We start from the raw sequence: 230,686 nt of genomic DNA, 5'->3' as shown, positions 1-230,686 counted from the left end.
AGAGCGCCTGGTCACGACAGATGCGGGGTGGGCAGTTGCAGTGCCTGGGGTTGATTGCAGCGGGTTGAGCGTCATTGGGGGTTTTTCCAGTAGGTATTTGCATTTTCATGCGACTGGAAAAACTAAATAGAACCCTGCGCTACCGCGAAAGAAGCACATCTGTATCGAACAGGCAGGAAACAACGTCGCTGACTGTAAGCTGCACGCCAACGCAGCGCCGGCATGCCATTCAGATCAGCGGCAGGTGGAGGTCAGGCGCCCGGGATGAAGTGCTTCTGCGCCGTGCCACGAGCAATCAGACGCGACAGGTAATCGAGCTTCTGCGCGTCGTGATCGACAAAGCGGAAGGTCACTTGCAGCCATTCGCTGTCCGGCTTCTGCTCAAAGGCGGCGACGGAGTGCAGATAGCCGTTCAGGCGTGCAACCTCGTTGTCCTCGCCCTGCTCAAGGTCCAGCACCGCGCTGTCGAGTACCTGTGGCAGGTTTTCGCTGACGCGAATCACCAGTGTGGCGTCTTTCAGGGTGAGGGCCTTGATCACGCATGACTGAGTGCCGTTGGGCAGGCGCAACTGGCCCTGGCCGCGACCGGTCGGCTGTGCCGATCTGACGGGTGCAGGGGCGGGCCTGGGGGCTGCGGCCGCGGCTGCAGCAGGCGCGGCACGAACCACTTCGGCCTTGCCACCGGTCAATGCACTCAGTGAGTCATTGAGCGGCGAGTTCATGCGTGCCGGGGCTGTGGACATGACGGCGTCGAGCTTGCCGACTTTTGCCAGCGCTTTCTTGACCTTGGTCAGCAGCTGTTCATTGGTGAACGGCTTGCCGACAAAATCGGTCACACCGGCCTGAATGGCCTGCACGACGTTTTCCTTGTCGCCACGGCTGGTCACCATGATGAACGGGACGGTTCTCAGGTAATTGTCTTGCTCACGGCACCATGTCAACAGCTCCAGGCCGGACATTTCGGGCATTTCCCAGTCGCACAGAATCAGGTCGAACGCCTCTTTGCCCAGCAACGTCTGAGCCTTGCGACCATTGACCGCGTCCTCGGTATGAATCCCGGGGAAATAATTGCGCAGCCCTTTCTTGACCAAGTCGCGAATGAAAGTCGCGTCATCCACCACCAATACACTGACCTTACTCATCGACGCTCCTGCGGGCGTGTTCACCTGGAGGCGAACTGCGGTATGCCAACACGCCCTTTGTTTCGGCAAGCATAGCGTTGACTGATAGCCAACTGCCATATTGATTGACTGCGCCGCGGCATTTAATCCGCAGGCGACGGGAAATACTGATCTGCGCAACGAAAAACGCCCAGCGCGTGCTGGGCGTTTTTCTCGCAGGCAATCTTACTTATCGTCAGCGTTGCCCGGAACATTAGCGGTTTCGCTCGATATACCCTGCACTTCTTCCTTCATGCGCTTGAGACCCATGTGCCGCACGTCGGTCCCGCGCACCAGGTAGATCACCAGCTCGGAAATGTTGCGCGCATGGTCGCCGATTCGCTCCAGAGAGCGCAGCACCCAGATGACGTCCAGGACCCGGGAGATCGAGCGTGGATCTTCCATCATGTAGGTCGCCAGCTCGCGCAGGGCCGTCTTGTACTCGCGGTCGATGGTCTTGTCGTACTGCGCAACCGACAGGGCCAGCTCGGCGTCGAAACGGGCGAACGAGTCCAGCGCATCGCGCACCATGTTGCGCACCTGATCGCCGATGTGACGCACTTCGACGTAACCGCGTGGTGCCTCGCCCTCTTCGCAGAGCTTGATGGCACGGCGCGCGATCTTGGTCGCTTCATCACCAATGCGCTCCAGGTCGATCACCGACTTGGAAATGCTGATGATCAGGCGCAGGTCGGACGCTGCAGGCTGGCGACGCGCCAGAATGCGCAGACATTCTTCGTCGATGCTGCGCTCCATCTGATTGATCCGGTCGTCGACTTCGCGAACACGTTGGGCAAGGCCAGAGTCGGCCTCGATCAGCGCCGTGACCGAATCGTTCACCTGCTTCTCGACCAGGCCACCCATTTCGAGCAAATGGCTGCGAACGTCTTCGAGTTCAGCGTTGAACTGTTGGGAAATGTGATGCGTATGGCTGTCTTTGTGGATCATGCTGGGTGTCCTTGGAACGTCCGGTTAATTGCGAAAACGCAGCGGTGGTTCAGGGCTGACGAAGCACGTACTACCCGTAACGACCGGTGATGTAGTCTTCTGTCTGTTTTTTTGCCGGGTTGGTGAACAAGGTATCCGTATCACCGAACTCGACAAGTTTGCCCATGTACATAAACGCGGTGTAATCCGACACCCGAGCCGCCTGCTGCATGTTGTGGGTAACGATCACAATGGTGTATTTCGATTTCAGTTCGTAGATCAGTTCTTCGACTTTGAGGGTCGAAATCGGATCGAGTGCCGAACAGGGTTCGTCGAGCAGCAGGACTTCCGGCTCCACGGCGATCGTTCGGGCAATGACCAGACGCTGCTGCTGCCCCCCGGATAAACCCAATGCCGACTCATGCAGTCGATCCTTGACTTCATCCCAGAGCGCAGCGGCTTTCAGCGCCCACTCGACAGCTTCATCGAGCACGCGCTTCTTGTTGATCCCCTGAATGCGCAGCCCGTAGACCACGTTTTCATAAATCGTCTTGGGGAACGGATTGGGCTTCTGAAACACCATGCCGACGCGGCGACGCAACTCGGCGACTTCCTCGCCCTTGGTGTAGATGTTGTGCCCGTACAGGTTGATCGCGCCTTCGACCCGGCAACCATCGACCAGGTCGTTCATGCGGTTGAAGCAGCGCAACAACGTCGATTTGCCACACCCGGACGGACCGATGAACGAGGTCACCTTCTGCTTCGGGATATTCAGGGCGATATCAAACAGCGCCTGCTTGTCGCCATAGAACAGATTCAGCCCCGGCACTTCGATGGCCACGCTTTCGTCGGCCAGATCCAGGCTGTGCTTGTGCCGTCTCAGGGCCGACATGTTCATGCCACTCGTCGGGCTTTCATGCTGCATGGATTGCTCCTGTGCGAACGGTTCGCGTCATCGAACGGCCGCGTTTGCCAAAGGGCGAATTCGGGATCAATTGTCGAGCGCCTTATACTTTTCCCGCAAATGATTACGGATGCTCACCGCTGACAGATTGAGCAAGGCGATGACCAGTACCAGCAGCAGCGCGGTGGCATACACCAGCGGGCGTGCGGCCTCGACGTTGGGGCTCTGGAAGCCGACGTCGTAAATGTGGAAGCCAAGGTGCATGATCTTCTGATCGAGGTGCAGATAAGGATAGTTGCCGTCCAGCGGCAGCGACGGCGCCAGCTTGACGACGCCCACCAGCATCAAAGGCGCAACCTCGCCGGCGGCACGCGCCACCGCGAGGATGAGCCCGGTCATCATCGCCGGGCTGGCCATTGGCAGTACGATTTTCCACAGCGTCTCGGCCTTGGTTGCACCCAGTGCCAGCGAACCTTCACGCAAGGTCAGCGGAATGCGCGCCAGCCCTTCTTCCGTCGCCACGATCACCACCGGCACGGCGAGCAGTGCCAGGGTCAGCGAAGCCCATAGCAGGCCCGGCGTACCGAACGTCGGGGCAGGCAGCGCTTCAGGAAAGAACAGCCGATCCACCGAGCCGCCAAGCACATAGACGAAGAACCCCAGACCGAACACACCGTAGACAATCGCAGGCACACCGGCGAGGTTGTTCACCGCGATGCGAATCAGCCGGGTAACCGGACCCTGGCGCGCGTACTCACGCAGGTAGACCGCCGCCAGCACGCCAAACGGCGTGACGATCACGGCCATGATCAGGGTCATCATCACCGTGCCGAAGATCGCCGGGAAGATACCGCCTTCGGTGTTGGCTTCGCGTGGATCGGCGCTGAGAAACTCCCACAGCTTCTCGAAGTAGAAGCCAAGCTTGGTCACCGTGCCCATCGCATTGGGCTGATAGGCACGCACCACTTTGCCCAGGCTGATTTCGATCTCTTTGCCGTTGCCATCACGCGCGGTCAGGCTGTCGCGATCAAAGGCCTGGTGCAGCCCGTCAAGACGCGCCTCGATAACCTTGTAACGCGCATCCAGCTCGGCCCGCTCGGCAGCCATGTCCGCTTGCGCGGCGGCATCCAGCCGGCCATTGAGTTCCAGCTTGCGGGCCTGTAAGCGCAAGCGCTCAATAGCGTGATTGATGGCACCAATGTCTTTCTTTTCCAGGGTATAGAGTTCGTCAGCCAGCTTTTCGACGCGCTTGATGCGCTCTTGCAGGACCGGCCAGGCCGCGTCGCCTTCGGCCACGACACGCCCGCCTTCCTTGACGTTGACCAGATAGCCGTAGAAATTGCCCCACTCGCGACGCTCCAGCGTCATCAGGTCTGCAGGCCGGCTCTGCCCGGTCAGCCATTCGCCTACCACCCAGTTGAAGTCACTGGGGTTGAGATCGCGATTGCCGACCTTGAACAGCTCGCGGGTCATGAATTCCGGCCCTTGATCAGGCACCGGCAGGCCCGCGCTTTTCAGGCGCGCACGAGGTACTTGCTCCTGCTCGACCCGCTCACCGACCAGAACGCTCGACTCCTGATTGGGGACTGCATACTGTGCGCTCACCAGATCGGCGGGCCAGAAATGCCCAAGGCCACGCACGGCGATCACCGCCAACAGGCCGATGGTCATGATCACAGCGATGGATACGGCGCCCGCACTCATCCAGACGCCGGGGGCGCCACTTTTGAACCAGTTCCTGAGGGAGTTCCGCTTCACCAACGCCTACCTTCCTTACAGCGACGAGTATTGCTTGCGCAGACGCTGACGAATCAGCTCTGCGAGGGTGTTCATCACGAAGGTGAACATCAACAGCACCAACGCCGCCAGAAACAGCACCCGATAATGGCTGCCGCCCACTTCCGACTCCGGCATCTCCACCGCGACATTGGCCGCCAGCGTACGCATGCCTTCAAACAGGTTCATGTCCATGATCGGCGTATTGCCGGTCGCCATCAGCACAATCATGGTTTCCCCCACGGCCCGGCCCATGCCGATCATCAAGGCAGAAAAGATGCCGGGGCTGGCAGTCAGGATCACCACCCGCGTCAGGGTCTGCCACGGCGTCGCGCCCAGTGCCAGCGAACCCAGCGTGAGGCTGCGCGGCACGCTGAACACGGCGTCTTCGGCAATCGAATAAATGTTGGGGATTACCGCGAACCCCATGGCGATACCGACCACCAGCGCATTGCGTTGATCGTAGGTGATACCCAGGTGGTCGCGAATCCAGGTGCTCATGTCCCCGGCGAAGAACCAGCTCTCCAGGAGCGGGCTCATGCTCAGCGAGAACCAGCCCACCAACAGCACGACCGGAATCAGAATCGCGCCTTCCCAGCCATCGGGAATACGCAAGCGAAGCGAATCAGGCAGGCGGGTCCAGAAAAAGCCCGCCAACAAAATGCCGATCGGCGTGAGCAGCAACAGGCTGAAGATGCCGGGCAGATGCCCTTCCAGATACGGGGCCAGGAACAATCCGGCAAAAAAGCCGAGAATCACCGTCGGCATCGCCTCCATCAACTCGATCACCGGCTTGACCTTGCGGCGCATGCCAGGGGCCATGAAGTAGGCGGTATAGATCGCGGCAGCCACGGCCAGCGGCGCGGCCAACAGCATGGCGTAGAACGCCGCTTTCAGTGTGCCGTAGGTCAACGGTGCCAGGCTCAGCTTGGGCTCGAAATCGGAGTTGGACGCCGTGGACTGCCAGATGTACTTGGGCTCGTCGTAACTCTCGTACCAGACCTTGCCCCACAGCGAACTCCAGGAGACTTCCGGGTGCGGGTTGTCCAGCGTCAGCGGCAGCAGCTTGCCAGCGCTTTCAATCAGAATCCTGTTGGCGCGTGGCGATAACGCCAGAATGCCGGGCCCCTCGGCGACCTTGTCGATCAGCAGGGTGCGGTGCGCTGTGCTGTGGAATACGCCCAACTTGCCGGAAGCATCCAGAGCGATGAAGCCCTTGCGGCGCTGCTCGGCCTTGATCTGCACGATAGGTGCGCTGCCCAGGCTGAAATCGCGGATGCGCATCAGGCGCTGCTCGCCGTCAGTGTCCCGGGCCATGAACCACTGGGACATACTGCCCTTGGAGTTGCCGATGATCAGCGAGATGCCGCCAACCAGTTGAGCGCTCGCCGTGATCTCGGCGTTGCCGTCTTCCAGCAATTTATAGCGGCCGTTGAGGCTACGATCGCGCAGGCTGAACACATCCGCCTGCGCGCGCCCGTTGATGACATACAACCATTGCTGGCGCGGGTCAATGTAGATCGCCTTGACCGCAGCGGACATCTGCGGCAACTCGACACGCGTCTGCTCGCGGGTCATCTCGCCGGTCATCATGTTTTCTTTCTGTTCGAGCGAGATGACGTGCAACTGAGTGCCGGTCGCCCCTGCCAGCTTCAGGCTGTCGCCATCGGAGCTGACGGTGACATGCTCGACCGCACGCCCGGCCTGATCCAGCACCAAGGGTGCCTCGCCGTAGGGCCAGGCCACGCTCGGAGTGATGGTTTTTTGATCGTTAGGGTAGGTCGTCAAGTACGAGTGCCTGAACACCAGCACCTGACCGTTGGACAAGCCCAGGGCTATCAATGGCGCACCGGGCTGATCCTTGCCGATGGACGCGACGGAAACGCCAGCGGGGAGCGGCAAGGCAATGCGCTGCAGCTCTGCGCCGTCATCGATGTTGAAAAAGACCACTTCGCCCTTGTCGGAGATGCGCATGCCGATCTGGTTCTGCTCTTCGATGGTGATCATCATTGGCGCACCGGCGTCCGGCAGCCAGGCGGCATTCAGCGCAGGGTTGGCGGTCAGGCTGGCACCTTTGAAAAGCGGCGCAACCACATAGGCAAGGTAGAAGAAGATCAGCGTGATGGCCGCCAGCACGGCAAGGCCACCAATGGCGACGTACCAGTGAGTGAGCCGGTCCTTCAACGCACGGACACGACGCTTTCGCACCATCGCGGGCGTATTGAAATCAATACGCGCTGGAGGCGAGCTCTGGTCCATCGTCGATTTGAACAGCTCATTCATGCGCACACACCGTAGACGCATTTTATGACAGAAACATTACAGCAAGGTGACGCAAGAAAGCCCGCCGCCTGCGAAACCGGCGGCGGACTGTTCAATTTGTGTGCAGGCCAGTCCATTGAGCCTCGCTCGCAACGCGTGCGTGACTATTTTAACACCACGCCGCTCGCGCCCTGCAGGCCAAGATCGGCCAGCGTCTTCTCCACGACACGGGCAGGGAGTGGGATGTACCCATCCTTCATCACCACTTCCTGGCCCTGTCTCGACAGCACCAGTTTCACAAATTCGGCTTCCAGCGGCGCCAGGGGCTGGTTCGGCGCCTTGTTCACGTACACATAAAGGAAGCGCGACAGTGGATAACTGCCGTTCAGGGTATTGGCTTCGCTGTCTTCGACAAACTCGCCCCCTTCCTTCTTCGCCAGCGGGACCGTCCTGACGTTGGATGTCTTGTAACCGATGCCCGAGTAACCGATGCCGTTAAGCGAGTTGCTGATCGCGCTGACCACCGAAGCGGAGCCGGGCTGCTCGTTGACGTTGGCCTTGAAGTCGCCTTTGCACAGGGCTTCTTCCTTGAAATAACCGTAAGTGCCCGACACCGAGTTACGACCAAACAACTGGATCGGTTTGCCTGCCAGATCGCCGGTCACACCGACATCACCCCAGGTTTTCGCATCTGCCTTGGCACCGCACAGGCGGGTCGCGGAAAAGATCGCGTCCACTTGCTGCAGGGTCAGGCCCTTGATCGGGTTGTCCTTGTGCACGAAAACCGCCAGGGCATCCACCGCAACCGGGATGGCGGTCGGCTTGTAGCCATGCTTCTGCTCGAAAGCCGACAGCTCGCCGTCTTTCATCTTGCGGCTCATCGGGCCCAGATTGGCCGTGCCCTCGGTCAGCGCGGGTGGCGCTGTAGAGGAACCCGCGGCTTGAATCTGGATGTTCACGCTCGGGTATTCTTTCTTGTAGGCCTCGGCCCACAGCGTCATCAGATTTGCCAGGGTATCGGAGCCGACACTGGAGAGATTGCCTGACACACCGGAGGTCTTGGTATAGGCCTGGATGGCAGGGTCGACCGCAGCCAGCGTATTGGCTGCCGTCACTCCGGCGGCAACCAAGGTCAGTGCAGTCATCAAACGCTTGAGTGTCATCCTTGCGCTCCTGGCAGGGTGTGTAGGTGTCCACGAGCCTTTTTCGGCCAGTCTTGTGACTACTCTATGAATTGATTATGACAATAAGATGAAAAGGCTATCGACCTGTGCAGGTAGATAGCCTTTGGCTGTAGCGGTGCCCGAGCGATTCAACAGCGGATGATGATCAGCGCTTTCGGCTCAGCAGAAACACGCCGATGGCCATGCCCAGGCCGCAGAGGATCGCGACGTACCATGCCGGCCCCATCGGACTGCTCTTGAGCATGAAGGTCACAACCATCGGCGTCAGGCCACCGAATATCGCGTACGCCAGGTTGTAGGAGAACGACAGCCCCGAGAAGCGCACCACAGGCGGGAATGCCTTGACCATGACGTAAGGAACCGCGCCGATCGTACCGACGAACAGGCCCGTCACCGCATACAGCGGGAACAGCACATCCGGATGGCTGCCGAGGATGTGATAGAACGTCCACGAACTGATCAGCAAACCTGCGCTGCCCAGCAGGAACACCCAGCCTGCGCCGAAACGATCCGCCAGTGCGCCCGCAGCGATACAGCCCACGCTCAGAAAGACAATGGCCAGGCTATTGGCTTTCAGCGCCGTGGCAGCTGGAAAGCCATAAATGGTTTGCAGGATGGTCGGCGTCATCAGGATCACGACGATGATGCCGGCAGACAGCAACCAGGTCATCAGCATCGACAGCGCAACGGCGCCACGATGATCGCGCAGTACCGCCTTGAGCGGCACCTCCTCGGCCAGTGCCTTGCGCAGTTGCAGCTCGGCAAACACCGGCGTTTCATGCAGCAGGCGGCGCAGATACACCGACATCAGGCCGAACACGCCACCCAGCAGGAAAGGGATACGCCATGCGTAATCCGATACCTCGATCGGGGTATAGATGCTATTGATCGCCGTAGCGACCAGCGAGCCCAGCAGGATACCCGCTGTCAGGCCGGCGGTCAGGGTACCGCAGGCATACCCGACACGACGGGCAGGCACATGCTCGGACACGAACACCCAGGCGCCCGGTACTTCACCGCCAATGGCGGCCCCTTGAATGACGCGCATCAACAGCAGCAGAATCGGCGCCCACATGCCGATCTGCGCGTAGGTCGGCAGCAGACCCATGATCAGCGTCGGCACCGCCATCATGAAAATGCTCAGCGTGAACATTTTCTTGCGCCCCAGCAGATCGCCAAAGTGCGCCATGATAATGCCGCCCAGAGGCCTCGCCAGATAACCGGCGGCGAAAATGCCGAACGTCTGCATCATGCGCAACCAGTCAGGCATGTCCACCGGGAAAAACAGTTTGCCGACCACCGCCGCGAAAAACACGAAAATGATGAAGTCGTAGAACTCCAGCGCACCACCCAAGGCCGACAGCGAAAGGGTTTTGTAATCGCTGCGAGTCAGAGGCCGCGCAGGCTGCGTGGAACTTGGAGGAACAGATGACATGACAAGGCTTCTCTTTGCTTGTTCTTTGAAAAGGGGCGAGCGACAGCAACGCTGGCTGCTGCGGGGTGCCGTGCAGAAGCGATTGTCGGGAGCAACGGCGCAGATAGGCACCAAAATTGCGTGTACAGGCAGTCTTGTAACCTGTAGAGGTCCAGCAAGATAGCAAATTGCTACAAAAAACACATGGCAGAACTGCCACTGACACAAAATGAAGACCCACGGTCGTTCTATGACGCAACGCCCGATATACTCGCAAGTCGTCAACAGCCTTGGGAAGCTGTGCGAAAACGTCTGAATCAGCGGGTTTCGCAGAGTTTCCCTTTGGGCCACACCGGCGCTGAACACATAATGTTCATGCTCATGGTTTTGAATGGCACCTGTTAACCGCGACATACAATAATGAGAGTCATGGGTCAGAGGCACCCTAGGCATGATCGAGCTCGAACAAGAAGATCCAACCCCGCAAGGCGACCTTGCACTGCAAATCACCGCTCTTCCCCGCGAAACCAACGGCTTTGGCGACATCTTTGGCGGCTGGCTGGTGTCCCAGATGGACCTGGCAGGCACAGCGATGGCCAGCAAAGTCGCGGGTGGCCGTGTGGCGACCGTCGCCATCGATCGCATGGCGTTTCTGGTCCCGGTAGCGGTCGGCGAACAGCTTTCCTTCTATACCCGCACCCTGGAAGTCGGACGCACCTCGATCAAGATGATGGTCGAAGTGTGGAGCGACGACCCGCTCACCAGCGAATGGCGCAAGGTCACGGAGGCTGCGTTCGTGTTCGTCGCCATAGATGCCAGCGGCCGGACGCGCTCGGTGCCCGCGCGACGGTAATTTGTCGCTCGGTCACAGGTTGGCTGCCCGGTTAAACTCGCCCTGTATGAAGCGGTCTATTTTCGTCACGGTCATTGAGTGAGAACTTTGCATGCCAACATCCCCGGTTGAACCCACCGTTGAATCCATCCTTTACGATGAGCTGAACTGCTGGCGTATTTGCCACGGCGAAGCTGAGCTGCTGGTTGCGCAACAAGGCGCACACATCCTCAGCTATCAAGTAGCCGGGCAGCCGCCGCTGGTGTGGCTGAACGAAGAGGCCGTTTTCAAACGCGGCAAACCCATTCGTGCAGGCATGCCGATCTGCTGGCCGTGGTTCGGCAATCTGGAGCGCAACCCGCAAAGCGTGCAGGCGATGCGCGACAGCAGCGAGCCTGCCAAGGCGCATGGCGAAGTGCGAGCGCTGGACTGGCAGTTGTTGGGTATTGGCGCAGATGGCGACGCACTGCTGGTGGAATTCGTGCTTCCCGAGGCCGAAGGCCACTTGCCGGGCTGGCCGCACAACGTCGCCCTGAAACTGAGCATTCGTCTGGACCACGCACTGAATGTCAGTCTGGTCAGCTACAACTGCGGCACTGAACCTGTGGTGATCAGCCAGGCGCTGCACACCTATTTCGCCGTCAGCGATGTACGTCAGGTCAGCGTCGAAGGGCTCGACGGCCTGCGTTACATCGAAACCCTGGCAAACTGGGAAGAACGCGAGCAGAGCGGCGACCTGACCTTCACAGGCGAAACCGACCGCATCTACAAGGACACGCCAGGCGTGCTCAGCATCGTCGATCCGGAGTGGCAGCGACGCATCCACATCCGCAGCACGGGCTCTAACTCAGCCATTCTGTGGAACCCGTGGATCGAAAAGACCGGCAAGTTCACCGACATGGCAGCAGACGGCTGGCAGCGCATGGTCTGCGTCGAAACCGCCAACGTGCTGGACGACGTGGTCACGCTGGCTCCGGACCAGATGCATGTTCTGGGTGTGAGTATCTGGAGCGAGGCGCTCTGATCAGCAATTGATCGAGCCCATCAAAGGTCCGACTCAACCACCACACGGACCTTTGACGCATCCATCGCATACGCCGCATCGGCCAGGTCGTTACTGACCTTCTCGATTTTCAGGGTGCCTTCTACCCACAGTGGTGTGTAGATATCATCCAGTTTCAAACCCTTGGGGTAACGCACCAGCACCAACTGGTTGGGCGGCGGTGGCGGCACGTGGATGCAGGCGCCTGGATAAGGCACGATGAAGAACAGCGTGCTGCGACCCTTGGCGTCGGTTTCGAGAGGCACAGGGTAGCCGCCGAGACGAATCGTCTTGCCGTTCATTGCCGGGACGGTTTTGGTCGAATACATGACTGCAGGCAGACCCTTGCTCTGCTTCAGCCCACCCTTGCTGTCGAACGTGCCCATGGCTTCCGGAGAATTGTGGTCAATCTCGGGCATGGCTTCGAGGGCTTTTTGATCGGACTTGGGCATCAGCTCAAGCCAGTCGGTTTCCGGCAACTGGGCGTGTGCGGGACCGGAGAGCGCGGATAACAGCAGAAGAGTCATCAACAGGAAGCGACGCATGATAAAGCTCGGCAAAGGGGTGGACAGTTGCCGAGCATTCTAGCCCTCTGCGCACTGTAAAACAGAGGGCTGACGCATAAGCGTTATTTCTTTTTGATCATGCCGTAGATAACCAGCAGGATGATTGCACCTACCAGCGCGCCGAGGAAACCTGCACCCTCGCCTGCCTGATAGATACCCAGCGCCTGACCACCATAAGTGGCTGCGAGCGAACCGGCGATACCCAGCACGATGGTCATGATCCAGCCCATGCTGTCGTCGCCCGGCTTCAGAAAGCGAGCCAACAGACCAACGATCAGGCCGATAAAGATGGTTCCAATGATACCCATGCCATTTCCCTCTGTATTAAGTGAATATGCCCGGGCTAATAGCAGCCCCGACCTACTGCTATCTGAGAACAGCGACAGGGAATGGTTCCGGCGAAGTGGCCAGTTTGCTTCAGGGTGGAAAATTCTTCATGAATGACGGGGCTGAACCTACCTGAACTGAGGCCAGGCGTCTCGAACAGTGCTTCAACGCGAAGCATAGGCACGACAGTTAGAAGCGCTCGTTCCGCACGCTCTGCGTGGGAATGCAGTTCTCGACGCTCCGCGTCGCAAAAGGACGCGGAGTGTCCTGAAACTGCGTGCCAACGCGGAGCATCAGCACGCTAGCCGTGGGCCTGATCAGCCCTTGATCAGCGCCTCTACCCGCTTCACCTGACGATCCAGCGTGGCACGGTCAGAGCTGCGGACCGTGGCGTGTCCGACCTTGCGGCCAGCCTTGAACGCCTTGCCGTAATGATGCAGGTGGCAGTCTTCGACGGCGACGACCTTGTCCACTGCCGGCACTTCGCCAATGAAGTTGAGCATGGCACTTTCGCCGACCTTGGCTGTGGAGCCCAACGGCAGACCGGCAACCGCCCGCAGGTGGTTTTCGAACTGGCTGCACTCGGCGCCTTCGGTGGTCCAGTGACCGGAGTTGTGGACGCGCGGCGCGATCTCGTTGGCCTTCAGGCCACCGTCGACCTCAAAGAATTCGAATGCCAGCACGCCCACGTAATCCAGCTGCTTCAGGACGCGGCCGGCGTAGTCTTCGGCCAACGCCTGCAAAGGATGATCAGTGCTGGCGATGGACAGACGCAGGATGCCGCTGTCATGCGTGTTGTGCACCAGTGGGTAGAACCGGGTCTCGCCATCACGCGCACGCACGGCAATCAACGACACTTCACCGGTGAACGGCACGAAGCCCTCCAGCAGGCATGGCACGCTGCCCAGCTCGGCGAATGTGTCGACCACATCGGCCGCCGAACGCAGGACTTTCTGGCCCTTGCCGTCATAACCCAGGGTTCGGGTCTTGAGCACGGCAGGCAGACCGATGCTGGCTACTGCAGCATCCAGGTCGGCCTGCGACTGGATATCGGCGAATGCCGGCGTCGGGATACCCAGGTCCTTGAACATGCTCTTTTCGAACCAGCGATCACGCGCGATGCGCAACGCTTCGGCGCTCGGATAGACCGGTACGAACTGTGCCAGAAACGCCACGGTCTCGGCCGGAACGCTTTCAAACTCGAAGGTCACCAGATCGACTTCATCCGCCAACTGACGCAGATGATCCAGATCACCGTAATCGGCACGCAGATGCTCGCCAAGTGCAGCAGCACAGGCATCCGGCGCGGGATCGAGAAAGGCGAAGTTCATGCCCAGCGGCGTACCTGCCAATGCCAACATGCGGCCCAGCTGGCCGCCACCGATTACACCGATCTTCATGGAAAAACCTCAGGCGTGGCGTGGGTCTGGATTGTCCAGGACGCTGTCTGTCTGTTCAGTGCGAAATTTCTTCAGCGCTGCGTGGAATTGCGGGTGCTTTGCGCCGAGGATGCTTGCTGAAAGCAGCGCTGCGTTGATTGCACCCGCCTTGCCGATGGCCAGGGTCGCGACCGGGATACCGGCCGGCATCTGCACGATCGACAACAGCGAGTCGACACCCGAGAGCATCGAAGACTGCACCGGAACGCCCAGCACAGGCAGGTGGGTCTTGGCAGCGCACATGCCCGGCAAGTGAGCGGCACCGCCAGCACCGGCGATGATCACTTCAATGCCACGGCCTTCCGCTTCGTCGGCGTACTGGAACAGCAGGTCCGGTGTGCGGTGAGCTGACACCACCTTGACTTCAAAAGGGATGCCGAGCTTTTCCAGCATATCGGCGGTGTGGCTAAGGGTGGACCAATCGGACTTGGAGCCCATGATCACGCCAACCAGTGCGCTCATCGTCGTGCCTCTCATCGGGCGCCCGCAGGCGCGTCTGAAAACAACAAGCCACGCGGGGGAACCGGCGTGGCTTGTTGTACGAATAATGACCGATTTAACCGGCCAAAGGCCGCGCAGTATACCGCAAAGCGCCAGGATGACAGCCCCCATACGCTCAACCGTCCAGGTTTTTATAGCGGGAGGCGGCACGGAAAAATCCGGCAGAGGATCGGCACTTGTACTGCACATCAATCAAACAAGGGCTACTGCGATAGACGTCGATCCTGATTTCCTGTCAACGCCAGTTGCTATTAGATATCTGGCGTCGGGATAAGCACGCCCGGCCATAATCCACCTACTCAAGGAAGAGTACGATGCTCAAGAAATATACAAGCGGTCTGCTGCTGCTCTGCGCGTTGGCGCTCAGTCATACGGCGTGGGCCAACGATAACGCCTCCAGACAACCGTTGACCCTCTACCTGGTTCTGCACGACGACCTTTCGCATCACAACACCCTCGAATTACGCCAGGATTACTTCGCCTGGCTCATCAAGGATCTGGAAAGTTTCACCGATCGTTATGTGCAACTGGCGTTCATTCGCGACGTCCCGGGCCTTACGGATTTCGCTTATCAGAATGATGATGTGGACGAAACCTACTACGCCTGGAAAAACACGATGGATCGTTATGTCATCGACAACGACATGGAACGCAATGCGACCACCAAGTACCTTTTGCTGACTCAGAACAAGATCAACTCGAAGACTCTGGGGGCAAGTGAGGACAAGAGCTACACGGGCATAGCCTCACTGGAAACGTTCGCGATCCCCGCGCACGAACTGGGTCACATGCTCGGCGGCACTCATGAGGCCGCAGAGGTGCTCTATAAGGGTGGATGGTGGTGCCAGACGAACATCATCGAAAGCCACGAAAAAATACGCTCCAACTGCTATGTCTACAGCGACGCGAACAAGCAAATCATGGCTGAGCATCTGAACAGATTTCCCTGAGCAGGCCAGGGTCGCTCTCCGGCATCGCCAGGAGCGGCCCTTGTCACCGGGAATCTGGCGCCGCCGCACCTTCAAGCTTGCGCCACAACAGGCGCACGTTGGCCTTGCGCACCAATGCGCAGCGGTACAGGCGGATCTCCAGCGGCACATGCCACTGCGGTCCGCCACACACCACCAGTTCACCGCGCGCCAGTTCGGCGCGCACGCTCAGTTGTGGCACCCAGGCAATCCCCAATCCTTCCAGCGCCATGCTTTTCAGGCTGTCGGCCATGGCCGTCTCGTAGACCGTGGTGAAGCGCAGATTGCGTTGACGCAGCAACAGGTTCACCGAGCGTCCGAGAAACGCCCCGGTGCTGTAGGCAAGCAGCGGCACACTGCCCTCGCCTTCCATATCGAATAACGGCCGCCCATCGGCATCAGCGGCACAGACCGGCAACATCTCGGTATGCCCCAGATGCAGCGAGGGAAAGATTTCGGCGTCCATCTGCAGCGCGGCATCGGGATCGTAGAACGCCAGCATCAGATCACAGCCACCTTCACGCAACGCATGCACCGCATCACCGACGTTGGTCGCCACCAGCCGGGTCGCAATGTTCAGCCCTTCGTTGCGCAACTGGGCGATCCAGCGCGGAAAGAAGCCCAACGCCAGAGAGTGCGCCGCAGCCACCTGCATGACCTCGCCCTGCCCGCCTTCCAGATGATGCAGATGGCGCACGACTTCGCCCAACTGCTCGACCACCGTCCGGGCCGTGACCAGAAACAATTGTCCGGCAGCGGTCAGCTCGATGGGTGTACGCGAGCGATTGACCAGCGTCAGCCCCAGTGCCGACTCCAGACTGCGAATACGCCGGCTGAATGCCGGCTGGGTCACGAAGCGACGCTCGGCGGCCTGAGAAAAGCTGCGGGTAGCCGCCAGGGCGCTGAAGTCCTCCAGCCATTTGCTTTCCAGATTCATCAGGTCCTCCCGGACAATGGATGACGGCTTCGACAGGCAATTGCGCATGCCCAGTGGCACCGATTTGCAGCGTCACAGTGGGACGCCCGTCGAAGCAGCGCGGATACATGCCCGGGCGGCGCAGCAGCAGCGACCGAAGAAACGCACCGGTGCGACATTTTGCCCCCTTTACGCACTGAACGGAATCCAGGTCACGCCCTGATTATGCCGTTATTGCATAGGTCAGCGTTTAACAGCATTGGTCAATCGAAGGCGGCAAGCCCACTATTCGTGGCGTTCCGGCATTGTCCGTGCCTTTTGAGACTTTTTTTATCATGTCCTCGCCTGCATCATCGCGTATCGAAAAAGACCTGCTTGGTGTTCTCGAAGTACCTGCCAACGCGTATTACGGCATCCAGACCCTGCGAGCGGTGAACAACTTTCACCTCTCCGGCGTGCCGCTTTCGCACTACCCGAAACTGGTAGTCGCGCTGGCCATGGTCAAGCAGGCGGCAGCGGATGCAAACCATCAGCTCGGACACCTCAATGACGCCAAGCATGCGGCGATCAGCGAGGCCTGTGCCCGCCTGATCCGCGGCGACTTCCACGATCAGTTCGTGGTCGACATGATCCAGGGCGGCGCTGGCACGTCGACCAACATGAATGCCAACGAAGTCATCGCCAACATCGCTCTGGAAACCATGGGTTTCGAGAAAGGCGCATACAAACACCTGCACCCCAACAACGATGTCAACATGGCGCAATCGACCAACGACGCCTACCCCACCGCGATCCGCTTGGGTCTGCTGCTGGGTCACGACGCTCTGCTCGCCAGCCTTTCCAGCCTGATTCAGGCCTTCGCCGCCAAGGGCGAAGAATTCAACCATGTGCTGAAGATGGGCCGCACCCAGTTGCAGGACGCCGTTCCAATGACCCTGGGTCAGGAATTCCGCGCCTTCGCCACCACCCTGACAGAAGACCTGAACCGCCTGCGCAGCCTGGCGCCAGAGCTGTTGACCGAAGTGAACCTCGGCGGAACCGCCATCGGCACCGGCATCAACGCCGACCCTGGCTATCAGAAGCTGGCAGTCGATCGTCTGGCACTCATCAGCGGCCAGCCTCTGGTGCCAGCAGCCGACCTGATCGAAGCGACCTCCGACATGGGCGCCTTCGTGCTGTTCTCGGGCATGCTCAAGCGTACTGCGGTCAAGCTGTCGAAAATCTGCAACGACCTGCGCCTGCTGTCCAGCGGCCCACGCACCGGCATCAACGAAATCAACCTGCCGGCACGTCAGCCAGGCAGCTCGATCATGCCCGGCAAGGTCAACCCGGTGATCCCGGAAGCGGTCAATCAGGTTGCCTTCGAAATCATCGGCAACGACCTGTCGCTGACCATGGCAGCCGAAGGCGGACAATTGCAGCTCAACGTGATGGAGCCGCTGATCGCCTACAAGATCTTCGACTCGATCCGCCTGCTGCAGCGCGCCATGGACATGCTGCGCGAGCACTGCATCGTCGGCATCACAGCCAACGAACAGCGCTGCCGCGAGCTGGTCGAGCATTCGATCGGTCTGGTCACCGCCCTGAACCCTTACATCGGTTACGAGAACTCCACCCGTATCGCCCGCATCGCGCTGGAAACCGGCCGCGGCGTGCTGGAACTGGTGCGTGAGGAAGGTCTGCTCGACGACGCCATGCTCGACGACATCCTGCGCCCGGAAAACATGATCGCTCCGCGTCTGGCCCCCTTGAAGGCCTGACAGGAATGACCTGCGCAACCTGCTCACCAGATTGAGGGCCTAGACACCCCTCAATTTTTTGAGGGTCTGGGAGTGATTCTCCAGACCCTTTTTTTTTGCCTGCAGCAAAGGGCTCCGACACTGGACCCAGAGCCTTCGGCACCCCACTTTTGCGGAGCAACCCGTGGAAGTATTCATTCATCGTCGCGAATGAAGAATCAGCCGTCCAAGAAAGCGACTACAGACGTAAAAACTTTGCACCGGTATAGTGCGCCCCCTCAAAAGTAGCGAGGAATAACAAAAATGCTGGAAATGATTAACGACTTTCTCTCCGGTAAGGTACTGATCGTACTTATCGTAGGCCTGGGTAGTTACTTCACGATCCGCTCGCGTTTCGTTCAGTTTCGACATTTTTTCCACATGTTCTCGGTTTTTCGCGACAGTCTGCGCAGCAGCGCCGGCCAGTTGAGTTCGTTTCAGGCCTTGATGCTCAGCCTGGCGGGCCGCGTCGGTGCCGGTAACATCGCAGGCGTCGGCATTGCCGTGACGCTCGGTGGTCCGGGTGCCGTATTCTGGATGTGGGTGACCGCACTGGTCGGCATGGCCAGCAGCTTCATCGAGTGCTCCCTCGCTCAGCTGTACAAACGCAAGGATTCCGAAGGCCAGTTCCGTGGCGGTCCGGCGTTCTATATTCAGTACGGCCTGGGCAAGCGCTGGCTGGGCATGGTCATGGCGGTATTGCTGCTGGTGACCTTCGGCTTTGCCTTCAACGGCCTGCAATCGCACGCTGTGACCGACTCGCTGAAAAGCGCGTTCAACGTCGACACCCGCACCACCGGCATCTGCCTGGTCGTACTGCTGGGCCTGGCCTTCATTGGCGGCATCAAGCGTATCGCGGCCATTTCCGACCTGCTGGTTCCGGTCAAGACCCTGATCTATATCGCGGTGACCATCTACGTGATCGCCCTGCAGATCGACCACGTTCCCGGCATGCTGATGACCATCGTCAGAAGCGCCTTCGGCCTTGATCCGGTATTCGGCGGCCTGATCGGCAGCGCGATCGTGATGGGCGTCAAGCGTGGCGTCTTCGCCAACGAAGCCGGCCTGGGTGGTGCGCCCAACGTGGCTGCCGTGGCACAGGTCGAGCACCCGGTGGCACAGGGCGTGGTTCAGGCGTTCAGCGTGTTCCTCGATACCTTCGTGATCTGCACCTGCACCGCCTTGCTGATTCTTCTGTCCGGTATCTACGACATCGGCTACGACGGCAACGGTATCGTTCTGGCACAGAACTCGCTGGCAGCCGTGGTCGGTGACTGGGGCAGAGTCTTCATCAGCGTAGCGCTGGCACTGTTCGTCTTCACCTCGATTCTCTACAACTACTACCTGGGCGAAAACAGCCTGCGCTTCCTGTTTGGCGAGAAGATCCAGACCATCATCATCTACCGCATCGCGGTGCTGGTACTGATCATGTGGGGTGCGGTCGTCGACCTGAAAGACGTACTGGCGTTCGCCGACATCACCATGACCATGCTGGCGTTCGTCAACCTGATCGCCCTTGCAATGCTGTTCAAAGTCGTCAAACGCATTTTGAATGACTACGATGCGCAACGTCGGGCCGGGGTCAAGACGCCGGTGTTCGATTCCAGCCAGTTCCCTGATCTGGACCTGGATCGCACCGCATGGCCGGCCAATCCGACCCGTCAGTCGATACAGGATGCCGAAGCGGCAGCCAAGTCTGTACCCGAAGCACGATAACCACCGCGACACTACGCCGGAGAAGAGCCATGCCTCATGACGCACAACAACCTGCCCAACGCGTGATGGTTCTTTACACCGGCGGCACCATCGGCATGCAGGCCAGCGCCAACGGCCTGGCACCGGCCTCCGGTTTAGAAGCGCGAATGGCCGGGCAACTGGCCGAGCACCCGGAACTGGTGGTGCCGCAGTGGCGCTTCCGCGAGATGTCGCCGCTGATCGACAGCGCCAACATGACCCCTTCCTACTGGCTGCGCCTGCGCGAGGCGGTGATCGAGGCGGTTGAGGTCGATGGCTGCGATGCGGTGCTGGTCCTGCATGGCACCGACACCCTGGCGTACAGCGCAGCGGCGATGTGTTTCCAGTTGTTAGGGTTCAGCGCGCCGGTACTGTTCACCGGGTCGATGCTGCCTGCCGGCGTGCAGGACAGCGATGCCTGGGAAAACGTCAACGGCGCCCTGCTGGCGCTGGGTTCGGGTCTGGTGTCAGGCGTGCAGCTGTATTTTCACGGGCAACTGATGGCACCCGTACGCTGCGCGAAAATTCGCAGCTTCGGTCGTCAGCCGTTCGCACCACTGCAACGCTCGCGTGGCGGCCACGCGGTGGTTTCGCTCCCTGACGCACTGAACTATCGCCAGACCAAGACACTGGCAGAGGTGGCGGTATTGCCGCTGTTTCCCGGTGTCGGTGCTGCCCAGCTGGACGGTCTGATCAACAGTGGTATCCGCGGTCTGGTGCTCGAATGCTTCGGCAGCGGCACAGGCCCCAGTGACGATCCGCAATTTCTGGCCAGTCTGGAGAACGCGCGAGCGCTGGGTATCTGTGTGGTCGCGATTACCCAGTGCCATGAGGGCGGTGTCGAGCTGGATGTCTACGAAGCGGGCAGCCGTCTGAGAAGTGCAGGCGTACTCTCCGGTGGTGGCATGACCCGTGAAGCAGCGCTGGGCAAACTGCATGCGCTGCTCGGCGCAGACCTGACGACCGAGGAGGTACGGCGCCTGGTCGAACTGGACCTGTGCGGCGAGCTGCGTTAAGCGGCTGCCTCTGCTTTACCCGAGGCGTCACGCAATCGCGCGACGCCTCACCCCTTCATGAAGCCTTGCATTCCTCCTGCGCGCCCCTGAGCATCGAATCCAGATTGCGCTCGATGTTTTCACACAACGCCGTCATCTGAATCTCATGTTCACTGGCACGGAACGGGCTCTGCAGGTCGGTACCGATCTTCTCGATCGCCAACAGCATGAAACCCACCACCGTCGACGCCAGAGGCGTGAACCAACCCAGGGTCTCCACCAGGCCAATCGGTACGATCAGGCAGAACAGCGTGATGAACAGGCGCGGAAAAGCCACGTACGGATAAGGCAACGGTGTATTGGCAATACGCTCCATGCCGCCCTGGCAATTAGAGATATCCACCATGGTCGACTCCAGCCGCGCCAGACGAATGCTGTCCAGCCGCCCGGCCTGATACTCCTTGGCCAATAGCGCAGCCGACGTATTGAGCAGGTCGTTGGGAAAGTTGTTGGTATCGTGACGACGTTCGAATTCCTCGCGAGGAATCAGCATCTGAACTTCATCACCACACTTGGCGCCCTTCAGGTGCGCAGACAGGCACTTCACATACGCGACATGGCGACGCAACAGTGTGGCCTTGACCGGGTTGATCCCGTCGTCATCCTCGACCAGCGTCAGCACTTGCCGAGCGAAGCTGCGTGAACTGTTGACCAGCGCACCCCATAGCGTCCTGGCTTCCCACCAGCGGTTATAAGCACTTGAATTGCGGAAGCTGGTCAGCACCACCAGCGCCGAGCCCAGCAGGGTCAACGGCATGGACGGCAAGGTGATCTTGCGCTCCAGATAGAGCATGAAGTCAACCGTGACAATCACGTCCCAGATCAACAGCCAGAAAAGCGACCATCCTACATAACCGATGGTCTTGCCGAGAAAACGGATTTTCGAAATGATCGTTTGCTGCAAAAGAACCACCCCATCGAAAAATAAGCGAACCGCATACGCACAGTTACCGCATGGCCTTTGAATACGAAACCGGCAGTTGGTTCGCAAGCGGCCCGCTTATCTCGGGGTTTCAGACGTTTTCAGCAGCCATTAAGAGCCACCTGAGGACGCTCGCCGGTGAAGAAAATCGGCCGCAGGCGGACACCAACGACGTTACCGGCGTAGGCCGCCACCAGCCACAGCCAGCCGTGCAGGCTGCCGGAGGCAATGCCGCTGAAGTACGCACCGATGTTGCAGCCGTAGGCCAGGCGCGAGCCGTAGCCCAGCAGCAAGCCGCCGATGACCGCCGCCACCAGCGAGCGCGTGGGGATATCGAGGCTGGGTGCAAAACGACCTGCCAGACCTGCCGCCAGCAAGGCACCGAGCATGATGCCGATGTCCATCACACTGGTGATGTCTTCCCACACAGGAGCCGCCAGCGCCTTGGCGTTCGCAGCGCTCTGCCAGAACACCCAACTGCCGACGTCCACGCCCAGCCCGCTGGCCGCTTTCGCGCCCCACAGCGCGAACGCCGAGGTGATGCCCCACGGACGACCGGCCAACGCCAGCGTTGCGTAATTGAGCAGCGCCAGCGCGACAGCGCCCCAGACCAGAACCCACGGCCCGCGCAGCACACGACTCAGGCCACGATGATCCGTGGCTGGCGGCGCTTCAAGCTGGCCATGACGGCGCTTTTCGAGCTTGACGGTCACCAGCGCGATCAAGCCGAACAGCGCCAGATTGACCAGCAGCGCAGGCAGCACGCCGAAGGTCTTGACCACCGACACCGCCGGGAACGAAGGCAGGGCAAACCACCAGTCGACGTGATGGGTGGCAATCAGTGAGCCGAGGATGAAAAACAGCAGCGTCACCAGCATCCGCGCGTTGCCACCACCGGCAGTGAACAATGTACCGGACGCACAGCCGCCACCCAGCTGCATGCCGATGCCGAAAATGAACGCGCCGACGACGACCGAAATCCCGACCGGGGCAACCAGGCCAGTGACTGGCTGGCCGAACAGCGTGCCCGCACCGAGTGCCGGGAAAAACAGCACCACAGCGACCGCCAGCATGACCATTTGCGCGCGCAGGCCAGCACCCCGCCGCTCGCGGATGAACACCCGCCACGCCGAGGTGAAACCAAATGCCGCGTGATACAGCGTTACGCCCAACGCAGCGCCGACGATCCACAGCATTACCTGGCGGGTGCCGACACTGAGCAGAAGGAACTGGGCGCCCATCAGCAGCAGGAACAGCGCGGCCAGCGGCGCGCCGAACTTGCGTCCGGGTGTTGCAGTAAGAGAGTTGTTCATGGGTATCTCAAGGACAGGTAACAGAAAGCGCAGATTATACGCCTGCCAACGGGACTACTCGGACCAGACCTCGCGCAGCCTGTTCAATGCCTCGACCATCTCGTCCTCGGGCACTGCGGCAAACCCCAGCACCAGCCCGGCGCGGTTATCCACAGGCTCAGTGGAATCAGGCAGCCAGTAATCACTCAGGGCATTCATTTCGACCCCGATACCATTGGCCTTGGCAATCAGCGCCTGCTCACGTGCCACGCTGTCGACCTTGACCATGACATGCAGCCCGGCAACCACTCTGGGCATTGCCGCGCATCCCGGAATATCGGCCGGCCAGTTATCCAGCAGCACATTGCGACGACTGAGCGCCGCGCGCCGCATGCGAAGTATGTGTCGCTGGAAATGACCCGACGCAATGAATTGCGCCATGACCGCCTGAACCCCTATCTCGGTATGACGCATGTCCACGGCCTTGCGCTGGCTGAACACCGGCACCAGTGGCTCTGGCAAAACCAGATACCCGAGGCGTAGCGCCGGAAAGGCGATTTTGCCGAACGTGCCGACGTAGAGCACGCGCGCGTTGCGGTCGAGCGCAGCCAGGGGCGCCAAGGGTGAACCGCTGTAGCGATACTCACCGTCGTAATCATCCTCGACAATCCAGCCCTGGTGTTTCTCGGCCCAGGCCAGCAATTCCAGACGCCGCGCCAGGCTCATCACCACGCCGGTCGGGTATTGGTGTGAAGGCGTCACGTAGGCCAGCCTGCAGTCTGCCTGCTCAAGGTCTGCGCAACGCATGCCTTCGTTATCCACAGCCACACCGTGCAATCGAGCACCTGCCAGGGCAAACGCATGACCGGCCGCCCGATACCCCGGATTCTCCACGGCAACGCCCTCGCCCGGGGTAAGAAGCAACTGTGCACAAAGGCTGATCGCGTGTTGTGCACCACTGGTGATCACAATTTGCTCAGCGCTGCAATGCAGCCCGCGCGATGAGCGCAGGTAGACCGCAATCAGTTCACGTAACCGCGAGTCTCCCGCAGCCGACCCATAACCGAGCTGAGCAAGGTCCGGCTTGCGCCAAAAAGCGGCATACAGCTTGCCCCACAAGGCAAAGGGGAAAAGATCGAACGCAGCTACGCCGACCCGAAAGGCCCGCGGACGACCCGTCGGTGGTTCATGCAGATGATGTTTTTCCAGCAGCGCGAGCACCGGGCTGTGGATAACTTCAGAGGAGGAATCTGACGGTATTTCAGACCCGATTGTGGACAAACCTGTGTGTAACCCTGTGGATACACCTGTGGGTAAGTTGGTGGATAGTTTTTTGCGACCGGTCCGCCGAGGCGCGGCGCCTGGTTCAGAGAGCTGAGCCACATACGTACCGTCGCCGACACGTCCCTCGATGAAACCCTCGGCATACAGCTGGTCGTAGGCCCGGATCACGCTGTTACGGGAGATGCCGAGTGAATGCGCCAAATCGCGACTGGCTGGCAGGCGTGTGCCACTGCTCAGACGCCCGTCGAGAACCTGCTGGCGCAATAAGGCGTAAAGCTGCTTGCTCAGGCCCTGATTCGGGTCCAGCGCGATACCGGTGAGTGTGGGCGGAAACGCAACACTGAGATCAGGCATGTATTGGCCCTGTTAAAATGATCAAAAATGGATCTTACATCAGACCAATGCCTTGCCTACGATCCTGTTATCAGCCAAGGACATGACCCATGTACATCCCTACCGCTTTCAAGAACAACGACACACCGAGCCTGCACGAGCAGATCGAGCAGACGCGCCTGGCGATTCTGGTCACGCACGGCGCAGAAGGATTGCAAGCCACCCACCTGCCACTGCTGTTGCGCCGCGATGAAGGTTCGTATGGCACGCTTTACGGGCACCTGGCCAAAGCCAATCCACAGTGGCAGCAACTTAGCTCCGGCGCCGAGGCACTGGTGATTTTTCCTGGCGGCGATGCCTACGTGAGCCCGTCGTTCTATCCGAGCAAGAGGGAGCACGGCAAGGTCGTACCCACGTGGAATGGTATGACCCCCGAAGGTTGGACGATTATTTCTACGCTGCCTGAGCGGCCTGCATTCTGAACTCCACAGGGCTCAGGCCGTTAAGTTTCAGTTTGATGCGTGACTGATTGTAATACTCAATGTACTCGTCGATGCCCGCATGAAGCTCATCCAGATTGTTAAATTTGTTCAGATAGAAAAACTCGGACTTCAGCGTGCCAAAAAAACTTTCCATAGCCGCGTTGTCGTAGCAGTTGCCCTTGCGCGACATGCTGCATGTGATCGAATGCTCATTGAGTAATCGTTGGTAAACAGGCATCCGATATTGCCAGCCCTGGTCTGAGTGCAAAATAGGCTTTTCATGCGGCTCAAGCTTCTTGAACGCTCCTTCAAGCATTTCGTCCACCATGGAGTACAGCGGGCGCCTGGCGATTGCATAGGAAATGATTTCGCCGTTGTACAGATCCATGATGGGCGACAGATAGAGCTTCTGGCCTCCCACTTTGAACTCGGTGACGTCCGTGGCCCATTTTTCATTAAGGTGCTGGGCCTTGAAATCACGCTTGAGAATGTTGGGCGCAGCCTTGCCTACTTCGCCCTTGTAAGAGCGGTATTTCTTCACTCGCACCAGGCTCTTCAGGCCAAGCTGCCCCATCAGTTTCTGCACCGTCTTGTGGTTCACAAGATGGCCTGCGCGCCGCAACGCCGCCGTGATACGACGATAGCCATACCGGCCTTTATGATCGTAGAAAACTGTCTGAATCAGGTCTTTCAGCCCGGCGTACTTATCGCCCGCTTGCAGTACCTTTTGTTGATAGTAAAAAGTGCTGCGCGCCAGACCGGCAAGCTTCAGCAGGCCACCCAGAGAATGCCCCAGTCTCAGTTCGGTTACGATTTGCGCTTTTTCTGTTGCGCTATTCGTTGCTTCTTCTGAGCCAAGGCATCGAGCTTTTTTAGATAGTCGACCTCCATCCGCAGTTGCTTCACCTCGGCAAGCAACTCGTCACGCGAGCGCGATTCATCGTCGATTGAGGGGGCGTTCACAGGCGGAAGTGCAGTCGTCATCTTTCTTGGGCGTCCGGCTTTTGTGGGTGGCTTGGAGGAGGCATCAAAGGCCCCTTCTTCATAATGGCGCTGCCATAGACCGATGATGCCGAACTGACGGATATCGAACAAGGCCGCTGTCTGGCGCAGAGATAAACGCTCATCATGCATGCGCTTCAAAACAGTCAGCTTGAACTCGTCACTGTAGCGCTGGCGTTTTTTCTCTTGCAGGCCCGCTACGCCATGAATCTGATAGGCCGCAACCCACTGCCTAAGGCAGGAAAAATCCACATCGTGGCGATGCGCAACATCCCTCAAACCTGCCTTGCCAGCACAATACTCTTTCACGGCTGCGAGTTTTGCCTGCTCTGTATATTTACCCATGACGCCTCCAAAGGTTGCATCCAACCTTCGGGGGTCACACCAGAGCGTGAGGAACGATAGGCGTCCACAAGAACACCTATCGTACCCATGCTCCAGCGTGGGCACGCAGTTCTGGACGCTCTGCGTCCGCCCGCAGGCTTATATCGCCTTTTCGAAGATCTTCGAATTACGCTGGTAGTTGTACAGCGAGGCGCGGGCGCTTGGCAGGCGGTCGACGCTGCTGGGTTCGAAACCGCGCTCGCGGAACCAGTGTGCGGTGCGGGTGGTGAGGACGAACAGGGTCTTGATACCCAAGGCCCGGGCACGGTGTTCAATACGCTCCAGCAACTCGTCGCCACGGCCACCATGCCGGTATTCCGGATTGACGGCCAGACACGCTAGCTCGCCCGACTCCGAATCGGCAATCGGATACAGCGCAGCACAGGCGATGATCAGCCCTTCGCGCTCGACCACGCTGAACTGGGTAATCTCGCGCTCCAGCACTTCGCGGGAGCGGCGTACCAGGATGCCCTGCTCTTCCAGGGGCGTGATCAGGTCCATCAAACCGCCGACGTCCTCGATGGCCGCTTCGCGCACCTGTTCGAACTGCTCCTGCGCGACCAGCGTGCCGCCGCCGTCACGGGTAAACAGTTCGGTCAGCAGCGCGCCGTTCTCGGCATAACTGACGATATGGCTGCGCGCCACGCCGCCACGGCAAGCCTCGGCCGCAGCGTCCAGCAGTTCCGCTTGATAGTTGGCACCCAGGCGCTGCAAGTGCGCGGGCACCTGTTGCGGACGCAGTTCGCGCACCAGCCGGCCTTGCTCGTCCAGCAAGCCGGTTTCGGCGCCGAACAGCAGCAGTTTGTCGGCGGCCAGATCGATGGCTGCGCGGGTAGCGACGTCTTCGCAGGCCAGATTGAAAATCTCGCCCGTCGGTGAATAACCCAATGGCGACAGCAGCACGATATGGCGCTCGTCCAGCAGGCGATTGATACCCTTGCGGTCGACCCGGCGCACTTCTCCGGTGTGCTGATAATCGACACCCTCAAGCACCCCGATAGGCCGTGCGGTGACGACGTTGCCGCTGGTCACTCGTAACCGCGAGCCCTGCATGGGCGAGGCGGCCATGTCCATCGATAGACGCGCCTCGATCGAAATGCGCAGTTGACCCACGGCATCGATCACGCACTCCAGCGTTTCGGTATCGGTGATCCGCAGGTCACGGTGGTAACGCGGCGTAATCCCGCGCTGGGCCAGACGGCTTTCAATCTGCGGACGGGAACCGTGAACCAGCACCAGACGCACGCCCAGGCTGTGCAGCAGGACCAGGTCGTGGACGATATTGCCGAAATTGGGGTGCGCAACGCCGTCGCCGGGCAGCATGACGACGAAGGTGCAATCGCGGTGAGCATTGATGTACGGAGACGCATGGCGAAGCCAGTTGACGTATTCGGGCATGACAACAAGAGCCTGTAGAAAAAATGGACGAAGAAAAGAAGCACGCACAACGGTGTGGTGGTTATCGTCGGAACAGGCTTGGCAGCACGCGCAGTCTCCTTTTGCTCAAGATACTTTGATTAATACGGGTTATGCCTGACTCACTGGGGCGTCAGGCAGTAATGTTCGATCAATTGACGTAACAGACGCACTGTAGGGTCAAGACGTGACATTTCGAGGTATTCCCCCGGCTGATGCGCGCAGGCGATGTCGCCCGGGCCAAGCACCAGTGTCTCGCAGCCGAGGCGCTGAAGATAAGGCGCTTCGGTGCCGAATGCTACTGCTGCGGCCGTATGACCGGTCAGGCGTTCAGCGACACGCACGAGTTCAGCGTCAGCAACCTGCTCGAACGGCGCGCATTCGGGGAACAATGGCGCGTAGTCGATCTGTACCTGATGCAGCTCGGCCAGCGGCTGCAGCTTCTGCCGAATGGCCGAGCGCAGCATCTCCGGGTCCATGCCCGGCAGCGGGCGCAGGTCGAATTCCAGCGAGCACTGGCCACAAATCCGGTTCGGGTTGTCGCCGCCATGAATACAGCCCAGGTTCAGCGTCGGCTGCGGCACCGTGAATTGCGGGTTGCGGTACTTCGCCTGCCACTGCGTGCGCAGGCCCTTGAGTTCGCTGATGGCGTCGTGCATGGCTTCGAGTGCGCTGTGCCCAAGGCTCGGGTCGGAGGAATGGCCGCTGCGCCCGAGAATATCGATGCGCTCCATCATCACGCCCTTGTGCAGGCGGATCGGCTTGAGCCCGGTCGGCTCGCCAATCACTGCCGCACGACCCAGCGGGCGGCCGGCGTCGGCCAGCGCGCGGGCACCGGCCATCGAGCTTTCCTCGTCGCAGGTGGCGAGGATCAGCAGCGGCTGCTTGAACGGCTGATCAACAAGGCCACGCACCGCTTCGATGACCAGCGCAAAGAAGCCCTTCATGTCGCAACTGCCCAGCCCGACCCAGCGGCCATCCACCTCGGTCAGCTTCAAGGGGTCGGTCTTCCACAGTGCCTCATCGAACGGCACGGTATCGCTGTGCCCCGCCAGTACCAGACCGCCTGGGCCTGTTCCGTAGGTCGCCAGCAGATTGAACTTGCCGGGCGACACTTGCTGGATGTCGCAGGCAAACCCCAGATCGCCCAGCCAACCGGCCAGCAGATCGATGACGGGACGGTTGCTCTGGTCCAGGGAAGGCTGAGTGCAGCTCACCGAGGGTACGGCGATCAGCGCGGCGAACTGGTCTTTCATGGACGGCAACGGCATGGACGCTTCCTGTAATCGAGACGGAACACGGCCCATCATAGGGCCATAGCAACCCAGGAATAAACCGTTTCGGGCCATGTCCTGTACACTGACGGCCTCAGCAGCCGTTCAATCATGGGCTGCGCTCCCGTTTATCCGTATCAGCGTTTGGATTCCCCCGGCCATGCAAAAAGAAACTGAAATCAAACTCCGCGTCAGCCGCGAGACCCTCGCTGCACTGCGTGAACACCCGTTGCTCAAGAAGCGCAACAAGAGTGGCTGGGAGCGCCTTGAACTGTCGAACCAGTATTTCGATACCCCCGAAGGTGAGCTGGCGCAGGCCAAAGTCGCCCTGCGTATCCGCCGCGACGGCGATCAGATCATCCAGACCATGAAGACTCGCGGGCAAAGCGTGGCCGGTCTGTCCGAGCGCAATGAGTACAACTGGGACCTGAGCAAGGCCAAGCTGGACCTGAAAAAGCTCGAAGGCGATTGCTGGCCCGAGCAACTGGCCGATCTGGACAAGAAAACCATCAAACCGCTGTTCACCACCGATTTCGTGCGTGAGAAAGCCGAGATTGCCTGGGGCCGTGGCAAGGCCAAAGTGGTGATCGAAGCCGCACTGGACCTGGGTCAGGTGGTGGCCGGCAAGCAGAAGGAAGAAATCTGCGAGCTGGAGCTCGAGCTGCGTGAAGGCGAACCTGCCGCGCTGCTGGAACTGGCTGCCGAGCTGGCTGCAACGCTGCCGCTGATGCCGTGTGATATCAGCAAGGCCGAGCGCGGCTACCGTCTGCTCGATGCCAGCAGCTACTCGCTGAGCCTGCAGGCGCCCGCCCTGACTGCCGAAACGCCGCTGGACGACGCTTATTCCGCGCTGGCCTGGCATCTGCTGGGCAGCAGCCAGCGTCTGGCCGAGCAATACCGTTTCAACGGCCACTGGCGTCTGCTGCAGGACTGGGTCGAGATGCTCGCCGAACTGCGTGCTCTGACCAGCAGCCTCGGCCAGGCCGCGCCGCGCACCTCGACCGCACAACTGCGTACTGCGCTGGACGCCTTGCTGGAAGACTGGCGACCGCTGGTTCAGGCCGGGCAGGAAGATGCAGATGTCCGTGGTGCCGCCCACGAGCAATTCCTCGAAGAATTGCAGGACACGCGCTGGGGCGAGTTCTCGCTGAATACCTCACGCTGGTTGCTGGCCCGCAGCTGGACCGCCGAACGCAACACCCGCGGCAATCGTCAGGGCGCCGCGCTGTTGAGCAGTTGGCTGCCACGCCTGCTGGGCGAAGAAGCCACGTCCCTGCAATTGAGCCGCTATCAGCAGCAGCCGGAAGACCTGGCCGAGCAACTGCCCCGCATCGAGCGCATTCAGTCTTGGCTGCACTGGGCACGCGGCGCGCTGGACCTGCCGGAACTGGATCGCCTGTATGGCGAACTGCGCAAACTGGAAGAACTGGCGCATCTGGACATCAGCGACGAAGTCCTCGATGCCCGCGTGCAACAGGCAATCACCGTCTTCCAGAGCCGCGCCTGGAAAACCCTGCTGCGCTTGTAAGGCTGGATCAGAAGGCCGTAGAAGCGAACTGCCTGAAACGTTTTAGGGCCGCTTCGCAGCCCATCGCGGACAAGTCCGCTCCTACGCCCTCCGGGCAGAAGCACTGCTGCAGGCCAGATCATTCAGCGTCATACGCAAGTCCGCTTCTGATTCTGCCCGAAGGGCGTGTGAGCAGACCGCGCGACGCTGCGCTTGTACATGATCTCCCGTTTTTTGTAGGAGCGGACAAGTCCGCTCCTACGCCCTCCGGGCAGAAGCACTGCTGCAGGCCAGATCATTCAGCGTCATACGCAAGTCCGCTTCTGATTCTGCCCGAAGGGCGTGTGAGCAGACCGGGCGACGCTGCGCTTGTACATGATCTCCCGTTTTTTGTAGGAGCGGACAAGTCCGCTCCTACGCCCTCCGGGCAGAAGCACTGCTGCAGGCCAGGTCATTCGGCATCATACGCAAGTCCGCTTCTGATTCTGCCCGAAGGGCGTGTGAGCAGACCGGGCGACGCTGCGCTTGTACATGATCTCCCGTTTTTTGTAGGAGCGGACAAGTCCGCTCCTACGCCCTCCGGGCAGAAGCACTGCTGCAGGCCAGGTCATTCGGCATCATACGCAAGTCCGCTTTTGATTCTGCCCGAAGGGCGTGGGAGCAGACCGGGCGACGCCGCGCTTGTACATGATCTCCCGTTTTTTGTAGGAGCGGACAAGTCCGCTCCTACGCCCTCCGGGCAGAAGCACTGCTGCAGGCCAGATCATTCAGCGTCATACGCAAGTCCGCTTTTGATTCTGCCCGAAGGGCGTGGGAGCAGACCGGGCGACGCTGCGCTTGTACATGATCTCCCGTTTTTTGTAGGAGCGGACAAGTCCGCTCCTACGCCCTCCGGGCAGAAGCACTGCTGCAGGCCAGATCATTCAGCGTCATACGCAAGTCCGCTTTTGATTCTGCCCGAAGGGCGTGTGAGCAGACCGCGCGACGCTGCGCTTGTACATGATCTCCCGTTTTTTGTAGGAGCGGACTTGTCCGCGAACTGCCGGGAACCGGCAGCAAAACCAGTCACCTCGGTGCACGAGGCACAACGGAGGCGGGCGCAACTCCGGGCACCAGCCCCGTCAGCGCAGCAGCGGCAGGCTGGTGGTGGATTTGATCTCGGAGAGGGCCACTGTCGAGTTCACTTCCTGGATGCCGGCTACCAGCGACAGTTTTTCGAAGAAGAACCGCTCGTACGCCTCGATATCCGGCGTCACGATGCGCAGCAGAAAATCCACCGACCCCATCAGCACATAGCACTCCAGCACCTCCGGGAAGCCACGAATCGCGTCGGTGAACTCGGTGAAGTTGGAGCGCCCGTGGGCGTTGAGTTTTACCTCGGCGAATATCTGCGTGTTCAGACCGATTTTCTTGCGGTCCAGCAACGCCACCTGACGGCGAATCACCCCTTCATCCTTGAGCCGCTGAATGCGGCGCCAGCAGGGTGATTGCGACAGACCGACCTGCTCGGCAATCTGCGCACTGGAAAGCGAAGCATCTTCCTGCAGCAGCGCCAGAATCCTGCGATCGTAACTGTCCAGCTCGATTTGCATAATTAATTTTCCGAAATAGCCTGCAGCGCATTAACAAGTCTTATAAAGACTAATCCACCCAATGATGGACCAGAAATTTCTTTTCGCGCATGCAAAGATTTCCAGCATCCTTGTGGAGTATCAGCATGCCCAATCTCGAAGCCGTCACCCCCCCTTCCCAGCGTCCAGATAGCTGGTCGTCCAGCAATGCACAGTGCTGCGCACGCTACCGTATCTGCGCCGAAGCCGAGCCTGCCTTGCTCTGTCAGGTGTTGAACCTGTTTGCCATGCAGTATCTGATTCCCGACCAATTGAGTGCTGTGCAACAAGAGAGCCTGCTGCTCATCGACCTTCAGGTTTGCAGATTGAGCTGGCATCGAGCACAGGTGATTGGCGAAAAAATGCGCAACCTGATCGACGTCTGCTCAGTGGAAGTCGAGCAGGTCGACGTCCGGAATACTGCGCAATCCCGTGTCGCCCTGGCGACGGGCTGAATCAATTCGCCTGCTTCGGCAATTCCCGGTCGCATAGAACCAATAACGCTGTCACGCTTGGCGTCTACTCTTGTTCATCGTCCAATGACGAATTGCCTCAAGGAGCGCACATGGCAGCCCTGGCCCCCTCTTCACAGGATCGCTGGCTTGATCTGAATGATGTGCTGCGTGATCTGGTTGCCGAAGGCTATCTCGGCCAGGACGACGCGGAAACGGCACTCACCCAACGTCGCAGTGCGGTGAACATCCAGCTGCATCCCCTCGAGTTTCTCGCTTCGCTGCAGTTTGACGACCTCAAGCGACCGGGCAAGAAGCTGGACGTGGAAACCCTGACCGCCTGGCTGGCCAAAACCTGTGGCCAGCCTTACATGCGTATCGACCCGCTGAAGATCAACGTCGCGGCGGTCACGCCACTGATGTCCTACGCCTTTGCCCAGCGCCACAAGATTCTGGCCGTGGCGGTCGATCGCGAATCGGTGACCATCGCCAGCGCGCAGCCTTATGTGCGCTCATGGGAAGCCGACCTGGCGCACGTGCTCAAGCTGCAGATCAAACGTGTGGTCGCCAACCCGGCAGACATCCAGCGCATGGCGATGGAGTTTTTCAGGCTGGCCAAGTCGGTCAGCGGTGCCAGCGCCTCTGAGCAAAAAATGAGCAACATGGGCAACTTCGAACAGTTGCTCAAGCTCGGTGCCAGCGATCAGGAGCCTGACGCCAACGACGCGCACATCGTCAATATCGTCGACTGGCTGTTCCAGTACGCCTTCCAGCAACGCGCCAGTGATATTCACATCGAGCCGCGCCGCGAACAGGGCACCGTGCGCTTTCGCATCGACGGGGTGCTGCACAACGTTTACCAGTTTCCGGCGCAGGTGATCATGGCGATTGTCAGCCGCCTGAAAAGCCTGGGCCGGATGAACGTCGCCGAAAAACGCAAACCACAGGACGGGCGGGTCAAGACCACCACGCCGGAGAATCGCGAAGTGGAGTTGCGCCTGTCGACCCTGCCGACCGCGTTTGGCGAAAAAATGGTCATGCGGATCTTCGACCCCGAGGTATTGCTCAAGGACTTCGACCAGTTGGGCTTTTCCAGTGACGACCTGCGGCGCTGGCAGGAAATGACCCGCCAGCCCAACGGCATCATTCTGGTCACCGGCCCGACCGGTTCGGGCAAGACCACCACGCTGTACACCACCCTCAAGAAACTGGCGACCTCCGAGGTCAACCTGTGCACCATCGAAGACCCCATCGAGATGGTCGAACCGGCCTTCAACCAGATGCAGGTTCAACACAACATCGACCTGAGCTTTGCCGCCGGCGTGCGCGCACTGATGCGACAGGACCCGGATATCATCATGATCGGCGAGATTCGCGACCTGGAGACGGCCGAAATGGCGATTCAGGCGGCGCTTACCGGTCACCTGGTGCTGTCGACGCTGCACACCAACGATGCGCCCAGCGCCATCAGCCGGATGCTCGAACTGGGTGTGCCGCACTACCTGCTCAAGGCGACCATCCTCGGCGTCATGGCCCAGCGTCTGGTGCGCACCCTTTGCCCACACTGCAAGGCGCCCATTAACCTCAACGAGACCGACTGGCAAACCCTGACGCGCCCCTGGCAGGCACCGGTGCCACCCGGCGCGCATCAGGCGGTCGGCTGCGTGGAGTGTCGCGATACCGGCTACCGGGGTCGGGCGGGTGTCTACGAGATCATGGTCATGTCCGACAACATCAAGGCATTGATCTCAGCGGACCTGGACCTGACCGCCATGCGTCGTCAGGCCTTCAAGGAAGGGACGCGCAGCCTGCGTCTGTCCGGCGCGCAGAAAGTCTCGGCGGGCCTGACTACACTTGAGGAAGTGCTGCGGGTAACACCGCAAAGCGAACAACGCTGATCAAGGTTGAAAGCGTTGTCCAGAAGCCCGCGCAGCATGGCGAGCCAGCTAAAGTGAACTATACGGTACACCTTGATTGAACTAGTTCGGGGCTTTGGCTATCCAACCCCTCAGAACAACCACAGCTGGAGTAATTCATCATGCGTCTCAAGTTCGCTGTCGCCACCGTAGCCTTGCTTTCCATCCCAATGGGTTCAGCGATGGCTGACACCTTCTGGCGTAATGTGCTGTCTTCCGGTGCAACCACCGGCTCGACTTACCTGACCTTCAAGGATCACAAACTGATCGTTGCCGCCCAGGACGACGCAGGCAGCTTCGTCGCCAGCGACGGTGGCATCCGCGGTCCGTTCCTGGAAGCGGCCATCGAGCAGGTACGCAAAGACAATCCAGGCCTGAAAGCCACCGACATGGAACTGGCCAATGCGATCCTGGATAAGAATCTGGTCGCTGAAAACCAGTAAGCGTCATAAATAAAAAATGCTGCTTGATGAGCCTGATACCGCTCGCTCAAGCGAAGCAGCATCGCGGCTTATTATAGAAATATTCACCGTCCTTGGCCTTTAAGGCCTGGACGGTGATTCATTAACACCCCTCCCGTCTCTGCATTTAGCAAAATATCGTCCTGTCGACGAAATTGGCTGCTCGGTCCGTGTCTAAAAATGGCGACGTGCTAAACCCTCATCAGAGATGTTCAGCCGTGTGGGCGCCTTGCAAATCCATTACTAAACAAGGCCATGCATAGCACGAACCAATGTAGCTCGTCAGCGGTATACGAGGTCGGCCAACGGTTGCCCCATTGGAGAGACACACCGCACGAGCGACATCCTCTACAAGACTGTTATTCATAAAGGTGCTCAGGCCTTGGCGGCTGAAATCTCATTGAGAACGCGCCCAAAACTCATATAAAACAGCAACCTTTCAAGCGTATTTAAAACTCAGAATTCGACTATAACGCACTACTCTTAAAGCTCCAAAACTATATAAAAAATGTCAATACTATCAGTAGATAACCTCTCATCCGCCTGACAAAATAAAAAGACTGACAAATAATTTCAAGGAGAATTACATGAATACGGATGTCGAAAAACCCTTCACCGCGAAGTTGGCCTACAACGACAAGAAGAACGACGGAAGCAGTATTTTAATAAATATTGATTTTTGTTCTCTTGCTTCAACACAGAAGGCAGGTAACGTATCCCCACTTCATTATGAGAGGATCTCCACTGGCTCTGAGATTGTACCTGGGGAGTATTTGTGCGCTAACGCTAAAGCGGCCACCTCGGTTGAGCTTTATTTTCGCTATGACAGCGGACGGGGTGCCTACCGAATCTGGATGAGAGACGGCAATTGTCAAGGAGGGCTTCTTGCCGACTCAAATAATGGATATATATACGCCAGTAGAAACTATGATCGCCCCCACCTTTTTTGGTTATATCAACCCGACGAAAATGGCACCTGGAGAACCATAACCATTGACCAATATGCTCCCTCAACACCCTTTCGCATACAACAAGCTGATACGCAAACAAATATCGGCGTTTACTCGAAAAACATCCCCTTTTCAGGCGAACCGTCAATATGGTGGGCCTATATAACCACCGGTTCCGAGAGTGATAAGTTTGTATTACACGCCATTAAAAAGGGCGTTGATTACGCACGAACAGATGTCTGGGGCGTGGGTAAAGCCTAAGCTGCTCGGCCATCAATCTACTTTGATGGCCGAGTCTTTGACGCCTTCGAATGCTCTCGAAAACCTTTCCCAGGCTTTAACATTCTGTTAATCCATCCCAGAAGGCCGTGAGGTGGTTCTACTTAAGTGAACCACCTTACCCCCCATCAACAGCATTCTCGTGCATTGATTATTCGCCGATGGCGCTCTTGTATCCATCGGCATCCAGCAGCTCGGCCAGATCGCCATTGGCGTCGCTTGGCTTGAGCTTGAAGATCCAAGCGCTGTACGGCTCGCTGTTGAGCAACTCGGGCGAACCGCTCAGTTTTTCATTGATCTCGATAACCTCGCCCGCAACCGGCGAGTAGATATCCGAAGCGGCCTTGACCGACTCGACAACACCGGCGATGTCACCGGCAGCGAACGCTGTGCCGATTTCCGGCAGTTCGACGAAGACCACATCGCCCAGTGCTTCCTGTGCATGGTCCGAGATGCCGACAGTCACGGTGCCGTCTGACTCCAGACGTGCCCATTCATGACTTTTGGCGAAACGCAGCTCGGCGGGAATATTGCTCATTTAGTCATCCTCAACATCGGGTCAGCGGAAAACCCGCCATTAGGTTAGATCAAGGTTTTGCCATGGCGCACGAACGCAGGCTGCACCACCCGCACCGGGTACCATTTGCCGCGGATTTCCACCTCGGCCCGGTCAGCGGTCGCCATCGGAACGCGAGCCAGTGCAATGGATTTGCTCAACGTAGGAGAGAAACTACCACTGGTGATCTCTCCTTCGCCAATTTCTGCGACACGTACCACCTGATGCGCCCGTAAAACGCCGCGCTCTTCGAGCACCAATCCGACGAGTTTGAAGGCGGTTCCTTCAGCACGTTCGCTCTCCAGCGCCTTGCGACCGATAAAATCACGGTCGGCAGGCTCCCAGGCGATGCTCCAGGCCATATTCGAGGCCAAGGGCGAAACATGTTCACCGATGTCCTGGCCATACAGGTTCATGCCGGCCTCGAGGCGCAGCGTGTCGCGAGCGCCCAGGCCGATCGGGGAAATACCCGCGCCGACCAATTCATTGAAAAAGCTTTGGGCCTCTTCGGCAGGCAGCATGATCTCCAGGCCGTCCTCACCGGTATAGCCGGTGCGCGCGATAAACCAGTCACCGTCATCAAGCCCTTCGAACGGCTTGAGCTGGTGAATCAGTTCGGCGCGAGCGCTTGAAACCAGCTCGGCAATACGGGTTCTGGCCTTGGGGCCTTGAATGGCGAGCATCGCCATTTCACTGCGCTCGACCAATTGCACGTCGAAGTCGCCCAGCTGCGACTGCATCCAGGCAAGATCCTTGACGCCGGTCGCCGCATTGACGACCAGCCGATAACCTTCGGGCGTGAGGTAGACGATCATGTCATCGATCACCCCGCCGCTCTCGTCCAGCATGGCGCTGTACAAGGCACGACCGGGGGTTTTGAGCTTGTCTACATCATTGGCCAGCAGACGACGCAGCCAGACCCGGGCCTGACGGCCGAGCACATCGATCACGTTCATGTGAGAGACATCGAAGACCCCACAGTCGCGACGCACCTGATGGTGTTCCTCGACCTGCGATCCATAATGCAACGGCATGTCCCAGCCACCAAAATCGACCATTTTCGCGCCAAGGGCGAGGTGCAGGTCGAACAGGGGGGTACGCTGTCCCATGGGTTTCTCCTTCCGGGCGTGGCGAAGGTGCGGGCAGACGAGATCGGCAAGCCCCCCAATAAACCGGAGTTTGCAGCACGTAACAGCTGACCGAATTATCTGACAGACCGCACCAATTGCGGCGCATTGTAGCCGCAAGGTGAGGCCCCCGCACCTAGCCAATCTGACGGGCAGAGCGACGAATCAGCCCAATGACAGGTAATAATCCTACAAGCACCAGCGACAAAGCTGGCAACGCAGCCCGGGCCCACTCGCCCTCGCTGGTCATTTCGAAGATGCGTACCGCCAGCGTATCCCAGCCAAACGGGCGCATGAGCAGGGTTGCCGGCATTTCCTTGAGCACATCGACGAACACCAGCAGCGCCGCGCTCAGCGCCCCTGGCACCAGCAACGGCAGATACACGTTGAGAAACAACTTTGGCCCGCTGACCCCCAGGCTGCGCGCGGCTTCAGGCAATGACGGGCGGATACGCGACAGGCTGTGTTCCAGCGGACCGAAGGCGACGGCGATGAAGCGCACCAGATACGCCAGCAGCAAGGCCGAGAGGCTACCGAGCAGCAAAGGCTTGCCTGCGCCGCCCAGCCAGCCGGACAGCGGAATGACCAGTTCGCGGTCCAGGTAACTGAACGCCAGCATGATTGAAACCGCCAGTACCGAGCCTGGCAATGCGTAGCCCAGGTTGGCGAGGCTGACGCCGGAGCGGATCGCAGGCGTGGGCGCCATACGTCGGGCAAACGCCAGAATCAGCGCCACACTGACGGTGATCAACGCCGCCATGCCGCCCAGATAGAGCGTGTGCAGAATCAGCCCGGTGTAGCGCTCATCCAGATCGAAGCGGCCACGCTGCCAGACCCAGACGATCAATTGCAGCATCGGCACCACGAAAGCACAGAGAAACACCAGCCCACACCAGAGGCTTGCGGCCAATGCCTTGATGCCGCGTAACCGGTAAAGCGCAGCGCCACGCGGACGCTCGTTGGCCGGTCGGCTTGCACCCCGAGCGCGGCGTTCGCCGTACAGCAGCACCAGCACGGCCAACAGCAGCAGGCTGGCCAGTTGCGCGGCGCTGGACAGGCTGAAGAAGCCGTACCAGGTCTTGTAGATGGCTGTGGTGAACGTGTCAAAGTTGAACACCGACACCGCGCCAAAGTCGGCCAGGGTCTCCATCAGCGCCAGCGCCACCCCCGCGCCGATGGCCGGACGCGCCATTGGTAGCGCCACGCGCCAGAATGCCTGCAAGGGCGTATTGCCCAGCGCTCGCGCAGCCTCCATCAGGCCCTTGCCCTGCGCCAGAAACGCCGTGCGCGCCAACAGGTAGACGTAGGGGTAGAAAACCAACACCAGGACGATGATCACCCCACCGGTGGAACGCACCCGAGGCAGACGCAGACCGGAGCCGAACCATTCGCGCATCAGGGTCTGCACCGGGCCGGAAAAATCCAGCAGCCCGACGAACACGAACGCCAGCACATAGGCGGGGATCGCGAAAGGCAGCATCAGCGCCCAGTCCAGCCAGCGGCGACCGGGGAATTCACACAGGCTGGTGAGCCACGCCAGGCTCACCCCCAGCAGTGTCACGCCCACGCCGACACCCAGCACCAGGATCAGCGTATTGCCCAGCAGACGCGCCATCTGGGTTTCGAGCAGGTGCGACCATATCTGCTGGTCAACCGTCTCCCACGACAGCAGCAGAACGCTCAGCGGCAGCACGACCAGCGCAGCGATGGCAAAAACCAGGGGGTACCAGCGGCGTTGCACAGGATGGGCCAAGGAGGTTCTCGAAATGAGGGGGGTCAAGAGGGGTGCACAGGCCTGCTTCTGATTCTGGCTGAAAGCCGTAGGAGCGGACTTGTCCGCGAAAAAGCCGGTACATTCTCAGAAAATGCACTATCTGAACTGACGGCTTCGCGGACAAGTCCGCTCCTACGCCCTGCGGGCAGAAGCCTGAAAGCCCCGTGTCCCAGGCTATTCAGTACCTGAGCTAACGCTGAGCACTGAAGCGTGAAGCGATAAGGCACTTGGGTATTAAATCAATTCCAGCCCGCGCGATCCATCATGCGTATCGCTTCTGCCTGACGCTTGCCTGCCACTTCGACCGGGAGGGTGTCGGCCTTGAACTGCCCCCAGCTCGCCACTTCTTCTGAAGGCGCCACCTTCGGATTGGCCGGGAACTCCTGATTGACGCTGGAGAAAATCTTCTGCGCCTCGGGGCCGGTCATCCACTCCACCAGCGCCTTGGCCGCTTCGGGGTGCGGGGCGTACTTGGTCAGACCGATACCCGACAGGTTGACGTGCACACCGCGATCAGCCTGGTTCGGCCAGAACAGCTTCACCGCCAGGTCGGGTTTTTCCTTATGCAGGCGACCGTAGTAATAGGAATTGACGATGCCCACGTCGCATTGCCCGGCATTGATCGCCTCAAGCACCGCGATGTCATCGGAGAACACGTCGGTGGACAGGTTGTTGACCCAGCCCTTGAGGATTTTCTCCGACGCTTCGGCGCCGTGGGTTTCGATCAGCGTAGCGGTCAGCGACTGGTTGTAGACCTTCTTCGCGGTACGCAGGCACAAGCGGCCTTCCCAGTTCTTGTCGGCCAGCGCCTCGTAGGTGCTCAGCTCGGCAGGCTTCACCCGGTCGGTGGAGTAGGCGATGGTGCGCGCGCGAAGGCTCAGACCGGTCCAGCCGTGGGTCGACGAGCGATACTGCGGCGGAATGTTGGCTTCGATCACCGGCGAGGTGAACGGCTGCAGGATACCCATCTGCTCGGCCTGCCAGAGGTTGCCCGCATCGACCGTCAGCAACAGGTCGGCGGTGGCATTCTGGCCCTCGGCCTTGATGCGCTGCATCAGCGGCGCTTCCTTGTCGGTGATGAATTTGATCTTCACCCCGGTACTGGCCGTGTACGCATCGAATACCGGCTTGATCAACTCGTCGATCCGGGACGAATACACCACCACTTCATCGGCAGCCTGAGCGGTGCTGCCCAGTAAAGTCAGTGTCAGAGCAGCCAGAAGACGCTTGCTTGCCTGCATCGGGGTATCTCGCGTTCGCAAAGGAGGCGAAATGGTAGTGAATCCCATTTGCTATCTCAATCGAAGCGACAGCGGAGCCGTTACCGGATGTGTCCAGGCTCGATCATGACCGGTGATCAGCAAACAGCCCTGGCTCTGGAAAAGTTCGCCACCCTGCGCAGCTTGTCCACATCGAACACTTCCAAGTGCCCCTCTGCCAGGCGCACGATCCTGCGCTCATGCAGGTCCTGGAGCACTTCCAGCAAGGCCGGCGAGGCAAGCGCGAGACGCTCCGCCGCCTGAATATCATCCAGCGCAATCAGGCGTCGTACCTGGCTCAACGGGCCATACCCCTCGCTGAGCAGCAACAGGCGCCAGGCAACTCGCGCCCGCGGCGGCAGGCGACGCATTTTCTCGGGGTTCGGCAGTGGCAAGCCGACCTTCTGGCTGAGCAGCGCGGCAAACCAGCGCCAGTACTCGGGGTGCCTGTCGAGCAGCCGGGCCAGGAATGGCTGGGGGATGTGCAGGAAAATGCTCTGTTCCAGCGAACAGACTTCGAAACGGCGCGGCAGCCCGTCAAACAGCGAGACTTCGCCAAACCAGCACGGCGCGCTCGTCGATTCCACGTGCGTCAGCAGCCGCTGCTCGTGGGTGCCGCCGATCCGCACGCTGCCCTCCAGCAGCACATAAACACCGCACGGCAGATCGCCCTTGTCGAACAGCCGCTGGCCGGGCGTCTTGCGTCGCTGGCGGGCAGCGTCCAGCAGGCTATCCTGCAGATTGGCAGGCAGATGGGAAAACCAGTAATCGGATAGCAATCGTGACCGCCACGACACTCCATTTGTCATTTTTGCTCCCTTCTCTTTCAGCCATGCATGTTGTACAAGAAATCAGGCTCAAGCCGGCCATCGTCTCAGGCGGGAATAATAATGAAAAACCTTGTCGATCATCTCAGCCAATACGCGGCTTATCACCGTGATTCACGCAATATCGTGACGCACTTCGTGGGTATTCCACTGATCGTGCTGGCCGTGGCGGTGCTTCTCTCGCGACCGGGCTGGCATATAAGCGGATTGTGGCTTTCACCGGCGGCGCTGCTGGCCTTGGGTTCGACGATTTTTTACCTGCGACTCGACCGCGCCTTGGGCATCGTCATGGCGGTCTTACTGGCGCTGTGTCTCTGGGCCGGGGCCAACCTTGCGCAGCAGGCAACCATGGTCTGGCTGAGTGCGGGCGTCGGGCTCTTTGTGATTGGCTGGATCATCCAGTTCGTCGGCCATTACTACGAGGGGCGCAAACCGGCCTTCATCGATGACCTGACCGGGCTGATCATCGGCCCGTTGTTTGTGGTCGCGGAGCTGGCGTTCCTGATGGGCCAGCGCAAGGATCTGCAGCACGCCATCGAAGAGCGCGTCGGCCCGGTGGGGCGTGCGACCCGCAAGGCGACGACCTAGGCGCCAAGCGCCGGGCACCGATCGTCGCCAGCGGCAACGATCAGTGCCCGCCTATTAGCCGGCAAGCCCGGTGCTGTTCTGCAATCCGGCCAGCAACAGCCGCTGATACAACTCTTCGCGCAAGCCCTGCGGAGCGTCGAGCTGCATGCGTTGCAAGTGCGCGAGGAAGGCTTCGGGGTCCGGAGCGTCGAGGGTCGCTTTGCCCAGTTCGAGGATTTCAGTGAGCTTGAGCTTGCTCTTCAGCCAGTTCAAGGCTCTGAGCAGGTCGCGCTCCTCGGCGGTAAAGTCGCAACCCAACGGGTACTCGGTAAACAGTGACGGGTAGCGTGATGCAGTGTCCTTGAGGCGCTCGGGCGTGTTGTCGGTGAAGCGCGGATCGAGACGGAAGTCCTTGGGCAGCTTGCCAGCCTTTTGCGCCTGCTCGATCAGGCCCGATTGAAAACGCGAGTCAGTGATATTCAGAATTCGCTCGATCACCGTCGCGTCGGTCTGCCCGCGCAGATCGGCGATGCCGTATTCGGTCACGACAATGTCGCGCAAGTGTCGGGGGATGGTGGTGTGGCCGTACTGCCAGACGATGTTGGAGCTAACCTCGCCGCCCGACTCACGCCAGCTGCGCAGCATCAGGATCGAACGGGCGCCTTCCAGTGCATGGGCCTGCGCCACGAAGTTGTACTGACCGCCCACGCCACTGAGCACCCGGCCGTCTTCCAGCTGATCAGCCACTGCCGCGCCCATCAGGGTGACGGTAAACGCACTGTTGATGAAGCGCGCATCGCGGCGTTGCAGGCGCTTGAGTTCTTCCTGGCCGTAAAGCTCGTTGATGTAGCTGATGGCGGTCATGTTGAACTGCGCCAGCCGCTCGGCGGGCAACTCGCGCAGCCGCGCGTAGAAACTCTGCGGACCGAGGAAAAAGCCGCCGTGCACGACCACGCCACCAGGATGGGCATCCTCATCCAGCGTGCCCATGTTGGCCAGCCGTTGCAGCTCTGCATCGGCATACACCTTGCGCCGCACGATGCCGGCATCGGCGAGTACCAGCAGGCCGTTGACGAACATTTCGCTGCAACCGTAAAGGCCGCTGGCGAACGGCTGAACGCCGCCTTCCCGATCTATCAGGGTCTGCCAGTTACTCATGTTCAACTCGGCCAGCAGGCCGCGCCAGGTTTCGTTATCGGCCTGGCGGGCCAGCAATGCGCCGGTCAGTGCATCGCCCATCGAGCCAATGCCGATCTGTAACGTGCCGCCGTCACGTACCAGCGTGCTGGCGTGCAGGCCGATCAGGTGGTCCTGATAGCCCACCGGCATATTGGGGGTGGAAAACAGAGTACTGCGCTCGTCTTCGTCGATCAGCACATCGAAGGCGTCGACATCCAGCTCCGAGTCGCCCGGCATGTAAGGCAGGTCGGCGTGCACCTGGCCGAGCATCAGAATGGTCTCCCCGGCGGCCCGGCGCTTGGCGATCATGGGCAACAGGTCGAGGGTCACGTCAGGGTTGCAGCTCAGGCTCAACGTGCCTGGGCGCTGCTCGTCACGGGCCACCAGTTGCGCGACCAGATTCAGGCCGTTGGCGTTGATGTCGCGGGCGGCGTGGCTGTAATTGCTGCTGACGTAGTCTTGCTGGGCTGACTGGCTATTGAGCAAACTGCCCGGCTGCATGAAGAATTGCTGCACACGGATATTGGCAGGGAGTTTGTCGCGGCGCAGTGCAGCGAGGAAATCGAGCTCCGGATAGTCAGCGAAGACGCGCTCCAGAAACGGTTCGAGAAACCGCGCCTGCAAACCCTCCCCCGGCGTCGGCCGCCCGAGCGTCAGCGCGGTGTAGATCGTCAGCCGTCGTTCGGGCAACTCGCTGATACGCTGGTACAACGCGTTGACGAACCGGTTGGGCTTGCCCAGCCCCAGCGGCATGCCGAGGTGGATATGCTCGGGTAACTGCGCAAGAACGTGATCGACGGCATGCTCGATGGAACAGGAATACGGCATCCCAGCTCTCCTGAATTGTTATTGGGTGCAGGTTGGACCGGCGACAACGTCAAAGTGCTGCATGCTCGTCACGCAGAGCATCATCGTTATACACAATCCCTGGAACGCCCGGAACAAAAGGCTTCCAGGCTTCTGCCCAAAGGGCGTAGGAGCGAACTTGTTCGCGAAAAGGGCGTGTACTATCGCCAAAAATGCATCGATCTAAACATCATCTTCGCGAGCAAGCGAAGCGTCGCCCGGCTCGCTCCCACAAAATGTATGCACAGCGCCGGGCGCTCAGGCGTGGGAACGAGTGTGCACCTCACTTCAGCCCGGACATGCTCTGGATGGCGCTCTTCAGTTCGTCGTTTGTGCAATCGCCGCAGGTGCCTTTCGGGGGCATGATGCCGAGGCCTTTGATAGTGCTGGCCAGCAGTCCATCAAGACCGCCTTTTTGCTGGGCGCGCTGTTCCCAGGCCGCCGTGTCACCGATATTCGGCGCGTTGAGCAGGCCGACGCTGTGACAGGCGACGCAATGCGCCGCGATGATGTCGTCAGGGGCTCGGGCGCTATCGGCGGCTTGCACATTAAACGCCCACAACGTCAGAACGCCTGCGCTGCTCAGAATCTTCCAGGTCAGTTTCACGCGTCACTCATCGTAAGGGGACGGGTCAGAAATTGGCCGGGGTGGCCGCACTGATCAATCGTGCCGGGACATCGAACGGGTTACGAAAGCGATGCGGCCGGGTGCTTTCGAAATAATAGCTGTCACCTGCTTCGAGCACGTAGGTATCCAGCCCGACCACCAGCTCCAGCCGCCCCTCGACGAGGATGCCGGTCTCTTCACCTTCGTGAACGAGCATTTCTTCGCCGGTATCGGCACCCGGTGGGTAGGTCTCGGTGAGAAAGGCAATGGCACGGCCCTGATGCGATTTGCCGACCAGCTTCATGGTCACGGCACCGTCCGATATATCAATCAGCTCGCTGGCCTTGTACACCACTTGAGCGGCGTTTTCGGGCACGGATTCTTCCGAAAAAAATTCGACCATGGACATGGGGATGCCGCCGAGCACCTTGCGCAGCGAACTGATCGAGGGGCTGACGCTGTTTTTTTCGATCATGGAGATGGTGCTGTTGGTCACACCGGCGCGCTTGGCGAGTTCACGCTGGGACAAGCCTTTGAGCTTGCGAATCGATTGCAGTCGTTCACCCACGTCCAATGCGATATTCCCCCAGGTTTTGTCAGGTCTAGTCGGTCTGAACGCCATCATGGCAACAGCGTTCGATATTTACAACACTTCGACAGACACCTGACCCACTGCGGCCTGGGGCACAGGGAACTGAATCAGTCTTCGGAATAGATGCGCGGAACGCGACGCAGATTGCAGAAGATTTCGTAGGGGATGGTTTCTGCGCGCTGGGCGACTTCACTGGCGAGCACCTGCTTGCCCCATAGCTCGACACGGCTGCCGAGCCCGGCCTGCGGCACATCGGTGAGGTCGACGCAGAGCATGTCCATGGACACGCGTCCGAGCAGCCTGGATGGCTGGCCGTCGATCTGCACGGGCGTGCCGGTGGGCGCGTGACGCGGATAGCCGTCGGCGTAGCCCATCGCCACTACCCCGATACGCGACGGCCGGTCACAGACAAATGTCGCGCCATAGCCCACGGGTTCACCAACGGGCAGTTCACGCACGCTGATGATCTTCGATTCCAGGGTCATCACCGGTTGCAGGCGATCCGCCAGCGGGTGCGCCTGATCAAACGGCGTGGCACCGTAGAGCATGATGCCCGGGCGCGACCAGTCGCTGGGGATCTGTGGCCAGCCCAGCACCGCCGGGGAGTTTTTCAGGCTGGTTTCCGCTGCCAGCCCCTTGCGAAAGGTCTCGAATACCGCGAGCTGCTCATCACTGCAGCCGCTGTTCAGCTCATCGGCGCGGGAGAAATGGCTCATCAGCACGATTCTGGCCACTTTGCCGGTTGCCAGCAGACGCTGATAACCCGCCTGGTACTCGTGAGGATGCAGGCCGACCCGGTGCATGCCGGTGTCGAGCTTGAGCCATACCGTTATCGGCTTGCCCAGGCGCGCCTGCTCGATAGCTTCCAGTTGCCAGGTCGCATGTACAACGGTCCACAGGTCATGCTCGACAATCAGCGCCAGCTCGTCGGCCTCGAAAAAACCTTCGAGCAGCAGGACGGGCACACGGATACCTGCCGCACGCAGCTCTAGTGCTTCCTCAATGCAAGCCACTGCAAAACCGTCGGCCTGCGCTTGCAGTGCCTGCGCGACGCGCACCGCGCCGTGACCGTAGGCATCGGCCTTGACGACGGCGAGCGCTTTGCCGCCGCTGTTTTCACGGGCCAATTGGTAGTTGTGACGCAGTGCCTGAAGATCGATAAAGGCGCGGGCTGGACGCATGATGACGTTTACTTGCCTGAAAGGATGGAAGGGGAAGATCAACCCGACGCGGGGACGCGCCGGGCAAAAAGGGCTCAAGGCAGCGCGGCAACCACCGACAGTTCAACGAGGATTTCCGGCTCGCACAGCTTGGCCTCGACCGTTGCGCGTGCAGGCGCGAAACCCTTGGGCAGCCATTTGTCCCAGACGCTGTTCATGCCTGCGAAGTCGGCGTCGATGTCTTTCAGGTAAATGGTGACCGACAGGATACGCGTCTTGTCGGTGCCGGCCAGGTCGAGCAGGCGCTCGATGCTGTTCAGAACCTCTCGGGTCTGCTGCTCGACGCCCGCAGTCATGTCATTGCCGACCTGACCCGACAGATAGACGGTGCCATTGTGGACAACGACCTGACTCATGCGCTCATTGGTGAGCTGGCGCTGGATGGACATGCTGTGCATTCTCCTGAGTGTTGCCGTAACGAGAGATATCAAGGCCTTCAGCACTGATACGGGGTGTCTTGCGGGCGATGAGGTCTGCCAGCAAACGACCGGAACCACACGCCATCGTCCAGCCCAGAGTACCATGGCCGATATTGAGGAACAGGTTACGGAACGGTGTCGCACCCACAATCGGTGTGCCGTCGGGCGTGGTCGGACGCAACCCGGTCCAGAAATCGGCCTGGGTCAGGTCGCCGCCCTGAGGATAGAGGTCACCGACGATCATCTCCAGTGTTTCGCGTCGACGCGGATTGAGCGACAGGTCAAAACCGGCGATTTCCGCCATGCCGCCGACGCGGATCCGGTTGTCGAAACGGGTGATCGCGACTTTATAGGTTTCATCGAGAATGGTCGAAGTCGGCGCCATGTCCGGGTTGGTGATCGGCACGGTCAGCGAGTAGCCTTTCAGCGGATAGACCGGCGCCTTGATGCCCAGCGGCTTGAGCAACTGCGGCGAGTAACTGCCCAGCGCCAGCACGTAACGATCAGCGGTCTCGAGCTTGCCGTCGATCCAAACGCCATTGATGCTGTCGCCTGCGTGATCGAGGCGTTCGATGTTTTGCCCGTAGCGGAACTCGACTCCCAGCGCGACGGCCATTTCCGCCAGGCGCGTGGTGAACAGCTGACAGTCACCCGTCTGGTCGTTGGGCAGGCGCAACGCGCCACTGAGGATGCCGGTCACGCCGGCCAATGCGGGCTCGACCCGGGCAATGCCTTCGCGGTCCAGCAGTTCATAGGGCACACCGGACTGCTCGAGCACGGCGATGTCCTTGGCAGCGTTATCCAACTGGGCCTGGGTACGGAACAACTGTGTGGTGCCCAGGCTGCGCCCTTCGTAGGCAATGCCGGTCTCGAGGCGCAGTTCATCCAGGCAATCGCGGCTGTATTCGGACAGGCGTACCATGCGCTCTTTATTGATGGCATAGCGGCTGGCCGTGCAGTTGCGCAGCATTTGAGCCATCCACAGGTACTGATCGATATCCGCTGTTGCCTTGATCGCCAAAGGCGCGTGACGCTGCAGCAGCCATTTGAGCGCTTTGAGGGGAACACCCGGCGCAGCCCATGGCGAGGCATAGCCCGGAGAAACCTGGCCGGCATTGGCAAAACTGGTCTCCATGGCAGCAGCCGGCTGACGGTCAACGACGGTCACCTGGAAACCGGCACGCGCCAGATAATAAGCACTGGTTGTACCGATGACGCCACTACCCAGGACCAGAACGCGCATGTCGATGACCTCATCGCGGATATCCGCTGATAATTCGAAGTTTTAAGCAAGGATGTGCGCAGTATATTGAGCAACTGGCAGTGCTTCTCACTGTATAAAAGTCTATATTTAGTGTTTATTCGCGGCGATAAACGCTTTGCTAGAGGGGAAATAACCCGTGCGCACTCAACACCAGTCAAATCGTGAACTGGACAAGATAGATCGCAACATTCTGCGCATCCTGCAGGCCGACGGGCGCATCTCGTTCACCGAGCTTGGCGAACGGGTCGGCCTGTCTACCACGCCCTGTACGGAACGGGTGCGCAGGCTTGAACGCGAGGGGATCATCATGGGCTACACCGCCCGACTGAACCCGCAAAGCCTCAAGGCCAGCCTGCTGGTATTCGTGGAGATCAGCCTGGACTACAAGTCTGGCGACACCTTCGAAGAATTTCGCCGTGCCGTGCTGAAGCTTCCTCATGTGCTGGAGTGCCATCTGGTGTCAGGCGACTTTGACTATCTGGTCAAGGCGCGGATTTCCGAAATGGCGTCCTACCGCAAACTGCTGGGCGATATCCTGCTCAAACTGCCGCACGTACGTGAGTCCAAGAGCTACATCGTTATGGAGGAAGTCAAAGAGAGCCTGAGTCTGCCGATTCCCGACTGATTGCTCGCTATACCAGGACTTGCCGGGTCGAGGCCATATACTCATGAATCTGCTTTTCGACCCGTGGATGGATCAACTCGACCGGGCGACGGCCATTCGGGCAGGGCAGGCTTGCGGTGGTACCGAACAGGCGGCAGATCAGTGGGCGTTCGTCATACACTGTGCAGCCTTGCGGGCCAAGGTGTACGCAATTGAGTTCATCCAGCGCGGCGTCCTGTTCGGCGGCCGTCTTGCGCGGCAGCCGCGACATCTCTTCGGGCGACGTGGTCACCGGGCCACAGCAGTCGTGGCAGCCAGGCACACATTCGAACGAGGGGATCTGGCGACGCAGATCCGCTATTTTCTGACGGTTGCAGCTCATTGAATCGACCATTCCTACACAATGCCGAGAGTTTGCCCCAGTTGGCAGGCTCATGACAGCGGCTTATCCTCCCGACACGCCATCCGCCGCCAACAGGACACGCTCATGAACGCCCGCGTTCAGCACCCGCCACGTCACGATCAGCACGTTGCCTCCTATTACGCCGCCAGCAGTCATGCGCAAGCGGATCATCCTGCGCTGCAAGGTGAGGTGAAGGTGGATGTGTGCGTGGTAGGCGGTGGATTCTCGGGCCTCAATACCGCCATCGAACTGGCCGAGCGCGGGTTCAGCGTTGCGCTGCTCGAAGCGCGCAAGATCGGTTGGGGGGCCAGCGGACGCAATGGCGGCCAGCTGATTCGCGGGGTCGGTCATGGTGTCGAACAGTTCGCCAATGTCATCGGCAGCGAAGGCGTGCGGCAGCTCAAGCTGCTGGGCATCGAGGCCGTCGAGATCGTGCGGCAGCGCATCGAACGGCATGCTATCGATTGCGACCTGAAGTGGGGTTATTGCGATCTGGCCAACAAACCGCGCGACTTGCACAGCCTTGCCGAGGACGCAGAAGCGTTGCGCAGCCTGGGCTATCGCCATGCACTGCAGTTGCTGAAGCCCGAAGAGATGCACAGCGTGGTGGGCTCCTCGCGCTATGTCGGCGGCCTGATCGACATGGGCTCGGGGCATTTGCATCCGTTGAACCTGGCCTTGGGCGAAGCGGCTGTGGCGCAGTCGCTCGGCGTACGGCTGTTCGAACATTCAGCGGTCACGAAAATCGACTACGGCCCGCAGGTCAGGGTGCACACGGCTGCCGGTTCGGTGCAGGCGCAGACCCTGGTGCTGGGTTGCAACGCCTACCTTAATGACTTGAATCCGGAAATCAGCGGCAAGGTATTGCCTGCCGGCAGCTACATCATCGCCACCGAGCCGTTGAGCGAAGCGCAGGCCCGTGAAGTGTTGCCGCAGGACATGGCGGTCTGTGATCAGCGGGTGACGGTGGATTACTACAGGCTGTCTGCCGATCGCCGCTTGCTGTTCGGCGGTGCCTGCCATTACTCGGGGCGTGACCCTCAGGACATTGCCGCGTACATGCGACCGAAGATGCTCGATGTGTTCCCGCAACTGGCCGCCGTGAAGATTGATTACCAGTGGGGCGGGATGATCGGCATAGGCGCCAATCGCCTGCCGCAGATAGGCCGGCTCAAGCAACACCCCAACGTGTTTTATGCCCAGGCCTATTCGGGCCACGGTCTGAATGCCACGCATCTGGCGGGGCGGCTGCTGGCCGAAGCCATCGCCGGGCAACACAGCGATGGTTTCGAGTTGTTCGCCAAAGTGCCGCACATGACCTTTCCCGGCGGCAAGCACTTGCGCTCGCCGCTGTTGGCATTGGGCATGCTCTGGCACCGCCTCAAAGAGCTGCGCTAGGCTCAAGGCCTCCAGAACGGCTTCATGGCCTCGACCCGCGCCTGGCGGAAATCCAGGCCGATGTCGCGCAACTGATCGTCGGTCAGTGTCAGCAAGGTACGGCGTGACAACCAGCGGTGGCGATACAGTGCCCAGCGCCCCATGCCTGCCAACAGATCGGCCTTGTTCGAGCGGACCGTTCTGACCGCCGCTGGCCGATACTCATTCAATTCATGGCTGTGAAGCGTAAGGCGCACATCGCTGAACCCGTTCATGTCCTGTTCCCTCATCCTGGGTGGCTGTGGGTCCATGATGAAGCGAACGGCAAAACCAATACAGATTCAAAAGTCTTTTATATTTTCCATACAGATGATTCAAAAACGCTACTGAATGCTATATTTCCGGCCAATCTGTATTGCTTTACCGCAGCCTACTTCCTGAGAGTACGCCATGACGCTTTACGTCAACCTCGCCGAACTGCTCGGCTCGCGCATTGAAAACGGCTTCTATCGCCCCGGCGACCGCCTGCCCTCGGTACGTGCATTGAGCGTCGAACATGGTGTCAGCCTGAGTACCGTGCAGCAGGCGTATCGGGTGCTGGAAGATAATGGCCTGGCCGCGCCGAAACCCAAATCCGGCTATTTCGTCTCGGCCAGCCGAAAAGCCCCTGCGCTGCCAGCGGTCGGCAGGCCTGTGCAGCGGCCTGTGGATATCTCTCAATGGGATCAAGTGCTGGACCTGATTCGCGTGGCACCCCTTGAAGCCGTCACGCAACTGGGGCGCGGCATGCCGGATGTCACCAGCCCGACCCTGAAACCGCTGATGCGCGCGCTGAGTCAGCTGAGTCGCCATCAGGACATGCCGGGCCTGTATTACGACAACATCTATGGCGTGCGCAGGCTGCGCGAGCAGATTGCCAGGCTGATGCTCGACTCGGGCTGCAACCTGACCGCCAATGACCTGATCGTCACCAATGGCTGTCATGAAGCGCTGTCAGCCAGTGTCCGGGCCATCTGCTCACCGGGGGACATCGTGGCGGTGGACTCGCCGAGCTTTTTCGGCGCCATGCAGACGCTCAAGGGCGTGGGCATGAAAGCCATGGAAATCCCTACCGACCCGTTGACCGGCATCAGCCTCGAAGCACTGGAACTGGCGCTGGAGCAATGGCCGATCAAGGTCATTCAACTGACGCCCAACTGCAACAACCCGCTGGGCTATGTCATGCCTGAAGCGCGCAAGCGGGCACTGCTGACCCTGGCGCAGCGCTTCGACGTGGCGATCATCGAGGATGATGTGTATGGCGACCTGGCCTATAACTACCCTCGCCCGCGCACCATCAAATCCTTCGACGAGGACGGTCGCGTCCTGCTGTGCAGCTCGTTCTCCAAGACATTGGCACCGGGGCTGCGGATCGGCTGGGTAGCGCCGGGCCGTTATCTGGAGCAGGTGCTGCACATGAAATACATCGGCACCGGCTCGACCGCCCCGCAGCCACAATTGGCCATCGCCGATTTCATCGAAGGCGGCCATTACGAGCCTCACGTGCGACGCATGCGTAGCCAATACCAGCGCAGCCGAGACCAGATGATCGACTGGGTGATGCGCTACTTCCCCGAGGGCACCCGCGCCAGCCGGCCACAAGGCGGCTTCATGCTGTGGGTGGAACTGGCCGAAGGTTTCGACACTCTGCGCCTGAACCGCGCCTTGCTGGGCAAGGGTGTGCAGATCGCGGTGGGGAGTATCTTTTCGGCATCGGGCAAGTACCGTAACTGCATGCGCATGAACTTCGCGGCCAAACCCAACCGCGAAATCGAGAATGCTGTGCGTATCGTGGGCGAGACAATTACCCTACTGAATGCGCAAACTGACTGATGCGGGCAAATCTTTCCCGGTTTTGCGGGTCATATCGCCAAGTCGAGCCATGTCCAGACGCGGAAGATCAATTTGAATAACTCATGGGCCTTGCCCTTTTGCTTGCTGGTTGCGTTGTGCGTCAGCGGTTGTGCGCATCAACAGGTCACCAGTGAGCCAAGCCAGGCCATGCCGTCTTCAGGCTCCGCGTTCGGCCGCTCGATCCAGGCCATGGCCATGCCGCACGAGGGACGCTCTGGCTTTCGCCTGTTGCCCGACAGCAGCGATGCTTTCAAGGCTCGCGCCGAACTGATCCGCAACGCCAAAAGCAGCCTTGATCTGCAGTATTACATCGTCCACGACGGCCTGAGCACACGCGCCCTGATCGATGAGCTGCTCAAGGCGGCAGACCGTGGCGTTCGTGTGCGCATCCTGCTGGACGACACCACCAGCGACGGTCTGGATCAGGCCATCGCCACCCTCGCCGCTCACCCGAACATCCAGATTCGCCTGTTCAACCCGCAAAACCTGGGGCGCGAAACCGGCATCACCCGCAGCCTCGGGCGCCTGATGAACCTGTCGCGCCAGCACCGGCGCATGCACAACAAGCTATGGCTGGCCGACAGCAGTGTGGCCATCGTCGGCGGGCGCAACCTGGGCGATGAATACTTCGATGCCGAGCCGAACCTGAACTTCACCGATATCGACATGCTCAGCGTGGGGCCGGTGGCCGAGCAGCTCGGCCACAGCTTCGACCAGTACTGGAACAGCACGCTCAGCAAGCCTATCGGTGAATTCATGTATTTCCAGCCTGACGGCGAGGATCTGGCCGAGGCCCGGCGCAAGCTGGATGATTCTCTGGAGCAGGCGCACCTGCAGCACAAGGCGCTGTACGAGCGACTGATGGCCTACAAGACCCAGCCGCGCATGAAAACCTGGCTCAACGAACTGGTCTGGGCATACAACCAGGCGCTGTGGGACGCACCGACCAAGGTACTGGCGCAGGGCGAGCCTGATCCGCACCTGCTGCTGACCACGCAACTGGCGCCTGAACTGCTGAACACTCACAAGGAACTGATGCTGATCTCGGCCTACTTTGTACCCGGCCAGGAAGGCTTGCTGTACCTGACCGGCCGGGCCGATGCCGGCGTCAATGTCAGCCTGCTGACCAACTCTCTGGAAGCCACCGACGTGCCTGCCGTGCATGGCGGCTATGCGCCGTACCGCAAGGCACTGCTGGAGCATGGCGTGAAGCTGTTCGAGCTGCGCCGGCAGCCTGGCGATACCGAGACGATGCGCGGCAGCGGTCCGCATCTGTTCAAGAAAAGCCATTCTCTGGTCAGTTCCGAATCAAGCCTGCACAGCAAGGCGATGATCTTCGATCGACAGAAAGTCTTTGTCGGCTCATTCAACTTCGACCCGCGCTCTGTGCTGTGGAATACCGAAGTGGGCGTATTGGTCGACAGCCCGCAACTGGCCGAACAACTGCGCGAACTGACCTTGCAGGGCATGGCCCCGTCGCTCACCTACGAAGCGCGGCTGGAGGACGGCAAAGTGGTGTGGGTAACCGAAGACAACGGCCAGATCCACACCCTGCATACCGAACCGGGCGACTGGTGGCGACGTTTCAACGCATGGATGAGCCGCGTCATCGGCCTGGAAAGAATGCTTTAAACGGGCGCAGCCTGCGCATCCCCGAACGCCCCGCGTCGCCGGATCAGTATCAACAGGCCCAAGGCACCTGCAGCCATCATCAGCGGCAAGGCCTCACCGCTGACCCACTGGCTGCCCGCGCCGGCTATCAACGGGCCGAGCAGACAGCCGATGCCCCACAGTTGAGCAACATGCGCGTTGGCGCGGACCAGCGAGTCATCGCGATAGCGTTCGCCGATCAGAATCAGCGACAGGGTAAACAGCCCGCCGGCACTGGCACCGAAGACGGTCCACAGCGGCCAGATCAGAACAGTGTCGATCAGCAATGGCACCAGCAGACTGGACGCCAGCAGCAAGGCGGCGCAGCCGGTGAACATCGCGCGACGTGAAATGCGGTCGGCGAGCATGCCTATCGGCAGTTGCAGCAGCGCATCACCCACCACCACAACGCTGACCATGATCAGGGCGATTTCCGGGGTGAAGCCGTGGCGTATGCAATAAAGCGGCAACAGGGTGAGGATCAGCGCTTCGAACGCAGCAAACAGCGCGACCGCCCAGGCGATGGCAGGCATGCCGCGACAGAAGCCGGACAGATCGGCAAACGTCACATTGCAGGATTCGGTCGACGGCGCGCCGGTACGCCCCAGCAGCAGAAACGGTGAGCCGACCAGCAGCGCTACGCCAATCCAGAAACCATAGTCGCCCTGGGTGCCGATCACGCCCAGCAGCAGCGGACCTGCCAGCTGGCTCAATGCGTAGGTGCTGCCATACAGCGCCACCAGACGCCCGCGCAGGCGCTCGATGACCAACTGATTGATCCAGCTTTCACCCAGCACGAAGACGATGGTCAGAATCACCCCAAGCGTCAGGCGCAAGACCAGCCAGATCCAGTAATACGGCAGCAGCGCCAGCGCGCCGACCGAAACCGCCCCGGCCCACAGGCACAGACGCATGAGATTGGCCGTGCCGAAGCGCGCCGCCAGACGACTGGCCAGCGCCGCGCCGAGCAGCACGCCCACCGCAGGCATCGCCGCCATGATGCCAATGGCAAACGAGCCATAGCCCCAGCCTGCCAGCCGCAATGAAACCAGCGGCATGCTGACGCCCATTGCCAGACCGACACCCAGTACGGACGCCAGCACAGCAAAATAAGTCCCCCAACGCATTTCCACGCTCCTGCCCGGCGCTGCTGCTACGCGCTTAGCGCCTTGTACAAATCCTGTGTGGCGCGATGATCAATCTTGAGACCCCATCGTACCAATGCTCCAAGCGCAGAGCCTCGGAGCGATAGGCTAATGACTACAGCTTGATCCAGGTCGACTTCAGCTCGGTGTATTTGTCGAACGCATGCAGCGACTTGTCACGACCATTGCCCGACTGTTTGAAGCCGCCGAACGGTGCAGTCATGTCGCCGCCGTCGTACTGGTTGACCCATACGCTGCCTGCGCGCAAAGCCTTGGCGGTCAGGTGTGCCTTGGAGATGTTGGCGGTCCATATGGCAGCCGCCAGGCCATACTGTGTGTCGTTGGCGATCTGGATCGCTTCTTCGGCAGTATCGAACGTCAGCACCGAAAGCACCGGGCCGAAGATTTCTTCCTGAGCGATTTTCATCGCATTGTTCACACCATCGAAAATGGTCGGCTCGACATAGGTGCCGCCGGTTTCCTGCAGGATGCGCTTGCCGCCCGCAACCAGTTTGGCGCCATCGGTGTGGCCCGCTTCGATATAGGACAACACGGTGTTCATCTGCTGAGTATCAACCAGCGCGCCCACGGTGGTCGCAGGGTCCAGCGGATTGCCGGGCTTCCAGGCGCTCAGCGCCTCGATGACCATCGGCAGGAAGCGATCCTTGATGGAGCGCTCGACCAGCAGGCGCGAACCGGCGGTACACACTTCGCCCTGGTTGAAGGCAATCGCGCTGGCGGCTGCGCTGGCGGCGGCCTGCAAATCAGGCGCGTCGGCAAAGACGATATTCGGGCTCTTGCCGCCGGCTTCCAGCCAGACACGCTTCATGTTCGATTCGCCCGCATAGATCATCAGTTGCTTGGCGATCTTGGTCGAGCCGGTGAACACCACAGTGTCCACATCCATATGCAGGGCAAGTGCCTTGCCGACGGTGTGGCCATAACCAGGCAGTACGTTGAGCACGCCCGCAGGAATACCAGCCTCAATGGCAAGTTGTGCGATACGAATGGCCGTCAGCGGAGATTTTTCCGAGGGCTTGAGGATGACCGAGTTGCCGGTGGACAGCGCAGGACCCAGCTTCCAGCAGGCCATCATCAGCGGAAAATTCCACGGTACGATGGCGGCCACGACACCCACCGGCTCGCGCGTTACCAGGCCCAGTTGGTCATGCGGCGTTGCCGCGACTTCGTCATACAGCTTATCGATGGCCTCGCCGCTCCAGCTCAGGGCTCTGGCGGCACCGGGAATGTCGACACCGAACGAGTCGCCAATCGGCTTGCCCATGTCCAGCGTCTCAAGCAGCGCCAGCTCTTCGGCATTGTGTTTGAGCAGCTCGGCGAAACGGATCATCGTTTCCTTGCGCTTGGCCGGAGCCAGTCGCGACCAGGCACCGGAGTTGAAGGCGCTGCGTGCACTGTCGACCGCGCGCTGCGCGTCAGCGGTGTCGCAACTGGCAACCTTGGCAAGCATCCGGCCATCGACCGGGCTGATGCAGTCAAACGTCTCGCCGGAGGAGGCTGCGGTGTATTCACCTTGAATGAAGGCACGGCCTTCGATCTTCAAATTCTGGGCGCGTTGCTCCCAGTCAGCACGAGTCAGGGTGGTCATTTGCATGTCCTCCTCTTGTTGAATGTGGGTGTGTCGTGGTTGATTAAAGACACGATCTGAAATTTTTCAGGAAGGCCGTTACCCTAAACCAGCGGCCCGACAAAACCAATATATTTGACATAAATAGCCGCTACGGTGCTTTTATGTTGATTTTATTAAACAGCTGCGCACGCGCGCCGAGGCACTAACGCACTGCACGCACGTCAAACCTTCAACGTATTCAGGACAAGGGGCCCATCATGAGCATCGAAAGCATCGTCGACTTCAGTGAAGCCAGCACCGCTGCCGAGCACTATCGCCCTGCACCGGAAAAGGTCTTCAAGGGCGACCCGGCACAAACCCTCTACAACCACTACAACAGCCCCTGCGGACAGATGAGTGCGGGTGTCTGGAATGGCGAGCCCGGGCAGTGGCAGGTGAATTATTCAGAGCATGAGTATTGCGAGATTGTGCAGGGTGTTTCAGTCCTGCGCGACGAGCAGGGCCACGCGAAAACCCTGCGCGCAGGCGACCGTTTCGTGATCCCGGCAGGCTTCAAGGGCACCTGGGAGGTGCTGGAAACATGCCGCAAGATTTATGTGGTGTTCGAAGCGGCTGCAGATAAATAAGTACCGCATCACATCGGTTTTTCTGGAGGATTCTGAGCGCGTCCAGTGAGGACATTCACTCAAAAAAGGATTTTGAAAATGACTAACGAAGTTATCGCCCAAGCGCTTCAGTACCTTGTAGGCAGCCGCTATGTGCCTACTGTCAAAGCCTACATCAGCGAAATCACCGGTCTTCAGAAGGTCATCGGCCCTGGCGACATCACCACCAAAGACCTCAACCCGAACCGTCTGCACGTCAATGTCGACAAAGCCGGTCTAGTATCCGGCTTCAGCTTCGGCTGATCAGGCGGCCGTACCTTCGTCGCCCGACAGCAGCTTCCATGCCTGAAACGCCCGGCGCATCGCGTCGGGCGTTTGGCTGCCTGGATACTGCACCAGGAGCGCAGGCACAAAAAAACCCGCCAGAGCGGGTTTTTTTGTAGCCGACAGAATCAATTACTTGATTTTGCCTTCTTTGTAGATCACGTGCTTGCGTACAACCGGATCGAATTTTTTGATTTCGATTTTATCCGGGGTAGTACGTTTGTTCTTGTCGGTGGTGTAGAAATGGCCTGTACCAGCGCTCGACACCAAACGGATCAATTCACGCATGATTTTCTCCCTTAAATTTTGCCGTCGCGACGCAGTTCAGCGAGCACAACTTCAATGCCACGCTTGTCGATGATACGCATGCCTTTAGCAGATACGCGCAGACGAACAAAACGCTTCTCGCCTTCAACCCAGAAGCGGTGATGCTGCAGGTTTGGCAGGAAACGACGACGGGTTTTGTTGTTTGCGTGGGAAATGTTATTCCCAGTCACCGGACCCTTACCGGTAACTTGACATACTCTCGACATGCCTCAGCCCTCTAAAACCACATGCCCAACCCGGCATGGGTTGGCCGCTTAATCTCTCAGTCATTTGGCGCCAGGCGCCGCGTTTCTTTAAGGGTCTTACCGGCTACACCTACAGTGAAGGAACCGGGCCCCTAGAAAAGAGCGCTGCTTTATACCAGAAAGCCTTGGGCACAACAACAGGCAAAGCACTTTGACCCGAATGATCACGCCTCGCGCAGCGGTATGCTCAAGCACTGCGGGGGCACAGGCAAATCGACCGCTCGTCGCTCCATGACGATTGTTCTGCGCCAGTACATGGTCTAGGGTTAGTCCCTCACCAGACTGCGCCGGCAGATGGGGCCCTTTCTGAACAGGAAATAACGCCATGCGCCTAGCTGCACTCCCTTTTTTACTCGTTCCACTTTTGCTTCCCGTTGCTGCCCAGGCATCGAACCTTGTGGTCTGCACCGAAGCCAGCCCCGAGGGCTTCGACGTTGTACAGTACAACTCGCTGACCACCACCAACGCATCGGCCGACGTGCTGATGAACCGCCTTGTGGACTTTGATGCCAAGAGCGGCAAGCTGGTGCCGAGCCTGGCAGAAAGCTGGACCGTATCCAAAGACGGCCTGACTTACGACTTCAAGCTGCGCTCCGGAGTGAAATTCCACACCACCGACTATTTCAAGCCGACTCGCGAGCTGAGCGCGGATGACGTGCTGTTCAGCTTCCAGCGCATGCTCGACCCGCAGAACCCATGGCACAAGATCGCCCAGAGCGGCTTCCCGCATGCGCAGTCCATGCAGTTGCCCGCGTTGATCAAGAGCATCGAAGCGCCTGATGCACACACCGTGCGCTTCACGCTCAACCATGCGGACTCGACCTTCCTGGCCACGCTGAGCATGGGTTTCGCCTCGATCTATTCAGCCGAATATACTGCGCAGCTGTTGAAAGCGGGCACGCCGGAGAAACTCAACAGCCAGCCGATCGGCACCGGGCCGTTCGTGTTCAAGCGCTTCCAGAAAGATGCCGTGGTGCGCTATGAGGCGTTCGACGACTACTTCGCCGGCAAGTCTGATATCGACACACTGGTGTATGCCATCACCCCGGACGCCAATGTGCGCCTGCAGAAAATCCGTCAGGATGAGTGCCAGATAGCGCTCTCGCCCAAGCCCCTGGATATACAGGCAGCCAGCGAGGACAAATCGCTCAAGGTCGAGAAGACTGAAGCGTTCATGACCGCATTTGTCGCGATCAACAGCCAGCACCCGCCGTTCGACAAGCCGGAAGTTCGCCAGGCCATCAACCTGGCGTTCGACAAGGACAATTACCTGAAAGCCGTGTTCGAAGGCACCGCTGAAAAGGCCAATGGTCCTTACCCGCCCAACACCTGGAGTTACGCCAAGGACCTGCCCGGCTATCAGCACGATGTTGCCAAGGCCAAGACGCTGCTGGCCAAGGCCGGCGTGAAAGAGGGTTTGAAGACCACCATCTGGACGCGACCTTCCGGGAGTCTGCTAAACCCGAACCCAAGCCTGGGCGCTCAATTGCTGCAGGCTGACTTGAAACAGATCGGCATCGATGCCGAGATCAAGATCATTGAATGGGGCGAGCTGATTCGCCGCGCCAAGGCTGGCGAGCATGACCTGCTGTTCATGGGCTGGGCGGGCGACAATGGCGACCCGGATAACTTCCTGACCCCGCAGTTCTCGTGTGCGGCCGTGCAGTCGGGCACCAACTTCGCCCGCTATTGCGACAAGACACTGGACAAGCTGATCGCAGACGGCAAATCAGTCAGTGATCAGACCGAACGCAGCAAGCTGTATCACCAGGCTCAGCAACAGATTCAACAGCAGGCACTGTGGCTCCCCCTCGCCCACCCGACGGCTGCAACTCTGGTACGCAAGGACGTCACTGGCTATCAGGTCAGCCCGTTCGGCAGGCAGGATTTTTACAAGGTGCAGGTCAAGTAAGTCGCCAGGCTGACCCTTTCCTCTTTGTGTGATTGTCGTGCCAATGCCTGCATTGGCACGACCCTCCTCAAGACCGGACGCAGAGCGCGGGAACGATAATCCGAGCACCCGCCCTATCGTGCCCATCGCTCTGCATCAGCTCTTGGCACAACTCGCTACATCAACCCGCGCTCCACCATCGACAGTGGCTCGCCGTCTCCCACGATCACGTGATCAAGCACATGAACATCCACCAGCATCAGTGCTTCCTTGAGGCGCTTGGTCAGGTCGATGTCGGAACGGCTGGGCGTGGTGATACCGGAAGGATGGTTGTGGCATAGGATCAGGCTCGCGGCGTTGTGCGCCATCGCTCGCTTCACCACTTGGCGCGGGTGCACGTAGGACGCATTGATTGTCCCGCGAAACAATATCTCAAAGGTCATGACCCGGTGTTTGTTATCGAGAAACAGACAGCCGAAGACTTCGTGCGGCTCATGCCGCAGCAAGGCCTTGAGATACCCGCGAACCTGGGTGGGGTTTTCCAGCGCTGACTCACGGCGCAAGGACTCGGCCATGTGCCGACGCGCCATTTCCATGACCGCCTGCAACTGAGCGAACTTGGCGGGCCCGAGCCCCAGTTGCGAGGTGAATACCGACAGATCCGCATCCAGTAACGGTCTGAGCCCGTCAAATTGCTTCAGCAGATGACGCGCAAGGTCTACAGCGCTTTTTCCGGCCACGCCGGTGCGTAAAAAGATAGCCAGCAACTCGGCGTCGGAAAGGCTCGCCGCCCCCAACTCCAACAAGCGTTCCCGGGGGCGTTCAGCCGCGGGCCAACTGCGAATACTCATAGCACCTCCATGTGATTGGGCACCGCTGTTCCGGTGCGGTCGCTGTGCTATCTTAGCCCATCTTTTTTGCACGACGATCTGGCCTGGGGAGGCGTCATGGCCGTCGTGTGTTCACTCGACCAAAAAGGCAGGTCTATGCAGCGGCTGTATCGAAAACGCATCGTTCTTGGCGTCGGCGGCGGCATCGCGGCCTACAAGAGCGCTGAGCTGGTCCGCCGCCTGCGCGATCAGGGCGCTGAAGTGCGTGTGGTCATGACCCGGGGCGGCGCAGAGTTCATCACCCCGCTGACCATGCAGGCCCTGTCCGGGCACCCTGTGCACCTGGACCTTCTCGATCCGGCCGCCGAGGCCGCGATGGGCCATATCGAACTGGCCAAATGGGCCGACCTGATCCTCATCGCACCGGCCACCGCCGACCTCATCGCGCGCCTGGCGCAAGGCATCGCCAACGACCTGCTGACCACCATCGTGCTGGCCACCGACGCGACTGTCGCCATCGCCCCGGCGATGAACCAGGCGATGTGGCGTGACGCCTCGGTGCAGGCCAATACCCGTCTGCTCGAAGACCGCGATTTTCGCGTGTTCGGGCCGGCGTCCGGCAGTCAGGCGTGTGGCGATGTCGGCTTCGGGCGCATGCTTGAGGCCGACGACCTGGCCCAGTGCGCGGCCGACTGCTTCCAGCGCCTGACCCTGACCGGCAAGCATGTGCTGATCACCGCAGGCCCGACCCAGGAAAACATCGACCCGGTGCGCTACATCACCAACCACAGCTCGGGAAAAATGGGCTTTGCCCTGGCCGAAGCGGCGGTGGAAGCCGGCGCTCGCGTCACGCTGATCACCGGGCCGGTCAACCTGCCTACGCCTGATCGCGTCTCACGCATCGACGTGGTCAGCGCCCGCGACATGCTGGCAGCGTGCGAGGCGGCCATCCCCTGCGACCTGTTCATCGCCTCGGCAGCCGTGGCCGACTACCGCCCGGAAGTCGTTGCCCCGCACAAATTGAAGAAAGATCCTTCAAACGGTGACGGCTTGCTGCTGCAGATGGTGCGCAATCCGGATATTCTGGCGACCATCGCAACCCGCCCGGATCGCCCCTTCAGTGTCGGCTTTGCCGCCGAGACCGAACACCTGCTCGACTACGCTGCCCGCAAGCTCAAGGACAAGAACCTCGACCTGATTGTCGCCAACGATGTCGCTAACCCGAGCATCGGCTTCAACAGCGAGGAAAACGCCTGCAGCGTGATTGACCGAGCGTTGCACGCAACGCTTTTCGCCCAGACCAGCAAGGCCAAGATCGCTCGCCAGCTGGTCACTTTTATCGCCGACCGCATGAATCAGGTTTAACTACGAATGCACGCTCTACAAGCCAAGATCCTCGACCCTCGCATTGGCAACGAATTCCCGCTGCCGGCCTACGCTACTGTCGGCTCGGCTGGCCTGGACCTGCGCGCCATGCTCAAGGAGGACACGCTCCTCGAGCCCGGCCAGACCCTGCTGATCCCTACCGGCCTGTCGATTTACATTGGCGATCCGGGCCTTGCCGCGCTGATCCTGCCGCGCTCCGGCCTGGGCCATAAACACGGCATCGTGCTGGGCAATCTGGTGGGCCTGATCGACTCCGATTATCAAGGCGAACTGATGGTCTCCTGCTGGAACCGCGGCCAGACGGCTTTCAACATCGCCGTCGGCGAGCGCATCGCCCAATTGGTCCTGGTGCCGGTCGTACAGGCGCATTTCGAGCTGGTTGAAACGTTCGACGAAAGTCAGCGTGGCGCTGGCGGCTTCGGTCATTCCGGCAGCCATTGATCGCCATTCGGCACATAATCCGGGTTCGGGACAAGGCTCAGGGAGAGGTCGGTGAAAGGTAGTCAGCACAGCGCTTCACAGCACGCCGTACCCGCCGATAACTCGCCTCCGGCTGCGAGCCTCAAAGGCCTTGCGCCTGGCCTGGTTCCTGCCGCCATCGGCCTGCTCATTGCTGCGGCACTGGTCTGGACGGCTCTGGCCACCGGCCCCCAGCAACAGGACCAGCTTATTCAGGCCTGGGGCGGCAGTCAGGCGGCAGCGGCGGGTTTAGCGCTGCGTCAGATCAACGCGGACACTCAGTCGGCCGCCTCCAGTGCAGCGCTTGTGCAGGCGCTGCAAAGCAATGATGCCGCTGCCCTGCTGTCCGCTCAGGATCGATTCACCCGCTGGGACGGTCTTGCGGGCGCTCGGCTTTACCCCAAGGGGCTGGCCGATGTGGATACGCAAGGCGCACTGCCCGTCAGCTTCGCCACCCTGGACATGCTCAACAAGGCCGCACAAGGTGAGGCCGTTGCCCCGGAGGCGCGCAAGGTCGGTGAACGCTGGTTGATCTACAGCGCCGCGCCGGTGCGTGCCGCGGCCAGTCAGCCTGTGGTGGGTACGTTGCTGTTGGCCTTTGATCTGCAGCGTTTGCTCAATGCCTTACCGGCGCTGCCTGCCGATGCCGGGCAAGTGGTGCTCAGCCAGCAGTTCGGCAGCGGACCTGCTCAGGTTTTCCTGCAGCGCGGTCAGGCCGATGAAGGCAAAGCCCAGGCCTTCGATACCGGTTATCCCGGCTGGAAACTCGAATTCACGCCCGGTCCCGGCCTGAAAACCTCTCCGTCCGCGGTGCTTCTGCTGCTGGCACTGATTATCGCTGCAGCAGGCGTGCTGCTTGGCTTGCACCGTAATGAGCGGGCCCTGCAGAAGCGTATTTGCGCCGACGCACGGCAACTGGATCAGCTGCTCCAAGAACTCTCACGCGGAAAAGCCGTCAAACCCTTCGGTTTGAGCCTCCCGGCCCTTAGTGGCCTGGCTCAGGCCCTTGCTCGTGTCTCGCTTCGTAGTCAGCCTCAGGCAGCGCCTGCCCTGGCTGCAGGCGAGCAGCGCGATGCAGATATTGCCAAAGGCAGTGCTTCGTCCACCGTGGCTGCATCACGCACCGACTGGACCGATCCGCTGTTTCAAGATACCGATATCCTTGATATCGACCTTCTCGACGAAAACCAGGACTTCCTGAGATCGGAGCATAACCTCGCTATGAACAGCCCAGCATCCGTGGCACCCAACCTTCCCGAGACTATTTTCCGTGCCTACGACATTCGTGGCGTGGTCGGGGACACCCTCAACGCTGAAACGGCTTACTGGATCGGCCGCGCCATTGGCTCCGAAAGCCTGGCGCAGAACGAACCCAACGTCAGCGTTGGCCGCGATGGTCGCCTTTCCGGTCCTGAACTGGTACAGCAACTGATTCAAGGCCTGCACGACAGCGGCTGCCACGTCAGCGATGTGGGCCTGGTGCCAACGCCTGCGCTGTATTACGCAGCCAACGTGCTGGCCGGCAAAACCGGCGTCATGCTGACCGGCAGCCATAACCCGAAGGACTACAACGGCTTCAAGATCGTCATCGCTGGCGACACCCTCGCCAACGAGCAGATCCAGGCGCTGCACGAGCGCATCAAGACCAACAACCTGACGTCGCAGAAAGGCAGCATCACCCAGGTCGACATCCTTGAGCGCTACTTCCAGCAGATCAAGAATGACATCGTCATGGCGCGCAAGCTGAAGGTCGTGGTCGACTGCGGCAACGGCGCGGCAGGCGTGATCGCTCCGCAACTGATCGAAGCGCTGGGCTGCGAAGTGATTTCGCTGTTCGCGGAAGTGGACGGCAACTTCCCTAACCACCACCCGGATCCGGGCAAGCTGGAAAACCTGCAGGACCTGATCGCCAAGGTCAAGGAAACCGGTGCCGACCTGGGCCTGGCTTTCGACGGTGACGGCGACCGTGTCGGTGTCGTGACCAACGCAGGCAACGTGGTGTACCCGGACCGCCTGTTGATGCTGTTCGCGCTGGACGTGCTCAAGCGCAATCCGGGTGCCGATATCATTTTCGACGTCAAATGCACACGCCGCCTGACTCCGCTGATCAGCGAACATGGCGGTCGTCCGGTGATGTGGAAAACCGGTCACTCGCTGATCAAGAAAGAAATGAAGAAAAGCGGTGCGCTGCTGGCAGGCGAAATGAGCGGCCACATCTTCTTCAAGGAACGCTGGTTCGGTTTCGACGACGGTATCTACAGCGCAGCACGCCTGCTGGAGATCCTCAGCCAGGAGTCGGCCAACGCCGAAGACCTGTTCGAAACCTTCCCGAACGATATTTCGACGCCTGAAATCAACATCAAGGTGACGGATGTCACCAAGTTCAGCATCATCGAGGCCCTTGAGACGGATGCACAGTGGGGCGACGCCAAACTGACCACCATCGACGGTGTCCGTGTGGATTATCCGAAGGGCTGGGGTCTGGTTCGCGCTTCCAATACCACGCCGGTACTGGTGCTACGCTTCGAAGCCGAGACCGAGGCCGAATTGCAGCGTATCAAGGACGTGTTCCACGCAGAATTGAAGAAAGTTGCGCCGGACCTCGACCTGCCATTTTGATTGTTTTTCCTTTTGACTGGAGCCCTGAATGACCCTCGAACGCGATGCCGCCTCTAATGTAGCCAAGGTCCTTTCCGAAGCGCTGCCTTACATTCGCCGCTTTGTCGGCAAGACGCTGGTTATCAAGTACGGCGGCAACGCCATGGAGAGCGAAGAGCTGAAAACCGGCTTTGCGCGCGACATCGTGTTGATGAAAGCAGTGGGCATCAACCCGGTGGTGGTTCACGGCGGCGGGCCGCAGATCGGTGATCTGCTCAAGCGCCTGTCCATCGAAAGCCACTTCATCGACGGCATGCGTGTTACCGATGCGCAAACCATGGATGTCGTGGAGATGGTACTGGGCGGCCAGGTCAACAAGGACATCGTCAACCTGATCAACCGTCATGGCGGCAGCGCGATCGGTCTGACCGGCAAGGACGCTGAGCTGATTCGTGCGAAGAAGCTCACTGTCACGCGCCAGACGCCGGAAATGACCAAGCCCGAAATCATCGACATCGGTCAGGTCGGTGAAGTGGTCGGGGTCAACATCGGGCTGCTCAACATGCTGGTCAAAGGGGATTTCATTCCGGTCATCGCACCTATCGGTGTGGGCCCGGACGGCGAGTCGTACAACATCAACGCCGACCTGGTCGCAGGCAAGGTTGCCGAAGCCCTCAAGGCCGAGAAGCTGATTCTGCTGACCAACATCGCCGGCCTGATGAACAAGCAGGGCGAAGTGCTGACCGGCCTGACCACCGAGCAGGTCGACGGCCTGATCGCCGATGGCACCATCTACGGCGGCATGCTGCCGAAGATTCGTTGCGCGCTGGAAGCGGTTCAGGGCGGGGTCAACAGCTCGCACATCATCGACGGTCGAGTGCCCAACGCGGTCTTGCTGGAGATCTTCACCGACAGCGGTGTAGGTACCCAGATCACCAACCGCAAGCGGCACTGATGCAGACGTAACACCCAAAGGCCCCGTGAGCTAACACTCACGGGGCCTTTTTTGTTGGCTGATGCTCGAGAACACTATCGTGTTCATGCTCCGCGCTCAGCGTCATATACAAGTCTGCTCTTGATGCTGGCCGCAGGCTGTGGGAGCGAGCTTGCTCGCGAAGAGGCCGGTAAAGCCCCTGAAAATGGGGCGTCTGGACCATCGTATTCGTGAGCATTGCGGATCGCCGCCCGGTCACTCCCACGCACTTCGGGCAGAAGCCGGAAAGTCACGTTTCACGGGCTCTTCAAGACTTATGTATAACGTTGAGTGCTCCGTGTGGGTATGCCGTTCTGGACGCTCTGCGTCCTGTCCTGAATATGTGGCGCAACGCAGATTTGTGACGCAAAGCGTCACGACAGGCATTCCCTAGCTGAAGCGTGAGGAACGATAGGTGTCTGGCGGCGGCCCCTTTCGCGAACAAGTTCGCTCCTACGGCCTTCGGCCAGAATCAAAAACAGACCCGGGCATGACGATAGTGTCCGGTCATTGAGTCAGCCGCTGGACGCGGGCGCGATCGACGGCGAAATCTGCTTCGGCCTTTACGCGTGCGGCCTGATACCCGGCGATATCGGCTTGCAGTTTCTGCTGCTGATCGCGCAGGTCGTTCAATTGATCGACAAGTGCTTGTTGAACCGGACGCCCTGCGCGCTCAAGGTCGGCGGCCTGGCCTTGCAGACTGCGCTGCTGCGCCGCCAGCCCCTGAATGTTGCCCTGGGCAACGCCAACCAGCGCGTCCAGCTCGGCCAGTTTGCGGGCCTTCATGCGGTCCACTTCAGCGACGCTGCTGTACAGGCTCAGCAGCTGTGCATCGGCGGCGGCCTGACGTTTGTCCGCATCGGACTGGCGAATCTGCTCAGCCGTAGGCGCAGGTGGTACGACCTGAACCACCCGGCCACGGCTGTTGAGTACTTCATAGCCTTTGGCAACGTAGTCGGGCGGCACACCTTGCGTATCGATCACCGTCACCCCGCGGCTGTCGACGTAGCGATAAAGCCGTGGCTCAGGTGCGTCGGCCGCTTGGGCGAGCATGGGCGCAAGCATGACGACAGCCAGCAAGGCCCGAAAAACGCTCAGCGCGTCTGAAACCGATCCCCAAGACCTGCCGCCGACCGCCATAGGCACGTCCTCAGATTCCGAATTGCGCGCGATAGGCTTCGACGGCAGGCAGATGCTGCTTGAGCTGCGGATCGTCGGCCAGGAACTCGAGTACCTGATTCAGCGACACGATACTCACCACCGGAATCCCGAAGTCACGCTCGACTTCCTGAATCGCCGACAGCTCGCCATTGCCCCGCTCCTGACGATTGAGCGCGATCAGCACGCCCGCAGCTGTCGCGTTCTGGTCCTTGATGATCTGCATGACCTCACGGATCGCAGTGCCCGCAGTGATCACGTCGTCGATGATCAGCACATTACCCGCCAGCGGGGAGCCCACCAGACTGCCGCCCTCGCCGTGCGCCTTGGCTTCCTTGCGGTTGAAACACCACGGCAGATCACAGTCATGATGCTCGGCCAACGCCACAGCAGTGGCCGATGCGAGCGGAATGCCCTTGTAGGCCGGACCGAACAGAACGTCGAAGGCAATACCGCTTTCAACCACGGCTGCTGCGTAGAAACGCCCCAGTTGTGCCAGTGCGGAACCGGTGTTGAACAGCCCGGCATTGAAGAAGTACGGGCTGGTGCGCCCGGACTTTAGAGTGAACTCACCGAAGCGCAGAACACCGCGATCGATGGCAAAACGAATGAAATCGCGTTGATACGCTTGCATGAAAAAAGCTCCGAATACCACGGATTTAGCTAATTAGGTAGAGCTCGGGTATCATACACGCACGTGATTTTTGGGGCCATTTATGCGGATCATCAGTGTGAACGTAAATGGCATTCAGGCTGCGGTCGAGCGTGGTTTGCTCAGCTGGCTGCAAGCTCAGAATGCCGACGTCATCTGCTTACAGGACACCCGCGCCTCCACCTTTGAACTGGACGATCCAGCCTTTCAGCTGGATGGTTACTTCCTCTATGCCTGCGAAGCCGAGGTTCCCGCTCAGGGTGGTGTGGCGCTGTATTCGCGGTTGCAGCCGAAGGCGGTAATCAGCGGCCTCGGCTTCGAGACAGCCGACCGCTACGGGCGCTACCTGCAAGCAGATTTCGACAAGGTCAGTATCGCTACCCTGCTCTTTCCGTCGGGGATGAATGGCGATGAAGACCTGAATCAGAAATTCAAGCTCATGGACGATTTCGGCAAGTACATGGACAAGCAGCGCCGCAAGCGTCGCGAATACATCTACTGCGGATCGCTCTATGTGGCGCAGCAGAAGCTCGATATCAAAAACTGGCGCGACAGCCAGCAGTCACCCGGCTTCCTCGCGCCCGAGCGCGCCTGGATGGACGAGATCGTCGGCACCATGGGCTATGTCGATGCCCTGCGCGAAGTCAGCCGTGAAGGTGACCAGTACAGCTGGTGGCCGGACAACGAGCAGGCCGAGATGCTGAATCTGGGTTGGCGCTTCGATTATCAGATCCTGACCCCAGGCCTGCGCCGCTTCGTGCGCAGCGCCCGTCTGCCACGCCAGCCGCGCTTCTCGCAGCACGCGCCGTTGATCGTGGATTACGACTGGACCCTGACTATCTGATAGCCAGGCAAGGCAGCGAACACGAAAAAGCCGACTTGAAGTCGGCTTTTTGCGTTGCCTGAAGTGATGCTACTTGATCAGGCGCAAGGTGAACGGATAGCGATAATCGACGCCGTCATTGGCTTTTATCCCGGCAATGATCGCCAGCACTGCGGCACCGATCCCCACCAGCGTCAGTAACGCAAAGCCGATGATGAGCAGCACTAGCAGCATGCTGACGGTGGCCGCAATGGCGACCGTGATCTGAAAGTTCAGCGCTTCCTTGCCTTGCGCGTCGATAAACGGATCGGAATCTTTCTTCAACTGCCAGATAATCAGCGGGCCCAGCAGATTGCCGAACGGAAACATCAGCCCGGCAAACGCCGACAAGTGACAGAACATCGCCCACTGGCGAGCGCTTTGCGGCGGTTTGCTGAACGGTTGCAAGCTGTCACTCATTATCGGACCCCTTCTGGGTATCAGTCGGCCAACGCGGCGCGCTGCAATTCAAACAACTCGGTCATACCCTTCTGCGCCAGCGCGAGCATCGCGTTTAGCTCTTCAGGCTGGAATGGCGCGCCTTCGGCAGTGCCCTGAACTTCAATGAAACCGCCTGCACTGGTCATGACCACGTTCAGGTCGGTTTCGGCAGCCGAGTCTTCGAGGTAGTCCAGGTCGAGCACCGGCTCACCCTGATACATGCCGACCGAAACGGCCGCGATCATCTGCTTGAGCGGGTCGCCGCCTTTCAGGCCGCCGCGCTTCTTGATCACCTTCAGCGCATCTGCCAGAGCAACCATCGCACCGGTAATAGAAGCCGTACGAGTGCCACCGTCAGCCTGAATAACATCGCAATCGACGTACAAGGTGACGTCGCCCAGCTTGGACATGTCCAGCGCAGCGCGCAGCGAACGACCGATCAGGCGCTGGATTTCGAGTGTACGACCACCCTGCTTGCCGCGGCTGGCTTCGCGCTGATTACGCTCGCCGGTAGCGCGTGGCAGCATGCCGTATTCGGCGGTCAGCCAACCCTGGCCCTGCCCTTTGAGAAAGCGTGGTACGCCGTTTTCGACGCTGACGGTGCAAATCACCTTGGTATCACCAAACTCGACCAGTACAGAACCCTCGGCGTGTTTGGTGTAGTTGCGGGTGATGCGGATCGAGCGGAGCTGATCGGCGGCGCGACCACTTGGACGTTTCATCTGGGATACCTGTACTGAGACGGAAAACTGCTGGGCATTATAGAGGCCACAGCTGCCGCTGGGCATCTCTAAAAGCCGCCAATGCCGATCCAGCGCAAACAGAAGGCCCTGAATCAAGGCTTTCGACGCGCAGATGTCGGTCAAAAAAACGCCTTGCGTCACTTGTCACACTGTCGGATTGGGAGCCTGCGCTGCACTGCGCTACAATCCTGCGCCTCTACAGCCAGCCGGCTTTCACGACGCCCATGACCGCCACTTCTGCGCGTTCATGAACCGAACCACGCTTTGAAAGCGAACCAAGAGGTATTTCCCATGGTGCACAGCATGACTGCCTTTGCCCGAGTAGAGCGGGCCGGTGCCCAGGGCACACTGAGCTGGGAACTGCGCTCGGTCAACCACCGCTATCTTGAGCCACACCTGCGCCTGCCGGAGTCGTTCCGCGATCTGGAAGGCGCGATTCGCGAAGCGCTGCGTCAGGGCCTGTCGCGCGGCAAGGTCGAGTGCACATTGCGCTTTGTCGAGGAAACCGCCGGCAAGCCGCTGCAGGTGGACCTTGAACGCGCAGGCCAATTGATCGCCGCAGCCGAGTCGGTTGCCGGCTTGATCAAACAGCCTGCTGCATTGAACCCGCTCGAGGTGCTGGCATGGCCGGGCGTGCTGGTCGCCGATGCCAACGATCCGCAGGTGTTGAACACCGAGGCCCTGAAACTGTTCAATGATGCGCTGACCGAATTGAAAAGCGGGCGCGGGCGCGAAGGCGCAGACCTGGCGCGGCTGCTCGACGAGCGTCTGTCCTCCATCGTCGAAGAAGTCGCCACCTTGCGCACGCTGGTGCCACAGATGCTCGCAACCCAGCGGCAGAAGGTGCTCGATCGCTTTGCCGACATGAAAGCCGAACTCGACCCTCAGCGCCTGGAGCAGGAAATGGTCCTGCTGGCACAGAAAAGCGATGTCGCCGAAGAACTGGACCGCCTCAGCACCCACGTCACTGAAGTGCGTCGCGTACTCAAGGCTGGCGGCCAGGCAGGACGCCGTCTTGATTTCCTGATGCAAGAGCTTAACCGCGAAGCGAATACACTGGGCTCCAAGGCCTTTGACCCACGCAGCACGCAGGCTGCCGTCAACCTCAAAGTGTTGATCGAGCAGATGCGTGAGCAAGTGCAGAATATTGAGTAAGGCTAAACCTGACATGACCCATATCACTGGCACCCTGTACATCATTTCCGCTCCGTCCGGCGCGGGCAAGACCAGTCTGGTCAAGGCGCTGATGGACGCTCAGCAAGAGCCTCAGCACGGCGCGCAGGCAAAGATTCGTGTCTCTGTCTCGCACACCACGCGCGCCATGCGCCCCGGCGAAGTGGACGGTGTGAACTACAACTTCGTCGATCGTGCCACGTTCCTGAGCATGATCGAGCACGGCGACTTTCTCGAGCAGGCCGAGGTCTTCGGCAACCTGTACGGCACGTCGCAGAGCCACCTGCAGCAGACGCTGGACGAAGGCCACGACCTGATTCTGGAAATCGACTGGCAGGGTGCGCGTCAGGTTCGTGCGCAGATGCCGCAGGCCCGCTCCATCTTCATTTTGCCGCCGACCCAGCAGGCCTTGCGCCAGCGCCTGACCAATCGCGGTCAGGACAGCGACGAGATCATCGAAGCGCGGATGCGTGAAGCGGTCAGCGAAATGAGCCACTACAACGAGTATGAGTACGTCGTGGTCAATGACGACTTTGCCGGCGCGCTGGAAGACCTCAAGGCGATTTTCCGCGCCAACCGCCTGACTCAACAGCACCAGCAAGAGCAATACAGCGAGCTTTTTCAGGAGTTGCTGGCTTGATCGAAACGTTTCCAGACATCAGGCAACAGGTTAAAAACATGCCGTTGGTGGCATGCCGCTTGATGACTGGTGCTGTCCGCTTGTAAACTACCGAGTCCGCTCGCCCATCCGGGCATCGCGCATCCGCATTTGCTACGAGGAATACCCATGGCCCGCGTAACCGTTGAAGACTGCCTAGAACACGTGGATAACCGCTTTGAGCTGGTCATGCTCTCTACCAAGCGTGCCCGTCAACTGGCAACCGGCGGCAAAGAACCAAAGCTGGCCTGGGAAAACGACAAGCCTACCGTTATGGCCCTGCGTGAAATCGCGGCTGGCGTAATGGATTACTCTGTAATCGCAGAAGCTGAAATCGTTGAAGATGAGCCATTGTTCGCAGCGTTCGAGGACGAGTCCAACGAGGCCGTCTAAGCCTATGCCAGGTCGACGTAGTACGGCGCAGGGTAAAAGCCATTGGCAAGGGGTAGCGCCTTGCCGAGCATAGACGCCCTCGCCGACAGACTGTCGGCCTACCTCGGCAAGGACCAGGTCAATCTGGTCCGCCGAGCGTATTTCTACGCCGAACAAGCCCACGATGGCCAACGCCGTCGCAGCGGTGAAGCCTACGTCACCCATCCTCTTGCGGTGGCGAACATTCTTGCCGACATGCACATGGACCATCAGAGCCTGATGGCTGCGATGCTGCATGACGTCATCGAAGACACCGGGATTGCCAAGGAAGCGCTCAGCGCCCAATTTGGCGAGACTGTCGCGGAACTGGTCGACGGGGTCAGCAAACTGACCCAGATGAATTTCGAGACCAAGGCCGAAGCCCAGGCGGAAAACTTCCAGAAAATGGCCATGGCCATGGCGCGCGATATTCGCGTCATCCTGGTCAAGCTCGCCGATCGCCTGCACAACATGCGCACGCTGGAAGTCCTGTCCGGCGAAAAGCGCCGGCGCATCGCCAAGGAAACCCTCGAAATCTATGCGCCCATCGCCAATCGGTTGGGCATGCACAGTGTGCGCATCGAATTCGAGGACCTGGGCTTCAAGGCGATGTACCCGATGCGCTCCTCGCGAATCAACCAGGCGGTCAAGCGCGCCAGGGGCAATCGCAAGGAACTGGTCAACAAGATCGAAGAATCCCTGAGTCATTGCCTGGCCGTCGATGGCATCGAAGGCGACGTCAGTGGTCGGCAGAAACATCTGTATGGCATCTACAAGAAGATGCGCGGCAAGCGTCGCGCCTTCAACGAGATCATGGATGTCTACGCGTTCCGCATCATCGTCGACAAGGTCGACACCTGCTATCGCGTGCTCGGCGCTGTACATAATTTGTACAAGCCACTGCCCGGTCGCTTCAAGGATTACATCGCGATCCCCAAGGCCAACGGCTATCAGTCCCTGCATACCACCTTGTTCGGTATGCATGGCGTGCCTATCGAGATCCAGATTCGCACCCGCGAAATGGAAGAAATGGCCAACAACGGCATCGCAGCGCACTGGCTATACAAATCCAGCGACGACGAGCAGCCCAAGGGCACTCATGCTCGAGCCCGACAGTGGGTCAAGGGCGTGCTGGAAATGCAGCAGCGTGCTGGCAACTCCCTGGAATTCATCGAAAGCGTCAAGATCGACCTGTTCCCGGACGAGGTCTACGTTTTCACGCCCAAAGGCCGAATCATGGAGCTGCCCAAAGGCTCCACAGCGGTGGATTTCGCCTACGCGGTACACACCGATGTCGGCAACAGCTGCATTGCCTGCCGGATCAACCGCCGACTGGCGCCGCTTTCCGAACCGCTGCAAAGTGGCTCGACCGTCGAGATTGTCAGCGCACCCGGCGCACGTCCGAATCCGGCCTGGCTGAACTTCGTCGTCACTGGCAAGGCGCGCACCCACATTCGTCACGCGCTCAAGCTGCAACGCCGCTCCGAGTCGATCAATCTGGGCGAGCGCCTGCTGAACAAGGTGCTCAACGGCTTTGAATGCAACCTCGACAAGATCGGTCAGGAGCGCATTCAACTGGTGCTCAACGAATATCGGGTCGAAGTGCTGGAAGACCTGCTCGAAGACATCGGCTTGGGTAATCGCATGGCTTATGTCGTTGCCCGCCGCCTGCTGGGCGAAGGCGATCAGCTGCCAAGCCCTGAAGGCCCGCTGGCGATTCGTGGCACCGAAGGTCTGGTGCTCAGCTACGCCAAATGCTGTACACCAATCCCGGGCGACCCGATTGTCGGCCACCTGTCTGCAGGCAAGGGCATGGTTGTACACCTGGACAACTGCCGCAACATCAGCGAAATCCGCCACAACCCGGAAAAATGCATCCAGCTGTCCTGGGCGAAGGACGTGACCGGCGAATTCAACGTCGAGCTGCGTGTCGAACTCGAGCATCAGCGCGGCCTGATCGCGCTGTTGGCCAGCAGCGTCAACGCGGCGGACGGCAATATCGAAAAAATCAGCATGGACGAACGCGATGGTCGCATCAGCGTGGTCCAACTGGTGGTCAGCGTGCACGATCGCGTGCACCTGGCTCGTGTGATCAAGAAACTGCGCGCCCTGACCGGTGTCACACGCATCACCCGGATGCGCGCGTAGGCCATCCCATTATCAGGAGTTCTCATGACCAAGACTGTCATCACCAGCGATAAAGCCCCTGCGGCCATCGGCCCTTACTCACAGGCCATCAAAGCTGGCAATACCGTCTACATGTCCGGACAGATCCCGTTGGACCCGAGCACCATGGAACTGGTCGAGGGCATCGAAGCCCAGATCACTCAGGTTTTCGAAAACCTCAAGTCGGTTGCCGAAGCAGCGGGCGGATCTTTCAAGGACATCGTCAAACTGAACATCTTTCTGACCGATCTGGGCCACTTCGCCAAGGTCAACGAGCTGATGAGCGCCTACTTCACTCAGCCTTATCCGGCCCGCGCAGCTATCGGCGTTGCGGCCTTGCCGCGTGGCGCCCAGGTTGAAATGGACGCGATTCTCGTCATCGAATAAATCCCCGACGGAGCGTGCCTTGCGCTCCGTTCTCCCTGAAGGAAGGAATCCGTTATGCGCTCCGCGCTCGCCATCTCGCTGCTCGCCGTCATTCTAGGCGGCTGCGCCAGCCACGCCGACCGCAATCCGGACGGCACGTGGATCAACCAGACCGCCATCGACGCCGCCGTCAAGCAAGGCAACTTGCGTCAGGCCCTGCTCGCCAATGGTCCCAACCTGGAGTGGAAAATCAACTCCAAGGCCAACCAGGCCATTTACTCCAATGGCTTCGAGCTGGGCGAAGGCAAGATTGTCAGCGCTGCCGAAGGCAAGCTGCACGTCGACTTCTATGGCAACTTCTTCGAAGACCTGAGCGTCAAGGGTGACGAACTGGTCCAGGCGGCCAGCGAGTCAGGCCCTGAACAGCACTTCCAGAAGCCCGAAAATCCGGCCCCGGACGGTGCTCAGCCAGGCAGCAGCTTCGAGAAAGCTCTATATGGCGCCTACATGGGCGGCAAGTGGACGGTCGTCGAGGGTGACGGTCAGGGCAGCACTGTGCAATTCATGCCTGATGGCAGTGTGCAGGGGCTTCCGGAAAACGATCGTTACGCGCTCTGCCTGGCAGGTGATTGTGCAGCCATGAGCGGCGAATACGACAGCATGTGGCTGGAGAAAGCCGAGAAAGGCAACCCGTGGATTTTCGCCCGCAAAGGCAAGCAGCTGGAGATATTCCAGGCTGTGAACAACGCCGGCGCGGACCAGATGCCCGAGCTGCGTCCCGGCCCACGTCGCTGGTTGCTCGAACAGCAGTAAGCGATTCAGGCATCAGGAGCGCCCTTCACGGCGCTCCTGATCGACCACTGTTTTAGCCCAGCAAAGCCGCATAACCTGCTTTATAGTCAGGGTAAATCGGCGACCATCCTAATGCCCGCGCCCTGGCATTACTGCAACGCTTGCTGCCCACGCGCTGCACGCTGACCTCCTCCGACCATTCGGTCACCCCCAGATACTCACGGATCCACGCCACCACATCGGCCAGCGCGGCCGGATCGTCGTCGACGCCCAGGTAGCAACTCTCCAGCGCAACGCCGCGTTGATCCGCCAGCAGCACGTGCTCCAGCAGACCGGCCGCATCGTCGGCATGAATGCGATTGGCGTAGACCGGCGGATCGATCCTCACGCTGTGCCCCTGACGGACACGGTTCGACAAGTCACTGCGACCTGGGCCGTAAATACCGGTCAGTCTTACCGCCGTGGCCGGAAACCCGCTGTTCAGCGCGACCTGCTCGGCTTCCAGCATCACCGTGCCGGTGTAGTTGCCGGGCTCGGTGGCGGAGGTTTCGTCCACCCACTCCCCGTTCTGCTGACCGTAAACACCGCTGCTTGAAACGAAGATCAAGCGCTTTGGCCGCTGCCCGGTCTGCTCGAGCCAGCTCAACACATTACGCAGGCCCTCGACGTAAGCCATCCGGTAACCCGCTTCGTCACGCTGCGAGGGGGTCGCGCAATACACCACATAGTCCAGTGCCGCATCAGGCCACTGGGCAGGTTTGGGCGTCTTGAACAGATCGCCCGCCACACCGTGAACACCGGCAGGAAGCTCGGAAACAGTGCGCCGCAGCCCATGCACGGTCCAGCCGTGAGGCAGCAGGCGAGTAGCGAGTCGCGAACCAATGTCGCCACAGCCGGCGATCAGAAGCGAAGGAGCAGTCATTCGGTATCTCCAGAAAAGGCGGTGTCAGTATCGTTAAAAACGCTCATCGACAGGCAAGCGTTCGGGCGAATATGTAAAAAAGATACTGTATTACTTTTGTTAACAAGAACGATTTGCAATAATGGCGGCCCATTCGTTCCCCGTGAGCGTCGACAGCACCACGCGACGCACTGGAACCATCCCCTTTTTTCCTCTCAGGTCCGGCCAGCATGAAACGCATTCAATCAATCGCTTCGCCTACCCAGATGCCTCGCCTGCCTCGTGCATGGCGCAGTATCGCAGCCCTTGTCTTGAGCCTGATGTTCGTCCCCATGGCACTCGCGGATCAATCGGCTCCGACCGCGGCCCCTGCGACCTCCACCGCACCTGCGGCAACGGCACCTGCCGCACCTGACGCAGCAGCCCCGGTGCAGGCCATGGAACCCGCCGCCGAAGACAACAGCCTGGGCATGGCGCATGACCTGTCGCCGTGGGGCATGTATCAGAACGCCGACGTGGTGGTCAAAGCGGTCATGATCGGTCTGGCCATCGCCTCGATCATTACGTGGACCATCTGGATCTCCAAGGGTTTCGAGCTGCTGGGCGCCAAGCGCCGGTTGCGCGGCGAAATTGCCAACCTGAAAAAAGCCCGCTCCCTGTCTGAAGCGAGCGCCACCGCCAGCACGGAAGGCACCCTCGCCCACTTGTTGGTGCACGACGCCCTCGAAGAGATGCGCTTGTCGGCCAACAGCCGCGAGCGCGAAGGGATCAAGGAGCGTGTCAGCTTCCGCCTCGAGCGTCTGGTCGCCGCCTGTGGCCGCAACATGAGCATGGGCACCGGCGTGCTGGCGACCATCGGTTCGACTGCGCCGTTCGTGGGTCTGTTCGGTACGGTATGGGGCATCATGAACAGCTTCATCGGCATCGCCAAGACCCAGACCACCAACCTCGCCGTGGTCGCCCCCGGCATCGCCGAAGCCCTTCTGGCCACGGCGCTGGGCCTGGTCGCGGCGATCCCTGCGGTGGTGATCTACAACGTCTTCGCCCGCTCCATCGCCGGTTACAAGGCTCAGGTGTCGGATGCCTCGGCACACGTCCTGCTGCTGGTCAGCCGCGATCTGGATCATCTGCCAGAGCCGTCCGAGCGCAATCAACAACAACCGCACATGGTCAAGGTGGGCTAACACGTGGGCCTGCATCTTAACGAAGGCGGCGACGATCTCGCCGAGAACCATGAAATCAACGTGACGCCGTTCATCGACGTCATGCTGGTGCTGCTGATCATCTTCATGGTGGCTGCGCCGCTGGCGACCGTAGACATCAAAGTCGATCTGCCAGCGTCTACCGCCACACCGCAGCCCAGACCCGAGAAGCCGATTTTTCTCAGCGTGAAAACCGACAAGAGCCTGTACCTGGGCGAAGAGAAGGTTGCCCGCGAGCAGATCGGCCAGGTGCTGGACGCCCGCACCAAGGGCAAGAAAGACACCACGATCTTCTTCCAGGCCGACAAGGGCGTGGATTACGGTGATCTGATGGAGGTCATGAACACGCTTCGGGGTGCGGGTTACCTGAAGGTCGGTCTGGTGGGTCTTGAGACGGCTGGTAAGAAATGATCAGTACGCGCCAAAAACTGACGCGCTATAGCGGTAGTCTGTTGTTGGTGCTGGCCGTGCACGCCATCGCAATCATTGTTGCCGTTCGCTGGCCTGCCCCGCAGCCTGTCGAATTGCCACCGGCCGCCATGATGGTCGAACTCGCGCCAGTGCCCGAACCCGCTCCGCCACCACCGCCCAAGGTCGTTCAGCCGCCACCGCCGCCAGCCCCGGAGGAGCCGACACCGGTGCCGGAAGTCGTACAGGCGCCGAAGCCGGAAATCGTGGTGCCCAAGAAGGTCGAGAAGCCCAAGCCCAAACCACAGCCGCCAAAGCCGCAGAAGAAGCCTGAGCCGCCCAAGGAAAAGCCTGCCGACGAAAAGCCGGTCGATACACCGCCGACCACAGCGCAACCGGCAAAGCCGGTGGCTCCCAAGCCTGCTCCTGCACCTTCGCCACCCAGCAACGCATTGCCGAACTGGCAGGGTGATTTGCTCGGTCATCTGAGCAAGTACAAGAAGTACCCTGAGGATGCACGCCGTCGTGGCATGCAGGGTGTTGCTCGTTTGCGCTTCGTGGTGGACGCTGACGGCAACGTGCTGTCCTACTCGATTGCCAACAGTTCAGGCAGCTCGGCGCTGGATCGAGCGACCATGGAAATGATCCGTCGCGCTCAGCCATTGCCCAAGCCGCCTAAGGAAATCCTCAATAACGGCACCATTGAAATCCTCGCACCGTTCGTTTATTCGCTGGATAAACGCTGAATTGTACTTTTGTTACTCATAAGTACTTCTGATAACGTGCGTCTATCGATTGCACCCGCTATGCTGGGGTCGCAACTTCATGGACGCACGTTATGACTCTTACAGAATTGCGCTACATCGTTACGCTCGCCCAGGAGCAGCACTTTGGCCATGCGGCGGAACGCTGCCATGTCAGCCAGCCAACGCTGTCGGTGGGTGTCAAAAAACTCGAAGACGAACTCGGCGTGCTCATTTTCGAGCGCAGCAAGAGCGCTGTGCGCCTGACACCGGTCGGTGAAGGCATCGTTGCACAGGCGCAGAAAGTGCTTGAGCAGGCCCAGGGTATTCGCGAACTGGCCCAGGCCGGCAAGAACCAACTGACCGCCCCGCTGAAAGTCGGCGCGATCTACACCGTCGGTCCTTACCTGTTTCCTCACCTGATCCCGCAACTGCACCGGGTCGCCCCGCAGATGCCGTTGTACATCGAAGAAAACTTCACGCATGTGCTGCGCGACAAGCTGCGTAACGGTGAGCTGGATGCCGTCATCATTGCCTTGCCGTTCAACGAAGCCGACGTGCTGACCCTGCCGCTTTACGACGAACCGTTCTCTGTCCTGATGCCGGCCGACCATCCCTGGACTCAGAAAGAGACCATTGATGCCTCGGCGCTCAACGACAAGAGCCTGTTATTGCTGGGCGAAGGTCACTGCTTCCGTGATCAGGTCCTGGAAGCCTGCCCGACGCTGGGCAAAGGCAACGAAGGCGCCAAGCACACGACAGTAGAGTCCAGCTCGCTGGAAACCATTCGGCACATGGTCGCCTCCGGGTTGGGCATTTCGATCCTGCCGCTGTCGGCAGTCGACAGCCACCACTACGCGCCCGGCGTGATCGAAGTCCGCCCGCTGACGCCGCCCGTGCCTTTCCGCACGGTCGCCATCGCCTGGCGTGCAAGCTTCCCGAGACCCAAAGCCATCGAAATCCTCGCTGACTCTGCACGTCTGTGCTCGGTGGCACGTCCGAAAACAGTCGCTAGCTAGGCATAACAGAAATGAGCGAGCTTTCCAGGGTCTCGGTCACGGCGCTCAAGGGTGTCGGCGAAGCGATGGCAGAAAAGCTGGCCAAGGTCGGCCTGGAAACCCTGCAGGACGTGCTGTTCCATCTGCCGCTGCGTTATCAGGACCGCACGCGCATCGTACCGATCGGTGCGTTGCGTCCTGGTCAGGATGCCGTCATCGAAGGCGTGGTCAGCGGTGCCGATGTGGTGATGGGCAAGCGCCGCAGCCTGCTGGTCCGGCTGGGCGATGGCACCGGCGTCGTCAGTCTGCGCTTCTACCATTTCAGCAACGCCCAGAAAGAAAGCATGAAGCGTGGCACGCACCTGCGTTGCTTCGGCGAAGCGCGTCCCGGAGCTTCAGGACTGGAAATCTATCACCCGGAATATCGGGCGATTACCGGTGATGAGCCCGCGCCCGTCGAACAGACCCTCACGCCGATCTACCCGACGACCGAAGGCCTGACCCAACAGCGTCTGCGCCAGCTGTGCCAGCAAAGCCTGGCCATGCTCGGCCCCAAAAGTCTGCCGGACTGGCTGCCTGAAGAGCTGGCCCGAGATTATCAGTTGGCCCCGCTGGATGATGCGATCCGTTACCTGCATCACCCGCCGGCCGATGCCGACGTGGAGGAGCTGGCCCTCGGGCATCACTGGGCGCAGCACCGACTGGCTTTCGAAGAACTGCTGACTCACCAGCTTTCCCAGCAACGCCTGCGTGAAAGCCTGCGGTCACAGCGCGCACCGGCATTGCCCGTTGCGAAAAAACTGCCGAAACAGTTTCTCGCCAACCTCGGCTTTGCCCCCACCGGCGCGCAGCAGCGTGTCGGCAAGGAAGTCGCCTATGACCTGAGTCAGCCTGAGCCGATGCTGCGGCTGATTCAGGGCGATGTGGGGTCGGGCAAGACCGTGGTGGCCGCACTGGCTGCCTTGCAGGCACTGGAAGCGGGTTATCAAGTGGCGCTGATGGCGCCCACCGAGATTCTCGCCGAGCAGCACTACATCAACTTCCAGCGCTGGCTTGAGCCCTTGGGCGTGGGTGTGGCATGGCTGGCGGGCAAGCTCAAAGGCAAGGCGCGCGTCGCGTCTCTGGAGCAGATCGCCGGCGGCACACCCATGGTGGTCGGCACCCATGCGCTGTTTCAGGACGAAGTGCAGTTCAAGAACCTGGCGCTGGTGATCATCGACGAGCAGCACCGGTTCGGCGTGCAGCAACGCCTGGCGCTGCGCAAAAAGGGCGTTGGTGGCCTGATGTGCCCGCATCAATTGATCATGACCGCCACACCGATCCCGCGCACGCTGGCCATGAGTGCCTACGCCGATCTGGATACTTCGATCCTCGACGAACTGCCGCCGGGCCGGACGCCGGTCAATACCGTGCTGGTTGCCGACAGTCGCCGCCTTGAAGTCGTGGAGCGTGTGCGCGCCGCCTGCGCAGAAGGTCGCCAGGCCTATTGGGTGTGCACGCTGATCGAAGAATCCGAAGAGCTGACCTGCAAGGCCGCTGAAACCACCTACGAAGAATTGAGCAGCGCGTTGGGTGACGTGCGCGTCGGGCTGATTCACGGGCGTATGAAACCCGCAGAAAAAGCCGCGATCATGGCCGAGTTCAAGCAAGGTGCGCTGCAATTGCTGGTGGCAACGACGGTCATCGAAGTCGGTGTCGACGTGCCGAACTCCAGCCTGATGATCATCGAGAACCCCGAGCGCCTCGGCCTGGCGCAATTGCACCAGTTGCGCGGCCGCGTCGGGCGCGGCAGCGCGGTGAGTCATTGTGTGCTGCTCTACCATCCGCCGCTTTCACAAATCGGACGGCAGCGGCTGGGCATCATGCGCGAAACCAACGACGGTTTCGTCATCGCCGAAAAAGACCTCGAACTGCGCGGCCCTGGCGAAATGCTAGGTACCCGACAAACGGGCCTTCTGCAGTTCAAGGTCGCCGACCTGATGCGCGACGCAGACCTGCTACCGGCCGTACGCGACGCGGCTCAGGCGCTGTTGGAGCGCTGGCCGCAACACGTCAGCCCGCTGCTCGACAGGTGGCTGCGTCATGGCCAGCAGTATGGCCAGGTGTGATGCAGACTATGCTTTGCAAACCGCGTGCGACCCAAATCGAATAACGTGGTTATACTTCAGAAAATGTAGGAATTTGGACATAGCTCATGACAGAAGTCGCCCACGTCAATGATCCGCACCATGCGCCGTCGGTAATCCGGCAGTTGCTTGAAAAATTGGCTATCAGCTACAACGAAGTCGTGGACGAAAAAAACCTCCCTCCAGCGCGCAAGGTGCAGGCTGTGCTGGTCGAGGACGCTGTCGGTGCATTGCTTATCCTGTTCCCGCAAAGCCAGTTGCTCGACCTCTCCCGCATCACCGAGCTGACCGGCCGCAAACTGACCGCCGTACCGCACGAGCGGCTGGCGCGCATGCTCACTAAGCACAACCTGCGCGTACTGCCAGGTCTCCCGGCGCTGACCAGCTCACCCTGCCTTTACGACGAGCGCTTGCTTCAGGAGCCAACCCTGTTGGTGGGTTCGGGCGAGCCTGGGGTCCTGCTGGAAATCAGCAGCGACGACTTCAAGGGCATGCTGAGCAAGGCCAGCGCTGCGCACTTTGGTCAACCGGTGGCGACGATCCGGCCGAACCTCGATCGTCCTGACGACGATCCTGCAGAAATCACCCAGGCCATGCATGCCTTCACAGCGCGCCGCATCCAGCAGCGTCTGGAGGCGACCCTGGAGATTCCGCCGCTGGCTGGCACTGCGCAAAAAATCATCAAACTGCGGGTCGACCCCGATGCGACCATCGATGACATCACCGGCGTCGTCGAAACCGATCCTGCGCTGGCCGCTCAGGTCGTCAGCTGGGCCGCTTCGCCGTATTACGCGTCGACCGGCAAGATTCGTTCGGTCGAAGACGCAATCGTCCGCGTACTGGGCTTCGATCTGGTGATCAATCTGGCACTGGGCCTCGCACTGGGCAAAACCCTGAGCCTGCCCAAGGATCAGCCACAACAGACCACGCCGTACTGGCAGCAATCCATCTATACCGCTGCCGTCATCGAAGGCCTGACCCGCGCCATTCCGCGCGCCAGCCGGCCGGAGGGTGGTCTGAGCTACCTCGCCGGCTTGCTGCATAACTTCGGTTACCTGCTGCTGGCGCACGTGTTTCCACCGCACTTCACCCTGATTTGCCGGCAACTGGAAGTTAACCCGCATTTGCACCACAGCTTTATCGAGCAGCATCTGCTGGGTATCAGCCGCGAGCAGATCGGTGCGTGGCTGATGCGCTATTGGGACATGCCGGATGAGCTGTCCATCGCATTGCGTTTCCAGCACGACCCGCACTACAAGGGTGAGCATCACGTCTATGCCAACCTGGTCTATCTGGCAGTGCGCCTGCTGCGAGCCAACGGTATCGGCTCCGGTCCCGAGCAGGACATCCCGGACGAACTGTTCGACCGCCTGGGACTGACGCGCGACAAAGCCAACGAATCAGTGAAAAAAGTGCTCGAGGCCGAAGTGCTGCTGCGTGAACTGGCGTCGCAGTTCAGCAAGTAATCTGCGGATTTAGTATGCGAATAGTGCCGACGGCTCTGGCTCAGGCACTACTCCCCCGAACCTCAAAAAGGCTCGCTCTCACACTCCGGCAGGTGCTCATCAAGGCGTAGCCAGGGAAACCCGTTGCTACCACAGCCCGCCGCAATGGCAGCCACCCGAGTGTATCTCGCTCATCCGTGCTTCTCCCCCGTTCATGCCCATATCCCTTCGGACAATAAAATTCCCGCAACTGCCGAATGAAAGGTCGGTGAAAGCTTGGCCAATTAGCATCAGCCCACTTCCGGCAAAAAGACCGGTTAGCCAGGAACGGACTCCGAGGTGTTTCAGGCCCAATTAACAACAATAATGGTGATTCCGATGCTTCCTGACTTCTCGCTCCACACTCTCCTTGCGCCCCCACTCCACGTACCGATCTGCTGAGCTGACTCGTTCATTTCACGTTCTGTAGCCGTATTACGTCTGGAGTATTCCCATGCTGACTTTCCTTGGCTTTGCCATGGTTATTGCGTTCATGTACCTGATCATGAGCAAGCGCCTGACTGCGCTGATCGCCTTGATCCTGGTGCCGATCATCTTCGCCCTGTTCGGTGGCTTCGCGTCGCAGATCGGCCCGATGATGCTGGCAGGTATCACCAAGCTGGCGCCGACCGGCGTGATGCTGATGTTCGCCATTCTGTACTTTGCGCTGATGATCGACTCCGGCCTGTTCGACCCGGCCGTGCGCAAGATCCTGAAAATGGTCAAGGGCGACCCGATGCGCATTTCGGTCGGCACCGCCGTACTGGCGCTGGTGGTGTCCCTCGACGGTGACGGCGCGACCACCTATATGATCTGCGTTGCCGCCATGCTGCCGCTGTACAGCCGCATCGGCATGAGCCCGCGCATCATGGCCGGCCTGATCATTCTGGCCGGCGGCGTGATGAACATGACGCCCTGGGGCGGCCCGACCGCTCGTGCGGCCAGTGCCCTGCACGTCGATGCCTCCGACATCTTCGTACCGATGATCCCGGCCATGCTGGCAGGTGTGATCGCGATCCTGGCGATTGCCTACTTCTACGGCAAACGCGAACGTGCCCGTCTGGGTGAACTGCACCTGCAGGGTGATGAAGTCGACCACAGCGAAATCAGCGTCTCGCAATTCCCCGACGCGCGCCGTCCAAAGCTGATCTGGTTCAACGCTGCCCTGACCCTGACACTGATGGTCGCCCTGATCATGGGCCTCCTGCCGCTGCCGGTTCTGTTCATGATCGCGTTCAGTATCGCGATGATCATCAACTACCCGAACCTGCAGGACCAGAAGGACCGCGTATCGGCCCACGCCGGTAGCGTACTGGCGGTGGTCGGCCTGATCTTCGCCGCGGGTATCTTCACCGGCATCCTGTCCGGCACAGGCATGGTCGACGCGATGTCGAAAAGCCTGCTGGCCGTGATCCCGGATGCGCTGGGCCCGTACCTCGCCGTGATCACCGCGCTGGTGAGCATGCCGTTCACCTTCTTCATGTCCAACGACGCGTTCTACTACGGCGTACTGCCAGTGCTGTCCGAAGCCGCTGCCCACTACGGCATCAGCCCGGTGGAAATGGCCCGCGCTTCGATCGTCGGTCAGCCGGTCCACCTGCTCAGCCCGTTGGTGCCTTCGACCTACCTGCTGGTGGCACTGGCCGGTATCGAGTTCGGCGACCACCAGCGCTTCACCCTGAAATGGGCGATTCTGGTGTGCATGTGCATCCTGGTTGCCGCGCTGCTGATGGGCATCTTCCCGTTCTATAGCAGCATGTAAGCGTCTTTAGCTGTCCCAAAACTCGCCGTCGACTTGATCGTTGACGGCGAGTTTTTGCGTTTGCGGCCATCAATTGGTTGAAGGCCGATACTGCAAGGCCTCGGCCAGATGGCTGCGGTTGATCGCGTCCACCTGCTCCAGATCCGCCAACGTCCGCGCCACCTTCAGCAATCGATGCGCCGAGCGCAACGACAGGGTCAGACGCTCACACGCCGTCTCCAGCCAGCTTTCGTCGACACTGGACAGTGCGCAATACTCGCGCAGCCCTGGCAGATCGAGAAACGCATTGGCACAGCCCTGACGGCGTTGCTGACGGTCTCTCGCCTCAGCGACCACGGCTGCGGCACTGGCAGTGTTTTCACTGGTGGTGGGGTCAGGGTTGAGGGCGGTGGCTTCGCGAGCGACGGTCAGGTGCAGGTCGATCCGGTCCAGCAGCGGGCCGGACAACTTGTTGCGATAGCGCTGCACCTGCTCGGTGGAACAGCGGCAGCGCCCGGTCGGCTCACCGAGATAGCCACAGGGACACGGATTCATCGCCGCCACCAACTGGAAACGCGCCGGAAAGCGCACGCGATCCCGCGCCCGGGAAATCACGATATGCCCGGACTCCAGCGGCTCGCGCAAAACCTCCAGCACGCGGCGATCAAACTCCGGCAGCTCATCAAGGAATAGAACACCGTGATGCGCCAACGTGATCTCGCCAGGTTGCGGACGACTGCCACCGCCCACCAACGCCGGCCCGGACGCCGAGTGATGCGGCTGCCGAAACGGCCGCTGCGGCCAACTGGTCAGCGGCACCTGGCTGGCGACCGACTGAATCGCCGCTACCTCCAGCGCTTCATGCTCGTCCAGCGGAGGCAACAAACCCGGCAGGCGACTGGCGAGCAGCGTCTTGCCAGTGCCGGGCGGCCCGCTGAACAGCAGGTTATGCGCCCCCGCAGCGGCAATCACCAAGGCACGCTTCGCGGCGGTCTGGCCCTGCACTTCGCTAAGGTCGGGATACGGCTTGGGCTGATGCAGCAGACCACTGGACTGATACGGCGCAATCACCGTGCGCCCGTTGAAATGCGCGACCAGCTCCAGCAAGTGGCTCACCGCAATCACCCGCAGCCCCGACGCCAGGCACGCTTCCTCGGCGTTCACCGCCGGGATGATCAGCGTCCGCTCCGCCGCACGCGCCGCGAGTGCAGCGGGCAGCACACCCTGAATCGGCCGAATCGCCCCCGACAACGCCAACTCGCCCAAGCATTCAACGTCCTGCAACGCCACCAGCGGCACCTGCCCGCTGGCGGCCAGCAAACCCAGCGCAATCGCCAGATCGAACCGCCCGCCATCCTTGGGCAAATCAGCCGGGGCCAGGTTGAGCGTGATCCGCCGCGCCGGAAAATCCAGCCCGGAATTGAGAATGGCACTGCGCACCCGGTCCTTGCTCTCCTTGACCGCCCCCTCCGGCAACCCCACCAGCGTCAGGGCCGGCAGGCCGTTGGCCAGATGCGCTTCAACAGTAACCGCCGGGGCTTCCACCCCGACCTGGGCACGACTATGGACGATAGCCAGCGACATGGATCATTCCTTGATATAAGCGATGGGCGGGTATCGTGCTTTATTTACGGGATGGGGGTGAGTGGGGAATGGATACAGGGTGTGAGTGAGGCGAGAACGACGTATATATATTTGGGTTGCGTAGAAATGCCATAAACATTGCTTTAAATGCTGAAACAAACCAAGCAGGAGCATTGATATGAGCATCCGCCTTGCCCTTCCCGAGGACTCGCTGCAAATAGCGACGATTCATCTGGAGTCATGGAGAAGTGCCTATGAGGGCATCATTCCCTCTGCCTATATCAATCGGATAACGCTTGAGGCGAGGCTGTCCCATTGGACCAAGGAGATCGCTTCGGGCGAATCGGACCTGTACGTCAAAGTCGACAGGTTAGATCGGGTCTTGGGCTGGATGGCAACCGGGGCTGACAGGGAACATCCCGAAGACCGCGGCGTCGCGGAAGTACAGGCCATCTATATCAGCCCAACGCACACACGCCAAGGCATTGGGCGAGAGCTGTTCGACCATGTGATGCCTCTCTTTCAATCCGCTGGCCACACCAGAGTTGTCGTCTGGGTGCTGGAGAGCAATGCCCCTGCCATCGATTTCTACCATCAACGAGGGTTCGCAAAAGAGCCGATCGAAACCAAGACGATCGAACGAGACAATGCCAGGTTGGTCGAGATCAAACTTGAACAGCTCATCACGACACCGCCCTCAACGGTGCCCTGCTCACCTTAGTCAAGCCTGCAGCTCAATAAGCACACCCCGTAGGCCGCACCACAATCTCGCTCACATCCACCCCATCCGGCTGCTCGATCGCGTAAACAAGCGCCCGTGCAATGGCGTCCGGCTCCAACGCAACCTTTCGAAATGCTTTAATCGCTGGCGGCCAGCAACCCTAGCGCAATCGCCAGATCGAACCGCCCGCCATCCTTGCGGCAAATCAGCCGGGGCAAGGTTGAGCGTGATCCGCCGCGCCGGAAAATCCAGCCCGGAATTGAGAATGGCACTGCGCACCCGTTCCTTGCGCTCCTTGATCACCCCCTCCGGCAACCCCACCCGCGTCAGGGCCGGCAGACAGTTGGCCAGATGCGCTTCAACAGTAACAGGGTGTGAGTGGGGTTCGACAGGCACGACACTTAGTCGGCTAAAGGCTGCATGCAAAACATAGATGCGCAAATTTTTGCGCATCCGATGGCCGGGGCTTAACCAGCAAAGCCCTATATTCAAAGCGATGCGGCACACATTAACGAGTCAGCGCATGTGCGCAGACGTTTGCGCACTATTTCATGCTTTTTTTGCTCGATGTCTTTGCTTTAAATCTCTATCTATTTGTTTTTTATAGGCAAATAGACAGTCGGCACATATCTTGGAATGCACTTCTGCATACAGCGGGCGATATCGCCCGTTTCTGCGCAGAGATTCCATGCATGACCGACAAATCCGGCACCCATACACAACGACGTGCTGCAACGTTCGCCAAAACTCCCGCCACGGCCACCAGTCTGTGCCCCTTCCGAAAACCTGAAGTCGCCATCGTGCCAGTGCGCTATGCGCTGGACCGCTCCCGCTACGATACCGCGCCCGAGAAGCTGAAACCGCTACTCAAGGGCAGCCGCTGGGCGGTGATGCCGAAGCTGAAAACACGCAGTTATACCCTTCGCCAACTGTATGACGGCTATGTGTATGTCTATGACGAAACGGCAGAGACGTTGCACGAGTACGCGGTGTCAGCCGCCACCGGCAACCTGAGCCGTATTGTCTGGACCGATGCGCAGATCGGCAGCAACCAGCGCAGTGGCGGCAGCGATGCCAAGCCTTTTCTGCTCTATCCGCGAAACAACCTGCTGCGCATCGCCTTTTCAGCGCAGCAGTGGACCTGGCGAATCTGCGAACACCTGCGCTCCAATCCGGCAAGCCGCACGTCATGGATGAAAGCGCTGGATCTGAAACGCTACTGCATGACCATGGCCGAGCCGCATACCCTGCCGTTGAACCGTATCGCCGAGGCGGTGGCGGACATCGACAAAGAGCATGTGGTTGAAGATGACCGCTTTGCAGACTCGGCGATTCCTACATCCAAGGCCTCCAGCGAAGAAACCCAGCCGCTGTTTTCGCCAATCGGCGCTGACGTTTTCTGGCAGGGCAGCGTTGAAGATCAGGACAGCTCCCTGCTCATCGCCCTTGATGATCCGCTGGCCATTTTCAACGATCTGGGCATGCAACTGGCTGCCGATCAGGCCGCTTACCGCAACTGGCAGGCCGAGCACGAACACAAGCTCCAGATAGCCCAGACCGTCACCACGCTATGTGGCGCTGAAAGCGAACCGGAGAAACTGCCAGCATCGGTGCGCGATAATGCCGCGCTCACTCACCAGTATCTGGGCGAGCTCGAAGCTTACTTCGAGCAGTGCATCCTTGAGGAAGCGCAGATCAGCAGCAGTAACGTGCCCGGCGATTTTCTGCTGATGCCGGACATGTTCAAGAGCCCGGAGATGCGTAGATCGATTGAAACGCGTTACGGCAGCGCGCCCTCCGACGACGCCCTGCAAGCCTGGAAAGATCGCCACAAATGGCGGCGCGAGGTCGATCTGAGCGGTGCGCGTCAGTACCTTCAGCAGCACCTGCCAACCGGCGACACACTGCTGCAACAGGTGCGTGACACGCAAAGCGACTTTCGGCAATGGTCGACCCATCTGGGCACGGAACCGCTCAAGCTGTTTGTCGACCCCACACACCCTGAAAGCCTGCTTTATCTGCAAACGCTCATGCTCAACCTGCAGATCATTTACGCTCAGGACAACGCCGCCAGCGCCTGGCTCGCCGAGCAGGAAGCCAACGACAGCAGCCCGTTTGGCACCTTGCGCTACGGCTTCTCACCGGCGCTCAAACACGCGCTGCACCAGGAGGCCAACGCGCTGCTGAACGGCCTTGGCGACGTCACCAACCTGGCTACCCGCATCGGCGAACTCAACGGCACGCTCAATCATCAGGGCTTTGCCGACAAGCCGTGGATGAAGGCGCTGAAACAACCCGTTCAGGACACCTTCAAAGCCCTCGGCCAACTGGCCAGCGGTGCTGGCAAGGGAACGTTCGAAAGTATCCTGCTGGCCTGGGTGCCCATCGACAGCCGTCTGGCGGTGGGCAAGCAGCAAAACATCGTTGCACTGATACGCACGCTGCTGATCGGCCAGATCCTGCTCGACTCGAAGGCGCGTATTGCGATCGATCACACCATGCTCGCGAAACTGAAAAACTGGATCAGTGAGTGGCAGGTGCTTAACAAACAGATCAGCGACACCCGCCGCAGCTGGCTCTACCCAACCGCTTACAAACCCCGCAAAAGCATCGCCCGCCACCTGCGCGCGCTTGAGCAAAAGCTTCGTCTGCACGAACTGAGCATGCCCGCCCTGCTCGACTATCAGAACAACGAATATGCGAAGCAACTGCAGGGCGAGATTCGCCAGCACTTCCAGTCCGGCAAAGCCATCGCCAAAGACTGGCTGAGCACCGCCAGGCGCTGGATCGATGGCCTGGGTGGGATTGCCGGCTCGATCACCTGGGGCGTGATCATGCTCAACTTCATCAACACCGCCTTCACTTATCGCGACCTTACTCGGGATGGAGACTTCAGTGCCAAGGACGTCGGCAAGGTGACGTATGGGTTGGGGTATAGCTTTAACTTGCTGATGGCGGTGTTTGTTGAAGCACCGTGGGCGGTTATCAGGGATGCGACGCCGGTGCTGATCGATGGCAAGAATGTCGGGATTCTGGATCGCTCTGCGAGTTATTGGAGGGCGAAGGGAAATGCGGCGTGGAGTGATGCGATACGTGGGTTCAGGGTTTCAATGGTGGCGATGGGAGCGTTTGGGGTAGCGGCGGTAATGTTAGAGGTAATAGATATTCGCGATGACTGGAACAAACTGGAAACTTCGGCAGAAAAAAACGCGACTATCATAAAAGGCTTTGCTGCCTCTGCGATGGGGTTGGGCTCGCTGGCTCAATTGCTAGTGGGCATTTCTCCTGCAAGCAAGCTAACTATATTAGTCATGAGTCCTTGGTTCAGTTTCGCTCTACTCGTTACAGGTACAATCTATCTTTTAGCAACGATGGCGTTAAATTATTTCAAGCAAGATCTTGTCGGCTGGTGGCTACGAAAATGCTGCTGGTCCAGAACGCTTCAATATCGCCACCCAGAAACCCCTCAGGGTCATTACGACGAGATTCGTAACTTGCTTGAGATACAGCTAGGCCCACAACTTTATGTTAAAAGCACCACGCATTATGAAGATCGATATTTGGGTAAAGGTGACTATTTTAGCGCGACGATTCAAAACGGTGCAGGCATACAGCTTCGCTTACCAAATATATTGCGCGGACGCTCAGTAAACTTCAACGTTATCAGCAGCAAGCGTCCTTGGGGCATAATGCCAGTGAATAAAATAGACCAACCGATATATCAGGACTTCTTGGATAGAGGACAGTTCAGGGCCACCAGCCAGTTCGGAGTGCTGACCGAAAAACGTATAGAACATGTTCATAAAGACTGCACATTTCCATTGATGCCACCTGAGGGTGAAGATGTTATTTGGGAGACTTGGGTGCCGCTAGAACAGGATGCACGTTACTTGGAGCTGCAAATTTGGTATCCCGAGAATTTAATATGTACCGGCGTAGAGGATACGGGCTATCTGTTCCAAATAGAACTGGACACTCAAGGACATACATCTTTCGAAGGCTCGTCAGCAGCCGATCTTGAAGTTAAAAGTTTAAACCGACTCGGCTTCATGACACTGGAAATCGCAGAGTAATAGCATGCTTAGAAAAGAAGCCGTTCCCCAGCAAGAGACCTTACCTAATGAGAACAACTCTAGATTGATAGCTCCTATTATAACCAACGCTTTTTATGCAGAAGTAGACATCCTTAACTGGACAATAAAAACTATCGCACCTCACAAAAAAGAAGTTATGCGAATGCAGCTTCTTTTAGGCCTAGGACATATAGCCATGTTCATATTCAACGTTTGGGTGTGGTGGGAGGCGTTCACTCAGGAGCCGCATTGGTTATTCATATTAACCCTGCTTTTTATCGGAAATTATTTGTACTTCGTCACACTGCTCATCCGCCAAAAAACCATCTACAACTACACCATCACCACCCACCATGCCCTCGTAGAGTACTACCTCCACTACCCCGATTTCGCCTCTTCCTTTTTCAAAGGCATCGCCATCGCCGTGATCATGCTGTTCGTATTCGTAGCCATACTCACCGGATCACTGCTGTTCCTGATCGGCCCGGTGGCCATGGCCTTTATCGCAGCCATCAAGCTACTCAACTGGGAAAACCCCATCCACCGCGAACAAAGCCTGCCATGGGCCGAGTACAACTTCGTCACCGTCGACCGAAAGCGCCTCATGATCATCACCCACCGCACCGACGTCACACTTGGCTTCGAGGCCCGCTTCCAGCACGAGGTCCTGTTCAACAAATACCTCGCGTTCCTCCGTGGCGCGCTCCCCCCAACGGCCGAGTTCACCGAAAGGGCCTGGAAGTGGTAGTCCTCATTACCAGTCTCAATAAGCACTCCCCGTAGGCCGCACCACAATCTCGCTCACATCCACCCCATCCGGCTGCTCGATCGCGTAAACAAGCGCGCGTGCGATCGCATCCGGCTCCAACGCAACCTTTCGAAACGCGTTCATCGCCTCGCGCGCGGTCTCGTCGGAAATCGAGTCGGCCAGCTCTGATTCGACCACGCCGGGGCAGACGACGGTGACGCGGATCTTGTCGGTTTCCTGCCGAAGGCCATCGGAGATGGCGCGAACAGCGAATTTGGTGGCGCAGTACACTGCGGCGGTCGGGGAAACGGCTAGGCCGCCGATGGAGGAGATGTTGATGATCTGGCCGTGCCCTTGCGCTTGCATGCTCGGCAGCACGGCGGCGATGCCGTGCAGTACGCCGCGCACGTTGACGTCGAGCATCTGGTTCCACTCTGCGATGTTCACCGCGGCGAGCGGCGACAGGGGCATGACGCCGGCGTTGTTGATAATCACGTCGATCTTGCCGAACGCGTGTTTGGCGAAGTCGGCAAAGGCTTGCATGTCGAGCGCATCGGTCACGTCCAGCGCGCGGAAGCGTGCCGAGCCGCCCTGCGCTTCGATGTCTGCCGCCAGCATCTCCAGACGCTCGATGCGCCGAGCGCCCAGCACCACGTATGCGCCCTTGGCGGCGATGAGTCGGGCGGCAGCTTCGCCAATGCCGCTGCTGGCGCCTGTGATCAGTACAACCTTGCCTTGAATATTCGACATGACTGGCTTTCCTCGTGAAGTCATCGGTGGCTCAGTTTCAGCACGCGGCTCAAACTGATTGCGATGGCCATGCTACGAGTCGCTCATCACTGTGCGCATGCCGATACCTGCGCGACACTTGCCTATTCCTGTCTGTGGGTCTGCCTTACGCTGAATCGCTGCACAATGGCCGCTATGATGGCGTTCGATGCAAAGGAAAGGCGTGCAGCAACACTGACTTGGGACGGGGTTATTCATGGATACACACAATGCTGCGAGCGCTCCGGGCACCGATGTTTGCCGGGCTGAAATCATCCAGTTGCTGACGCAGCGCTTTGCGGCACCCGGTGTTTATGAAACCGCTATTGCGCCGCTGCACGTTATCCGCTGCGATGCGCCGTCCGAGCTGATTCATGCGCTGCATCGGCCAGCCCTTTGCGTGATCGTTCAAGGTCGCAAGGAGGTTGCGCTGGGCGATGAGCAATATGTGTACGACCCGCTCAGCTATCTGGTCGTCGCGGTGACTGTGCCGGTCGCCGGGCGCGTGCTTGAAGCGAGTGGCGAGGCGCCCTATCTATGTATTCGTCTGGATTTCGAGCCTGCGCACATTGCCCAGCTCATTGCGGAAGCGCCATTGAACGGCGTTCCGGACGAGCCGCAGCGGGGCCTGTTTCTTGAGCCAATGGATCAGCCATTGCTGGAGACGGTGTTGAGGCTGGTGCGCCTGCTCGACACGCCTCGCGACATCGGCATGCTCGCGCCCCTTGCACTTCGGGAGCTCTACTATCGGCTGCTGCGCGGCAACAATGGGCGGCGACTCTACGAAATCGCGGTTGGGGATTCGCAGACGCATCGCGTTACGCGGGCGGTCGACTGGCTGAACAGTCATTACACCGAGCCGCTGCGCATCGACGAACTGGCGCGTCTGGCCAACCTCGGCAATTCGACGCTGCACCACCGATTCAAGGCGCTGACCGCCATGAGTCCGTTGCAGTATCAGAAAAAGCTGCGCCTGCAAGAAGCTCGACGGCTGATCATCAATGAAGGCCTGGACGCCTCCAGCGCCTGCTATCGCGTCGGCTATGAAAGCCCTTCGCAGTTCAGCAGGGAGTACAGCCGCCAGTTTGGCTGCCCACCCTCGACAGATCTCAGCCGAGTGCGGCAGATTGGCTGACCTCCCCGTCTGATATCAGCGTCCGGGCGCGGCCAACCGCGCATATTGGTCCTGACTGATCCACCCGGTAAACGAGCGATCATCGGCATTGATGAACTCGACCTGAGCCGCGCCATCCTTGAATGCCAGAACCCCGACGACATCATCCTTGACGATATAGGCGCCTCGGGTGGCTTTGGCATTCGGTGTTTTTTGCAGCCAGGCCTTGTCCGCGGTGACAGTCAGCAGACCGACCCACTGCTTGCTGGCGGTCCGGGTCAGATCCATGCCGGTGGCGATGTCCGGCGCCATCACGTTCATGCAGCCGGGGTGCTGCCGGCCTTGCTCGATCGTCAGCACCACGCCATCAGCCGAGGCCTTTAGTGTTCCTGGGTAGACGTCATCCAGCCAGGACGACACCGCTGCGCCCTTCCCGGCCTCGACCTTGCCTTGCAGATAGAACGCACAGCTGAATGCCTCGCCGCGCGTCTCCGAGTAATAACCCTCGACCTGATGCTCGGGCGTCACGGCCAGCATCAACTGCTCGTACTTGCCGGAATGCAATGCCGTCTCCTGAGCGAAAACAGACGTGCCGATACACAACCACAGGGTTGCGGCCAGGGAGCTGCGAGTAAGGGGACGTTTGTCAGTCATGCTTCCATCCATAGAACGTTCGAATAGCCGGGAGGAGTGGCCAGTGCATGACTGGCGCGCCGAGACGTTAGCGTATTTCGGCGCGCAACTGTATCACTGAAATCCGGGGCGATTCATGGCTGCGACGCGAAGGCCAGTACACGTTTGAGCCTCTCGCTTCGCGAGCAGGTCAGGTGCCTGCCCCGTTGTGCATGACAACGTTCAGCGCTGCAGCGCACTGAAAGCAAAACAAGGAAAGCCCTTATTCGGCTTTTTCAGTCCCTGCGGCCCCGCCAGTCTTCTCTTCCAGCTCGGCCATCTTGGCCTCCAGCGCTTCGAGGCGGGCGCGGGTGCGGGCGAGGACGGCCATCTGGCTGTCGAACTCTTCACGGCTGACCAGATCCAGTTTGCTGAAGCCGCTTTGCAGCAGGGCCTTGAACTGGGTTTCGAATTCGCTGCGCGGTACAGGCGTTTCGCCATTAAACAGGCGAGAGGCGTGGCCGCTGAGAGCGTCAAGAAAGGCTTTGGGCGCGAGCATGGTTATTTTCCTGAATCAGAGGCCGGCAGTGTAACACGCAGTGTCTATAGTCAATCCTGGGTGCGCAATGCACGCTTATGGAGCGCAGTGACGGGCACATGAGCACCATTGCTGTGCATTAGCGCCATGATGGACCCTGCAAGGTTATGCAAAACCAGCCCAAGGGCCTGTATTCAATGAATATTCGCGAGGTGGCAAGCTTTCTGCTTAGTGGCTTATGACCCATGCACTGATGCAGTCGCTGTGACGAATGCAGTGCGGCAGGCGGAGCGGGGAAGTGTTTCGTCAGAAGCGGTTTTCTGGAGTTGGTCTGGCCTGATCAGGCGGCCAGCACGTTACAAAGCCAGACACTGCGCTTAGACTTGAGTCGGGTTTGTTTTCCTGGGGCAAGTCCACCAAATTCGGGAGAAAGTTTTCATGAAGCTAGTCACTGCCATCATCAAGCCGTTCAAACTGGATGACGTTCGCGAGTCGTTATCTGAAATCGGCGTGCAGGGCATCACCGTCACTGAAGTCAAAGGCTTCGGGCGTCAGAAGGGTCACACTGAGCTTTATCGCGGTGCTGAATACGTCGTCGACTTCCTTCCCAAAGTGAAGATCGATGTCGCCATCGATGACAAGGATCTGGATCGTGTCATCGAAGCCATAACCAAGGCCGCCAACACTGGCAAGATCGGTGACGGCAAGATTTTCGTGGTCAATCTGGAACAGGCCATTCGCATCCGTACCGGCGAGACCGATACAGACGCTATTTAAGCCGCCAAACCCAACGCCCCAGGAGAAAACAATATGACTCTGCGTCAATTCGCAGGGCTCGGTGCCCTGTTGTCCCTCGCATTACCTGGTCTTGCCCTGGCGGCTGATCCAGTGGCCGAGCCGGTGCTGAACTCTGGCGACACCGCATGGATGCTGACCTCGACCGCTCTGGTCCTGTTCATGACCATCCCCGGTCTCGCGCTGTTCTACGGCGGCATGGTTCGCTCCAAGAACATTCTGTCGGTGATGATGCAGTGCTTCGCAATCACCGGTCTGATCAGCATCCTGTGGGTCGTCTACGGCTACAGCATTGCGTTTGACACAACCGGTATGGAAGCGGGCGTCGTCAACTTCAATTCCTTCTTTGGCGGTATGGGTAAAGCGTTCCTGGCAGGCATCACGCCGGCAAGCATTACCGGTCCTGCTGCGTTGTTCCCTGAGGCGGTGTTCGTCACCTTCCAGATGACCTTCGCGATCATCACCCCTGCCCTGATTGTCGGCGCTTTCGCAGAACGCATGAAGTTTTCCGCGATGCTGGTGTTCATGGGCATCTGGTTCACTCTGGTCTACGCGCCAATCGCCCACATGGTCTGGGGCGGCGTCGGTGGCTTGCTGTGGGACTGGGGCGTTCTGGACTTCGCTGGCGGTACCGTCGTACACATCAACGCCGGTGTAGCCGGTCTGGTAGCGTGTCTTGTACTGGGCAAGCGCAAAGGTTTCCCGACCACGCCGATGGCGCCGCACAACCTGGGTTACACCCTGATCGGCGCCGCGATGCTCTGGGTCGGCTGGTTCGGCTTCAACGCCGGTTCCGCAGCTGCGGCCAACGGCACTGCCGGTATGGCCATGCTGGTCACTCAAATCGCTACCGCGGCCGCCGCACTGGGCTGGATGTTCGCCGAGTGGCTGACTCATGGTAAGCCAAGTGCTCTGGGTATTGCCTCTGGTGTGGTTGCCGGCCTGGTTGCCGTTACCCCTGCGGCCGGTACCGTCGGCCCGATGGGCGCGCTGATCATCGGTCTGGCAGCGGGCGTGATCTGCTTCTTCTGCGCGACCAGCCTCAAGCGCAAGCTGGGCTACGATGACTCCCTGGATGCGTTCGGCGTTCACGGCATCGGCGGTATCGTCGGCGCGATCCTGACCGGTGTGTTCGCAGCACCTGCACTGGGCGGCTTCGGCACCGTGACTGACATCGGTGCTCAGGTCTGGATTCAGTTCAAGGGCGTCGCGTTCACCGTTGTCTACACCGCAATCGTGACCTTCATCATCCTCAAGGTGCTGGATGCGGTCATGGGTCTGCGCGTCACCGACGAGGAAGAGTCTGTCGGTCTGGACCTCGCTCAACACAACGAGCGTGGCTACAACTTGTAAGCTTTGGCCTACGCAAAAAAGAATGCCCGGTCTCCGGGCATTTTTTTGTCTGACGTTTGTGGATATACCGCCGCTTTTTGCTGTCATTGATCTTGCCCGTGTCAATGATTTCGGCACCGTGACGCAGCGCAGGTAACGAGGTTGCGGCAGTCTTCGTCAACTTGCAGGGAAGCCGGTTTATTGCGCGCTTTGCTTTTTTCTCAGTCGAGTTAGAATGCGCGCCGAAGGTGCGGAGAACGGTATGTGGCATCAATCCAGGATTGCCTTGCGGGCCAGGCCCCGCGGGTTCCATCTGGTGACTGACGAGATAGTCGCGGGGTTGCCCCCGTTGCGCGGTTGTCGTGTCGGGCTTCTGCATGTATGGCTGCAACATACCTCGGCTTCGTTGACCGTCAACGAAAATGCCGATCCGGCGGTACGTCGCGACTTTGAGCGTTTTTTCAACCGTCTGGTGCCCCAGGGCGTGGACGGCTACGAACATGACGACGAAGGCCCTGATGACTTGCCAGCGCATTTCAAGGCCAGTCTGCTGGGCTGCCAGTTGTTATTGCCGGTTACGGCAGGGCGACTGGCGCTGGGCACCTGGCAAGGTATTTACCTGGGCGAACACCGAGACGCTGGTGGGTCTCGTAACGTCCTTGCCACCCTTCAGGGTGAGTGGACATAACCGCTGAAATCAGCGGTTGTTGAATTTTTCCGGTTGCCTTAGCAATTTTGGGCGGTTGGGCTATAACTAATCAGCTTTCGCAAGTCATGAGGTAGAACATGAGCGACGACGACGATATTAAGGACGATCTGGAAGACGACCTGGAAGGCGAAGAGGACGGTGAGGAGCTTGCAGCTGCTTCCGGAGACGACCCGGTCGAAGCAGACGATGACGTTCCGGCACCTGCCGCAAAAGGCAAAGCCAAGGCTGCAGTCTCGGTCGATGAGCTGCCTAGCGTGGAAGCCAAGAACAAGGAGCGTGATGCTCTGGCACGTGCCATGGAAGAATTCCTGGCGCGTGGTGGCAAGGTGCAGGAAGTGGAGGCCAACGTGGTCGCCGATCCGCCCAAGAAGCCTGACAACAAATACGGTAGCCGCCCTATCTGAGGCTGCGTGACTGTATGAGGAAAGCCCGCCGTCGCTGCGGGCTTTTCTATGCGCGCTTGTCAGTGTGCTTTCAGGCCCAGCGCGCCAGCACCTCGGGCAGTTGCGACAGGTTATGGATCTCGGCATCCGGAAGTCGATCCGCATCCCAGGCCTTGCCTTGCGGGTTGTACCAGATGGCGCGCATGCCAGCCTGCTGGGCACCTGCAATGTCGTCCCTGGGGTGGTCACCGACATGCACCGCCGAACCGGCATCGACCCCTGCGCGGCGCAGCGCCTCCACGAACGGTGCCGGGTCAGGCTTGCCGATGCCCAGGTCCTCGGCGCACAGCGCGAAGGCAAAGTAGTCCGCCAGCCCCAGACGACGCACATCGGCATTGCCATTGGTAATCACGCCCAGCGTGAAGGTCTTGGCGAGAATCTCCAGCATCGGTTGCACCTCAGGGAAAATCTGCACCTGATGACGGCCCTGCAGAAACACTTCAAAGCCCCGGTCGGCCAGGTCCTGCGCCTCTTCCGGGTCGTAACCGGCATCTTCGAGTGCATGAAACAGTACGCGGCGGCGCAAGGCGCTGATGCGGTGCTTGAAGGACGGGTCTTCGGCCACCAGACGCGAGCGGATTTCCCACAGGTGCTCGACAGGAACCGCACCCAGCCTGGGCGCGTTTTCGCCCAGCCAGTCACGCAGTGTGACTTCGGCTCCGGCAATGGCAGGGGCGGTGTCCCAGAGCGTGTCGTCAAGATCAAACGTCACCAGCTTAATCATCTGCAGCTCCTTTACGTTTGGCTCGAGGATGGGCGCTGTCATAAACAGTAGCCAAATGCTGGAAGTCCAGGTGTGTGTATATCTGCGTGGTCTTGATGTCCGCATGACCCAGCAGCTCCTGCACGGCGCGCAAGTCCTGTGACGATTCGAGCAGATGGCTGGCGAAGGAGTGCCGCAGCATGTGCGGGTGCAGATTCTGCCCCAGCTCTCGCTCACCGGCTGCCTTGAGTCGCACCTGAATCGCACGCGGGCCGAGGCGCTTGCCTTGCTGGCTGACGAATACCGCGTCGTCCTGCGGATGGGTCAGGGCGCGCAGCGGCAGCCAGACTTCCAGTGCCTGACGCGCCTTGCTACCCACCGGCAGTACGCGGGTCTTGCTGCCCTTACCCAGCACCTGCACCAGTCCGTCGCGCAGGTCCAGTTGGTCGAGGTTCAGGCCGGTCAGCTCGGACAGGCGCAACCCTGACGAGTACAGCAGCTCCAGGATGGCTTGGTCGCGGTGCGCCAGGAAATCATCTTCAACGCCGCCGTCCAGCAATTGCGCGGTGCGGTCGGTGTCCAGGGTCTTGGGCAGACGCCGCTCGCCCTTGGGCGGTGACAGGCCGTTTGCCGGGTCGTGCTGGCAGATGCCTTCACGATTGAGGTACTTGTAGAAGCCGCGCACCGCCGACAGCATCCGCGCCAGGCTGCGTGAAGACTGGCCCTGCTGGTGCTGGCGGGCAGTGAAGCTGCGCAGGTGCTGGATATCCAGATCACTCCAGCTCGACAACTGTGCCTTTTGGCAATACGCCAGAACCTTGCCCAAGTCGCGTCGGTAGGCTTCGAGCGTGTGAGGCGACACCTGGCGCTCACTGCGCAGGTGCATGCAGTAGGCGTCCAGATGCTGATCCATGGCTAGCGAACCGAGCGTAATGAGTGGGCGAAGCGCGGCAGCAGGCGACTCAGCACATCGGCGATATAACTGAGGAACAAGGTGCCGACCGAGCTTTTGTAATGCTGCGGATCACGGCTGCCGATGGCCAGCACGCCATGCAGTCCCAGATGATTGAGGCTGGCGATGGCGGTCGAACCGACTTCCTTGCCCTGTTCTGCACCGAACAGAAACGCCAGTTCATGCTCACGCAGAGCGCCACAGATGATTTTCTCGCCAATCAGGCCGCCGATGGCTTTCTGTGCTTCGGCGCTACTGACCCAGCGACCCACGGGCATCGGGCTGTCGCTGAACAGGATGAGGCTGACAAAGGGCACCTGGAAGTCCTGACGCAGGCTGTCTTCGACGGCGATGACCAACTCTTCCAGACTGGTCGCATCCATCAATGCGAGGTTCAGGCGGCGGGTCTTTTCGAACAGACGGTCGTTGTCCCGTGCGACGTCCATCAATTGCGACAGGCGATGGCGCATTTCGATATTGCGCTCGCGCAGCAGCTTGAGCTGACGCTCGACCAGCGAAACGGTGTCGCCACGCTGGTGCGGGATGCGCATCGACACCAGCAGCTCGTCGTGCTCGGCGAAGAAGTCCGGGTGCTCGAGCAGGAAGGCGATGACCGCCTCTGCTTCAAGGTCTGGCGCTGCGCTATCGACAGGCGATTCGCAGGGTGTGCCTGTTGAAGCGGGAGGTTGATCGGTCATGGTACTTACTCACTCAAAGACGGACTTGGCCTTCATAGACCCTGACTGCAGGGCCGGTCATCATGACAGAATGTCCCGGCCCAGCCCATTCGATGGACAGGCGCCCTCCGGACAGGTCGATCAGCAACGGCGAGTCCATCCAGCCCTGACTGATGGCCGCGACAGCCGCCGCACAGGCACCGGTGCCGCACGCCTGGGTTTCCCCGGCACCGCGTTCCCAGACACGCAACTGCGCACGCTGACGGTCCACAACGTGAAGAAAGCCGACGTTGACCCGGGCCGGAAAGCGCGGGTGATGCTCGATCTTCGGCCCCAGCTGATGCACTGGTGCGTTATTGATGTCATCGACCCGCAGCACCGCGTGCGGATTGCCCATGGACACGGCCGCCATTTCGATATTCTGCCCGTCGACGTCAACGGTGTAACTGATGGCCTGTTCCGCTGCTTCGAAGGGTATCTCTTCGGGGACAAACCTTGGCGGCCCCATATCGACGCTGATCTGCCCGTCGCTGCGGATATCCAGTTCGATGATGCCGCTCTTGGTCTCGACGCGGATCTGCTTCTTGGCCGTCAGGCGCTTGTCGAGCACGAAACGGGCAAAGCAGCGTGCACCGTTGCCGCACTGCTCGACTTCGGAGCCGTCGGAATTGAAGATTCGATAGCGAAAGTCCACATCCGGGTTGTTCGGCGCCTCGACCAGCAAAAGCTGATCGAAACCGATACCGGTGTGGCGGTCGCCCCATTGTTTGGCGTGCTTGGGCAAGATATGCGCGTGCTGACTCACAAGGTCCAGGACCATGAAGTCGTTACCCAGCCCGTGCATCTTGGTAAAACGCAGCAGCATGGGGATTACTCCGGCAGCAGGCTTTCGCCAGCGAACAGCTCGGCCACGGTTTCGCGACGACGCACTTCAAAAGCCTGGGAACCGTCGACCAGTACCTCGGCGGCACGGCCACGGGTGTTGTAGTTCGAGCTCATGACGAAGCCATAGGCGCCGGCTGAATGAACGGCTAGCAGATCGCCCTCGGCCAGTGCCAGCTCGCGACCCTTGGCGAGGAAATCGCCGGTCTCGCAGATCGGCCCGACGATATCGTACGCACGAGGTTCGCTGTCACGCGGACGCACCGCCGTGACATCCATCCAGGCCTGATACAGGGCAGGCCGGATCAGGTCGTTCATCGCCGCATCGACGATGGCAAAGTCCTTGTGCTCGGTGTGCTTGAGGTATTCGACACGGGTCAGCAGCGCGCCCGCGTTGGCAACGATGAAGCGTCCCGGCTCGAACAACAGCCCCAGGTCGCGACCGGCCAGACGCTCACGCACGGCCTTGATGTAATCCGCCGCCAGCGGAGGCTCTTCATCGCGATAACGCACGCCAAGGCCGCCACCCAGATCGATGTGATGCAGATGAATGCCGCAATCGCCCAGACGATCGACCAGATCCAGCAGGCGATCCAGCGCATCGATGAACGGTTCGAGCGTGGTCAGCTGCGAGCCGATATGGCAGTCGACCCCGATCACTTCCAGGTTCGGCAGTTGCGAGGCGCGAATGTACACGTCTTCGGCGGCTGCAATGGCGATGCCGAACTTGTTTTCCTTGAGGCCCGTGGAGATGTAGGGGTGAGTGCCTGCATCCACATCCGGATTGACCCGCAGCGATATCGGCGCCCGAACGTTGAGTTCGGCAGCCACTTCCTGCAGGCGCTCGAGCTCGTCGGTGGATTCGACGTTGAAGCAGTGCACGCCAACTTCAAGGGCGCGACGCATGTCTTCGCGGGTCTTGCCGACACCGGAAAACACGATCTTTTCGGCCTTGCCGCCCGCCGCCAGCACACGCTCCAGTTCGCCACGCGAGACGATGTCGAAACCGGCGCCAAGGCGCGCCAGGACATTGAGCACGCCCAGGTTGGAGTTGGCTTTCACGGCGAAGCAGACCATGTGCGGCATGCCGCTCAGCGCATCGGCGTAGGCACGGTATTGCGCTTCGATATGAGCGCGCGAGTAGACATAGGTCGGCGTGCCGAAGCGCTCGGCAATGGCAGACAATGCTACCCCTTCCGCGAACAGCTCACCGTCGCGGTAGTTGAAGGCGTCCATTGGAGTCCCTTAAAGGTGCTTGTGCGATTGCGATTTGGCTTGTTCGTCCGGGGTTTTGGTGTCATCCGGCAGATACAGCGGGCCTTTCTGGCCACAAGCTGTGACAAGACAAGCGACCGCGACAAGCGCAGCAAGCGAAGAGATCAGGCGCTTCATGGCGAAATCCTTTGTAAAAGCATTAATTGCGCCCGAGTATACCGACCACCCGGCACCTTGCCTATGCGAGCAGCGTCCCGTCTGGCGGGCCTTTGGCGCGAAAGCCGCAGCAGAGCTATGGTTGATCGGGATTAAAGTGCTCGTGCATCGTCAATGATGAGTAAGCTTTGCATTTGCCTGGCTGCGTCCGTATCTTGCCCCTCTGCGCTATTTGCAGACACTTACCGAGGTTCCCGCAATGAGTTTGACCGAAGCCCGTTTTCACGACCTCGTCGATGCGACGCAGCAGAATATCGAAGACGTATTCGACGAGAGTGGTCTGGATGTGGACCTGGAAAACTCGGCCGGTGTACTGACGGTCAAGTTTGAAGGCGGCACGCAGCTTATCTTCAGTCGTCAGGAGCCCCTGCGTCAGCTCTGGCTGGCCGCCAGATCGGGTGGTTTTCACTTCGACTACGACGAAGAGAATCAGTGCTGGGCCTGCGACTCCAGTGACGAGCTGCTGAGCGAGATGCTGGAGCGCTTTACCGTCGAGCAGGCCAGCGTCGAACTGGACTTCTCCGAGATCTGATCGTGAGCCAGTCACCCGTTCGACCGCCCAAGCCGCTTTTCAGCAATGTCAGCCCGGCAGTAGCCTCGCCGTGTATCAGCCTGTGTCGGCTCGATGAGCAGAAGGTTTGCCTGGGGTGCTTCCGTCATGTCGAAGACATCCGCGAATGGCGATCGGCCGATGACGACCGCCGCCGCCAGATTCGCCACGAGGCCGATCAGCGTCGAGCCCGCGCCGAGGTTGACCAGGCCGCAGGCTGAAACCGCGTCGGGTTGTGTATTTACTGCGCTGTGTTAGTGTCAGACCTTGCCTCTGCAGACAAGAGGCTCGTCAAACCCCGCCAATTGGTGGGGCTTTGTTTTATTCATGGAGAATAAAGGAGTCTGCCCAGACCATGACCACAGCACCTTCGATCATCCTTACCCGACTCGACGTACAGCGTCTTGAGAGTTTTATCGCCAGCCAGGACGAAGACGCGCCGGGTATCCAGGCGTTGCAGGCCGAACTGGACCGCGCCGACCAGGTGGTTGGCCACGACGAAGTGCCTGCGGGCGTTGTGACCATGAATTCGCGCGTGCATTGCCGCGAAGAAGTCAGCGGCAAGGACTACCACCTCAAGCTGGTTTATCCACAGGATGCGGGCGCAGACGGCACCGTCTCGGTTCTGGCGCCGATGGGCTCGGCGCTGCTGGGTCTGCAAATCGGCCAACACATCGACTGGCCTGCACCGGGCGGCAAGCCCCTGAAACTGACCTTGCTGGCGGTGGAATATCAGCCGGAAGCGGCGGGCGAGTACGAGTAATAGAAGACGCTACCTCCGCATTCAAGAGCGGACGCAGAGCGTCCGGAACTGCATTCCCACGGAGCGTGAGGAACGACAGGCGTCGCGCAGAACACCTATCGTGCCAATGCTGAACGTCAGGCCTGATCCATCGCCTCGTTCAGCAGCTTCTCCAGTTCGGCCTTGTGGCGCAGGAAGAGGATGCTTTGTCCGTGCTTGCCGTCCAGCAGCCCGGAGAGGTCCAGGTCGGTGATGTAACAGCGGTAGCGCTGAAGCTCCAGGCGTTTGCCGAGGATTTGTTGCGCGACGGCGGCGTACAGTCGATCGCCGTATTCCAGCTCGGAAAACTCGCTGTTGTCGCAGTACAGGGTGGCGTTCAGTTGCCCTGGCGAGGTTTCTTCAATGATTGCCTGCACATCGTAAAACGCCTTGTCCGCGGCAGTCGGCGCTGGTCGATGTTCAACACGTCGGGCAGGCCCTGCGCCGGAGGGCAGCATCTGATAGTAGAGGGCTTCCAGCGTCACCGGCGCGGACGGATCATCCAGCGGCAATGAAGCGCCCCGGCGATAAACCAGCGCGTGAAGAAAGCGCTGCAGCGGCACCAGCAGGCTTTGCTCATCGTGATAAGGCAGACGCTGGTGCCAGAGCGAATTGTGCTCGTCGAGCACGTACAGGTCAGCATCCGGCTCGTTGACCCGGTAGAACACCTGAATGCATTCCGGCTGACCAAGCGGCAGGATCAGGGCCAGATCGTGGTCATCGAGTGCCTGCGGGTCCAGGTGTAGCGGGCTGTACGACGACAGCTGTTCACCCAGGTACTTGAACAGGCCGGGCAGGCTGTTGATCACCACATGACCGATCTGCCCCGGCTTCATCTCTAACACGTGATACTGCTGCTGCACCTGAATCAGGTAACGGTGATTGAGCCGCCTTTCAAGTAACAAACGTGCCGTGCCGATCAGTTCTTCAACACGCTGAGCAATGGCGGGCGCACGGTTATGGCAGAAGCAGCGCACGTGAATCTGCGTCTGTTTACCGCTCTGCGGCAGGCTGCCGAGCAGTTCGCTCATGCAATCGAGCAGGGCGTGCGGGCCGTCGTAGCGGCTGACCAGTGTTTCGTTCCAGGTATTGAGGGTGATCTGGTCCAGCGTCAGCACCAGATTTTCCCGGACACCCGCGTAACTGAGCGAGTCGGTGCGCTCGGTGGTCATCAGAATATTGAGGTCGCGATGATGGCTGAGCGGATCGACGCCGACATTGATCAACAGCAGTATCTCGCTGGGCGTGCTGGGCATCAGTAACGCCTCATCACTGACCTCGGGCAGTGGCAGCTGAATGCTCTGCTGCAAGGCGCCCATCAGATTGAACAGTTCGAACTCGCTCAGGTCACTGGCGCCGGGGTGCAATGCCACGCGGGTAGTGCTATCGATCACGGTATTGCGGTGGCACCAGGTCAACAGCTCAAGCAATTCACGGCTGCGTTTGAGTGGTGAGAAGTTCGGCAACTCGTGAATGCCCAGATTGCCGTTATACAAGGCCCACTGGTGCTTGCCGGGCTCGCGCTTGTCGGGAGAGTGCACCAGCGTCAGCGTATCTTCGGCAAGGTCAGGGGCGATGCCAGGGTTGATGAACTCGACCTTGCCCGCCTTGCGTTCAAAAGCCGCATACAGGCGCCGACCCAGAATGGTCAGGTCGCGGGCATTGAGGGCATCGGCAGTGCTTTGCGTTTTGGCGAATCGGCTCTGAAAGCGATAGCTGTAATTCAGCTCGTTGACCAGTGAGCGGCGCTCGCCGGCCACCTGGCGGACTTTCCACTGACTGCGACTGTCGAGCAACGCCAATTGTCGCTCGTCCCAACCCCACTCCGTGGTCAGGCGCTCCAGCAGCTGGCGCTGCCAGCCGGCGTTGCGCAGGCGGGTCGATCCGGTGAGCTTCTTGTTGACCTTCAGGTACAGGCTACGCCGCACCAGCTCCAGGCGCTCCGGCTCGTTGCGCGCCTGCAGATGCTCCTCGATACGCCGGTACACGACCACGTAAGGGTCCAGTTCATCCGGGTCCAGCTGATTGGCGAACACCGCTTGTTTGAAGCGCAGGCTCAGGCACTGCACGCGAGGATGCTCGCTGGAATAGACCTCGATCAACAGCAGCTTGAGCACAGACTTGTAGGGCGACTCGATGCCTTTGAACAACTGCCACAATCCGGCACCGATGAACTCGGACGGAGGAATGTGCGACATCGGGCCGAGGTCGAGCACCTCGCTGGCGCGGATGAAGCGCTTGCTCAGCAGGGTGTGGGTGTAATCATCGTAATTCTGCTCTTCATAGACCGGCACCAGCCACCACATCGGGGTGCGCCCGGCGAGCCAGATCGCGGTGCGATAAAACTCGTCGAGCAACAGGTAATGCTGGGTAGTCCCGCAATCGTCCGAGCTGAGCTGCGAATCGCGCTCGCCGCTCTTGAAACGCTGTGGGTCGATCAGAAAGAAATGCGCCTCTGCGCCCATCGTCGCAGCCCAGGCTTCAAGTGCCTGGCACTTCTTGCGCAGTTCGGCGATGGCCTCCGGTTCCAGCTCGCTGTCGTGGCAGACCCAGACATCCATGTCGCTTTGTTCAGCCTGAGCCAGCGTGCCGAGGCTGCCCATCAGAAACAGGCCATGAATCGGCTGGGGCGGGTTGCCATGCCGGGCCTTGTAGGAAAAGGAGCGCGTCAGCCGCTGCGCCTCGGCCAGGGCCAACGTGTCCGGTTCGTAATGCGAAACGCCGGCAGGCGTGCTGCCGGAAACATAACCGGGCAACAGCGGATGGTTGACGTGAAAGAACAGCGGCAGCAGGGTCAAAACGCTCTGCTGGCGGGTCGACATACCTTCCAGCGCACGCGCGTACCGCCCGTCATTGAGCGACAGGAAACGGTTACGCAGCTGGCTGAGAACCTTGCGGTCGATGCCCTCATCCAGGTCGGGGCGAATTTCAGGATTACGCGTCATCGCAACTCAAGGCATCTGGCCTGTGCAGGCGTGGAATTACCGAGCAAGATGGCGGAGAAGGTTTGCAGCCGAGAGAAGCGGATTCGGTCGGATGGTTATTCTGGCGCCAACGTCCTGTATCGACTGGCGCTCGGATAAGTGAAGGGCCTGCCACGCTTTTTTGTGCGCAGGCCCTGCTACATTCAGGCGGCTTGCCTGGAGACGTTGAGGATGGTCAGCAATGATTGGGCATGCTGGGCGGCCTCGAGCCCGAGGCTCGTCAGGTAACCGCCATCGACCTGGGTCGTCAGTCCTTTATCGAAGAGTCTTTGTGCGGCTGCAACGGCCGTGGGCGCCGCTACATGGTGGACTTTGAGGCCTTCCTGGGTGTTTCCCAGATTGAACAGTGCAAGGATTTCCAGTTCGGCAACCAACTCAGGGGTATACGACATAGGTACTCCAGACTTTTTGTAGTAATACGACCTCGCCGGCTGGCGGGTGTGCTCTGGAATCGACGTGTCCGATCTGCGCTCGTCGGTTCTGGATGACCGTTAAAGCCGGTTTGGCGTGTGGCCCCGGAGGATCAAGCGGCAGCGGGGCATTTGCAGTGTAGTCAGCGTCTGAAGTGTTTGCAGCATATATCTTGCTGTCACGCTCTGACCGCAGGATTACTTTTCCGGCGGCAGGTCAGGCAGGGCGCGCAGCGCCGCTTCATACCATTGTGTGTCGAACGGACGGTCCTGCTCCAGCAGGGCATCGATCTCGATGGCCAGCACATGGGCCATCATTTCAAGGATATCTTCACGTTCATAGTTCACCAGGGTCAGCATGTTGAAGACCGCTCTGGCTGCGGGCGGATTACCGGCTTCGATCTGGTTCTCGATGGCTTCGATCAGGGTCGAGGCAGCAAAGTCTTCTTCGTCATTATCGATGTCGTCGGTCATGGTCACTCCTCAGGTAAGGCGGGCAGTCTACCCGGAATCCTGCAATCGGGCAGTCCTGCGCGCCCGAATGGTCATGTGTAGGACGCTTCCTAAAACTGCCGGGAAATGACCCAAGTCACTGAAAGATAGAGTCAGCCCGGTAGCGTGCAGCCCGTCAATTACCAGGATGGAGGCTGAGGAGGCCGACGATGCTGACGCTTTATGGATTCGCCGCAAGCAACTACTTCAACATGGTCAAGCTGGCGCTGCTGGAGAAGCAACTGCCCTTTCAGGTGGTGCCGCTGTTTGGCTGTCAGAGCCCCGAGGTGCTGGCCGTCAGCGCCCGCGGGAAGGTGCCGGTACTCGGAACGGCGGAAGGCTTCATCAGTGAGACCGACGTGATTCTGCGCTATATAGAGGACACCTCACCGGACCGGCCACTGCTGCCCGCCAGCGCTTTCGCACGCGCTCAGGTATGGACCATCGCCAAGGAAATCGAGCTGTACATCGAGCTGCCGGCGCGCATGTGTTATGCGGAGGTGATCTTCGGTGGCAGACCCACGCCGCCCGACCTCAAGGCCAAGGCGCGTCGCGATCTGATCAAAGGGGTCGCCGCCCTGGCCCAGCGCGGCCTGTTTGCACCCTACGTCGCTGGCGAGCATTTCACCGTTGCCGATATCTACTTTCTGTACAGCGTCGATCTGGCGCAACAGGTCGGCGAGCGATTGTTCGGGCTGGACATGCTGGAGGACATGCCCGCTGCCCGAGCCCTGCAGGAGCAATTGGCCTTGAGCCCGAACGTTCAGCAAGTAGCGGCTGACAGAGAGGCCGACTGGCCGGCATTCATGGCTCGCGTGCAGCGGGCAGACCGCTGAGGCAGCTCGTTCCTCACGCCCACGCATGAGGAACGATGGGCGTTACTCTGCGGTAGGCTGGCGCAGTGGCACGGGCTCTTTGCTGCGCCAGTGCGGCAGGGATTCCCAGTAGCGCTCGCCCTTGGCATCGTCGTACATGCCTTCCCAGCGCGAGATGACCAGCACTGCCAGCGCATTGCCGATCACGTTCAGAGCGGTACGCGCCATGTCCATGATGCGGTCGACACCGGCGATGAATGCCAGGCCTTCCAGAGGAATACCGGCGCTGCCCAGTGTCGCCAGCAGCACGACGAAGGAAACGCCCGGTACGCCCGCGATGCCTTTGGAGGTGACCATCAGGGTCAGTACCAGCATCAATTGCGCGCCAATCGACAGGTCGATGCCGTACAACTGAGCGATGAAGATCGCTGCGATGCTCTGATAGAGCGTCGAACCGTCAAGGTTGAACGAGTAGCCCGTAGGGACCACGAAGCTACAGATCGCCTTCGGTGCGCCATAGGCTTCCATCTTCTGGATCACGCGTGGCAGCACGGTTTCGGAGCTGGCCGTGGAGTAGGACAGAATCAGCTCGTCCTTGAAGATGCGCATCAGCCTGATGACCGAAAAGCCGAATGCACGAGCGATCAGCCCCAGCACCACAAAGGCGAAGAAGGCGATGGCCACGTACACCAGAATCACCAGCTTGGCGAGCGGCAACAGGGAGGCGAAGCCGAAATTTGCGACAGTCACGGCAATCAGCGCAAACACGCCGATCGGCGCGTAGTTCATGATCATGTGAGTGACCTTGAACATGGTCTCCGAGACGCCCTGAAACAGTTTCACCAGCGGCTCACGGACCTCGGCCTGCAGGCTGGAAAGCCCAAGACCGAACAACACTGAAAAGAAGATGATCGGCAGCATCTCGCCACGCGCCATGGCAGCGAAGATATTGGACGGGATCAGGTTGAGAATGGTCGCGATAAACGCATGATCGTGCTGAACTTCAGCAGTCGTCTGCTGATACTTGGAAATATCGACAGTGCCCAGTGTACTCATGTCGATGCCGGTGCCCGGATGGAACACGTTGGCCAGCACCAGGCCCACCAGAATCGCGATAGTGGTCACGACTTCGAAATAGAGAATGGTCTTGAGACCGATACGCCCCAGTTTCTTGGCATCACCCACGCCGGCGATACCGACGATCAGCGAGGCGACAACGATAGGGATAACGATCATCTTGATCAGACGAATGAAGATATCGCCTGCGGGCTGCAGGATGTTAGTGATCCACCAGGCCTTTTCTGCACTGAAATGATTGAGCAGCGCCCCCACAGCGATACCCAGTACCAGTCCGATCAGAATCTGCCAGGCCAGACTCAGCTTTGCCTTCTTCATATTATTACCCTTGTTCAAAGTGGCTTGGGCAAATCCAAAACCCGTGCGCCGAGCGTGCTTTTTCACAGCAGTTTCGAGGCAGGAGCTCCCTTTGGAAATGTCCCGAGAAGGTCACCGCAGACGAGCGTCCCAGCTCTGTAGCAGGCGAAAAAAGTCGCAACTATTCCCATGGCGCGCGCATACGTCTAATGCCGTAAACGACTACCTCATGCATGATCGGCATACAAATACGGGAGAAATGTGTTGATTTATGCCGCGCAGGAGGATGGCTATTCGGCGCGAAGCTGGCTATTACGTCGCCTTAAGCTGAACAGAGGGATGCGGGATTAAAGACGGGATACGTCGACGAGGACTCGGCTAGCAAGCCTGTTTACCTGATGTACGGTAGCTGAATGCACAGGCCGGCGTCCGCAGACAGGACGCCGGCCTGGGCAATCGAAACGGGGGCGGGCAGTCAGCCTTTACCTTTGGTACGGGTCATATGCGGGCCGCTGTTTTTCTCGAGGTACTCGATGATCATCCCGGCCACGTCCTTGCTGGTAGTCACTTCAATGCCTTCCAGGCCAGGCGAGGAGTTGACCTCCATCACCAGAGGGCCGTGGTTGGAACGCAGGATGTCCACACCAGCCACGCTCAGCCCCATGACCTTGGCTGCACGCAGCGCAGTCATGCGCTCTTCAGGGGTGATCTTGATCAGGCTGGCGCTGCCGCCGCGGTGCAGGTTGGAGCGGAACTCGCCTGGCTTGGCCTGGCGCTTCATCGAGGCAATGACCTTGTCGCCGACCACGAAGCAACGGATGTCGGCGCCGCCCGCTTCCTTGATGTATTCCTGGACCATGATGTCCTGCTTGAGGCCCATGAAGGCTTCGATCACCGATTCGGCCGCCGTGGCCGTTTCGCACAGCACCACGCCGATCCCCTGAGTGCCTTCGAGCACCTTGATGACCAGCGGCGCGCCGTTGACCATCTGGATCAGGTCGGGAATATCGTCGGGCGAGTGAGCGAAACCGGTAACCGGCAAGCCGATCCCCCGGCGTGACAGGAGTTGCAACGAGCGCAGCTTGTCCCGCGAACGGGCAATGGCGACCGATTCATTGAGCGGAAACACGCCCATCATTTCAAACTGACGCAACACCGCACAGCCATAGAAAGTCACCGAAGCACCGATGCGCGGGATCACCGCATCGAAGCCCTCCAGAGGTTTGCCGCGGTAGTGAATCTGCGGCTTATGGCTGGCGATGTTCATATAGGCGCGCAGGGTGTCGATCACCACCATCTCATGGCCACGCTCAATGCCAGCTTCGACCAGACGACGGGTGGAATACAGACGCGGATTACGCGAAAGCACAGCGATCTTCATGCAACACCTGAGGAAGTAGAGGCCGGGAACACCGGCTTGTCTTGTACGTAAGTTATGCCCGGATTGACCACCAGATGGCCATCGATCAGAGCCTTGGAACCGAGCAGCAGTCGATAACGCATCGACTTGCGGCAGGCCAGTGTGAATTCCACCGGCCAGATACGATCACCCAAGGCCAGTGTGGTGCGAATGACATAACGCACCTGCGCCTGACCGTTGGAGCTTTTAATGGTTTTCATGGCAACCAGTTGCGCTTCGCAGCGACGATGCCGCAACTGAACCACAGTGCCCAGATGCGCGTTGAAGCGCACCCATTTCTGGCCATTGCGTTCAAAAGGCTCGATTTCCGTGGCATGCAGGCTCGACGTGCTTGCACCGGTATCGATTTTTGCCCGCAGGCCTGCCACCCCCAGATCGGGAAGCGCCACCCACTCGCGCAGGCCGATAACTGTCAGATGATCGAATGTCTTCAATGCGATTCCGTACTGTTCAAGACTTCTGCCAGGCCTCGGGTGCGACCTGAGCCAGGGCTTTGAATGCAGGTTTGGCGAACAAATAGCCTTGCATCAGGGATATGCCGCAATCAGCCAGAAAATCCCGCTCTTCAATGTGTTCGATACCTTCGGCGATGAGTTTAATCCCCAAGTCCGTACACATTGTGACAACGCCACGAACAATGGCCTGACGTGCGCGATCACGATGAATGTCGCGAACCAGGTGCATGTCGAGTTTTATCAGATCGGGCTGAAAATCAGCCAGCAGCGTCAGGCCGGAGTAGCCGGCACCGAAATCGTCGATGGCGGTCATGAAACCGAACTCTCGGTATTCGCGCAGGATGTTGCTCAAATGGCCGTTGTTGCAGACATGTTCGCTTTCAATGGTTTCGAAAATCAACCGCTCGATGGGGAAGTCATGAAGCTTGGCCGCTTCCAGCGTGCTGCGGATACACAGCTCGGGACGATACACGGCATTTGGCAAAAAATTGATCGATAAACGTTCGGTCATGCCCAGTCTCGCAGCGCCGGCGATGGCTGTGGTCCGGCAGGTCTGATCGAAGCGATAGCGGTTCTGATCGGTGACCTGGTTCAGTACCGACATCGCGCCTTCACCATTCGGGCCCCGGACCAGCGCCTCATGGGCAAAGATCGACTGGTCATGCAGGTTGACGATGGGTTGATAGGCATAATCAAACGAAAAGCCCAGTTCCGGACTGCCGGTGCAGCCCTCACACCCCTTTTTGGGGGAGGTCAACGAAGTTGGAAAATCTGTCACATCGCACTCCATGTGAGGTCAGGGCCATAATAAAATGATGAATAGCGGATTTTGACAAGCAAGGATCGGTTACTTCATGTTCTTGACAGCTATAGATCAGCAACTGCAGACCGCCAGGTTTCCCGATTAGCCGGATAACGTTCAGACTGCCACACGCATGAGGAATTCAAATGGCACAAAAGATGGAAGAAGACGATAAGGTCCGCCTGGATAAATGGCTGTGGGCCGCGCGCTTTTTCAAAACTCGCGCGCTGGCCAAAGCGGCTATCGAAAGCGGAAAGGTGCACTGTCGTGGCGAACGTTGCAAGCCCGGCAAGGAGCCTCGTATCGGTGACGAGTTTCAGATTCGCATGGGTTTCGACGACCGCACGGTAGTCGTCGAGGCTCTGTCCATCGTTCGCCGTGGCGCGCCGGAGGCACAGACGCTGTATCACGAGACACCCGAGAGCATCGCCAGACGCGAGCATGCTGCCGCTCAGCGCAAGGCCGGCAACCTGGGTGTGACCACCGACGGAAAGCCGACCAAGAAGCAACGCCGGGAGCTTTTCGGCTTCCGCGCCAGCCAGAACAACGACTGAAACACGGCACCGGGCAGCTCCGGCTATCAGTCCGACGTGCCATCCAGCTTGGAAGCGCACCGCATAGCTCCTAAAATGCGGTCAATCCGCATGGCCCACGGCGCTTTCGAGTGCCGGAAGGTGCTTCCTCAGCCGCGTGCCATCCATTGTCATTACTTCAGATACCTTTCCTACCTATGCATGATTTCCCGAACATCGATTTCACCCAGCGCTTCATCTTCGACGAAAGCGACGTTCGCGGAGAACTGGTCGCCCTGGAGCGCAGCTACGCCGAAGTGCTCGCCAAGCATCCCTACCCGGAGCCGGTCGCGCAGTTGCTTGGCGAACTGATGGCGGCTGCCGCGCTGCTCGTCGGCACCCTCAAATTCGACGGCCTGTTGATCCTCCAGGCACGCTCCAGCGGCGCCGTGCCGTTGCTGATGGTCGAGTGCTCCAGCGAGCGCGAGCTGCGTGGCATCGCCCGTTATGACGAGGCACTGGTCACAGCAGGCGCAGGTCTGCAGGACCTGATGCCCGATGGCTCGCTGGCATTGACCATCGACCCGAACAAGGGCAAGCGCTATCAGGGCATCGTTGCCCTCGACGGCGTCGACCTGTCGGAAAGCCTCTCCAACTACTTCGTGATGTCCGAACAGCTGGGCACGCGTTTCTGGCTCAAGGCCGACGGTCACCGCGCCCGTGGTCTGTTGCTGCAACAGCTGCCCATCGCACAGATCACCGATCCGGAAGAACGCGACGCCAGCTGGGAGCACGTCATCACCCTGGCCAACACCCTTACGGCCGAGGAAATGCTCGGGCTGGACAACCAGACCATCCTGCATCGCCTGTATCACGAAGACCCGGTTCGCCTGTTCGACGAACAGCCCATCTGCTTTCGCTGCAGTTGCTCGCGTGAGCGCTCGGCCAATGCGCTGGCCAGCCTTGGGCTGGAGGACGCGCAGCAATTGGTTATCGAGCACAACGGCACGATCGAGATCGATTGCCAGTTCTGCAACGAACGCTATCTGTTCGATGCCACTGACGTCGCGCAGCTGTTTGCTGGCGGCGGTGTCGATTCGCCATCTGACACGCGCCATTAATCATCGCGTAAAGGGCCTCAGAATACGGTGTGGGCCCCTGTAATGCTGTTCTGACAGGAGGGTCCTACCATTTCCAGGCATTTCTGGCATAATCCGGCCCACTTTTACGCTGTAGTAGTGGTTGTTTTTTTACTACAAAACCGTTTGGAGCACTCGGCCACAGGCCGACGGGGAACCTCATGACGCAAACCAACAACGCTGTGTACACCGATCTGAGCACCGACGAACTGGTCAAGGAAGCCCTTGCCCGCAAAGAAGGCGTACTGTCCGATACTGGCGCACTGGTTGTGGAGACAGGCCATCGCACTGGCCGTTCGCCGGTCGATCGTTTCATCGTTGAAGAGCCGAGCACTCAGGACGCCATCGCCTGGGGCCCGATCAACCGCAAGTTCCCGGAGGATAAATTCAACGCCCTGTGGAACCGTGTCGGCGCGTACCTCGCCGAGCGCGAGCGCTTCGTTTCCCATGTTCATGTAGGCTCCGACCCTGCGCACTACCTGCCGGTCAAGATGACCACCGAGACTGCGTGGCACAATCTGTTCGGCCGTTGCCTGTTCATCAACCCTGAACAGTACAACCCGGCAGGCAAGGACGAGTGGGAAATCCAGAACGCGCCATGGTTCGTCTGCGACCCTGAGCGTGACGGCACCAACTCCGACGGCACCGTCATCATCAACTTCAAAGCCCGCAAGGTGCTGATCGCAGGCATGCGTTATGCCGGCGAAATGAAGAAAGCCATGTTCTCGGTGCAGAACTTCCTGCTCCCGGCGTCCGACGTTCTGCCAATGCACTGCGCGGCCAACATGGGCGAAGAGGGCGATGTCACCCTGTTCTTCGGCCTGTCCGGCACCGGCAAGACCACCCTGTCCGCTGATGAAAGCCGTTACCTGATCGGTGACAACGAACACGGCTGGGGCGAGGGCGTGGTGTTCAACATCGAAGGCGGTTGCTATGCCAAGTGCATCGACCTGTCCGAGAAGAACGAGCCGGTCATCTGGAAAGCCATCCAGCACGGCGCCGTACTGGAAAACGTCGTACTCGACCCGGTTACCAAAAAAGCCGACTACGCCGACAGCAGCCTGACCCAGAACAGCCGCGCCGCCTACCCGCGCGAACTGATCGAAAAACGCGCACCGAAGAACCTCGGTGGCGAGCCGAACGCCGTTATCTTCCTGACCTGCGACCTGACCGGCGTACTGCCGCCTGTGTCGATCCTCAGCGAAGAACAGGCCGCCTACCACTTCCTGTCGGGTTACACCGCACTGGTCGGCTCGACTGAAATGGGTTCGGGTTCGGGCATCAAGTCCACCTTCTCCACCTGCTTCGGCGCACCGTTCTTCCCGCGTCCGGCTGGCGAATACGCAGAACTGCTGATCAAGCGCATCCGCGGCTTCAAATCCAAGGTCTACCTGGTCAACACCGGCTGGACCGGCGGTGGCTACGGCGTCGGCAAGCGCTTCAACATCCCGACCACCCGTGGCGTGATCGCAGCGATCCAGAGCGGCGCACTGATCGGTGCCGAAACCGAACACCTCGACACCATCAACCTCGACGTACCGAAGTCGGTACCCGGCGTCGATACCGGCCTGCTCAACCCACGCAACACCTGGGCTGACAAAGCTGCCTACGACGAAGCGGCAAAAGCACTGGCTGGCCTGTTCGTGGAGAACTTCAAGAAGTTCGACGTGAGCGACGCCATCAAGGCTGCGGGTCCGAAGTTGTAATAGAAAACACCGTAAATAAAACCGCCCAATGAGGCGGTTTTATTTTATCTGAAAAAATTAGTTAAAAACTCTTTTGCAACGTGGACGACCCTTGATTGGGAAATAGCCATTAAAATCATAATAGCCATCGTTGACGCATAAATGGTAATTGCATAGGACCTCGAGCGATTATATGCCTTAACCGCGTCCTTAAATGGACGCGTTGATAAATCCTTAAACTCTGAAAGTGGAATTAAAGAATCAACCTTCTTATTCCATAAAAATCTAGACCTTGTCAGGGATATTATGTAGGCGCGATTTGTACTTATCGTGATTGATAGACTCGCCGCCAGCCACAAAGCACTAAACAATAATAGAAAGCTAGATTCGATTGACGCTTCCTTTACAGCAAGTATTTTTATACTCACAGCTCCAATGGCAATAGCTATGTCCCTGAATAACGTCGACGTGAGAGCATGTGTTCTATCAATTATCTTCGAAGACTCTTCAGCAATAATTTTTCTTAAATCCGCAATAGCTTTTAGTGTCTCGGATGATTTGCTATGCAAATGAGCCTTATAATCATTTTTTGAATTTTCCAGCACCCTAGATGCCACTCGATTAAAAAACTCAGGCCAAGTTTCAAAAGTTCTACGCCTCTCACTGGCAATCCTGGAAGAAAAAAAATTGTGGCGTATCTCTACTTCTCGATCAACATCTAGTATCCAACTTGTACTTTCCACCACTTTTAAAGTGTCAAACAAAATCTTGTCGATTTTTTGGTCGTATTCTATTTCTAGTTTTTGAGGACCAGAAAAAATCAAGTTCAAAGCTAGATTTTTTTTCCAAACCTCAGTGCAAAAAATCAAACTTGAGCATGGAATAGCTATTTCCTCCCAAACGCGAAAAGCTTCACTTAACACATTAGGCTTAGTACGAAGAGCCCAGAACTTTAGATGCTCAACTAAAGCACCTCCTGTGGAGTCGCGGATAAAATTTCTAGGATCGAGAAGCGTACGACTTATGTCATCGGCACTTTCATCTTTACTCCATATTTTAAAGTTGCAGCTTTGCGAGGAAAACTCTGAAAATCCAAAAAACAAATAAATAATATTGCTTCTTTGAACAGTGTCATTTTTTAGCGATCCTCGAAGACCACTAATTGTAAAAAAGACTGTAGAAGTACCCCTCGGCAGCTTTGATACCTTGAGGTTGGCAGTAGAGCCAACCAGCTGTCCGCTAGTGTCGGGCAGAGGGAATTTTTCACCTTCCTCGGTTCTGCATTCAAGCGTAAAAAACTTTCTATACGCGTCGGCAAAATCGTTTAATGTACAGATATCACTTGCAGATAGTGCTGGAAGGTTAAATATAACTTGCTCGTGGCTTTCAGTGGACGAGAACGAACGCCCTGTTACTAAGTTAAAGCTTTCCATTGAATTCGTCATCTACAATATACTGCAGGGTTGAAACAATGATTTTCTTTGTACTGTCTGAATCATCAAATTCTATGTCACCGCTATCGATATGTTCTTGTGTGTATATAACCTTCACACCTTCATATGTTTCTTTTATCTTTTTCGTGGACTTAGGATAATGATTCTCCGGTATCTTTATTATCGAAGAACTAATTTTTTGCTTTTTAAGCTCTTTTGCGAAGCTGGCTAATATTTTTTCGTCTGAATGAAGTTCTCCAAACATGGCAGATAATAGGTTCTCTGGATGCTCGGGGTTGAATACCTTTATCGAGGATATGGCTTCTTTAGCTGTTATCTTTAAACTACTAAGTATTGCCAATGGAACTATGCTCTTGTTAGACTTAGCAGTATCTGAAAGCGCAGTCAACAGTCGATCCGTCAATGTCTCGTGCGTAAATTCTCTTGACACATCAAGAAACGCCTTAAACTTTTCTGTAATATCACCATTCTTCTCACTTCGATCAATACATATCAGCTTACCGCCAGCCCCTTCTATTTTTATAAGTGCAGATTTTTGTAATGCTTTTTTGTCCTGAACAAAAGTGTTAAGAATTAAATCCAAGATTGGCTTTGTTTTTCCGTCTTCAGTTTGAAGAGTCTTATACGAAATAACTTTGATGTCATCATATTTTATAATTGCTGCATACCGCTCTGTACCGCTTTTTATCTGCAGCAACATTAAAACCCCAGGTATAAGACGCTTATCACTCTCGTAAAGTTTTTGAAAGCGTTCTGCAAGAATCTGCGAGCAATCTACGAACGCATGAGGACTATCAAGCGCCTGCTGAATTTGAGCTTGCACACCAGATGCGGGATTGAAATTATAGCTCGTGCCTTGCGATGTCTCGATTAGTCTAGAAATGAAAAACTCAGAGTGTACGCTAGGGTCTTCAACTTCTGTAAGGATTTTGGGAGCTTTTAAATCAGGCCCAATTATGTGGAAAATCACTCGTTCCACAGTCGAGAGCTGACTGATATTAATTTCTTCGGTAGTGCTCATTGTTCAACCTTCGTGGATATTTTTGAACAGCGCCTCGTTTGAAGCGATTCATTACGCTTCACAAGCGAGAGTTGGATCCAATAGTAATCCTAAAAGGCAGCTAATCGCCACTACGCATTGATGTCACTGTTTTCGTCAAAGACGGGCTCTTTTCATTGGCAATGACAGGCCTCTGAAAATGTCACAAATCCGAAAGACATATCCCTACCCACTGTGCGAAATTTCCTAGATCATCCAGCCTGCTTGCGCTTAGTGTCTCCTGGATCTAGCCTGCGTCTCGTCACTGCACATTCAGTGACCGGGCGTGAGAACCCGTTCTTGAGTAGGCGCATCACTCTGCCAGCCATCGTCGATTTTTATTGGCGCATGCTTCATGGCGGCTGTGTGCAGGCAGACCCCGGTCTGGCCGAATGCCTACTGTTCGGTTTCTCACCCTGCACATAGCTGCCACCTTTTGTTGTGTGAGAACAGCGAAAGACGGCTTTCAGTACAGTAGGAGCAAAGCCATGGTCAAACTCACTCCAGATCCGCCCTCCAGTCTTGAAGAAACGCTGATACGTGTATCCGACTTAATGCGTTGCGCTTCGGCCACGGCACATGAGGCCAGTGATCAGCTCAATGGGCAGGGCCGAGACCTCACGCTAACTGTCGTCTATTTACTTGATATGGCGCAGACATTGCTCGAGCCATCGATCGCGGGTATCGGAAGCTGCTCACTGCCTGGGTTGGAAGGGCAAGCTCACAGGCAAATGCCGTAACCGTCAGGTCGTCGGAGCGGTGTTGTAATTAAACATCTTTGCATTCGCACCTGCACGCGGTCCTCGAAAATGCTCAAGCAAACGCCTCGACTTGTCGGGGCGTTTGCTTGTCTGGAATACTGATTTCCACTGAGGACGATGACCAGGAGGTGTGTTGTGGGCGTAAACGGGATTCAGATACGGCGTTTCGTGCCGAGCGACGAGCAAGGTGTATCGGCGATGATTCTGCCAATCCAGCGCGAAGAGTTCGGTATTCCCATCACCGCCGAAGACCAGCCTGACCTGAAAGCGATTCCGGACTTTTACCAGACCGGCACAGGGGGTTTCTGGGTTGCGGTACAAGACGATCAGGTCATCGGCAGCATCGGTCTCAGAGACATCGGCGCAGGGCAGGCAGCACTGCGCAAGATGTTTGTCGCCGCCCCGTTTCGCGGCCGGGAATTCTCCGTTGCAGCCAGACTGCTCGAGCGCCTGATCGCGGAATCAACCCGCAAGGGCGTCAGCGAAGTATTCCTGGGCACGACCGACAAGTTTCACGCTGCGCATCGCTTCTATGAAAAGCACGGTTTCAGAGAGATAACGAAGGAGGACCTGCCAGCAAGCTTTCCGTTGATCGCGGTGGACAGCAAGTTCTACGTGCTGGGCCTGAAAGAATAATGTAGCGGGCGAGAAGCATCACCAGTGTTTGGGTGCTTCTGCCGGTTTCATTGTATTCATCCACATAGCGTTTTCCCATCGCTCCATTCCAGGCTCCCTGCTGAATAGCAGTCGTCGGGCGAAGCAGCACGTCGTTCTACTTCACGTCACCGCATAAAACTTGCGCACATACGCAGTGCTGGTCCACTTGCAGGGCGCGCCTTGGGCGACGAATACGGTATCGCCGGTGTTCACGGTCAGGCTCGGGCCGTTTTCCAGGCTCAGCTCGACGCTGCCTTCGATCAGGTTCATCAGTTCATGGATCTTGTGCGGCCGCGAGATGCGTTCGTAGGGCGTCGAGTCCCACACGCCGATACGCAGGGTGCTGGCGGTGTCTTCGAAGAGGTTGTTGCTGCGGCATTGTGGCAGCGCGCTGATCATGATCGCCGGGTCTGGCGGTGAAGACGGCGTGAGCATGGCCAGGCGGTCGAGCGCGGTGATGCCGGGTTTGTCTGGCCCGCTGGCCTGGGTGGACGCGCAGAACGCCCAGAGGCTATCCGGTTGCGCGTCGATACGTACTTGAGTCCCGCGACCGATCACGGCACTTTCACCGGTCTTGATGGTGAGGCTCTCGGTGCCGGAGGTCAGGGTGACGGACCCGCGATGCATCACCAGCATTTCGGTGTAGGGGTAGGCTGCCACTGACAGCGACGTGCCGAAATGCACGAGGCCGGCCGCAATGCCCTGATCATCGATGAACGCTGTGCGACGCTCATTATCGAACGAGTCATGCGCATCGATGGGGCCGGTGGTGAATTCGGTGTCGACCGGGCTGAGGTCAGCGCGGGCCAATAGCAAAACAGTGGGTTGGGGCATCGGGTAGGGCTCCTGAAGTTGAAGCGTTGATGATCGTTCCCACGCTCCGGACTCAGCGTTATACACAAATCCGCTTTTGCTTCTGGCCGGAGGCCGTAGGAGCGAACTTGTTCGCGAAAGGGCCGGTACGATCGCCTGTCTTCGCGAACAAGTTCGCTCCTACGCCCTGCGGGCAGAAGCCTGAAAAGCGTGTATTCGGGGCTCTCCAGGACTTATGTATAACGATGAGCGCTCTGCGTGGTAACGCATTTCGTGACGCTCTGCGAGAGCATTGGCACGATGAGGTGCTTACGGGCGATCAGCCGATCGCCTGGGTAATCAGCGCAAACTGGCGCACGCCCTGAGTGGCTCGCGGGACTGCGCCCATGCTCATGCAGGTCACGCTGTCGACGCGCTTGAGGCCGGCTTCCTCCAGCCAGTCGGCCAGGCCGCTATCGGTCGGGATGTCGATACGTACGAAGGCATAAGGCACGCGGGCTAGCAGCTCTCCAATCATGTGCCTGGCCTGGTCAACGCTCTGGGCAACAACAGGGCCGATGCACAAGCCACGACCGAACGGGCGCAGCAGGGCAAAGGCCTGCAACTGACCGTCGCGCTCAATGCCGACAGCGTGTTCAAGGTTGTTCAGCACATCGCCCAGCGTCACCGAGCGGTCCATACCCGAACCGGCGTTGGCCAGTTCCAGCACACGAGGGTGGTCAGCCTCGCTCAGCCCGCGGCAACGTTCCTGTGCCTTCAGTTCGGTGGTGCCGGGCGGTTGCGCCTGCCCCTGACGCTGCTGGATCTCGCCAAAGCTGACGAACCCCATCTTCGCGTAGAGCGGCGCACCTGCCAGCGTGGCGTTGAGGACCGCCGTGCGGGGCGCGACGCTGCCGACGGCCAACTCCATCAGCTTGCGACCAATGCCCTTGCCCTGGTAATCGTCACTGACGATCACCAGGCCGATGGTGGAAAACTCGCCCTGATGACAGGCAAAGGCACTGCCGATCAAACGCCCGTTGTGTAGCGCGACAAAGCCTTGGGCGACACGTTGCAGCATGGCCCAGTCCTCAAGTCGATGCGGCCACTTCAGGGCGATGGATAACTCATGAGCGTTGCCGACATCGGCTGCGGTCATGGGGCGAAATTCAAAGTCGAGGCGTTGCTGAGCGAGCATGACGTGTCTCCGTCCAGAAGGATGCACAGGCAATAAAAGGATGCGCCAGGCTTGCTGTATCCCATCTGCTGCAGGCGGTGACAAGAGGGCTGCGCGCATTCGGCAGATTCCACGAAGTGCCGTTCGCCAGACCACAGTTACTGCTTAAATCGACCGGGCCTCCGGCAGCAAATGCTTAGGTTTTTTACCCCGCGTTCAGGCTCTTTATATAGCTTCCGGCATTTGTCACTCGCCAACCACCGACACGGCGCAGTTTCTGCGGCGCAAACCCGCGCGTTTGAGCCCGAGCGCCCTGAAAAGGGTCACAAAAGCGCCGAAAACCGGGCTCTGCCCAAGGCTGGAGCGCCCCGCAAAGTCTGCTGAGCGCGCACCTCAAAACGGTGGTTTCTATCAAGCAGCCATCACTTTTAACGCCATATGCTGATTTCACGGTGTTGTAATGAGGTTGTGCTGCAGCGTGCATCACCGCCCCTGGATATCAGGCCGGATTGCTCGTCATGCCATGACCTCAACGAACTTTCAGGACCGCACACAATGAGCTTTCTTCGACCAAAATTCATTACGTTCGACTGCTACGGCACGTTGACCAATTTCCATATGGGCACCATGACGCGCGAGCTGTTTGCCGACCGCGTTCCGGCTGAACAGATGGATCAGTTCGTCAGGGATTTTTCGGCGTATCGTCTGGATCAGGTCATGGGTGACTGGATGCCATACGACGAAATCCTGAAAGTCGCACTGGCGCGCACCTGCAAGCGCTGGAACGTTGAATACCGCGAAGAAGGCCAGCTGTATTACGACGCCGTACCAACCTGGGGCCCACACGCCGATGTGCCCGCCGGCCTGTCGAAAATCGCCGACAAGATCCCGCTGGTGATTTACTCCAACGCCAGCGACAGCCAGATCATGTCCAACGTCGAAAAGCTCGGTGCACCGTTCCACAAGGTGTTCACCGCTGACCAGGCCAAGGTCTACAAGCCGCGTCTGGCAGCCTTCGAGTTCATGCTCGACAACCTGGGTTGCGGTCCGGAAGACATCTTGCATGTGTCCTCGAGCTTCCGTTATGACCTGTTCTCGGCCCACGACATGAAAATCAAAAACAAGGCCTTTGTGGCTCGCGGTCATGAACAGCCCGCCAACAGCTTCTACGAATACCACCAGATCCCGGATATCGGCGGACTGGCCGGGCTGGTCGGCCTCTAGGCTGGGCAACCCGCGCAAAACCGGCATTTTTCAAGGTGCTCTTCGATGAGTGACAAGGGGAACGATATGCGCAGTGAGTCTTACTGGCTCGATACGGCTCCAGACTTTACCGGCGCGCAGGACGGCGCAGTGGAGGGGCAGGCTGACGTGGTGGTGGTCGGTGGCGGTTTCACCGGCCTTGCTGCGGCGCGTGCATTGGCCTTGAAAGGTGCCAGCGTGGTGGTTCTGGAAGCAGGCCGGGTAATCGGCGAAGCGTCGGGCCGCAATGGCGGACAGTGCAATACCGGCGTGGCCCAGGACTACGCGTCGTTGAGCGCAACCCTGGGTGCCGATCAGGCACGCGAGTATTACAAGGCTTATGAAAGCGCGGTGCAGAGCGTCGTGACCGTAATCGAGGAGGAAAACATCGCCTGCGACGTCAAGCGTAACGGCAAGCTCAAGCTGGCGGCCAAGCCAGGGCATTACGAAGGACTGGCGCGCACCTGCGAGCTGATCCGCCGCGAAGTCGATGCTGACGTCGAGCTGCTATCGGCTCAGGACGTGCGCGCCGAAATCGATTCGAACGAGTTTCACGGTGGCCTGCTGCAGCGCAACGGCATACAGATGCATGTCGGACGTTTCGGTCTGGGTCTCGCCGATGCGGCCGTGCGCCATGGCGCAAGGGTGTATCAGAACGCGACGGTAAAAGACTGGAAAGCCAACCGTGGCGGCTTTGTGGTCAACACCTCGAAAGGCTCGATCCAGGCCGGCCAGCTGATGTTGGCGACCGGTGCCTGCCAGCATGGCGGACTGGGCTGGTATCGCCGGCGCATCGTGCCGGTCGGCAGCTTCGTCATCGTCACTGAAGTATTGCCGCAAGCGCTGATCGACCAACTGTTCCCTCACCAGCGCGCTTACGTGACCAGCCGTTTGATCGGCAACTATTTCCGCCTCACGCCGGACAACCGCCTGCTGTTCGGCGGACGCGCACGCTTCGCCATGTCCAACAGCAGCTCAGACGCCAAAAGCGGCAAGGTGTTGCAGGCGGCCATGATGCAGATGTTTCCGCAACTGGCACACGTCAAGGTCGACTACTGCTGGGGCGGGCTGGTGGACATGACCTCCGACCGTTTGCCGCGTGCAGGCGAACACAGCGGGGTCTTCTATTCGATGGGTTACAGCGGTCACGGTGTGCAAATGTCGGTGCACATGGGGCGGATGATGGCCGAAGTCATGGAAGGCAAGGCACAGGCCAATCCCTGGAAAGACCTGAGCTGGCCAGCCATTCCCGGCCACTTCGGCAAACCATGGTTTCTGCCGCTGGTAGGCGCATATTACCGCTATCAGGACAGCCGCCACTGAGTGTTCGTCTGACCGTCATCGTGTGTGCTTGAAGGACGCTCCGGCCAACCGTGAGCAATTCGGAATTTCCCCTTTTCGACAGGTAGAACTGATATGGCTGATAAAAAAACCGACTCCGCGTTGATCACAGGCCAAGACAGCCTGCGGGTTTTCGAAGGTCTCAATCGTGGCCTGTCACGGCGCGATGCGTTGCGCATGCTGGGTGTTGCAGGCGTAGTTGCGGCGGGCTCCACCAGCCTGTTCGGCGCGGCCGGCAAGGTCTTTGCCGACGACGCGGATGCCCCTGTCAAAGGCAAACCGGGCGGCCGCATTCGGGTTGCCGGCATGTCCAGTTCTACCGCCGATACGCTGGACCCGGCCAAAGGCGCGCTGTCCACCGACTACGTGCGTCATTTCATGTTCTACAACGGCCTGACGCGTTTCGACAGCCATCTGGTGCCGCACATGGAGCTGGCCGAGAAGATCGAAAGCGACAACGCGACGGTCTGGACCGTGACCCTGCGCCAGGGCGTGACCTTCCACAATGGCAAGGCGCTGACCGCTGGTGACGTGGTGTTCTCCCTGTCGCGCCACAAGGATCCGGCCACCGGTTCGAAAGTCATGCCACTGATGGCGCAGTTTTCCGAGATCAAGGCCACCGGCCCGCTGGAAGTGCAGATCACCCTCAGCTCGCCAAACGCCGAGCTGCCGTCGATCCTCGCGGTCTCGCACCTGCTGATCGTGCCTGAAGGCACCACCGACTTCAGCAAAGGCATCGGCACCGGGCCGTTCACCGTCAAGGAATTCAACCCTGGCGTGCGCTCGGTCAGTGCGCGCAACCCCAACTACTGGAAGCCGGGCCTGCCGTACCTGGACGAGATCGAATTCATCGCCATCGCCGACGAGCCATCGCGGGTCAACGCGCTGCTCTCCGGCGACGTACACATGATCAACGAGGTCAATCCGCGCTCGACCACACGCATTGCCGCCAGCGCCAAACACCGGGTGGTCGATGCCCCGTCCGGCAACTATACCGACCTGATCATTCGTCAGGACCAGATGCCCGGCAAGAGTCCGGAATTCACCGAGGCCATGAAGTACCTGCTGGACCGTGAGCAGGTCAAATCAGCGGTGTTCCGTGGCTATGCCCGCGTCGGTAACGACCACCCGATCTCGCCAGGCTCGCGCTACTTCAACGCCGACCTGCCACAGCGCGCCTACGACCCGGAAAAAGCCAAATTCCTGCTCAAGAAAGCCGGCATGGAAAGTATCACCATGGCCGTGGCGGCGTCGCCTGCTGCGACCGGTTCGGTGGACATTGCCGTGCTGCTGCAACAGTCCGCCAAGCAGGCCGGTCTGACCCTCAACGTCAACCGTCTGCCAAGCGACGGCTACTGGTCCAACCACTGGATGAAGCATCCGCTGAGCTTCGGCAACATCAACCCGCGCCCGAACGCCGACGTGATCTTCTCGCAATTCTTCCAGTCCACAGCGCCGTGGAACGAATCCGGCTGGAAAAACGACCAGTTCGATCAGTTGCTGGTGCTGGCCCGTGGCGAAACCGACGACGCCAAGCGCGGCAAACTGTATGGCGACATGCAGACGCTGGTCAGCCAGAACTGCGGCATCGGCATCCCCGTGTTCATCAGCAACATCGACGGTGTGGACAAGCGTATCCAGGGCTATTCCAGCAACCCGCTGGGCGGCTTCATGGGTTACATGTTCAGCGAGCAGGTGTGGCTGGACGCGTAAATGAAACGCTGAACCGAGCAGGAGGACGCAGATGAATAGCAACACACTCTGGTTGATCGTGCAGCGCTTCGGCGCGGCGATCGTGACGTTGTTGATCGTTTCCATCGTGGTCTTCGCCATTACCGCGGTGTTGCCTGGAGACGCAGCGCAGCAGGCCCTTGGGCAATTCGCGACGCCTGAACAGGTCGCGGCGTTGCGTATCAAGCTGGGCCTGGATCAACCCGGTGTAGTGCGTTATCTGCATTGGTTGACCAACCTGCTCAGCGGCAACCTCGGCGAATCGGTCTCCAACGCGATGCCGGTCTCCGAGCTGATTGCCGGACGCTTCCCGAAAACGCTGATGCTGTCGGCCACCACCGCGCTGGTATCGGTGCCGGTAGCGCTGGCGCTGGGGATTGGCGCAGCGATGTACCGCGGCAGTCGCCTGGATAGCGCGCTGAATTTCATCACCCTGTCACTGGTCGCCGTGCCCGAGTTTCTGGTGGCAACGCTGGCGGTGCTGATTTTCGCCGTCAATCTGGGTTGGCTGTCCGCGCTGTCCTACGGCGCCGATGTCAGCTCGCCTTGGCAGTTCATGCGCACCTACGCGTTGCCGGTGATGACCCTGTGCTGCGTGATCGTGGCGCAGATGGCGCGCATGACTCGCGCTGCGGTCATTGACCAGCTGGACAGCGCGTATGTGGAAATGGCGCGCCTCAAGGGCGTCAGCCCGGTGCGTATCGTATTGCGCCATGCCTTGCCGAACGCCATCGGACCGATCGTCAACGCCGTCGCACTGAGCCTGTCGTACCTGCTCGGCGGCGTCGTCATCGTCGAGACCATCTTCAACTATCCCGGCATCGCCAGCCTGATGGTCGATGCCGTGACCAACCGTGACATGGCCCTGGTGCAGGGCTGCACGATGCTGTTCTGCTCCGCTTACCTTGGGTTGGTGCTGATGGCCGACCTGTGTGCAATTCTTTCCAATCCGAGGCTGAGAAACCAATGACTCAATTCATTGCGAAATCGACGCCTGCGGCGCCGCAACCGGTGCTTCGCAAAAAGGTGTCCCGTCCGACCTCATGGCTTGGCCTGCTGGGCGCAACGGTGTGCTTCATCTGGTTGATGGTCGCCCTGTTCGGCCCCTGGCTCGCACCGCATCCGGTGGGCGAAGTGGTCTCCGACAACATGTTCGAAAACATGAGCGCAGCCTATCCATTCGGTACTGACTACCTGGGTCGCGACATGCTCAGCCGCGTATTGGTCGGCGCGCGCTTCACCGTCGGCCTGGCATTGATTTCTGCCGTACTGGCCAGCGGCATCGGGACGCTGTGCGCGCTGCTGTCGGTGGTCGCGCCAAAATGGCTGGACGAAATCATCAGCCGCCTGATGGACGCGTTCATCTCGATCCCCAGCAAAATGCTGGCGCTGATCATGGTGTCGGCATTCGGCTCGTCCGAGGTGCTGCTGATCTGCACGGCGGTGCTGAGCTACACACCAGGCGCGTTTCGGATCGCGCGCAGCATGGCGGTGAATATCGAGGCGCTGGAATACGTGCAAGTGGCACGCACACGCGGCGAGGGCCGTATCTACATTGCCTGCCGGGAAATCCTGCCGAACATGCTCAACCCGGTCATGACCGACCTGGGCCTGCGCTTCGGCTTCATCGTCTTGCTGCTCAGCGGCATGAGCTTTCTGGGGCTCGGTGTACAGCCGCCTGACGCCGACCTTGGCTCGCTGGTCCGCGAGAACATCGGTGGCCTCAGCCAGGGCGCGCCGGCCATCGTGATCCCGGCACTGGCCATCGGCACTCTGACCATCGGCGTGAACCTGCTCATCGACCGGCTGGCCTCGCGGCGTGGTCGTCGTTCGGGAGGGCATTGAGATGAGCCAGTTGATTCGTGTGCAAGACCTGCGCGTAGTTGCCGATGGCGACCATGGCGACCATGGCGAGCTGGAGATTGTCAAAGGCGTCAGCTTTGCGCTGGAAAAAGGTGAAGTGCTGGCACTGATCGGCGAGTCGGGCTCCGGCAAGACCACGATCGCGCTAGCCCTGCTGGGTTACGCCCGACGCGGTTGCAAGCTGGCCGGCGGGGTGGTTCAAGTGGGCGAGCACGACATGCTCAGCCTGCCCGAAAGCCAATTGCAGGGCCTGCGTGGCAATCGCGTTTCCTACATTGCGCAAAGCGCCGCAGCGGCCTTCAACCCGGCGAAAAAGCTGATCGATCAGGTGATCGAAGGTGCGTTGATTCACGGCCTGGGCAGCCGCGCGGAACTGGAAGCCAAGGCGGTCGAGCTGTTCCGCGATCTGGCCCTGCCCAATCCGGAAAGCATCGGTCGACGTTATCCGCATCAGGTCTCGGGCGGTCAGTTGCAGCGCGTCATGGCGGCCATGGCGCTGATCAGTGATCCGTTGCTGGTGATCCTCGACGAGCCGACCACCGCACTGGACGTCACCACGCAGATCGACGTGCTGCGCGCGTTCAAGCGGGTAGTCCGTGACCGGGGTGCCACTGCGGTTTATGTCTCCCACGACCTTGCGGTGGTGGCGCAGATGGCCGATCAGATCGTGGTGCTCAACGGTGGGCAGATCATCGAAACCAGCAGCACCGCCGCGCTGCTCAAGGGACCCGTGGACGCCTACAGCCGCAGCCTGCTGGCGGCGGCGCGTCCGGATAAAGTGCTGAGCCCGGCCAGCGAAGTGGTCAAGGACAGCACGCTGTTGACCATCACGGGCCTGACGGCGGGCTACGGCAAAAAGAACCTGCAGGGCATGCCGATGATTCGCGTGCTGGAAGACATCGACCTGACCATCCGCCGTGGTCAGGCCATCGGCGTGATCGGCGAGTCAGGCTCGGGCAAATCGACGCTGGCCCGTGTGGTCGCCGGTCTTCTGGACCCGGCGCATGGCAGCCTGACGTTCGACGGTGCCGAGTTGTCCGGCACCCTGGCGGGTCGTACCGAAGAACAGTTCCGGCGCATCCAGATGGTGTTCCAGAACGCCGACACCGCACTCAACCCGATGCACAGTATCAGCGCAATTCTGGCGCGCCCGCTGAAGATGTATTTCGGCCTGAAGGGCAGGGCCCTGCGCGAGCGCATCGATGAACTGATGGACCTGGTGCGCCTGCCCCGCGAGCTGGCCGAGCGGCGTCCCAACGAACTCTCGGGCGGGCAGAAACAACGCGTCAACCTGGCTCGCGCGCTGGCGGCCAAGCCGGACCTGATTCTCTGTGATGAAGTGACCTCGGCACTGGATACGGTGGTGGGTGCCTGCATCCTTGAACTGCTCGGCGAACTGCGCCGCAAGCTGGGGGTTTCCTACCTGTTCATCAGCCACGACATCTCCACCGTTCGCGCGCTGTGCGACGACATCGTGGTGATGTACAGCGGCCACAAGGTCGAAGAGGGCAGCCGCGAAGCCTTCGGCCGAATGCCGTTCCACCCCTACACCGATCTACTGGTGCATTCGGTGCCGGAACTGCGTCAGGGCTGGCTGGAAACCTGCGGTGTAACCAGCGGCAACCTGCCGCCCATCAGCGCACCGGCCAACAATCCGGAGCTGTGCACCTTCCTCAATCGCTGCCCGGCCCGAATCGAAGGCCTGTGCAACAAGACCGCGCCGGGCCGCCGCGTGATCGCAGGTGGCAGCGAAATCCTTTGCCACCGCGACAGCGACGAGCTGCAGGCCGTGCAAGAAAATCTGAATCCTGAAATCGTCGGAGCTTACGCATGAATGGCCGTTTTGTGAGGCTGGGCGAGCGTGATCGCCCGGTCGTGAGCCTGATGGTCGATGGCGCGCCTATCGAGGCATTACAGGGCGATACGCTGATGGTGGCGTTGCTGACCCGCAAGGCCACGTTACGCCAGTCCGAGTTCGACCCGGGACGCCGTGCAGGTTTCTGTCTGATGGGTGCCTGCCAGGATTGCTGGGTCTGGACCCGCAGCGGTGAGCGGCTGCGCGCCTGCTCCAACGAAGTCCGCGACGGACTCGACATCGTCACCACCCAACCGGAGGCGAAATGGCCACTTCTTCACGGTTAGACGTTCGCAACCCTGGCAGCCCGAGAGTGGTCATCATCGGCGCCGGCCCGGCAGGCACCCGCTGCGCCGAAACCTTGCTGGCTGCGGGCATCAAACCGATCCTGATCGACGAAAACCGGCGTGACGGCGGGCAGATCTATCGCCGTCAGCCAGAAGGCTTCAAGCGCGATTATTCGGCGCTGTATGGCACCGAAGCGGCCAAAGCGCGTGACCTGCATGAAAGCTTCGATCGCTTGCGCCCGCAGATCGATTACCGCCCCGACACCCTGGCCTGGAACCTGACCCACGGCGAGCTGTGCTGTGCCAGTCAGGGCGTACACACCGTGGTCGAATACGACGCGCTGATCCTGTGTGCCGGGGCCACCGACCGTCTGATGCCGATCAAGGGCTGGCAACTGGCAGGCACCTACAGCCTCGGCGGCTCGCAAATTGCGCTCAAGTCGCAATCGGTCTCGATTGGCAGTCGCGTGGTGTTCATGGGCAGCGGCCCGCTGCTGTACCTGGTCGCCAGCCAATACGTCAAAGCCGGTGCCGATGTCGCCGCAGTGCTGGACACCTCACCGTTCGGCAAACGCGTCAGCGCAATGCCCAAATTGCTGGCGCGTCCCGGTCTGCTGTTCAACGGCATGAAACTGCTGGGCCAACTGTACAGCGCCGGGGTGCCGGTGCATCTGGGCGTGCAGCCCGAGGAAATCATCGGCAGCGAACAGGACGGCGTGACCGGCGTGCGTGTGAAGCTGGCCAATGGCACCGCGCTGAACGTCGATTGCGATGCCCTGGCGCTGGGTTATCACCTGCGTCCGGAAACCCAGCTGGCTGATCTGGCCGGCTGCCAGTTACGTTTCGACGAAGCGTCCGGGCAATGGGTGCTGGCAGTCGATGAAGAGGGACGTACCTCGGTCAAAGGTTTTTACGCCGCAGGTGACGGCGCGAAGATTCGTGGCGCCGATGCGGCGGAACAGGCCGGTCGACTGGTGGCGATGGCGCTGCTGGAAGACCTCGGTCGACCTGTGGATAACTCGCGTCAGGCAGAAGTGCGCAAGAGTCTGGTGGCGATGGATCGCTTTCGGGTCGGGCTGGCCGAAGCGTTTCCGTGGCCTGCGGCCCAGGCGGCTGCCTTGCCCGATGACGCCATTGTCTGCCGCTGCGAGATGATCAGCGCAGGCGAATTGCGCGGCGTCGTACGAGAAAAGGGCGCCTGCGAAGTCAACCGCGCCAAGGCTTTCAGTCGCGTCGGCATGGGCCGCTGCCAGGGCCGTTACTGCTCGCAGGCCGGGGCCGAGGTGATCGCAGCCGAAGCCGGCGTGCCGGTCGAACAGGTCGGTCGTCAGCGCGGTCAGGCACCGGTCAAACCGTTGTCGATGCTGATCGACGAGGTGATGTCATGAAGCAAGCAAAGGTGGACGTACTGATTGTTGGCGGCGGCTTCATGGGCTCGGCATCAGCGTTCTTTCTGCGCCAGCGCGGCAAGTCAGTGACGCTGCTGGAGCGCGACGTGATCGGTCAGTACGCCAGCGGCGTGAACTTCGGCAACGTGCGACGTCAGGGCCGGCATCTCGGTCAGCTGGAACTCGCCAACCGCTCCAGAGCCCTTTGGCAGCGGCTGCCGGAGCTGATCGGTGAAGACCTGGAATTTCTGCCCAGCGGCCACATGCGCGTCTGCTATCGCGAGGACGAAATCGCCGAGCTGGAAGCCTACGCAGCGGCCCCGGAAGCCCGTGAGCTGGACCTGAAAATCTACAGCGGGAAAGCGCTGCACGAGCGCTTTCCGTTTCTTGGCCCCGACGTGAAGGGCGGGTCTTATGCGCCGCACGACGGCCACGCCAACCCGCGTCTGGCGGCACCGGCTTTCGCCCGCGCAGCGATTCGGGTCGGGGCGCGGATCGAAGAGCGTACCGAAGTGGCCCATGTGGAAAAGGTCGGTAACGAATTCGAAGTCACCACCACTGACGGGCGCATTTTCAGCGCCGATCAGTTGCTGATCACCGCTGGCGCCTGGGGACAGAAACTCTCCACGCAGTTTGGCGAGTCCGTACCGCTGGACACCCATGGTCCGCAGATGGCCGTCACCGAGCCGGTCCCGTATGCACTGCCGACAGTGATCGGCGTGTTCACCAAAATCCCTCACGAAGTGATCTACTTCCGGCAGATCGCCCGCGGCAACATCATCATCGGCGGGGGTTTTCGCAGCAAGCCGGACATGATCAACCGCCGCGCCTATGTCGAGCCGCGCAGCATCGTCAATCAGGTACAGCAGATGCGTCGCCTGTTGCCCGGTGTCGGCAACCTGAACATCATCCGCGTGTGGAGCGGCATCGAAGGCTACACGCCGGACTCGCTGCCGGTGATGGGCCGCAGCGGCAAGATCGACGGCCTGTTCTATGCGTTCGGCTTCTGCGGCCACGGCTTCCAGCTCGGTCCGGGCGTGGGCGACGTGATGGCCGAACTGATCAGCACCGGCACGACCAGCACCTCGATCAGCCCGTTCGACATCCGCCGGTTTGACGTCAGCCTTGTGGACAACCTCACCGAACAGACGAGTAAAGCCTCATGAGCCCCCGCGCACTGGAAATCCTCAAGCGTCTGATCGCCTTCGACACCGTGTCGTCGGAGCCGAACATGGCGCTGATCGAATACATCCGCGAACTGCTGGCCAGCAAAGGCATCGAGTCGCTGATCGTCAAGGACGAGACCGGCAAGAAAGCCAACCTGTTCGCCAGCACCGGACCGAAAGATGTCCCCGGCGTGCTGCTGTCCGGCCACACCGACGTGGTGCCGGCTGCCGGTCAGGCGTGGACCATGCCACCATTTCAGGCAACCCTGCGTGACGGGCGCATCTACGGCCGTGGCACCTGCGACATGAAGGGCTTTATCGCCCTGGCTATCGACGCAATGCTCGATGCCGCAGACATGACCCTGATGCGCCCGCTGCAATTGGCGCTGTCCCACGACGAAGAGATCGGCTGTGTCGGTGTGCGGCGTCTGCTCGATGTCCTGCATCTGGCACCGGTACGTCCGTTTCTGTGCGTGGTTGGCGAACCGACCCTGATGCAGTTCGCCGTCGGCCACAAGGGCAAGGCGTCCTATCGCACCTTCTGTCGAGGTCAGGAGGCGCATTCCTCGCTGGCACCGCGCGCGGTCAACGCGATTCACCTGGCCAGCGATTTCATCGCCGAACTGCGCAAGAGCCAGAAGCAGATCGAACAGCAAGGCGCGCGTGACGAGGGTTACGACATCCCTTACAGCACCGTGCACATCGGCCGTATCGATGGCGGCAAGGCGCTGAACATCGTGCCCAACCTGTGCACCCTGGAATTCGAGTACCGCAACCTGCCGGGCGACAACCCTGATGCGTTGCTGGAGCAATTGCGCGAGCGTGCCGAGGTGCTGGTACGTGAAGCGCGACAGCTGTCGGGGGTGGCAGACATCGAGATCGAGGTCATGAACGAATACCCGGCGCTGGAGACCCATCCAAGCGTTGAGGCAGTGCGCCTGCTGCATGCGTTTGCCGAACCGGGCACACAGCACATCAAGGTCTCGTATGGCACCGAGGGCGGTCTGTTCGCCGGGCGCCTGAACGTGCCGGTGGTGGTCTGCGGGCCAGGCTCCATCGAGCAGGCGCACAAGCCGGACGAGTTTATCGACGAGAGTCAGATGGACGCAGGCGAGCGCTTTTTGCAGAGTCTGCTGGGGTCGTTGAAGCAGTAGAGGCTGCCGTCCGCAGGCAAATTTCAGCATCGGACGCTGCCGTTATCGCGCTTTCAGCATCCTGGACTGTGGCGTCTGCCTAGACTGGCAGTCACCCCGGAACAGGACTTGATCATGCTCAAGAATCAGTTGAAAGACCCCAGCCTGCTGGTAGACCGCGCCTACGTCGATGGGCAATGGATCAGCGCTGACGATGGTGCCACCCTGACCATCAACAACCCGGCCACCGGCGAGGCGCTGGCGCAGGTGCCGGCCCTGCAGGGCGTCGAAACCCTGCGCGCCATCGAAGCGGCTGATCGCGCCTGGCCGGCCTGGCGCGCACGTCCCGCAGCCGAACGCGCGGCGCTGCTGGAGCGCTGGCATCAGGCGATGCTCGACAACGTCGAAGACCTGGCGCAGATCATGACCTTTGAGCAGGGCAAGCCACTGAACGAGTCGCGCGGCGAGATCCGCTACGGTGCCAGCTTCGTCAAATGGTTCGCCGAGGAGGCGCGCCGCTCGTATGGTGAAACCATTCCCGCGCCCAGTGCAGACCGTCGCTTGATGACCCTCAAGCAACCAGTGGGTGTCTGTGCCGCGATCACGCCGTGGAACTTCCCCAACGCCATGATCACCCGCAAGTGCGCGCCGGCCCTGGCTGCCGGGTGCCCGATCATCGTCAAGCCATCGGACCTCACGCCCTTGTCAGCCCTGGCGCTGGCGGTGCTGGCCGAACGCGTGGGCATTCCTGCCGGGGTGTTCAACGTCATCACTGGCATGCCCACCGGGATTGGCGAAGAGCTGACCAGCAACCCGGTAGTGCGCAAGATTTCCTTCACCGGTTCGACGCCGGTCGGCCGTCTGCTGATGCGCCAGAGCGCCGAACACATCAAGCGTCTGAGCCTGGAGCTGGGCGGCAACGCACCCTTCATCGTCTTTGATGACGCGGACCTGGAACAGGCAGTGACGGGCATCATGCTCAGCAAATTCCGCAACGCCGGGCAGACCTGCGTGTGCGCCAACCGCATTCTGGTGCAAAACGGCATCTACGACCGTTTTGCTGCACGGCTGGTGGAAGAAGTGAGCAAGCTCAAGGTCGGCAACGGTCTGGAAGAGGGCGTGACCATCGGCCCGCTGATCAATCCGGCGGCGGTCAGCAAAGTCGCCCGGCATATCGACGATGCACTGAGCCAGGGGGCGAAACTGCTGCACGGCGGTTCTCCCGACGGCACCAGCCAGTTCGTCCAGCCCACGGTATTGGGCGATACCCACGCGGGTATGCTGCTGGCCAACGAAGAAACCTTCGGGCCGGTCGCACCGCTGATGCGCTTCACAGATGAAGCCGAAGCCCTGGCACTGGCCAACGCCACGCCTTATGGCCTTGGTGCGTATTACTTCACCCAGGACCTGCGCCGCTCATGGCGTTTCGGCGAGGCGCTGGAGTTCGGCATGGTCGGCCTCAACACCGGCATCATCTCCATGGAAGTCGCCCCGTTCGGCGGCATCAAACAATCCGGCCTGGGCCGCGAAGGCTCCAGCTACGGACTGGATGAATACCTAGAAGTGAAGGCGTTTCATGTGGGCGGGTTGTAGAGGCGGAGAAAACAGCGAGTCCCCTTCGCGAACAAGCGAAGCGTCGCCCGGCTCGCTCCTACGGCCTGCGGCCAGAATCAAAAGCAGACTTGTGTATGACGCTGGGTACGGAGCGTGGGAACGATCATCCGTCAGTAACCCTGGCCGCGATCCACCTGTCCTTGCATCGCTTCACCGCGTTCAAAGCGGCGGATGTTATCGAGCAGGCCAGGAAAGGCGCTTTCCGGCTGGGTCATGGCCGCCACATGCGGGGTCAGCAGGATCTTCGGGTGTGCCCAGAACGGATGGTCGGCTGCTGCCGGTTCCTGCTGCAGCACATCCAGCACTGCAGCGCTGAGTTGGCCGCTGTCCAGCGCTTCAATCAGATCCGCTTCCACCAGATGCCCACCACGGCCCATATTGATCAGTGCAGCACCTTCGGGCAGCTGCTCGAAAAGCCGGCCATTGAGGATGCCCTCGGTCTGGCCGGTCAGCGGCAGGACACACAGCAAAATGTCGCACTGCCCCAGAAATGCGTCCAGTTGCTCTTCCCCGGCATAGCACTGCACAGCGTCGATTCGATGCGCGCTGCGCGCCCAGCCCGACAGTTGGAAACCGAACGGTTTGAGGCTCGACAGAATATGCTGCGCCTGCAAGCCCAGCCCCATCACGCCGACTCGCCGTTGGTTCGCCGGTATCAGCGGGTGGGCTTTCCAGACGCCTTCAACCTGCTGCTGCCGATAACGCAGCATTTCCCGGTGCAGGCTCAGCACGGCAAAGGTTGCGTACTCACACATCGCGTGACTGATGCCAGGGTCCAGCAGACGCACCACCGGCAGTGCTTTCGGAATACGGCTCAGGTCCAGCTGGTCCACACCCGCCGACAGGGCGAACAGCACTTTCAGGTTGGGCAGCAGTTCCTGAAGATCATCGGGCGCCAGCCAGGCGCCCAGATAGTGGATGTCGGCCGGGTCGCCGATGTCTGGCCATACCCGCCATTCAATGTCTGGCGCGTGCTCGGCAAACAGGACGCGCCAGCGTTCGGCACGTGCGGGATCGGCTTTGTAGAGCAGGGCGGGCATGGGCGTTTCCTGAGCATGAAAGATGAGCCCCATCATGCCGTAAAAGCAAAGCATGATCTGTCGAAAAGGACTGCTTCCAGGCCCCTCTAAAGTCCGAAAAGCGCCGCTGCCCGGCAGATTGCATGGTGATGTGCGGGCATGAAGGAATCTGCCGTTTGCAATGCGAAAAACAGTCGATATGGACTTTTGAGGGGCGAAGTTCGGCGTAGATCATTTCGCTGAACGCTTAACCTGAACAGCATCGCAGCCACCCCCGCCGGCTGCCTGGCCCATGATAGGTAAAACCATGAACAGCAAAGTCGACGACACCCCTCATCTGATCCGCCAGCGCGACCAGTTTGTGCCGCGTGGCATTGTCACGGCCCACCCGCTGGTCATCGACCGCGCCCAGGGTTCTGAATTGTGGGACGTCGATGGCAAGCGCTATCTGGATTTCGTCGGCGGTATCGGCGTGTTGAACATCGGCCACAACCACCCCAACGTGGTCGCGGCGATTCAGGCGCAGCTGACCAAAGTCACCCACGCCTGCTTTCAGGTGGCCTCCTACCAGCCCTATATCGACCTGGCCAAACGCTTGAGCCTGTTGATCGCAGGCCAGAGCGGTATCGATCACAAGGCCGTGCTTTTCACCTCCGGCGCCGAAGCCGTGGAAAACGCGGTGAAAATCGCCCGCGCCCACACCAATCGCCCGGCGATCATCTCGTTCCGGGGCGGCTTTCATGGCCGTACGCTGCTCGGCACCACGCTGACCGGCATGAGCCAGCCGTACAAACAGAATTTCGGCCCGATGGCCCCCGAAGTGTTCCACACGCCGTACCCGAACGAATACCGCGGCGTGACCACCGACGTGGCGCTGGCGGCGTTGCACGAGCTGTTGGCCACTCAGGTCGCACCGGAGCGCGTGGCGGCGATTCTGATCGAGCCGATGCAGGGTGACGGCGGCTTCCTGACTGCGCCAGTGGAGTTCATGAAGGCCTTGCGTGCCCTGACCGAACAACACGGCATCGTGCTGATTGCCGATGAAATCCAGTCCGGTTTCGGGCGTACCGGCAAATGGTTCGGCTTCGAGCATTCGGGCATCCAGCCTGATCTGGTGACCGTGGCCAAGAGCCTTGCGGGCGGCATGCCGCTGTCGGGCGTGGTCGGGCGTGCCGAGATCATGGATGCACCGCTTCCGGGCGGCCTGGGCGGCACCTACGGCGGTAATGCCCTGTCCTGCGCCGCGGCACTGGCAGTGATCGACACCTATGAGCAAGAAAACCTGCTGGCGCGTGGCGAACAGCTGGGCAAACACCTGCGTGCGGGTCTGCTCGCGCTCAAAGAGCGTTACGCCTGCATTGGTGACGTGCGCGGTACGGGTTTCATGCTCGCCATGGAGATGGTCAAGAATGACGCGGCACGCAGCCCGGACGCCGACCTCAACCAGAAGATCATCGACCAGGCACGCCTCGGTGGCCTGCTGGTGATCAAGTGCGGCGTGTACCGCAACGTCCTGCGATTCCTCGCCCCGCTGGTGACCACCGAGCAGCAGATCGATGAAGCGCTGGGCATTCTCGACGCGGCCTTGGCACGAGTATTGAAGTCCAGCTGAGCGCAAGCGTGGTCGCGGCTGTCGTGAGACGCTGCGATCACCCGCGCTGGGGATCATTGTTGAATGGAGACGTTGCCTGCCATGGGGCTTATTGATTACCGCGCACTGTTGATCGATTGTGATGAAGTGCTGGTGGACCGTGATTCCGGTGTCTGGACGGCGTTGCAGCCGTTGCTGGACAACGGTCTGAACACACCCGGCAAAGACCAGGTACTCGCTGAATTCCATGATGTCATCCGCACGTTGTACCCGCGCTTTGACGAATTGGGTTTCAGCGGACTGTTGTGCTTTGCGCATCGCCAGCTGGCCGAACGACTGGGGATCAAGGCGAGTTGGGAGGAAGGCATGAGCTTCGCCCGCTCGGTGCCGAACTGGACGCTGTTCGAGGATGCGCCCGGCGCGATGCTCTACCTGCGCAAGTTCTATCGATTGCTGGTGTACGCCGACCGCGATCTGCAGGATCGCGGCCTGCTGTGCGAGCGATTGGGGCTTGAGGCTGACAGTTTGCTGTCGTTGACCACGCACCCGCTGGACGACACGCGCTGGCTTGCCAAGATGGATCTGGACACCCGAGACACCTTGCTGGTATCCCGCCCACCAGCCTCTGCTCCGGGCCTCGGCGGGCTGTGCCTGATCCGCCGCAGCCGCGAACAGCACAGCCAGCCCTGCGCCGCAGATATCTGCATCAACAGCATGGCGGATCTGGTTGCTCAGCATCAGCTGTCTTTACGGCGCTGATTTTGCTAGAAGGTAGGCACGGTGAATGGCAATACATGAGGTAGGTAATGGAAGGCTTGGTCAAACTGGATCGGATTGATATCAATATCCTGGTAGAACTCCAGAAAGACGGGCGCATGACCAACGTCAGCCTGGCCGATGCAGTCGGGCTTTCCGCGAGCCCTTGCCTGCAACGCGTCAAACGACTTGAGTCGGCGGGTTACATCTCCAGTTACAAGGCGCATCTCAATCTCGCGAAAATCACCGAATCGGTCACGGTGTTCACGGAAATCTCGCTCAGCGACCACAAGCGCGAAGACTTCGCCAAATTCGAAGCCAACATCCGCCACGTCGACGAAGTGCTGGAATGCCACCTGATCAGCGGCGGCTACGATTACCTGGTGCGCTTCATGACCCGCAGCATTCAGCATTACCAGGAAGTGATCGAAGAACTGCTGGACAAAAACATCGGCATCTCCAAGTACTTCAGCTACATCGTCATCAAATCCCCGGTCATGAAAGACGGCGTGCCGCTGCGCAAATTGCTGCGCCATTGAAACACTAGCCAAAAGAGGACGCGGAGCGTCCAGAACGGCATACCCACGCGGAGCACGGGCACGATAGCGTTCGCCCGAACACCTCGTGCTACACCCGTTCCGCGACCTACCTGCTGACTATCGTTCCTCACGCTCCAGTGGGATGCCTTGCGTGACGCTCCGCGTCACAGATCTACGCTGCATGCATACGCAGCCCTGAATACCGGGCAAAGAATATGTATGTCTGAAATTCTGGCATAGGGCTACTATCCGGACGGCACTTTGGCCGGGCTTTTGCTCGTGCAGATTTGAAAACCGGCAGGAGCCCCTGTCGCCATGGATTTCAAAAGGATGTGTTCGATGCCCGTAGCCCATAGTTTCCTTGACCATTACCGCAAGGCCGACCGGATCATGCTGGGTCTGATCTGGCTGTTGTTCATCTACGCGCTGGGGTTGGCGTTCTGGTTCGACACCTTCACCCAGGCAGTCGTCGTCGGTGGCGGCACCGCGGTGGTGCTGACCGGGCTGTATCGGGCCATCGGCGGCACCCGATTGATGCGTTGCTGTTTCGGGGTAGGCCTGATGGTCATGACCGCGCTGCACATCAATCAGACCCACGGGCAGGTCGAGATACATTTCGGCATCTTCGTCCTGCTGGCAGTGCTTACCTTCTACCGCGACTGGCTGCCGATTCTGGTCGCTGCCGTCACCATCGCTCTCCACCACATCGGTTTCCATGCCCTGCAGCATTCCGGCTTCCCGGTGTACGTCATGCACCACGGCTTCGGCTGGAGCATGGTGCTTGTGCATGCGGTGTATGTGGTGGTCGAAAGCGCGATTCTGGTGTACCTGGCCGTGCAGAATCAGGCCGAGGCGGTCGAGAATCAGGACATGCTGGACCGGATGCTGGCCACCACCAACCAGTTCTCCACCGATAGCCAGTCCAGCCAGCAGTCGGGCAAACATGTCTCGCTGGCGCAGCGGTTCGAGCAGTTTCTGGCGCAGATCACCGGCCTGGTCGACGGCGTGGTGCGTGACACTCGCGGGCTTGGCGAACTGGGTCATGACCTCGCCAAGGCCAGCAGTACGCTGGAAACCGGTGCACAGCATCAGCTCAGTGAAATCGCGCGCATGACCGGCGCGATGCAGCGCATGGGCGATGCCATGAACGATATATCCAGCCACGTCGCGCAAGCCGTGCAGCGGGCCGGTGACGCCAGCGATCAGGTCGCCCATGGGCGCGACAGTGTCGACCGTGCGCAGAGCGAAATCACCCAGCTTGCCGCACGCATCACGACCACCGATGAGACCGTACAAGCCCTGGCCAACCAGTCAGAACAGATCGGCAAGGTGCTGGACGTGATCGGCAGCATTGCCGAGCAGACCAACCTGCTGGCCCTCAATGCCGCAATCGAAGCCGCCCGCGCCGGTGAGCAGGGCCGAGGCTTTGCGGTGGTGGCCGATGAGGTACGCAACCTGGCGCAGCGCACAGCAGCCTCGACTAAGGAAATCCAGACCATCATCGAAGACCTGCAAAAAGGCAGTCGTCAGGCCGCTACGGCCATGAACGACAGCCTGCAAGGTGTCGGGCGTTGTGTCGAGGACAGCCAGCGTGCTTCGGAATCCCTGCGCGCCGTCGGCGAAGGCATCGGCCATATCACCCGGCTCAACGGCCTGATTGCCACGACGACCGAACAGCAGTCCGCCGTCAGCCGGGAAATGGCCGATCAGTTGCGTTCGGTGCAGACCATCGCCGAACACACCGCCGCCAATATCGGTGTGCTGGCGACCAGCAGCCAGAGCCTGTCACCACTGGCCATCCGCCTGGAAGCGCTGGGCCAGAGCTTTCACGCGTAGTTTTCGCGCTCAGGCAAACACCAGCCCCGACGAACGCAGCAGTTCCTGAGTGTAGGCCTGCTGCGGTGCGGCGAAGATCTCGCGGGACGGGCCCTGTTCGACGACCTTGCCGTCCTTGATGACGATCAGGTCATGGGCCAGGGCGTGAACCACCGCCAGGTCATGGCTGATAAACAGATACGTCAGGCCATGACGGATTTGCAGATCGCGCAGCAGGGCGACGATCTGCTTTTGCACGGTCCGGTCGAGCGCCGAGGTCGGCTCGTCGAGCAGGATCAGATCCGGTTCAAGCACCAGCGCCCGTGCGATGGAAATACGCTGGCGCTGACCGCCGGAAAACTCGTGCGGGTAACGATGCCGGGTGGCCGGGTCCAGGCCGACTTCCTGCAACACGCGGATCACGGTCTGTTCACGCTCTTTCGGCGTACCGATGTTGTGCGTCACCAGGCCCTCGGCAATGATCTGTTCCACAGTCATGCGCGGGCTGAGGCTGCCGAACGGGTCCTGAAACACCACCTGCAGTTGACGGCGCAACGGGCGCATCAGGTGCTGGCTGTGCAGACTCAGTTCCTTGGTACCGAAGCGGATGCTGCCCTCTGAATCGACCAGGCGCAAAGTCGCCTGGCCCAGGGTCGATTTGCCCGAACCCGACTCGCCGACAATGCCCAGCGTCTTGCCCTTGAGCAGCTCGAAACTCACCCCGTCCACCGCCTTCACATACTGCGGCTCACGCTTGAACCAGGCCTTGCCCAGCGGGAACCAGACCTTCAGGTCCTGTACCGACAACAGCGTGTTGCTGTGCGTGGACGGTACCGGTTCGCCATCCGGCTCGGCATTGATCAGCAGACGGCTGTAAGGGTGATGCGGGCTGTCGAACAGGGTCTGGCAATCGGCCTGCTCGACGATCTCGCCCTCACGCATCACGCAGACCCGCTGGGCGATGCGCCGCACCAGATTGAGGTCGTGGCTGATCAGCAGCAGCGACATGTTCAGCCGCTGTTGCAGGGACTTGAGCAACTCCAGAATCTTCACCTGCACGGTCACGTCCAGCGCGGTGGTCGGCTCGTCGGCGATCAGCAGATCCGGTTCGTTGGCCAGCGCCATGGCAATCATGATGCGCTGCCGCTGCCCGCCCGACAGTTGATGCGGATACGCCTTGAGACGGGACAGCGGATCACGAATGCCGACCAGTTCCAGCAGCTCCAGGGTGCGGCTCAGCGCAGCCTTGCCCTTGAGGCCCTTATGGGTGACGAGGATTTCGCCGATCTGTTTTTCGACCGTGTGCAGCGGGTTCAGCGAACTCATGGGCTCCTGAAAAATCATCGCCACGCGGTTGCCGCGCAGGCTGCGCAACTGCTTGTCGCTGGCGCTGACCAGATCCAGCCCGTCGTAACGAATCGAGCCTTGCGTGCTGACGGTTTTCGCCGGCAACAGGCGCAGAATCGAATGCGCCGTGACCGATTTGCCCGAGCCGGATTCGCCCACCAGCGCCAGGCACTCGCCACGGCGGATGTCGAGGCTGACGCCATGCACCACTTCGCGGCCGTTGAAGGCGACCCGAAGGTCGCGAATTTCAATCAGGTTGTCGTGCATGTCAGCTCCGAGGATCGAACGCGTCGCGGCAGGCTTCGCCGATGAACACCAGCAGAGAAAGGATCAGGGCCAGCACCACGAACGCCGTCAGCCCCAGCCAGGGTGCTTGCAGGTTGCGCTTGGCCTCGCCGATCAGCTCGCCCAGCGACGCACTGCCCGCCGGCATGCCGAAGCCGAGAAAATCCAGTGCAGTGAGGGTGGCGATGGCGCCGGTGATGATGAACGGCAGGTAGGTCAGGGTACTGGTCATCGCGTTGGGCAGGATGTGTCGCCACATCAGCGCAGCGTCGGTCAGACCCAATGCGCGGGCAGCTTTGACGTACTCCAGATTGCGCCCACGCAGGAACTCGGCACGCACCACGTCCACCAGCGACAGCCAGGAGAACAGCGCCATGATCCCCAGCAGCCACCAGAAACTGGGCGACACAAAGCCGGACAGAATGATCAGCAGGTACAGCACCGGCAGCCCCGACCAGATCTCCTGAATGCGCTGGCCGATGAGGTCGGTCATGCCGCCGTAGTACCCCTGAATCGCCCCGGCACACACGCCGATCACCGTGCTGATCGCGGTCAGCAGCAGCGCGAACAGAATGGATATCCGCGCGCCGAACAGCACACGTGCCAACACATCGCGAGCCTGTTCGTCCGTGCCCAGCCAGTTGATCGCATCAGGCGGGCTGGGGGACGGCGCGTCCAGATCATAATTGATGGTGTCGTAGCTGAACGGGATCGGCGCGAACAGCATCCAGCCGTTTTTCGCCGCGATCAGCTTGCGCACATAGTCGCTGGCATAGTCCGGTTCGAACGGCAGCTCGCCGCCGAAATCGGTTTCCATGTAGGTGTGCAGCACCGGGTAATACAGCTGCCCGTCGTAGCGGATCAGCAGCGGCTTGTCGTTGGCGATCAGTTCGCCGCACAGGCACACCAGCAGCAGGCCGATGAAGATCCACAGCGACCACCAACCGCGACGGTTGGCCTTGAACAGGTCGAAGCGGCGCCGGGTTTGGGGAGAGAACTCGAACATCAGGCGCTCCTCGCGGAAAAGTCGATGCGTGGGTCGACCAGCGTGTAACACAGGTCACCGATCAGTTTGATCAGCAGGCCGAACAGCGTGAACAGAAACAGCGTGCCGAACACGATGGGGTAGTCGCGCGAGACGGCTGCTTCGTAACTCATGCGCCCCAAACCATCGAGGCCGAAGATGGTTTCGATCAGCAGCGAGCCGGCGAAGAACACTTCGATCAAGGCCTGTGGAATACCGGCGATCACCAGCAACATGGCGTTGCGAAACACATGGCCGTACAGCACGCGGTGCTCGGTCAGGCCCTTGGCGCGCGCCGTGACCACGTACTGGCGGCTGATCTCGTTGAGAAAGCTGTTCTTGGTGAGGATGGTCAGCGTGGCGAACCCGCCGATCACCAGCGAACTGACCGGCAGCACCAGGTGCCACAGATAGTCCTTCACCTTGCCCCAGGTGCTCAGGCTATCGAAGTTGTCCGAGAACAGCCCTTGCGCCGGAAACCAGCTCAGGTAACTGCCCCCGGCGAACACCACGATCAACAGAATGGCGAACAGAAACGCGGGCGTGGCGTAACCGATGATCACCAGCGTGCTGCTCCAGACATCGAACGCGCTGCCATGCCGCACTGCCTTGCGAATGCCCAGCGGGATGGAAATCAGGTACGTGATCAGCGTCGCCCAAAGCCCGAGGGACAGCGACACCGGGAGCTTTTGTGCAATCAGTTCGGTGACCGGTGCACCGCGGAAGAAGCTGGTGCCGAAATCCAGTTGTGCGTAGTTCTTGAGCATTAGCCACAGCCGTTCGTGCATCGGTTTGTCGAAACCGTAGTGTTGCTTGATCTGCTCGATCAGCGCCGGGTCCAGCCCGCGTGTGCTGCGGCTGGCGGTACCGGAGGCAGCCACTTCGCCCCCGCCGCCGCCCACACCGTTGGGGCTGAAGCCCTGAATGCGCGCGATGGCCTGCTCGACCGGTCCGCCGGGGGCGGCCTGCACGATCAGGAAGTTGACGATCAGAATGGCCAGCAGCGTGGGAATGATCAGCAGCAGGCGTCGAATCACATAAGCCAGCATCTCAATACTCCTTGGCGGCGGCAGGTTTGCCGGTCAGCGCAGTGGCCTGAGCATTGGTCAGCGGCGTCGGACTGATCTGCCACCAGGTTTCCAGGCCCACGTCATAGATCGGTGCCACATCCGGCATGCCGAAACGGTTGGCGAACACCAGCGGCGTGCCCTTGGAGTAGTAGTTGGGGATCATGTAGTAACCCCACTGCAGGACCCGATCCAGCGCCCGCGCGTAGAGCACCATGTCGTTGCGCGTATTGGCGCTGACCAGCCCGTCGATCAGCGTGTCTACCGCAGGGTTGCGCAGCACCATGGCGTTGGAGCTGCCCACTTCGGTGGCGCTTTGCGAGCCATACAGGTTGTACAGCTCACGGCCCGGAGAGATGATCGGATTGCCGTTTTTCGGCAGGCTGACCACGATCATGTCGTAGTCCCGCGCATTAAGCCGGTTGATGTACTGCGCCGAATCGATGCGCAGAAAATCCAGCGTGATGCCGATCTGCGCCAGCGTACGCTTGAAGGGCAGGATCAGCCGGTCGAAGCCGCCCTGACCATCGAGAAAACTGAACACCATCGGCTCGCCCGCCGCGTTGACCAGCTTGTTGTCTTTCGGGTGCCAGCCGGCTTCGGCCAGCAGCTTGAGGGCCTGCAACTGCTTGTCACGGATGTAACCGCTGCCGTCGGTTTTCGGTGGCTGGTAGACCTTGCTGAACACCTCGTCCGGCAACTGGCCGCGCAAGGGCTCGAGGAGCTTCAGCTCGGCCGGAGTCGGCAGCTCGGTGGCGGCCATGTCGCTCTTCGGAAAGTAGCTTTGTTCGCGCACGTAGAAATTGCGCATGACCCGGCGATTGATCCAGTCGAAATCCCACAGCAATGACAGCGCCTCGCGCACGCGGCGGTCCTTGAACATGGGTTTGTCCAGATTGAACACAAAGCCCTGCGCGGCGACCGGACGTTGCGGTGCGAGGATGCGCTTTTGCAGGCGCCCGTCGTCAATCGCCGGGCCGCTGTAGCCGACCACGAAGCCTGAAGAGGAGAACTCGCGGTTGTAGTCGAACGTCCCGGCCTGCAGCAGCTGGCGAGCGATTTCGGTGTCGCCGTAGTAGTTCACGGTGAGCGTGTCGAAGTTGTACAGACCACGGCTGACCGGCAGGTCCTTGCCCCACCAATCCTTGACCCGTTCGAAGGTGACGCTGCGTCCGGCGTCGACCTTGGCGACCCGGTACGGCCCGTTGCCCAGCGGCGGTTCGAAACCGCCGCCGTTGGCGAAGTCGCGGGTCTTCCACCAGTGTTCGGGGAGGATGTGCAGGCTGGCAATGTCCAGCGCCAGCATGCGGTTGAGGTTGTTCTTGAAGTCGAAGCGAATCTGCAGCGGGCCTTCGATGGTCACCTCTTTGACGTCGGCGAACATCGGTCGATAGCTGAAGCTGCCCTTGGTGGTCATCAGCTCGAAGGTGTAGCGCACGTCTTCGGCGGTGACGGGCTTGCCGTCCTCGAAACGCGCCTTGGGGTTGAGGAAAAAACGAATCCACAGACCGTCCGGGTCCATCTCCATCTTTTCCGCGATCAGGCCATACACCGTGTACGGCTCATCCAGCGAGCGATAGGCCAGTGGCGAGTACACCCAGCTGTCGACCTCGCGCACATTGATGCCCTGATCGACGTAGGGATTGAGGTAATTGAACTGGCCGATTTCTTCCGCCGAGCGCGTCAGCGAGCCGCCTTTAGGGGCGTTCGGGTTGACGTAATCGAAGTGCTTAAAGCCAGCCGGGTATTTCGCCGCCTCGCCATAGACGGTCAAGGCGTGGGTCGGCGTCGCCAGCACGGTCTGCCAGCCACTGCACAGCACGACACCCAGAAGCAGGCGCCGCAGAAAACGGTTAAGACGCGACATGGTGGGGCTTTCCTCGTACGCACTGAATGACGGAACACTGCGAAAAAGCCCCCGGCCGAGGAAGGCGGATGAACCTGGGCCGGAGGGGGCGAGCTCGCAATCTGACCTGGCCCACGGAGCGTGTATGGGCCACGTCGTCACACTCAGAAGTGGTAAGTCGCGCGGGCGAACAGAGTACGGCCCAGCGGGTCTGCGTAACGAGGGTCGTAGCCGGACTGGAAGTTGTAGGCCTGGTTGGAGAACGGCGGGTTGCGGTCGAACATATTGCGCACACCAGCGTCGATATCCAGCACCTTGTCGAAGGTATGACCCACCGACATGTCCCACAGCGCGTACGACGCGACCCGCGCATTGGTGGTGCGGTCGTAATCGTTATAGCCGCTGGTGAAGCGGTTGGTGATGGAGGCGCGGGTATCGCCCAGTGCCCAGGTACCGGTCAGGACGTGTTTCCAGCGCGAAATCACGCCGTCGCCCTGGAAGTCGCCGACCTTGTCGGTGTACGGGCCGTCGATGATGTTCTGGAAGTCATACCGGGTGACGTAGGTGCCGGTCATGCCCAGACCGAACTGGCCGTAAGGCGTGTTCGGGAAGCGATAGTCGAGGGTTACGTCGACACCGCTGGTTTTGACGATGCCCAGGTTGGCGTTGCCGGTGACGATGTTGGCGATCGAACCGTCGGCAGCGCGCACGTAGCGGTCGGCGTAGGTGTTCGGGTCATCGAACACGGTCGACTCGGGGAACGCCTGGATCTGGTTGGAGATATGAATCCACCAGAAATCCAGGCCCATCGACAGGTTGTTGACCGGCTGATAGACGAAGCCCAGGGTCATGTTGCGGGCTTTTTCCGGGGCCAGCTCGGTGTTGCCTCCGCCATTGTTGAGGAACTGCTGCTGGCAATCACGACCAGCGTTACCACCAGGCTGGACGACACCACCGGCACACAGCACCGGGTCGTTGTAATAGCCTTGGGTAAAGGTCGTGCTACGCGGGGCATACAGTTCGTACAGCGAAGGTGCGCGAAAGCCTTCGCTGTAGGCACCACGGACCACCAGTTGCTTGAACGGCTGATAGCGGAACGAGTATTTCGGGTTGGTGGTGCTGCCGAAGTCGCTGTATTTGTCGTGACGAACGGCGGCGGTCAGTTCAAGGCTGTCCAGCACGGGGACATTCAGTTCGGCGTATTCTGCCTTGACGCTCCTGTCACCTTCGACGCTGCCTGCGGCATCTGCGCCCAGACTGCTGACGTCGTTGACGAAAGCTTCGTACTCTTGATGCATTTTCTCTTTTCGGTATTCGCCACCTAGCGCAATGCCGGCAGGGCCTGCACCGAACCAGTCACCGATTTCCCGGCTAATACGCGCATCCAGCCCGGCCACCCGGCCCACGGCGCTTGAGTACTGGCCATGGTATTGATTGGCGTCAATCAGCGCCTGACCGGCAGCGGTCTGCGGACCAAACGGATTGAGGGTGCCATTGGCGAGGCCATTGAGCATTGCAGCATCGCTGATGTAACCATCGGTGAGCGATGACAACACTTTGTTCTGGTTGTAGGACGCGCCAACGTTGTAGTCCCAGCCACCCACCAGACCGTCGAAATTCAGCAGAAATCGTTGACTGGTATTTTGATCGCTCGATCCGCGTGGGCCTGCTGCCGTTTCTCGCCATGCGGTGCTGACCGGTTGCGTCGGGTCGAGGGTGAAATCGGTGGGGGCCGGAGTGATGCCGTTACCGGGATAGAAGGGTGACGACGAGTCCAGTGACAGCCCGGTGAGAGGCGCTGGCCCGATATCGGTATGGTTGTTGTTGCGGGCCCAGAAGTATTCGAGGCTGACGTTGTGATCGTCGGCCAGCTTGCCGGTAGCCCTGCCGAAAAAAGAGGTCTTTTCGGTTTGCGGGATCAGGTCGATGTACTCGCGAGTACTGAATCGGCAGATGCCGTTGCTGGCTATCAGGCTGGGGCCGCTGCAGTTTCTGCCCAGCGGGTTGGCGGAGTTGTCGCCCTGAAAATAATTGCCGGGATATGCCGTCCCGGAGGTCTGGTTGAGACCGCGTCCCGGTACGTAATCCTTGGCAAACGAACGATCATTGGCGTCCAGATTCTGCTGCTTGTTGTAGTTGAAGACGCCCATCACGTTAAAGCGGTCTTCTTCCAGATCACCGAAGCCCCAGCTGGCACTCATGTCCTTGGTCGCACCGCCGCCACTGGCGGTCGGCGTCTCGCCACCGAGGGTCAGGCTGCCATCGGTCAGGGATTTTTTGGTGATGAAGTTGATCACACCACCGATGGCGTCGGTGCCGTACAGCGCCGAGGCACCGTCACGCAGCACTTCCACGCGGTCGATCGCAGCGAACGGGATCATGTTCAGGTCAATGGCGCTGCCGTTGGGCGTACCCACACCGGACAACGCATTGTTGGCCAGACGTCGGCCGTTGAGCAGCACCAGCGTCTTGTTCGCACCGATGCCGCGCATGTCGGCGAAGGAGGCGCCTCCTGTTCCGGCTCCGACCGAGCCTGCGCTGTTGTTGATCGACTGGCTGCCGGTGATGCGCTGGACCATTTCCTGGGTGGTGGTCACGCCCTGTTTCTTCAGGTCGTCGGCGCGCAGGATGGTAATCGGCACGGCGGTTTCGGCATCGACCCGGCGGATCGCCGAACCGGTCACTTCTACACGTTGCAGCTGGGTCGTGGCAGGCACAACCGCTGCGCTGGTGGACACGGCCGAGCCGCTGGTGTCTGCATCGACGGCGTCTGCCGCCTGGGCACCGCTCATGCCCATGGCCAATGCGCAGAGCAGGGTACGTGGATGACGCCGGACCGCGAGGGCCAGTGGTTTGAGGGTGCAACCGGGAAGATTCATCAGCATGGTTAGTTCCGACTTGATCCAGACATTATTGAAATGGCCTTGTGAGCCCTCTGTTCCCGACGCGGTTGTGCCGAGCGGGAGTTCCACTTCTTCTTTTTCCAGCAAGCCGCTCCCCTCCAGGGGCTTTTCAGCCCACGGACAACCGCATTCACGGGGGTCGGGTCAGACGGCTTCGCGAGGCGAAGCCACCCGGTCAGTCGAGCGTCATTTCGCTGTCATGACGGATATCTTCGTAATGCCGGAGCGTTCGATGGAGGCCATGGCCTTGGCCACCTGGCCATAATTCACGGCGGTATCGGCCTGCAACTGGACGCGGATTTCCGGGTCCTTGGCCTTTTCGTCCTGCAGGCTTTTTTCCAGCAGCTCCGGGGCGATTTCCGATTTGGCGAGATAGAACTTGCCGTCCTGATCGACGCTGACCACCACCGGGTTTTTCTTCTCGGCGGGGGCGACTGCGTCGGTCTTGGGCAAGTTGACCTTGATCGCGTTGGTCATCAGCGGCGTGGTGACGATGAACACCACCAGCAGCACGAGCATCACGTCGACCAGCGGCGTGACGTTCATTTCGCTGAGTACTTCATCGCTGTCCTGAGTGGAGAAAGACATTAGCTGGCCTCCCGAACGGCATGGCCATTCTTGCTGGCGATGGGCTGGCGCGTGACGGCAAAGGCGCTGCGCTGGGCGAGGGCGTCGAAGTCGTGGGCGAAGTCATCCATGTCGGCCACGGCGAGCTTGAGGCGGCGCAGGAAGAAGTTGTAGATCAGCACTGCTGGTACGGCGACGGCGATACCCACGCCGGTGGCGACCAGCGCGTGACCGATAGGCCCGGCGACCGCTTCAAGGCTGGCCGAGCCGGTCACGCCGATGCTTTGCAGCGCTTCCATGATCCCCCAGACCGTACCGAACAGGCCGATGAAGGGCGCGGTGCTGCCGATACTGGCGAGAATCGCCTGGCCACTTTCCAGCGCGCGCCGCTCTTTTTGTATCTGCTGGCGCAGGTTGCGCTCCAGGCGGTCCGAGCGGTTGATGGTGTGCGCCAATTGTTGCGTGGTGCGCGGCGACTCATCGACCGCCATGGCTTCAAAGCCACTGTTGGCGATACGCGCCAGCGCGCCAGGGTATTGCGCAGAATGCTCGGCAGCGGTGAGCAGGTCCGGTGCGCTCCAGAACACTTTGGTGAATTGTTTGTTCTGGGACTTCTGGCGGACATACTGCGCCGACTTGATCAGCAACAGTGCCCAACTCAATACGGAAAACAGAATCAGTGCCCAGAGCACGGCCGGGACGATCATGGAAGAGAGCGATGCGTTCATGGTTTAAACCTCACCAGCTTTGATAATTGAATAGTCGGTTGTCATGCGCCGGATCATTCCGGCAACTTGAAGTCGATGGTCTGCGTCGCGAAGCCTTCTATCGGCGTGTCACCGCGTTTGGCCGGTATGAACTTCCAGTTGCGCACAGCCTCCACGGCCGCTTCGTCCAGTACCGGTTTGCCGCTGGATTTGGTCACCTCGACAGCCCCGGCGCGGCCGTTGGGCAGCACCTTGATGCGCAGAATCACGCGACCTTCCCAACTGCGTCGCAACGCCAGCCCCGGGTATTCCGGCGGCGGATTGCCCAGGCTGGCGAGCCCGGATACCGCAGCGCTTTCCTTGACCGGAGCCGGTGGCGCAGCAGGTGCCGGCGGCGCGGGCGCAGGTGTTGGCGGCGCGGGCGGGCTGGGCGCAGCAGCAGGCTTGGGCGCAGGCGGCGTCGGCTTTTTCACCGGCTCGACTTTCTTGACCGGCTTGGGCTTCTCGACCTTGGGCTTTTCCACCGGCTTGGGCGGCGGTTCGACCGCGTCCGGGTCCTCGACCGGTTGTTCCGGTTCGGGGGGAGGCGGTGGAGGCGGCGGCGGAGGTGGTGGCTCGGGCGGCGGCGGTTCCGGGGCGGGTGGTGTCGGGCTGGTCAGTTCAATGGTCATTTCCGGAACTTGTGGCGCAACTTCCGGCACGTCTGGCTGGGCCGTTTGCATGTACCACCAGATCACACCATGAATAAGTACCGACGCAGCAATCAACACCATTACTTGCGGTTTGTTAAGGCCGCCCGGGCGTGACGTATTGGCGCTGAAAGGAATACCCTGCCACGCCGTCGAAGTGTCATCGGGCGAGGGAGAGGGAACCGCTTTCATTATTACCGCATCATTCATTAACGCTCCCTCGGGTAGTTAAAGGGCAATAAAAATCCGCTCGAACAATGGGTAACTGTTCGATTGATGAAGACCTGCATATTGTGGATAGGCAGGGCAACGCGGTGGGTGCGCACACGGCGAACTCAAACGGTTAAAGGACGTCTTGAATCAGGGCACTGACATTGCAAATCCTTGCTTTCTTATCGTCATGTACGGGGACGTACAGCGATGTTCCTGAAGGCTTACATTGCAACCGCTGTGCCAGAACGCCCTAGCTGTAACCATTGATGCAGAGCGGGTGTCGCATTCGTATAACTATTTATCGATTCCCGACTTCATTGACTTCAAAACCGCACAGATGAATAAAACCTCGAACAAAAAAACAGGCAAACAATGACCCTCTGCTTGAGCAGACGCGTTCGAAAATCATGACCTGCAAGTCACTTTGTTTGATGCACCAATACTGTGTCACTAGGATCACGTTGGTGCGTTAGTTTATCAGCGCCTCATAAAACAATGCTCCGTACAGGTACGCGGTTGTGTGGACAGTTAGCGTTGTTGAAATAAAAGCCATTCCATGGGTGATGGCAAAATGAAACCACTTAAAACAAAGTGTCGGACACTCTTTATAGGTCGACCGTCTTTTAATTAAAAACAGCCCGCTATTTACTTAATTACGCGCACGGCCACGCCACGTCCTGATTCATCATCAGAACACTCAAGGCACACGCGAAATGTCTTAAGTCCAGACGTGCAGGGCCGTCGAATAACAACGCGCAGATCGGGACAAGGGTGAAGCGACCGTGCAGGCATCGCTTGAGGCAGGTGATGCCCAAGCTGTGGATTGCCAACGTAACGGTGGTCTGACGCAAGACTGATAGGGCACAGCTAGATTCCTTTCCTGGCGGGCAGCGAGACTTGTGGTCTGCCCCCCTGCACTGTTTATGGACGCTCTGACGTCCGTTAACTGCACTTTGGTGCGTGTAGGCACCCCATGAATGCAGCGCGCACCATTGGTTTATGGCACGACCGTTCCACTAGAAAGAACTGTGCCAATTTGTGTCTTTTTGTATCTGGAGGGGTACATTTTCATCTGGAGACGAGTATTTGCGGCTGCAGGGCGCAGTCACTGACCCCGGCGGGTATCAACTCGGCAGATTGGCGCGGGTGCGCCGGGAGAGGGCCGCCCGTGATTCGGGCGGCCTGTAGGTGTCGTGAGTTACCAGAACGCAGCAGGTGCGCTGAGCGCCTTGCTGAACACCTCAATGGCGCGTTCGACATCTGCCTGCGTGGTGTAGCGGCCAAGGCTGACGCGCACGCTGGCCAGGGCCTTGGCGGAGTCCATGCCCAGAGCAAGCAGCACATGCGAGGGTGCATTGCTGGCCGAGTTGCACGCGGACGTCGAGGACAACGCCAGGCTGTGGGACAACTGCGAGCTGGTGAAGCCGCTGCGGGTGATGCACAGGTTCAGGGTGTGCGGGATGCGTTGTTGCGGACAGCCATTGAGTTGTACATCCGGCAGGCTCAACAGGCCTTCGCGCAGGTGACGACTCAGCGCTTCGATACGACGGTTTTCAGCGTCGGCCTGGCTGATCGCCAAGGCAAAGGCCGTCCCCATGCCGACGATCTGATGGGTGGCCAATGTGCCCGAACGAAAGCCGCCTTCATGTCCGCCGCCGTGGATCTGCGCTTTCAACAGTGAATGCGCACGCGGGCCCACGTACAGCGCGCCAATGCCCTTGGGGCCGTAGGCCTTGTGCGCCGAGAACGACATCAGGTCGACGGCCAGACTCGCCAGATCGACCTTTACCTTGCCGACGCCCTGCGCAGCGTCCACATGAAACAGCGCACCGTGCTCGCGCACCAAGGCGCCGATGCTGGCGATATCGGTCAGTGTACCCAGCTCATTGTTCACCAGCATCAGCGACACCAGCAGCGTGTCTTCGCGCAAGGCAGCCTGTACGGCTTGAGGCTGGATCAGGCCCTGGGCGTCCGGTTTCAGCCAGGTGACGGGAAAACCCTGACGCTCCAGCGTGCTGACGGTGTCGAGCACGGCCTTGTGTTCCAGGACGCTGGTGATGATGTGGCGGCGTTGCGCGCTGGCATCCTGGGCGATGCCCTTGATCGCCAGGTTGTTGGACTCGGTAGCGCCGGAGGTCCAGACAATGGTATCGACAGGCGCACCCACCGCATCGGCCACCTGCGCGCGTGCCTGTTCAACAGCCTGCCGCGCCACCTGCCCATAACCGTGCCCGCTGGAAGCCGGATTACCGAAATGACCTTCGCGCCCCATGCAGGCAACCATGGCTTCGATGACCTGCTCATCGACAGGTGTGGTGGCGGCGTAATCCAGATAGAGCGCAGAAGTGGTCATGGGCAATTCACTTTGTAATCGAGTCAAAATCAAGGGCTGGCATAACCAGACCGATTGCTTGAAAGATTACTGATCCGCACGCGAAAAATTATTGATATTTGCACGGGCATGGACAACCAATTCGAAAAATTATTCGCTTTCACTTGATTTTTTACGATTAAAAATTCTAGGATGCTGCTTCAGACGCAGAATCGCAGTCATACACCCATCGTTCCTCACGATCAGTGTAGAGCGACTAACGCAGGAAACCGCTAATGGACAAATTCGACCGGGCAATCCTCGACATCCTGCAAACCGACTGCACCCGTTCGGTGGCGGACATCGCCGAGCGTATCGGCCTGGGCAGTACCGCGTGCTGGCGACGCATCCAAAAGCTGGAAGAGGCCGGCATCATCGACCGCCGGGTCGCGCTGCTCAATCCGCAACGGCTGAACGTATCAGTCAGCGTCTTCGCCGCCATCCGCACCAACCAGCACAACGCCGCCTGGCTCGAACAGTTTCACGCCGCCGTCGGCGAGCTGCCTGAAGTGGTCGAGTGCTATCGCATGGCGGGCGACACCGACTACATGCTGCGCATCGTGGTGGCCGACATCGCAGGGTACGACGAGGTGTACAAGCAACTGATCAGCATCCCCGGCATCAGCGACGTGAGCTCCAGCTTCGCCATGGAACAGATCAAATTCACCACCGGCCTGCCCTTGCACTACGCATCGTTTGGCGGCTGAGCGCAGCCACGCTCATCGATTGAATCGAACCCTCAGCCCGATGCCACGTCCACTTTCTTTGGCAAACGAAAAAGGTGGCTGACATGACAACCGATCACATACTCACAGACAGCGTACCCAAAGAAGACCCCGCCAGCCCGCAACTCGGCCAGTACGACCGCGAAGCAGACCCGGTCCTCGCCATGAACGCGAACAGACCCGGTGTCGGCCCGAAAAAAGGCGACGAGGTGAAGAAGCGTACGGAACACGACGAGACTTACGATGAAGGTGAGCTGGAAGTGGACGACGCCGACAGCGTCTCGGATGAGGGCGGCGGCACTCTGCCGGGCTGAGGGAGCACAAATATGGCGCTGAGGTGGTGTAACAGCTCAAACGTGTTCATGTAAGGGACGTTGAGCTGTTCACAGAGGTTGGGGATGATGAATTTCCGCCTTGCATCCATATTGCGCACTTCATGGGTAACGACAGTAGCTCCAGAGGTCAGAGCTTTGGCGATCAGCCATGGATCAGCGCCCCTTAAAAACCCTTCCATTGCCCCTGTCTTCATACCCTGGGCTTGAGCGACTAACGTTACAACCTTCACAAAAGCGGTTTGGGTATCTTCATCCGAAACGCCCCAAAAGAAGCTCGAATTATCAATCGCCCACGCCGCCAGTTCATCATGGCCTTTGGTGAGTTCATCTTTGACAGGCTCTATGCTCGCTAAAGAAAAAGCCTGATTTTGAAGCAACAACCATTGCCAGTATGCCGGGCATATCCTCATGCCGTAGTAACGGTTCTTAGCTTCAATCAGTGTGTTGGAGTCAAGAAAATACTTCACAGTGTTACTGTCTGCGCCAGCGTTCTCAACTTGACAGGCTGTATGCCGAGCAAGTTGCCTGCTTCACGCAACAGCATTCGTCCAGTCATGGCCTCGATCAGGACGGCTCTGCTCAGACGGGCGCTGTTTTTGGCAGTTGCATTCCGGTAGTAATTACCGGCACCGCCTTTCTCCTCCTGAAATGCTTTCAGTACCCTTTGGTAATACGTACCGTACTGCTCTTGCGTTACAAAGCCCAGGTCGAGGGCTCGGCGACCTATAACGAGTTTGCTGACGTGGAATCGCGTAGCAAGCTGGGCTAGATTGCTTTCCCATTCCACAGTGGTATCCCACAGGGTACGAAAGAGTGCTTCGGGAACGAGAAACTCTCCGGCTACAGCATTGCAGAAACGCTCGTCCTCTCGGCCGTTTGCAGTGCCTGCGTCAGAGACACCACTGCTGCCAATCCAGATATGTGCAAGCTCATGCATCAATGTAAACAAGCGAGCCGTTGGAGCATCAGAGCTGTTGATAAATACCAAAGGTGCCAGCGGATTGCTGATGGCGAAGCCCCGAAACTCGCTGACTTCCAGTTTGCGATGGGTATTGCCCAGCGCAATACCGCTGCGCATCACAAGCACACCGGCCGCTTCTGCGGCATCGATCAAAGCACGGCTGTACCTGTCATGATCGAGACGGGATTTTTCTGGATCGACGTCGAGGGTCCGGCGAATATCGTCCACAACCGCCTTTACAGTCGATCGGCTGTCAAAGCGGCCTACGAACGAAAGCGGCTTTTGCTCATGGTTGTGGAGATACTCCAGATACCAGTCCTGCTTTCGAATGGCATCTTTCACAGTATCCAGAAGCTCCAGACTTGGCCGCAGGGGGGCCAAGTTGCCGACCGTGCGAAGGTCTGGCAGCGGGAGCAGCTCAACAGGCGGTTGCAGAAGGAAAAGGAAGCCAAATGGAACGTGCGCGACGCTCGCCCACTTTTGCGCCTGAAGAAAAGTCGGTTTCGCCTCACCCGCTTCCCATTCCACGACCCGCTCAGGTTTCACCGGAAGCTTTCTGGCGACCTGTGCGGCAGACAAGCCTGCACGCTCGCGGGACCACGTGAGGATGCTGGGATTAACAAACGCGGCTTGGCTCATGGCGGATTAGGAATATCAAAAAGGGCTGTAGCGAGCTGATCCATATGCAGGCTGCGGCGCATGTCCGTACATTATGGGCTGACAACGCCACGGTCAATGACGGCGGCATCGCGTTAAGGCAGCCATGATGAACCTGATAATCGGGAGCGTGTAGGTAAATAATTACTTCATTTACCTACCCGGCATCATTCAAGGCCGAGAAGCAATCTCGTCCAGATGATTCAGCAGATCCAGCGGGTCTTCATACACCCTCAACGCGCCAGCGCGCTCAAGCTCGCCGATGTCGTAACCGCCCGACAGCAGGCCGACGCCGGTTGCCTTGCAGCGACGGGCCGCCAGCATGTCCCAGATCGCATCGCCGATCACCAGGCACTCGTCGATCGGAGCGTTTATCTTATTTGCAGCCGCCAGGAACAGGTCGGGGTCAGGCTTGCCGTAGCTCACGTCATCGCGCGTTACGATGTTGATCTTGTTGATGTCCAGTTTCAGCGCTTTGAGGTTGATCGTCGCCGTATCGATCCCGCCGCTGGTGGCGATGCACCACTTGAGGTTTTCCTTGTCGAGCGCCTCCAGCAACTCGACAGCGCCGGGCAATGCGATGATCTGTCCTTGCAGCCGCTCGTAAGCCTGAGCATGTTTCTCGCTGAGCCGTTCGGCTTGTTCTTCGCTGATGTTCAAGCCGGTTTCACGCGACAGTGATTTCAACATCAGCCCGCCGCTCATGCCGATCTTGCGGTGAATACGCCACATCGCAAGCGGGATCTTTTCTGCATCCAGCGCTTCTTTCCAGGCGGCGACGTTTTGATAAACGCTGTCGGTCAGCGTGCCGTCCAGGTCGAAGATGAAGGAAGTCTGGGGTCTCATAGGGTTACTCTTTTTGAATGCGGATTGACCATCTGGCGAGGTCCGGAGCGTTGTGAGTCGATACCTGTTCGGCGGTACCGGGATTGCTGCCTCATCAATGAAGCGAGGCTGTACCGGCGCTTCAAATACGGCGTTGCCAGATGGCGGGAAAGGGTTGGTTTTTTGAGGTCACACACTTTCGAGTACGTGATGGAATGGCGGTTCGATCTTTCGGGCGGTGGGTGGCCTGGTAGAAGAAAAGACTGATGGTTTTGGAGAAACTTCAGCCGGGTGGCTCTTTATCAAGCTCCTGCCGAATCAAGCATTTCTTTGCGCCTGATTGCCGAAACCATCGGAGAGCACAAGGCCTACCGACGTGACCCACAGTTTTCGGCACCGCTGCCGTGGTGGAGAAAGCCCAGGAAGCCCAGCAGCATACTGGTCAGCGCCTTAAAGCGAGTTTCACCAATTAAAGATTGAGCGTGGTACGCGGGGTCAGGTTGGGGTCTGGCCTGACTGCCTGGGTATTTGCGAAAGAGTGCGCATAGTCACACTGCTTTTTTACAATTTGTTTAATTACGTTACCGAACAGGCGACCTAAAATCGTGCGTTTGCCATGCAAGGGAAGCAAACGATGAGCATCCACCAGTTGCGTAAGGATGTAGAAGAGCACTTTCAGCGATTTGAGCGTGCGCCTTTCAAAGAGGCCTGGCGTCGGCGTGATGCTCGTATCTGTTTGATCTGGATGATCGCATGGATATTGGCACTCTCCGCGACACTGATATTTTTGCCTTGGACCAAGCTAGCTGACTGCATGCCTGCGTTGATTCCTGCGCTTCTGATATCCATGATCTGCGCATTTCGATTGGCTGAGATCTATGAGTTGGTTCGCGCAGATCAAATGGGCGCTGGACCGCTCACGACACCTTTGGAGCGTTCGCAATTGCGGCAGCAATGGTTTTGCACCCGTTATAGCTGTAGTTCTGCCGAGCTCGTCGATAAGGCAAGGGTGATGAGACACTTGTGGGAGGAACGTCAAGAACTCAAGCGGCTGGCCAGCAACGATACGATGGGGCCACGCATCGCTGCTTTCTTTCGTCTCCCTGACCCTGCCCGATTCATCGGAACGCTGTTTGCCATCGCCGCGATCTTTACAACAATGATCACCTTGGGCAGCAACATCGACGCCATTTTCGCCGCCGTACAAGACTGGCGAACAATAGGCTTCAATATCCTACTCGGCACGCTCTTGTGCGCCGAAATCGTGTGGCTTTGGATCATGGTCACCGGCATGATCAGCGAGATAGGCCCTTCATTGCTTGAACAGCTTGGACTGTTGCCCATAAGCAGCCGTCGAGTTTATCGGTATTTGCTTGCAGTACATGGTGCGAGTGAGCCTGTAACGCCTGTTCCCAAGGCAACGCGTGGATTGCTGAAGATGAGCTCTTTGTTCTTTATGCCCGTTAGCGAGGTATGGGCAAAGGTGCGGACGCGTTTTTTGACAGGCTCGGCGGTCGGGGCCTGAATGAGGTGCTGAGATGACCATCGTGCCAATGCTCCGCGTTGGCATGCAGCTCGTGACGCTCTGCGTCACAAAGCTACAGTCTGGCAAGGCAGCCTAAGGGCCTAAGGGCCTAAGGAATCGCGTGTAATCAAAGTGATTACTGGTGAGTGTCCGCATTCTCAGCCGGATAAAACTCGCCCTGGCTCCCCATTCTTTCCAATCTATCGCGAACGAGCGCCTCGACGTTGGCTACTGCAGCCTTATCGTCGGGGTCGACCAGTTGCAGGCACAGGCGCCGGGCGTTCTGATCGTGGGTTCCCTCGCTGAGCATGTCGTGGGTAGGGACTTGTTTGCCACGCCACAGACATAACTCGGTATGAGTACCGCCGAGCCATATTTCGTTGACTGATCTGAGGTCAGTGGAAGCCAGTTGGTCCACAGTGATCGTCTTGTCCATTGCGCTGTACCTTTTCAGTGAGTCGATACAGGTCAGACGAACAGCCGCCGCGGATCGTTCCCGGCGTCGGCTGTTCAACAGCGCCAACGGTGAAGAGTCGACGCCCTGAATCAATCGACAGGCAAGGCTTTACTTCTTCAGCCAACCCTCAACAACATCGGAACCATGTTCGGCCTTCCATTCTTTCAGAATCTTGTGATTCCCACCCTTGGTCTCGATCACTTCACCGGTTTTCGGGTTCTTATAAACCTTGAGTTCACGCGGTTTGCGTTTGCCCGCAGGTTTTTCAACGGTCTGGCCACGGGAAGAGCTCTGTGGGTCCAGCAGATTGATGATGTGCTTCAGGCTGAAACCATATTGCTCAAGCAGCTTGCGCAGCTTGGTTTCGAACTCGATCTCCTTCTTGAGCCCTTGGTCGCCTTTCATTGCTTCCAATGCCTGGAGTTGCTCGGCGAGATGTTTTTCCAGCTGGCGGAATTCTGCGAGTTTGGACATGGTGTTTTCCTTATAATCAGGTGTGCGTAGTTATTGAGAGAGATCATACCCGTTACAAGTTCAGCCTATTTTCCTCAGAGGCGCGGTGGCTTCCAATACGCTGTAGTGACACGATAAGCCTGATTGCCCGGGCTTCCGGTTATTTTCAGAAAATGCGATTTCACGAGCGCAGAATCAACAGCGATTTTGGTCTATCCGTGTTGCAAGCTCGAGGGAGGTTTTGATTGGCCTATTTGCTGACGCAGTAAACAGTGGTTCCGTCTATTCGCTGCGCGGCAGCGAAAAGCCTGTGAAGACGTGGCCGAACGACCACATCTTCACACTGGCTTTATTTAGGACTTGGCCCAAAACGGTTAGGTCCTGGATGACCTTCCTGAATCAGGAACACAAGGTTGGCAATCGGTACCAGCAGCCACCAGCCGCTGCGATCCGTGTCGTGCAACCTGCGAACACCCACCGCGATACCTGGGACCAACACGGCCAGGGAGTAAAGGTTAGCGATAATGCCGCCATCCCCGATCAACCCGCCGATAAAGCCGAGGACAATCGAGATCAAGATGTTGAACAGAAAGAACATCCAGTATTCTTTTCTGCGTGCCCTGCCCGTGAACACCGCGTATTTTTTCAGAACTTCTGTATACCAGCTCCACGCAGGCGGGTTATCGGTGCTCGCACTGGCTGGCGAAATAACCAACTGCGGAGCCCCGCAGTGCGGACACGTACCAGCGTCATCACTGATTTCCTTTGCACAACCACGACAAAATACCATCTCATTCTTCCCTAAATCAGTTAGCTATTAATCCAAAAAATATCAGCAGCGATACTGCTGACAAGACAGTGCCTGCTATCGCTATTCCGTTTCCAGGCAACTTTTTGTTGATGCTGATGACGCCCAGAACCAGTCCGGCTATCGAGCACATGCCGAGCCCGACGACGGTGTCCAGATCCCATTCACCATCGTCGAACAGCGCCAGCGAGCAGAGGATGCCCAGCACCAGAGAGACGATAGCCATCCACGGGGAACCGGTCTGTTGTAGCTGTTTCGCGGGAGTTGCGGAGACCTGACTGGCGCCACATTGCGGGCAGTTGAGTGCCGTTTCATGTATTTCCTTTGCGCAGCCACGACAGAAGACCATCGCCATTTTATTTCCTTATATCGAGTAGCTTTCAGACCACCAACAAGCGTTTGAATGCCCGCAAATTCTGGGTTAAAAGGTTTGTATTGCCAAGAATTAGTTAGTTTTATTTATAATTTTGGCGACTGCGCAACGTTTTGAGGTGTTTTGCAGTCAGTTATTTACGTTGGCGTGTTGCATCAGCCGAAATGGGAGCGCCTGTTCCAGGTTTCAGTGGGCTTTCGTGTCTGGCACGAAAGCAGGCAACTAAAGGTGAGGCGAGCGGTTCAGGCGCTGTCAGTTCACGAGGTCAACGGCGTTGCCCTCAGTGCTGGCGTTGAGCTCATTGGCATGGTTGCCACTGAGCAGAATTTCAAAGCGGTTACCGTTGGCATCGGCTTCTAATGATTTAAGTGCGGTGGCATCGCCGGCGAGGTTGAGAACCACCTTCAGCGTACCGTCGTAGCCGTTACCCAGCCCGGTGAAGCCCAGTGCGGACACGCCGATCATGTCATGGCCGTTGCCATTGAAGTCGGTGGGCTGTAGCTGCCACTGGCATCGTTGCGGTAGCTGTCGCTGAGCTGGGTATACACGAAGGTGTCGGCACCCGCGCCGCCGCTCAGGGTGTCCCCGCCTGCGCCGCCGAATAACCGATCATTGCCCGCACCCGCTTCGACTGTGCCGCGGCCAGCGCCGGCTCTGAGCGTTTCGCTGCCGTCGGTGCCCACCAGCTGTGGTGCGACGCCAGTAATGCGGCCTCGTGATAGCAGTGGGCCTTATCCGAAGGTGCAATAAGCGGCGGGTTTGAAGTACGTCGTTACGCGGCAGCCGTTAGTGCTGAGGAAGAATACGGCTGGGATCAGGCATCACTCCAACCGTAATCGAGCTACTTGCCCATGGCAAAGGCTGCGTGAGTGGCCAAAGATTCCTGGATTCGCGCAATCAGTGCTTCTTCATCTGGATAGAAGAACCGTTGTCGGGATTTTGTGTAGTGCCCTGATCTTTATTCGATGTGTCAAAACACCCTGAGAGACCTGCCGACAGGAAAGCGGCAAGGCAAATTATCTGGAGATGGCTCATGATGTGCTCCATGGTTGATTATCGAAGTGAGGCGACGAAGACTGGACGTCGCGCCTATCACTGACTGAACAGGCACATAGTGCTTTCAAACGCTCGATTGGCCATGGCCTCAAGGGGAAGCTTGCGGTGGGTGTCTGACAGCACTTCCAACCCCCACGGGCCCTCATAACCTGCAGCTTGAACCGCGTTGATAAAAGCCGGGATGTCGAAGGTCCCATCGCCCGGCAGGACACGTTTATGAATGGTGTCCATCCACAGCGGCTCGATGGGGTACTTGTGCGCATCGTTCAGCTCGACCGACTTGATGAACCGGGCCGGGATTCGGGCGATTTCACTGAAGTCGATACCGCCACGCTGCAGGTGCCAGATATCGAGTAGCAGACCTCCATTGGGCTGATCAGCGCCTTCCACAATCGCCAAGGCAGTGTCGATGGTGCGCACGTTACTGAACGGCATGATTTCCAGGACTATATTGGAACCGACCGCGGCAGCTTCCTGGCAGAGCAAAGTGAACTCCTTGACCATGAGATCAATGTCCGTCAGGTCTTCTCCTATCCCAGGGCCGATTTTGATTGAGCGAACGCCCAAGGCTTCAGCTGCTTCGAGCAGTTCATGGCGAACTTTGTCTGACTGGCGTCGACGCTCGCCTGAGTGGTACCAGTCCACCAGGAATTCCAGTTCAATATGCTCGATACCGTTCTGCTTCAGGATGGTTTTCATCGCCGGGTAACCGATCTCATCCATCGTCGCCATCATGCCGTTGTGCACCAACCCGATACCCTTGAAGCCAGCCTGGCCCGCCGCCTCCATACGATCTCTGAAGGAAAAAGGGCTCACTTCTGTAGGGCCCATCGGGTAAACGTCACCGGCAATAGTCCAGTAGGCTGCGAGAAGTTCTACGTGTTGATGGGTCATTGCTTTTTCTGCCTCTCAATCTGTTCTGAATAACTTGGTAACCAGACTAAGGTAGAGCTTTGCTACGATAAACCCGTAATCAGTCCTCACAGAGTAGAGCTGGAGTTGACAATGCCTCAGGTTGAACAGGCTTTGAGCGGAGTTGTTATTTTCGTTACAGCGGCAAGAGCCGGAAGCTTTACTTCAGCCGCCGACCGGCTGGGCATAACCAAATCAGCAGTGGGCAAGAGCATCGCCAAGCTGGAAGAAAGGCTGGGTTGTAAGCTTTTTCATCGATCCACTCGCAGCTTGGGGCTCACCGTTGACGGAGAGGCTTATTTCGCAAGCTGCTCATTAGCCGTGGATGAAGTTCTCGCTGCTGAAGCATTTCTGACGAGCAACCAGAAGACGCCTGGCGGGCGCCTGCGAATCGATCTGCCCGCCGCCTATGGACGTAGCGTCGTTCTTCCGGTGTTACTGGATATCCTTGAAGCCAATCCCGGCCTCAAGTTGACGGTGACGTTTAACGATAGCGTGATCGATCTGATCGAAGAGGGTGTCGATCTCAGTATTCGATTCGGGGCGCTCAAAGACACAAGCGGCCTGGTCGCGAGGCGCCTGGCTGTACAGAAGCAGATCATCTGCGCTGCGCCTCGTTACATTCAAAAACACGGCTACCCGGAGTCTCCCGAAGACCTTCAGCAGCACCGCTGTATCGTCAACTATCGTAGAGGCCAGCGGGTAAGCTGGACGGTCCTGGATGAAAGCGGCGAGCTCGCGCGGATCACTCCACCGGGTACCCATGAGGTCGGCGACGGGGATGCGATCATTTCCATGGCTGCGGCCGGTCAGGGGATCTGTCAGATGCCCGGCTCTTTGATCCGCGATCATCTAAAGGATGGCAGGCTGGTTCCCGTCCTGGAGAAATACCACCCGGATGACGTGGCCATCCACGCAGTCTGGCCTCAGACGCGGCACCTGCAGCCGAAGGTAAGACGTGTCGTGGATGAGCTTGTTGCCCGGGCCGAGAGGGGTGACCTGAGCTGATCCTGTCGGGCGACTGGACGTTCGCAGCCCGCTCAAACCCGACTGAACTGTGGAGCCCTCGCGGGGACTGAACTTAATACCCCTTTAAGGAGCCAGCCCCATGAACAGCGATCAACTCAATCAATACGATGCCGAGCGCCTTCACCAGCGCGTAGCGGCCGAACTGGGCATTACTGCCGAAGAACTGACCACCTGGATGATCAACGATATCGAACGCGTGACCGAGGGCGGCAAGGATGTCGGGCACATGGTGGTCTTCCGCGAGTCGACCCCTGCGCAGGTTCTCGACAAGGTTCAGCACAAGCAAAGCCATTTCACGGCCATGACCGGTGTGATCGATCTGAGCTAAGTGCAGCGGGCTTTGAGGTCAAAGCCCGCAGACTCAATAGCCCGCCCCCGTACCCGCGCCTGTCACGATCGCAATCCCGGAACTGGTGCCCAGGCGTGTTGCGCCAGCTTCGATCATGGCTCTGGCCGTCGCCACGTCACGCACCCCGCCAGACGCCTTGACGCCGATGTCAGGGCCTACCACACGGCGCATCAGCGCCACATCCTCAAGCGTCGCGCCACTACGGCTGAAGCCGGTGGAGGTCTTGACGAATGCCACGCCCAAGTCGCGGCAGATCTCGCAGGCGCGCACCTTCTGCGCCTCATCGAGCAGGCAGGTCTCCAGGATCACCTTGAGCGGCACGCTGCCACAGGCCTGCAGCACCGCAGCGATATCGTCGCGGACCTCATCGAACAGGCCGTCCTTGAGCCAGCCGATGTTCAGCACCATGTCGATTTCCTGAGCGCCGGCGGCGATCGTCAGGGCTGCTTCCGACGCCTTGCTGGCACTCAGCCCGGCGCCTAGTGGAAAGCCCACCACCGCACAGACCTTCACGGCAGACCCGGCCAGTTGTCGAGCGGCAAAAGGCACCTGGCTGGAGTTCACGCACACCGAGTAGAAGCCGTGTTCCCGGGCTTCGAGGCAAAGCGTGGCAATCTGCTCTCGGCTGGCATCTGCCGCCAACAAGGTGTGATCGATGGCCTGGGCCAGTGCAGCGGGTTCTAGCGAATTCATCAACGGATTCCTGTCATCAGTAAAAACACTTGGGTGGATACCCATAAGTTAAAAAATTAACACTTGGTGTTACTCTAGCGACACCACTAACGGATTGCCGAGATGCCCATGGACGTCAAGAAAACCGACCGCATCAAACAGATTCAACAGGCCCTGCAAGATCAGAAAGCCATCCATCTGCGGGAGATGGCGGCGCTGCTTGAGGTGTCCGAAATGACCTTGCGCCGCGACCTCAGCCGGCACCCCGAGCAATTACGGCTGCTGGGTGGCTACATCACTCGCGCCCACGATGATCCTGAGCCGGGGGATTACCGGGTCAGCGAGCAGGGCACCCGCCATGTCGAGGAGAAGCGCCGCATCGGCAAGCTGGCCGCCACGTTCATCCGGCCCGGCGACACCGTGTTTTTCGACTGCGGTACAACGATCCCCTTCGTGGTCGACTTCATCCCCGACGAGCTGGAGTTCACCGCGGTGTGCAACTCGCTCAACGTGCTGCTCAAGCTGCAGCAGAAACCCAACTGCAGCATCGTCCTGTGCGGCGGCATCTTCCACCGCAAGAACCAGGTGTTCGAGAGCCATGCCGAAACCAGCATCCTTGATGGCGTGCGCCTGACCTGGGCGTTTGTCTCGGCGGCCGGGGTCAGCCTGGACTGCGGTGTCACCTGCTTCAATTTCCACGAGGTGGAGGTCAAGCAGAAGGTCATGCGCCAGGCCCGGCAAAGCCTGCTGCTGGCCGATCACTCCAAATTCGACGCCGTACGCACTGCGCACTTCGGTGCCTTGAGCGATTTCCATTGCGTGGTCAGCGACAAGAAAATCCCGCGTAGCTACCGCGAGGCCATTGAGGCCGGCGGCGCGCAGCTGGTGCTCTAGATGCATCACGGTTGCAGCGCCCGGCGTTCGGGGGCGTTCAGGTAACCGGTGGTCACGCTGAACTCGGCGCTGGCACCGGGCGCGAGGCTGCGCACGTTGCCTTTGGCGAGTTCGGCGCGGTAGCCCTCCGGTTCGCAGGTGGCCGGCAAGATGAAGGCCGCCACCTGCAGATCGGTGTTATGCAGGATCCAGCGCGCGGCATGTTCAAATTGCCGCGGGCTGTAGCGGGTGTAGAACGCCGCGCCGTCGGGATGATCAAGGAAGAAATGCGCCTGTCCCTGAGCGTCGCTGCGCACGTCATCGAAGAAGCAGACGATCTCCGGGTCATACAGCGCGGGCGAGTCGAGCACCTCGAGGCGGGTCGGGTCCTGACTGAGCTCGGCGATATAGGCGTTCCAGGCTGGGGTCGGCCGCACATGGGCCGGCACGCTGGCGCGTACCCGTGTGCGCTCGCAGCCCAGGGGCTGGGTGAGGCGCGCGCCGTCGACGTAGGCGTAGTTCATGTGCGCCATGTACATCAGGTCCATGGCCTTGCCGGCCAGATTGACCACCTGCATGCCGATCTCGAACAGCCCGCTGGCCGGTCGCAGGGTCACGCTCGGGCTGGCCCGGTAATGGTCGCCGAAACCCTGCACGTATTCGTAAGTGCCGCCGAGGCGCAGATAAGCGCCGTGCTCGTCTTCGCCTGCCTGCAGCCAGGCATCGTCCATCGGCGCGCAGGGCATTTCGCCGTGCAGCGTATGATCATCCTCGGGCCCCGGGCAACCGTTGCGCAGCAGGCCGCTGTGAAACATGAAACAGCCGTAGGTGCCGATCACGCTGGCACTGGGCCGCGGCTGGGTGAACATATTGAGCATGGTCAAATCAACGCCGTCGAATTCGGCCGACCAGATCATTTGCCCCTGCCAGGGCAGGATCACCAGCTTGCCGCGACTGTTTTCCAGTGACAGCGCCTTGACCCCGCTGGGGTAGGTCCAGGCACGCACGCTGAAATTCGCGGATTCGAGCAGCAGCCGGCTGGTCTGGTCCCAGAGCTGTGGATAGAGCGGCAGGCGCAACGCTTCGCTACTCATTGCGCCACCGCCGTGGCCGAGCCACCCAGCACCGGTTGCGGCTGACGCATGCAATACACTGCGTACATCACGATGGCCACGAAGCACAGCAGCGGCACGCTATAGGCAATCTGCATGTTGCCGCCATTGGCATCGCTGAGCAGACCCTGGAAGATCGGCATCACGCCACCGCCAATGATGCTCATCACCAGCAACGAGCCGCCGACACCGGTGTCCTCGCCGAGCCCGTCAATGGTCAGACCATAGATGGTCGGCCAGCAAGGCCCGAGAAACACACTGACACCCACGGCGGCATACACCGCAGTGATGTTCGGCACCAGGATGGTGTAAGCCAGCAGCACGATGCACAGCACGCCATACACCGCGAGAACCTTGGCCGGGTGCATTTTGCGCATCAGCAGGTTGGCGATCATCTTGCCGATAAAATAGGCAGCAAAGGTGGTCAGCAGGAACCACGAGGCACTGCGCTCGTTCATCCCGCCCATTTGCATGGCCAGGCGAATGGTGAAGCTCCACACCCCGACCTGCGCGCCAACGTAGAGGAACTGCGCCAGCACACCGAAGCAGAAGCGCGGATTGCGCCGCAGGCGGCCGAGGCTCTGGCCGATGCTCGCCCGCGGTTCGCTGACGGTGCCGTTGCCCTTGCACGCGGGGAAGCGGGTGATGGCGATCAGGATGAACATCAATATGAGTACCGCGATCATCCATTTGTACGGCAGCAGGGTCGACTGGATCATTTGCAATTGCTGCGCCGCAGCCTCACTGGCGCTCATCTGGGCCAACTGTTCGCGCGTGGCGTCGGTGTCCTTGAACATCACGAAGCTGCCGACGTAAACCCCGGTCATGGCGCCGAACGGGTGGAAGGTCTGCGAGATGTTCAGGCGCCGTGTGCCGGTTTCCCGTGGCCCCATCAGTGTCGAATAGGTGTTGCACGCGGTCTCGAGAAACGACAGGCCGGCGGCGATGACGAACAGTGCCATCAGGAACATGCCGTACTTGGCGGTCGACGCCGCTGGAAAGAACAGGGCGCAGCCGAACAGGTACAGCATCAGGCCGATGAGAATGGTGGTCTTGTAGCTGAAGCGGCGCACCACCAGTGCGGCCGGAATGGCGACGAAAAAGTAGCCCAGATAGAACGCCGACTGGACGAAAGCGGTCTGGAAGTCGCTGAGCAGGAAGGCCTTCTTGAAGTGCGCGATGAGTACATCGTTCATGCTCGCGGCCGCCGCCCACAGGGCGAAGATGCTGCAGAGCAGGATGAAGGCGAACCATGGCGTGCGGTTCAGGTAGAACCCGTCCGGGGTTTGTTGCAGCGCAGGCTTATTCATTATTGTTCTCCGCGAGATGCTGGTGAGTGTCAGTTGGCCGATGCATCGAGGAAGCGCGCAAACGTCGGCGCATCGGGGTAAGAAGATTGCGTGCCGAGGCCGGTGACCGAGCAGGCCGAGTAGGCCACCGCCTGGTGCATGGCCTGGCGAATATTGCCGTCCTGACTCCAGTGCCGGGCGAAGCAGCCAATGAAGGCGTCACCGGCACCGGTGGTGTCACGCGCCTGAACCTTGACCCCTGGCATCTGCCACTCGCCTTCGGCGCCGACGTACAGCGCCCCTTGTTCGCCCAGGGTGACGATGACGTGGCGTACGCCCAGCGCAACCAATTGGCGTGCAGCCTGAGCCGCTTCCTCGGCGCACGTCACCGGCTGGCCGCTGATCAGAGCCAGCTCGCTCTCATTGGGGATCAGGAAATCCAGCTGCGCCAGGTGCTCGCGGCTCAGGCCGGCCAAGGCCGGCGCCGGATTGAGCAGCACCGGGATGGCATGCCGATGAGCGAAGGCGATGGCGTGGTAAACGGTCGCCAGCTCGACTTCCAGTTGCAGCACGATCAATGCGCAATCGCGCAGCTGCGCCTCGGCGCGGTCGATATCGGCCGGGCTCAGGTGGGCATTGGCGCCTTTGACGATGAGGATGCTGTTATGGGAGTTCTCCTGGACGAAGATCGGCGCGACGCCGCTCGACACGCCCGGCACCCGTTCAACGAAGCGCGTATCAATGCCCAGTCGCTGAAAGTTGGCCAGGGTGGTATCGGCAAAAGCATCGTCGCCGACCTTGCTGAGCATCAGCACGTCGGCACCCAGCAGCGCAGCGGCGGCGGCCTGATTGGCACCCTTGCCACCGCACCCCATGGCAAAACGCGGTGCTTCGAGCGTTTCGCCCTGGGCAGGCATGCGTTCGATGTAAGTGATCAGGTCGACCATGTTGCTGCCGATGACTGCAATCTTGCTCATTGTTATTTTGACCTCACCAGCGCCGATGGAAGCCTCGACGGCTTTATTTATGTTATTTAAATAACATTTTCTGTGAGGATTCAATCTTTATTTTTTGATGTGAGCGCGCGCTATCAAAACGCCTGCAAGGCGTTTCGGTGGCGGTTCCGGATCAGAGGCAGGGAAATCGAGCGACTGCCTTCGCCGCCTTATTGCGGTTTGAATCCGGCAATGTCTTTCTCTGGATGCTCAACGTTCTGTCTATTCCAGCCACAATCCGCTCGTCTTTTTGTATGCATGATTTCGAGGACAAACAGAGTACAAAGGGCATAGCAGTGACGCTGCTTTACCTTGGTTTTCGTGTTTCACGGGGTTGTGACCAAAATGCATGCTTTGGGCGATAACAGCCCGTCAGACGGGCCTGACCAGGCTTACAGCCCTCTCACTTTCGCAAATGAATAAGTCACCAGACAATCGGCTTATCGTCCCAGTCCCAAAAGGTCCCGCTGTCGGCCGGTCCATGCGCGCCCACCACCTCAATGATGCGATCCGCCGAGAAAGCCGGTTCGAACAGTTGGCCTTCGGGCACGTTCGCCTGGAATGGCTGAGACAGCTCCGTGTCAGTCGTGCCAGGGTGTATTGCCAGGACAGTAGAGGCCGGATTCAGGCGTTTCAATTCGATACTGGCCGTGTGCAGCAACTGGTTGAGCGCTGCTTTGCTGGCTCTGTAGCTGTACCAGCCCCCCAGGCGGTTATCGCCAATAGAGCCAACCCTCGCGGAGAGCGCCGCGAAGGTAGAAGGTTGTTTGCGCAATAGCGGGAGCAGGTGTTTGAGCAGCAGGATCGGTGCAAAGGTGTTGGTCGCGAAACTCGCCTGCAGGCTCGCAAGTGTCAGTTGTGCCAGACCCTTTTCTGCTTTCGCACCGTCCTGATGAAGGATGCCAAGCGTACTGATGACAAGGTGCAGATGATCGCATCCATCCAGCGTCTCGCTCACGAGTGCCTCGAGGGATTGTTCATTGCGCGCGTCGCAGTCGACGCGTTTGATGCGTTGGCCATATTGCTCTGCAAGCGTTGCCAGCTCTGTGGAAGTGCTGGCTTGTCGCGCGACCGCCCATACCTGAGCCACATCATCGCGAGCAAGCAACGCCGCGCACAGTGCCAAGCCGATACCTCGGCTGGCTCCGCATATCAGCACGTTAGCCTCGCTGTTCAGTTCGGGTATCAAACTCATAAGGCACCTTGAGGAGCATGGTTGAAGTGTTTTTGACTTCTATGAGGCAACTATAGCCCTACCGCCTCGCCAACAACCGCGCCAACCCAGCCGTCACCACGACAGCCAGTAAAACGGCAGCCGCGATAGACAGAAGCGCGCCCCATTGCAATATGGAGTACCTGAGGGTCAGGTAGAAACTCACCACCCCGACCGCGCCAATGGCATTGCCGCGGATTATCGCCGCCAGTTCATAACGCCCGCCTTGCACGTGGACGAACACTGCAAGCGGCCAGGCGATCACCGGGATCGGCGCGAGCAGCCCACTGACCACAGGCCCGAGCCAGGTTGCGCTTGCGGTAATCGCCAGCAGCAGAAGGGTGGCGGTCAGCATTCGCATCGGAATGACCCAGCGCGGCAGTGCCACGTATGACGCTACGCCCGGCGGTGCCTGTTTCGAGGTGGCAACGATGATCAACGCAACCATCAGCAGCGTGAACATGATCGACAGCGCCAGTAAGCCCAACAGGTTCATCAAAAAGGCCGTTGCGCCATACACCGCCAGGGCCAGGATGCATCCCGTCAACGCTGAAACGCGTCGAGTGACCAGGAAATAAAACAGATAAGTCGCCTGAATCGCCGCCAGTCCGGCCAGTGCGCCGGGCACCGCCATCGAGGCGAATTGGGTGCCTTGCTCGAGGCTGAGAAACAACATGACCAGCGCCGAGGTCATCGGCAGGCCGGAAAGCAGCCCTGCCACGCCGGTGCCCCAGCGCCTGGCCGCCAATGAGATGGCCAGCATGAGCGCGGGGGTGATGAGTAACTTGAGGTAGAAGGCCGTCATGCAGAAAACTTCACATCCGAAGGTGGGCTGAATGCTAAACCTTTTGACGGTGGGTAACGATGTATGTCAGCGCTTACTCCATCGCTCGATAGCCAGAAACAGAAAAGCCCGGCGAACCGGGCTTTCTGAAAACGGGCAGTGCTTATTTAGCGGTCTTCAGCTTGATCACATCACCAGAAACGGTGGTGGTGTAGCCGTTCAGGACCCAGGCCCAGAACCACTTCTCCTGCACTTGGGTATTGATCAGCGCATCACCACCCTTGGCCTGAATGGCGCTGTTCTGCGCACGAACAAAACGGTCGTTCTGACGAATCGGGATCAGGCCGAACAGCATCAGGCCGGTGGCGCTTGCTTCACTGTGACCTACGACGGTGTATTGGCTGCTGTCGTATTGCGGGGTTTTCATAGGGGTGCCGGTGCAACCTGCCAGAACCAGACCACATACTGCTGCGGCGACAACTTTACTAACTGACTTCACGATAAAACTCCATGGAAAACGCCCGGATCCAAATCTCGGGCGGCGGTACTTTACTCGTCGGGTTCATGCTTGAGGTAATTTTTTGAAATTGCCTCACAGCGCGCTCACGACCGAGCATCCGCCAACTCCGAGAGTGGCTGTTTTCCAGTTGTAGCGGGGCGCTCCACCTCCGAGATATTCAGCACGCCTGCAAAAGTATTAACGCAGCAGGCGGAAGGTTTCACGCACATGCTCGGTGAGCGTTTTCGGGTTTTCCATGGCCGCGAAGTGGCCGCCGTGCTCGGCTTCCGCGAAGAACCGCAGATCGTCGAAACGCGCCTGCGCCCAGCGCCGTGACAGGCGCAGCAGCTCGCCCGGAAACATGCTCACGCCCGCAGGTATAGGCATCGCAGGGGCAGGGCCTTGCTGTTGCATTTCGCGCATCCCTTCCCAATAGAAACGGATCGAGCTGGGGCCGGCATTGGGCAGCCAGTACAGCATGATGTCGTCGATCAGCGCATCGAGCTCGATGACCCGCTCAGGCTCGCCGCCGCTGTCGGAGGCATCCTGAAACAGCGCATACACCCACGCCGCCAGGCCAACGGGCGAATCCGACAGGGCGAAGCCTACTGACTGCGGCCGGGTGCTGTGCACTTTCATGTAACCGGAAAGCTCTCGGTCGTAGCGCTGCGCATCGGCCAACATGCGCTGTTCTTCAGGCGTGGCCTGGGCGATTTCCGCCTCGGTGGCTTGGTACATCACCATGTTCAGGTGAATGCCGATCAGGCCAGGCGGGCGCATGTGCCCAAGGGCGGTGGTCACGGCCGCGCCCCAATCCCCACCCTGAGCGGCCCAGCGCTGGCCATAGCCCAAACGCTCCATCAACTGCGCCCAGGCCGCCGCCGTTTTGCCCACGCCCCGGCCTGTAGAACGCGGCTTATCACTGAAACCAAAACCCGGTAGCGCCGGGATCACCAAATGGAACGCATCACTGGCCTGCCCACCATGGGCGACAGGGTCGGTGAGTGGCCCGATCATCTTCCTGAACTCAAGAATCGAGCCCGGCCAACCGTGGGTCATCAGCAAGGGCAAGGCGTCAGGGTGAGGCGAACGGATGTGCAGAAAGTGAATACCAAGGCCGTCGATCTCGACCCGGCTGCTATTCCACTGGTTGAGCTGGGCTTCGGTGGCCCGCCAGTCATAGCCACTGCGCCAGCGCTCGACCAGCGCGCGCAGTCGCTCGAGCCGTGGTCCCTGACTGTTGTCGGACACGGTCTCCGGATCAGGCCAGCGGGTTTGCGCCAGGCGCTGAGCCAGATCGTCGAGTTGCACCTGGGGGATTTGAATAGGAAAGGGCTCGATAAGGTAGGTCATTGTTTGCTCCCTTGCACATGGGTACGGGCCAGCGTGTCACGCACGGACGCCCATTCACGTTGGCCATAGCGGTCGTTATCCAGATTGAGCAGCTTGCCGCGCCCGCTCATCATGTCGCGCAGGTATTGCATGCCCTGCCAGGCCGGGAACGGCTTGTCACTGGCAGGCGTGAGCGCACGCACCACGCCGACGAGGGTGGACAGCGTGCCGATATTGCCGGGGCGCAGGGTGCGGTAGCGCTGCCCGGTCAGCTCGGTGAGGAGGCTGGCGATCTGCGCAGGCGACAGACTGTTACCGGCAATGCGCAGAAAACGCGGCGTGTGGGGATCCAGCGCGGCATCGGCGGTGAAGGCGGCTACGTCGTCTTTGGCGGTGAAGTCCAGCAACTGTTGTGCATCACCAAAATGCAGCACCCGCCGTCCGGGCAGCACGATCGGTGCATCGCCTTCGAGCAGCTCCAGAAAGCCGCCGTTGAGGATCGAGGTCACGTTGATGTCGGCCGCATCAAGCTGGGTGAGAAAGCGTCGGCGAAGGTCCAGGTTGCGGTTATCGCCAGGCCGGGTACGGGTGTAGTCGAGCGAATAATCCGAGGGAATGAACCTGGGCACGCCAGCGGCTACCGCAGCCTCCAACAGCCTGCCCTGCTGCCCGATGATCACCTCTTCGAGGCCGTTGAGCGTAGACACCACACAACCCGAGCCGGCAATGGCACGGCGCAGGCCCTGAGCGTCATCCAGTGAAACAGGCGTGATCGTCGTGGTGCTGTTGCGCAGGCCATTCAGCCTGGCTGGTTCAGTGCCCGGTCGAACCAGCGCTATGACATTGGCACCGCGCTCTGCCAAGGCCCGAACGACGCGGTGGCCCAAATCTCCCGTAGCGCCAGCAACCACAATGGGTAAAGCAGTCGCGTGATTCACAAAGCGCTTCCTTGGTCGTTATGAATAGGTAGAAACGGCGTTTACCTGCTTCCATTTAACTGAACGTTACCGTTTAGTTGACGAACAAACAAGCGGGCTGTAAGTTGCCGGCCATGATAGCGATCAAGACCAAATCCAAAGGCGGCAGGCCCAGGCAAGACCAGGCGGGCGAGGCCGAGCGTCGATTGCTGGATGCCGCGCTGCAGCGCTTTCTGGCCTGTGGTTTCGAAGGCACCTCATGCGAAGACATCGCCCGCGCCGCAGGTGCCAGCAAAGCCACCCTCTATGCCCGTTACGCCAACAAGGAAGCGCTGTTCGAAGCCGTGGTGCGACACCACGTAGCCACCTTGCTGGTGCCCGCCGAAACAATCCCCGCGCTCCCACTCGAAGGCCGCCTGCGGCACGTGGGCCACGGCATCCTCGAACACGCGCTGCAAGCCGATACCCTGGCCATGATGCGCCTGGTGATCGCCACCTCTAACCGCACCCCGCTGCTGGCGGCTGAGGTCAACCGCATCGGATGGGAAGGCGGTTTCATCAGAGTACGTTCGGCGATCTTGGCGGGCCCGGACCAGCCCACTGACCCTGACGCACTGGCCCGCCAATTCATTGATCTGGTGTTCGCTCCCCATCAGCTTAGAGCGCTGTTGGGGGAGGATCGGGGGGTGTTGATTCAGGGTATTCCGGAGCGGGTGGAGTGGGGGGTGAAGATGGTTGGGGTTGCTGGGTTGTTGCGGTGAGGGGGTTGGGGTTTAACCGCTTGTGAGGCAATGGGCCTGAACGGTGAAACCTTGTTGGGACATACAAGTCCCAGGCCCAAGCTGTCATCGCGGGCTACTTTTTTAGTTCATCAGATGGCTTCGCGACACTAGGCTCTGTCTCCCTGATTACCCTGGGGGCCCGTTTAATCACACAAGGTGGGCTGGTTTAGACTGCACTCACTTCACACCATTGCGCGAATCTTATCGAGCAGCCGAAGCTCGCACCCACTACATTGATTTTTGCAACTAAAAATGCTCGATAATTAGCGGGTAAGAAGCTCTATTTTTTTCTGATCCTATAACCTTCCAAAGGAATCTCAGACGTGCAGTTATAAAGCGGAGCAGGGCTAAAGTCTACGCTTTCTAATTCCTGTGTGTTCCAGACTTTTGCTTTAGCAGCCAAATAAAGCATGCCCAACGTTATAGGAATCTTGCCGCGCCTGTCCTTGCTTCGCCTGAAGGAAAAAAAATCATATCCCTCAGGTACAAAATACCTGTAGGGATCATAGTTATCTATATTTATGGAAAAACGCTCAAAGAACTCGGGCATCAGCTCATTGGCATCATCCCCTTCGATGCCCAGCTCACGATTAATATCAGTGGCCAGGCTGAGAGTTTCAAATGCATCCTTGCTGAATTCAAACACTTCTTGAATACACTTGACGATGTCGTTCAGCAGTTCATAGTCCACGCTATCTTTATTCATTCAGAACACCTGATCCTCAGCGCATACGATGGCATTGTATGCGACAACGGTTTTATAGCCGATGAGTCCTAGATCTCGACTCCAATGCGTTCAGGTAGCAGCGCCTGGAGTTCCTCGACAAGATGCTTTCACGCTGACGGCATTCTGCGGAGTCGGGTGCGGTGTTTCCCTTGCAAATGGGTGCGCGTGTCACTGAAATAGATCGCGTCCGTTGCATGTTCAGCCCCGTTTTTCCAGCGCATTAAAAACAAAAAAACCGCACAAGGCGGGCTTCGGGCATTTCAGTCCACTGTCCAAAACACATCTAGATTTCAACAGAGTGCCCTGGCGTGAATCACACAAATAAAACCAAGCCGCCGCAGAGTGCGTGTGCAGTCTGCGGCGGCTCTTTCCTGCAAAGCCTGGGGCTCTAAATCAGCTTTGGCTTTGCTTCGGGTCCTCAGCGTGAGCCCAACGATAATCCAGACGCGGCGCGAACACTTTGATCCGACGCTTGATCTTGATCAGAATCGGGTCATGCACCGGCTCCGGATCTTTCAGGAATACGGTCAGCACAGCACTCAGTGCGTACAACCCGGAGAACGCCCAGACCACGCCTTCAATGCCGTAACTTTCATTGAAGATCGCAACAACAGCCGGGCCAACCCACGTCGACGCGCCTGCACCCAGACTCAACACCGACAAGGCAGCCGCTTTGTTGTTCGGTGCCAAAGCAGGTGCAAGCGCCGACAGCGGCACGAAGCACGCCAGGGTCAGGCCGTAGAAGGCGCCGAAGATCGAGGCGATCAGGAAGTCGTTCGGAAACGCCTGTGGCATGAAGAAGAACAGCGGCGTGCTGATCGTGCTGCCCACTGCGCCAAACCACAGGATCGTGTTGCGATAACCGATCTTGGTGCTGATGACGCTGGAGCCCAGATTGCCGATGATGTTGAACACAAACACGATGGTCAGCAGGCGCAGCCATTCTTCCAGGGTGAAGCCAACGGTTTGCATGAAGAACCCTGGCATGACCACCAGAAAGCCAAACATCGACGAGGTGTTGATGACGCGGACGATACCGGCCAATGACACTTTGGGACGGGTCCACATGATGGTGATGTTCTTGGCCATCGACACCAGCGGACGCTCGCCTTCCGGTGCCAGTCGGCGCATGCCATGAGCTTCGCGCATCCCGACCAGACCAATCACACCACCGATGACCACAAGCGCGAAGGACAGCCAGAAGGTCAGCAATGCGCCAATCAGCGGAATAGCGATGCTCGCCACCAGAGAGCCCAGCATTGGCAGGCCCGCGGCGTAAGCCACCCAGAACCAGCCTACGGCCATGCCCATCTTGCGGGACGGCGTGGAAGCCGCGATCCAGACCAGGAAACCGTAGGCGAAGAGCGGATAACCGAAACCGCGCAAACCATAGGTCAGCAGAATCATGGAATAGCTCAATTCCTGCAGCCCGTAGACCAGGAAGAGCACTTCGAACACGCTCCAGATAATCAATCCCAGGAACATCACCCGTTTCGGGCCCCAGATATTGGAGAGCGCGCCGGCGAGCCACGATGAAATACCGACCGTGACGCCATAGATGGTGAAGATCATGGCGACTTCATCGCCGGGCATGCCGCGTTCACTGAGGAAGGGCGAGAGGTATCCGAGTTCTACGCCATCGCCGATCATGAAGATCAACAGGCCGACAAAACCCCAGAACATGGGATAGGGAATACCAACTTTGTCGCAGAATCTAACGAGTGGAGTGTTCGGAGTGGATTGATCGCTCAATTTTCCGGTCCTTTTTGTTGCACGACGTTTGGGCGCGCCGTAGGAATGGCCTCGATGAGGTTGAAAGACAGATTGGATAGCACAGGCATCCGCTTCGGGCAGCGAGCAAAACTGGCTTGATTATTTGACGCGCGGGGTCAGACATTGGAGCAGCTATCGTCGACCCATTAATCTATGTTTTTCTAGATTTTCGAGCCCGAAGCCGACCTTTTATGCCAGATGAAACGATTCATCACAACCGCAAGCCATTTTTTTGGGTGCGACAATATGTCCGGTTGTATTGTCTGAGAGGTTCGGATTTATAGGGATGAGGTGTTTCGAATTGTGTATGAAAATAAATACATCTTTTTCCTGGGGCTGTGAGAAAAGCGGTGAGCGGTGTGCCAGTGCTGCTGCATCTTCGAAACCTTTCAGGGCGTCAAACATACCGAGGCTTTTGCTGACATCGGTTGGGGGGGGCGAGCATGCGTACCTCGATGCCCGCTTTCAGTTCCTTGTTCGCTTGGGCCATTTGCTGGACCAACATCTTCTCGCCGATGACGTGCGGAACGCACATGACGACCTCATCCGGCACCAAAAGTCAGAAACAACAAAGCGCGCATAAGGCGGGCTTCGGGTATTTCATAGACTGTCCATAACTCAAGACATATCCAGAGTGCAAAACCAGGCGTCGTTTGAACTGGGCAGTAAGAGCCCCGTATTTATTGGGTTTTTTGGTGGTGCTTCGGTTAGGCATACACGTGGGCATACACGGCGCTACCTTCTGCCGCCAGTGAGGCGAGAGCAAGGGTGATGAATCCTGCATTCCATCCAGGGTATCCAGTGCTACCTGCGGCGATACCTGGAGGACATCTACGGCAAGATATTCCGTCGCTATATGTTGCTGGTAAACGAAGCGGCCCCGCACCTTTGGAAGGTCACGCCTCTGTAACGGAGGGGCAGGTAGTGTCATGATTCGACTGAAATAAACTCCGCAGCCGGGTAAATTTATGACCGATACTCCGCATCATCAGCTTCTTCCTGGGCTGCCGGGTGATGGCCCTCTTCCTCTCCAGTTCAGTGCAACCGGCCAAGGGCAGCATAGTGAGGGGATCGTTATCAGGTTCTTGCCGGAAGGGATGCCTTCTTGGGTGGGAAACTTCCAACCCGGGTTTTGCCGCTTCAACTGCGTGTTGGAAGTGGAATCAACTTTTCATGTGATCGTAGTTGCCGGTGGTCAGGGTTACATCGTAGACGTTCGTAACGGACTGCTCGTAAAGCACTTCGGTGGCGATATTGAGAATTTGATCAGCATCCCAGAGCTGGGTAGCACCCTCGTTTCAAATGGGCTGTGGCTTAGGCTTTTCAAAGGAGAGGCTGAGGTCTGATGCACTGAGCGTTTGTCTTTAGATGGAATTAGGTATATCCAAGTTTCGCTCGCGGATGGGTTCATTACGGGGGAGGGATGGTACTTGGAGGACTCTTGGTACCCGTTCAAAGTTTGTATTTCCTCCGGAGAGGCTACAGGAGGAGCTTTCGAGTCACTTGAAGTCAGCTAGTCAACCTCGCCATTCCCAGAGGATTAACGCCGGGGACCCTGGCGGCATTCGAGGGACACGGGGCATGAAACCTGCGACATCGTGGTAGCGACAGGCTTCCCAGCTTACTGAAATTTCAACGTTGAAATTGAAAGATCTTGAAGAAAAAAGGTCATCGTTACCGTGCTGGTAAAGATGCCCTTCTGTGTTGCTGATAACGCACGCATGGCGCTTGTCAACCGGGTCAACTCCGTCAACCTGTCAACCAACTTTAAAAATCCAGCCGCTAACACGAACGCGCGGGTTCTTCGTCCCGTATCCTTCCGAAACACCCAGGGTCCCCGCCAACCTACCGGACGATGGGAAAAGCCAGGGGTGAACCGTCGTTCACCAGGTTCACCTGTTCACTAAGCTGACGAAACGTTAGCTACTCAAGATGCGCGGGTTCCCTGCCCCGTATGCAGCGGAAGTCCTCAGGGTCCCCCGGCTTATGCCGGATTCCATTCGCTGATGGGGCTCACTTCATAGGGGGACGGGGGCCAGACCCTTCAAATGCGGTGTAACTGGTGTTTCAGGTGTAGCGATCATTATTAACTATATGAAAAATAAGGATAAAATATCTGTAACACTTCATCGGGAGTTTCTGTGTATGTGATGTAACAATACGGAACTGTGTAACGTTGCCGTTGCCTCTGTGCCCTACGGGCAACCGTGTACGATGGCTGCTAGCGGCCAAAAGCAGCCCTTTCGCAAATATCCAAGCGCGTTTACAAACCAGATACCGGCACAATTTTAGGCGAGACGTCATGACACTTTCCAAAGGCGACATCATAAAGCTGATCGATGTTGACCAAGCAAAGGTAGTGCTCTCTGATTGGTTGAACTCCCGGGAGGCGGCTCCTGGAGATATCGCGGAAGTGGAAGAGATTTCAATGGGTGAAGCAGGATGTATCGCTCGCTTGCTGTGCGAGTCACATGCAGGATCGCTCGAATGGAGAGCATCATATTTTGAGGCTGGATTGACCTATGAGGTGCTTCGTAGCTATCCCAATGATGTCCCCTCTTGAATGTCTGTTCGGGGCCGACTTCCACCTGTCGCCACAGTCAGCTTAGGGTCGAATGCAGCCAGTCGGTGCTTATTAGTGGGCGTCAAAACACATATTCGCCCTCATGCCACACCTCCATAGGTTGAGCAGGCGCGCGCATGACCACACCACCGGCCTTATCCGTGGCATGCCAGCCCCCCACCCTCTGGCGTCCAGCAGGCGCAGAAAAGCCCGCCAAGGCGGGCTTTTCTGTGGGGAGGCATTTAACGAATGTCCCGTTATGGGAACAGAGGAAGTGTAGAGCTCGAGATTTTCAATTGAGTCGAAATACTGTACTTGACAGGTAGCCAAGGCTTACACAGGATGCTATGACCAACCATGGACCGAAATGCGCGCCAACAGGATAATATGCCCACCATTTTTGAAATCGCCGACCACATCCTGGCTAATACCCCTTCCCCTTACGGTTTGACGAACCGTGAACTGCAAAAATTACTCTACCTCGCTCAGGGCTTTTACCTAGCGCAGTCGGGAGAGGCCTTATTTCAAGAAGATTTTCAAGCGTGGAAGTATGGACCAGTCAACTACAGTATATTCCATAAATACAAACACTTTGGCTATCACGACATTGATAGGCCCAACAAGGAAACGCTCAAGCCCATCAGCGAAAAAATGACGGCCTTTATATTAGGCTTGACGATTTCATTTTGCACCGTGGGTCCCAGAAAGCTTATTGAGTACTCTCACGCAGACACGCCATGGTCTGAAAAATATATACCGAACCAAAACATTTGTTTGCCTAAGGAAAATTTAAAGACATACTTTGAAAACTTCACTTCGTTTGAAGAATATAAGGCTGTAGCCGAAGGGAAGCTACAGTTCCATAGCCTTATCGATTCTCGCCTAGAGTATCTGAAAAAATTGCCACTAATTGGGAATGCATGGATCTCGGGAGAGGCTGCAGCTCCGACAGAGCGGACTAGCGAAGTCGCAGTAGGATTTTTAGCAGGTCTGGAAAGAAGGCTGTTCAGCAATCACGCTAAGCCCATCTATCCGAAATTAATCATGGGTCCTATTCCTAGTGGAGGCATCAGCCTTGAATTTAAATCTTATAAATCAACATATATAAACTTGCACAACTCAGAAGTTGTTGATATTGAATTCGAGAATGACGGCAACTTCGAGGAAGTTGAAGTAGCCTTGGGAGTATTTGAAGAAAACTTTGCAGAAGTTTATGGGAAGATTCTGGCATGAGTAATATATTAGACGGCGAGGTCTTATACCGATACGCGGACCCAAAGGTTTTTCCAATTGGACAAACTGAACTGCCTATCTCAATTTTCAACGATATTAACATGTCCTGCGACTGGCAGAAAATTCAGCCTAATCCAGAATTATCGCCGCATGTCACCAACGGTCGAAACATGATTGTATCGATATCCATATGTGATGGTATTCGAAATCCAACAAACCCCAAGAGAACGGCACAGATAGTTCCTGATTGGAAGCAAGATATTTTACATGACCCTCTTCCCGCTCAGCCAGGGAATGCATTCACTCCGAACCCTTCACATGCATTGATCCGGGGAAAGAAGAAGGGAGCGGTGACCACCGTGATTCGCGACAATTCGACCTTTGAGATCGTCAACCTTGCAGCCTCAATTTCATCAGCAGTGTGAGAAATTCTCGGGGGCCTCAATTGATGGCATAGTTGGTGGCATAGTTGGTGGCAGTAGCGGTTGCGCCACGTAATAAAGGCTTCAAGCATACCGCAGATCGTGGCACCTATGAACACACCACGTAACAAGGTTGCTCTCGAGTTTGATTTCTGATATCGAACGGATCTCTATCACTTAGTAGTACCCGAAAAGGTGGTCCTTTCCTAGGGCCTATTGGGTTGGTGCGAAGGACAGCAAACGGCCAAAAGCTGCCATTCGCAAAAGGGGGCTTTCGGCCAGAAGCGGCTGTCTGAACGAGGAAAGTCAGTGCTAAACCCATTCGTCGCGCAAGAGACTTGCCACAACTCTACTCGATGGGGCGTTTGTAACCGGCCCACTACGGGCCTATCTTAGGCACACGATTAGGATTGAGTCTGGAGCGCGCACATGGATGATAGAGAACAACTGTACAAATTGCTGGCCCAAAAAGACTGGGAAGCGATAGGTAAAATCCTCTACAAGAACAAGAAGGCGAGGACGCAGGACCCTTTTTTATCTCAGGTTACTACGTTCTTTGAGGCTGAGTTTTTCACCTTTGCAGAGCCTTTACCACCTGCTGCGCGCGCAAAACAATTTGAGTTCACTAACTTGATTATCGAACTAGGTCAGCACGGCTTCAGCCAGACCTTTGTGGATCGTTTTGTGGATGAGCGTTTGAAGCTAATGCAGGAAACTAAGCACTCTGCGCTACTCAACTATGCTCAGACGCATCAACACCGTCCCTTAGCCAAGCAGATCATTCAGTCTTTTTTGCAGACAAAGCCAGAAACGGTTGCCGCCAGCCTGCGTGAGAACCTGACAATCCGCTCAACAGAAGTGGTGGCCGGCAAGTCCAAAACTATTCGTCTATTTAAGTCTAAGCAGGAAGAAAACTTCTATGAGGCAGTGCGTCGGGTTTTTCCTACCTATCATCCATATCCTAATGTTGCATTAAGCTGTGTATTGGATTATCAGTCCATAAAAAGTCAACTGTCCGAAAAGGCTAGGGCATACTTTTTCCAAGCTATTATCGATAGCGTGGTGTTTGATGTTGGCAGTGGATATGAACCGAAATACTTCATAGAGCTTGATAGTATTTTCCATGATGGGGCTCAGGCCCAGGCCAATGATCAACTAAAAGACTACATCTTCCGCGCAGCAAACACTAAGCTCATTCGTATTCGGCCCCTGAATGCCAAGGCCTCCTCAGTGGAGGAGTTTGAAAAGCTAGTGCGAGAAGTGATGCGTTCGCTATAAAAAAATAATAATATGCAATTCCTTGCACAGATAAACTGCGAGAGCGGAGGTGATCTGATACTACCAAGCGGAGGGGGAATTCTTTGGTACCCTGCTTGGCCGCTCAATGCCGGTCATATCGGGCTTTAATTGGTCACGAGCGATATGTGTGAACGACGATGATAAAACTGTTTCACGGCCTATAGAATAAAGGGTTGCCAATGGAGGTTATATGATTCGCAAAGCATCGGAGCTTCTTGAAGAATTCATTGAAGTCGAGAAAAGAAAGCTCGATGGATTTGATATGCCTCACATGCCAACTCTCGGTACTGCCTATGAAGAGATCACGAAGCAAGGTTTATATCAAGATTTCGCCATTCCCAAGCACTTAGATTTGCGTGTTGTATCAGGTTTTATCTCAATTGGAGGTGAAATGCTGGCTGAGCAAATCGATTGTATGTTGGTTCATGGTGAGGGGGAAAGATATGGACTTACGCAGCAGCAAAAATATGACATAAATAGTGTTCTTTGTATCTTTGAAGTCAAGAAAAATCTGCGGAAGGCTGATTACGTTGACGCTATGCAGCATTTGGCCAAAATCAGAAGAAAATTTGCCGATAACTTCGAGGATCGATTGATTAACGAAGGATACAAGCCAGATATTACCAATGCGCGTCGACGTTTCTCTCAATTGACTGGCAAAGTGGGGCCTGATGAATATCTTGATATGCACCACTTATCAAAAGCCGATGGCATATTGTTTTATGCACTTGTTCAAGAGTCATTGTCGCCTATTTCGATAATTCATGGTTACGAAGGATATAAAACCGAGAACGGTCTTCGAACTGCATTTTCAGATATTCTTGAAGAAGCTTGGAAAAGCGGAGGCGGCTGGGGTATACCAAGCATCCCCACACTTGTCACATCGAATAATTTTTGTCTCGTAAAAGGTTGCGGCAATCCTTTTTTAGTCATACAGAATAAAAATGAATGGGTCTCGGTATTTTCTACCAGACACAACTCGGCAAAATTGATTTTAGAATTGATCTGGTCAAAAATTGGCGAGTACTTTAACGCCAAAATGCCTTGGGATGATGGACTGCATATGGATAGTGTTCAGCCTCTATTAATTGCAGAGGCAAAGGAAATCGGTGACGCAGCAGGTTGGGCTTATAGAACAGAAGAATTCAAGGAGAAACATATGGTGCGAGGCGATAATAATTTTTGGTCGCCTTCGAAGATAGGTAAGGCTGAAATATCTGCAATAAATATAATGGCGATGCAAGGAGGATATCTTCCCTTGGATGACGGCATGAGTGAATATCTAAACCGAAATCATGGAGTGACCATTGAACAAGTGGCTGAGGCTTTAGTAATTACTCGACAGTTTATGCGTGATGATGGATACATCAGGCCAATACATCCACAAACGTACGTGATCACCAATGACGATGAGACAGGGTACGTCGGATCGGAGATTGAGCGTTTTGATTTGTGGTGTGCCGAAAACGAAATTGAGCCTCACTATATGTCAATTAACTTTATGGGCGAATAAGCAAGCGCCTGCTACTGGTCGGTAAAAGTCACGCACGGCAGCTTTCGGCCAAAAGCTGCCTGTCGACATCAGAGTAGATAGCGCTTAGTGCTGAGCATTGATAGAAACGCTGCCATACCTCGCTACTCCAGATAGAAGTATCTTGATCTCGGCAGCTTCCATTTCGGCGGGAGACGACATCGTTTAAACCCTCGTTATCAGTTTGGGAAACTATTCATTGACCATGCTCCGTCAGCTATTCCATGTACGTATTTTTTTTACAAGTGCAGTGACTTGCTCTTCCAGCTCCGGGCGAAACGACAGGTTGTCTTTGGTCAGGTGCGCTGCATAGGCAAAGGCCTTGCTATGCTTGTTGGTGTATTCTTTCGCGCTCGATATTTTGTTTTTTTGAAGATAGTCAAGGATCGCTTCATATTCACCAATTTGTGCAAGCTTGGTTTTACCATGGGCGGACTCGAAGGCCTCCTTAGGTATATAGTTTTCAATTTCCTTGCATCGAGTAACCCACACCATTGCGCTCGTTTCGGCCACCTCTTTAATAAGCTGGGCAACACGAGGCTTTAAAGACCCGCTTGAATTTCTACGATCACTATCACAAACAAAAGCAAAGTTTCGGTTGATTTTAAATGCAGTAATCGCTTCTCTAGTGTCATTACCTGGCAAGCGTGCATCTATGTTCGCAAGTACGCTGCCTCCATAAAATACAAACTGATAGTGCCGCCCTTCGCTAAGCTCATCGTTACTCCATAAATCAATCCATTTTTTTAGAAATACACGATCAGAGGGACCCTCCACCCAAATTAATCCATTTGCTTGTAATAGATCGCTTGCTCGCACCCCGAGATCATCCAAGACTCCGTGACCTACGGCGTCTCCGGTATAAGTGTTACCTGTAATTCCGTCTTCGCCCCGCATAATATGTAGAATCTGCGAATGCTCAGAATGTCCAAAAATGTCGATAGCCACATTGGAATGTGTTGTAATAAAAATATGGCACTTGTTTGTAAGTGCGAACGATTCCAAATAAGCGAATAAATTTCTCTGTAGTGCGGGATGTAAGTTATTTTCAAGTTCTTCTAGCGAGAATATATAACTATTGACTGGCTTTTGTTCAAAATCTGGACGTACCAATAGATTGAGTAAAGTAAGTATTACCGTTTTTAGGCCGCTTCCTGATGCTGATAAAGCGATAGGTCCTTTGCTCGCCTCACCTAAAAATATCTCCCACTGATTTGACTCCGAATGGAAGCGAGTAGCTATTTCATTGAATTCAATATCGGGAGAGAAGATTTGATTAAGAGCTGCGAGCAAAGTTGTCTGAATTACAGATCTATCAAACCCCACGTGCTGTAGGTATTTGTGAATTATCCGTGTTGCACCTATACCCCCACTGGATAGTAACATGCTCTCGTCTATGCTTTCAGGGGTTACATCTCTGTCTGCGTCGAGCTTTACATGTATAAAGGAGCGTAGCGCAGAGGTCGGATGTATCCGGGAAATATATTCTTTTTCAATTTGCGAAGCACTTGCGTCGGTTCCAATGAATTCAATTAAATTTTCGTATATTTCTTTCCATGTGAAGGAAGCACCAATAAATTTTACTCCATGATCATCCCAGTGGTTGCCACCCAGTTCACCTCTGCTAGTGTTTGGTGGAAAAACCTGCATTAGTGACTTGTCATCTAACGACTGAGTAATTTCTATTGATGAAGCAATGTTGGTGTGATTGATGCGATCGCTGCACAAGAAATCCAAGGAGTGCAGCAATGCAGATTTTCCAATGTTGTTTCGGCCAACGATAACGTTGATTGGTTTTATGTTTGCGAGCCTAGCGCCGGTTGGGCCGAAACTTTTATAATTTTTTAGATGAAAGCCTGTGTCTATGGTCATGGTGCCCTCCTGGCAGTATTGCATTTTTACCCGAAAGCACAGTGATGGCATAGCGGGACTGGTGATGAACGTCCGCTTTTGGCCGAAAGCGGCCTTCCAGTTTTGCTATAAAAATTAACGACTGTGCAGGTCGTTTGTAACTGCGACTTGAGGCTTTCTGGTGAGTTGGTGGGCTTTAGGCCCGCAGTAAAAAGGGCCCTACTGGGCCCTTTTTCAGGTGAAGCTAGTTTTACGTCTTCAGCCAACCTTCGACAACGTCTGCGCCGTGTTCTGCTTTCCACGCTTTCAAAGCCTTATGATTCCCGCCTTTGGTCTCGATCACCTCACCTGTATTCGGGTTTTTGTAAACTTTCAGGTCGCGTGGTTTGCGTGTGCCTGTCGGTTTTTCGGAGCCCGAGCGGCGTACCGGAGTCGGTGGGTCCAGCAGTTTGATGATGTGCTGCAGGCTGAAGCCGTACTGTTCAAGCAGCTTGCGCAGCTTCGTTTCAAACTCGATTTCTTTCTTGAACCCCTCATCGCCCTTCATGGTTTCCAGCGCCTGGAGCTGCTCGGCGAGGTGTTTTTCCAACTGGCGGTACTCTGCAAGTTTGGACATTATTTTTCCCTTTTTTTGATTGCGTGTAGTTATTCAGGTTGAATGCGTCGTTCGCAAGTTCAGCCTATTTCCGGCGTGTCAGCTGGCTTTCAATGTGCGCCAGTTCCGATTTGATTGCCTTGATGGTCAGCGCCTGGATCTGAATAGTTCTGGCCGGGGCCGCGTTGATTGTTTTCAACAGGGTCTCCAAATGAGCTTTCCGGGCTTTGATCGTGTCAGACCAACTCGCGGCGTTCTGAGGTCGCTTGGTCATTGTCATTACTCTGTCGTTAGGCCAGGTGGCTCGTCTGTTCAGCCTGTTGACGTGCTGGGGTGTCGTCGAGTTGAAGCAGGTCCTGCGCGCCGTAGTTGCGCGCTCGGTCGGATAATTCATGCCACGTCCAGTTCCCGACGGTTTCGCCTTCCTGCGGAACCGCCAGTTTCAACAGGCTCACCTGATCAAGTCCGAGCAGGTTGTAATTCGCCCAGAGCCTTCCCCCCACTTCAAACAATGCCCTAGAGGCCTCGTTCCATTTCTCTTCAAGCACCGTCTGAGAGAGCCACAGGGCGTCGCGTTCGATGCCCTTGTGCTTTTCCTGTGCTTCGACGATGTATTGATCTACGGTCGCCAGCTCCTGCTTGAGCGCGGATATGATCAGGCCTTGCCGACGATCATGTTCGGCAGCGGTTGCCAGGTTTTTTGCTGCTTTTTGCGCATCGGCGTTGGCGGTCTTTTCGGCTTCGGTGTCGCCCCATGCGACAGCCTGTGCGTACGCAGTAGCAGCGTCCGTTTCCGCCTGCCGGGCTTTGGCCATGTCCTCTACCGCCTGTTGTTGGATCTGTTCCAGACGGATGCTGAGGCTCTGACATTTTTCATTCAGCTCCTGCTCATCGGCTTTCCAGGTGTTCATGGCATCGATGTAACCCGCCATCAGGGACTGGCTGTTGATGAGGGTCTCGCGGCGATTGATCTTCCGATCCAACAGGTCAGCTTCATGCTTGCGCGCATCGAAACGCGTTTTCAGCTCGTTGTACTTATCGCGCAGTTCGCGTTCCTGGGCAGGCCCAATGGACTGCTCATTTTCCAGCGCGGCTTCAAACGGCAGCAGCTGGGTATGCAGCTGATCAGCCTCTTTCAGCAGTTGATCGCGGCGGTCTTTCAGTTCTTGGATCTCGTTCATGGGTCTGGTCTCTGTTCAATTCGATTGGGAGTTGGTTGTGTGGCTGGCGAGGCCGGGAATCAGCCGGCGCTACCTCGATAAGTAGGCACGCACTCAGGCGGCCCGAGCCTCGCTTTCAACCAATCCCGGAATCGTCTTCACGATGTAGCAGCGTTGCGTGCCCAGGCCGGGCAGGCGGACCAAGCTCGATGCCTTTCCGTCGTTCCCCGGCTCGATGACCCCGTGCTGCAGCAGCTCCTTGTTCACCGCGTTGATGTTCATGCCCCGGAAGATCTCCGAGCGCCATGACTCGGGCAGCACGTAGTAGGTGTTGGTGGTGTGCAGGGAGTCGCCTAGACCGTGTTCCATCGTCTTGCGAAAGCCCAGCCGGTCGATGGTGCGCGGACCGTGTTCGTCGATCTTTGCCGCTGCCGATTCCCAGCGGGTAAATCGGCTCTCGCCGAAGCGCTCAATGACCTGGCGCAGTCGCGACACGATTGCGTCACCCTCGAAGTTACCGACGCCGCCACGCTCGTTCATCCATGCGTTGAGGCACACCCGAGCAGCGGTGGTGGCGGTGCCATCGGGCCAGCCTGTTATCCCCATCGCGGTGGCCAGCTCACCCGCTGCGGCGGCGAGGCCAAAGCAAGCGGCAGCGCGGTGAGCTTGTCCGCTGGCCGACGCGGGTAATGATTGGGCGATAAATCCAGCGTGCGGCGCAGAATGGCGGACCAAGCATGGCGTTTGTCGGGCTCACGCAGCGCTGTGAGAAAGGCGGTGAGCGGTGTGCCAGTGCTGCAGCATCTTGGGAACCGTTCAGGGCGTCGAACATACCGAAGCCTTTGCTGGCATCGGTTGGGGTAGGGCGAGCATGCATACCTCGATGCCCGCTTTCAATTCCTTGTTCGCTTGGGCCATTTGCTGGGCCAACATCTTCTCGCCGATGACGTGCGGAACGCACATAACGACCTCATCCAGCACTAAAAGCCAGAAACAACAAAGCCCGCACAAGGCGGGCTTTCGGAGTTCTTCGTAGACTGTCCACTATCCAAGGCACATCTAGATTTCAATATGGTGCACCAGGCGGGATTCGAACCCACGACCCCTGCCTTCGGAGGGCAGTACTCTATCCAGCTGAGCTACTGGTGCGACGCGGGCGCCATGATACTCACATGGGTACGGGGCGTCCAGTTGCGGGCGGTGTGCGACACAAATCACCCGGCGACAGCCTTCCATCACCCCACACCCACTGCCACCCATAAAGGAACAGACCTACGCTACCGGCACAACCGCCAGCTGGTGCATGATGCTCCCCATACCACTCCGTCAGTTCGTTCTCACCGAGGGCCTCTTATCAATCAGTTCAAAAGCATCGAGCGCAGCCCGTGCCGCGTTCTTATTACCGGGGCCAGTATCGCGGGTTGTGCCGCGGCCTGGTGGCTGACGCGGCGCGATTGCGATGTCACGGTTGTCGAGCAGGCGCCTGCCTTTCGCGATGGCGGGCAGAATGTGGATGTGCGGGGCGCGGCTCGGGAGGTCTTGCGTCTGATGGGGCTTGAGCAGGCGGTGAAGGGTCTCAACACCGGCGAGACGGGGCTTGCGTGGGTGGATGAGGATAACCGCACGGCGGCGCGCATCGATCTGGCCGGTCTGGACGGAGACGGCCCGACGGCTGAGCTTGAGGTGTTGCGCGGTGATCTTGCGCGTCTGCTGTATGAGGCGTCGTCTGCTGATGCGTTCTATCGCTTTGGTGACCGCATCGTCTCGGTCGAGCACGATGCGGAGGGCGTGTCGGTTACGTTCGAGGGCGGTGGCGAGGAGCGTTTTGATCTGTTGATCATTGCCGAAGGCGTCGGCTCGCGCACGCGGGAGCTGGTGTTCCCCGGCGAGAATCAGCCGCGCCGGATGGACCTGGCCAGCGCGTTCTTTACCGTGCCTCGTGCGCCGACCGATAGCCAGACCGCGCGTTGGTATAACGCGGTGGGCGGTCGCAGTGCGGGTGTTCGTCCGGACAATCGCGGTACGACGCGTGCGTTCTTTAATGTGCAGGGCCGAAGCCACCTGACGGTCGGTAACAGTGTTGCCGAGCAGAAGGCGTTTCTTCGCGCGTCCTTTGCAGGCGCGGGCTGGGAGGTGCCTCGCCTGCTGGAAGGGATGGAGGCTGCGGAGGATTTCTGGTTCGATGACTTGCGTCAGGTGAAGATCGATCGCTGGTCGAATGGCCCGGTGGTGCTGCTGGGCGATGCGGCGTGGTGTGTCACGCCGCTGGGTGGGGTCGGCGCTTCGTTATCGCTTATTGGCGCGTATGTACTGGCGGGCGAACTCACCAAGACCGATACGATTGCCGAGGCGCTTGCCTCGTACGAATATGTCCTGCGCCCTGTGGTGAAAAAGTCGCAGAGCGTGCCGAAACTTGTCCCGCGTCTAGTCCATCCTCGCACTCAGACCGGGGTGAAGATCCTGCGCGCCGTGCAGCGGCTGGTGGCAACGCCTTTTATCAGCAAGCGTGCTGCCAGGGCGCTGACCCCGGCGGTGCAGTCGTTCACGCTTCCGGATTATCGATAGCGCTACAGGCGTGGGTTAATGTCTGCGCCACAGGGAGAATGAAAAATGGAATCGCTACAACAGTGGCTCAGCTTCGCGATGATCGCCTTGTTCGTTACGCTCACGCCGGGCCCGGCGGTGATCATGGCGCTGTCGAATTCAATCACCCACGGCCCGGCGCGGGCGATGGTCGGTTCGCTCGGCAACGCCTTGGGGTTGATCGTGGTTGCCACGGCGGTAACGGCCGGGCTGGGCGCGGTCCTGGTAGCGTCCGCCAGTGCCTTTCTGGTGCTGAAAATCGCAGGCGCGGGGTATCTGGTTTATCTGGGGATCAAGCAGTGGCGTAGCGCGCGCAGTGCATTCGATGCACTGGCCAACGTGCCCAAAGCGGTGTCCACAGGCAGCCTGTTTATTAAAGGCATCTCGGTGGCGCTGACCAACCCCAAGGCGATTCTGTTTTTCATCGCGTTTCTGCCGCAGTTCATTCAGCCAGGCACCTTTCAGGTGGAGCAGACGGGCGTGTTGATCGTGACCTTCGCCGGCTGCTCTGTGGTTGCTCACGTCTTTTATGTGCTGCTGGCACAGACGCTCAAGCGCCACCTCAATTCGGCGCGCAGGCGCCAGAACGTCAATCGGGTGTTTGGCGCGTCGTTCATTGGTCTGGGGCTAAGCCTGTTTACCTTGAAGGGCAGGGCCGCCTGACTCCACCGCAGTGGGAAGATGCCTCTGCACCTGCGCTCGACGCTGCTCGGAAAACCACACACCTCCCTGCGCCCGTTCTTTTTTTCGAACGGGCTATTGTCCTTTCCCCCCGCAATGCCTAGGATTCGTTTGAGATTTCAAACGCTCTTGTTCGGTCTTCCTGCCTTCATGCGTTGCGCAGCGCTGGAACCCGATGGAATGTTTTCCTGACGATGGCTTCCAAATGGGGTGCATCGATATCAATTGTTCGCGTCGCCTGTCGGGCGATGCTGTTTAGGAGGCCGACATGCAGCTCAAAGATTCCACACTGTTCCGCCAGCAAGCCTACATCAACGGCCAGTGGCTGGACGCGGACGGTGGTCAGTCGATCAAGGTCAACAACCCTGCCAACAACGAGATCCTCGGCACTGTGCCAAAAATGGGCGCAGCCGAGACGCGTCGGGCGATTGAGGCGGCTGACAAGGCGCTGCCGGCCTGGCGTGCGCTGACCGCCAAAGAGCGTGGCAATAAGCTGCGCCGCTGGTTCGAGCTGATGATCGAGAACCAGGACGACCTGGGTCTGCTGATGACACTGGAGCAGGGCAAGCCGCTGGCCGAAGCCAAGGGCGAGATCACCTACACCGCGTCGTTCATCGAGTGGTTCGCCGAAGAAGCCAAACGCGTGTATGGCGATGTGATTCCTGGTCACCAGCCGGATAAGCGCCTGATCGTGCTCAAGCAGCCGATTGGTGTGACGGCGGCGATCACCCCGTGGAACTTCCCGGCGGCGATGATCACCCGCAAGGCCGGCCCTGCACTGGCGGCGGGCTGCACCATGGTGCTCAAGCCGGCTTCGCAAACGCCGTTCTCGGCATTGGCACTGGCTGAACTGGCCGAGCGTGCGGGTATCCCGGCGGGCGTGTTCAGCGTGGTGACCGGCAGCGCAGGCGATATCGGTGCCGAGCTGACCGGTAACCCGATCGTGCGCAAACTGTCCTTCACCGGCTCGACCGACATTGGTCGCCAGTTGATGGCCGAGTGCGCCAAGGACATCAAGAAGGTGTCCCTGGAGCTGGGCGGTAACGCGCCTTTCATCGTGTTCGACGATGCCGACCTCGACAAGGCGGTCGAAGGCGCGATGATCTCCAAGTACCGCAACAACGGCCAGACCTGCGTGTGCGCCAACCGCATCTACGTGCAAGACGCGGTGTATGACGCGTTCGCCGAGAAGCTCAAGGCGGCGGTCGGCAAGCTGAAGATCGGTAACGGCCTGGAAGAAGGCGTCACCACCGGCCCGTTGATCGACGACAAGGCGGTGGCCAAGGTCAAGGAACACATCGCCGACGCCGTCAGCAAGGGTGCAACCGTACTGACCGGAGGCAACAGCCTGGAAGGCTCGTTCTTCGAGCCGACCATTCTGGTCAACGTATCGAAAGATGCCGCCGTAGCCCGGGAAGAGACCTTTGGCCCGCTGGCCCCGCTGTTCCGCTTCAAGGACGAGGCTGAAGTGATCGCGATGGCCAACGACACCGAGTTCGGTCTGGCGTCGTACTTCTACGCGCAGAACATGAGCCGCGTGTTCCGTGTCGCCGAGGCGCTGGAATATGGCATGGTGGGTATCAACACCGGCCTGATCTCCAACGAATTGGCACCGTTCGGCGGTATCAAGTCGTCCGGCCTGGGCCGTGAAGGCTCCAAGTACGGCATCGAAGATTATCTGGAAATCAAATACCTCTGCCTGTCAGTCTGACCGACACTTGGGTATTGCAGCCGATGGCGCGCGAGAGCGACGTGTCATCGGCTTTTGTTGCACCGCAGTTTCCTGGTGGCCTGGAGGCTGCAGCAGTCGATCATCGTATGCTGCCGCAGTTGATCCGGTCCGCTTGATCCTTGACCCACGCCGACCGATGAGCGGCGAATGAGGAATACATGAGCAAGACTAACGAATCCCTGATGCAACGCCGCCATGCAGCCGTCCCGCGTGGCGTTGGTCAGATCCACCCGATCTTCGCTGCTTCGGCGAAGAACGCGACCGTTACCGACGTGGAAGGTCGTGAGTTCATCGACTTCGCGGGCGGTATTGCCGTTCTCAACACCGGTCACCTGCACCCGAAGATCATCGCCGCGGTGCAAGAGCAGCTGACCAAGCTGAGCCACACCTGCTTCCAGGTACTGGCCTACGAGCCTTACGTCGAGCTGTGCGAAAAAATCAACGCCAAGGTGCCAGGCGATTTCGACAAGAAAACCCTGCTGGTGACCACCGGTTCCGAAGCGGTGGAAAACGCCGTGAAGATCGCCCGTGCTGCGACGGGTCGCGCGGGCGTTATCGCCTTCACCGGCGCTTACCACGGCCGCACCATGATGACCCTGGGCCTGACCGGCAAGGTCGTGCCGTACTCGGCGGGCATGGGCCTGATGCCAGGCGGTATCTTCCGCGCGCTATACCCGTGCGAACTGCATGGCGTGAGCGTGGATGATTCCATCGCCAGCATCGAGCGCATTTTCAAGAATGACGCCGAGCCCAAGGACATCGCTGCAATCATCATCGAACCCGTACAGGGCGAGGGTGGTTTCTATGTGGCGCCGAAGGCCTTCATGCTGCGTCTGCGCGAGCTGTGCGACAAGCACGGCATTCTGCTGATCGCTGACGAAGTGCAGACCGGCGCTGGCCGTACCGGCACGTTCTTCGCGATGGAGCAGATGGGCGTTGCGGCTGACCTGACTACTTTCGCCAAATCCATCGCAGGCGGCTTCCCGCTGGCGGGCGTGTGCGGCAAGGCTGAATACATGGACGCCATCGCACCCGGCGGTCTGGGCGGCACGTATGCCGGTAGCCCGGTGGCCTGCGCTGCGGCACTGGCGGTGCTGGACATCTTCGAAGAAGAGCACCTGCTGGAGCGCTGCAAGGCGGTTGGCGAGCAGTTGGTGACCTCGCTCAAGGCGATGCAGACCAAGTACCCGGTTATCGGTGAAGTGCGTGCGCTGGGTGCGATGATCGCTGTCGAGCTGTTCGAAGGCGGTGACTCGCACAAGCCTAACGCCGCTGCTGTGGCTCAGGTGGTTGCCAAGGCGCGTGACAAGGGTCTGATTCTGCTGTCCTGCGGTACTTACGGCAACGTGTTGCGCGTGCTGGTGCCGTTGACCGCCGAAGACGAATTGCTGAACCGCGGCCTGGCCATTCTTGACGAATGCTTCGCTGAAATCGCGTAAAAAGTGTGAAGTCATGAATTGATTAATTTATGACCAAACAGACAAAAAAAGCCCGTTTCGACGGGTTTTTTTTGCTTTAGAGCAGGGTATTTCGCTGTTTTGGGTATATCCGGACGTTTGCATTGGCTAAGGTGGTCGCATTGACATCGGAGAGTCATGATGACCGCTGTAGTTTTGCCCGCCGTTCCTCGCGTACTGATAGCCGAGTCTGATCCGTGGGTTCGCGAGACGCTTAGCGACCTGGTGCTGGGCGTGCGTGCGGATATCGAGCTGGAGATGTGCACCGATGGCAAACAGGCCGTCGAGTGGATGAAAAAACACCTGCCGGACCTGATCATCGCCGCCCGCGAGCTGCCGGGTATCGACGGCCTGAGCCTGCTGCGGGGCGTGCGCAATCTGCGTCGTCAGCCCGCCATCCCGTTCATTCTGATCAGCAATCGCAATGACAGCGCCAGCGTGCGCGAGGTCGTGCCGCTGGCGCCGACTGCCTACCTGACCAAACCACTGAACACCGAAGGCCTGCGCCAGCGTCTTGAAGGCCTGTTGCTGGAACGCAGTGCCCCGGTTGCAGGTGCGGTGCCCGCGCTGACGCCGGGTCTGACCCTGACCAAGTTTCTCGACAAACGCCGTGACATCGCCGATGGAGCGCCGCTGTTTGTCGATGTCGCCACCGCGGTGACGCTCAGCCAGACCGCCAGTGGCATCGACGCCGCCCTGCTGGAGCAGGAACTGCGCAATGATCCGCACATTACTGCCGTACTGATCGCCGCCGCCAACACGGCGGCGCAGCACCTGGGCAAGCCGATTCAGACCATGGGCGGGGCGCTGGCCATTCTCGGGCCAGTGCAGGTCGCCAATATCGCGTCCGGTCTGGGCAAAAAGCGTATGGCGGTGCTGACCGACGACGCGTTGCTGGCCAAGGCCCATGAGCTGTGGACCCTGTCGCAGCGCACGGCTGATTACGCACGCATTCTGGGCGGCATGCTGGAGCTGGATGCGGAGCGCTGTTTCTGTGCCGGACTGTTGCAGTCGCTGGGCGATCTGGCGGTGTTGGGTTGTCTGCAGGAGTGGCTGCTGGCTGGCGGCCATCTGGATGAGCAGGTGATCGGGCAGTCTCTGGAGCAGTACTCCGCTGCCTTCGGTTCTGCTCTGCGCACCCGCTGGCGTTTGCCGCTGGAACTGCGTGAGCTGATCGCTGCGGTGTATCAGTACAATACCGGCATCTACACACGCGAAGTGCTGACAATGAACCTGGCGGGGCAGATGGCGCGCCTGGGCGAGGAAGAAAGTGTCACCACGCTGGTAAAGACCAAGTCGGCCAAACTGTTGAAGCTCAGCGTCGGAGACTTGCAGCGCCTGCGCAAGAAGCTGACGGGTGTGACGGATCCGAGTTTGCTGAGGCCGCTGACTAGCGAAACTGAGGTGACTGTCGAGGCGGTCGACGACGAGCCTGATCTGCTCGACCTGGCGCCTGAGGCACCTGCTGAAGAGCCTGCTGCACTTGAGGATCCGGCTGGCGCTGTTCAGGGTCCGCCCGAAAAGTAAAAACCTGACTGACGCCTTCGCGAGCAAGCTCGCTCCCACAAGGTACCGAGTACTCCTGTAGGAGCGAACTTGTTCGCGAAGGCGGTATTCCTGACGCAGAAAGTCCATCGACTGCACCGGCCTCTTCGCGAGCAAGCTCGCTCCCACAAGGTACCGCGTGCTCCCGTAGGAGCGACCGGGGTGGCGATCCGCCTTGTTCGCGAAGGCGGTATTCCTGACGCAGGAAATCCATCGACTGCACCGGACTCTTCGCGAGCAAGCTCGCTCCCACAAGATACCGCGTGCTCCTGTAGGAGCGACCGGGGTGGCGATCCGCCTTGTTCGCGAAGGCTATATTCCTGACGCAGGAAAACCATCGACTGCACCGGACTCTTCGCGAGCAAGCTCGCTCCCACAAGGTACCGCGTACTCCCGTAGGAGCGAACTTGTTCGCGAAGGCGGTATTCCTGACGCAGGAAATCCATCGACTGCACCGCCCTCTTCGCGGACAAGTCCGCTCCTACAAGGTACCGCGTGCTCCTGTAGGAGCGAACTTGTTCGCGAAGGCTATATTCCTGACGCAGAAAATCCATCGACTGCACCGGCCTCTTCGCGAGCAAGCTCGCTCCCACAAGATACCGCGTGCTCCTGTAGGAGCGACCGGGGTGGCGATCCGCCTTGTTCGCGAAGGCGGTATTCCTGACGCAGAAAATCCATCGACTGCACCGGCCTCTTCGCGAGCAAGCTCGCTCCCACAAGGTACTGCGTGCTCCTGTAGGAGCGAACTTGTTCGCGAAGGCTATATTCCAAACGCAGCCAATGCATTGAATGTACCGCCCTCTTCGCGGACAAGTCCGCTCCCACAAGGCACCGCGTGCTCCTGTAGGAGCGAACTTGTTCGCGAAGGCGGTATTCCTGACGCAGGAAATCCATCGACTGTACCGGCCTCTTCGTGAGCAAGCTCGCTCCCACAAGGCACCGCGTGCTCCTGTAGGAGCGAACTTGTTCGCGAAGGCTATATTCCAAACGCAGCCAATGCATTGAATGTACCGCCCTCTTCGCGGACAAGTCCGCTCCTACAGGGCACCGCGTACTCCCGTAGGAGCGACCGGGGCGGCGATCCGCCTTGTTCGCGAAGGCGGTATTCCTGACGCAGGAAGTCCATCGACTGCACCGGCCTCTTCGCGGACAAGTCCGCTCCCACAAGGTACCGCGTACTCCCGTAGGAGCGAACTTGTTCGCGAAGGCGGTATTCCTGACGCAGAAAATCCATCGACTGCACCGGACTCTTCGCGAGCAAGCTCCCACAAGGTACTGCGTGCTCCCGTAGGAGCGAACTTGTTCGCGAAGGCGGTATTCCTGACGCAGAAAGTCCATCGACTGCACCGGCCTCTTCGCGAGCAAGCTCGCTCCCACAAGGTACCGCGTGCTCCTGTAGGAGCGAACTTGTTCGCGAAGGCGGTATTCCTGACGCAGGAAATCCATCGACTGTACCGGCCTCTTCGTGAGCAAGCTCGCTCCCACAAGGCACCGCGTGCTCCTGTAGGAGCGAACTTGTTCGCGAAGGCTATATTCCAAACGCAGCCAATGCATTGAATGTACCGCCCTCTTCGCGGACAAGTCCGCTCCTACAGGGCACCGCGTACTCCCGTAGGAGCGACCGGGGCGGCGATCCGCCTTGTTCGCGAAGGCGGTATTCCTGACGCAGAAATCCATCGACTGTACCGGCCTCTTCGTGAGCAAGCTCGCTCCCACAAGGCACCGCGTGCTCCTGTAGGAGCGAACTTGTTCGCGAAGGCTATATTCCAAACGCAGCCAATGCATTGAATGTACCGCCCTCTTCGCGGACAAGTCCGCTCCTACAGGGCACCGCGTACTCCCGTAGGAGCGACCGGGGTGGCGATCCGCCTTGTTCGCGAAGGCTATATTCCTGACGCAGGAAGTCCATCGACTGCACCGGCCTCTTCGCGAGCAAGCTCGCTCCCACAACGTACCGCGTGCTCCTGTAGGAGCGACCGGGGTGGCGATCCGCCTTGTTCGCGAAGGCTATATTCCTGACGCAGAAAAGCCATCGACTGTACCGGCCTCTTCGCGAGCAAGCTCGCTCCCACAAGATACCGCGTGCTCCTGTAGGAGCGACCGGGGTGGCGATCCGCCTTGTTCGCGATGGGGCCGGTCGTGCTTTCTACCTTCGAGAAAGCATTTCAGACCAGTACGATCTGGTTCTTGCCCTGGCGTTTGGCCTGATACATCGCTGCGTCGGCGCGGCCGTAGAGAGTTTCGAGGCTTGGGTCGTCAGCGCCCAGGTTGGTCAGGCCCTGGCTGGCAGTGATGCTGAAGGTGGTGCCGCCTGACTGGAAGTTCTGGCGCTGGATCTCGCGTTGCAGGCGTTCGGCGATCTGCATGGCCATGTCCGGCGCGCAGCCGGGGAATACTGCGGCGAACTCTTCGCCACCGATACGCCCGAACAGGTCACCCCGCCTCAATGCCGAACGACCGCTTTCGGCGATGCGCTGCAGCACGGTATCGCCTTCCTGATGACCGTAGGTGTCGTTCACCAGCTTGAAGTCATCGATGTCCAGCAGCAGGAACGCCAGCGGCGTGCCGTTGAGACGAGCCAGTTCGAACTCGCGCTGGGCGCATTCGAAAAAGTGCCGGCGGTTGCTGCTCTGGGTCAGCACATCGGTGGTTGCCAGGCGTTGCAGCTCATCCTCGAGGTGCTTCTTCTCGGTGATGTCTTCGGCGATGCCCACCACGATCAGACGCTGGCTGACATCGGCGCGCTGGCTGACGAAGCATTTGTCGCTGAGCCAGCGCACTTCGCCATCCGCACGAATGATCCGGTACTCGCGGTCTTCGATCGAGCCTTTCTCGATGACCTCGTTGAGGCTGCGCTCGGCGTAATTCAGGTCATCGGGGTAGATGCTATCGCGCCACTCGCTGTAGTCAGCCAGCAGCAGGCCCGCCGAACGACCGAAGATGCGCTCGTAGGCCGGACTGACATAGATCATCTGCTGAGTTTGCCAGTCGAACGCCCACAGAACAGCGTTCACGCTCACCAGCAACGAGCTGAACAATTGTTCACGCTCGCTCAGGCGTGCGACTTCTGCCTGAGCGTGCATCAGGGCTAACAGGGTTTCTGCGGCTGCGGGCATATCGGTGATCGGAGTGCCGGATAGGGAGGTGGGGGGCTGCTTTTCCATAAGAACCATCTCAAGCGTTTACGGCCAGTGAGGCGCCCTGTCCCGATTGGCGGGAAAGTGGATGAGATAGACGAGGAGGGGATAAGTTCCGGGACCGGCGCGCCAAGGGGTAGCGCGCCGATCAACGGTTCAAGCGTGGGCGGGGCGCAGCGAGTAGGTTTTCAGCTGGTCGGCGAACTCGCGCAACGAGTGAATACCACTGGCTTCGGCCTCGTGAATCCACTCTTTCATGGCCGACAGCATGTCGTGACCGTTGCTGCTGGTCTTGACCCAGATCTGCTGCAGGGCCAGGCGTTTTTCATAGATCACCTTCAGCGCATGGCTGTGTTCCAGCATGGTCTGAATACGCAGGTGATGCCTGTCATCGAGCAGGCTGGTTTCACGCGACAGCAGGCGCTTGGCGCGACGGAACTGATGACGCACCGACTCGTCGGCCTTGGCAAGTTCCTGGGCAACCAGCGGCGCGATGACCAGCTTGCGGTACTGCGCCATGATCTGGAAACGGTTGTTGAGGATCGCCATTGCGGTGTCCATGTCCATATGGCCCTTGCCTTCGACGCGATGGGCGATAGGCGCGACCCGCTGGACCTTGGCCAGACCGAGGAAGCTGAACAGTTTGATCCACGCCCAGCCCATGTCGAACTCCCATGGCTTGACCGACAGCTTGGCCGAGTTGGGATAGGTGTGGTGGTTGTTGTGCAGTTCTTCGCCGCCGATCACGATGCCCCACGGCACCAGATTGGTGGCTGCGTCGCGGCATTCGAAGTTGCGATAGCCAACGGCATGACCCAGACCATTGACCACGCCGGCAGCCCAGAAGGGAATCCACATCATCTGCACGGCCCAGACCGTGATACCGAGGGCGCCGAACAGCGCCACGTCGATGACCGCCATCAGAGCGATACCCAGCAGCTTGTAGCGCGAATACAGATTGCGCTCGATCCAGTCTTCCGGGCAGTTCTTGCCGTAGATACGCAGGGTGTCCTGGTTCTGCGCTTCCTCGCGGTACAGTTCGGCACCCTTGCGCAGCACAGTGGACAGACCCTTGACGACCGGGCTGTGCGGGTCATCGACGGTTTCGCATTTTGCGTGGTGTTTGCGGTGGATGGCTGTCCACTCGCGGGTATTCTGGGCAGTGGTCAGCCACAGCCAGAAGCGGAAGAAGTGTTTCAGACCCGCATTGAGCTCAAGTGAGCGGTGGGCTGAATAGCGGTGCAGATAGACCGTGACGCCGACAATAGTTATATGGGTCATCGCCAGCGTGACCGCTATTACCTGCCAGACGGAAAGGTCGAGCAAACCGTTGTACCACATAGGCTGTTTGGCCCTCGTAGAAATACCTGTGAAGAAAAAAGTCGCAACAGCATTATCACTGACATTGCTCAGAAAACCAGCCACCCTTGCAGATAAGCGTCGCAGGATGTTTCTTGCTTTATAATCCAGACCTTTAGTAAGGCTCGGTTTTTTATGTCCGATTATTCCCGTAACGCGCTGCGAACCGCCGTTCTGTATGGGCTGCTGTCGATTCTGTGGTTCGCGACAGGCAGCGCCCTGCTGTCTTTTTTCGTCAAGGATCCGGCTCGACTGGCCGTCGGACAACAGATGATCGGTTATGGCTGGGCGCTGCTCAGCACCGTCATGATCTTCATTGCACGTGACAGATTGAAGGCCATCGTCGGCGGTGAAGCGCTGTTTGAGCGCCAACAACAGGACTATGACCGACTACTGCTGGCGGCAGTGGTGTTCGACAGCACGCGTGAGGGCGTACTGGTCAGTGATGCCGAAGGGCGCATTGTCCATGTAAATCGTGCGTTTGTGGACATCACCGGCTATCAGGCCGACGAGGTGCTGGGTTTCAACCCCAGCAAGTTCAAGTCCGGTCGTCATGGCCCCGAGTTTTATCGGCAGATGTATCACTCACTGCAGAGTGCCGGGCAGTGGAGTGGCGAGATCTGGAACCGACGCAAAAGCGGCGAAATCTATCCGCAGTGGCAAACCATCCGTAGCATCAAGGGTGAAGACGGGCAGGCCAGGCATTTTGTCGCGGTGTTTTCCGATATCACGGCCATCAAGCGCTCCGAGCAGGAACTGGCGCAACTGGCTCATTACGATGCGCTGACCGAGTTGCCCAATCGTCTGCTGCTGACCGATCGTATCAGCCAGGCGCTGACCTCGGCGCGCTCCAGCAAGCGCGGCTGTGCGCTGCTGGTGGTGGACCTGGACAACTTCAGAAACATCAACGACAGCCTTGGCCATAACATCGGCGACGAAGTGCTCAAGGCGGCTGCCGAACGCCTCAAGCGCTGGCTGACAGCGGTATGACGGTCGCACGCCTGGGCGGTGACGAGTTCGCGCTGCTGGTCAAAAACTGTACGCACATGGTGCATGCCGCGGCGCTCGCGCAACAGGTGATCAATGCCTTCAAAGCGCCATACCCGATTGCCGGGCATCAGTTGTTCGTCAGTGCCAGTATCGGTATCAGCCTTTTTCCCGGTGATGCGCTAACTGCCGAACAACTGTTGCGCAACGCTGATTCGGCGCTGTTCAAAGCCAAGACCGATGGCCGCGAAGGGTTTGCGCTGTACACCGAAGAGCTGACCGCCCAAGCCCAGCAACGGGTGCAACTGGCCAGCGAGTTGCGTCAGGCGATTGAGCAGGACCAATTGCGGGTGTTCTACCAACCGGTTTACGACCTGGTGACCGGGCGTATTTGCGCGGTCGAAGCGCTGGTGCGCTGGCAACACCCGACCCGTGGCATGGTGTCGCCTGGCGACTTCATCCCTATTGCCGAGCAGAACGGACTTATCGCCGATATCGATGCCTGGGTATTGAATACTGCCTGTCGGCAAATGCAGGCCTGGCTGGCAGAAGGCGTCTCGATTGCGTCCGTCGCGGTCAATGTCTCCAGCCGTCTGTTCAGTCGCGGTGATGTCGATCGGCGAGTGGCTGAGGTCTTGAACGAGACCGGCCTCGATCCGGCATTTCTTGAGCTGGAAGTCACTGAAAGTGCCGTCATGGAAGACCCTGAACAGGCCATCGAGCAATTGCATCGCCTGCGTGAACTGGGCCTGAGCCTGGCCATCGATGATTTCGGCACAGGCTACTCATCGCTGCTGCGGCTCAAGAGCATGCCGGTGCAGAAGCTCAAGATCGACCAGGGTTTCGTGGCCGGGCTGCCGGGCGATGTAGATGACATCGCGATTGTACGGGCGGTCATCGCGCTGGCGTCGAGCCTGGGCATGCGTGTACTGGCCGAGGGGATCGAACACGCCAATCAGGCTTCATTTTTGTTAAGCAACGGTTGCGAGTTGGGCCAGGGCTACTGGTTTGCCCGGCCCATGGCGGCGCAGTCTATCGATTGGACGCACGCCCCCGCGTTCAACTAGTTCAGCCTCTCACTGATAACGCCTGCCAGGGTGTGCAATGCACCCTGGCAGAGTCACACCTCTCTAAAGTTCTTTTGGTTATATCTGCATTCTTAAATAGTCTTTTTAAGAATATCCGCACCTCACTATTATTGCCTCACCGCCATACGCCATCGCCCCCAGTCGCGAAGGCAGGCCTCTCACTTCTCAAGGAATAAGACAATGAGCGCATCTCTACGTAGTGTTGACGGTCAGGACGAAGCAGCCATTCTGCGTGAAATTCAGAGTGCGTTGCGTGACCTGCGTTTTGGTGCCGTCGAAATCACCGTGCACAACGCACAGGTGGTGCAGATCGAGCGCAAGGAAAAGTTTCGTTTGCAGAACCCTGCCAAGCAGAGCTGAAGCGGCAAGCACCCGACTGGTCAACCGGAGGGTTTCATCCTGACTCCTGATACCCCCCTGAAAAAAAGCAGCGCGCCCGTGCGAATGCCGCTCTGACGCGCCAAGAAGAAATCAAAAAAGCCGACACACCGTATTTCCAGGAGCTTCAATCTATGTCCATTCGCCGTTTTGCGCTGGCTGCTCTCGCCAGTGCTGTTTTCGCAGGTTCGGCTGTCGCCAAGGATTACGAACTGCTCAACGTGTCCTACGATCCGACCCGCGAGCTGTATCAGGACTACAACGCAGAATTCGTCAATTTCTGGAAAAAATCCCATCCGGACGACAAGGTCAAGATCAAGCAATCCCACGGCGGCTCGGGCAAGCAGGCGCGTGGCGTGATCGACGGCCTGCGCGCCGACGTGGTGACCCTGGCACTGGCCGGTGACATCGACGAAATCGCCAAGCTCGGCAAGACCCTGCCCGAAAACTGGCAGACCCGCCTGCCGGACGCGAGCACGCCGTACACCTCGACCATCGTGTTCCTGGTGCGCAAGGGCAACCCTAAAGGCATCAAGGACTGGGGCGACCTGACCAAGGAAGGCGTCTCGGTGATCACGCCCAACCCGAAAACCTCCGGCGGTGCGCGCTGGAACTTCCTGGCCGCCTGGGCCTACGGCCTGAAGGCGGGCGGCGGTGACGAAGCCAAGGCCAAGGAATACGTGCAGACGCTGTTCAAGCACGTGCCGATTCTGGATACCGGCGCACGCGGTTCGACCATCACCTTCGTCAACAACGGTCAGGGTGATGTGCTGCTGGCATGGGAAAACGAAGCGTTCCTGGCGTTGAAAGAAGACGGCGGCAAGGACAAGTTCGACATCGTCGTACCGTCGCTGTCGATCCTTGCCGAGCCTCCGGTTGCCGTGGTCGACAAGAACGCCGAGCGGAAAGGTAATACCGAAATCGCGACTGAATACCTCAAGCACCTGTACAGCAAGGAAGGTCAGGAAATTGCCGCGAAAAACTTCTATCGTCCACGTGATGCCGAAGTGGCCGCCAAGTACGAGAAGCAATTCCCGAAACTGGATCTGGTGACTATCGACAAAGACTTTGGTGGCTGGAAAACTGCGCAGCCGAAGTTTTTCAATGACGGCGGCGTGTTCGACCAGATTTATCAGGCGCAATAAGCCGAATGAGGATGCCGCACGAGCGGCATCGCAAGTTTGGCCAAACAGCCCGGATTAACCTCCGGGCTTCGTGCAAGTGAAACCAGGGACTTTTATGTCGCGTCGTATCTCCCCCGTCATACCCGGCTTCGGGCTGACGCTGGGCTACACCTTGGTGTACCTCAGTCTGATTGTGCTAATACCGCTGGCCGCCATGTTCGTACATGCTGCGCAGCTCACCTGGGATCAGTTCTGGACCATCATCACGGCACCACGCGTGATCGCGGCACTCAAGCTGAGTTTCGGCACCGCCTTTTACGCAGCCCTCATCAACGGGGTGATCGGCACACTGCTGGCCTGGGTGCTGGTGCGCTACACCTTCCCCGGCCGCAAGGTCATCGATGCGATGATAGATCTGCCGTTCGCCCTGCCGACCGCCGTGGCCGGTATCGCCCTGACCGCGCTGTACGCGCCCAACGGCTGGGTCGGCCAGTTCGCAGCTGATCTGGGCTTCAAGATCGCCTATACCCCGCTGGGCATCACCCTGGCGCTGACCTTCGTCACCCTGCCGTTCGTGGTGCGCACCGTGCAGCCTGTGCTGGCCGACATCCCCCGCGAAGTCGAAGAGGCCGCTGCCTGCCTGGGCGCACGTCCCCTGCAGGTGTTTCGCCATATCCTCGTGCCGGCGTTGCTGCCTGCCTGGCTGACCGGCTTCGCCCTGGCGTTTGCCCGTGGCGTGGGCGAGTACGGTTCGGTGATTTTCATCGCCGGCAACATGCCGATGAAAACCGAGATCCTGCCGCTGCTGATCATGGTCAAGCTCGACCAGTACGACTACACCGGCGCAACCGCTATCGGCGTGATGATGCTGGTGGTGTCCTTCATTCTGCTGCTGCTGATCAACCTGCTGCAGCGGCGCATTGAAACCCCATCCTGAGGAGGCGCAGAACATGTCTTATTCATCTGTTTCAGCCGCCGCCTCTGCCAACGCTGCCCGTCGTGGCAGCGCGGTGTCGCGACGTATCCTGATCGGCCTGTGCTGGCTGGTGTTCGTCCTGTTTCTGGGCCTGCCGCTGTTCATCGTGGTATCCCAAGGCCTGAAAAACGGTCTGGGCGCGTTCTTTACCGCGATCCTCGAGCCGGACGCGCTGTCGGCGCTGAAGCTGACGGTCATAGCGGTGCTGATCTCGGTACCGCTCAATCTGGTGTTCGGCGTCAGCGCCGCATGGTGCGTGAGCAAATACTCGTTCCGCGGCAAGAGCATTCTGGTCACGCTGATCGACCTGCCGTTCTCGGTATCGCCGGTCATCGCCGGTCTGGTCTACGTGCTGATGTTCGGTGCGCAGGGGCTGTTCGGGCCGTGGTTGCAGGATCACGACATCCAGATCGTCTTTGCCCTGCCGGGCATCGTGCTGGCGACCATCTTCGTCACTGTGCCGTTCGTTGCGCGGGAGCTGATCCCGCTGATGCAGGAGCAGGGCACTCAGGAAGAAGAGGCCGCACGGCTGCTGGGCGCCAACGGCTGGCAGATGTTCTGGCACGTCACGGTGCCGAACATCAAATGGGGCCTGATCTACGGCGTGGTGCTGTGTACGGCGCGAGCGATGGGTGAGTTTGGCGCGGTGTCGGTGGTTTCCGGGCACATTCGCGGCGTCACCAACACCCTGCCGCTGCACGTCGAAATTCTCTACAACGAGTACAACCACGTTGCCGCCTTTGCCGTGGCGAGCCTGTTGCTGATCCTGGCGCTGTTCATCCTGCTGCTCAAGCAGTGGAGCGAATCCCGCATTAACCGTCTGCGCCATAACGCGGCGGAGGAATAATCATGTCGATCGAAGTCCGTAACGTCAGCAAGAACTTCAACGCCTTCAAGGCTCTGAACAACATCAGTCTGGACATCCAGAGTGGCGAGCTGGTGGCTTTGCTCGGCCCGTCAGGCTGCGGCAAGACCACCCTGCTGCGCATCATTGCAGGTCTGGAAACCCCGGATGACGGCAGCATCGTGTTTCATGGCGAAGATGTGTCCGGCCACGACGTGCGTGATCGCAATGTCGGGTTCGTGTTCCAGCATTACGCGCTGTTCCGCCACATGACGGTGTTCGACAACGTCGCGTTCGGCCTGCGCATGAAGCCCAAGCGCGAGCGCCCGAACGAAACGCGCATCGCCGAGAAGGTCCATGAGCTGCTGAACATGGTGCAGCTGGACTGGCTGGCCGACCGTTATCCGGAGCAGCTGTCGGGTGGACAGCGCCAGCGCATTGCCCTGGCCCGCGCCCTGGCGGTCGAGCCAAAAGTGCTGCTGCTGGACGAGCCGTTCGGCGCGCTGGACGCCAAGGTCCGCAAAGAGCTGCGTCGCTGGCTGGCGCGCCTGCACGAAGACATCAACCTGACCTCGGTGTTCGTGACTCACGATCAGGAAGAGGCCATGGAAGTGGCCGATCGCATCGTGGTGATGAACAAGGGCGTGATCGAACAGATCGGCTCGCCGGGCGAGGTCTACGAGAACCCGTCCAACGACTTCGTCTACCACTTCCTCGGCGACTCCAATCGCCTGAGCCTGGGCGAGGAAGGTCACCTGCTGTTCCGTCCGCATGAGGTGTCGCTGTCCCGCCAGGAAATCGAAGACCACCACGCCGCCGAAGTCCGCGACATCCGCCCACTGGGCGCGACGACGCGGGTCACCTTGAAAGTGGAAGGGCAGGACGAGCTGATCGAGGCCGAAGTGGTGAAAGACCACGACAGCCTGGTGGGCCTGGCCAAGGGCGAGACGCTGTTCTTCAAACCGAAGGTCTGGCAGAAGCTTTAAAGCCTGCGCAGGTGCTTATCGTTATACACAACTCTTGTGGGAGCGACCGGGGCGGCGATCCGCATTGCTCGCGAAGACGGTGTTTCAGTCGATGCATTTTCGGCGATGCTACCGACCCCTTCGCGAACAAGTTCGCTCCTACGCCCTCCGGGCAGAAGCCTTATCGTTCCCATGCTCCGCGTGCTCTGCGTCCTCGGGCTGTTATCGCACGGACAACGCCAGCATGAACGCCGCGACGATGCCGCATACGGCGAACAGTTGTTGCAGGCGTGGGCCGGCGAGGTAGCGGGCGACTTGCCTGCCGATGACCAGGCCGATGACTGCACCCAGCGCGAACGGCGCACCGACCGCCCAGTGCATCACCCCGCTCAGTGACGCGGTAATGACGCTGCCCATCGAAACCAGGGCGATCACGGCCAGTGACGTCGCCACGACACTCTTCATGTCCAGGTCGCTGTAGCGGGTCAGCGCCGGAATGATCACGAACCCGCCGCCCACCCCCAACAACCCGGACAGCAACCCGGAGCCCACGCCGGTCAGCGTCAGTGCGCGCAGACAGGGCATGGTCCAGCGCAGGCGGCCCTGCAGCGGGTTGAGCACGCAGGGCAGTATTTCCGCACGCGGCGCCGGCTTGCCGTGGCGCAATTCGCGGGTGGCCCTGATGAACATGCGTCCACAGGCGTACAGCAGCACGACCGAAAAGACCAAAGCCAGCGGCGTATTGGGCAGTCGATGAGCGAGCCATAGGCCCAGAGGCGCCATCAGCACACCAATGGAGGCGATGTACCCGGCCGCGCGATAGCGGACGATGCCCTGACGCAGCCCCAGTACCGCACCGATCCCCGCCGCCAGCCCTACGGCCAACAGACCGACAGGTGCGGCTTCGACAATCGACAGGCCGAGACCGAAGACCAGCAGCGGCACGGCGAGGATGCCGCCGCCCGCGCCGGTCAGCGCAAGTACCATACCGATGACGGTCCCCAGACCAACGCCCAGCAACTGATGCTCATCCATGCCGGGTGTCAGCCTTTTGCGGTTTGGCCAGCCATTCACGGCCCTTGAGCATGCCATGCCAATAAAGCGCGGGCAGCACTCGCGCTTTCAACCACCAGGCCAGTCGGGTCGGCTGGCGACCCTCCAGCAGCCAGCGCGGAAAGCTCGGCGCAACCTTGCCGCCATAGGTAAATTCGGCCAGCACGATGCGGCCTTTCTCGACCGTCAACGGGCACGAGCCGTAACCGTCATACACCGCTGACCCATCCCGACGACCCAGCGCGACCAATACGTTGTTGGCCACCACCGGCGCCTGCTTGCGTGCCGCTGCGGCGGTCTTGGCATTGCTGGTGTTGGTGACGTCGCCCAGACCATGAACATTGGCGAACTGCCGGTGCTTCAGCGTGGCCGGGTCGACATCCACCCAGCCTGCGGCATCGGCCAGCGGGCTGCTGCGGATGAAGTCAGGGGCAATCTGCGGCGGCACTACGTGCAACATTTCGAAGCTTTGCTCGACGGTCTCGCTGCTGCCATCGGCCTGCGTGCGAATGAAGGTCGCGCGCTTGCCAGGCCCGTCGACGGCGACCAGCCGATGGCTGAACTTGAGGTCGATGGCGTAGCGCTCGACGTACTTCATCAGCGCCGGGACATAGTCGGCGACACCGAACAGCACGCCACCGGCGTTGTAGAACTGCGTATTGATCTGCGCGAGACGGCCGCTTTTCAACCAGTGATCGCAGGACAGGTACATGGCCTTCTGCGGCGCACCGGCGCATTTGATCGGCATGGGCGGCTGGGTAAACAGCGCGCGGCCCTGTTTCAGGTTCTGTACCAGCTTCCAGGTGTAGGGCGCCAGGTCATAGCGATAGTTGGAAGTCACGCCATTGGCCCCGAGCGTTTCCACCAGCCCGTCGATAGCCGACCAGTCCAGCTTCAGGCCGGGGCAGACCACCAGTTGCTGATAACCGAGCACGCGGCCGTCGGCCAGCGTCAGCGTATTGTGCTGCGGCTCGAAGGTCGCGACCGCAGCCTTGATCCACTGCACGCCTGTGGGTATCAGCGAGGCCATGCTGCGTGCCGTCGACTGCGGCGTGAAGATCCCCGCACCGACCATGGTCCAGCCGGGCTGGTAATAATGGGTATCGGCGGGGTCGACCAGGGTGATCTGCAGGGTAGCGTCGCGGGCCAGCAGGCTTGCGGCGGTAGAGATACCGGCAGCACCGCCACCGACGATCAGGATCTGACAGGTTGTTGTCGAAGCATTCATCACAGGGTTTTCCAGAGCGGGCAGCGGTCAAAGGGCATTGAGCGGGATCTTCAGGTAGACGACGCCGTTGTCTTCCGGCTCGGGAAAGTGTCCGCAGCGCATGTTGACCTGCACCGCAGGCAGCATCAGCACCGGCATGTCCAGCGTTGCGTCACGGGCTTCGCGCATGCCGACGAACGCGTCCTCATCCACCCCGTCGTGCACATGGATGTTGCTGGCGCGCTGTTCGGCAACCGTGGTCATGTACTTCAGCTCCCGGCCATTGGGCAGGTAGTCGTGGCACATGAACAGCAGGGTCTCCGGCGGCAGCGCCAGCAGCTTCTTGATCGAGCGATACAGCGTGCGCGCATCGGCACCCGGGAAGTCGCAACGAGCGGTGCCGTAATCGGGCATGAACAGCGTATCGCCGACAAACGCGACCGTGGCGTCACCGACTTGCACCAGGTAACTCATGCACGCCGGCGTGTGTCCGGGCGTGTGCATGGCCTTGACCTCAAGCGTGCCGAGGGCGAACGACGCGTTGTCCTCCAGCAGCACATCGAACTGGCTGCCATTGCGGGCAAAGTCAGACGGCGCGTTGAACAGCGTGCCGAAGGTTTCCTGCACGGCAGTGATATGGCTGCCGATGACAATTTGCCCACCCAATCTCTGTTTCAGATACGGCGCTGCCGAGAGGTGATCGGCGTGCACGTGGGTTTCGAAAATCCACTGCACCGAGGCGCCCAGCGACTGCGCCCGTTCGATCATCCGGTCGGCGGACTCGGTCCTGGTGCGGCCGGACTTAGGGTCGTAATCGAGCACGCTGTCGATCAGCGCACATTGCTTGCTGTGCAGGTCCATCACCAGATAGCTGATGGTCCAGGTATGCGTGTCGAAGAGCGCTTCGACATGAAGTTTTTCACCGATGATCATGTGCAATTCCCATGGCTGTAAATCGCCTCAAGGCCCGTTTGGCCAGGCCGGACGGTTGGCAGTCGTTGCCATGATGTCTCAATAACCATGCCAATCACTGCAAAGCCCCTTCAGGCTAATAAATACAAGGCGTTTTGCGGTTTTGCAAAACACCTCGATGGCCTGCCGCAGGTCGCTGACTGCCACATTCTGGCAGTCATTTGGCAGTCCGTGGCACAAGCTGGCAGGCGGATGGGTTAAGCTGCGTCCAATCTTCAGGAGCACCCATGAACCTCATCGCCACCGATTTTCCCGGCAGTCGCATGCAGTCGCTGGTGTCATACCTCGAACATGATCTGCGACCGACCATCGTGCTCGACACCGACTACAACATCATTGCCGCCAACACTGCCTACCAGCGTCAGTTCGGCGTCGAAGGCACGCCGCATGTGGGCGAGAAGTGTTATCGGGTGTCGCATCAGTTTGCGGTGCCGTGTGACCAGGCCGGTGAGCATTGCCCGATGCGCAAGGCCCATGAAACGCGGCTCCCGGAGCGTCTGCTGCACATTCATCACACGCCGCGCGGCCCCGAGCATGTGGATGTCGAGCTGCGGCCGATTCTCGACGATCAGGGTGAGGTGATCGCTTATGTCGAGCGACTGAGCTCGGTGGCGGTAGCCTCCGTCCAGCCGCAGCAACATGGGCTGGTAGGGCGCTCGGCGGCGTTCAAAGAAGTGCTGAGCGCTCTGCAACGCGCTGCGCCCGCGCAGATTCCGGTGTTGCTGCAGGGCGAGTCGGGTACCGGCAAGGAATTGTTCGCGCGCGCACTGCACGCCAGCAGCGCCAGGTCCGCCGGGCCGCTGGTGGTGGTCGATTGCACCGGGCTTACCGAAACCCTGCTGGAAAGCGAGCTGTTCGGCTATGAGAAGGGCGCATTCACTGGCGCATTGCAGCGCAAGACCGGTCTGGCCGAAGCCGCTCATGGCGGGACGTTATTCCTTGATGAGATCGGCGAAGTGCCGCTGGCCATGCAGGTCAAGCTGTTGCGGCTGATTGAATCGGGCAGTTTTCGTCCGGTGGGCAGTCTGCGCACGGTGCACTCGGATTTTCGGCTGGTGGTCGCCACGCATAAACCGCTCAGGGAGATGGTCGCCGACGGCAGCTTTCGCCAGGATTTGTTTTACCGCATCAGCGCCTTTCCGATTCGCCTGCCGGCCCTGCGTGAACGCAGTGAAGACCTGCCGCTGCTGATCGATAGCCTGCTGCAACGCATCGCGCCTGGCGCCGCGCCGCGTGTCGACGCCGAGGCCATGAAGCTGCTGAGTTTGTACAGCTACCCCGGCAACATTCGCGAGCTGCGCAACATACTCGAACGCGCCCGTTTATTTACCGATGACGGCATCATTCGCGCGCAGGATCTGCCCGCCGAAGTACGTGGGCAGGGCGAGGCGGGTGGCGTGACGTACCGCCAGCAGGACGACAGCCTGGAAAAACTCGCCCATGCGCTGCGAGTGTTCAACGGCTCGCGCAGCGAACTGGCCAGAGAACTGGGACTGAGCGAACGCACTTTGTATCGACGTTTGCGTGCCCTAGGCATTCGGCGCTGAAGCACGCACGCTATGACGCAGAGCGTCACGAACGGCATTCCCACGCGGGAGCGTGCGGAACGATAACCGCAACTATCGTGCGGCGCTCCGCGTCGTATGCCTTTCCGGACGCTCCGCGTCCGCCCTCGGGAGCCTTACTTGAACGTCACAACCCCACCGGCCAGGGATTCGACCCGCGCCAGGGATTCGACGCGATAGCCCTGGGCGTCCAGTTCAGCGCGGCCGCCCTGGAAGGATTTCTCGATCACGATGCCCAGCCCGGCTACCGTGGCGCCAGCCTGTTTGATGATCGAGATCAGCGCCTGCGAGGCTTTGCCGTTGGCCAGGAAGTCGTCGATGATCAGCACCTTGTCGTCGCTGCTCAGATGGCGCGGCGAGATGGCCACGGTGCTTTCCACCTGCTTGGTGAACGAGTACACGGTCGCCGACAGCAGGTTTTCGGTCAGGGTCAGGGACTGGTGCTTGCGAGCGAAGATCACCGGCACGCCCATGTTCAAACCCGCCATGACTGCCGGCGCGATGCCGGACGCTTCGATGGTCACGATCTTGGTCACGCCAGCGTCGGCGAACAGTCGGGCGAATTCGTCGCCGATTTCCTTCATCAGGGCCGGATCGATCTGATGGTTGAGAAACGCATCGACCTTCAGCACCTGATCGGACAACACGATGCCTTCTTCGCGAATTTTCTTGTGCAGTGCTTCCACTTCAATTCCTTGGCTGCGCCATTGCGCAATAAATGATCAATAGGGTGTCGGCTAGCGTTTCAGCATGGCGCGAATGTCGGCAAGCGCGGTGTTGCCGCGCACCGCTTTGACTTCCGTCGGGGTGTCGTCATTGCCTTCCCAGGCCAGGTCGTCCGGGGGCAGCTCATCCAGAAAGCGGCTTGGCGCGCAGTCGATGATTTCACCGTACTGCTTGCGCTTGGCGGCGAAGGTGAAGGCCAGGGTCTGCCGCGCGCGGGTGATGCCCACGTAGGCCAGGCGGCGCTCTTCTTCGATGGTGTCGGCTTCGATGCTGGAACGGTGCGGCAGGATTTCTTCTTCCATGCCCATGATGAACACGTACGGAAATTCCAGGCCCTTGGAGGCGTGCAAGGTCATCATCTGCACGCCTTCGGCACCGTCTTCCTCTTCCTGCTGACGTTCGAGCATGTCGCGCAGGACCAGCTTGCCGATGGCTTCCTCGATGGTCATACCACCTTCTTCGTCCTTTTCCAGCGTGTTTTTCAACGCCTCGATCAGGAACCAGACGTTGCTCATCCGGTAATCGGCAGCCTTTTCGCTGGAGCTGTTCTGCCGCAGCCAGTTCTCGTAGTCGATGTCCATGACCATGCTGCGCAGCGCGGCGATGGGATCGTTCTGCGCGCACTGCTGACGCACGCCGTCCATCCAGCGCTTGAAGCGCTGCAAACGGTCGGTGAATCGGCTGTCCAGATGCTCGCCCAGGCCGATCTCGTCGGTGGCGGCGTACATCGACACCTTGCGCTCGGTGGCGTAATTACCGAGCTTTTCCAGCGTGGTCGAGCCGATCTCGCGACGCGGAACGTTGATCACCCGCAGGAAGGCGTTGTCGTCGTCCGGGTTCACCAGCAGACGGAAATAAGCCATCAGGTCCTTCACTTCCTGGCGGCCGAAGAAACTGTTGCCGCCCGACAGTCGATACGGCACCTGATGGTGCTGCAATTTCAGCTCGATCAGTTTGGCCTGATAGTTGCCGCGATACAGAATGGCGAAATCGCTGTACGGGCGGTCGGTGCGCAGGTGCAGGGTGAGGATTTCCATGGCCACCCGCTCGGCCTCGGCGTCTTCGTTGCGGCAGCGGATCACGCGGATCTCGTCGCCGTGGCCCATCTCGGACCACAGTTGTTTTTCGAAGGCGTGCGGGTTGTTGGAGATCAGCACGTTGGCGCAACGCAGAATGCGGCTCGTCGAACGGTAGTTCTGCTCCAGCATCACCACTTTCAACGACGGGTAGTCGTCCTTGAGCAGCATCAGGTTTTCCGGCCGCGCGCCACGCCAGGCGTAGATCGACTGGTCGTCGTCGCCCACCACGGTGAACTGATGGCGCGTACCGATCAGCAGCTTCACCAGCAGGTACTGGCTGGCGTTGGTGTCCTGATATTCGTCGACCAGCAGGTAACGCACCTTGTTCTGCCACTTTTCCAGGATGTCGGCGTGTTCCTGGAACAGCTTGACCGGCAGCAGAATCAGATCGTCGAAGTCCACCGCGTTGTACGCCTTGAGCGTGCGCTGATAGTGGGTGTAAACGATGGCGGCGGTCTGTTCCTTGGGATTGCGGGCGTTTTCCAGCGCCTCGGCGGGCAGGATCAGGTCGTTTTTCCACGAGCCGATCATGTTCTTGATTTCGTCGACACCGTCGTCGCCGGAATACTCTTTCTGCATGATGTCGGTCATCAGCGCCTTGACGTCGGTTTCGTCAAAGATCGAGAAGCCCGGTTTGTAGCCCAGCCGCGTGTGCTCTTTGCGGATGATGTTCAGGCCCAGGTTGTGGAAGGTCGAGACCGTCAGGCCGCGTCCTTCGCTGCCCCTGAGCAGCGTGCCGACCCGCTCTTTCATCTCGCGCGCGGCCTTGTTGGTGAAGGTCATGGCGACGATGTACTGGGCGCGAATGCCGCAGTTCTGGATCAGGTGCGCGATTTTGCGGGTGATCACGCTGGTCTTGCCGGAACCGGCACCGGCGAGCACCAAAAGAGGGCCGCCGACGTAGTTCACGGCTTCCTGCTGCCGGGGATTGAGTCGGGACATGGCGGTATGAAGAGTCGTCTGCAAAAAAGGTCGGGCATTTTAACAGGCCCACGGTTTTGTGCAGTGCTCATCGTCGTCAGACAGTGACTGCTATCTAATTCTTCTGTTTTTGTTACATTTGCGCCGCGACGCGCGATACGTGTATTTGTCGCGCTCCTGCGAGAGAGCGGCCACCGGTTTTTCCTTTGCACTTAGGAAGTTAGATTGCCTACACCTGTCGAACCCTTGCGATTGCTGTTATTGGCGCACGAGCCTTTCTGGCAGTCGCTGCTTAGCGGCTGCCTCACTGCGCCGGGAGGCAACGTGATACTTCTGCATGGCGCGAACTGGGACGTTTTCAGTGCCCGTTACGCTAACGAGCGCAATACCGTGCTGCTGACCACGCCTGATCTGCAGCCCAGGACCGGGGCCTGCCTGTTGCCTACCGTAGTGCTGCTCGAGACCGAACCACTGGTCGGACCGACCGGCGTCAGTGACTGGCTGGTGCGCGATGCCTTGACCGGTGACACGCTTCGGCGCTGCCTGCGCTATGTCCACGAGCGCAGTCGCCTGGAAGACAGCCTGCGACGCCTGGTCGGCCAGGACCCGTTGACCGGCATCGCCAACCGCCAGGGTTTTCAGGCGCTGCTCTCGGCTCGCCTGAGCGAAGGCGGCGGCGTGGCGCTGGGGCATCTGGACCTGGACAACTTTCGCCGCGCCAACGATTCACTGGGTCATCAGGCCGGCGACCGATTGATCCTGCAAGTCGTGGCGCGCTTGAAAAACCAGCTCGATGCCGGCGATCAGATCGCCCGCCTGGGGGGCGACGAATTCGCCCTGTTGATCGACACCCGAACAGCCCCCGAACGTGCCCTGCAAATGGCCGAACGTATCACCGACGTGCTGGCCGAACCCTATTGGGTCGATGGCGAAAGCCTGCTGCTGGGTTGCAGCCTGGGCATCGCTCACTCCCAGGCCCAGCCCGAAGCCGACCCGCTGATGTGGCATGCGCATATCGCCATGCGTCAGGCCAAGAGCATGCAGGGCTGCACCTATCACCTGTTCGACGAGCGCATCAACCGCAACGCCCGCAGCCTCACCGACCTGGAAGGTGAACTGCGACGCGCCTTGCGCCGCGATGAGCTGGAACTGCATTACCAGCCGCGTCTGTGCCTGGACAGCGGGCGTATCGTCGGCCTGGAAGCGCTGGTGCGCTGGCGCCATCAGGAGCGCGGGCTGCTGCCACCCAGCGAGTTCGTGCCACTGGCCGAGCAAAGCGGCCTGATCGTGCCGCTCGGCTACTGGGTCATCTTCCGCGCATTGCGTGACATGCAGGCCCTGCGCGAACAAGGCTTTGCCCCGCTGCACATGGCGATCAACCTGTCGTTCCGGCAGTTTCAGGACAGCCAGTTGCTGCCGACCTTGAATCGCCTGATCGCGGAACACAATGTCGACCCACGCTGGCTGGAGTTCGAACTCACCGAAACCGCCGTCATGCGGCGCAGCGATCAGGTCAGGCAGACCATGGATGCATTGCGGCAACTGGGCGTGCGCTTTTCGCTGGATGATTTCGGCACCGGCTATTCGTCGTTCATGCACCTCAACAGCCTGCCCATCGCGCTACTCAAGATCGACATGGGCTTTGTCGGGCAGATGGAGTTACGCGAAGAGAACCGCAAGCTGGTCAACGCCATGATCAATCTGGCGCACAACCTGAACCTGGAGGTGGTCGCCGAGGGTGTGGAAACCGCCGGGCAACTGGAGTTGCTGCGCAGTTTTGGCTGCAATCAGGTGCAAGGCTATCTGATCAGTCGGCCGCTGCCGGTGGAAGAACTGGTGACCTATCTGCGTTCGCAAGCCGCGCACGCAGGTACATCCAGGTCCGGGTGACGGTGCGCCGGATCAGCCCGGCACCGCCACCCCGGCTGCATCCCTACGCAACAGCCGAGCCGTCTTCCATTCAAACGCATAAGTCAGCGCCACAGCCGAGCAGAACAGGCCCAGCGCCAGCCCCCACCACACACCTGAAGCACCGGCATCGGTAGAGAAACCGAGCAACCACGCGGCAGGCGCGGCGATCAGCCAGTAGCAGCCCAGGCCGATCAGGAAGGTGGTGCGTGCATCCTTGAGCCCACGAATGGCGCCCATGGCAATGGTCTGGGTGCCGTCGAAAAACTCGAACAAGGCGGCAATGGCCAGCAGTTTTGTGGCCAATACCACGATCTCGGCAAACGCCGGGTCATTGATGTCCAGAAACAGCCCGATGACCAGGTGCGGCGCCAGCCAGAACAGCAGCCCGAACATGAGCATCACACAGCCGCCAAAACCGATGCCCAAACGCCCGGCCATGCGCACCATCAACAGGTTGCCTGCTCCATAATGCTGGCCGATACGCATGGTGACCGCGTAGGACATCCCCACCGGAACCATGAACGCCATGGACACGGTCTGCAGGGCGATCTGGTGCGCCGCCATCTGCGTGCTGCCCATCGCGCCCATGCAGAACGCCGCAAAAGTGAACAGCCCGACTTCCACGGCATAAGTGCCGCCAATCGGCAAACCGAGACGCCATAGCTCGCCCAGATGGCTGCGTGACAGTTTCGAAAGCCCTTTTCTGATCGGGTACGCCGCGTAGGCCGGATGCCGCCTGATATGCAGCGCCAGCGCGAGGGCCATGCAGTTGGTGACGATCGCGGTGACCAGCCCGATGCCCATCAGCCCCAGGTTGGGCAGCCCCAGCCATTGATGGATCAATGCGTAATTGAGCACGAAATTGGCTGCCGCACCGGCCAGGCTGATGGTCATCACCGGCCCCGCACGACCCAGTGCGCTGGTGAAGCCGCGCAATGCCATGAAGCTGAGCAGGCCGGGCAGGGCGAAGGGCAGGGTGATCAGAAATTGAGCCGCCATATGCACGTTGGCTTCGGCCTGACCGAACTGCAACAGGATGGGTTCGAGGTTCCACAGCAACAGCGCGGCAACCAGCGCCATGCCCCAGGCCAGCCACAGACCGGCCTGGGTCAGACGGGTCGCGCCTTCGGTGTCGCCGGCACCGTGACGGATCGAAACCAGCGTGCCGACCGCGGCCATCACGCCGACGCAAAAGAACGACACGAAGCTGTACGTGGCAGCGCCCAGCCCCCCGCCGGCCAAGGCCTCCGGGCCGATCTTGCCCATCATCACGGTGTCGGTGAAGACCATCAGCATGTGCGCCATCTGTGACGCAATCAGCGGCCCCGCCAGGCGCAGGATGATCCAGAGTTCTTTGAGGGCGGACGGCTGCATGGTGACGGAGCTCTACGGCAAAGGGACGAATGAGCGACGTATTCTGGGCAGTTGCTCGACTAAACACAAAACGATAAATCCGATGCTCAGCATGACTAAAACTCATCTGAAGCTATTTTCAGCATTTGCAGTAAAGTAGCCGTTCATCGTTCGCAGGAAGCGCTCCATGCCCCGTAGCCTCCCTCCTCTTTATGCACTAAGGGCTTTTGAAGCGGCTGCGCGGCATACCTCGTTTACCCGCGCGGCCGAGGAACTTTCGATCACCCAAAGTGCAGTAAGCCGGCATATTCGTACGCTGGAAGAGCACTTTGCCTGCCGCTTGTTTCAGCGCAACGGGCGTAACTTGCAGCTCACTGAATCGGCACGCGCGCTATTGCCCGGCGTACGCGATGGGTTCCTGGCACTGGAACGCGCTTGCAGCACCTTGCAGACCGACGAGGGCATTCTGCGCATGAAAGCCCCGTCCACTCTGACCATGCGCTGGCTGCTCGCGCGGCTCAGCCGTTTTCGTCATCTGCAGGTGGGCAACGAGGTGCAACTGACCAGCGCGTGGATGGAAATCGATGCGGTGGACTTTACCCAAGAGCCTTTTGACTGCGCGATTCTGCTCAGCCAGGGGCATTTCCCGTCGGACTGGGAAGCCACACTGCTGTTTCCCGAATTACTTATTCCAGTGGGTGCGCCCACCTTGTTGCAGGACCCGCCATGGGACGTCGAACGCCTGGCAAAGGCTGAATTGCTGCATCCCACCCCTGATCGCCGTGACTGGCGCACCTGGCTGAACCGCATGGGTCTGGCCGATCAGGTGTCGCTCAAAGGCGGGCAGGTCTTCGACACCCTGGAGCTAGGCATGATTGCCGCAGCACGTGGCTACGGTGTGTCGATGGGTGATCTACTGATGGTCGCCGAGGACGTGGCGCAGGCCCGTCTGAGCCTGCCGTGGCGCACGGCGGTGTTCAGTGGCGAAAACTATTATCTGGTCTGGCCGCGTACGAGGCCCGGCGCAGAGCGGTTGCGACGCCTCAGCGATTTTCTTCAGGCGGAGGTGGGCGCCATGCAGTTGCCGTTAGTTGAAGTACTCTATTAAAATTTAGTTTAATATTGAACTGCCATCATCTGTAAATGTCTCGCTCCGCTCTCAAGTAACGACCTTGATGGCCGAAGCATTGCTTGAAGATTGCTCGTTCAAATAGCGTAAAAACACCCACTAAATTTATCAGCTGAATGGCAAGCCACGGACCCGGCGACTCCAATCATTCGGCACGGAGTCTCTATGTCCAAGCCTCGTACCCGAATTGCTTCGCAACTTGGTATTGCTCTGGCCGTGATCCTGGCGGTGGTTATCAGTGGTAGCACCCTCTTCGCGTTGAGGTCCCTGGACGCGTCCAACCTGGTCATTCGTGAAGAGCACATGTCGAGTGAAGCCAGGCTCCTCGCTGACCAGCTCAACACTTTCCACAGCACGCTGCGCGACAGCACTCAGCGCTTGAGTGGCCTGTTCGAAAAACGCTTCGCCGCTGGCCTGAGCCTGCAAGCCGACAAGCCGGTCACGGTGGCGGGCACGTCCACGCCAGGCCTGTTCCTGCGTGATGCCGCGCTGAATAACGACTTCACCGAAGTCGATGAATTCCGCTCGATGACCGCCGGCGTCGCGACCATTTTCGTGCGCAGCGGCGACGACTTCATCCGGATCAGCACCTCCCTGAGCAAGCAGGATGGCACGCGCGCCATCGGCACCGTGCTGGACCGCAAGGGCGCAGCCTACGAGCGCCTGATCGCCGGTCAGAGCTATGTCGGCAAAGCGGTATTGTTCGATCGTTATTACATGACCCAGTACAGCCCGGTCCGCGACAGCAGCGGCAAGATCATTGCGGCGCTGTTCGTAGGGTTCGATTACACCGATGCGCAGAAAACCCAGTTCGATAACCTCAAGAACTTCCGTATCGGCTCAACCGGTTCGCTGGCACTGCTAGACGACAAGGGCACCTGGCTGGTTCCACCGGCAGGCGTCAAATCCCTCGACGGCGCCGCCAAGTCAGTTGCAGAGCTCGCCAGCAAACCGGGCAAGGCGCAGTTCTGGGATGACGGGGATGACAACTATTACAGCGTCGGCCAGCCGTTCGCTGGTGGCCCCTGGACCGTCATCGCCAGCATGCCGCGCAAGGAAATCAGCGAAGTGACCTGGCACGTCGGCACGCAACTGGCGATCGGCAGTCTGCTGGCCATGATCATCGCGGTGATCAGTGCCATCTGGCTGCTGCGCAGCAAGCTTCGCCCACTGTCCGAATTGGTACGCCAGGCCGACGCACTGGGTGCAGGCGACCTGAGCGTACGCCTGAATGTGACCAGCAATGACGAGATAGGGCAGTTGTCGGGCAGCTTCAACAAGATGAGCGAAGCACTGTCATCGATGGTGGCGCATATCCGTACCGCGGCGCAGGAAGTCAGCACCCGCGCCAACGCGCTGTCCGGCCTGTCGGGCGGCGCGTTCGAGGGCATGGAGCAGCAATCCGGCGAGATCACCAGCATGGCCGGTGCGGTCGAAGAGTTCAGCGCCACGTCGATGAACATCGCCGACAACATGGGCAATACCGAACGACTGGCCCAGGATAATGCCCAGCAGACACGCATTGGTCGTACTTCGATGGAAGAGGCCTCTTCGTCGCTGCAACAGATCGCCACTTCGCTGAGCAGCACCGCGAAAGTCATCGACACGCTGGGCCAACGCTCGCAGGAAATCGGCAGCATTGTCGGGGTGATTACCTCGATTGCCGACCAGACCAACCTGCTCGCGCTCAACGCTGCCATCGAGGCCGCACGCGCCGGTGAGCAGGGTCGCGGCTTTGCCGTGGTGGCTGACGAAGTCCGCAGCCTGGCCTCGCGCACCCGTGAAGCCACGGATGAGATTTCCGGCATGATCGCCAGCATCCAGCAGGAAACCGGCAACGCCATCAGCACCATGCAGCAGGGCAACACGCTTATGCAGGAAGGCTTGTCGCTGAACGCCAAAGTGGCCTCCGCGCTGGCCCAGATCGACGAGCAAAGCCGCTCGGCCGGTCACCAGTTCGCCGCGATCACCACTGCCACCCAGGAACAAAGCAGCACCGCGACCATGCTCAGCAGCAACCTGCAAAGCATCGCCATGGCCAACAGCGAACAGCGCCAGGTCATGTCCAACCTCGCCATCACTGCCCAGGAGCTGAATGGCCTGGCGACAGAACTGCGTCACGAGGTTGACCGGTTCCGATAAGAACTGACCGAACAGTTTGCCAATGCTCGGCGTTGGCACACTGTTCCAGACGCTTGCGTCAGGTTCTGAATACCCGCCAAAGCCTGCTATGCCGCTACAGGCGCCACTCGTGTCACCAAGCGTTTCTGGCCAGCTTTGCAGGATTAACGGCCAGGCACTCGAAACCCCCTACACTGTTCCCACACCCCAACGCGGATGCTTCAACAGGATCTACGGTAAACCCCACCTCGCTAACCATCGTCAAGGATCCAGACCATGAAGCAATATGTTGAAAACTATCAGCCTACCGAAGGCTTCGCGCCTGCAACCGGCCATGTGGAAGGCGACTCGGTCTCTCCCAAGGCGATGATTTTCCATATCCTGAAAGATCTCAGCGCCGATGTTGAAGTACTGGATATCGGGTTCGGCTCTGGAACACTGGGCGCGTTGATCAAGGCAAACCCGGACACGGCGCACTGGTCCGTGGACGGCATCGATGGCTGGGAAGCCAACTGCCAGAATTCGCAGCTGCATGAGAACGCTACCTACCGCAACATCTGGCACGGCCTGGCTCAAGAGCTGTCATCCGAGCGGCTGGCCCAGTACCGGATAATCTGTCTGCTGGATGTGGTCGAGCACTTGACGGCCGATACGGCGAGATGGCTGGTGCGCACGTTGCTTTCCAGCCTGGGGCCGGATGCCTATCTGTTCATCAGCACGCCACTGTGGTTCTACCCACAAGAAACTCAACAGACCGGCGATCTTGAGGAACACCTGATCGGCGTGCCTGCTTCGTCGATGATGGCGCTGTGTCCGCACCTGTATGCAGTCAATCAGCCGCTCATCGGCGGGTTCGTGTTCAGTCGCCGCAGCCTGGATTTCGTGGAGTTCTTCCAGCCCACTGCAGATAAATCGTTTTCGTATGAAAAAGGCATGCACGTCGCAAAAGCCGTCGGCATGAAACTCGAGCCCAACGTTGCGTTCACTATGGATTGACTCGGTAACGTTTCCGCCGCCTTCGGGCGGCAGGGCGGGTGAACAGCCATGAGACACGTGCGACGGGTCCATGGCGAATGCCCAAGCGATATCAAAATACTGATTTATGACACTTTTATTTCAATGGAATCCGCGCTGTGCGATGCTGGCGCCAAGGCCCGTGGCCGACTAAAAGCTTAGGCTCTGTACGAAAAGTCGGCGAGCGAAGGTCAGGCGAGGCAAAAACAGGCGAGGAACGGCCGGGGTCGCGTTCGACTCTACGTGTTGTAATGAGCATTCCGATTGGACTCGCATCCGAGCCTGTTTTTAACGAAGCATCACCGAGCGCAGCCACTTTTCGTACAGAGCCTAGTAGAGCGCTACACCCATCCCCGCTCTCTACACGCTGCATCTTTCAATTCATCGCCTGTATGGGCAAACCTCAGGGGGCTTTTCGCATGCTGACCCTGCTCGATTTGCTATCTGCCGTCGCCCTGCTGATCTGGGGCACGCATATCGTGCGCACTGGCATCCTTCGTGTTTACGGTACACAACTTCGTCGTGTGCTCAGCCAGAACATGTCCAAACGACCGCTCGCGTTCATCGCCGGCATTCTGGTGACAGCGCTGGTACAGAGCAGTAACGCCACCGCCATGCTGGTGACATCGTTTGTCGGCCAGGGGCTGATGACGCTGACGCCTGCGCTGGTGATCATGCTTGGCGCCGATGTCGGCACCGCCTTGATGTCTCGCGTGCTGACTTTCGATCTGTCATGGCTGTCGCCTTTGCTGATCTTCCTTGGCGTGGTGTTCTTCCTGTCGCGCAAGCAGACCCGTGCCGGTCAACTGGGGCGGGTCGGTATCGGCCTGGGCCTGATCGTGCTGGCCTTGCAGCTGATCGTCGAGGCCGCCGCACCGATCACCCAGGCCGCGGGGGTCAAGGTGCTGTTCGCCTCGCTGACCGGCGACCTGCTGCTGGATGCGCTGGTGGGCGCCATGTTCGCGCTGATCTCCTATTCCAGCCTGGCGGCAGTGCTGCTGACGGCGACATTGGCAGGCACCGAAGTCATTGGCTTGCCGGTGGCGATCGGCCTGGTGATCGGGGCCAATATCGGCAGCGGTCTGCTGGCCTTCCTCAGTACCAGCATGCAGAACGTTGCCGGTCGGCAGGTGGCGCTGGGCAGTCTGCTGTACAAGCTGCTCGGCCTGCTGCTGATCTTTCCGGTGCTCGACCCGCTGGTTGCCTGGATCGACACCCTCGGCTTTAGTCCGCAGGAACTGGTTATCGGCTTTCACCTGCTCTACAACACGGTGCGCTGCCTGATCATGCTGCCAACCGTAGCCCCGATGGCGCGGTTGTGCTTGTATCTGCTGCCGCAGCAGAACGAAGTCGGCGGCCTGGCCAAGCCGCGTCACCTGGACCTGACCGCACTGTCGACACCCAGCCTCGCGCTGGCCAACGCGGTGCGTGAAACCCTGCGGATGGGCGATCTGATCGAGAGCATGCTCGCCTCGATGCTGGCGGTGCTGCGTGGCACGCAAACGGCGGTGACTCAGGAAGTGCGCCGCCTCAACGACGACGTCGAAGCGCTGTACAGCGCGATCAAGCTGTACCTGGCGCAAATGCCGCGTGAGGACCTCGGCGAGCACGATAACCGGCGCTGGGCCGAGATCATCGAGCTGACCATCAACCTGGAACTGGCCAGCGGCCTGATCGAACGCATGCTGCGCAAGATCCAGCAGCAGAAGACAGCGCATCGCCGGTCGTTCTCTGAAGTCGGTCTTGAAGAACTTGCCGATCTGCAGATCCAATTACAGTCGAACCTGCGCCTGGGCCTTTCGGTGTTCCTCAGCGGCGACCACGAAAGCGCACGTCAGTTATTGCGCGAGAAGCGCCAGTTCAGGGCCGAGGAGCGACGCCTGGCGCACGCCCACGTCAGCCGTTTGCGCAACAAGGTGGTCCAGAGCATCGAAACCAGTTCGCTGCACCTGGAACTGATTGCCGACATGAAGCGTCTGAACTCGCTGTTTTGCAGCAGCGCCTACGTGGTGCTGGAAACCGCTGATACAGGAGCCTTGTCAAGCGAGGGCGAGGCAGACAGATCACTATGAACGTAAGGGCGGAGGTGAAGTCTGTTAAACATACCGGCCCGCCAGGAAAGCTGTTTTATGCGTTGCCTGCTGTTCGCTTGTCTGCTCCTCGGTTCACTCCCCTCATTCGCCCTTGACCGTCTTCAGGTCGAGGGCTACCTGCTGCCCAATGGTTTGCAAGTCATTCTCAAACCCGGTTACGACAAGGGTCACGTCGCCATTCGCCTGGTGGTGGGTATCGGCTTCGATGACTTCCCGTGCCAGGACAAGGAACTGCCGCATCTGCTGGAACACCTGCTGTTCAGCGGCGTGGATGACAGCGGTGAAGGCGGGCTGGAAGAGCGTATGCAGGCACTGGGCGGCGAGTGGAACGCCTTCACCAGCAACGCCGACACCACCTTCGTGATCGAAGCGCCTGCGCGAAACCAGCGCAAGGTGCTCGACCTGTTGCTGGAAATCATGACCAAAACCGAGCTGAGTCAGGCGCGGCTGGACGGCGTCAAACGCGTGGTCGAGCGTGAAGATGGCGGGCACTTCTCGCACTTGCAGCGCCTGCTTGACCGGCGTGATTCCGGGCGCAGCGCCAGCAGCCAGCTCGCCGTGGAACTGGGGCTAAAATGTGCCGACCGTCCCGAGGTGGACGGCATCAAGCTGGAGCACATCGAAGACATCTTCGCCAACTGGTATGCCCCCAACAACATGACGCTGATTGCGGTGGGTGATCTCGACAAGCTGCTGCCAGCCTATCTGGAGCGCACCTACGGCAAGCTCGCCCCCACCGACCCGATCGACCACCCGCCGCTGGCGCAGGGCAGCGGCTCTGCCGAACCACGCCGCGAGCTTGAGCGCGGCGGGCTGGGCGAGAGCGCCAAGCTGCACCTGATCTACCCCGAGCCGCAGCTCGACGATCAGCACGACGAAACCTGGGAGCTGGTCAAAGCCTATCTGGACTGGACGCTCTACACTGAGCTGCGCCTGAAACACAGTTTGTCCTACGGCCCCTCTGCAGAGCGCGAAGTGTTCGGCGATGTCGGGTTTCTGAGCCTGAATGCCGATGTCGAGCGTGACGATGCCGATGAAGCCGAGCGCGACATTCGCGCTCTGGTCGAGCGCCTGCAAAAAGAAGGCATGCAGCCCGCCACATTTGCGCGGCTGCAGCAGCTCGCCATAGACCGGCAATCTTGGGCCACTCAAGGCAATAGTGCGCTGGCCGACTACTATTGGAGCGCGCTCAACGATTATGAAAACGGGCGCTTCGAGGATCCGGCCAAACGGATCAAGGCGGTGAAGCTGGAAACCGCCAATCAGGCGATGCGCCAGTTGCTTGCCCAGCCGGGTTACATGCGCATTGAAAAGCCGCTGTTCAGTTATGACGGTCTGTATTGGCTGATTGGCGGGGTACTGGGTTTCATCGCACTGCTGGCCCTGTGGCGCTGGCGTGCACGCAGCAAATAGAATCCTGACGCCGAACTGCACCCAGGGTGAAGGCACCGCGCCGCGTTGTTACGCTGCGCGTTTTTTTGTATGAACAGAACCGAGTGACCCCTCCGATGCTTGACGTGAATCGCTATGTGACACCCGTGCTCAACTTGATGCAGCGCTATCCGGGGCTCATTGCGGCGTTTGGTTTCGTTTCCGGTATCGCCAGTTTCATTCTGGTTGATCGCCAGGCAGGGCTGGCCACCTGGATCGCGGTGGTGATGCTGATCAGCTGGCTGTGGCTGATGGTCGAAAACACCATGGTCGGGTTGCTCAACAGGGCGCTGGGCCGCGAGATCCCGCAGGGTTTGCTGCGCTACGGCACGCAGATGATCCATCAGGAAAGCCTGTTCTTCGTGCTGCCGTTCTTTTTCATCACCACCACCTGGAACAGTGGTCAGGCGGTGTTCACTGCGGTGCTCGGGGCTGCCGGGCTGATTTCGATCATCGACCCTCTCTACTACAAATGGCTGGCGCCCAGGCGCTGGCTGTTCATGACGCTGCACACCCTGACGCTGTTCGCCGCACTGCTGACCGCGCTGCCGATCATCCTGCACCTGACCACCGCCGAGAGTTACAAACTGGCCCTGGGCGTGGCGATGCTGCTGTCGGCGCCCAGCCTGATGTCGAATTTCCCGCTCAACACCTGGCGCAGCGCACTGGCCGTGATCAGCATCATCCTGGCCATCGGCGCTGCGGGCTGGTTGCTGCGCTCCTGGGTGCCACCTGCGACGCTGTGGTTGACCGAAGTGGCGGTGAGCCCGGACTTCGATAACAAGAACCGTACGCCGGGCGACAGTATTTCGCTGATCAGCGCCAAGCAGCTGCGCAACGGCGGCCTGTATGCGTACACCGCCATCAACGCGCCGCGTGGCCTGGATGAGCGTATCTACCATGTGTGGTGGCATGAAGGCGAAGAGATGGACCGCATCGCGCTGGATATCCACGGCGGCCGCAAGGAAGGCTATCGCGCCTGGACGCGCAAGCAGAACTTCCCGGAGGACGTGACGGGACGCTGGCAGGTGAGGGTGCTGACCGAGGACGGCCAGATGATCGGCGTACTGCGTTTTGTCGTCACAGACAATGATCAACCGGCAGTCAAGCGACCTACCGGGCGGATAATCAAGCTCAAGCCGGGCGGCGACTCGGCTGAAGAGACCACACCTGAGTCCGCGCCGGCTGATAAGCCGAAGCAGGAGAAGCAGGAGGCTGCGCCTGTCGAGCCGGCACCTGAGCAGTCTGCCCCCGCTGAATCTGCGCCTCAGGCTCCGGCGCAGTAATGCTTCAGGTGGCGGTCGCGCCGAAGAACCAGTAGCAGACGAAGATCGCGGCCACGACACCGGAAAACTCGGCCAGCAGCGCGCAGCCCACAGCATGGCGAGCGCGCTGAATGCCCACGGCGCCGAAGTACACGGCAAGTACGTAGAACGTGGTCTCGGTGCTGCCCTGAATCGTGGCAGCGGCCAATGCAGCGAAGCTATCCACGCCTTGGGTCTGCATGGTTTCGATCAACAAGGCACGGGCGGCGCTGCCCGAGAAGGGTTTGACCATCGCGGTCGGCAGCGCATCGACGAAGCGCGTGTCCAGGCCCAGCCACTGCACCAGATGCCGAATGCCTTCCAGACCGAAGTCCAGCGCGCCGGATGCGCGCAGCACGCCCACCGCACAGAGCATGGCGACCAGATAAGGCAACAGGCTCTTGGCGACGTCGAAACCTTCCTTCGCACCTTCGACAAAGGCCTCGTAGACCAGCACCTTGCGTAGCGTGCCAATGATCAGAAACATCATGATCAGGCCGAACAGCGTGAGGTTGCCCAGAATCGACGACAGACCCGCCAGCGCAGCCACCGACAGCGTGCCGAGAAAGGCCATGAATGTGCCCAGCAGCAGGGCGCCGGGGATGAGGTAGGCGAGCACCACCGGGTCCCACAGACGCAGACGCTGCATGAATGCGACCGACAGAAGGCCGACGATGGTCGAGACACTGGTGGCCAGCAGGATCGGCAGGAATACCAGGGTCGGGTCAGGCGCACCTTGCTGGGCGCGGTACATGAAGATCGTCACCGGCAGCAGGGTCAGGGATGAGGCGTTGAGCACCAGAAACAGGATCTGCGCGTTACTGGCGGCGGTCTTGCTGGGGTTGAGTTCCTGCAGCGAGCGCATGGCCTTTAGGCCGATCGGCGTGGCGGCGTTGTCGAGGCCCAGCGCATTGGCGGCGAAGTTGAGGGTGATCAGTCCCAGCGCAGGGTGGCCGGGCGGCACTTCCGGCATCAAGCGCAGAAACAGCGGCCCGAGGACCTTGGCCAGCCAGTCGACGATGCCGGCCTTCTCGGCGATGCGCAAAAAGCCCAGCCATAGAGTCAGCGTGCCGAACAGCAGCACCATGACCTCGACCGACAGCTTGGCCATGGCAAAGATACTTTCGACCATAGCGGCAAAAATGCCGGCGTTGCCGCCTACCAGCCACTGCACCAGCGCGGAAATCGTCGCCACGACAAAAAAACCAAGCCACAGGCCATTGAGCATCGGATAAGTCCCCCACAAGAAGCGGGGATGATAGCGGCGGGGTGCGCTGGAGGGAAATCGGCAGGTGCTGAAAGAGTTGTAGGAATGCTAGGTGCACGAGAACACGGTCGTTTTGTGACGCTCTGCGGCGCACATTCAGGATAGGACGCAGAGCGTCCAGAACAGCATTCGCATGCGGAACATGGGAACGATGAAACCTTGAGATTTCTATCGTGCCGATGCTCCGCGTCATCAGGGGCTACGCGGGGTATGTTCAGCGACCGGCCAGCAGTTCCTGGCCGCGAACCACGGCAGCGCGGACCTGTTCGGGGGCGGTGCCGCCTATGTGGTTACGGGCATTCACCGAGCCTTCCAGGGTCAGCACGGCGAAGACGTCCTGTTCGATCTGGTTGCTGAACTGACGCAGCTCTTCCAGGCTCATCTCTGCCAGGTCCTTGCCGGTTTCCACACCGTACTTCACTGCGTGACCGACGATTTCGTGGCAGTCACGGAACGGCAGACCACGACGGACCAGGTAGTCGGCCAGATCGGTGGCGGTCGAGAACCCGCGCAGCGCCGCCTCACGCATCATCGCGTGCCTGGGCTTGATCGCAGGAATCATGTCGGCGAACGCACGCAACGAATCACGCAGGGTGTCGGCGGCGTCAAACAGCGGTTCCTTGTCTTCCTGGTTGTCCTTGTTGTACGCCAGCGGCTGGCCTTTCATCAGGGTCAGCAGGCCCATCAGGGCACCGAACACACGGCCGCTCTTGCCGCGAACCAGCTCAGGGACATCGGGGTTTTTCTTTTGCGGCATGATCGAGCTGCCGGTGCAGAAGCGGTCCGGCAGGTCGATGAACTGGAACTGCGCACTGGTCCAGAGCACCAGCTCTTCCGAAAAGCGCGACAGGTGCATCATGGCGATGGACGCAGCCGAGCAGAATTCGATGGCGAAGTCGCGATCCGATACGCCGTCCAGCGAGTTGCCGCCCACCACGTCGAAGC

The 230,686-nt window shown here is 59.2% G+C and carries 209 protein-coding genes, 1 tRNA gene and 9 pseudogenes (2 of these 219 cut by a window edge); 105 read left to right on the top strand and 114 right to left on the bottom strand.

From position 1 onward, the window contains the following. The 8 genes from V476_RS12045 to V476_RS12010 form a co-directional block, all read right to left on the bottom strand. Positions 1-75, bottom strand: the beginning of a protein-coding gene (locus V476_RS12045; RefSeq protein WP_024960013.1) for a deaminase domain-containing protein. 4,587 nt of this gene lie to the left of the window's left edge; only the first 75 of its 4,662 coding nucleotides appear in the window; it begins with the start codon at positions 73-75; its stop codon lies off the left edge, out of view. Positions 76-251: 176 nt separating this feature from the next. After that, positions 252-1,142: a response regulator gene (locus tag V476_RS12040; protein WP_024683545.1), complete on the bottom strand. Its 891-nt coding sequence runs from the start codon at positions 1,140-1,142 to the stop codon at positions 252-254. Positions 1,143-1,346: 204 nt separating this feature from the next. Beyond that, complete coding sequence (phoU, locus tag V476_RS12035) at positions 1,347-2,108, bottom strand: phosphate signaling complex protein PhoU (protein WP_003340338.1); 762 nt, start codon at positions 2,106-2,108, stop codon at positions 1,347-1,349. Positions 2,109-2,178: 70 nt separating this feature from the next. Continuing rightward, positions 2,179-3,012: a phosphate ABC transporter ATP-binding protein PstB gene (gene pstB / locus V476_RS12030; protein ID WP_003316092.1), complete on the bottom strand. Its 834-nt coding sequence runs from the start codon at positions 3,010-3,012 to the stop codon at positions 2,179-2,181. A 66-nt stretch (positions 3,013-3,078) separates the two neighbouring features. Next, positions 3,079-4,695 (bottom strand): phosphate ABC transporter permease PstA, encoded by a 1,617-nt coding sequence (pstA, locus tag V476_RS12025; RefSeq protein ID WP_174518583.1) that lies wholly within the window; start codon positions 4,693-4,695, stop codon positions 3,079-3,081. A 69-nt stretch (positions 4,696-4,764) separates the two neighbouring features. Next, positions 4,765-7,050 carry an ABC transporter permease subunit gene (locus tag V476_RS12020; protein WP_024663070.1) on the bottom strand — a complete coding sequence of 762 codons (2,286 nt, stop codon included), beginning with the start codon at positions 7,048-7,050 and terminating at the stop codon, positions 4,765-4,767. A 143-nt stretch (positions 7,051-7,193) separates the two neighbouring features. Next, positions 7,194-8,192, bottom strand: a complete 999-nt coding sequence (locus V476_RS12015; protein ID WP_024960011.1) for a phosphate ABC transporter substrate-binding protein PstS — start codon at positions 8,190-8,192, stop codon at positions 7,194-7,196. A gap of 166 nt (positions 8,193-8,358) precedes the next feature. After that, positions 8,359-9,648, bottom strand: coding sequence for an MFS transporter (locus V476_RS12010; RefSeq protein WP_024960010.1), 1,290 nt, complete (start codon positions 9,646-9,648; stop codon positions 8,359-8,361). A gap of 430 nt (positions 9,649-10,078) precedes the next feature. Between V476_RS12010 and V476_RS12005 the strand changes: the two genes are divergently transcribed. Both V476_RS12005 and V476_RS12000 read left to right on the top strand, forming a co-directional pair. Continuing rightward, positions 10,079-10,480 (top strand): acyl-CoA thioesterase, encoded by a 402-nt coding sequence (locus V476_RS12005; RefSeq protein ID WP_003316086.1) that lies wholly within the window; start codon positions 10,079-10,081, stop codon positions 10,478-10,480. A 91-nt stretch (positions 10,481-10,571) separates the two neighbouring features. Further along, positions 10,572-11,483, top strand: coding sequence for a D-hexose-6-phosphate mutarotase (locus tag V476_RS12000; protein WP_003401266.1), 912 nt, complete (start codon positions 10,572-10,574; stop codon positions 11,481-11,483). A gap of 20 nt (positions 11,484-11,503) precedes the next feature. On the opposite strand, the gene V476_RS11995 is transcribed toward V476_RS12000, so the two are convergent. From V476_RS11995 to purE, 4 genes are all read right to left on the bottom strand, one after another. Beyond that, complete coding sequence (locus V476_RS11995; protein ID WP_003316084.1) at positions 11,504-12,046, bottom strand: DUF3299 domain-containing protein; 543 nt, start codon at positions 12,044-12,046, stop codon at positions 11,504-11,506. A gap of 83 nt (positions 12,047-12,129) precedes the next feature. Then, a complete protein-coding gene (locus V476_RS11990; RefSeq protein ID WP_002555896.1) occupies positions 12,130-12,375 on the bottom strand; it encodes a GlsB/YeaQ/YmgE family stress response membrane protein in 246 nt (81 codons plus the stop codon). A gap of 336 nt (positions 12,376-12,711) precedes the next feature. Continuing rightward, positions 12,712-13,794: a 5-(carboxyamino)imidazole ribonucleotide synthase gene (locus V476_RS11985; protein WP_024960009.1), complete on the bottom strand. Its 1,083-nt coding sequence runs from the start codon at positions 13,792-13,794 to the stop codon at positions 12,712-12,714. 9 nt (positions 13,795-13,803) lie between these two features. After that, on the bottom strand, positions 13,804-14,295 hold the full coding sequence (gene purE / locus V476_RS11980; RefSeq protein WP_003340324.1) for a 5-(carboxyamino)imidazole ribonucleotide mutase: 492 nt from the start codon (positions 14,293-14,295) through the stop codon (positions 13,804-13,806). Between the two features lie 353 nt (positions 14,296-14,648). Between purE and V476_RS11975 the strand changes: the two genes are divergently transcribed. After that, entirely contained in the window at positions 14,649-15,284 is a 636-nt protein-coding gene (locus tag V476_RS11975) for a hypothetical protein (protein WP_003340321.1), read from the top strand. Between the two features lie 43 nt (positions 15,285-15,327). Here V476_RS11975 and V476_RS11970 read toward each other — a convergent pair whose 3' ends face one another. Then, on the bottom strand, positions 15,328-16,239 hold the full coding sequence (locus V476_RS11970) for a LysR substrate-binding domain-containing protein (protein ID WP_024960008.1): 912 nt from the start codon (positions 16,237-16,239) through the stop codon (positions 15,328-15,330). A 314-nt stretch (positions 16,240-16,553) separates the two neighbouring features. Between V476_RS11970 and aspA the strand changes: the two genes are divergently transcribed. The 3 genes from aspA to V476_RS11955 all read left to right on the top strand — a co-directional run bounded on the left by aspA (position 16,554) and on the right by V476_RS11955 (position 20,746). Beyond that, on the top strand, positions 16,554-17,978 hold the full coding sequence (gene aspA, locus V476_RS11965) for an aspartate ammonia-lyase (RefSeq protein ID WP_004419252.1): 1,425 nt from the start codon (positions 16,554-16,556) through the stop codon (positions 17,976-17,978). A 282-nt stretch (positions 17,979-18,260) separates the two neighbouring features. After that, complete coding sequence (locus V476_RS11960) at positions 18,261-19,712, top strand: alanine/glycine:cation symporter family protein (protein ID WP_024960007.1); 1,452 nt, start codon at positions 18,261-18,263, stop codon at positions 19,710-19,712. Between the two features lie 29 nt (positions 19,713-19,741). Then, positions 19,742-20,746 carry an asparaginase gene (locus V476_RS11955; protein ID WP_024960006.1) on the top strand — a complete coding sequence of 335 codons (1,005 nt, stop codon included), beginning with the start codon at positions 19,742-19,744 and terminating at the stop codon, positions 20,744-20,746. 55 nt (positions 20,747-20,801) lie between these two features. Here V476_RS11955 and V476_RS11950 read toward each other — a convergent pair whose 3' ends face one another. The 3 genes from V476_RS11950 to pdxR form a co-directional block, all read right to left on the bottom strand. Then, entirely contained in the window at positions 20,802-21,689 is an 888-nt protein-coding gene (locus V476_RS11950; RefSeq protein ID WP_003316074.1) for a bestrophin family protein, read from the bottom strand. A 119-nt stretch (positions 21,690-21,808) separates the two neighbouring features. Continuing rightward, positions 21,809-23,020, bottom strand: a complete 1,212-nt coding sequence (locus tag V476_RS11945) for a YeeE/YedE family protein (protein WP_024960005.1) — start codon at positions 23,018-23,020, stop codon at positions 21,809-21,811. A gap of 54 nt (positions 23,021-23,074) precedes the next feature. Continuing rightward, positions 23,075-24,637, bottom strand: a complete 1,563-nt coding sequence (gene pdxR / locus V476_RS11940; RefSeq protein WP_024960004.1) for a MocR-like pyridoxine biosynthesis transcription factor PdxR — start codon at positions 24,635-24,637, stop codon at positions 23,075-23,077. Between the two features lie 89 nt (positions 24,638-24,726). Here pdxR and V476_RS11935 point away from each other — a divergent pair. Beyond that, positions 24,727-25,038: pseudogene (locus V476_RS11935) on the top strand (FMN-binding negative transcriptional regulator); the annotation flags it as partial. A 31-nt stretch (positions 25,039-25,069) separates the two neighbouring features. Here the strand turns inward: V476_RS11935 and V476_RS27105 are convergent. From V476_RS27105 to argE (V476_RS11915), 3 genes are all read right to left on the bottom strand, one after another. After that, a protein-coding gene (locus V476_RS27105; RefSeq protein ID WP_103715870.1) for an IS3 family transposase occupies positions 25,070-26,445 on the bottom strand; the annotation gives its coding sequence in 2 pieces (ribosomal slippage) (positions 25,070-25,974 and positions 25,974-26,445; 1,377 coding nt in all). Positions 26,446-26,583: 138 nt separating this feature from the next. After that, positions 26,584-27,882: an amino-acid N-acetyltransferase gene (gene argA, locus V476_RS11920; protein WP_003437488.1), complete on the bottom strand. Its 1,299-nt coding sequence runs from the start codon at positions 27,880-27,882 to the stop codon at positions 26,584-26,586. Between the two features lie 140 nt (positions 27,883-28,022). Next, a complete protein-coding gene (gene argE, locus V476_RS11915) occupies positions 28,023-29,171 on the bottom strand; it encodes an acetylornithine deacetylase (protein WP_003347457.1) in 1,149 nt (382 codons plus the stop codon). 163 nt (positions 29,172-29,334) lie between these two features. On the opposite strand from argE (V476_RS11915), the gene V476_RS11910 reads away from it, so the two are divergent. Continuing rightward, the gene (locus V476_RS11910; RefSeq protein WP_024959777.1) at positions 29,335-30,702 is read left to right on the top strand and encodes a CYTH domain-containing protein; all 1,368 of its coding nucleotides are present in this window, start codon (positions 29,335-29,337) and stop codon (positions 30,700-30,702) included. A 1,100-nt stretch (positions 30,703-31,802) separates the two neighbouring features. Here V476_RS11910 and V476_RS11905 read toward each other — a convergent pair. Further along, entirely contained in the window at positions 31,803-32,273 is a 471-nt protein-coding gene (locus V476_RS11905) for an Lrp/AsnC family transcriptional regulator (protein WP_024959776.1), read from the bottom strand. 125 nt (positions 32,274-32,398) lie between these two features. On the opposite strand from V476_RS11905, the gene V476_RS11900 reads away from it, so the two are divergent. The 4 genes from V476_RS11900 to V476_RS11885 all read left to right on the top strand — a co-directional run bounded on the left by V476_RS11900 (position 32,399) and on the right by V476_RS11885 (position 36,331). Next, entirely contained in the window at positions 32,399-32,746 is a 348-nt protein-coding gene (locus tag V476_RS11900) for a hypothetical protein (protein ID WP_016566914.1), read from the top strand. Between the two features lie 110 nt (positions 32,747-32,856). After that, positions 32,857-34,641 carry a type IV pilus assembly ATPase TfpB gene (gene tfpB, locus V476_RS11895; RefSeq protein WP_003347463.1) on the top strand — a complete coding sequence of 595 codons (1,785 nt, stop codon included), beginning with the start codon at positions 32,857-32,859 and terminating at the stop codon, positions 34,639-34,641. A 140-nt stretch (positions 34,642-34,781) separates the two neighbouring features. Beyond that, on the top strand, positions 34,782-35,102 hold the full coding sequence (locus V476_RS11890) for a DUF2388 domain-containing protein (RefSeq protein ID WP_002551535.1): 321 nt from the start codon (positions 34,782-34,784) through the stop codon (positions 35,100-35,102). Between the two features lie 605 nt (positions 35,103-35,707). Beyond that, entirely contained in the window at positions 35,708-36,331 is a 624-nt protein-coding gene (locus tag V476_RS11885) for a hypothetical protein (RefSeq protein ID WP_024959775.1), read from the top strand. A 169-nt stretch (positions 36,332-36,500) separates the two neighbouring features. On the opposite strand, the gene gcvH is transcribed toward V476_RS11885, so the two are convergent. The 5 genes from gcvH to V476_RS11860 form a co-directional block, all read right to left on the bottom strand. Beyond that, entirely contained in the window at positions 36,501-36,887 is a 387-nt protein-coding gene (gene gcvH / locus V476_RS11880) for a glycine cleavage system protein GcvH (RefSeq protein ID WP_024959774.1), read from the bottom strand. Positions 36,888-36,931: 44 nt separating this feature from the next. Beyond that, complete coding sequence (gene gcvT, locus V476_RS11875; protein WP_024959773.1) at positions 36,932-38,014, bottom strand: glycine cleavage system aminomethyltransferase GcvT; 1,083 nt, start codon at positions 38,012-38,014, stop codon at positions 36,932-36,934. 154 nt (positions 38,015-38,168) lie between these two features. Then, a complete protein-coding gene (locus V476_RS11870; protein WP_024959772.1) occupies positions 38,169-39,785 on the bottom strand; it encodes an ABC transporter permease in 1,617 nt (538 codons plus the stop codon). A 260-nt stretch (positions 39,786-40,045) separates the two neighbouring features. Continuing rightward, positions 40,046-41,047: an extracellular solute-binding protein gene (locus V476_RS11865; RefSeq protein WP_003392555.1), complete on the bottom strand. Its 1,002-nt coding sequence runs from the start codon at positions 41,045-41,047 to the stop codon at positions 40,046-40,048. 116 nt (positions 41,048-41,163) lie between these two features. Next, positions 41,164-41,874, bottom strand: a complete 711-nt coding sequence (locus V476_RS11860) for a Crp/Fnr family transcriptional regulator (RefSeq protein ID WP_024959771.1) — start codon at positions 41,872-41,874, stop codon at positions 41,164-41,166. A gap of 81 nt (positions 41,875-41,955) precedes the next feature. Here V476_RS11860 and V476_RS11855 point away from each other — a divergent pair, with 81 nt between their 5' ends. Further along, positions 41,956-42,480 (top strand): Mpo1 family 2-hydroxy fatty acid dioxygenase, encoded by a 525-nt coding sequence (locus tag V476_RS11855; protein WP_024959770.1) that lies wholly within the window; start codon positions 41,956-41,958, stop codon positions 42,478-42,480. 54 nt (positions 42,481-42,534) lie between these two features. Here the strand turns inward: V476_RS11855 and V476_RS11850 are convergent, their stop codons facing one another. From V476_RS11850 to dadA, 6 genes are all read right to left on the bottom strand, one after another. Continuing rightward, entirely contained in the window at positions 42,535-44,466 is a 1,932-nt protein-coding gene (locus V476_RS11850; protein WP_024638966.1) for an acetyl-CoA hydrolase/transferase C-terminal domain-containing protein, read from the bottom strand. A gap of 301 nt (positions 44,467-44,767) precedes the next feature. Further along, the gene (locus tag V476_RS11845; protein WP_024959769.1) at positions 44,768-45,091 is read right to left on the bottom strand and encodes a c-type cytochrome; all 324 of its coding nucleotides are present in this window, start codon (positions 45,089-45,091) and stop codon (positions 44,768-44,770) included. Positions 45,092-45,116: 25 nt separating this feature from the next. After that, positions 45,117-45,665 carry a cupin domain-containing protein gene (locus V476_RS11840; protein WP_003314015.1) on the bottom strand — a complete coding sequence of 183 codons (549 nt, stop codon included), beginning with the start codon at positions 45,663-45,665 and terminating at the stop codon, positions 45,117-45,119. Between the two features lie 125 nt (positions 45,666-45,790). Further along, positions 45,791-46,864 carry an alanine racemase gene (gene alr / locus V476_RS11835; protein ID WP_024959768.1) on the bottom strand — a complete coding sequence of 358 codons (1,074 nt, stop codon included), beginning with the start codon at positions 46,862-46,864 and terminating at the stop codon, positions 45,791-45,793. Between the two features lie 74 nt (positions 46,865-46,938). Continuing rightward, positions 46,939-47,292: a RidA family protein gene (locus V476_RS11830; protein ID WP_003392569.1), complete on the bottom strand. Its 354-nt coding sequence runs from the start codon at positions 47,290-47,292 to the stop codon at positions 46,939-46,941. Then, a complete protein-coding gene (gene dadA, locus V476_RS11825; RefSeq protein ID WP_024959767.1) occupies positions 47,264-48,565 on the bottom strand; it encodes a D-amino acid dehydrogenase in 1,302 nt (433 codons plus the stop codon). Before dadA ends, V476_RS11830 begins: the two co-directional genes overlap by 29 nt. A 157-nt stretch (positions 48,566-48,722) precedes the next feature. Here dadA and dadR point away from each other — a divergent pair, with 157 nt between their 5' ends. Further along, positions 48,723-49,211, top strand: a complete 489-nt coding sequence (gene dadR / locus V476_RS11820) for a transcriptional regulator DadR (protein WP_003425946.1) — start codon at positions 48,723-48,725, stop codon at positions 49,209-49,211. A 7-nt stretch (positions 49,212-49,218) separates the two neighbouring features. Here dadR and V476_RS11815 read toward each other — a convergent pair whose 3' ends face one another. Continuing rightward, on the bottom strand, positions 49,219-49,572 hold the full coding sequence (locus V476_RS11815) for a YkgJ family cysteine cluster protein (protein ID WP_003314010.1): 354 nt from the start codon (positions 49,570-49,572) through the stop codon (positions 49,219-49,221). Between the two features lie 105 nt (positions 49,573-49,677). On the opposite strand from V476_RS11815, the gene V476_RS11810 reads away from it, so the two are divergent. Next, a complete protein-coding gene (locus V476_RS11810; RefSeq protein ID WP_024959766.1) occupies positions 49,678-50,991 on the top strand; it encodes an NAD(P)/FAD-dependent oxidoreductase in 1,314 nt (437 codons plus the stop codon). Positions 50,992-50,993: 2 nt separating this feature from the next. Here V476_RS11810 and V476_RS11805 read toward each other — a convergent pair whose 3' ends face one another. Continuing rightward, positions 50,994-51,245: a DUF1127 domain-containing protein gene (locus tag V476_RS11805; RefSeq protein ID WP_024959765.1), complete on the bottom strand. Its 252-nt coding sequence runs from the start codon at positions 51,243-51,245 to the stop codon at positions 50,994-50,996. A gap of 175 nt (positions 51,246-51,420) precedes the next feature. Here V476_RS11805 and V476_RS11800 point away from each other — a divergent pair, with 175 nt between their 5' ends. Both V476_RS11800 and V476_RS11795 read left to right on the top strand, forming a co-directional pair. After that, entirely contained in the window at positions 51,421-52,842 is a 1,422-nt protein-coding gene (locus V476_RS11800; RefSeq protein WP_016566903.1) for an aminotransferase-like domain-containing protein, read from the top strand. Between the two features lie 72 nt (positions 52,843-52,914). Further along, complete coding sequence (locus V476_RS11795) at positions 52,915-54,495, top strand: phospholipase D family protein (protein WP_024959764.1); 1,581 nt, start codon at positions 52,915-52,917, stop codon at positions 54,493-54,495. Here V476_RS11795 and V476_RS11790 read toward each other — a convergent pair. After that, complete coding sequence (locus V476_RS11790) at positions 54,492-55,640, bottom strand: MFS transporter (protein ID WP_004408942.1); 1,149 nt, start codon at positions 55,638-55,640, stop codon at positions 54,492-54,494. The genes V476_RS11795 and V476_RS11790 overlap by 4 nt on opposite strands. Positions 55,641-55,773: 133 nt before the next feature. Further along, the gene (locus V476_RS11785; protein WP_024959763.1) at positions 55,774-57,267 is read right to left on the bottom strand and encodes an aldehyde dehydrogenase; all 1,494 of its coding nucleotides are present in this window, start codon (positions 57,265-57,267) and stop codon (positions 55,774-55,776) included. A gap of 239 nt (positions 57,268-57,506) precedes the next feature. Here V476_RS11785 and V476_RS11780 point away from each other — a divergent pair, with 239 nt between their 5' ends. Both V476_RS11780 and V476_RS11775 read left to right on the top strand, forming a co-directional pair. Continuing rightward, the gene (locus tag V476_RS11780; RefSeq protein WP_003403970.1) at positions 57,507-57,875 is read left to right on the top strand and encodes a cupin domain-containing protein; all 369 of its coding nucleotides are present in this window, start codon (positions 57,507-57,509) and stop codon (positions 57,873-57,875) included. 78 nt (positions 57,876-57,953) lie between these two features. Beyond that, positions 57,954-58,157, top strand: a complete 204-nt coding sequence (locus tag V476_RS11775) for an I78 family peptidase inhibitor (protein ID WP_010413359.1) — start codon at positions 57,954-57,956, stop codon at positions 58,155-58,157. Between the two features lie 153 nt (positions 58,158-58,310). Here V476_RS11775 and rpmG read toward each other — a convergent pair whose 3' ends face one another. Both rpmG and rpmB read right to left on the bottom strand, forming a co-directional pair. Next, positions 58,311-58,466 carry a 50S ribosomal protein L33 gene (rpmG, locus tag V476_RS11770; RefSeq protein WP_002551515.1) on the bottom strand — a complete coding sequence of 52 codons (156 nt, stop codon included), beginning with the start codon at positions 58,464-58,466 and terminating at the stop codon, positions 58,311-58,313. An 11-nt stretch (positions 58,467-58,477) separates the two neighbouring features. Next, on the bottom strand, positions 58,478-58,711 hold the full coding sequence (gene rpmB, locus V476_RS11765; RefSeq protein ID WP_002551514.1) for a 50S ribosomal protein L28: 234 nt from the start codon (positions 58,709-58,711) through the stop codon (positions 58,478-58,480). 364 nt (positions 58,712-59,075) lie between these two features. Here rpmB and V476_RS11760 point away from each other — a divergent pair, with 364 nt between their 5' ends. Next, positions 59,076-60,662, top strand: coding sequence for an ABC transporter substrate-binding protein (locus V476_RS11760; protein WP_024959762.1), 1,587 nt, complete (start codon positions 59,076-59,078; stop codon positions 60,660-60,662). A 155-nt stretch (positions 60,663-60,817) separates the two neighbouring features. On the opposite strand, the gene radC is transcribed toward V476_RS11760, so the two are convergent. Beyond that, positions 60,818-61,492 (bottom strand): RadC family protein, encoded by a 675-nt coding sequence (gene radC / locus V476_RS11755; protein WP_003392593.1) that lies wholly within the window; start codon positions 61,490-61,492, stop codon positions 60,818-60,820. A gap of 135 nt (positions 61,493-61,627) precedes the next feature. Here radC and coaBC point away from each other — a divergent pair, with 135 nt between their 5' ends. The 4 genes from coaBC to argB are packed head-to-tail and all read left to right on the top strand — an operon-like array spanning position 61,628 to position 66,869. Next, positions 61,628-62,836, top strand: coding sequence for a bifunctional phosphopantothenoylcysteine decarboxylase/phosphopantothenate--cysteine ligase CoaBC (gene coaBC, locus V476_RS11750; RefSeq protein ID WP_024959761.1), 1,209 nt, complete (start codon positions 61,628-61,630; stop codon positions 62,834-62,836). Between the two features lie 6 nt (positions 62,837-62,842). Then, a complete protein-coding gene (dut, locus tag V476_RS11745) occupies positions 62,843-63,298 on the top strand; it encodes a dUTP diphosphatase (protein WP_003313999.1) in 456 nt (151 codons plus the stop codon). A 51-nt stretch (positions 63,299-63,349) separates the two neighbouring features. Further along, positions 63,350-65,935 (top strand): phosphomannomutase/phosphoglucomutase, encoded by a 2,586-nt coding sequence (locus tag V476_RS29155; RefSeq protein WP_024959760.1) that lies wholly within the window; start codon positions 63,350-63,352, stop codon positions 65,933-65,935. Positions 65,936-65,963: 28 nt separating this feature from the next. Continuing rightward, positions 65,964-66,869 carry an acetylglutamate kinase gene (gene argB, locus V476_RS11735; protein WP_003344438.1) on the top strand — a complete coding sequence of 302 codons (906 nt, stop codon included), beginning with the start codon at positions 65,964-65,966 and terminating at the stop codon, positions 66,867-66,869. Positions 66,870-67,394: 525 nt separating this feature from the next. On the opposite strand, the gene V476_RS11730 is transcribed toward argB, so the two are convergent. Both V476_RS11730 and pyrE read right to left on the bottom strand, forming a co-directional pair. Next, positions 67,395-68,027, bottom strand: coding sequence for a hypothetical protein (locus V476_RS11730; RefSeq protein ID WP_016566896.1), 633 nt, complete (start codon positions 68,025-68,027; stop codon positions 67,395-67,397). Positions 68,028-68,037: 10 nt separating this feature from the next. Beyond that, on the bottom strand, positions 68,038-68,679 hold the full coding sequence (pyrE, locus tag V476_RS11725) for an orotate phosphoribosyltransferase (protein WP_024664741.1): 642 nt from the start codon (positions 68,677-68,679) through the stop codon (positions 68,038-68,040). Positions 68,680-68,761: 82 nt separating this feature from the next. Here pyrE and V476_RS11720 point away from each other — a divergent pair, with 82 nt between their 5' ends. Continuing rightward, positions 68,762-69,541: a catabolite repression control protein Crc gene (locus V476_RS11720; RefSeq protein WP_002551505.1), complete on the top strand. Its 780-nt coding sequence runs from the start codon at positions 68,762-68,764 to the stop codon at positions 69,539-69,541. Between the two features lie 69 nt (positions 69,542-69,610). Here V476_RS11720 and V476_RS11715 read toward each other — a convergent pair whose 3' ends face one another. After that, on the bottom strand, positions 69,611-69,979 hold the full coding sequence (locus tag V476_RS11715) for a DUF4870 domain-containing protein (protein ID WP_003313990.1): 369 nt from the start codon (positions 69,977-69,979) through the stop codon (positions 69,611-69,613). Positions 69,980-69,999: 20 nt separating this feature from the next. Beyond that, on the bottom strand, positions 70,000-70,722 hold the full coding sequence (rph, locus tag V476_RS11710; protein WP_003313989.1) for a ribonuclease PH: 723 nt from the start codon (positions 70,720-70,722) through the stop codon (positions 70,000-70,002). Between the two features lie 312 nt (positions 70,723-71,034). Between rph and V476_RS11705 the strand changes: the two genes are divergently transcribed. The 6 genes from V476_RS11705 (at position 71,035) to V476_RS11680 (ending at position 76,330) form a co-directional block, all read left to right on the top strand. After that, positions 71,035-71,898 (top strand): YicC/YloC family endoribonuclease, encoded by an 864-nt coding sequence (locus V476_RS11705; protein WP_003344441.1) that lies wholly within the window; start codon positions 71,035-71,037, stop codon positions 71,896-71,898. 13 nt (positions 71,899-71,911) lie between these two features. Then, positions 71,912-72,556 (top strand): guanylate kinase, encoded by a 645-nt coding sequence (gene gmk / locus V476_RS11700; RefSeq protein WP_003344442.1) that lies wholly within the window; start codon positions 71,912-71,914, stop codon positions 72,554-72,556. A 147-nt stretch (positions 72,557-72,703) separates the two neighbouring features. After that, positions 72,704-72,967, top strand: a complete 264-nt coding sequence (rpoZ, locus tag V476_RS11695) for a DNA-directed RNA polymerase subunit omega (protein WP_003320174.1) — start codon at positions 72,704-72,706, stop codon at positions 72,965-72,967. Between the two features lie 60 nt (positions 72,968-73,027). Then, complete coding sequence (gene spoT, locus V476_RS11690) at positions 73,028-75,133, top strand: bifunctional GTP diphosphokinase/guanosine-3',5'-bis pyrophosphate 3'-pyrophosphohydrolase (protein WP_003313985.1); 2,106 nt, start codon at positions 73,028-73,030, stop codon at positions 75,131-75,133. Between the two features lie 24 nt (positions 75,134-75,157). After that, a complete protein-coding gene (locus tag V476_RS11685) occupies positions 75,158-75,538 on the top strand; it encodes a RidA family protein (RefSeq protein WP_003313984.1) in 381 nt (126 codons plus the stop codon). A 54-nt stretch (positions 75,539-75,592) separates the two neighbouring features. Continuing rightward, positions 75,593-76,330, top strand: coding sequence for a hypothetical protein (locus tag V476_RS11680; RefSeq protein ID WP_024959759.1), 738 nt, complete (start codon positions 75,593-75,595; stop codon positions 76,328-76,330). Between the two features lie 52 nt (positions 76,331-76,382). On the opposite strand, the gene V476_RS11675 is transcribed toward V476_RS11680, so the two are convergent. Continuing rightward, the gene (locus V476_RS11675) at positions 76,383-77,231 is read right to left on the bottom strand and encodes an SDR family oxidoreductase (RefSeq protein WP_003425920.1); all 849 of its coding nucleotides are present in this window, start codon (positions 77,229-77,231) and stop codon (positions 76,383-76,385) included. Between the two features lie 209 nt (positions 77,232-77,440). Between V476_RS11675 and exbB the strand changes: the two genes are divergently transcribed. The 7 genes from exbB to V476_RS11640 all read left to right on the top strand — a co-directional run bounded on the left by exbB (position 77,441) and on the right by V476_RS11640 (position 85,933). Further along, on the top strand, positions 77,441-78,394 hold the full coding sequence (exbB, locus tag V476_RS11670; protein WP_003392612.1) for a tonB-system energizer ExbB: 954 nt from the start codon (positions 77,441-77,443) through the stop codon (positions 78,392-78,394). A 3-nt stretch (positions 78,395-78,397) separates the two neighbouring features. Further along, complete coding sequence (gene exbD, locus V476_RS11665) at positions 78,398-78,823, top strand: TonB system transport protein ExbD (protein WP_002551495.1); 426 nt, start codon at positions 78,398-78,400, stop codon at positions 78,821-78,823. Continuing rightward, entirely contained in the window at positions 78,820-79,566 is a 747-nt protein-coding gene (locus tag V476_RS11660; protein WP_003313979.1) for an energy transducer TonB, read from the top strand. Before exbD ends, V476_RS11660 begins: the two co-directional genes overlap by 4 nt. 92 nt (positions 79,567-79,658) lie before the next feature. Then, positions 79,659-80,582, top strand: coding sequence for a hydrogen peroxide-inducible genes activator (locus V476_RS11655; protein ID WP_002551493.1), 924 nt, complete (start codon positions 79,659-79,661; stop codon positions 80,580-80,582). A gap of 11 nt (positions 80,583-80,593) precedes the next feature. Further along, positions 80,594-82,669 carry an ATP-dependent DNA helicase RecG gene (gene recG, locus V476_RS11650; RefSeq protein ID WP_003425918.1) on the top strand — a complete coding sequence of 692 codons (2,076 nt, stop codon included), beginning with the start codon at positions 80,594-80,596 and terminating at the stop codon, positions 82,667-82,669. An 86-nt stretch (positions 82,670-82,755) separates the two neighbouring features. Continuing rightward, entirely contained in the window at positions 82,756-84,153 is a 1,398-nt protein-coding gene (locus V476_RS11645; protein WP_003425915.1) for an aminoacyl-tRNA deacylase and HDOD domain-containing protein, read from the top strand. Positions 84,154-84,625: 472 nt separating this feature from the next. Continuing rightward, positions 84,626-85,933 (top strand): CitMHS family transporter, encoded by a 1,308-nt coding sequence (locus V476_RS11640; protein ID WP_003313973.1) that lies wholly within the window; start codon positions 84,626-84,628, stop codon positions 85,931-85,933. 69 nt (positions 85,934-86,002) lie between these two features. Here V476_RS11640 and V476_RS11635 read toward each other — a convergent pair whose 3' ends face one another. Continuing rightward, complete coding sequence (locus V476_RS11635) at positions 86,003-87,496, bottom strand: YifB family Mg chelatase-like AAA ATPase (protein WP_003413980.1); 1,494 nt, start codon at positions 87,494-87,496, stop codon at positions 86,003-86,005. A 178-nt stretch (positions 87,497-87,674) separates the two neighbouring features. On the opposite strand from V476_RS11635, the gene V476_RS11630 reads away from it, so the two are divergent. Beyond that, positions 87,675-88,217, top strand: coding sequence for a GNAT family N-acetyltransferase (locus tag V476_RS11630; RefSeq protein ID WP_024959758.1), 543 nt, complete (start codon positions 87,675-87,677; stop codon positions 88,215-88,217). A 13-nt stretch (positions 88,218-88,230) separates the two neighbouring features. Here V476_RS11630 and V476_RS28880 read toward each other — a convergent pair. After that, positions 88,231-88,359 (bottom strand): annotated as a pseudogene (locus tag V476_RS28880) (oxidoreductase); the annotation flags it as partial. Position 88,360: 1 nt separating this feature from the next. After that, positions 88,361-88,613: pseudogene (locus tag V476_RS27075) on the bottom strand (magnesium chelatase domain-containing protein); the annotation flags it as partial. Between the two features lie 296 nt (positions 88,614-88,909). Between V476_RS27075 and V476_RS11625 the strand changes: the two are divergent. Further along, entirely contained in the window at positions 88,910-92,290 is a 3,381-nt protein-coding gene (locus V476_RS11625) for a toxin VasX (RefSeq protein ID WP_024959757.1), read from the top strand. 4 nt (positions 92,291-92,294) lie between these two features. Further along, complete coding sequence (locus V476_RS11620; RefSeq protein WP_024959756.1) at positions 92,295-93,038, top strand: hypothetical protein; 744 nt, start codon at positions 92,295-92,297, stop codon at positions 93,036-93,038. 15 nt (positions 93,039-93,053) lie between these two features. On the opposite strand, the gene V476_RS11615 is transcribed toward V476_RS11620, so the two are convergent. Next, positions 93,054-93,788, bottom strand: a complete 735-nt coding sequence (locus V476_RS11615; RefSeq protein ID WP_024959755.1) for an SDR family oxidoreductase — start codon at positions 93,786-93,788, stop codon at positions 93,054-93,056. A 235-nt stretch (positions 93,789-94,023) separates the two neighbouring features. Between V476_RS11615 and V476_RS11610 the strand changes: the two genes are divergently transcribed. Continuing rightward, positions 94,024-94,941, top strand: coding sequence for an AraC family transcriptional regulator (locus tag V476_RS11610; protein ID WP_024959754.1), 918 nt, complete (start codon positions 94,024-94,026; stop codon positions 94,939-94,941). 15 nt (positions 94,942-94,956) lie between these two features. Here the strand turns inward: V476_RS11610 and V476_RS11605 are convergent, their stop codons facing one another. Beyond that, a complete protein-coding gene (locus V476_RS11605) occupies positions 94,957-95,574 on the bottom strand; it encodes a hypothetical protein (RefSeq protein WP_024959753.1) in 618 nt (205 codons plus the stop codon). Between the two features lie 241 nt (positions 95,575-95,815). Then, positions 95,816-96,091 carry an accessory factor UbiK family protein gene (locus V476_RS11600; RefSeq protein WP_024959752.1) on the bottom strand — a complete coding sequence of 92 codons (276 nt, stop codon included), beginning with the start codon at positions 96,089-96,091 and terminating at the stop codon, positions 95,816-95,818. A gap of 417 nt (positions 96,092-96,508) precedes the next feature. Between V476_RS11600 and glnK the strand changes: the two genes are divergently transcribed. The 4 genes from glnK to sutA all read left to right on the top strand — a co-directional run bounded on the left by glnK (position 96,509) and on the right by sutA (position 99,310). After that, on the top strand, positions 96,509-96,847 hold the full coding sequence (gene glnK / locus V476_RS11595) for a P-II family nitrogen regulator (RefSeq protein WP_002555808.1): 339 nt from the start codon (positions 96,509-96,511) through the stop codon (positions 96,845-96,847). Positions 96,848-96,880: 33 nt separating this feature from the next. Further along, positions 96,881-98,218, top strand: coding sequence for an ammonium transporter (locus V476_RS11590; protein ID WP_003344468.1), 1,338 nt, complete (start codon positions 96,881-96,883; stop codon positions 98,216-98,218). A gap of 241 nt (positions 98,219-98,459) precedes the next feature. After that, a complete protein-coding gene (locus V476_RS11585) occupies positions 98,460-98,885 on the top strand; it encodes a secondary thiamine-phosphate synthase enzyme YjbQ (protein WP_003318084.1) in 426 nt (141 codons plus the stop codon). A gap of 98 nt (positions 98,886-98,983) precedes the next feature. Next, positions 98,984-99,310, top strand: a complete 327-nt coding sequence (sutA, locus tag V476_RS11580; RefSeq protein WP_003425837.1) for a transcriptional regulator SutA — start codon at positions 98,984-98,986, stop codon at positions 99,308-99,310. Positions 99,311-99,380: 70 nt separating this feature from the next. Here sutA and V476_RS11575 read toward each other — a convergent pair whose 3' ends face one another. The 6 genes from V476_RS11575 to lptM are packed head-to-tail and all read right to left on the bottom strand — an operon-like array spanning position 99,381 to position 103,955. After that, positions 99,381-100,073 carry an HAD family hydrolase gene (locus V476_RS11575; protein ID WP_024959751.1) on the bottom strand — a complete coding sequence of 231 codons (693 nt, stop codon included), beginning with the start codon at positions 100,071-100,073 and terminating at the stop codon, positions 99,381-99,383. Further along, positions 100,066-100,965 (bottom strand): tyrosine recombinase XerC, encoded by a 900-nt coding sequence (xerC, locus tag V476_RS11570; RefSeq protein WP_003318087.1) that lies wholly within the window; start codon positions 100,963-100,965, stop codon positions 100,066-100,068. Before xerC ends, V476_RS11575 begins: the two co-directional genes overlap by 8 nt. A 2-nt stretch (positions 100,966-100,967) precedes the next feature. Then, a complete protein-coding gene (locus tag V476_RS11565; protein ID WP_004403712.1) occupies positions 100,968-101,702 on the bottom strand; it encodes a DUF484 family protein in 735 nt (244 codons plus the stop codon). A gap of 13 nt (positions 101,703-101,715) precedes the next feature. Continuing rightward, positions 101,716-102,546 carry a diaminopimelate epimerase gene (gene dapF, locus V476_RS11560; RefSeq protein WP_024959750.1) on the bottom strand — a complete coding sequence of 277 codons (831 nt, stop codon included), beginning with the start codon at positions 102,544-102,546 and terminating at the stop codon, positions 101,716-101,718. 5 nt (positions 102,547-102,551) lie between these two features. Then, positions 102,552-103,799 (bottom strand): diaminopimelate decarboxylase, encoded by a 1,248-nt coding sequence (lysA, locus tag V476_RS11555; protein ID WP_003425829.1) that lies wholly within the window; start codon positions 103,797-103,799, stop codon positions 102,552-102,554. A 9-nt stretch (positions 103,800-103,808) separates the two neighbouring features. Then, positions 103,809-103,955 carry an LPS translocon maturation chaperone LptM gene (gene lptM, locus V476_RS11550; RefSeq protein ID WP_002555817.1) on the bottom strand — a complete coding sequence of 49 codons (147 nt, stop codon included), beginning with the start codon at positions 103,953-103,955 and terminating at the stop codon, positions 103,809-103,811. 238 nt (positions 103,956-104,193) lie between these two features. Between lptM and cyaY the strand changes: the two genes are divergently transcribed. The 3 genes from cyaY (at position 104,194) to rnk (ending at position 105,307) form a co-directional block, all read left to right on the top strand. Beyond that, entirely contained in the window at positions 104,194-104,526 is a 333-nt protein-coding gene (gene cyaY / locus V476_RS11545) for an iron donor protein CyaY (RefSeq protein ID WP_024683192.1), read from the top strand. A 2-nt stretch (positions 104,527-104,528) separates the two neighbouring features. Next, positions 104,529-104,765 carry a DUF1289 domain-containing protein gene (locus V476_RS11540; protein WP_003318094.1) on the top strand — a complete coding sequence of 79 codons (237 nt, stop codon included), beginning with the start codon at positions 104,529-104,531 and terminating at the stop codon, positions 104,763-104,765. A gap of 134 nt (positions 104,766-104,899) precedes the next feature. Next, the gene (gene rnk / locus V476_RS11535; protein WP_027903011.1) at positions 104,900-105,307 is read left to right on the top strand and encodes a nucleoside diphosphate kinase regulator; all 408 of its coding nucleotides are present in this window, start codon (positions 104,900-104,902) and stop codon (positions 105,305-105,307) included. 116 nt (positions 105,308-105,423) lie between these two features. Here rnk and V476_RS11530 read toward each other — a convergent pair whose 3' ends face one another. From V476_RS11530 to V476_RS11520, 3 genes are all read right to left on the bottom strand, one after another. Continuing rightward, positions 105,424-108,270, bottom strand: coding sequence for a class I adenylate cyclase (locus V476_RS11530; protein ID WP_024959748.1), 2,847 nt, complete (start codon positions 108,268-108,270; stop codon positions 105,424-105,426). Between the two features lie 182 nt (positions 108,271-108,452). Continuing rightward, positions 108,453-108,701: a TIGR02647 family protein gene (locus V476_RS11525; protein ID WP_003344490.1), complete on the bottom strand. Its 249-nt coding sequence runs from the start codon at positions 108,699-108,701 to the stop codon at positions 108,453-108,455. 216 nt (positions 108,702-108,917) lie between these two features. Next, positions 108,918-109,193, bottom strand: coding sequence for a hypothetical protein (locus V476_RS11520; RefSeq protein WP_003344493.1), 276 nt, complete (start codon positions 109,191-109,193; stop codon positions 108,918-108,920). 188 nt (positions 109,194-109,381) lie between these two features. Here V476_RS11520 and V476_RS11515 point away from each other — a divergent pair, with 188 nt between their 5' ends. Beyond that, the gene (locus tag V476_RS11515) at positions 109,382-110,047 is read left to right on the top strand and encodes a glutathione S-transferase family protein (RefSeq protein ID WP_024959747.1); all 666 of its coding nucleotides are present in this window, start codon (positions 109,382-109,384) and stop codon (positions 110,045-110,047) included. Positions 110,048-110,089: 42 nt separating this feature from the next. Here the strand turns inward: V476_RS11515 and gltP are convergent, their stop codons facing one another. The 4 genes from gltP to rimA form a co-directional block, all read right to left on the bottom strand. Continuing rightward, positions 110,090-111,421: a glutamate/aspartate:proton symporter GltP gene (gene gltP, locus V476_RS11510; protein WP_003344498.1), complete on the bottom strand. Its 1,332-nt coding sequence runs from the start codon at positions 111,419-111,421 to the stop codon at positions 110,090-110,092. Positions 111,422-111,875: 454 nt separating this feature from the next. Continuing rightward, positions 111,876-112,781: a 30S ribosomal protein S6--L-glutamate ligase gene (rimK, locus tag V476_RS11505; RefSeq protein WP_003318100.1), complete on the bottom strand. Its 906-nt coding sequence runs from the start codon at positions 112,779-112,781 to the stop codon at positions 111,876-111,878. Then, the gene (rimB, locus tag V476_RS11500; protein ID WP_003318101.1) at positions 112,778-113,254 is read right to left on the bottom strand and encodes a retropepsin-like aspartic endopeptidase RimB; all 477 of its coding nucleotides are present in this window, start codon (positions 113,252-113,254) and stop codon (positions 112,778-112,780) included. Before rimB ends, rimK begins: the two co-directional genes overlap by 4 nt. 16 nt (positions 113,255-113,270) lie before the next feature. Then, the gene (gene rimA / locus V476_RS11495) at positions 113,271-114,053 is read right to left on the bottom strand and encodes a S6 modification regulatory phosphodiesterase RimA (RefSeq protein ID WP_003318102.1); all 783 of its coding nucleotides are present in this window, start codon (positions 114,051-114,053) and stop codon (positions 113,271-113,273) included. A gap of 170 nt (positions 114,054-114,223) precedes the next feature. Here rimA and V476_RS11490 point away from each other — a divergent pair, with 170 nt between their 5' ends. The 3 genes from V476_RS11490 (at position 114,224) to V476_RS11480 (ending at position 117,434) form a co-directional block, all read left to right on the top strand. Continuing rightward, a complete protein-coding gene (locus V476_RS11490) occupies positions 114,224-114,631 on the top strand; it encodes an RNA-binding S4 domain-containing protein (RefSeq protein ID WP_003344502.1) in 408 nt (135 codons plus the stop codon). Between the two features lie 176 nt (positions 114,632-114,807). Continuing rightward, the gene (gene hslO / locus V476_RS11485) at positions 114,808-115,710 is read left to right on the top strand and encodes an Hsp33 family molecular chaperone HslO (RefSeq protein ID WP_003318104.1); all 903 of its coding nucleotides are present in this window, start codon (positions 114,808-114,810) and stop codon (positions 115,708-115,710) included. Between the two features lie 179 nt (positions 115,711-115,889). Beyond that, a complete protein-coding gene (locus V476_RS11480) occupies positions 115,890-117,434 on the top strand; it encodes a phosphoenolpyruvate carboxykinase (protein WP_024959746.1) in 1,545 nt (514 codons plus the stop codon). A 44-nt stretch (positions 117,435-117,478) separates the two neighbouring features. On the opposite strand, the gene V476_RS28165 is transcribed toward V476_RS11480, so the two are convergent. Together V476_RS28165 and V476_RS11470 are read right to left on the bottom strand one after the other, a co-directional pair. Beyond that, on the bottom strand, positions 117,479-118,846 hold the full coding sequence (locus tag V476_RS28165; RefSeq protein ID WP_146050756.1) for a hypothetical protein: 1,368 nt from the start codon (positions 118,844-118,846) through the stop codon (positions 117,479-117,481). Beyond that, positions 118,833-119,888 (bottom strand): nucleoid-associated protein, encoded by a 1,056-nt coding sequence (locus V476_RS11470; protein WP_024682638.1) that lies wholly within the window; start codon positions 119,886-119,888, stop codon positions 118,833-118,835. The genes V476_RS28165 and V476_RS11470 overlap by 14 nt, the downstream gene beginning before the upstream one ends. A gap of 506 nt (positions 119,889-120,394) precedes the next feature. On the opposite strand from V476_RS11470, the gene V476_RS11465 reads away from it, so the two are divergent. Together V476_RS11465 and V476_RS11460 are read left to right on the top strand one after the other, a co-directional pair. Continuing rightward, entirely contained in the window at positions 120,395-120,646 is a 252-nt protein-coding gene (locus V476_RS11465; protein WP_003425807.1) for a DUF6124 family protein, read from the top strand. Between the two features lie 156 nt (positions 120,647-120,802). Next, positions 120,803-121,303 carry a GNAT family N-acetyltransferase gene (locus tag V476_RS11460; RefSeq protein WP_024959744.1) on the top strand — a complete coding sequence of 167 codons (501 nt, stop codon included), beginning with the start codon at positions 120,803-120,805 and terminating at the stop codon, positions 121,301-121,303. A gap of 141 nt (positions 121,304-121,444) precedes the next feature. Here V476_RS11460 and V476_RS11455 read toward each other — a convergent pair whose 3' ends face one another. Continuing rightward, entirely contained in the window at positions 121,445-122,158 is a 714-nt protein-coding gene (locus V476_RS11455) for a cupin domain-containing protein (RefSeq protein ID WP_010408443.1), read from the bottom strand. 298 nt (positions 122,159-122,456) lie between these two features. Beyond that, positions 122,457-123,314 carry a GNAT family N-acetyltransferase gene (locus V476_RS11450; protein WP_024959743.1) on the bottom strand — a complete coding sequence of 286 codons (858 nt, stop codon included), beginning with the start codon at positions 123,312-123,314 and terminating at the stop codon, positions 122,457-122,459. A 534-nt stretch (positions 123,315-123,848) separates the two neighbouring features. Between V476_RS11450 and V476_RS11445 the strand changes: the two genes are divergently transcribed. The 11 genes from V476_RS11445 to V476_RS11395 all read left to right on the top strand — a co-directional run bounded on the left by V476_RS11445 (position 123,849) and on the right by V476_RS11395 (position 136,892). Then, the gene (locus tag V476_RS11445; RefSeq protein ID WP_003425796.1) at positions 123,849-124,517 is read left to right on the top strand and encodes a haloacid dehalogenase type II; all 669 of its coding nucleotides are present in this window, start codon (positions 123,849-123,851) and stop codon (positions 124,515-124,517) included. A 66-nt stretch (positions 124,518-124,583) separates the two neighbouring features. Then, the gene (locus V476_RS11440; RefSeq protein ID WP_024959742.1) at positions 124,584-125,858 is read left to right on the top strand and encodes an NAD(P)/FAD-dependent oxidoreductase; all 1,275 of its coding nucleotides are present in this window, start codon (positions 124,584-124,586) and stop codon (positions 125,856-125,858) included. Between the two features lie 93 nt (positions 125,859-125,951). Then, positions 125,952-127,589, top strand: a complete 1,638-nt coding sequence (locus tag V476_RS11435) for an ABC transporter substrate-binding protein (protein ID WP_024959741.1) — start codon at positions 125,952-125,954, stop codon at positions 127,587-127,589. Between the two features lie 31 nt (positions 127,590-127,620). Then, positions 127,621-128,577 carry an ABC transporter permease gene (locus tag V476_RS11430; RefSeq protein ID WP_003318112.1) on the top strand — a complete coding sequence of 319 codons (957 nt, stop codon included), beginning with the start codon at positions 127,621-127,623 and terminating at the stop codon, positions 128,575-128,577. Beyond that, a complete protein-coding gene (locus V476_RS11425; RefSeq protein ID WP_003425791.1) occupies positions 128,574-129,452 on the top strand; it encodes an ABC transporter permease in 879 nt (292 codons plus the stop codon). Before V476_RS11430 ends, V476_RS11425 begins: the two co-directional genes overlap by 4 nt. A 1-nt stretch (position 129,453) precedes the next feature. Next, on the top strand, positions 129,454-131,304 hold the full coding sequence (locus V476_RS11420; RefSeq protein WP_024959740.1) for an ABC transporter ATP-binding protein: 1,851 nt from the start codon (positions 129,454-129,456) through the stop codon (positions 131,302-131,304). Further along, the gene (locus tag V476_RS11415; protein WP_003318115.1) at positions 131,301-131,612 is read left to right on the top strand and encodes a (2Fe-2S)-binding protein; all 312 of its coding nucleotides are present in this window, start codon (positions 131,301-131,303) and stop codon (positions 131,610-131,612) included. The genes V476_RS11420 and V476_RS11415 overlap by 4 nt, the downstream gene beginning before the upstream one ends. Further along, on the top strand, positions 131,591-133,000 hold the full coding sequence (locus tag V476_RS11410) for an FAD/NAD(P)-dependent oxidoreductase (protein ID WP_024959739.1): 1,410 nt from the start codon (positions 131,591-131,593) through the stop codon (positions 132,998-133,000). The genes V476_RS11415 and V476_RS11410 overlap by 22 nt, the downstream gene beginning before the upstream one ends. Continuing rightward, a complete protein-coding gene (locus V476_RS11405; RefSeq protein WP_024959738.1) occupies positions 132,997-134,166 on the top strand; it encodes an NAD(P)/FAD-dependent oxidoreductase in 1,170 nt (389 codons plus the stop codon). Before V476_RS11410 ends, V476_RS11405 begins: the two co-directional genes overlap by 4 nt. Further along, the gene (gene argE, locus V476_RS11400) at positions 134,163-135,320 is read left to right on the top strand and encodes an acetylornithine deacetylase (protein ID WP_024959737.1); all 1,158 of its coding nucleotides are present in this window, start codon (positions 134,163-134,165) and stop codon (positions 135,318-135,320) included. The genes V476_RS11405 and argE (V476_RS11400) overlap by 4 nt, the downstream gene beginning before the upstream one ends. A gap of 114 nt (positions 135,321-135,434) precedes the next feature. Then, positions 135,435-136,892: an NAD-dependent succinate-semialdehyde dehydrogenase gene (locus tag V476_RS11395; protein ID WP_024959736.1), complete on the top strand. Its 1,458-nt coding sequence runs from the start codon at positions 135,435-135,437 to the stop codon at positions 136,890-136,892. A gap of 131 nt (positions 136,893-137,023) precedes the next feature. Here the strand turns inward: V476_RS11395 and V476_RS11390 are convergent, their stop codons facing one another. Then, a complete protein-coding gene (locus tag V476_RS11390) occupies positions 137,024-137,953 on the bottom strand; it encodes a 2-hydroxyacid dehydrogenase (protein ID WP_016566871.1) in 930 nt (309 codons plus the stop codon). Between the two features lie 286 nt (positions 137,954-138,239). On the opposite strand from V476_RS11390, the gene gabT (V476_RS11385) reads away from it, so the two are divergent. The 4 genes from gabT (V476_RS11385) (at position 138,240) to V476_RS11370 (ending at position 142,654) form a co-directional block, all read left to right on the top strand. Further along, positions 138,240-139,544, top strand: a complete 1,305-nt coding sequence (gabT, locus tag V476_RS11385; RefSeq protein WP_003437308.1) for a 4-aminobutyrate--2-oxoglutarate transaminase — start codon at positions 138,240-138,242, stop codon at positions 139,542-139,544. A gap of 81 nt (positions 139,545-139,625) precedes the next feature. Further along, positions 139,626-140,282, top strand: coding sequence for an HAD family hydrolase (locus V476_RS11380; protein ID WP_003437305.1), 657 nt, complete (start codon positions 139,626-139,628; stop codon positions 140,280-140,282). Between the two features lie 47 nt (positions 140,283-140,329). Further along, positions 140,330-140,818 (top strand): Lrp/AsnC family transcriptional regulator, encoded by a 489-nt coding sequence (locus V476_RS11375; protein WP_002555947.1) that lies wholly within the window; start codon positions 140,330-140,332, stop codon positions 140,816-140,818. A gap of 339 nt (positions 140,819-141,157) precedes the next feature. Beyond that, on the top strand, positions 141,158-142,654 hold the full coding sequence (locus tag V476_RS11370) for a methyl-accepting chemotaxis protein (protein WP_024959734.1): 1,497 nt from the start codon (positions 141,158-141,160) through the stop codon (positions 142,652-142,654). Between the two features lie 9 nt (positions 142,655-142,663). Here V476_RS11370 and V476_RS11365 read toward each other — a convergent pair whose 3' ends face one another. From V476_RS11365 to V476_RS11325, 9 genes are all read right to left on the bottom strand, one after another. Continuing rightward, positions 142,664-144,247 carry an ABC transporter ATP-binding protein gene (locus V476_RS11365; protein WP_024959733.1) on the bottom strand — a complete coding sequence of 528 codons (1,584 nt, stop codon included), beginning with the start codon at positions 144,245-144,247 and terminating at the stop codon, positions 142,664-142,666. A 1-nt stretch (position 144,248) separates the two neighbouring features. Beyond that, positions 144,249-145,271 carry an ABC transporter permease gene (locus V476_RS11360; RefSeq protein WP_004408873.1) on the bottom strand — a complete coding sequence of 341 codons (1,023 nt, stop codon included), beginning with the start codon at positions 145,269-145,271 and terminating at the stop codon, positions 144,249-144,251. Beyond that, positions 145,271-146,338, bottom strand: a complete 1,068-nt coding sequence (locus tag V476_RS11355) for a microcin C ABC transporter permease YejB (RefSeq protein ID WP_003413943.1) — start codon at positions 146,336-146,338, stop codon at positions 145,271-145,273. Before V476_RS11355 ends, V476_RS11360 begins: the two co-directional genes overlap by 1 nt. 1 nt (position 146,339) lies before the next feature. Then, complete coding sequence (locus tag V476_RS11350) at positions 146,340-148,223, bottom strand: extracellular solute-binding protein (RefSeq protein ID WP_024959732.1); 1,884 nt, start codon at positions 148,221-148,223, stop codon at positions 146,340-146,342. Positions 148,224-148,366: 143 nt separating this feature from the next. Beyond that, on the bottom strand, positions 148,367-151,192 hold the full coding sequence (locus V476_RS11345; protein ID WP_024959731.1) for a TonB-dependent receptor: 2,826 nt from the start codon (positions 151,190-151,192) through the stop codon (positions 148,367-148,369). A gap of 99 nt (positions 151,193-151,291) precedes the next feature. Then, a complete protein-coding gene (locus tag V476_RS11340) occupies positions 151,292-151,693 on the bottom strand; it encodes an ExbD/TolR family protein (protein WP_002555939.1) in 402 nt (133 codons plus the stop codon). Then, positions 151,693-152,379 carry a MotA/TolQ/ExbB proton channel family protein gene (locus V476_RS11335; protein WP_003425751.1) on the bottom strand — a complete coding sequence of 229 codons (687 nt, stop codon included), beginning with the start codon at positions 152,377-152,379 and terminating at the stop codon, positions 151,693-151,695. Before V476_RS11335 ends, V476_RS11340 begins: the two co-directional genes overlap by 1 nt. Before the next feature lie 74 nt (positions 152,380-152,453). Further along, complete coding sequence (locus V476_RS11330; protein ID WP_074953706.1) at positions 152,454-153,278, bottom strand: energy transducer TonB; 825 nt, start codon at positions 153,276-153,278, stop codon at positions 152,454-152,456. A gap of 1,201 nt (positions 153,279-154,479) precedes the next feature. Continuing rightward, on the bottom strand, positions 154,480-155,634 hold the full coding sequence (locus V476_RS11325; protein ID WP_024958928.1) for a cysteine desulfurase family protein: 1,155 nt from the start codon (positions 155,632-155,634) through the stop codon (positions 154,480-154,482). A gap of 254 nt (positions 155,635-155,888) precedes the next feature. Between V476_RS11325 and V476_RS11320 the strand changes: the two genes are divergently transcribed. Beyond that, positions 155,889-156,359, top strand: a complete 471-nt coding sequence (locus V476_RS11320) for an Lrp/AsnC family transcriptional regulator (RefSeq protein WP_003339996.1) — start codon at positions 155,889-155,891, stop codon at positions 156,357-156,359. 83 nt (positions 156,360-156,442) lie between these two features. Beyond that, on the top strand, positions 156,443-156,691 hold the full coding sequence (locus V476_RS11315) for a hypothetical protein (protein ID WP_003339994.1): 249 nt from the start codon (positions 156,443-156,445) through the stop codon (positions 156,689-156,691). Here the strand turns inward: V476_RS11315 and V476_RS27050 are convergent. The 3 genes from V476_RS27050 to V476_RS11305 all read right to left on the bottom strand — a co-directional run bounded on the left by V476_RS27050 (position 156,616) and on the right by V476_RS11305 (position 159,176). Then, complete coding sequence (locus V476_RS27050; RefSeq protein WP_080278381.1) at positions 156,616-157,179, bottom strand: DUF4411 family protein; 564 nt, start codon at positions 157,177-157,179, stop codon at positions 156,616-156,618. The two genes, V476_RS11315 and V476_RS27050, sit on opposite strands and share 76 nt — an antisense overlap. Further along, complete coding sequence (locus V476_RS11310) at positions 157,176-158,312, bottom strand: XRE family transcriptional regulator (RefSeq protein WP_024958929.1); 1,137 nt, start codon at positions 158,310-158,312, stop codon at positions 157,176-157,178. Before V476_RS11310 ends, V476_RS27050 begins: the two co-directional genes overlap by 4 nt. Before the next feature lie 189 nt (positions 158,313-158,501). Continuing rightward, positions 158,502-159,176, bottom strand: a complete 675-nt coding sequence (locus V476_RS11305) for an HAD family hydrolase (RefSeq protein ID WP_024958930.1) — start codon at positions 159,174-159,176, stop codon at positions 158,502-158,504. A gap of 613 nt (positions 159,177-159,789) precedes the next feature. On the opposite strand from V476_RS11305, the gene V476_RS11300 reads away from it, so the two are divergent. Further along, positions 159,790-160,680 (top strand): hypothetical protein, encoded by an 891-nt coding sequence (locus tag V476_RS11300; RefSeq protein ID WP_024958931.1) that lies wholly within the window; start codon positions 159,790-159,792, stop codon positions 160,678-160,680. 136 nt (positions 160,681-160,816) lie between these two features. Here the strand turns inward: V476_RS11300 and V476_RS11295 are convergent, their stop codons facing one another. From V476_RS11295 to V476_RS11265, 7 genes and pseudogenes are all read right to left on the bottom strand, one after another. Continuing rightward, complete coding sequence (locus V476_RS11295) at positions 160,817-161,116, bottom strand: hypothetical protein (RefSeq protein WP_004403637.1); 300 nt, start codon at positions 161,114-161,116, stop codon at positions 160,817-160,819. A gap of 129 nt (positions 161,117-161,245) precedes the next feature. Continuing rightward, positions 161,246-161,611: a histone-like nucleoid-structuring protein, MvaT/MvaU family gene (locus V476_RS11290; protein WP_003318143.1), complete on the bottom strand. Its 366-nt coding sequence runs from the start codon at positions 161,609-161,611 to the stop codon at positions 161,246-161,248. A 328-nt stretch (positions 161,612-161,939) separates the two neighbouring features. After that, entirely contained in the window at positions 161,940-162,380 is a 441-nt protein-coding gene (locus V476_RS11285; RefSeq protein ID WP_003437268.1) for a DUF805 domain-containing protein, read from the bottom strand. Between the two features lie 16 nt (positions 162,381-162,396). Continuing rightward, positions 162,397-162,753 carry a DUF4190 domain-containing protein gene (locus V476_RS11280; protein ID WP_003318145.1) on the bottom strand — a complete coding sequence of 119 codons (357 nt, stop codon included), beginning with the start codon at positions 162,751-162,753 and terminating at the stop codon, positions 162,397-162,399. Positions 162,754-163,053: 300 nt separating this feature from the next. Continuing rightward, positions 163,054-163,460 (bottom strand): annotated as a pseudogene (locus tag V476_RS29150) (M10 family metallopeptidase C-terminal domain-containing protein); the annotation flags it as partial. Between the two features lie 208 nt (positions 163,461-163,668). Next, entirely contained in the window at positions 163,669-163,806 is a 138-nt protein-coding gene (locus V476_RS28160; RefSeq protein WP_154232048.1) for a hypothetical protein, read from the bottom strand. 57 nt (positions 163,807-163,863) lie between these two features. Continuing rightward, positions 163,864-164,721, bottom strand: coding sequence for a sugar phosphate isomerase/epimerase family protein (locus tag V476_RS11265; RefSeq protein WP_024692687.1), 858 nt, complete (start codon positions 164,719-164,721; stop codon positions 163,864-163,866). A 111-nt stretch (positions 164,722-164,832) separates the two neighbouring features. Here V476_RS11265 and V476_RS11260 point away from each other — a divergent pair, with 111 nt between their 5' ends. Next, positions 164,833-165,747, top strand: coding sequence for a LysR family transcriptional regulator (locus tag V476_RS11260; RefSeq protein ID WP_024958932.1), 915 nt, complete (start codon positions 164,833-164,835; stop codon positions 165,745-165,747). A gap of 100 nt (positions 165,748-165,847) precedes the next feature. Continuing rightward, a complete protein-coding gene (locus V476_RS11255; RefSeq protein WP_017278918.1) occupies positions 165,848-166,096 on the top strand; it encodes a hypothetical protein in 249 nt (82 codons plus the stop codon). A gap of 33 nt (positions 166,097-166,129) precedes the next feature. On the opposite strand, the gene deoC is transcribed toward V476_RS11255, so the two are convergent. Further along, a complete protein-coding gene (deoC, locus tag V476_RS11250; RefSeq protein ID WP_004410237.1) occupies positions 166,130-166,810 on the bottom strand; it encodes a deoxyribose-phosphate aldolase in 681 nt (226 codons plus the stop codon). Between the two features lie 102 nt (positions 166,811-166,912). Here deoC and deoR point away from each other — a divergent pair, with 102 nt between their 5' ends. Further along, a complete protein-coding gene (deoR, locus tag V476_RS11245; protein WP_003425726.1) occupies positions 166,913-167,683 on the top strand; it encodes a DNA-binding transcriptional repressor DeoR in 771 nt (256 codons plus the stop codon). 5 nt (positions 167,684-167,688) lie between these two features. Here the strand turns inward: deoR and V476_RS11240 are convergent, their stop codons facing one another. The 8 genes from V476_RS11240 to V476_RS11205 form a co-directional block, all read right to left on the bottom strand. Next, on the bottom strand, positions 167,689-168,756 hold the full coding sequence (locus V476_RS11240) for an aldose 1-epimerase family protein (protein WP_024958933.1): 1,068 nt from the start codon (positions 168,754-168,756) through the stop codon (positions 167,689-167,691). Continuing rightward, positions 168,753-170,084, bottom strand: a complete 1,332-nt coding sequence (gene fucP, locus V476_RS11235) for an L-fucose:H+ symporter permease (RefSeq protein WP_024958934.1) — start codon at positions 170,082-170,084, stop codon at positions 168,753-168,755. The genes V476_RS11240 and fucP overlap by 4 nt, the downstream gene beginning before the upstream one ends. A gap of 29 nt (positions 170,085-170,113) precedes the next feature. Continuing rightward, positions 170,114-171,040 (bottom strand): ribokinase, encoded by a 927-nt coding sequence (gene rbsK, locus V476_RS11230; RefSeq protein WP_024958935.1) that lies wholly within the window; start codon positions 171,038-171,040, stop codon positions 170,114-170,116. Positions 171,041-171,482: 442 nt separating this feature from the next. Then, the gene (locus V476_RS11225; protein WP_003425715.1) at positions 171,483-172,253 is read right to left on the bottom strand and encodes an SDR family NAD(P)-dependent oxidoreductase; all 771 of its coding nucleotides are present in this window, start codon (positions 172,251-172,253) and stop codon (positions 171,483-171,485) included. Between the two features lie 58 nt (positions 172,254-172,311). Continuing rightward, positions 172,312-173,076, bottom strand: a complete 765-nt coding sequence (locus V476_RS11220; RefSeq protein ID WP_024958936.1) for a hypothetical protein — start codon at positions 173,074-173,076, stop codon at positions 172,312-172,314. Positions 173,077-173,218: 142 nt separating this feature from the next. Beyond that, positions 173,219-173,554: a hypothetical protein gene (locus V476_RS11215; protein WP_016566852.1), complete on the bottom strand. Its 336-nt coding sequence runs from the start codon at positions 173,552-173,554 to the stop codon at positions 173,219-173,221. Between the two features lie 198 nt (positions 173,555-173,752). Next, positions 173,753-174,907: an epoxide hydrolase family protein gene (locus tag V476_RS11210; protein ID WP_024958937.1), complete on the bottom strand. Its 1,155-nt coding sequence runs from the start codon at positions 174,905-174,907 to the stop codon at positions 173,753-173,755. Continuing rightward, on the bottom strand, positions 174,904-175,824 hold the full coding sequence (locus V476_RS11205; protein ID WP_024958938.1) for an NmrA family NAD(P)-binding protein: 921 nt from the start codon (positions 175,822-175,824) through the stop codon (positions 174,904-174,906). Before V476_RS11205 ends, V476_RS11210 begins: the two co-directional genes overlap by 4 nt. 113 nt (positions 175,825-175,937) lie before the next feature. Between V476_RS11205 and V476_RS11200 the strand changes: the two genes are divergently transcribed. After that, on the top strand, positions 175,938-176,564 hold the full coding sequence (locus V476_RS11200) for a TetR/AcrR family transcriptional regulator (protein WP_024958939.1): 627 nt from the start codon (positions 175,938-175,940) through the stop codon (positions 176,562-176,564). A 301-nt stretch (positions 176,565-176,865) separates the two neighbouring features. On the opposite strand, the gene V476_RS11195 is transcribed toward V476_RS11200, so the two are convergent. The 3 genes from V476_RS11195 to V476_RS29320 form a co-directional block, all read right to left on the bottom strand. After that, complete coding sequence (locus tag V476_RS11195; protein ID WP_003318713.1) at positions 176,866-177,291, bottom strand: DUF1493 family protein; 426 nt, start codon at positions 177,289-177,291, stop codon at positions 176,866-176,868. A 414-nt stretch (positions 177,292-177,705) separates the two neighbouring features. Continuing rightward, positions 177,706-179,064: an MFS transporter gene (locus V476_RS11190; protein ID WP_024649504.1), complete on the bottom strand. Its 1,359-nt coding sequence runs from the start codon at positions 179,062-179,064 to the stop codon at positions 177,706-177,708. Between the two features lie 210 nt (positions 179,065-179,274). Beyond that, entirely contained in the window at positions 179,275-179,490 is a 216-nt protein-coding gene (locus V476_RS29320; RefSeq protein ID WP_162531838.1) for a hypothetical protein, read from the bottom strand. A gap of 394 nt (positions 179,491-179,884) precedes the next feature. On the opposite strand from V476_RS29320, the pseudogene V476_RS28155 reads away from it, so the two are divergent. The 7 genes and pseudogenes from V476_RS28155 to V476_RS11160 all read left to right on the top strand — a co-directional run. Continuing rightward, positions 179,885-179,974, top strand: a pseudogene (locus tag V476_RS28155) (TetR family transcriptional regulator); the annotation flags it as partial. Positions 179,975-180,053: 79 nt separating this feature from the next. Next, positions 180,054-180,431, top strand: a complete 378-nt coding sequence (locus tag V476_RS11180) for a hypothetical protein (protein ID WP_020304879.1) — start codon at positions 180,054-180,056, stop codon at positions 180,429-180,431. Positions 180,432-181,387: 956 nt separating this feature from the next. Beyond that, complete coding sequence (locus tag V476_RS11175) at positions 181,388-181,648, top strand: hypothetical protein (protein WP_024649507.1); 261 nt, start codon at positions 181,388-181,390, stop codon at positions 181,646-181,648. Positions 181,649-182,005: 357 nt separating this feature from the next. Then, the gene (locus V476_RS11170) at positions 182,006-182,881 is read left to right on the top strand and encodes a Panacea domain-containing protein (RefSeq protein WP_050428262.1); all 876 of its coding nucleotides are present in this window, start codon (positions 182,006-182,008) and stop codon (positions 182,879-182,881) included. Beyond that, entirely contained in the window at positions 182,878-183,306 is a 429-nt protein-coding gene (locus tag V476_RS28150; protein ID WP_146050755.1) for a hypothetical protein, read from the top strand. Before V476_RS11170 ends, V476_RS28150 begins: the two co-directional genes overlap by 4 nt. 426 nt (positions 183,307-183,732) lie before the next feature. Next, positions 183,733-184,581, top strand: a complete 849-nt coding sequence (locus V476_RS11165) for a DUF2726 domain-containing protein (RefSeq protein WP_024958941.1) — start codon at positions 183,733-183,735, stop codon at positions 184,579-184,581. 211 nt (positions 184,582-184,792) lie between these two features. Beyond that, complete coding sequence (locus V476_RS11160; protein ID WP_024958942.1) at positions 184,793-186,115, top strand: DUF6602 domain-containing protein; 1,323 nt, start codon at positions 184,793-184,795, stop codon at positions 186,113-186,115. A 231-nt stretch (positions 186,116-186,346) separates the two neighbouring features. Here the strand turns inward: V476_RS11160 and V476_RS11155 are convergent, their stop codons facing one another. The 6 genes and pseudogenes from V476_RS11155 to V476_RS11125 form a co-directional block, all read right to left on the bottom strand. Next, positions 186,347-188,005 carry an ATP-dependent nuclease gene (locus tag V476_RS11155; protein ID WP_024958943.1) on the bottom strand — a complete coding sequence of 553 codons (1,659 nt, stop codon included), beginning with the start codon at positions 188,003-188,005 and terminating at the stop codon, positions 186,347-186,349. A gap of 229 nt (positions 188,006-188,234) precedes the next feature. Then, positions 188,235-188,600 carry a histone-like nucleoid-structuring protein, MvaT/MvaU family gene (locus V476_RS11150; RefSeq protein WP_024958944.1) on the bottom strand — a complete coding sequence of 122 codons (366 nt, stop codon included), beginning with the start codon at positions 188,598-188,600 and terminating at the stop codon, positions 188,235-188,237. A 64-nt stretch (positions 188,601-188,664) separates the two neighbouring features. Then, positions 188,665-188,859 (bottom strand): hypothetical protein, encoded by a 195-nt coding sequence (locus tag V476_RS11145; protein WP_231500906.1) that lies wholly within the window; start codon positions 188,857-188,859, stop codon positions 188,665-188,667. Between the two features lie 10 nt (positions 188,860-188,869). Next, positions 188,870-189,760 carry a coiled-coil domain-containing protein gene (locus V476_RS11140; protein ID WP_024958946.1) on the bottom strand — a complete coding sequence of 297 codons (891 nt, stop codon included), beginning with the start codon at positions 189,758-189,760 and terminating at the stop codon, positions 188,870-188,872. Between the two features lie 93 nt (positions 189,761-189,853). Then, positions 189,854-190,726: pseudogene (locus tag V476_RS11135) on the bottom strand (DUF927 domain-containing protein); the annotation flags it as partial. Positions 190,727-190,811: 85 nt separating this feature from the next. Next, positions 190,812-190,888 (bottom strand) — tRNA-Arg (locus V476_RS11125). Positions 190,889-191,035: 147 nt separating this feature from the next. Between V476_RS11125 and V476_RS11120 the strand changes: the two genes are divergently transcribed. The 6 genes and pseudogenes from V476_RS11120 to V476_RS29145 form a co-directional block, all read left to right on the top strand. Next, complete coding sequence (locus tag V476_RS11120; RefSeq protein ID WP_024958948.1) at positions 191,036-192,304, top strand: FAD-dependent monooxygenase; 1,269 nt, start codon at positions 191,036-191,038, stop codon at positions 192,302-192,304. A gap of 45 nt (positions 192,305-192,349) precedes the next feature. Beyond that, the gene (locus V476_RS11115) at positions 192,350-192,985 is read left to right on the top strand and encodes a LysE family translocator (protein WP_004408840.1); all 636 of its coding nucleotides are present in this window, start codon (positions 192,350-192,352) and stop codon (positions 192,983-192,985) included. A gap of 286 nt (positions 192,986-193,271) precedes the next feature. Next, positions 193,272-194,714: an NADP-dependent succinate-semialdehyde dehydrogenase gene (gabD, locus tag V476_RS11110; protein WP_024958949.1), complete on the top strand. Its 1,443-nt coding sequence runs from the start codon at positions 193,272-193,274 to the stop codon at positions 194,712-194,714. A gap of 179 nt (positions 194,715-194,893) precedes the next feature. Next, positions 194,894-196,174 carry a 4-aminobutyrate--2-oxoglutarate transaminase gene (gene gabT, locus V476_RS11105; protein WP_017278939.1) on the top strand — a complete coding sequence of 427 codons (1,281 nt, stop codon included), beginning with the start codon at positions 194,894-194,896 and terminating at the stop codon, positions 196,172-196,174. A gap of 159 nt (positions 196,175-196,333) precedes the next feature. After that, on the top strand, positions 196,334-197,719 hold the full coding sequence (locus V476_RS11100) for a response regulator (RefSeq protein WP_024958950.1): 1,386 nt from the start codon (positions 196,334-196,336) through the stop codon (positions 197,717-197,719). A gap of 752 nt (positions 197,720-198,471) precedes the next feature. After that, positions 198,472-199,326: pseudogene (locus V476_RS29145) on the top strand (urea ABC transporter substrate-binding protein); the annotation flags it as partial. Positions 199,327-199,902: 576 nt separating this feature from the next. Here V476_RS29145 and V476_RS11085 read toward each other — a convergent pair. Both V476_RS11085 and desA read right to left on the bottom strand, forming a co-directional pair. Beyond that, entirely contained in the window at positions 199,903-200,901 is a 999-nt protein-coding gene (locus V476_RS11085; protein ID WP_003318683.1) for a GGDEF domain-containing protein, read from the bottom strand. Between the two features lie 129 nt (positions 200,902-201,030). Continuing rightward, positions 201,031-202,215, bottom strand: coding sequence for a delta-9 fatty acid desaturase DesA (gene desA / locus V476_RS11080; protein ID WP_003318682.1), 1,185 nt, complete (start codon positions 202,213-202,215; stop codon positions 201,031-201,033). Between the two features lie 153 nt (positions 202,216-202,368). Between desA and dibA the strand changes: the two are divergent. The 6 genes and pseudogenes from dibA (at position 202,369) to V476_RS11050 (ending at position 208,616) form a co-directional block, all read left to right on the top strand. Beyond that, positions 202,369-204,287, top strand: a pseudogene (dibA, locus tag V476_RS11075) (phosphodiesterase DibA). A gap of 201 nt (positions 204,288-204,488) precedes the next feature. Further along, positions 204,489-204,668: a sulfur starvation response protein OscA gene (oscA, locus tag V476_RS11070; RefSeq protein ID WP_003318679.1), complete on the top strand. Its 180-nt coding sequence runs from the start codon at positions 204,489-204,491 to the stop codon at positions 204,666-204,668. Positions 204,669-204,820: 152 nt separating this feature from the next. After that, on the top strand, positions 204,821-205,831 hold the full coding sequence (locus tag V476_RS11065) for a sulfate ABC transporter substrate-binding protein (protein ID WP_024958952.1): 1,011 nt from the start codon (positions 204,821-204,823) through the stop codon (positions 205,829-205,831). Positions 205,832-205,925: 94 nt separating this feature from the next. Next, positions 205,926-206,747, top strand: coding sequence for a sulfate ABC transporter permease subunit CysT (gene cysT, locus V476_RS11060; protein ID WP_003401602.1), 822 nt, complete (start codon positions 205,926-205,928; stop codon positions 206,745-206,747). 13 nt (positions 206,748-206,760) lie between these two features. Beyond that, positions 206,761-207,633, top strand: a complete 873-nt coding sequence (gene cysW / locus V476_RS11055; protein ID WP_002551394.1) for a sulfate ABC transporter permease subunit CysW — start codon at positions 206,761-206,763, stop codon at positions 207,631-207,633. A 2-nt stretch (positions 207,634-207,635) separates the two neighbouring features. Continuing rightward, positions 207,636-208,616, top strand: a complete 981-nt coding sequence (locus V476_RS11050; RefSeq protein WP_003344757.1) for a sulfate/molybdate ABC transporter ATP-binding protein — start codon at positions 207,636-207,638, stop codon at positions 208,614-208,616. 201 nt (positions 208,617-208,817) lie between these two features. On the opposite strand, the gene V476_RS11045 is transcribed toward V476_RS11050, so the two are convergent. The 3 genes from V476_RS11045 to V476_RS11035 are packed head-to-tail and all read right to left on the bottom strand — an operon-like array spanning position 208,818 to position 211,788. Then, positions 208,818-209,630 (bottom strand): sulfite exporter TauE/SafE family protein, encoded by an 813-nt coding sequence (locus V476_RS11045; RefSeq protein WP_024958953.1) that lies wholly within the window; start codon positions 209,628-209,630, stop codon positions 208,818-208,820. Beyond that, complete coding sequence (locus V476_RS11040; protein WP_024958954.1) at positions 209,623-210,876, bottom strand: NAD(P)/FAD-dependent oxidoreductase; 1,254 nt, start codon at positions 210,874-210,876, stop codon at positions 209,623-209,625. Before V476_RS11040 ends, V476_RS11045 begins: the two co-directional genes overlap by 8 nt. 27 nt (positions 210,877-210,903) lie before the next feature. Then, positions 210,904-211,788 (bottom strand): MBL fold metallo-hydrolase, encoded by an 885-nt coding sequence (locus V476_RS11035; protein ID WP_024958955.1) that lies wholly within the window; start codon positions 211,786-211,788, stop codon positions 210,904-210,906. 266 nt (positions 211,789-212,054) lie between these two features. Here V476_RS11035 and V476_RS11030 point away from each other — a divergent pair, with 266 nt between their 5' ends. Beyond that, entirely contained in the window at positions 212,055-213,374 is a 1,320-nt protein-coding gene (locus V476_RS11030; RefSeq protein ID WP_024958956.1) for a sigma-54 interaction domain-containing protein, read from the top strand. Positions 213,375-213,508: 134 nt separating this feature from the next. On the opposite strand, the gene V476_RS11025 is transcribed toward V476_RS11030, so the two are convergent. Continuing rightward, on the bottom strand, positions 213,509-214,078 hold the full coding sequence (locus V476_RS11025; protein WP_003318411.1) for a xanthine phosphoribosyltransferase: 570 nt from the start codon (positions 214,076-214,078) through the stop codon (positions 213,509-213,511). Positions 214,079-214,129: 51 nt separating this feature from the next. Continuing rightward, a complete protein-coding gene (rep, locus tag V476_RS11020; protein ID WP_003318412.1) occupies positions 214,130-216,139 on the bottom strand; it encodes a DNA helicase Rep in 2,010 nt (669 codons plus the stop codon). A gap of 204 nt (positions 216,140-216,343) precedes the next feature. Between rep and V476_RS11015 the strand changes: the two genes are divergently transcribed. Further along, entirely contained in the window at positions 216,344-218,008 is a 1,665-nt protein-coding gene (locus tag V476_RS11015) for a putative bifunctional diguanylate cyclase/phosphodiesterase (RefSeq protein WP_024958957.1), read from the top strand. Positions 218,009-218,020: 12 nt separating this feature from the next. Here the strand turns inward: V476_RS11015 and V476_RS11010 are convergent, their stop codons facing one another. Beyond that, entirely contained in the window at positions 218,021-219,403 is a 1,383-nt protein-coding gene (locus V476_RS11010) for a NorM family multidrug efflux MATE transporter (RefSeq protein ID WP_003421587.1), read from the bottom strand. A gap of 166 nt (positions 219,404-219,569) precedes the next feature. On the opposite strand from V476_RS11010, the gene V476_RS11005 reads away from it, so the two are divergent. From V476_RS11005 to V476_RS10980, 7 genes and pseudogenes are all read left to right on the top strand, one after another. Beyond that, positions 219,570-220,490: a LysR substrate-binding domain-containing protein gene (locus V476_RS11005; protein WP_003318415.1), complete on the top strand. Its 921-nt coding sequence runs from the start codon at positions 219,570-219,572 to the stop codon at positions 220,488-220,490. Positions 220,491-220,676: 186 nt separating this feature from the next. After that, positions 220,677-221,798 (top strand): annotated as a pseudogene (locus V476_RS29315) (Cache 3/Cache 2 fusion domain-containing protein); the annotation flags it as partial. Continuing rightward, complete coding sequence (locus tag V476_RS29310) at positions 221,793-222,653, top strand: methyl-accepting chemotaxis protein (RefSeq protein WP_371834282.1); 861 nt, start codon at positions 221,793-221,795, stop codon at positions 222,651-222,653. The pseudogene V476_RS29315 and the gene V476_RS29310, both read left to right, overlap by 6 nt. Positions 222,654-222,908: 255 nt before the next feature. Then, entirely contained in the window at positions 222,909-223,628 is a 720-nt protein-coding gene (locus V476_RS10995) for a class I SAM-dependent methyltransferase (protein ID WP_003421584.1), read from the top strand. Positions 223,629-224,065: 437 nt separating this feature from the next. After that, positions 224,066-225,718: a Na/Pi cotransporter family protein gene (locus V476_RS10990; RefSeq protein ID WP_024958959.1), complete on the top strand. Its 1,653-nt coding sequence runs from the start codon at positions 224,066-224,068 to the stop codon at positions 225,716-225,718. 57 nt (positions 225,719-225,775) lie between these two features. Next, positions 225,776-227,152, top strand: coding sequence for a M16 family metallopeptidase (locus V476_RS10985; RefSeq protein ID WP_010423185.1), 1,377 nt, complete (start codon positions 225,776-225,778; stop codon positions 227,150-227,152). A 95-nt stretch (positions 227,153-227,247) separates the two neighbouring features. After that, a complete protein-coding gene (locus tag V476_RS10980; RefSeq protein ID WP_024958960.1) occupies positions 227,248-228,456 on the top strand; it encodes a DUF5924 family protein in 1,209 nt (402 codons plus the stop codon). Between the two features lie 4 nt (positions 228,457-228,460). Here V476_RS10980 and V476_RS10975 read toward each other — a convergent pair whose 3' ends face one another. Both V476_RS10975 and argH read right to left on the bottom strand, forming a co-directional pair. Further along, positions 228,461-229,702, bottom strand: coding sequence for a nucleoside recognition domain-containing protein (locus V476_RS10975; RefSeq protein WP_024958961.1), 1,242 nt, complete (start codon positions 229,700-229,702; stop codon positions 228,461-228,463). A gap of 253 nt (positions 229,703-229,955) precedes the next feature. Beyond that, positions 229,956-230,686: the 3' portion of an argininosuccinate lyase gene (gene argH, locus V476_RS10970; protein ID WP_003340027.1), read on the bottom strand. Its footprint extends 664 nt past the window's final position; only the last 731 of its 1,395 coding nucleotides appear in the window; its start codon lies beyond the right edge, outside the window — the gene reads right to left on this strand; it ends in the stop codon at positions 229,956-229,958.

The sequence above is a fragment of the Pseudomonas syringae KCTC 12500 genome (assembly GCF_000507185.2).
In the GTDB taxonomy this organism is placed as follows: domain Bacteria; phylum Pseudomonadota; class Gammaproteobacteria; order Pseudomonadales; family Pseudomonadaceae; genus Aquipseudomonas; species Aquipseudomonas syringae.
This window is presented reverse-complemented; position numbering and strand designations above follow the sequence as displayed.

Coding starts and splice junctions, on each gene's coding strand:
- V476_RS12040 (WP_024683545.1), bottom strand. CDS start 1,142: ATGAGTAAGGTCAGTGTATTGGTGGTGGATGACGCGACTTTCATTCGC.
- phoU (WP_003340338.1), bottom strand. CDS start 2,108: ATGATCCACAAAGACAGCCATACGCATCACATTTCCCAACAGTTCAAC.
- pstB (WP_003316092.1), bottom strand. CDS start 3,012: ATGCAGCATGAAAGCCCGACGAGTGGCATGAACATGTCGGCCCTGAGA.
- pstA (WP_174518583.1), bottom strand. CDS start 4,695: ATGAGTGCGGGCGCCGTATCCATCGCTGTGATCATGACCATCGGCCTG.
- V476_RS12020 (WP_024663070.1), bottom strand. CDS start 7,050: ATGAATGAGCTGTTCAAATCGACGATGGACCAGAGCTCGCCTCCAGCG.
- V476_RS12015 (WP_024960011.1), bottom strand. CDS start 8,192: ATGACACTCAAGCGTTTGATGACTGCACTGACCTTGGTTGCCGCCGGA.
- V476_RS12010 (WP_024960010.1), bottom strand. CDS start 9,648: ATGTCATCTGTTCCTCCAAGTTCCACGCAGCCTGCGCGGCCTCTGACT.
- V476_RS12005 (WP_003316086.1), top strand. CDS start 10,079: ATGATCGAGCTCGAACAAGAAGATCCAACCCCGCAAGGCGACCTTGCA.
- V476_RS12000 (WP_003401266.1), top strand. CDS start 10,572: ATGCCAACATCCCCGGTTGAACCCACCGTTGAATCCATCCTTTACGAT.
- V476_RS11995 (WP_003316084.1), bottom strand. CDS start 12,046: ATGCGTCGCTTCCTGTTGATGACTCTTCTGCTGTTATCCGCGCTCTCC.
- V476_RS11990 (WP_002555896.1), bottom strand. CDS start 12,375: ATGGGTATCATTGGAACCATCTTTATCGGCCTGATCGTTGGTCTGTTG.
- V476_RS11985 (WP_024960009.1), bottom strand. CDS start 13,794: ATGAAGATCGGTGTAATCGGTGGCGGCCAGCTGGGCCGCATGTTGGCA.
- purE (WP_003340324.1), bottom strand. CDS start 14,295: ATGAGCGCACTGGTTGGCGTGATCATGGGCTCCAAGTCCGATTGGTCC.
- V476_RS11975 (WP_003340321.1), top strand. CDS start 14,649: ATGCTCAAGAAATATACAAGCGGTCTGCTGCTGCTCTGCGCGTTGGCG.
- V476_RS11970 (WP_024960008.1), bottom strand. CDS start 16,239: ATGAATCTGGAAAGCAAATGGCTGGAGGACTTCAGCGCCCTGGCGGCT.
- aspA (WP_004419252.1), top strand. CDS start 16,554: ATGTCCTCGCCTGCATCATCGCGTATCGAAAAAGACCTGCTTGGTGTT.
- V476_RS11960 (WP_024960007.1), top strand. CDS start 18,261: ATGCTGGAAATGATTAACGACTTTCTCTCCGGTAAGGTACTGATCGTA.
- V476_RS11955 (WP_024960006.1), top strand. CDS start 19,742: ATGCCTCATGACGCACAACAACCTGCCCAACGCGTGATGGTTCTTTAC.
- V476_RS11945 (WP_024960005.1), bottom strand. CDS start 23,020: ATGAACAACTCTCTTACTGCAACACCCGGACGCAAGTTCGGCGCGCCG.
- pdxR (WP_024960004.1), bottom strand. CDS start 24,637: ATGCCTGATCTCAGTGTTGCGTTTCCGCCCACACTCACCGGTATCGCG.
- argA (WP_003437488.1), bottom strand. CDS start 27,882: ATGCCCGAATACGTCAACTGGCTTCGCCATGCGTCTCCGTACATCAAT.
- argE (WP_003347457.1), bottom strand. CDS start 29,171: ATGCCGTTGCCGTCCATGAAAGACCAGTTCGCCGCGCTGATCGCCGTA.
- V476_RS11910 (WP_024959777.1), top strand. CDS start 29,335: ATGCAAAAAGAAACTGAAATCAAACTCCGCGTCAGCCGCGAGACCCTC.
- V476_RS11905 (WP_024959776.1), bottom strand. CDS start 32,273: ATGCAAATCGAGCTGGACAGTTACGATCGCAGGATTCTGGCGCTGCTG.
- V476_RS11900 (WP_016566914.1), top strand. CDS start 32,399: ATGCCCAATCTCGAAGCCGTCACCCCCCCTTCCCAGCGTCCAGATAGC.
- tfpB (WP_003347463.1), top strand. CDS start 32,857: ATGGCAGCCCTGGCCCCCTCTTCACAGGATCGCTGGCTTGATCTGAAT.
- V476_RS11890 (WP_002551535.1), top strand. CDS start 34,782: ATGCGTCTCAAGTTCGCTGTCGCCACCGTAGCCTTGCTTTCCATCCCA.
- V476_RS11885 (WP_024959775.1), top strand. CDS start 35,708: ATGAATACGGATGTCGAAAAACCCTTCACCGCGAAGTTGGCCTACAAC.
- gcvH (WP_024959774.1), bottom strand. CDS start 36,887: ATGAGCAATATTCCCGCCGAGCTGCGTTTCGCCAAAAGTCATGAATGG.
- gcvT (WP_024959773.1), bottom strand. CDS start 38,014: ATGGGACAGCGTACCCCCCTGTTCGACCTGCACCTCGCCCTTGGCGCG.
- V476_RS11865 (WP_003392555.1), bottom strand. CDS start 41,047: ATGCAGGCAAGCAAGCGTCTTCTGGCTGCTCTGACACTGACTTTACTG.
- V476_RS11860 (WP_024959771.1), bottom strand. CDS start 41,874: ATGACAAATGGAGTGTCGTGGCGGTCACGATTGCTATCCGATTACTGG.
- V476_RS11855 (WP_024959770.1), top strand. CDS start 41,956: ATGAAAAACCTTGTCGATCATCTCAGCCAATACGCGGCTTATCACCGT.
- V476_RS11850 (WP_024638966.1), bottom strand. CDS start 44,466: ATGCCGTATTCCTGTTCCATCGAGCATGCCGTCGATCACGTTCTTGCG.
- alr (WP_024959768.1), bottom strand. CDS start 46,864: ATGCGTCCAGCCCGCGCCTTTATCGATCTTCAGGCACTGCGTCACAAC.
- V476_RS11830 (WP_003392569.1), bottom strand. CDS start 47,292: ATGTCCATCCAGCGCCAGCTCACCAATGAGCGCATGAGTCAGGTCGTT.
- dadA (WP_024959767.1), bottom strand. CDS start 48,565: ATGCGCGTTCTGGTCCTGGGTAGTGGCGTCATCGGTACAACCAGTGCT.
- V476_RS11815 (WP_003314010.1), bottom strand. CDS start 49,572: ATGAGCTGCAACCGTCAGAAAATAGCGGATCTGCGTCGCCAGATCCCC.
- V476_RS11810 (WP_024959766.1), top strand. CDS start 49,678: ATGAACGCCCGCGTTCAGCACCCGCCACGTCACGATCAGCACGTTGCC.
- V476_RS11805 (WP_024959765.1), bottom strand. CDS start 51,245: ATGAACGGGTTCAGCGATGTGCGCCTTACGCTTCACAGCCATGAATTG.
- V476_RS11800 (WP_016566903.1), top strand. CDS start 51,421: ATGACGCTTTACGTCAACCTCGCCGAACTGCTCGGCTCGCGCATTGAA.
- V476_RS11790 (WP_004408942.1), bottom strand. CDS start 55,640: ATGCGTTGGGGGACTTATTTTGCTGTGCTGGCGTCCGTACTGGGTGTC.
- V476_RS11785 (WP_024959763.1), bottom strand. CDS start 57,267: ATGACCACCCTGACTCGTGCTGACTGGGAGCAACGCGCCCAGAATTTG.
- V476_RS11780 (WP_003403970.1), top strand. CDS start 57,507: ATGAGCATCGAAAGCATCGTCGACTTCAGTGAAGCCAGCACCGCTGCC.
- V476_RS11775 (WP_010413359.1), top strand. CDS start 57,954: ATGACTAACGAAGTTATCGCCCAAGCGCTTCAGTACCTTGTAGGCAGC.
- rpmG (WP_002551515.1), bottom strand. CDS start 58,466: ATGCGTGAATTGATCCGTTTGGTGTCGAGCGCTGGTACAGGCCATTTC.
- rpmB (WP_002551514.1), bottom strand. CDS start 58,711: ATGTCGAGAGTATGTCAAGTTACCGGTAAGGGTCCGGTGACTGGGAAT.
- V476_RS11760 (WP_024959762.1), top strand. CDS start 59,076: ATGCGCCTAGCTGCACTCCCTTTTTTACTCGTTCCACTTTTGCTTCCC.
- radC (WP_003392593.1), bottom strand. CDS start 61,492: ATGAGTATTCGCAGTTGGCCCGCGGCTGAACGCCCCCGGGAACGCTTG.
- coaBC (WP_024959761.1), top strand. CDS start 61,628: ATGCAGCGGCTGTATCGAAAACGCATCGTTCTTGGCGTCGGCGGCGGC.
- dut (WP_003313999.1), top strand. CDS start 62,843: ATGCACGCTCTACAAGCCAAGATCCTCGACCCTCGCATTGGCAACGAA.
- argB (WP_003344438.1), top strand. CDS start 65,964: ATGACCCTCGAACGCGATGCCGCCTCTAATGTAGCCAAGGTCCTTTCC.
- V476_RS11730 (WP_016566896.1), bottom strand. CDS start 68,027: ATGGCGGTCGGCGGCAGGTCTTGGGGATCGGTTTCAGACGCGCTGAGC.
- pyrE (WP_024664741.1), bottom strand. CDS start 68,679: ATGCAAGCGTATCAACGCGATTTCATTCGTTTTGCCATCGATCGCGGT.
- V476_RS11720 (WP_002551505.1), top strand. CDS start 68,762: ATGCGGATCATCAGTGTGAACGTAAATGGCATTCAGGCTGCGGTCGAG.
- V476_RS11715 (WP_003313990.1), bottom strand. CDS start 69,979: ATGAGTGACAGCTTGCAACCGTTCAGCAAACCGCCGCAAAGCGCTCGC.
- rph (WP_003313989.1), bottom strand. CDS start 70,722: ATGAAACGTCCAAGTGGTCGCGCCGCCGATCAGCTCCGCTCGATCCGC.
- V476_RS11705 (WP_003344441.1), top strand. CDS start 71,035: ATGGTGCACAGCATGACTGCCTTTGCCCGAGTAGAGCGGGCCGGTGCC.
- gmk (WP_003344442.1), top strand. CDS start 71,912: ATGACCCATATCACTGGCACCCTGTACATCATTTCCGCTCCGTCCGGC.
- rpoZ (WP_003320174.1), top strand. CDS start 72,704: ATGGCCCGCGTAACCGTTGAAGACTGCCTAGAACACGTGGATAACCGC.
- V476_RS11685 (WP_003313984.1), top strand. CDS start 75,158: ATGACCAAGACTGTCATCACCAGCGATAAAGCCCCTGCGGCCATCGGC.
- V476_RS11680 (WP_024959759.1), top strand. CDS start 75,593: ATGCGCTCCGCGCTCGCCATCTCGCTGCTCGCCGTCATTCTAGGCGGC.
- V476_RS11675 (WP_003425920.1), bottom strand. CDS start 77,231: ATGACTGCTCCTTCGCTTCTGATCGCCGGCTGTGGCGACATTGGTTCG.
- exbB (WP_003392612.1), top strand. CDS start 77,441: ATGAAACGCATTCAATCAATCGCTTCGCCTACCCAGATGCCTCGCCTG.
- V476_RS11660 (WP_003313979.1), top strand. CDS start 78,820: ATGATCAGTACGCGCCAAAAACTGACGCGCTATAGCGGTAGTCTGTTG.
- V476_RS11655 (WP_002551493.1), top strand. CDS start 79,659: ATGACTCTTACAGAATTGCGCTACATCGTTACGCTCGCCCAGGAGCAG.
- recG (WP_003425918.1), top strand. CDS start 80,594: ATGAGCGAGCTTTCCAGGGTCTCGGTCACGGCGCTCAAGGGTGTCGGC.
- V476_RS11645 (WP_003425915.1), top strand. CDS start 82,756: ATGACAGAAGTCGCCCACGTCAATGATCCGCACCATGCGCCGTCGGTA.
- V476_RS11640 (WP_003313973.1), top strand. CDS start 84,626: ATGCTGACTTTCCTTGGCTTTGCCATGGTTATTGCGTTCATGTACCTG.
- V476_RS11635 (WP_003413980.1), bottom strand. CDS start 87,496: ATGTCGCTGGCTATCGTCCATAGTCGTGCCCAGGTCGGGGTGGAAGCC.
- V476_RS11630 (WP_024959758.1), top strand. CDS start 87,675: ATGAGCATCCGCCTTGCCCTTCCCGAGGACTCGCTGCAAATAGCGACG.
- V476_RS11625 (WP_024959757.1), top strand. CDS start 88,910: ATGACCGACAAATCCGGCACCCATACACAACGACGTGCTGCAACGTTC.
- V476_RS11620 (WP_024959756.1), top strand. CDS start 92,295: ATGCTTAGAAAAGAAGCCGTTCCCCAGCAAGAGACCTTACCTAATGAG.
- V476_RS11615 (WP_024959755.1), bottom strand. CDS start 93,788: ATGTCGAATATTCAAGGCAAGGTTGTACTGATCACAGGCGCCAGCAGC.
- V476_RS11610 (WP_024959754.1), top strand. CDS start 94,024: ATGGATACACACAATGCTGCGAGCGCTCCGGGCACCGATGTTTGCCGG.
- V476_RS11605 (WP_024959753.1), bottom strand. CDS start 95,574: ATGACTGACAAACGTCCCCTTACTCGCAGCTCCCTGGCCGCAACCCTG.
- V476_RS11600 (WP_024959752.1), bottom strand. CDS start 96,091: ATGCTCGCGCCCAAAGCCTTTCTTGACGCTCTCAGCGGCCACGCCTCT.
- glnK (WP_002555808.1), top strand. CDS start 96,509: ATGAAGCTAGTCACTGCCATCATCAAGCCGTTCAAACTGGATGACGTT.
- V476_RS11590 (WP_003344468.1), top strand. CDS start 96,881: ATGACTCTGCGTCAATTCGCAGGGCTCGGTGCCCTGTTGTCCCTCGCA.
- V476_RS11585 (WP_003318084.1), top strand. CDS start 98,460: ATGTGGCATCAATCCAGGATTGCCTTGCGGGCCAGGCCCCGCGGGTTC.
- sutA (WP_003425837.1), top strand. CDS start 98,984: ATGAGCGACGACGACGATATTAAGGACGATCTGGAAGACGACCTGGAA.
- V476_RS11575 (WP_024959751.1), bottom strand. CDS start 100,073: ATGATTAAGCTGGTGACGTTTGATCTTGACGACACGCTCTGGGACACC.
- xerC (WP_003318087.1), bottom strand. CDS start 100,965: ATGGATCAGCATCTGGACGCCTACTGCATGCACCTGCGCAGTGAGCGC.
- V476_RS11565 (WP_004403712.1), bottom strand. CDS start 101,702: ATGACCGATCAACCTCCCGCTTCAACAGGCACACCCTGCGAATCGCCT.
- dapF (WP_024959750.1), bottom strand. CDS start 102,546: ATGCTGCTGCGTTTTACCAAGATGCACGGGCTGGGTAACGACTTCATG.
- lysA (WP_003425829.1), bottom strand. CDS start 103,799: ATGGACGCCTTCAACTACCGCGACGGTGAGCTGTTCGCGGAAGGGGTA.
- lptM (WP_002555817.1), bottom strand. CDS start 103,955: ATGAAGCGCCTGATCTCTTCGCTTGCTGCGCTTGTCGCGGTCGCTTGT.
- cyaY (WP_024683192.1), top strand. CDS start 104,194: ATGAGTTTGACCGAAGCCCGTTTTCACGACCTCGTCGATGCGACGCAG.
- rnk (WP_027903011.1), top strand. CDS start 104,900: ATGACCACAGCACCTTCGATCATCCTTACCCGACTCGACGTACAGCGT.
- V476_RS11530 (WP_024959748.1), bottom strand. CDS start 108,270: ATGACGCGTAATCCTGAAATTCGCCCCGACCTGGATGAGGGCATCGAC.
- V476_RS11525 (WP_003344490.1), bottom strand. CDS start 108,701: ATGTCGTATACCCCTGAGTTGGTTGCCGAACTGGAAATCCTTGCACTG.
- V476_RS11520 (WP_003344493.1), bottom strand. CDS start 109,193: ATGACCGACGACATCGATAATGACGAAGAAGACTTTGCTGCCTCGACC.
- V476_RS11515 (WP_024959747.1), top strand. CDS start 109,382: ATGCTGACGCTTTATGGATTCGCCGCAAGCAACTACTTCAACATGGTC.
- gltP (WP_003344498.1), bottom strand. CDS start 111,421: ATGAAGAAGGCAAAGCTGAGTCTGGCCTGGCAGATTCTGATCGGACTG.
- rimK (WP_003318100.1), bottom strand. CDS start 112,781: ATGAAGATCGCTGTGCTTTCGCGTAATCCGCGTCTGTATTCCACCCGT.
- V476_RS11490 (WP_003344502.1), top strand. CDS start 114,224: ATGGCACAAAAGATGGAAGAAGACGATAAGGTCCGCCTGGATAAATGG.
- hslO (WP_003318104.1), top strand. CDS start 114,808: ATGCATGATTTCCCGAACATCGATTTCACCCAGCGCTTCATCTTCGAC.
- V476_RS11480 (WP_024959746.1), top strand. CDS start 115,890: ATGACGCAAACCAACAACGCTGTGTACACCGATCTGAGCACCGACGAA.
- V476_RS28165 (WP_146050756.1), bottom strand. CDS start 118,846: ATGGAAAGCTTTAACTTAGTAACAGGGCGTTCGTTCTCGTCCACTGAA.
- V476_RS11470 (WP_024682638.1), bottom strand. CDS start 119,888: ATGAGCACTACCGAAGAAATTAATATCAGTCAGCTCTCGACTGTGGAA.
- V476_RS11465 (WP_003425807.1), top strand. CDS start 120,395: ATGGTCAAACTCACTCCAGATCCGCCCTCCAGTCTTGAAGAAACGCTG.
- V476_RS11455 (WP_010408443.1), bottom strand. CDS start 122,158: ATGCCCCAACCCACTGTTTTGCTATTGGCCCGCGCTGACCTCAGCCCG.
- V476_RS11450 (WP_024959743.1), bottom strand. CDS start 123,314: ATGCTCGCTCAGCAACGCCTCGACTTTGAATTTCGCCCCATGACCGCA.
- V476_RS11445 (WP_003425796.1), top strand. CDS start 123,849: ATGAGCTTTCTTCGACCAAAATTCATTACGTTCGACTGCTACGGCACG.
- V476_RS11440 (WP_024959742.1), top strand. CDS start 124,584: ATGCGCAGTGAGTCTTACTGGCTCGATACGGCTCCAGACTTTACCGGC.
- V476_RS11435 (WP_024959741.1), top strand. CDS start 125,952: ATGGCTGATAAAAAAACCGACTCCGCGTTGATCACAGGCCAAGACAGC.
- V476_RS11430 (WP_003318112.1), top strand. CDS start 127,621: ATGAATAGCAACACACTCTGGTTGATCGTGCAGCGCTTCGGCGCGGCG.
- V476_RS11425 (WP_003425791.1), top strand. CDS start 128,574: ATGACTCAATTCATTGCGAAATCGACGCCTGCGGCGCCGCAACCGGTG.
- V476_RS11420 (WP_024959740.1), top strand. CDS start 129,454: ATGAGCCAGTTGATTCGTGTGCAAGACCTGCGCGTAGTTGCCGATGGC.
- V476_RS11415 (WP_003318115.1), top strand. CDS start 131,301: ATGAATGGCCGTTTTGTGAGGCTGGGCGAGCGTGATCGCCCGGTCGTG.
- V476_RS11410 (WP_024959739.1), top strand. CDS start 131,591: ATGGCCACTTCTTCACGGTTAGACGTTCGCAACCCTGGCAGCCCGAGA.
- V476_RS11405 (WP_024959738.1), top strand. CDS start 132,997: ATGAAGCAAGCAAAGGTGGACGTACTGATTGTTGGCGGCGGCTTCATG.
- argE (WP_024959737.1), top strand. CDS start 134,163: ATGAGCCCCCGCGCACTGGAAATCCTCAAGCGTCTGATCGCCTTCGAC.
- V476_RS11395 (WP_024959736.1), top strand. CDS start 135,435: ATGCTCAAGAATCAGTTGAAAGACCCCAGCCTGCTGGTAGACCGCGCC.
- V476_RS11390 (WP_016566871.1), bottom strand. CDS start 137,953: ATGCCCGCCCTGCTCTACAAAGCCGATCCCGCACGTGCCGAACGCTGG.
- gabT (WP_003437308.1), top strand. CDS start 138,240: ATGAACAGCAAAGTCGACGACACCCCTCATCTGATCCGCCAGCGCGAC.
- V476_RS11380 (WP_003437305.1), top strand. CDS start 139,626: ATGGGGCTTATTGATTACCGCGCACTGTTGATCGATTGTGATGAAGTG.
- V476_RS11375 (WP_002555947.1), top strand. CDS start 140,330: ATGGAAGGCTTGGTCAAACTGGATCGGATTGATATCAATATCCTGGTA.
- V476_RS11370 (WP_024959734.1), top strand. CDS start 141,158: ATGCCCGTAGCCCATAGTTTCCTTGACCATTACCGCAAGGCCGACCGG.
- V476_RS11365 (WP_024959733.1), bottom strand. CDS start 144,247: ATGCACGACAACCTGATTGAAATTCGCGACCTTCGGGTCGCCTTCAAC.
- V476_RS11360 (WP_004408873.1), bottom strand. CDS start 145,271: ATGTTCGAGTTCTCTCCCCAAACCCGGCGCCGCTTCGACCTGTTCAAG.
- V476_RS11355 (WP_003413943.1), bottom strand. CDS start 146,338: ATGCTGGCTTATGTGATTCGACGCCTGCTGCTGATCATTCCCACGCTG.
- V476_RS11350 (WP_024959732.1), bottom strand. CDS start 148,223: ATGTCGCGTCTTAACCGTTTTCTGCGGCGCCTGCTTCTGGGTGTCGTG.
- V476_RS11340 (WP_002555939.1), bottom strand. CDS start 151,693: ATGTCTTTCTCCACTCAGGACAGCGATGAAGTACTCAGCGAAATGAAC.
- V476_RS11335 (WP_003425751.1), bottom strand. CDS start 152,379: ATGATCGTCCCGGCCGTGCTCTGGGCACTGATTCTGTTTTCCGTATTG.
- V476_RS11330 (WP_074953706.1), bottom strand. CDS start 153,278: ATGAATGATGCGGTAATAATGAAAGCGGTTCCCTCTCCCTCGCCCGAT.
- V476_RS11325 (WP_024958928.1), bottom strand. CDS start 155,634: ATGACCACTTCTGCGCTCTATCTGGATTACGCCGCCACCACACCTGTC.
- V476_RS11320 (WP_003339996.1), top strand. CDS start 155,889: ATGGACAAATTCGACCGGGCAATCCTCGACATCCTGCAAACCGACTGC.
- V476_RS11315 (WP_003339994.1), top strand. CDS start 156,443: ATGACAACCGATCACATACTCACAGACAGCGTACCCAAAGAAGACCCC.
- V476_RS11310 (WP_024958929.1), bottom strand. CDS start 158,312: ATGAGCCAAGCCGCGTTTGTTAATCCCAGCATCCTCACGTGGTCCCGC.
- V476_RS11305 (WP_024958930.1), bottom strand. CDS start 159,176: ATGAGACCCCAGACTTCCTTCATCTTCGACCTGGACGGCACGCTGACC.
- V476_RS11300 (WP_024958931.1), top strand. CDS start 159,790: ATGAGCATCCACCAGTTGCGTAAGGATGTAGAAGAGCACTTTCAGCGA.
- V476_RS11295 (WP_004403637.1), bottom strand. CDS start 161,116: ATGGACAAGACGATCACTGTGGACCAACTGGCTTCCACTGACCTCAGA.
- V476_RS11290 (WP_003318143.1), bottom strand. CDS start 161,611: ATGTCCAAACTCGCAGAATTCCGCCAGCTGGAAAAACATCTCGCCGAG.
- V476_RS11285 (WP_003437268.1), bottom strand. CDS start 162,380: ATGGTATTTTGTCGTGGTTGTGCAAAGGAAATCAGTGATGACGCTGGT.
- V476_RS11280 (WP_003318145.1), bottom strand. CDS start 162,753: ATGGCGATGGTCTTCTGTCGTGGCTGCGCAAAGGAAATACATGAAACG.
- V476_RS28160 (WP_154232048.1), bottom strand. CDS start 163,806: ATGAGCCATCTCCAGATAATTTGCCTTGCCGCTTTCCTGTCGGCAGGT.
- V476_RS11265 (WP_024692687.1), bottom strand. CDS start 164,721: ATGACCCATCAACACGTAGAACTTCTCGCAGCCTACTGGACTATTGCC.
- V476_RS11260 (WP_024958932.1), top strand. CDS start 164,833: ATGCCTCAGGTTGAACAGGCTTTGAGCGGAGTTGTTATTTTCGTTACA.
- V476_RS11255 (WP_017278918.1), top strand. CDS start 165,848: ATGAACAGCGATCAACTCAATCAATACGATGCCGAGCGCCTTCACCAG.
- deoC (WP_004410237.1), bottom strand. CDS start 166,810: ATGAATTCGCTAGAACCCGCTGCACTGGCCCAGGCCATCGATCACACC.
- deoR (WP_003425726.1), top strand. CDS start 166,913: ATGCCCATGGACGTCAAGAAAACCGACCGCATCAAACAGATTCAACAG.
- V476_RS11240 (WP_024958933.1), bottom strand. CDS start 168,756: ATGAGTAGCGAAGCGTTGCGCCTGCCGCTCTATCCACAGCTCTGGGAC.
- fucP (WP_024958934.1), bottom strand. CDS start 170,084: ATGAATAAGCCTGCGCTGCAACAAACCCCGGACGGGTTCTACCTGAAC.
- rbsK (WP_024958935.1), bottom strand. CDS start 171,040: ATGAGCAAGATTGCAGTCATCGGCAGCAACATGGTCGACCTGATCACT.
- V476_RS11225 (WP_003425715.1), bottom strand. CDS start 172,253: ATGAGTTTGATACCCGAACTGAACAGCGAGGCTAACGTGCTGATATGC.
- V476_RS11220 (WP_024958936.1), bottom strand. CDS start 173,076: ATGACGGCCTTCTACCTCAAGTTACTCATCACCCCCGCGCTCATGCTG.
- V476_RS11210 (WP_024958937.1), bottom strand. CDS start 174,907: ATGACCTACCTTATCGAGCCCTTTCCTATTCAAATCCCCCAGGTGCAA.
- V476_RS11200 (WP_024958939.1), top strand. CDS start 175,938: ATGATAGCGATCAAGACCAAATCCAAAGGCGGCAGGCCCAGGCAAGAC.
- V476_RS11195 (WP_003318713.1), bottom strand. CDS start 177,291: ATGAATAAAGATAGCGTGGACTATGAACTGCTGAACGACATCGTCAAG.
- V476_RS29320 (WP_162531838.1), bottom strand. CDS start 179,490: ATGTTTGACGCCCTGAAAGGTTTCGAAGATGCAGCAGCACTGGCACAC.
- V476_RS11180 (WP_020304879.1), top strand. CDS start 180,054: ATGACCGATACTCCGCATCATCAGCTTCTTCCTGGGCTGCCGGGTGAT.
- V476_RS11175 (WP_024649507.1), top strand. CDS start 181,388: ATGACACTTTCCAAAGGCGACATCATAAAGCTGATCGATGTTGACCAA.
- V476_RS11170 (WP_050428262.1), top strand. CDS start 182,006: ATGGACCGAAATGCGCGCCAACAGGATAATATGCCCACCATTTTTGAA.
- V476_RS28150 (WP_146050755.1), top strand. CDS start 182,878: ATGAGTAATATATTAGACGGCGAGGTCTTATACCGATACGCGGACCCA.
- V476_RS11165 (WP_024958941.1), top strand. CDS start 183,733: ATGGATGATAGAGAACAACTGTACAAATTGCTGGCCCAAAAAGACTGG.
- V476_RS11160 (WP_024958942.1), top strand. CDS start 184,793: ATGATTCGCAAAGCATCGGAGCTTCTTGAAGAATTCATTGAAGTCGAG.
- V476_RS11155 (WP_024958943.1), bottom strand. CDS start 188,005: ATGACCATAGACACAGGCTTTCATCTAAAAAATTATAAAAGTTTCGGC.
- V476_RS11150 (WP_024958944.1), bottom strand. CDS start 188,600: ATGTCCAAACTTGCAGAGTACCGCCAGTTGGAAAAACACCTCGCCGAG.
- V476_RS11145 (WP_231500906.1), bottom strand. CDS start 188,859: ATGACAATGACCAAGCGACCTCAGAACGCCGCGAGTTGGTCTGACACG.
- V476_RS11140 (WP_024958946.1), bottom strand. CDS start 189,760: ATGAACGAGATCCAAGAACTGAAAGACCGCCGCGATCAACTGCTGAAA.
- V476_RS11115 (WP_004408840.1), top strand. CDS start 192,350: ATGGAATCGCTACAACAGTGGCTCAGCTTCGCGATGATCGCCTTGTTC.
- gabD (WP_024958949.1), top strand. CDS start 193,272: ATGCAGCTCAAAGATTCCACACTGTTCCGCCAGCAAGCCTACATCAAC.
- gabT (WP_017278939.1), top strand. CDS start 194,894: ATGAGCAAGACTAACGAATCCCTGATGCAACGCCGCCATGCAGCCGTC.
- V476_RS11100 (WP_024958950.1), top strand. CDS start 196,334: ATGACCGCTGTAGTTTTGCCCGCCGTTCCTCGCGTACTGATAGCCGAG.
- V476_RS11085 (WP_003318683.1), bottom strand. CDS start 200,901: ATGGAAAAGCAGCCCCCCACCTCCCTATCCGGCACTCCGATCACCGAT.
- desA (WP_003318682.1), bottom strand. CDS start 202,215: ATGTGGTACAACGGTTTGCTCGACCTTTCCGTCTGGCAGGTAATAGCG.
- oscA (WP_003318679.1), top strand. CDS start 204,489: ATGAGCGCATCTCTACGTAGTGTTGACGGTCAGGACGAAGCAGCCATT.
- V476_RS11065 (WP_024958952.1), top strand. CDS start 204,821: ATGTCCATTCGCCGTTTTGCGCTGGCTGCTCTCGCCAGTGCTGTTTTC.
- cysT (WP_003401602.1), top strand. CDS start 205,926: ATGTCGCGTCGTATCTCCCCCGTCATACCCGGCTTCGGGCTGACGCTG.
- cysW (WP_002551394.1), top strand. CDS start 206,761: ATGTCTTATTCATCTGTTTCAGCCGCCGCCTCTGCCAACGCTGCCCGT.
- V476_RS11050 (WP_003344757.1), top strand. CDS start 207,636: ATGTCGATCGAAGTCCGTAACGTCAGCAAGAACTTCAACGCCTTCAAG.
- V476_RS11045 (WP_024958953.1), bottom strand. CDS start 209,630: ATGGATGAGCATCAGTTGCTGGGCGTTGGTCTGGGGACCGTCATCGGT.
- V476_RS11040 (WP_024958954.1), bottom strand. CDS start 210,876: ATGAATGCTTCGACAACAACCTGTCAGATCCTGATCGTCGGTGGCGGT.
- V476_RS11035 (WP_024958955.1), bottom strand. CDS start 211,788: ATGATCATCGGTGAAAAACTTCATGTCGAAGCGCTCTTCGACACGCAT.
- V476_RS11030 (WP_024958956.1), top strand. CDS start 212,055: ATGAACCTCATCGCCACCGATTTTCCCGGCAGTCGCATGCAGTCGCTG.
- rep (WP_003318412.1), bottom strand. CDS start 216,139: ATGTCCCGACTCAATCCCCGGCAGCAGGAAGCCGTGAACTACGTCGGC.
- V476_RS11010 (WP_003421587.1), bottom strand. CDS start 219,403: ATGCAGCCGTCCGCCCTCAAAGAACTCTGGATCATCCTGCGCCTGGCG.
- V476_RS11005 (WP_003318415.1), top strand. CDS start 219,570: ATGCCCCGTAGCCTCCCTCCTCTTTATGCACTAAGGGCTTTTGAAGCG.
- V476_RS29310 (WP_371834282.1), top strand. CDS start 221,793: ATGAGCGAAGCACTGTCATCGATGGTGGCGCATATCCGTACCGCGGCG.
- V476_RS10995 (WP_003421584.1), top strand. CDS start 222,909: ATGAAGCAATATGTTGAAAACTATCAGCCTACCGAAGGCTTCGCGCCT.
- V476_RS10990 (WP_024958959.1), top strand. CDS start 224,066: ATGCTGACCCTGCTCGATTTGCTATCTGCCGTCGCCCTGCTGATCTGG.
- V476_RS10985 (WP_010423185.1), top strand. CDS start 225,776: ATGCGTTGCCTGCTGTTCGCTTGTCTGCTCCTCGGTTCACTCCCCTCA.
- V476_RS10980 (WP_024958960.1), top strand. CDS start 227,248: ATGCTTGACGTGAATCGCTATGTGACACCCGTGCTCAACTTGATGCAG.
- V476_RS10975 (WP_024958961.1), bottom strand. CDS start 229,702: ATGCTCAATGGCCTGTGGCTTGGTTTTTTTGTCGTGGCGACGATTTCC.